The 221,106-nt window shown below is 60.3% G+C and carries 219 protein-coding genes and 1 pseudogene (2 of these 220 cut by a window edge); 109 read left to right on the plus strand and 111 right to left on the minus strand.

The genetic code is table 11. The features are described from left to right. Positions 1-210: the 5' portion of a diguanylate cyclase gene (locus PspCFBP13508_RS13720; protein WP_137214811.1), read on the minus strand. Its footprint begins 1,446 nt before the window's first position; the window shows 210 of its 1,656 coding nt (coding positions 1-210); the start codon lies at positions 208-210; the stop codon falls past the left edge of the window. A 175-nt stretch (positions 211-385) separates the two neighbouring features. Here PspCFBP13508_RS13720 and PspCFBP13508_RS13725 point away from each other — a divergent pair, with 175 nt between their 5' ends. After that, positions 386-721: a hypothetical protein gene (locus PspCFBP13508_RS13725; protein WP_101162605.1), complete on the plus strand. Its 336-nt coding sequence runs from the start codon at positions 386-388 to the stop codon at positions 719-721. 74 nt (positions 722-795) lie between these two features. Here PspCFBP13508_RS13725 and PspCFBP13508_RS13730 read toward each other — a convergent pair whose 3' ends face one another. Together PspCFBP13508_RS13730 and PspCFBP13508_RS13735 are read right to left on the minus strand one after the other, a co-directional pair. Next, positions 796-1,314, minus strand: a complete 519-nt coding sequence (locus PspCFBP13508_RS13730; RefSeq protein WP_137214812.1) for a phage infection protein — start codon at positions 1,312-1,314, stop codon at positions 796-798. A gap of 124 nt (positions 1,315-1,438) precedes the next feature. Continuing rightward, a complete protein-coding gene (locus PspCFBP13508_RS13735) occupies positions 1,439-2,008 on the minus strand; it encodes a chorismate mutase (protein ID WP_130912851.1) in 570 nt (189 codons plus the stop codon). 199 nt (positions 2,009-2,207) lie between these two features. Here PspCFBP13508_RS13735 and PspCFBP13508_RS13740 point away from each other — a divergent pair, with 199 nt between their 5' ends. From PspCFBP13508_RS13740 to PspCFBP13508_RS13755, 4 genes are all read left to right on the plus strand, one after another. Continuing rightward, the gene (locus PspCFBP13508_RS13740; protein ID WP_137214813.1) at positions 2,208-3,566 is read left to right on the plus strand and encodes an MATE family efflux transporter; all 1,359 of its coding nucleotides are present in this window, start codon (positions 2,208-2,210) and stop codon (positions 3,564-3,566) included. An 88-nt stretch (positions 3,567-3,654) separates the two neighbouring features. Then, positions 3,655-4,680: an acyltransferase gene (locus PspCFBP13508_RS13745; protein WP_137214814.1), complete on the plus strand. Its 1,026-nt coding sequence runs from the start codon at positions 3,655-3,657 to the stop codon at positions 4,678-4,680. Between the two features lie 62 nt (positions 4,681-4,742). Beyond that, the gene (locus tag PspCFBP13508_RS13750; protein ID WP_137214815.1) at positions 4,743-5,300 is read left to right on the plus strand and encodes a YceI family protein; all 558 of its coding nucleotides are present in this window, start codon (positions 4,743-4,745) and stop codon (positions 5,298-5,300) included. 87 nt (positions 5,301-5,387) lie between these two features. After that, on the plus strand, positions 5,388-6,074 hold the full coding sequence (locus tag PspCFBP13508_RS13755) for a GNAT family N-acetyltransferase (protein WP_137214816.1): 687 nt from the start codon (positions 5,388-5,390) through the stop codon (positions 6,072-6,074). A 61-nt stretch (positions 6,075-6,135) separates the two neighbouring features. On the opposite strand, the gene PspCFBP13508_RS13760 is transcribed toward PspCFBP13508_RS13755, so the two are convergent. Next, complete coding sequence (locus tag PspCFBP13508_RS13760; protein WP_137214817.1) at positions 6,136-6,576, minus strand: hotdog fold domain-containing protein; 441 nt, start codon at positions 6,574-6,576, stop codon at positions 6,136-6,138. Between the two features lie 160 nt (positions 6,577-6,736). Here PspCFBP13508_RS13760 and PspCFBP13508_RS13765 point away from each other — a divergent pair, with 160 nt between their 5' ends. After that, positions 6,737-7,369 carry a TetR/AcrR family transcriptional regulator gene (locus tag PspCFBP13508_RS13765; RefSeq protein ID WP_137214818.1) on the plus strand — a complete coding sequence of 211 codons (633 nt, stop codon included), beginning with the start codon at positions 6,737-6,739 and terminating at the stop codon, positions 7,367-7,369. A gap of 216 nt (positions 7,370-7,585) precedes the next feature. Here PspCFBP13508_RS13765 and PspCFBP13508_RS13770 read toward each other — a convergent pair whose 3' ends face one another. Together PspCFBP13508_RS13770 and PspCFBP13508_RS13775 are read right to left on the minus strand one after the other, a co-directional pair. Further along, complete coding sequence (locus PspCFBP13508_RS13770) at positions 7,586-8,710, minus strand: P1 family peptidase (protein WP_137214819.1); 1,125 nt, start codon at positions 8,708-8,710, stop codon at positions 7,586-7,588. A gap of 73 nt (positions 8,711-8,783) precedes the next feature. Further along, on the minus strand, positions 8,784-9,887 hold the full coding sequence (locus PspCFBP13508_RS13775; RefSeq protein WP_137214820.1) for a polyamine ABC transporter substrate-binding protein: 1,104 nt from the start codon (positions 9,885-9,887) through the stop codon (positions 8,784-8,786). A 111-nt stretch (positions 9,888-9,998) separates the two neighbouring features. Between PspCFBP13508_RS13775 and PspCFBP13508_RS13780 the strand changes: the two genes are divergently transcribed. Continuing rightward, on the plus strand, positions 9,999-10,778 hold the full coding sequence (locus tag PspCFBP13508_RS13780; protein WP_137214821.1) for a helix-turn-helix transcriptional regulator: 780 nt from the start codon (positions 9,999-10,001) through the stop codon (positions 10,776-10,778). A gap of 121 nt (positions 10,779-10,899) precedes the next feature. On the opposite strand, the gene PspCFBP13508_RS13785 is transcribed toward PspCFBP13508_RS13780, so the two are convergent. Beyond that, positions 10,900-11,841 carry a class I SAM-dependent methyltransferase gene (locus PspCFBP13508_RS13785; RefSeq protein ID WP_137214822.1) on the minus strand — a complete coding sequence of 314 codons (942 nt, stop codon included), beginning with the start codon at positions 11,839-11,841 and terminating at the stop codon, positions 10,900-10,902. 198 nt (positions 11,842-12,039) lie between these two features. Between PspCFBP13508_RS13785 and PspCFBP13508_RS13790 the strand changes: the two genes are divergently transcribed. The 4 genes from PspCFBP13508_RS13790 (at position 12,040) to PspCFBP13508_RS13805 (ending at position 14,757) form a co-directional block, all read left to right on the plus strand. Further along, positions 12,040-12,453, plus strand: coding sequence for a response regulator (locus PspCFBP13508_RS13790; protein WP_016775233.1), 414 nt, complete (start codon positions 12,040-12,042; stop codon positions 12,451-12,453). 56 nt (positions 12,454-12,509) lie between these two features. Then, positions 12,510-13,178, plus strand: a complete 669-nt coding sequence (locus PspCFBP13508_RS13795) for an HAD-IA family hydrolase (protein WP_137214823.1) — start codon at positions 12,510-12,512, stop codon at positions 13,176-13,178. A 349-nt stretch (positions 13,179-13,527) separates the two neighbouring features. After that, positions 13,528-14,325 carry an SDR family oxidoreductase gene (locus PspCFBP13508_RS13800; RefSeq protein ID WP_137214824.1) on the plus strand — a complete coding sequence of 266 codons (798 nt, stop codon included), beginning with the start codon at positions 13,528-13,530 and terminating at the stop codon, positions 14,323-14,325. Between the two features lie 21 nt (positions 14,326-14,346). Beyond that, entirely contained in the window at positions 14,347-14,757 is a 411-nt protein-coding gene (locus tag PspCFBP13508_RS13805) for an SRPBCC family protein (RefSeq protein WP_137214825.1), read from the plus strand. 142 nt (positions 14,758-14,899) lie between these two features. Here the strand turns inward: PspCFBP13508_RS13805 and PspCFBP13508_RS13810 are convergent, their stop codons facing one another. Both PspCFBP13508_RS13810 and PspCFBP13508_RS13815 read right to left on the minus strand, forming a co-directional pair. Then, positions 14,900-16,294, minus strand: coding sequence for a HAMP domain-containing sensor histidine kinase (locus PspCFBP13508_RS13810; protein ID WP_123442155.1), 1,395 nt, complete (start codon positions 16,292-16,294; stop codon positions 14,900-14,902). Further along, the gene (locus PspCFBP13508_RS13815) at positions 16,272-16,955 is read right to left on the minus strand and encodes a response regulator transcription factor (protein WP_016775228.1); all 684 of its coding nucleotides are present in this window, start codon (positions 16,953-16,955) and stop codon (positions 16,272-16,274) included. The genes PspCFBP13508_RS13810 and PspCFBP13508_RS13815 overlap by 23 nt, the downstream gene beginning before the upstream one ends. A 308-nt stretch (positions 16,956-17,263) precedes the next feature. On the opposite strand from PspCFBP13508_RS13815, the gene PspCFBP13508_RS13820 reads away from it, so the two are divergent. Then, complete coding sequence (locus PspCFBP13508_RS13820; RefSeq protein ID WP_137214826.1) at positions 17,264-18,193, plus strand: hypothetical protein; 930 nt, start codon at positions 17,264-17,266, stop codon at positions 18,191-18,193. A 179-nt stretch (positions 18,194-18,372) separates the two neighbouring features. On the opposite strand, the gene PspCFBP13508_RS13825 is transcribed toward PspCFBP13508_RS13820, so the two are convergent. Further along, the gene (locus tag PspCFBP13508_RS13825) at positions 18,373-18,732 is read right to left on the minus strand and encodes a DUF6124 family protein (protein ID WP_225927629.1); all 360 of its coding nucleotides are present in this window, start codon (positions 18,730-18,732) and stop codon (positions 18,373-18,375) included. 13 nt (positions 18,733-18,745) lie between these two features. Further along, positions 18,746-19,111: a hypothetical protein gene (locus tag PspCFBP13508_RS13830; RefSeq protein WP_137214827.1), complete on the minus strand. Its 366-nt coding sequence runs from the start codon at positions 19,109-19,111 to the stop codon at positions 18,746-18,748. A gap of 489 nt (positions 19,112-19,600) precedes the next feature. Between PspCFBP13508_RS13830 and PspCFBP13508_RS13835 the strand changes: the two genes are divergently transcribed. The 4 genes from PspCFBP13508_RS13835 (at position 19,601) to hcnC (ending at position 23,351) form a co-directional block, all read left to right on the plus strand. Continuing rightward, positions 19,601-20,140 carry a hypothetical protein gene (locus tag PspCFBP13508_RS13835; RefSeq protein ID WP_137214828.1) on the plus strand — a complete coding sequence of 180 codons (540 nt, stop codon included), beginning with the start codon at positions 19,601-19,603 and terminating at the stop codon, positions 20,138-20,140. A 238-nt stretch (positions 20,141-20,378) separates the two neighbouring features. Continuing rightward, on the plus strand, positions 20,379-20,693 hold the full coding sequence (locus PspCFBP13508_RS13840) for a (2Fe-2S)-binding protein (RefSeq protein ID WP_137214829.1): 315 nt from the start codon (positions 20,379-20,381) through the stop codon (positions 20,691-20,693). After that, entirely contained in the window at positions 20,690-22,099 is a 1,410-nt protein-coding gene (gene hcnB, locus PspCFBP13508_RS13845; protein ID WP_137214830.1) for a cyanide-forming glycine dehydrogenase subunit HcnB, read from the plus strand. The genes PspCFBP13508_RS13840 and hcnB overlap by 4 nt, the downstream gene beginning before the upstream one ends. Then, entirely contained in the window at positions 22,092-23,351 is a 1,260-nt protein-coding gene (gene hcnC / locus PspCFBP13508_RS13850; protein ID WP_137214831.1) for a cyanide-forming glycine dehydrogenase subunit HcnC, read from the plus strand. Before hcnB ends, hcnC begins: the two co-directional genes overlap by 8 nt. A 121-nt stretch (positions 23,352-23,472) precedes the next feature. Here the strand turns inward: hcnC and PspCFBP13508_RS13855 are convergent, their stop codons facing one another. Continuing rightward, on the minus strand, positions 23,473-25,281 hold the full coding sequence (locus PspCFBP13508_RS13855; RefSeq protein WP_137214832.1) for a monovalent cation:proton antiporter-2 (CPA2) family protein: 1,809 nt from the start codon (positions 25,279-25,281) through the stop codon (positions 23,473-23,475). Between the two features lie 252 nt (positions 25,282-25,533). On the opposite strand from PspCFBP13508_RS13855, the gene PspCFBP13508_RS13860 reads away from it, so the two are divergent. Beyond that, a complete protein-coding gene (locus tag PspCFBP13508_RS13860; RefSeq protein WP_016775221.1) occupies positions 25,534-26,448 on the plus strand; it encodes a LysR family transcriptional regulator in 915 nt (304 codons plus the stop codon). Here PspCFBP13508_RS13860 and PspCFBP13508_RS13865 read toward each other — a convergent pair. Further along, positions 26,438-27,208, minus strand: a complete 771-nt coding sequence (locus PspCFBP13508_RS13865) for a substrate-binding domain-containing protein (RefSeq protein ID WP_056789012.1) — start codon at positions 27,206-27,208, stop codon at positions 26,438-26,440. The genes PspCFBP13508_RS13860 and PspCFBP13508_RS13865 overlap by 11 nt on opposite strands. Positions 27,209-27,220: 12 nt before the next feature. Next, positions 27,221-28,513, minus strand: a complete 1,293-nt coding sequence (locus PspCFBP13508_RS13870) for an MFS transporter (protein ID WP_016775219.1) — start codon at positions 28,511-28,513, stop codon at positions 27,221-27,223. Between the two features lie 485 nt (positions 28,514-28,998). Between PspCFBP13508_RS13870 and PspCFBP13508_RS13880 the strand changes: the two genes are divergently transcribed. Then, a complete protein-coding gene (locus tag PspCFBP13508_RS13880; protein ID WP_130912864.1) occupies positions 28,999-29,307 on the plus strand; it encodes an RcnB family protein in 309 nt (102 codons plus the stop codon). Between the two features lie 21 nt (positions 29,308-29,328). Here PspCFBP13508_RS13880 and PspCFBP13508_RS13885 read toward each other — a convergent pair whose 3' ends face one another. Together PspCFBP13508_RS13885 and PspCFBP13508_RS13890 are read right to left on the minus strand one after the other, a co-directional pair. Further along, on the minus strand, positions 29,329-29,640 hold the full coding sequence (locus tag PspCFBP13508_RS13885) for a protealysin inhibitor emfourin (protein WP_137214834.1): 312 nt from the start codon (positions 29,638-29,640) through the stop codon (positions 29,329-29,331). Positions 29,641-29,654: 14 nt separating this feature from the next. Then, on the minus strand, positions 29,655-30,701 hold the full coding sequence (locus PspCFBP13508_RS13890; RefSeq protein WP_137214835.1) for a M4 family metallopeptidase: 1,047 nt from the start codon (positions 30,699-30,701) through the stop codon (positions 29,655-29,657). 131 nt (positions 30,702-30,832) lie between these two features. On the opposite strand from PspCFBP13508_RS13890, the gene PspCFBP13508_RS13895 reads away from it, so the two are divergent. Then, positions 30,833-31,171: an FKBP-type peptidyl-prolyl cis-trans isomerase gene (locus PspCFBP13508_RS13895; protein ID WP_137214836.1), complete on the plus strand. Its 339-nt coding sequence runs from the start codon at positions 30,833-30,835 to the stop codon at positions 31,169-31,171. 62 nt (positions 31,172-31,233) lie between these two features. Here the strand turns inward: PspCFBP13508_RS13895 and PspCFBP13508_RS13900 are convergent, their stop codons facing one another. The 5 genes from PspCFBP13508_RS13900 to ftrA form a co-directional block, all read right to left on the minus strand. After that, positions 31,234-31,569: a hypothetical protein gene (locus PspCFBP13508_RS13900; RefSeq protein ID WP_130910799.1), complete on the minus strand. Its 336-nt coding sequence runs from the start codon at positions 31,567-31,569 to the stop codon at positions 31,234-31,236. An 8-nt stretch (positions 31,570-31,577) separates the two neighbouring features. Then, positions 31,578-31,817, minus strand: coding sequence for a pyocin S6 family toxin immunity protein (locus PspCFBP13508_RS13905; protein WP_130910800.1), 240 nt, complete (start codon positions 31,815-31,817; stop codon positions 31,578-31,580). Between the two features lie 14 nt (positions 31,818-31,831). Further along, a complete protein-coding gene (locus tag PspCFBP13508_RS13910; protein WP_137214837.1) occupies positions 31,832-33,052 on the minus strand; it encodes an S-type pyocin domain-containing protein in 1,221 nt (406 codons plus the stop codon). Positions 33,053-33,160: 108 nt separating this feature from the next. Further along, positions 33,161-33,424, minus strand: coding sequence for an XRE family transcriptional regulator (locus PspCFBP13508_RS13915; RefSeq protein ID WP_137214838.1), 264 nt, complete (start codon positions 33,422-33,424; stop codon positions 33,161-33,163). Between the two features lie 247 nt (positions 33,425-33,671). Further along, complete coding sequence (gene ftrA / locus PspCFBP13508_RS13920; protein WP_137214839.1) at positions 33,672-34,646, minus strand: transcriptional regulator FtrA; 975 nt, start codon at positions 34,644-34,646, stop codon at positions 33,672-33,674. A gap of 101 nt (positions 34,647-34,747) precedes the next feature. Here ftrA and PspCFBP13508_RS13925 point away from each other — a divergent pair, with 101 nt between their 5' ends. From PspCFBP13508_RS13925 to PspCFBP13508_RS13940, 4 genes are all read left to right on the plus strand, one after another. Continuing rightward, the gene (locus tag PspCFBP13508_RS13925; RefSeq protein WP_137214840.1) at positions 34,748-35,176 is read left to right on the plus strand and encodes a rhodanese-like domain-containing protein; all 429 of its coding nucleotides are present in this window, start codon (positions 34,748-34,750) and stop codon (positions 35,174-35,176) included. Between the two features lie 335 nt (positions 35,177-35,511). Next, complete coding sequence (locus tag PspCFBP13508_RS13930) at positions 35,512-36,291, plus strand: ABC transporter substrate-binding protein (RefSeq protein WP_024013359.1); 780 nt, start codon at positions 35,512-35,514, stop codon at positions 36,289-36,291. A 199-nt stretch (positions 36,292-36,490) separates the two neighbouring features. Next, complete coding sequence (locus PspCFBP13508_RS13935; RefSeq protein WP_137214841.1) at positions 36,491-37,603, plus strand: succinylglutamate desuccinylase/aspartoacylase family protein; 1,113 nt, start codon at positions 36,491-36,493, stop codon at positions 37,601-37,603. A gap of 181 nt (positions 37,604-37,784) precedes the next feature. Beyond that, the gene (locus PspCFBP13508_RS13940) at positions 37,785-38,501 is read left to right on the plus strand and encodes a dienelactone hydrolase family protein (RefSeq protein ID WP_137214842.1); all 717 of its coding nucleotides are present in this window, start codon (positions 37,785-37,787) and stop codon (positions 38,499-38,501) included. On the opposite strand, the gene PspCFBP13508_RS13945 is transcribed toward PspCFBP13508_RS13940, so the two are convergent. Further along, the gene (locus PspCFBP13508_RS13945; RefSeq protein WP_024013356.1) at positions 38,491-39,048 is read right to left on the minus strand and encodes a hypothetical protein; all 558 of its coding nucleotides are present in this window, start codon (positions 39,046-39,048) and stop codon (positions 38,491-38,493) included. The genes PspCFBP13508_RS13940 and PspCFBP13508_RS13945 overlap by 11 nt on opposite strands. 84 nt (positions 39,049-39,132) lie before the next feature. Then, on the minus strand, positions 39,133-39,906 hold the full coding sequence (locus tag PspCFBP13508_RS13950; protein WP_130910807.1) for a hypothetical protein: 774 nt from the start codon (positions 39,904-39,906) through the stop codon (positions 39,133-39,135). Positions 39,907-40,052: 146 nt separating this feature from the next. Here PspCFBP13508_RS13950 and PspCFBP13508_RS13955 point away from each other — a divergent pair, with 146 nt between their 5' ends. The 4 genes and pseudogenes from PspCFBP13508_RS13955 to PspCFBP13508_RS13970 all read left to right on the plus strand — a co-directional run. Then, positions 40,053-40,589, plus strand: coding sequence for a chalcone isomerase family protein (locus PspCFBP13508_RS13955; RefSeq protein WP_137214843.1), 537 nt, complete (start codon positions 40,053-40,055; stop codon positions 40,587-40,589). Positions 40,590-40,669: 80 nt separating this feature from the next. Further along, entirely contained in the window at positions 40,670-41,989 is a 1,320-nt protein-coding gene (locus tag PspCFBP13508_RS13960; protein WP_137214844.1) for an Nramp family divalent metal transporter, read from the plus strand. 166 nt (positions 41,990-42,155) lie between these two features. Continuing rightward, positions 42,156-43,376 (plus strand): putative DNA modification/repair radical SAM protein, encoded by a 1,221-nt coding sequence (locus tag PspCFBP13508_RS13965; protein ID WP_137214845.1) that lies wholly within the window; start codon positions 42,156-42,158, stop codon positions 43,374-43,376. Beyond that, a pseudogene (locus PspCFBP13508_RS13970) lies at positions 43,373-44,188 on the plus strand (TIGR03915 family putative DNA repair protein); the annotation flags it as partial. The gene PspCFBP13508_RS13965 and the pseudogene PspCFBP13508_RS13970, both read left to right, overlap by 4 nt. A gap of 279 nt (positions 44,189-44,467) precedes the next feature. Here PspCFBP13508_RS13970 and PspCFBP13508_RS13975 read toward each other — a convergent pair. The 5 genes from PspCFBP13508_RS13975 to PspCFBP13508_RS13995 all read right to left on the minus strand — a co-directional run bounded on the left by PspCFBP13508_RS13975 (position 44,468) and on the right by PspCFBP13508_RS13995 (position 50,651). Beyond that, the gene (locus PspCFBP13508_RS13975) at positions 44,468-45,487 is read right to left on the minus strand and encodes a branched-chain amino acid aminotransferase (protein ID WP_137214846.1); all 1,020 of its coding nucleotides are present in this window, start codon (positions 45,485-45,487) and stop codon (positions 44,468-44,470) included. Positions 45,488-45,702: 215 nt separating this feature from the next. Continuing rightward, on the minus strand, positions 45,703-47,076 hold the full coding sequence (gene lpdA / locus PspCFBP13508_RS13980; RefSeq protein WP_137214847.1) for a dihydrolipoyl dehydrogenase: 1,374 nt from the start codon (positions 47,074-47,076) through the stop codon (positions 45,703-45,705). Between the two features lie 4 nt (positions 47,077-47,080). Then, the gene (locus PspCFBP13508_RS13985) at positions 47,081-48,355 is read right to left on the minus strand and encodes a dihydrolipoamide acetyltransferase family protein (protein ID WP_137214848.1); all 1,275 of its coding nucleotides are present in this window, start codon (positions 48,353-48,355) and stop codon (positions 47,081-47,083) included. After that, the gene (locus tag PspCFBP13508_RS13990) at positions 48,356-49,414 is read right to left on the minus strand and encodes an alpha-ketoacid dehydrogenase subunit beta (protein ID WP_064390582.1); all 1,059 of its coding nucleotides are present in this window, start codon (positions 49,412-49,414) and stop codon (positions 48,356-48,358) included. It lies immediately after the preceding gene. Position 49,415: 1 nt separating this feature from the next. Beyond that, positions 49,416-50,651, minus strand: coding sequence for a 3-methyl-2-oxobutanoate dehydrogenase (2-methylpropanoyl-transferring) subunit alpha (locus PspCFBP13508_RS13995; RefSeq protein WP_071172847.1), 1,236 nt, complete (start codon positions 50,649-50,651; stop codon positions 49,416-49,418). A gap of 184 nt (positions 50,652-50,835) precedes the next feature. Here PspCFBP13508_RS13995 and bkdR point away from each other — a divergent pair, with 184 nt between their 5' ends. Further along, entirely contained in the window at positions 50,836-51,324 is a 489-nt protein-coding gene (gene bkdR / locus PspCFBP13508_RS14000) for a Bkd operon transcriptional regulator BkdR (protein ID WP_041476986.1), read from the plus strand. Positions 51,325-51,425: 101 nt separating this feature from the next. On the opposite strand, the gene PspCFBP13508_RS14005 is transcribed toward bkdR, so the two are convergent. Then, positions 51,426-52,289: an MBL fold metallo-hydrolase gene (locus PspCFBP13508_RS14005; RefSeq protein WP_024013346.1), complete on the minus strand. Its 864-nt coding sequence runs from the start codon at positions 52,287-52,289 to the stop codon at positions 51,426-51,428. A 92-nt stretch (positions 52,290-52,381) separates the two neighbouring features. Here PspCFBP13508_RS14005 and PspCFBP13508_RS14010 point away from each other — a divergent pair, with 92 nt between their 5' ends. From PspCFBP13508_RS14010 to PspCFBP13508_RS14020, 3 genes are all read left to right on the plus strand, one after another. Then, entirely contained in the window at positions 52,382-52,723 is a 342-nt protein-coding gene (locus tag PspCFBP13508_RS14010; RefSeq protein ID WP_133336678.1) for a metalloregulator ArsR/SmtB family transcription factor, read from the plus strand. A 166-nt stretch (positions 52,724-52,889) separates the two neighbouring features. Continuing rightward, the gene (locus PspCFBP13508_RS14015; RefSeq protein ID WP_137214849.1) at positions 52,890-54,134 is read left to right on the plus strand and encodes an FAD/NAD(P)-binding oxidoreductase; all 1,245 of its coding nucleotides are present in this window, start codon (positions 52,890-52,892) and stop codon (positions 54,132-54,134) included. Positions 54,135-54,144: 10 nt separating this feature from the next. Next, entirely contained in the window at positions 54,145-54,945 is an 801-nt protein-coding gene (locus PspCFBP13508_RS14020; protein ID WP_137214850.1) for a sulfite exporter TauE/SafE family protein, read from the plus strand. 86 nt (positions 54,946-55,031) lie between these two features. On the opposite strand, the gene PspCFBP13508_RS14025 is transcribed toward PspCFBP13508_RS14020, so the two are convergent. From PspCFBP13508_RS14025 to PspCFBP13508_RS14050, 6 genes are all read right to left on the minus strand, one after another. Beyond that, on the minus strand, positions 55,032-56,312 hold the full coding sequence (locus PspCFBP13508_RS14025; RefSeq protein ID WP_016775191.1) for a TRAP transporter large permease: 1,281 nt from the start codon (positions 56,310-56,312) through the stop codon (positions 55,032-55,034). Further along, a complete protein-coding gene (locus tag PspCFBP13508_RS14030; protein WP_016775190.1) occupies positions 56,312-56,839 on the minus strand; it encodes a TRAP transporter small permease in 528 nt (175 codons plus the stop codon). Before PspCFBP13508_RS14030 ends, PspCFBP13508_RS14025 begins: the two co-directional genes overlap by 1 nt. Before the next feature lie 75 nt (positions 56,840-56,914). After that, entirely contained in the window at positions 56,915-57,889 is a 975-nt protein-coding gene (locus PspCFBP13508_RS14035; protein WP_137214851.1) for a TRAP transporter substrate-binding protein, read from the minus strand. A 61-nt stretch (positions 57,890-57,950) separates the two neighbouring features. Next, positions 57,951-58,844 carry an SMP-30/gluconolactonase/LRE family protein gene (locus PspCFBP13508_RS14040; protein ID WP_137214852.1) on the minus strand — a complete coding sequence of 298 codons (894 nt, stop codon included), beginning with the start codon at positions 58,842-58,844 and terminating at the stop codon, positions 57,951-57,953. Between the two features lie 43 nt (positions 58,845-58,887). After that, the gene (locus PspCFBP13508_RS14045; protein WP_122612194.1) at positions 58,888-59,712 is read right to left on the minus strand and encodes an NAD(P)-dependent oxidoreductase; all 825 of its coding nucleotides are present in this window, start codon (positions 59,710-59,712) and stop codon (positions 58,888-58,890) included. 272 nt (positions 59,713-59,984) lie between these two features. Further along, a complete protein-coding gene (locus tag PspCFBP13508_RS14050; RefSeq protein WP_137214853.1) occupies positions 59,985-61,280 on the minus strand; it encodes an OprD family porin in 1,296 nt (431 codons plus the stop codon). A gap of 415 nt (positions 61,281-61,695) precedes the next feature. Between PspCFBP13508_RS14050 and PspCFBP13508_RS14055 the strand changes: the two genes are divergently transcribed. Together PspCFBP13508_RS14055 and PspCFBP13508_RS14060 are read left to right on the plus strand one after the other, a co-directional pair. Beyond that, entirely contained in the window at positions 61,696-63,351 is a 1,656-nt protein-coding gene (locus PspCFBP13508_RS14055) for an MFS transporter (protein ID WP_137214854.1), read from the plus strand. Then, complete coding sequence (locus tag PspCFBP13508_RS14060; RefSeq protein WP_137214855.1) at positions 63,348-64,490, plus strand: HlyD family secretion protein; 1,143 nt, start codon at positions 63,348-63,350, stop codon at positions 64,488-64,490. The genes PspCFBP13508_RS14055 and PspCFBP13508_RS14060 overlap by 4 nt, the downstream gene beginning before the upstream one ends. Before the next feature lie 125 nt (positions 64,491-64,615). On the opposite strand, the gene PspCFBP13508_RS14065 is transcribed toward PspCFBP13508_RS14060, so the two are convergent. After that, positions 64,616-64,810 (minus strand): hypothetical protein, encoded by a 195-nt coding sequence (locus PspCFBP13508_RS14065; RefSeq protein ID WP_024013337.1) that lies wholly within the window; start codon positions 64,808-64,810, stop codon positions 64,616-64,618. A 107-nt stretch (positions 64,811-64,917) separates the two neighbouring features. Here PspCFBP13508_RS14065 and thpR point away from each other — a divergent pair, with 107 nt between their 5' ends. After that, complete coding sequence (thpR, locus tag PspCFBP13508_RS14070; RefSeq protein WP_137214856.1) at positions 64,918-65,457, plus strand: RNA 2',3'-cyclic phosphodiesterase; 540 nt, start codon at positions 64,918-64,920, stop codon at positions 65,455-65,457. Positions 65,458-65,702: 245 nt separating this feature from the next. Here the strand turns inward: thpR and PspCFBP13508_RS14075 are convergent, their stop codons facing one another. The 5 genes from PspCFBP13508_RS14075 to PspCFBP13508_RS14095 all read right to left on the minus strand — a co-directional run bounded on the left by PspCFBP13508_RS14075 (position 65,703) and on the right by PspCFBP13508_RS14095 (position 71,049). After that, positions 65,703-66,800 carry a polyamine ABC transporter substrate-binding protein gene (locus PspCFBP13508_RS14075; RefSeq protein WP_130911366.1) on the minus strand — a complete coding sequence of 366 codons (1,098 nt, stop codon included), beginning with the start codon at positions 66,798-66,800 and terminating at the stop codon, positions 65,703-65,705. Between the two features lie 195 nt (positions 66,801-66,995). Beyond that, entirely contained in the window at positions 66,996-67,868 is an 873-nt protein-coding gene (locus tag PspCFBP13508_RS14080) for an ABC transporter permease subunit (RefSeq protein ID WP_137214857.1), read from the minus strand. Beyond that, positions 67,865-68,779 carry an ABC transporter permease subunit gene (locus PspCFBP13508_RS14085; protein WP_137214858.1) on the minus strand — a complete coding sequence of 305 codons (915 nt, stop codon included), beginning with the start codon at positions 68,777-68,779 and terminating at the stop codon, positions 67,865-67,867. The genes PspCFBP13508_RS14080 and PspCFBP13508_RS14085 overlap by 4 nt, the downstream gene beginning before the upstream one ends. Continuing rightward, on the minus strand, positions 68,776-69,918 hold the full coding sequence (gene potA / locus PspCFBP13508_RS14090; RefSeq protein WP_039763289.1) for a polyamine ABC transporter ATP-binding protein: 1,143 nt from the start codon (positions 69,916-69,918) through the stop codon (positions 68,776-68,778). The genes PspCFBP13508_RS14085 and potA overlap by 4 nt, the downstream gene beginning before the upstream one ends. Before the next feature lie 369 nt (positions 69,919-70,287). Further along, positions 70,288-71,049: a gamma-glutamyl-gamma-aminobutyrate hydrolase family protein gene (locus tag PspCFBP13508_RS14095; protein WP_137214859.1), complete on the minus strand. Its 762-nt coding sequence runs from the start codon at positions 71,047-71,049 to the stop codon at positions 70,288-70,290. Between the two features lie 282 nt (positions 71,050-71,331). Between PspCFBP13508_RS14095 and PspCFBP13508_RS14100 the strand changes: the two genes are divergently transcribed. The 6 genes from PspCFBP13508_RS14100 to PspCFBP13508_RS14125 all read left to right on the plus strand — a co-directional run bounded on the left by PspCFBP13508_RS14100 (position 71,332) and on the right by PspCFBP13508_RS14125 (position 77,690). After that, the gene (locus PspCFBP13508_RS14100) at positions 71,332-72,708 is read left to right on the plus strand and encodes a glutamine synthetase family protein (RefSeq protein WP_007918694.1); all 1,377 of its coding nucleotides are present in this window, start codon (positions 71,332-71,334) and stop codon (positions 72,706-72,708) included. A 254-nt stretch (positions 72,709-72,962) separates the two neighbouring features. Continuing rightward, positions 72,963-74,453, plus strand: coding sequence for an aldehyde dehydrogenase (locus PspCFBP13508_RS14105; protein WP_137214860.1), 1,491 nt, complete (start codon positions 72,963-72,965; stop codon positions 74,451-74,453). Positions 74,454-74,502: 49 nt separating this feature from the next. Beyond that, positions 74,503-75,786 carry an FAD-binding oxidoreductase gene (locus PspCFBP13508_RS14110; RefSeq protein ID WP_130910983.1) on the plus strand — a complete coding sequence of 428 codons (1,284 nt, stop codon included), beginning with the start codon at positions 74,503-74,505 and terminating at the stop codon, positions 75,784-75,786. A gap of 398 nt (positions 75,787-76,184) precedes the next feature. Next, on the plus strand, positions 76,185-76,733 hold the full coding sequence (locus tag PspCFBP13508_RS14115; RefSeq protein ID WP_011333561.1) for a cupin domain-containing protein: 549 nt from the start codon (positions 76,185-76,187) through the stop codon (positions 76,731-76,733). 193 nt (positions 76,734-76,926) lie between these two features. Continuing rightward, positions 76,927-77,211, plus strand: a complete 285-nt coding sequence (locus PspCFBP13508_RS14120; RefSeq protein ID WP_130910982.1) for a hypothetical protein — start codon at positions 76,927-76,929, stop codon at positions 77,209-77,211. A 194-nt stretch (positions 77,212-77,405) separates the two neighbouring features. After that, entirely contained in the window at positions 77,406-77,690 is a 285-nt protein-coding gene (locus PspCFBP13508_RS14125; protein ID WP_137214861.1) for a hypothetical protein, read from the plus strand. Positions 77,691-77,760: 70 nt separating this feature from the next. Here PspCFBP13508_RS14125 and PspCFBP13508_RS14130 read toward each other — a convergent pair whose 3' ends face one another. Further along, positions 77,761-78,192: a hypothetical protein gene (locus tag PspCFBP13508_RS14130; RefSeq protein WP_130910980.1), complete on the minus strand. Its 432-nt coding sequence runs from the start codon at positions 78,190-78,192 to the stop codon at positions 77,761-77,763. 158 nt (positions 78,193-78,350) lie between these two features. On the opposite strand from PspCFBP13508_RS14130, the gene PspCFBP13508_RS14135 reads away from it, so the two are divergent. Both PspCFBP13508_RS14135 and PspCFBP13508_RS14140 read left to right on the plus strand, forming a co-directional pair. Continuing rightward, positions 78,351-78,773, plus strand: coding sequence for an HD domain-containing protein (locus PspCFBP13508_RS14135; RefSeq protein WP_137214862.1), 423 nt, complete (start codon positions 78,351-78,353; stop codon positions 78,771-78,773). Positions 78,774-78,918: 145 nt separating this feature from the next. Further along, positions 78,919-79,938 carry an AbrB family transcriptional regulator gene (locus PspCFBP13508_RS14140; RefSeq protein WP_137214863.1) on the plus strand — a complete coding sequence of 340 codons (1,020 nt, stop codon included), beginning with the start codon at positions 78,919-78,921 and terminating at the stop codon, positions 79,936-79,938. A gap of 133 nt (positions 79,939-80,071) precedes the next feature. Here PspCFBP13508_RS14140 and PspCFBP13508_RS27430 read toward each other — a convergent pair whose 3' ends face one another. Further along, complete coding sequence (locus tag PspCFBP13508_RS27430) at positions 80,072-80,236, minus strand: hypothetical protein (RefSeq protein ID WP_163012744.1); 165 nt, start codon at positions 80,234-80,236, stop codon at positions 80,072-80,074. 83 nt (positions 80,237-80,319) lie between these two features. Here PspCFBP13508_RS27430 and PspCFBP13508_RS14145 point away from each other — a divergent pair, with 83 nt between their 5' ends. After that, positions 80,320-81,105, plus strand: coding sequence for a DeoR/GlpR family DNA-binding transcription regulator (locus PspCFBP13508_RS14145; protein WP_130910977.1), 786 nt, complete (start codon positions 80,320-80,322; stop codon positions 81,103-81,105). Positions 81,106-81,217: 112 nt separating this feature from the next. On the opposite strand, the gene PspCFBP13508_RS14150 is transcribed toward PspCFBP13508_RS14145, so the two are convergent. The 5 genes from PspCFBP13508_RS14150 to PspCFBP13508_RS14170 form a co-directional block, all read right to left on the minus strand. Then, positions 81,218-82,501, minus strand: coding sequence for an FAD-binding oxidoreductase (locus tag PspCFBP13508_RS14150; protein ID WP_137214864.1), 1,284 nt, complete (start codon positions 82,499-82,501; stop codon positions 81,218-81,220). A gap of 146 nt (positions 82,502-82,647) precedes the next feature. Next, positions 82,648-84,012, minus strand: a complete 1,365-nt coding sequence (locus PspCFBP13508_RS14155) for a glutamine synthetase family protein (protein WP_137214865.1) — start codon at positions 84,010-84,012, stop codon at positions 82,648-82,650. A gap of 619 nt (positions 84,013-84,631) precedes the next feature. After that, entirely contained in the window at positions 84,632-85,531 is a 900-nt protein-coding gene (locus tag PspCFBP13508_RS14160) for a bestrophin family protein (protein WP_137214866.1), read from the minus strand. A gap of 25 nt (positions 85,532-85,556) precedes the next feature. After that, positions 85,557-86,555 carry a GTP 3',8-cyclase MoaA gene (gene moaA / locus PspCFBP13508_RS14165; protein WP_016775169.1) on the minus strand — a complete coding sequence of 333 codons (999 nt, stop codon included), beginning with the start codon at positions 86,553-86,555 and terminating at the stop codon, positions 85,557-85,559. Between the two features lie 119 nt (positions 86,556-86,674). After that, a complete protein-coding gene (locus tag PspCFBP13508_RS14170) occupies positions 86,675-87,526 on the minus strand; it encodes a CAP domain-containing protein (protein ID WP_137214867.1) in 852 nt (283 codons plus the stop codon). 197 nt (positions 87,527-87,723) lie between these two features. Between PspCFBP13508_RS14170 and PspCFBP13508_RS14175 the strand changes: the two genes are divergently transcribed. Continuing rightward, positions 87,724-88,344 carry a cell wall hydrolase gene (locus tag PspCFBP13508_RS14175; protein ID WP_137214868.1) on the plus strand — a complete coding sequence of 207 codons (621 nt, stop codon included), beginning with the start codon at positions 87,724-87,726 and terminating at the stop codon, positions 88,342-88,344. Here the strand turns inward: PspCFBP13508_RS14175 and PspCFBP13508_RS14180 are convergent. Then, positions 88,341-89,054, minus strand: coding sequence for a murein L,D-transpeptidase catalytic domain family protein (locus PspCFBP13508_RS14180; protein WP_016775166.1), 714 nt, complete (start codon positions 89,052-89,054; stop codon positions 88,341-88,343). The two genes, PspCFBP13508_RS14175 and PspCFBP13508_RS14180, sit on opposite strands and share 4 nt — an antisense overlap. A 152-nt stretch (positions 89,055-89,206) precedes the next feature. Between PspCFBP13508_RS14180 and PspCFBP13508_RS14185 the strand changes: the two genes are divergently transcribed. Continuing rightward, positions 89,207-90,823: a L,D-transpeptidase family protein gene (locus PspCFBP13508_RS14185; RefSeq protein ID WP_137214869.1), complete on the plus strand. Its 1,617-nt coding sequence runs from the start codon at positions 89,207-89,209 to the stop codon at positions 90,821-90,823. A gap of 150 nt (positions 90,824-90,973) precedes the next feature. On the opposite strand, the gene PspCFBP13508_RS14190 is transcribed toward PspCFBP13508_RS14185, so the two are convergent. The 6 genes from PspCFBP13508_RS14190 to PspCFBP13508_RS14215 form a co-directional block, all read right to left on the minus strand. Further along, complete coding sequence (locus PspCFBP13508_RS14190; RefSeq protein WP_137214870.1) at positions 90,974-91,816, minus strand: NAD-dependent protein deacetylase; 843 nt, start codon at positions 91,814-91,816, stop codon at positions 90,974-90,976. Between the two features lie 54 nt (positions 91,817-91,870). Beyond that, a complete protein-coding gene (locus tag PspCFBP13508_RS14195; RefSeq protein WP_137214871.1) occupies positions 91,871-92,917 on the minus strand; it encodes a class I SAM-dependent methyltransferase in 1,047 nt (348 codons plus the stop codon). A gap of 149 nt (positions 92,918-93,066) precedes the next feature. Further along, on the minus strand, positions 93,067-94,137 hold the full coding sequence (locus tag PspCFBP13508_RS14200) for an NAD(P)/FAD-dependent oxidoreductase (protein WP_241669517.1): 1,071 nt from the start codon (positions 94,135-94,137) through the stop codon (positions 93,067-93,069). Further along, a complete protein-coding gene (locus tag PspCFBP13508_RS14205) occupies positions 94,100-96,283 on the minus strand; it encodes a hypothetical protein (RefSeq protein WP_137214873.1) in 2,184 nt (727 codons plus the stop codon). The genes PspCFBP13508_RS14200 and PspCFBP13508_RS14205 overlap by 38 nt, the downstream gene beginning before the upstream one ends. Before the next feature lie 218 nt (positions 96,284-96,501). Beyond that, on the minus strand, positions 96,502-97,812 hold the full coding sequence (locus PspCFBP13508_RS14210; RefSeq protein WP_137214874.1) for a HAMP domain-containing sensor histidine kinase: 1,311 nt from the start codon (positions 97,810-97,812) through the stop codon (positions 96,502-96,504). Beyond that, positions 97,809-98,549, minus strand: coding sequence for a response regulator (locus PspCFBP13508_RS14215; RefSeq protein ID WP_039762337.1), 741 nt, complete (start codon positions 98,547-98,549; stop codon positions 97,809-97,811). Before PspCFBP13508_RS14215 ends, PspCFBP13508_RS14210 begins: the two co-directional genes overlap by 4 nt. 297 nt (positions 98,550-98,846) lie before the next feature. Here PspCFBP13508_RS14215 and PspCFBP13508_RS14220 point away from each other — a divergent pair, with 297 nt between their 5' ends. The 5 genes from PspCFBP13508_RS14220 (at position 98,847) to PspCFBP13508_RS14240 (ending at position 102,258) form a co-directional block, all read left to right on the plus strand. Further along, positions 98,847-99,110, plus strand: coding sequence for a DUF2790 domain-containing protein (locus PspCFBP13508_RS14220; RefSeq protein WP_016775158.1), 264 nt, complete (start codon positions 98,847-98,849; stop codon positions 99,108-99,110). Positions 99,111-99,143: 33 nt separating this feature from the next. Further along, complete coding sequence (locus PspCFBP13508_RS14225) at positions 99,144-99,566, plus strand: hypothetical protein (RefSeq protein ID WP_137214875.1); 423 nt, start codon at positions 99,144-99,146, stop codon at positions 99,564-99,566. A gap of 88 nt (positions 99,567-99,654) precedes the next feature. Beyond that, complete coding sequence (locus PspCFBP13508_RS14230) at positions 99,655-100,866, plus strand: cytochrome c biogenesis protein DipZ (RefSeq protein ID WP_137214876.1); 1,212 nt, start codon at positions 99,655-99,657, stop codon at positions 100,864-100,866. Between the two features lie 273 nt (positions 100,867-101,139). Then, positions 101,140-101,412 (plus strand): DUF4242 domain-containing protein, encoded by a 273-nt coding sequence (locus tag PspCFBP13508_RS14235; protein ID WP_137214877.1) that lies wholly within the window; start codon positions 101,140-101,142, stop codon positions 101,410-101,412. A 33-nt stretch (positions 101,413-101,445) separates the two neighbouring features. Then, positions 101,446-102,258 carry a class I SAM-dependent methyltransferase gene (locus PspCFBP13508_RS14240; RefSeq protein WP_137214878.1) on the plus strand — a complete coding sequence of 271 codons (813 nt, stop codon included), beginning with the start codon at positions 101,446-101,448 and terminating at the stop codon, positions 102,256-102,258. Between the two features lie 121 nt (positions 102,259-102,379). Here PspCFBP13508_RS14240 and pcsA read toward each other — a convergent pair whose 3' ends face one another. Beyond that, the gene (pcsA, locus tag PspCFBP13508_RS14245; RefSeq protein WP_130911042.1) at positions 102,380-103,102 is read right to left on the minus strand and encodes a phosphatidylcholine synthase; all 723 of its coding nucleotides are present in this window, start codon (positions 103,100-103,102) and stop codon (positions 102,380-102,382) included. 260 nt (positions 103,103-103,362) lie between these two features. Between pcsA and PspCFBP13508_RS14250 the strand changes: the two genes are divergently transcribed. After that, positions 103,363-104,100 (plus strand): tellurite resistance TerB family protein, encoded by a 738-nt coding sequence (locus PspCFBP13508_RS14250; protein WP_137214879.1) that lies wholly within the window; start codon positions 103,363-103,365, stop codon positions 104,098-104,100. 263 nt (positions 104,101-104,363) lie between these two features. Here the strand turns inward: PspCFBP13508_RS14250 and PspCFBP13508_RS14255 are convergent, their stop codons facing one another. Beyond that, positions 104,364-104,822: a transposase gene (locus tag PspCFBP13508_RS14255; RefSeq protein WP_137214880.1), complete on the minus strand. Its 459-nt coding sequence runs from the start codon at positions 104,820-104,822 to the stop codon at positions 104,364-104,366. A gap of 194 nt (positions 104,823-105,016) precedes the next feature. On the opposite strand from PspCFBP13508_RS14255, the gene ligD reads away from it, so the two are divergent. Beyond that, a complete protein-coding gene (gene ligD, locus PspCFBP13508_RS14260; RefSeq protein ID WP_137214881.1) occupies positions 105,017-107,638 on the plus strand; it encodes a DNA ligase D in 2,622 nt (873 codons plus the stop codon). On the opposite strand, the gene PspCFBP13508_RS14265 is transcribed toward ligD, so the two are convergent. Then, positions 107,639-108,040 carry a hypothetical protein gene (locus tag PspCFBP13508_RS14265; RefSeq protein WP_178083677.1) on the minus strand — a complete coding sequence of 134 codons (402 nt, stop codon included), beginning with the start codon at positions 108,038-108,040 and terminating at the stop codon, positions 107,639-107,641. 80 nt (positions 108,041-108,120) lie between these two features. Next, a complete protein-coding gene (locus PspCFBP13508_RS14270) occupies positions 108,121-108,435 on the minus strand; it encodes a DUF2388 domain-containing protein (protein WP_016775151.1) in 315 nt (104 codons plus the stop codon). Positions 108,436-108,596: 161 nt separating this feature from the next. Between PspCFBP13508_RS14270 and PspCFBP13508_RS14275 the strand changes: the two genes are divergently transcribed. Then, positions 108,597-109,250 (plus strand): DUF2238 domain-containing protein, encoded by a 654-nt coding sequence (locus PspCFBP13508_RS14275; RefSeq protein ID WP_137214882.1) that lies wholly within the window; start codon positions 108,597-108,599, stop codon positions 109,248-109,250. 4 nt (positions 109,251-109,254) lie between these two features. On the opposite strand, the gene sodC is transcribed toward PspCFBP13508_RS14275, so the two are convergent. After that, positions 109,255-109,776, minus strand: a complete 522-nt coding sequence (sodC, locus tag PspCFBP13508_RS14280; RefSeq protein WP_137214883.1) for a superoxide dismutase family protein — start codon at positions 109,774-109,776, stop codon at positions 109,255-109,257. 243 nt (positions 109,777-110,019) lie between these two features. Here sodC and PspCFBP13508_RS14285 point away from each other — a divergent pair, with 243 nt between their 5' ends. After that, on the plus strand, positions 110,020-111,633 hold the full coding sequence (locus PspCFBP13508_RS14285; protein WP_137214884.1) for a methyl-accepting chemotaxis protein: 1,614 nt from the start codon (positions 110,020-110,022) through the stop codon (positions 111,631-111,633). Positions 111,634-111,792: 159 nt separating this feature from the next. On the opposite strand, the gene PspCFBP13508_RS14290 is transcribed toward PspCFBP13508_RS14285, so the two are convergent. Continuing rightward, a complete protein-coding gene (locus PspCFBP13508_RS14290; RefSeq protein WP_130911035.1) occupies positions 111,793-112,224 on the minus strand; it encodes a nuclear transport factor 2 family protein in 432 nt (143 codons plus the stop codon). Between the two features lie 528 nt (positions 112,225-112,752). On the opposite strand from PspCFBP13508_RS14290, the gene mqo reads away from it, so the two are divergent. Beyond that, positions 112,753-114,399: a malate dehydrogenase (quinone) gene (gene mqo, locus PspCFBP13508_RS14295; protein WP_076563408.1), complete on the plus strand. Its 1,647-nt coding sequence runs from the start codon at positions 112,753-112,755 to the stop codon at positions 114,397-114,399. A 203-nt stretch (positions 114,400-114,602) separates the two neighbouring features. Here the strand turns inward: mqo and PspCFBP13508_RS14300 are convergent, their stop codons facing one another. After that, positions 114,603-115,031, minus strand: coding sequence for a nuclear transport factor 2 family protein (locus PspCFBP13508_RS14300; protein WP_137214885.1), 429 nt, complete (start codon positions 115,029-115,031; stop codon positions 114,603-114,605). 177 nt (positions 115,032-115,208) lie between these two features. On the opposite strand from PspCFBP13508_RS14300, the gene PspCFBP13508_RS27435 reads away from it, so the two are divergent. After that, entirely contained in the window at positions 115,209-115,376 is a 168-nt protein-coding gene (locus PspCFBP13508_RS27435; protein WP_178083676.1) for a hypothetical protein, read from the plus strand. A 141-nt stretch (positions 115,377-115,517) separates the two neighbouring features. Further along, positions 115,518-116,276: an OBAP family protein gene (locus PspCFBP13508_RS14310; protein ID WP_241669523.1), complete on the plus strand. Its 759-nt coding sequence runs from the start codon at positions 115,518-115,520 to the stop codon at positions 116,274-116,276. A 1-nt stretch (position 116,277) separates the two neighbouring features. On the opposite strand, the gene PspCFBP13508_RS14315 is transcribed toward PspCFBP13508_RS14310, so the two are convergent. Both PspCFBP13508_RS14315 and PspCFBP13508_RS14320 read right to left on the minus strand, forming a co-directional pair. Continuing rightward, on the minus strand, positions 116,278-117,144 hold the full coding sequence (locus PspCFBP13508_RS14315; RefSeq protein WP_137214887.1) for a CAP domain-containing protein: 867 nt from the start codon (positions 117,142-117,144) through the stop codon (positions 116,278-116,280). A 251-nt stretch (positions 117,145-117,395) separates the two neighbouring features. Beyond that, the gene (locus PspCFBP13508_RS14320) at positions 117,396-118,166 is read right to left on the minus strand and encodes an alpha/beta fold hydrolase (RefSeq protein WP_137214888.1); all 771 of its coding nucleotides are present in this window, start codon (positions 118,164-118,166) and stop codon (positions 117,396-117,398) included. Positions 118,167-118,277: 111 nt separating this feature from the next. On the opposite strand from PspCFBP13508_RS14320, the gene PspCFBP13508_RS14325 reads away from it, so the two are divergent. After that, positions 118,278-119,237 (plus strand): aldo/keto reductase, encoded by a 960-nt coding sequence (locus PspCFBP13508_RS14325; protein WP_178084489.1) that lies wholly within the window; start codon positions 118,278-118,280, stop codon positions 119,235-119,237. 6 nt (positions 119,238-119,243) lie between these two features. Here the strand turns inward: PspCFBP13508_RS14325 and PspCFBP13508_RS14330 are convergent, their stop codons facing one another. Further along, positions 119,244-120,137 (minus strand): LysR family transcriptional regulator, encoded by an 894-nt coding sequence (locus PspCFBP13508_RS14330; RefSeq protein ID WP_130909474.1) that lies wholly within the window; start codon positions 120,135-120,137, stop codon positions 119,244-119,246. A 97-nt stretch (positions 120,138-120,234) separates the two neighbouring features. Here PspCFBP13508_RS14330 and PspCFBP13508_RS14335 point away from each other — a divergent pair, with 97 nt between their 5' ends. Then, entirely contained in the window at positions 120,235-120,711 is a 477-nt protein-coding gene (locus PspCFBP13508_RS14335; protein ID WP_137214889.1) for a cupin domain-containing protein, read from the plus strand. A 338-nt stretch (positions 120,712-121,049) separates the two neighbouring features. Here the strand turns inward: PspCFBP13508_RS14335 and paoC are convergent, their stop codons facing one another. From paoC to PspCFBP13508_RS14355, 4 genes are all read right to left on the minus strand, one after another. Then, a complete protein-coding gene (paoC, locus tag PspCFBP13508_RS14340; RefSeq protein ID WP_137214890.1) occupies positions 121,050-123,248 on the minus strand; it encodes an aldehyde oxidoreductase molybdenum-binding subunit PaoC in 2,199 nt (732 codons plus the stop codon). After that, positions 123,245-124,201: a xanthine dehydrogenase family protein subunit M gene (locus tag PspCFBP13508_RS14345; RefSeq protein WP_137214891.1), complete on the minus strand. Its 957-nt coding sequence runs from the start codon at positions 124,199-124,201 to the stop codon at positions 123,245-123,247. Before PspCFBP13508_RS14345 ends, paoC begins: the two co-directional genes overlap by 4 nt. Further along, the gene (gene paoA / locus PspCFBP13508_RS14350; protein WP_016775137.1) at positions 124,198-124,821 is read right to left on the minus strand and encodes an aldehyde dehydrogenase iron-sulfur subunit PaoA; all 624 of its coding nucleotides are present in this window, start codon (positions 124,819-124,821) and stop codon (positions 124,198-124,200) included. The genes PspCFBP13508_RS14345 and paoA overlap by 4 nt, the downstream gene beginning before the upstream one ends. 270 nt (positions 124,822-125,091) lie before the next feature. Then, positions 125,092-126,846: an L-lactate permease gene (locus tag PspCFBP13508_RS14355; RefSeq protein ID WP_137214892.1), complete on the minus strand. Its 1,755-nt coding sequence runs from the start codon at positions 126,844-126,846 to the stop codon at positions 125,092-125,094. Between the two features lie 245 nt (positions 126,847-127,091). Here PspCFBP13508_RS14355 and PspCFBP13508_RS14360 point away from each other — a divergent pair, with 245 nt between their 5' ends. Beyond that, entirely contained in the window at positions 127,092-127,298 is a 207-nt protein-coding gene (locus tag PspCFBP13508_RS14360; protein WP_016775135.1) for a hypothetical protein, read from the plus strand. A gap of 51 nt (positions 127,299-127,349) precedes the next feature. Here the strand turns inward: PspCFBP13508_RS14360 and PspCFBP13508_RS14365 are convergent, their stop codons facing one another. After that, positions 127,350-127,631 (minus strand): hypothetical protein, encoded by a 282-nt coding sequence (locus tag PspCFBP13508_RS14365; protein WP_137214893.1) that lies wholly within the window; start codon positions 127,629-127,631, stop codon positions 127,350-127,352. Between the two features lie 279 nt (positions 127,632-127,910). On the opposite strand from PspCFBP13508_RS14365, the gene PspCFBP13508_RS14370 reads away from it, so the two are divergent. Together PspCFBP13508_RS14370 and PspCFBP13508_RS14375 are read left to right on the plus strand one after the other, a co-directional pair. Beyond that, complete coding sequence (locus PspCFBP13508_RS14370) at positions 127,911-128,933, plus strand: hypothetical protein (protein WP_137214894.1); 1,023 nt, start codon at positions 127,911-127,913, stop codon at positions 128,931-128,933. Positions 128,934-129,023: 90 nt separating this feature from the next. Next, positions 129,024-129,644: a TetR/AcrR family transcriptional regulator gene (locus tag PspCFBP13508_RS14375; RefSeq protein WP_024013291.1), complete on the plus strand. Its 621-nt coding sequence runs from the start codon at positions 129,024-129,026 to the stop codon at positions 129,642-129,644. Between the two features lie 242 nt (positions 129,645-129,886). Here the strand turns inward: PspCFBP13508_RS14375 and preA are convergent, their stop codons facing one another. The 3 genes from preA to hydA form a co-directional block, all read right to left on the minus strand. Further along, on the minus strand, positions 129,887-131,161 hold the full coding sequence (gene preA / locus PspCFBP13508_RS14380) for an NAD-dependent dihydropyrimidine dehydrogenase subunit PreA (protein WP_071172797.1): 1,275 nt from the start codon (positions 131,159-131,161) through the stop codon (positions 129,887-129,889). After that, positions 131,162-132,529, minus strand: a complete 1,368-nt coding sequence (locus tag PspCFBP13508_RS14385) for an NAD(P)-dependent oxidoreductase (RefSeq protein ID WP_137214895.1) — start codon at positions 132,527-132,529, stop codon at positions 131,162-131,164. It lies immediately after the preceding gene. A gap of 155 nt (positions 132,530-132,684) precedes the next feature. Continuing rightward, positions 132,685-134,124 carry a dihydropyrimidinase gene (hydA, locus tag PspCFBP13508_RS14390; protein WP_137214896.1) on the minus strand — a complete coding sequence of 480 codons (1,440 nt, stop codon included), beginning with the start codon at positions 134,122-134,124 and terminating at the stop codon, positions 132,685-132,687. Positions 134,125-134,748: 624 nt separating this feature from the next. Between hydA and PspCFBP13508_RS14395 the strand changes: the two genes are divergently transcribed. The 4 genes from PspCFBP13508_RS14395 to PspCFBP13508_RS14410 all read left to right on the plus strand — a co-directional run bounded on the left by PspCFBP13508_RS14395 (position 134,749) and on the right by PspCFBP13508_RS14410 (position 139,748). After that, positions 134,749-136,233 (plus strand): NCS1 family nucleobase:cation symporter-1, encoded by a 1,485-nt coding sequence (locus PspCFBP13508_RS14395; RefSeq protein WP_122602775.1) that lies wholly within the window; start codon positions 134,749-134,751, stop codon positions 136,231-136,233. 135 nt (positions 136,234-136,368) lie between these two features. Further along, positions 136,369-137,652, plus strand: coding sequence for a Zn-dependent hydrolase (locus PspCFBP13508_RS14400; protein WP_133336586.1), 1,284 nt, complete (start codon positions 136,369-136,371; stop codon positions 137,650-137,652). Between the two features lie 201 nt (positions 137,653-137,853). Continuing rightward, positions 137,854-139,350, plus strand: a complete 1,497-nt coding sequence (locus tag PspCFBP13508_RS14405; RefSeq protein WP_137214897.1) for a helix-turn-helix transcriptional regulator — start codon at positions 137,854-137,856, stop codon at positions 139,348-139,350. Positions 139,351-139,490: 140 nt separating this feature from the next. Beyond that, positions 139,491-139,748: a DUF1652 domain-containing protein gene (locus PspCFBP13508_RS14410; protein WP_137214898.1), complete on the plus strand. Its 258-nt coding sequence runs from the start codon at positions 139,491-139,493 to the stop codon at positions 139,746-139,748. Positions 139,749-140,795: 1,047 nt separating this feature from the next. Here PspCFBP13508_RS14410 and PspCFBP13508_RS14425 read toward each other — a convergent pair. The 4 genes from PspCFBP13508_RS14425 to PspCFBP13508_RS14440 all read right to left on the minus strand — a co-directional run bounded on the left by PspCFBP13508_RS14425 (position 140,796) and on the right by PspCFBP13508_RS14440 (position 144,340). After that, positions 140,796-141,563: an SDR family oxidoreductase gene (locus PspCFBP13508_RS14425; RefSeq protein ID WP_137214901.1), complete on the minus strand. Its 768-nt coding sequence runs from the start codon at positions 141,561-141,563 to the stop codon at positions 140,796-140,798. Positions 141,564-141,600: 37 nt separating this feature from the next. Then, positions 141,601-142,668, minus strand: a complete 1,068-nt coding sequence (locus tag PspCFBP13508_RS14430; protein WP_095180255.1) for a phosphotransferase family protein — start codon at positions 142,666-142,668, stop codon at positions 141,601-141,603. A 163-nt stretch (positions 142,669-142,831) separates the two neighbouring features. Further along, entirely contained in the window at positions 142,832-143,800 is a 969-nt protein-coding gene (locus PspCFBP13508_RS14435; RefSeq protein WP_130911426.1) for a 2-hydroxyacid dehydrogenase, read from the minus strand. Between the two features lie 156 nt (positions 143,801-143,956). Next, positions 143,957-144,340, minus strand: a complete 384-nt coding sequence (locus tag PspCFBP13508_RS14440; RefSeq protein ID WP_137214902.1) for a tautomerase family protein — start codon at positions 144,338-144,340, stop codon at positions 143,957-143,959. 248 nt (positions 144,341-144,588) lie between these two features. Here PspCFBP13508_RS14440 and PspCFBP13508_RS14445 point away from each other — a divergent pair, with 248 nt between their 5' ends. The 3 genes from PspCFBP13508_RS14445 to PspCFBP13508_RS14450 all read left to right on the plus strand — a co-directional run bounded on the left by PspCFBP13508_RS14445 (position 144,589) and on the right by PspCFBP13508_RS14450 (position 146,540). Beyond that, the gene (locus PspCFBP13508_RS14445) at positions 144,589-144,783 is read left to right on the plus strand and encodes a hypothetical protein (protein ID WP_133336570.1); all 195 of its coding nucleotides are present in this window, start codon (positions 144,589-144,591) and stop codon (positions 144,781-144,783) included. A gap of 50 nt (positions 144,784-144,833) precedes the next feature. Beyond that, complete coding sequence (locus tag PspCFBP13508_RS27440; protein ID WP_178084490.1) at positions 144,834-145,004, plus strand: hypothetical protein; 171 nt, start codon at positions 144,834-144,836, stop codon at positions 145,002-145,004. 255 nt (positions 145,005-145,259) lie between these two features. Next, positions 145,260-146,540, plus strand: coding sequence for a serine/threonine transporter (locus PspCFBP13508_RS14450; RefSeq protein WP_137214903.1), 1,281 nt, complete (start codon positions 145,260-145,262; stop codon positions 146,538-146,540). A 132-nt stretch (positions 146,541-146,672) separates the two neighbouring features. On the opposite strand, the gene acnB is transcribed toward PspCFBP13508_RS14450, so the two are convergent. After that, positions 146,673-149,282, minus strand: a complete 2,610-nt coding sequence (gene acnB / locus PspCFBP13508_RS14455) for a bifunctional aconitate hydratase 2/2-methylisocitrate dehydratase (RefSeq protein ID WP_137214993.1) — start codon at positions 149,280-149,282, stop codon at positions 146,673-146,675. Positions 149,283-149,749: 467 nt separating this feature from the next. On the opposite strand from acnB, the gene PspCFBP13508_RS14460 reads away from it, so the two are divergent. Continuing rightward, entirely contained in the window at positions 149,750-150,220 is a 471-nt protein-coding gene (locus PspCFBP13508_RS14460) for a DUF1289 domain-containing protein (RefSeq protein ID WP_064117650.1), read from the plus strand. An 86-nt stretch (positions 150,221-150,306) separates the two neighbouring features. Here the strand turns inward: PspCFBP13508_RS14460 and PspCFBP13508_RS14465 are convergent, their stop codons facing one another. Continuing rightward, complete coding sequence (locus PspCFBP13508_RS14465; RefSeq protein WP_130910601.1) at positions 150,307-151,170, minus strand: universal stress protein; 864 nt, start codon at positions 151,168-151,170, stop codon at positions 150,307-150,309. Positions 151,171-151,330: 160 nt separating this feature from the next. On the opposite strand from PspCFBP13508_RS14465, the gene miaE reads away from it, so the two are divergent. The 3 genes from miaE to PspCFBP13508_RS14480 all read left to right on the plus strand — a co-directional run bounded on the left by miaE (position 151,331) and on the right by PspCFBP13508_RS14480 (position 154,196). Beyond that, on the plus strand, positions 151,331-151,939 hold the full coding sequence (miaE, locus tag PspCFBP13508_RS14470) for a tRNA isopentenyl-2-thiomethyl-A-37 hydroxylase MiaE (RefSeq protein WP_122612531.1): 609 nt from the start codon (positions 151,331-151,333) through the stop codon (positions 151,937-151,939). 262 nt (positions 151,940-152,201) lie between these two features. Further along, on the plus strand, positions 152,202-152,909 hold the full coding sequence (locus PspCFBP13508_RS14475) for a winged helix-turn-helix domain-containing protein (RefSeq protein ID WP_137214904.1): 708 nt from the start codon (positions 152,202-152,204) through the stop codon (positions 152,907-152,909). Then, complete coding sequence (locus tag PspCFBP13508_RS14480; protein ID WP_137214905.1) at positions 152,910-154,196, plus strand: ATP-binding protein; 1,287 nt, start codon at positions 152,910-152,912, stop codon at positions 154,194-154,196. It begins immediately after the preceding gene. A 99-nt stretch (positions 154,197-154,295) separates the two neighbouring features. Here the strand turns inward: PspCFBP13508_RS14480 and PspCFBP13508_RS14485 are convergent, their stop codons facing one another. Further along, on the minus strand, positions 154,296-154,784 hold the full coding sequence (locus PspCFBP13508_RS14485; RefSeq protein WP_137214906.1) for a GFA family protein: 489 nt from the start codon (positions 154,782-154,784) through the stop codon (positions 154,296-154,298). Between the two features lie 139 nt (positions 154,785-154,923). On the opposite strand from PspCFBP13508_RS14485, the gene glsB reads away from it, so the two are divergent. Together glsB and PspCFBP13508_RS14500 are read left to right on the plus strand one after the other, a co-directional pair. After that, positions 154,924-155,832: a glutaminase B gene (gene glsB, locus PspCFBP13508_RS14490; RefSeq protein ID WP_024013269.1), complete on the plus strand. Its 909-nt coding sequence runs from the start codon at positions 154,924-154,926 to the stop codon at positions 155,830-155,832. 182 nt (positions 155,833-156,014) lie between these two features. Beyond that, positions 156,015-157,517: an aldehyde dehydrogenase family protein gene (locus PspCFBP13508_RS14500; protein ID WP_137214908.1), complete on the plus strand. Its 1,503-nt coding sequence runs from the start codon at positions 156,015-156,017 to the stop codon at positions 157,515-157,517. Positions 157,518-157,565: 48 nt separating this feature from the next. Here PspCFBP13508_RS14500 and PspCFBP13508_RS14505 read toward each other — a convergent pair whose 3' ends face one another. Both PspCFBP13508_RS14505 and cynS read right to left on the minus strand, forming a co-directional pair. Then, positions 157,566-158,225 carry a carbonic anhydrase gene (locus tag PspCFBP13508_RS14505; RefSeq protein ID WP_137214909.1) on the minus strand — a complete coding sequence of 220 codons (660 nt, stop codon included), beginning with the start codon at positions 158,223-158,225 and terminating at the stop codon, positions 157,566-157,568. 58 nt (positions 158,226-158,283) lie between these two features. Then, a complete protein-coding gene (gene cynS, locus PspCFBP13508_RS14510; RefSeq protein ID WP_137214910.1) occupies positions 158,284-158,751 on the minus strand; it encodes a cyanase in 468 nt (155 codons plus the stop codon). Between the two features lie 122 nt (positions 158,752-158,873). Between cynS and cynR the strand changes: the two genes are divergently transcribed. Then, complete coding sequence (gene cynR, locus PspCFBP13508_RS14515) at positions 158,874-159,761, plus strand: transcriptional regulator CynR (protein ID WP_137214911.1); 888 nt, start codon at positions 158,874-158,876, stop codon at positions 159,759-159,761. Positions 159,762-160,014: 253 nt separating this feature from the next. Here the strand turns inward: cynR and PspCFBP13508_RS14520 are convergent, their stop codons facing one another. Together PspCFBP13508_RS14520 and PspCFBP13508_RS14525 are read right to left on the minus strand one after the other, a co-directional pair. Continuing rightward, the gene (locus PspCFBP13508_RS14520; protein ID WP_041480831.1) at positions 160,015-160,344 is read right to left on the minus strand and encodes a hypothetical protein; all 330 of its coding nucleotides are present in this window, start codon (positions 160,342-160,344) and stop codon (positions 160,015-160,017) included. Positions 160,345-160,886: 542 nt separating this feature from the next. Continuing rightward, positions 160,887-162,830 carry a DNA topoisomerase III gene (locus tag PspCFBP13508_RS14525; protein ID WP_137214912.1) on the minus strand — a complete coding sequence of 648 codons (1,944 nt, stop codon included), beginning with the start codon at positions 162,828-162,830 and terminating at the stop codon, positions 160,887-160,889. 192 nt (positions 162,831-163,022) lie between these two features. Here PspCFBP13508_RS14525 and PspCFBP13508_RS14530 point away from each other — a divergent pair, with 192 nt between their 5' ends. Beyond that, complete coding sequence (locus PspCFBP13508_RS14530; protein ID WP_137214913.1) at positions 163,023-163,385, plus strand: DUF427 domain-containing protein; 363 nt, start codon at positions 163,023-163,025, stop codon at positions 163,383-163,385. Between the two features lie 52 nt (positions 163,386-163,437). On the opposite strand, the gene PspCFBP13508_RS14535 is transcribed toward PspCFBP13508_RS14530, so the two are convergent. After that, positions 163,438-165,060, minus strand: a complete 1,623-nt coding sequence (locus PspCFBP13508_RS14535; protein ID WP_024013261.1) for an MFS transporter — start codon at positions 165,058-165,060, stop codon at positions 163,438-163,440. 135 nt (positions 165,061-165,195) lie between these two features. Beyond that, a complete protein-coding gene (locus PspCFBP13508_RS14540; RefSeq protein WP_137214914.1) occupies positions 165,196-166,857 on the minus strand; it encodes a GMC family oxidoreductase N-terminal domain-containing protein in 1,662 nt (553 codons plus the stop codon). 133 nt (positions 166,858-166,990) lie between these two features. Between PspCFBP13508_RS14540 and PspCFBP13508_RS14545 the strand changes: the two genes are divergently transcribed. The 8 genes from PspCFBP13508_RS14545 (at position 166,991) to PspCFBP13508_RS14580 (ending at position 173,967) form a co-directional block, all read left to right on the plus strand. Further along, positions 166,991-167,875 carry a LysR family transcriptional regulator gene (locus tag PspCFBP13508_RS14545; RefSeq protein WP_122703935.1) on the plus strand — a complete coding sequence of 295 codons (885 nt, stop codon included), beginning with the start codon at positions 166,991-166,993 and terminating at the stop codon, positions 167,873-167,875. A gap of 197 nt (positions 167,876-168,072) precedes the next feature. Next, entirely contained in the window at positions 168,073-168,420 is a 348-nt protein-coding gene (locus PspCFBP13508_RS14550; protein WP_130910159.1) for a metalloregulator ArsR/SmtB family transcription factor, read from the plus strand. Positions 168,421-168,447: 27 nt separating this feature from the next. Then, complete coding sequence (locus tag PspCFBP13508_RS14555) at positions 168,448-168,918, plus strand: arsenate reductase ArsC (RefSeq protein WP_137214915.1); 471 nt, start codon at positions 168,448-168,450, stop codon at positions 168,916-168,918. A gap of 9 nt (positions 168,919-168,927) precedes the next feature. Beyond that, positions 168,928-169,626, plus strand: coding sequence for an arsenical resistance protein ArsH (gene arsH / locus PspCFBP13508_RS14560; protein WP_137214916.1), 699 nt, complete (start codon positions 168,928-168,930; stop codon positions 169,624-169,626). A gap of 118 nt (positions 169,627-169,744) precedes the next feature. After that, entirely contained in the window at positions 169,745-170,473 is a 729-nt protein-coding gene (locus tag PspCFBP13508_RS14565) for a hypothetical protein (RefSeq protein WP_241669518.1), read from the plus strand. 243 nt (positions 170,474-170,716) lie between these two features. After that, complete coding sequence (locus PspCFBP13508_RS14570; protein WP_130910157.1) at positions 170,717-171,370, plus strand: hypothetical protein; 654 nt, start codon at positions 170,717-170,719, stop codon at positions 171,368-171,370. A 402-nt stretch (positions 171,371-171,772) separates the two neighbouring features. After that, a complete protein-coding gene (locus tag PspCFBP13508_RS14575) occupies positions 171,773-173,314 on the plus strand; it encodes a DUF2235 domain-containing protein (RefSeq protein ID WP_137214917.1) in 1,542 nt (513 codons plus the stop codon). Continuing rightward, the gene (locus tag PspCFBP13508_RS14580) at positions 173,314-173,967 is read left to right on the plus strand and encodes a DUF2931 family protein (RefSeq protein ID WP_110645605.1); all 654 of its coding nucleotides are present in this window, start codon (positions 173,314-173,316) and stop codon (positions 173,965-173,967) included. The genes PspCFBP13508_RS14575 and PspCFBP13508_RS14580 overlap by 1 nt, the downstream gene beginning before the upstream one ends. 107 nt (positions 173,968-174,074) lie before the next feature. On the opposite strand, the gene PspCFBP13508_RS14585 is transcribed toward PspCFBP13508_RS14580, so the two are convergent. From PspCFBP13508_RS14585 to PspCFBP13508_RS14595, 3 genes are all read right to left on the minus strand, one after another. Further along, positions 174,075-175,178, minus strand: coding sequence for a DNA alkylation repair protein (locus PspCFBP13508_RS14585; protein ID WP_137214918.1), 1,104 nt, complete (start codon positions 175,176-175,178; stop codon positions 174,075-174,077). Positions 175,179-175,180: 2 nt separating this feature from the next. Then, positions 175,181-175,786, minus strand: a complete 606-nt coding sequence (locus PspCFBP13508_RS14590; protein WP_137214919.1) for a glutathione S-transferase — start codon at positions 175,784-175,786, stop codon at positions 175,181-175,183. 61 nt (positions 175,787-175,847) lie between these two features. Beyond that, positions 175,848-176,756: a MurR/RpiR family transcriptional regulator gene (locus tag PspCFBP13508_RS14595; protein WP_130910008.1), complete on the minus strand. Its 909-nt coding sequence runs from the start codon at positions 176,754-176,756 to the stop codon at positions 175,848-175,850. 406 nt (positions 176,757-177,162) lie between these two features. Between PspCFBP13508_RS14595 and PspCFBP13508_RS14600 the strand changes: the two genes are divergently transcribed. From PspCFBP13508_RS14600 to PspCFBP13508_RS14610, 3 genes are all read left to right on the plus strand, one after another. Beyond that, positions 177,163-177,567 carry a TraR/DksA family transcriptional regulator gene (locus PspCFBP13508_RS14600; RefSeq protein ID WP_016775095.1) on the plus strand — a complete coding sequence of 135 codons (405 nt, stop codon included), beginning with the start codon at positions 177,163-177,165 and terminating at the stop codon, positions 177,565-177,567. A 228-nt stretch (positions 177,568-177,795) separates the two neighbouring features. Further along, complete coding sequence (locus PspCFBP13508_RS14605) at positions 177,796-179,400, plus strand: methyl-accepting chemotaxis protein (protein WP_137214920.1); 1,605 nt, start codon at positions 177,796-177,798, stop codon at positions 179,398-179,400. 109 nt (positions 179,401-179,509) lie between these two features. Beyond that, the gene (locus PspCFBP13508_RS14610) at positions 179,510-179,713 is read left to right on the plus strand and encodes a hypothetical protein (RefSeq protein WP_137214921.1); all 204 of its coding nucleotides are present in this window, start codon (positions 179,510-179,512) and stop codon (positions 179,711-179,713) included. Between the two features lie 6 nt (positions 179,714-179,719). On the opposite strand, the gene PspCFBP13508_RS14615 is transcribed toward PspCFBP13508_RS14610, so the two are convergent. Both PspCFBP13508_RS14615 and PspCFBP13508_RS14620 read right to left on the minus strand, forming a co-directional pair. Then, the gene (locus tag PspCFBP13508_RS14615; protein WP_137214922.1) at positions 179,720-179,959 is read right to left on the minus strand and encodes a DUF2789 family protein; all 240 of its coding nucleotides are present in this window, start codon (positions 179,957-179,959) and stop codon (positions 179,720-179,722) included. A gap of 50 nt (positions 179,960-180,009) precedes the next feature. Beyond that, the gene (locus tag PspCFBP13508_RS14620) at positions 180,010-180,282 is read right to left on the minus strand and encodes a hypothetical protein (protein WP_137214923.1); all 273 of its coding nucleotides are present in this window, start codon (positions 180,280-180,282) and stop codon (positions 180,010-180,012) included. A gap of 420 nt (positions 180,283-180,702) precedes the next feature. On the opposite strand from PspCFBP13508_RS14620, the gene PspCFBP13508_RS14625 reads away from it, so the two are divergent. The 4 genes from PspCFBP13508_RS14625 (at position 180,703) to PspCFBP13508_RS14640 (ending at position 183,023) form a co-directional block, all read left to right on the plus strand. Beyond that, on the plus strand, positions 180,703-181,152 hold the full coding sequence (locus tag PspCFBP13508_RS14625; RefSeq protein ID WP_178083644.1) for a hypothetical protein: 450 nt from the start codon (positions 180,703-180,705) through the stop codon (positions 181,150-181,152). Beyond that, the gene (locus PspCFBP13508_RS14630; protein WP_137214924.1) at positions 181,149-181,346 is read left to right on the plus strand and encodes a hypothetical protein; all 198 of its coding nucleotides are present in this window, start codon (positions 181,149-181,151) and stop codon (positions 181,344-181,346) included. The genes PspCFBP13508_RS14625 and PspCFBP13508_RS14630 overlap by 4 nt, the downstream gene beginning before the upstream one ends. Before the next feature lie 127 nt (positions 181,347-181,473). Then, complete coding sequence (locus PspCFBP13508_RS14635; RefSeq protein ID WP_130910236.1) at positions 181,474-182,490, plus strand: ABC transporter substrate-binding protein; 1,017 nt, start codon at positions 181,474-181,476, stop codon at positions 182,488-182,490. Between the two features lie 92 nt (positions 182,491-182,582). Then, complete coding sequence (locus PspCFBP13508_RS14640; RefSeq protein ID WP_130910237.1) at positions 182,583-183,023, plus strand: DUF3995 domain-containing protein; 441 nt, start codon at positions 182,583-182,585, stop codon at positions 183,021-183,023. A 114-nt stretch (positions 183,024-183,137) separates the two neighbouring features. Here PspCFBP13508_RS14640 and PspCFBP13508_RS14645 read toward each other — a convergent pair whose 3' ends face one another. The 7 genes from PspCFBP13508_RS14645 to PspCFBP13508_RS14675 all read right to left on the minus strand — a co-directional run bounded on the left by PspCFBP13508_RS14645 (position 183,138) and on the right by PspCFBP13508_RS14675 (position 190,369). Next, positions 183,138-183,500 carry a Na+/H+ antiporter subunit G gene (locus PspCFBP13508_RS14645; protein ID WP_041480808.1) on the minus strand — a complete coding sequence of 121 codons (363 nt, stop codon included), beginning with the start codon at positions 183,498-183,500 and terminating at the stop codon, positions 183,138-183,140. Beyond that, the gene (locus PspCFBP13508_RS14650) at positions 183,497-183,775 is read right to left on the minus strand and encodes a K+/H+ antiporter subunit F (protein WP_071172757.1); all 279 of its coding nucleotides are present in this window, start codon (positions 183,773-183,775) and stop codon (positions 183,497-183,499) included. Before PspCFBP13508_RS14650 ends, PspCFBP13508_RS14645 begins: the two co-directional genes overlap by 4 nt. Then, positions 183,772-184,260, minus strand: coding sequence for a Na+/H+ antiporter subunit E (locus PspCFBP13508_RS14655; protein ID WP_137214925.1), 489 nt, complete (start codon positions 184,258-184,260; stop codon positions 183,772-183,774). Before PspCFBP13508_RS14655 ends, PspCFBP13508_RS14650 begins: the two co-directional genes overlap by 4 nt. After that, positions 184,257-185,936, minus strand: coding sequence for a monovalent cation/H+ antiporter subunit D (locus tag PspCFBP13508_RS14660; RefSeq protein ID WP_137214926.1), 1,680 nt, complete (start codon positions 185,934-185,936; stop codon positions 184,257-184,259). Before PspCFBP13508_RS14660 ends, PspCFBP13508_RS14655 begins: the two co-directional genes overlap by 4 nt. Then, positions 185,933-186,277: a Na+/H+ antiporter subunit C gene (locus tag PspCFBP13508_RS14665; RefSeq protein ID WP_016775082.1), complete on the minus strand. Its 345-nt coding sequence runs from the start codon at positions 186,275-186,277 to the stop codon at positions 185,933-185,935. Before PspCFBP13508_RS14665 ends, PspCFBP13508_RS14660 begins: the two co-directional genes overlap by 4 nt. Next, the gene (locus PspCFBP13508_RS14670; protein ID WP_137214927.1) at positions 186,277-189,195 is read right to left on the minus strand and encodes a monovalent cation/H+ antiporter subunit A; all 2,919 of its coding nucleotides are present in this window, start codon (positions 189,193-189,195) and stop codon (positions 186,277-186,279) included. Before PspCFBP13508_RS14670 ends, PspCFBP13508_RS14665 begins: the two co-directional genes overlap by 1 nt. 238 nt (positions 189,196-189,433) lie before the next feature. Then, positions 189,434-190,369, minus strand: a complete 936-nt coding sequence (locus PspCFBP13508_RS14675) for a DMT family transporter (protein WP_130911940.1) — start codon at positions 190,367-190,369, stop codon at positions 189,434-189,436. An 85-nt stretch (positions 190,370-190,454) separates the two neighbouring features. Here PspCFBP13508_RS14675 and PspCFBP13508_RS14680 point away from each other — a divergent pair, with 85 nt between their 5' ends. Further along, positions 190,455-191,018, plus strand: coding sequence for an XRE family transcriptional regulator (locus PspCFBP13508_RS14680; RefSeq protein WP_130911939.1), 564 nt, complete (start codon positions 190,455-190,457; stop codon positions 191,016-191,018). Then, positions 191,019-192,422: an FAD/NAD(P)-binding protein gene (locus PspCFBP13508_RS14685; protein ID WP_137214928.1), complete on the plus strand. Its 1,404-nt coding sequence runs from the start codon at positions 191,019-191,021 to the stop codon at positions 192,420-192,422. A 202-nt stretch (positions 192,423-192,624) separates the two neighbouring features. On the opposite strand, the gene ppnN is transcribed toward PspCFBP13508_RS14685, so the two are convergent. Beyond that, entirely contained in the window at positions 192,625-193,998 is a 1,374-nt protein-coding gene (gene ppnN, locus PspCFBP13508_RS14695; RefSeq protein WP_137214929.1) for a nucleotide 5'-monophosphate nucleosidase PpnN, read from the minus strand. A gap of 223 nt (positions 193,999-194,221) precedes the next feature. Between ppnN and PspCFBP13508_RS14700 the strand changes: the two genes are divergently transcribed. Then, positions 194,222-194,749 carry a DUF3087 domain-containing protein gene (locus PspCFBP13508_RS14700; RefSeq protein WP_130911937.1) on the plus strand — a complete coding sequence of 176 codons (528 nt, stop codon included), beginning with the start codon at positions 194,222-194,224 and terminating at the stop codon, positions 194,747-194,749. Here the strand turns inward: PspCFBP13508_RS14700 and PspCFBP13508_RS14705 are convergent. Continuing rightward, entirely contained in the window at positions 194,746-195,132 is a 387-nt protein-coding gene (locus tag PspCFBP13508_RS14705) for a DUF2784 domain-containing protein (RefSeq protein WP_137214930.1), read from the minus strand. The genes PspCFBP13508_RS14700 and PspCFBP13508_RS14705 overlap by 4 nt on opposite strands. Before the next feature lie 128 nt (positions 195,133-195,260). On the opposite strand from PspCFBP13508_RS14705, the gene PspCFBP13508_RS27445 reads away from it, so the two are divergent. Continuing rightward, positions 195,261-195,404 carry a hypothetical protein gene (locus PspCFBP13508_RS27445; protein ID WP_178083721.1) on the plus strand — a complete coding sequence of 48 codons (144 nt, stop codon included), beginning with the start codon at positions 195,261-195,263 and terminating at the stop codon, positions 195,402-195,404. Between the two features lie 45 nt (positions 195,405-195,449). Here the strand turns inward: PspCFBP13508_RS27445 and PspCFBP13508_RS14710 are convergent, their stop codons facing one another. Together PspCFBP13508_RS14710 and PspCFBP13508_RS14715 are read right to left on the minus strand one after the other, a co-directional pair. Continuing rightward, positions 195,450-195,722 carry a hypothetical protein gene (locus PspCFBP13508_RS14710; protein WP_137214931.1) on the minus strand — a complete coding sequence of 91 codons (273 nt, stop codon included), beginning with the start codon at positions 195,720-195,722 and terminating at the stop codon, positions 195,450-195,452. Positions 195,723-195,985: 263 nt separating this feature from the next. After that, positions 195,986-196,666, minus strand: a complete 681-nt coding sequence (locus tag PspCFBP13508_RS14715) for an SOS response-associated peptidase family protein (RefSeq protein ID WP_137214932.1) — start codon at positions 196,664-196,666, stop codon at positions 195,986-195,988. A gap of 155 nt (positions 196,667-196,821) precedes the next feature. On the opposite strand from PspCFBP13508_RS14715, the gene PspCFBP13508_RS14720 reads away from it, so the two are divergent. From PspCFBP13508_RS14720 to PspCFBP13508_RS14730, 3 genes are all read left to right on the plus strand, one after another. After that, a complete protein-coding gene (locus tag PspCFBP13508_RS14720) occupies positions 196,822-197,769 on the plus strand; it encodes an ABC transporter substrate-binding protein (RefSeq protein ID WP_137214933.1) in 948 nt (315 codons plus the stop codon). A 128-nt stretch (positions 197,770-197,897) separates the two neighbouring features. Further along, positions 197,898-198,797, plus strand: coding sequence for a polysaccharide deacetylase family protein (locus tag PspCFBP13508_RS14725; protein WP_137214934.1), 900 nt, complete (start codon positions 197,898-197,900; stop codon positions 198,795-198,797). Between the two features lie 106 nt (positions 198,798-198,903). Then, positions 198,904-199,146, plus strand: coding sequence for a DUF1652 domain-containing protein (locus PspCFBP13508_RS14730; protein WP_130911932.1), 243 nt, complete (start codon positions 198,904-198,906; stop codon positions 199,144-199,146). Between the two features lie 3 nt (positions 199,147-199,149). On the opposite strand, the gene PspCFBP13508_RS14735 is transcribed toward PspCFBP13508_RS14730, so the two are convergent. Then, on the minus strand, positions 199,150-199,512 hold the full coding sequence (locus PspCFBP13508_RS14735) for an NUDIX hydrolase (protein ID WP_130911931.1): 363 nt from the start codon (positions 199,510-199,512) through the stop codon (positions 199,150-199,152). A 220-nt stretch (positions 199,513-199,732) separates the two neighbouring features. On the opposite strand from PspCFBP13508_RS14735, the gene PspCFBP13508_RS14740 reads away from it, so the two are divergent. Then, positions 199,733-199,930, plus strand: a complete 198-nt coding sequence (locus tag PspCFBP13508_RS14740) for a DUF2188 domain-containing protein (RefSeq protein WP_137214935.1) — start codon at positions 199,733-199,735, stop codon at positions 199,928-199,930. Between the two features lie 57 nt (positions 199,931-199,987). On the opposite strand, the gene PspCFBP13508_RS14745 is transcribed toward PspCFBP13508_RS14740, so the two are convergent. Further along, entirely contained in the window at positions 199,988-200,227 is a 240-nt protein-coding gene (locus tag PspCFBP13508_RS14745; protein ID WP_041480783.1) for a hypothetical protein, read from the minus strand. 184 nt (positions 200,228-200,411) lie between these two features. On the opposite strand from PspCFBP13508_RS14745, the gene PspCFBP13508_RS14750 reads away from it, so the two are divergent. Next, positions 200,412-200,747: a hypothetical protein gene (locus tag PspCFBP13508_RS14750; protein WP_137214936.1), complete on the plus strand. Its 336-nt coding sequence runs from the start codon at positions 200,412-200,414 to the stop codon at positions 200,745-200,747. 188 nt (positions 200,748-200,935) lie between these two features. After that, a complete protein-coding gene (locus tag PspCFBP13508_RS14755; protein ID WP_137214937.1) occupies positions 200,936-201,580 on the plus strand; it encodes a DUF6338 family protein in 645 nt (214 codons plus the stop codon). A 104-nt stretch (positions 201,581-201,684) separates the two neighbouring features. On the opposite strand, the gene PspCFBP13508_RS14760 is transcribed toward PspCFBP13508_RS14755, so the two are convergent. Further along, entirely contained in the window at positions 201,685-202,584 is a 900-nt protein-coding gene (locus PspCFBP13508_RS14760) for a LysR family transcriptional regulator (protein WP_130911520.1), read from the minus strand. Between the two features lie 119 nt (positions 202,585-202,703). On the opposite strand from PspCFBP13508_RS14760, the gene PspCFBP13508_RS14765 reads away from it, so the two are divergent. After that, positions 202,704-204,071, plus strand: coding sequence for an MFS transporter (locus PspCFBP13508_RS14765; protein WP_137214938.1), 1,368 nt, complete (start codon positions 202,704-202,706; stop codon positions 204,069-204,071). 30 nt (positions 204,072-204,101) lie between these two features. Further along, positions 204,102-205,376: a glucarate dehydratase family protein gene (locus PspCFBP13508_RS14770; protein ID WP_137214939.1), complete on the plus strand. Its 1,275-nt coding sequence runs from the start codon at positions 204,102-204,104 to the stop codon at positions 205,374-205,376. A gap of 102 nt (positions 205,377-205,478) precedes the next feature. On the opposite strand, the gene PspCFBP13508_RS14775 is transcribed toward PspCFBP13508_RS14770, so the two are convergent. Next, entirely contained in the window at positions 205,479-206,363 is an 885-nt protein-coding gene (locus tag PspCFBP13508_RS14775; RefSeq protein ID WP_137214940.1) for a LysR substrate-binding domain-containing protein, read from the minus strand. A 157-nt stretch (positions 206,364-206,520) separates the two neighbouring features. Between PspCFBP13508_RS14775 and PspCFBP13508_RS14780 the strand changes: the two genes are divergently transcribed. Beyond that, the gene (locus PspCFBP13508_RS14780) at positions 206,521-209,547 is read left to right on the plus strand and encodes an FAD-binding and (Fe-S)-binding domain-containing protein (RefSeq protein WP_137214994.1); all 3,027 of its coding nucleotides are present in this window, start codon (positions 206,521-206,523) and stop codon (positions 209,545-209,547) included. Here PspCFBP13508_RS14780 and PspCFBP13508_RS14785 read toward each other — a convergent pair. Continuing rightward, the gene (locus tag PspCFBP13508_RS14785) at positions 209,480-210,166 is read right to left on the minus strand and encodes a paraquat-inducible protein A (RefSeq protein WP_137214941.1); all 687 of its coding nucleotides are present in this window, start codon (positions 210,164-210,166) and stop codon (positions 209,480-209,482) included. The two genes, PspCFBP13508_RS14780 and PspCFBP13508_RS14785, sit on opposite strands and share 68 nt — an antisense overlap. After that, the gene (locus tag PspCFBP13508_RS14790; protein ID WP_122612500.1) at positions 210,163-210,759 is read right to left on the minus strand and encodes a paraquat-inducible protein A; all 597 of its coding nucleotides are present in this window, start codon (positions 210,757-210,759) and stop codon (positions 210,163-210,165) included. The genes PspCFBP13508_RS14785 and PspCFBP13508_RS14790 overlap by 4 nt, the downstream gene beginning before the upstream one ends. 171 nt (positions 210,760-210,930) lie before the next feature. Between PspCFBP13508_RS14790 and PspCFBP13508_RS14795 the strand changes: the two genes are divergently transcribed. Further along, on the plus strand, positions 210,931-212,100 hold the full coding sequence (locus PspCFBP13508_RS14795) for a DUF1624 domain-containing protein (RefSeq protein ID WP_137214942.1): 1,170 nt from the start codon (positions 210,931-210,933) through the stop codon (positions 212,098-212,100). Positions 212,101-212,261: 161 nt separating this feature from the next. Here the strand turns inward: PspCFBP13508_RS14795 and PspCFBP13508_RS14800 are convergent, their stop codons facing one another. Next, positions 212,262-213,653, minus strand: a complete 1,392-nt coding sequence (locus tag PspCFBP13508_RS14800) for an aldehyde dehydrogenase family protein (protein ID WP_137214943.1) — start codon at positions 213,651-213,653, stop codon at positions 212,262-212,264. A 104-nt stretch (positions 213,654-213,757) separates the two neighbouring features. Between PspCFBP13508_RS14800 and PspCFBP13508_RS14805 the strand changes: the two genes are divergently transcribed. Next, positions 213,758-214,636, plus strand: a complete 879-nt coding sequence (locus PspCFBP13508_RS14805) for a LysR family transcriptional regulator (RefSeq protein WP_038862196.1) — start codon at positions 213,758-213,760, stop codon at positions 214,634-214,636. Positions 214,637-214,648: 12 nt separating this feature from the next. Here PspCFBP13508_RS14805 and PspCFBP13508_RS14810 read toward each other — a convergent pair whose 3' ends face one another. Together PspCFBP13508_RS14810 and PspCFBP13508_RS14815 are read right to left on the minus strand one after the other, a co-directional pair. After that, complete coding sequence (locus PspCFBP13508_RS14810) at positions 214,649-215,272, minus strand: glutathione S-transferase (RefSeq protein WP_130912111.1); 624 nt, start codon at positions 215,270-215,272, stop codon at positions 214,649-214,651. A gap of 115 nt (positions 215,273-215,387) precedes the next feature. Next, on the minus strand, positions 215,388-216,206 hold the full coding sequence (locus PspCFBP13508_RS14815; protein ID WP_125918533.1) for an alpha/beta hydrolase: 819 nt from the start codon (positions 216,204-216,206) through the stop codon (positions 215,388-215,390). 224 nt (positions 216,207-216,430) lie between these two features. Between PspCFBP13508_RS14815 and PspCFBP13508_RS14820 the strand changes: the two genes are divergently transcribed. Together PspCFBP13508_RS14820 and PspCFBP13508_RS14825 are read left to right on the plus strand one after the other, a co-directional pair. Further along, the gene (locus PspCFBP13508_RS14820) at positions 216,431-218,137 is read left to right on the plus strand and encodes a ShlB/FhaC/HecB family hemolysin secretion/activation protein (RefSeq protein ID WP_137214944.1); all 1,707 of its coding nucleotides are present in this window, start codon (positions 216,431-216,433) and stop codon (positions 218,135-218,137) included. Between the two features lie 25 nt (positions 218,138-218,162). Continuing rightward, positions 218,163-221,106: the 5' end (the start) of a DUF637 domain-containing protein gene (locus PspCFBP13508_RS14825; protein ID WP_137214945.1), read on the plus strand. It continues 5,333 nt past the right edge of the window; only the first 2,944 of its 8,277 coding nucleotides appear in the window; it begins with the start codon at positions 218,163-218,165; the stop codon falls past the right edge of the window.

Consider the following 221,106-nt stretch of genomic DNA (forward strand, 5'->3'; position numbering starts at 1 on the left):
GAGCAGGTAGACCTCCAGTTGCCGTTCGCGCAGTTGTTCGCCCAGTAAAGTCGCCGCCGCGCGCGCCGTGTTCAGCAACGCGTTGCCGCTGGCCTGTTTCATCTGCTCGGTAGCAATATGACCGACATAAAAACCCACACTCAACAGCGTCAGCAGGGACAAGCCGCCGAACCACAGGGTGAGATGACTACGCAGACTGGCTTTGAACATGGGGGCGATGTCTGTCTTTATTTGAGTGGCGCCATGGTATGCGACATCGCCGATGACCGGCCAGCGAACCGGTTCATAGAAATGCAATAAGGCTGATACCAATGAGCCATCATTTTGGTTAAGATGCGCGCCGCCCGCGAGACGGATCCCGGGCGTTTCCCCATGGAGTTTTACTGTGAAATACCTCAGCAAAGTAGTCGCCGCCGCACTGTTCGGTGTGGTTCTGGCAGGTTGCACCGGCGCCCCGATGAAAACCGCACATTACGATAGCAACCAGTACACCGTGGTCGGCCACAGCGAAGCCTCGGCCACCGGCCTGCTGCTGTTTGGTGTTATCCCGATCCGCCAGAACAGCCGCTTCGTCCGCGCGCAAGATGCGGCCATCAAAGCCAAGGGCGGCGATGCGATGATCAACACGCAAGTTCAGGAAAACTGGTTCTGGGCCTGGGTCCTGACCGGCTACACCACCACTATCTCCGGTGATGTGGTCAAGCTGAAAACCGCGCAGTAAGCGACGGCTGAATGCAAAAAAGCCCGGCTGATCAGGCCGGGCTTTTTCATGGGGGTTGCGGTCATGCAGTAGATTCATGCAACGCGGCGCTCGATCAGACGATCAGAGCCACCTTCAGCAACGCGGCGTTCGAGCAGACGATCCGAACCACCTTCAGCAACGCGGCGTTCGATCAGACGATCCGAACCACCTTCGGCAACACGGCGTTCGAGCAGACGATCCGAACCACCTTCGGCAAGACGGCGTTCGATCAGTCGATCTGAACCGCCTTCAGCAACACGGCGTTCGATCAGTCGATCTGAACCGCCTTCAGCAACACGGCGTTCGATCAGACGATCAGAGCCACCTTCGGCAACGCGGCGTTCGATCAGACGATCAGAGCCACCTTCGGCAACGCGACGTTCGAGCAGACGATCCGAACCACCTTCGGCAACACGGCGTTCGAGCAGACGATCCGAACCACCTTCAGCCAGACGGCTTTCGATCAGCTTGTCCGAGCCGCCTTCAGCGACCAGGGTGTGAGCAGGCGTTACTGCAAAAGCGTTAACTGCGAAAACCGAGAAAGCGATGCCGAGAAGGGTTTGGCGTTTCATGATCGTGTGCTCCAGAAAGTTGTTTGTTTGTCTGGAGCCGATGTTACGCCGCGCAGTTTTTATGAGAACTTCATTGACGTGATGGTGAACATCGACGCCGATGATGTTTGCCAGGAGCGTTGATTCAGAGCGCTTTTGCCCGGATGCACAACTCGCCGCTGGCACGAATCAGCGCCAGGTCGTGCAGCAAATCGGCGGCCAGACCGTTGCGGACATCGGCCAGCCATGCTGGGCAATTCGGATCCTGGCGATAGGGCGCGAAGGCGGCGTACTGCTGCAACAAGCGCTTTTGCAGTTCATCCAGGCGCGGGCGGATCTGTTTGCCCAGATCCGGACGCGGTGTGTCCGGTGCAGCACCTGCCGCTTGCCATTGCGCGAGCAGACCGTATTGCACCAGTTTGTTCGCTTCCATCTGTGCGGCGATCAGTTGCGCGACGTCGTCCGGATCGAGTTTGTGTTCGGTGGCCAGAGTTCGGGCATTGGCGATGACCTGCGCCTCGCGCGGGCTGTCCTGAATAGGCTTGCCGCTGTCCCATTTGGTCAACGCAACCAGATCACCGATGCTCAGGCGTTCATTCAAAGTGGCCAGTAGCGGTTTCAATGAAGCAGGCGCCGCTGCGGGTTCGGCCGCCTGAGCGTAGGCGGCCGACAGAGCGAGGAGGGAGCCAAGCAGAAAATTTGCAACGTTACGCATGAACCGAGCCTCAATAGTACGTGTCGACAGAGTCGCTGATTTACCACAGCCGCAACACTGACACAAAGCGATGCACGGCATTTACACAAATGCAAAACAGACAATCAACACCGTCTGGAAATGTTGATTGCACGCTGCACGCAACTCACCGAAGCTATCGTCAATCAGGCCTGCCGCCGTCGAGATGGACCTCCATTCAATGCAAAGCGCCACCTTCGCCAAACCGCTCTGGCAAACCTATCTGCTGTTTCTCGCGCCGATGGTGCTGTCGAACTTCCTGCAATCGATGTCCGGGACGGTCAACAGCATCTACATCGGCCAGATGCTCGGCACTCAAGCGCTGGCGGCAGTGTCCGGCATGTTCCCCGTCGTATTCTTTTTCATCGCCCTGGTCATCGGCCTTGGTGCTGGCGCGGGCGTGTTGATTGGCCAGGCGTGGGGCGCGCGCGAAACGCATATGGTCAAGGCGATCGCCGGGGCGACGTTGCTGCTGGGGGTGTTGATCGGTCTGGTTGCCGCAGTGCTCGGCACAGTGTTCGCGCGCCAGGCACTGACTGGGCTGGGCACGCCGATGGATGTACTCGACGACGCGGTGGACTACGCCCACGTCATGTTGTGGATTCTGCCATCGCTACTGGTATTCGTGCTGTTCACCCAATTGCTGCGTGGTGTCAGCGATACGCTGTCGCCACTGCTCGCGCTGATCGTGTCCACCGCCGTGGGGCTGGCGCTGACGCCGGCGTTGATTCGCGGCTGGCTGGGTTTGCCGCCATTGGGCATTCAGAGCGCGGCGTATGCCGGGCTGGCGGGGAATCTGTCGGCGATGGCGTGGCTGGCCTGGCGGCTGATTCGCAAGGGCCATCCGCTGGCGCCGGATCGAGAGTTCTTTGCCGCGCTGCGACTGGACCGGGTCATTCTCGGCAAGGTCCTGCGCATCGGCCTGCCAACCGGCGTGCAGATGATCGTGCTGTCGTTATCGGAGCTGGTGATTCTGGCACTGGTCAACCAGCACGGCTCGCAAGCGACGGCGGCCTATGGCGCAGTCACCCAGATCGTCAACTATGTGCAATTCCCTGCGCTGTCGATTGCGATCACCGCCTCGATTCTCGGCGCCCAGGCCATCGGCGCCGGGCATCTGCAACGCATGGGGCCGATCCTGCGCACCGGGCTGTTGATCAATGTGTGCCTGACCGGTGGCCTGATTGTGCTGGGTTATCTGTTGTCGCACTGGTTGCTGGGCCTGTTCCTGACCGAGGACTCGACCCGGGCGATGGCCGAGCATCTGCTGCACATCATGCTCTGGAGCCTGTTGGTATTCGGCTTCCAGGCCATCATCGGCGGGATCATGCGCGCCAGCGGCACGGTACTGGTGCCGGTGGTCATCTCGATTATTTGTGTGGTCGGCGTCCAGTTGCCAGCGGCTTACTGGCTCGACGGGCAGTTCGGTTTGCAGGGTGTGTGGATGGCGTTTCCGGTTGCCTACCTGGGAATGCTGATTTTGCAGACCCTCTACTACAAGCTGGTCTGGAAGCATCAGAAGATCGAGCGGTTGGTCTGAGCACTGCGGATGAACATTTAACTGTTCTGCCGCACAAAAGCATCGTAGCGTATGCGCCCACAACAATAAGGACATTACGAGGGTTGAAGTGGGAGCTTATCGACTGCTGTTGGCCGTACTGGTTGCTATATCTCATATGGGCAAAACCTTCGCTGGGCTCAACCCTGGCGTGATCGCCGTCATTTCGTTCCTGATCATCAGCGGATTCGTGATGACCTCGCTGATCGAGCGAAACTACCCCGAGCCGAGGAAGATCGGTTTGTTCTATGTCGATAGGGCGCTAAGGCTGTATCCGCAATTTCTGGTCTACTTCGTCGCCTCGTGTTTGGTTGTTTATCTCCTGTTGCCCGGTACACCCCAAGCGGCCGAGCTGACATTGAAAACCTTGTCCACCAGCCTGCTGATGTTACCGCTCGGTTATTACATGTTCGGCGTCGGCGGGACCGAGATCCTGCCACCGGGCTGGTCGCTGGGGCTGGAAATGAGTTTTTATCTGCTGATCCCGTTTCTGCTGATTTTCAAAGCGCAGGGTGTTGCCTTTGCGGTATCGGTCGGGATTTTTCTGCTGGCGTGCCTTGGCTTTATCAATACCGATATCTATGGATATCGTTTGCTGCCGGGAGTGTTGTTCATCTTCCTGTGTGGCTGCTATCTGTACCAACGCAATATCAGAGCACTGGTCGTTGTCACCGGCACAGCCGTTGCGGCGGGACTGCTGTTTGTGGCGATCATGCTCGGATGGATCGAGCGTCGTCCCTTCAATGCCGAAGTCACTCTCGGTATCGCCGTGGGCATTCCTTTGGTCTACCTGTTGACCAGACTCAAGTTCCATCGGATGGACGAGTTCCTGGGCAACATCAGTTATGGCGTGTTTCTCAACCACTTTGTGGTGATGTATCTATTGCGAGGTTTTTGGCCCGTCGCGTATGACGCCAACGTTGTCGGAGCAGTGCTGGCGTTGTCATTTGCCTGCAGTGGTGTGACGTATTACTGCGTCGAGCGCCCAGCGCTGAAATTGCGTCACCATTTGCGCAGGGGGACCAAGCAGCGTTCGGTTCAATCGCGCAGCGCCGAGATGATTGAATCCCCTGTGCGTGAGCGTGAACTGGCATAACGCTCTGCTGTTTGCTTAAGTCAACCAAGGCCCTCGATGACACACGCCGCCCGGAGAATTCCATGACGTTGCGATTGCTGCTGGTTGCCGCGTTTACCTCGTGCGTCATGGCCGGTGCGCAGGCGGCTGAATATAACCGGGTCAACACCAGCGCCAGCCAGATCAGCTTCACCTACCAGCAGATGGGCTCGCGAATGTATGGCACTTTCGGCAAGTTCGAGGCGGCTCTGGATTTAGATACCGAAAACCTTGCCAACGCCCGCACCACCTTGCATATCGACCTGAGCAGCATTGACGCCGGCAGCGAAGACGCCAATACCGAGCTGGTGAAACCCGCCTGGTTCGATACTGAAAAATTCCCGCTCGCGGTATTCGAGTCCCGACGTTTCACCCAGGTGGCCGAGCATCGTTACCAGGTCGCCGGTCAGCTCACGCTCAAGGGCATCACTCGCGAGGTCGAGGTGCCGGTGGAGTTGAAACCGGACAACGCCATCGGCATCTTCGACGGTGAACTGGTGCTCAACCGTGAGGAGTTCGGCCTCGGCGCAGGAGAGTGGGCTGACAGCGTGGTGTCGAGGGACATCAACATCAAATTCAGGGTGGTGGCGCCACAACAGTGACGGTTCAATAGATCCGGCACGGTATGATGTCGCGGTTCGTCGACGGCTCTGATCATCGGCAACGTTTTTTATCGCCGGAGTTTGCCCATGCCACGCATCACCCACTACACCTCCCCATGCCCGGAAAGCGTCAACAGCCAGATCCTGCAAATGGTCGTCGATTACCTGACCGACATCAGTGCGGTCGGCCTCGGCCCGAGCAATCTGCTGTACAACGTTTATCAGTACGCGGTCGGTTATGAGGTGCATCTGTATCTCGAGGCGTTGAACGGCCAGAAGGGCACCGAGGTGGAATTGCTGGTGGCCACAAACGAAGAAGACCCGGAGCAAGTCATCGGATTTCTCATCTGTCTACCGGTGCAGGGCGATTGGGAGGCGTGCAGCGTCGCGTACATGGCGGTGCGTGAAGGTCATCGGCGTCAGGGTGTGGCGCGGGCGATGCTCGCGGACATGGTCGGGCGCTACCCGCATGCGGAACTGGCCTGCAGCATTGGCAAGGTACCGTATTTCGAGGCACTGGGTTTTGAAGTGATCGGCCAGCGCGAAACCCAGGTGCTGATGAGTACGCGGCATTACCGCAGCAACGGCCTGCGCGGGTTCATCGACACCACGCCGATCTATCGCTCGCTGGAAGTGCAGCAGATTCACACCTATCTGCTGCAGAAGAACGGCAAGCGTGCGATGCTCGATGCGGAAAAACAACGCGACCGCCATCTGGACCAGACCAGCCGCCAGGTAGAAGAGTTTGTCCGTCAGCGCCTGACCTTGCACTGAGCCCACCGACAGAAAGCCCTTGCTGCATATTCCCCAGCAAGGGCTTTTTTGTGCCTGCTTCTCAACCGAGCTTGACGTTCATGGTGATACGCGCGGTGAAGACTTTTTTACCCTCGCAATCGTGAATGTCGACGTTGACTACCTTGTCGCCATCGCTTTGCCAATCCACACCTTCAGCGCTGGCCACAGCGGTGACGTCGGTCTTCGCCTTGGCCAGATATTCCACGGTCATGCCTTTGGGAATCCAGCGCGCGCCGGCCGGGATCGACACGTCGGTCATCATTCCGCCGGCCAGTTCTGCCGCGTTGCACATGGCGATCGCGTGCACCGTGCCGAGGTGGTTGGTGATTTCCTTGCGAAACGGCACGTGCACGGTGGCGGCATTCGGGCGCAACTCGGAAATCAGCGGATTGATGCTGCTGAAGTACGGGGCGAACTGGCAGGCCATTTTGCTGAATGCATCCGGGCCGACGCTGTTGAACATGCTGAGAGATTGACTCATGGGAAGCCTCGCTGGGTAGTTTGCAGAATGATGTTCCGTTACAGAATAATGTTCTGTAACGGAACGGTATTCTGTTCACGGCAAATCTGTCAACCTAGGCGCGATTTGTTCACGGGCACGTGACGCCCTTTATCAACCACCGTTTTTGGACCCCAGCAGCATGGACACCGCCGATCTATTGGAACGCAGCTACCCCGGCCGCCGCGCCGAACTCAAACGCGATATCTTTCACAAGGCCCTGAGCCTGTTCAACGAACAGGGGATCGAGGCCACCACCATCGAAATGATCCGCGCCGAATGCGACACCAGCGTCGGCGCGATCTATCACCATTTCGGCAACAAGGAAGGGCTGGTCGCGGCGCTGTTTTTCACCGCGCTGGAGGATCAGGCGCGTTTGCGTGATGCGTATCTGGACGCGGCCGATACCACTGAAAAAGGCGTGCAGGCGCTGGTCTTCAGCTATGTCGACTGGGTCGAGCAACAGCCGCAGTGGGCGCGTTTCCAGTACCACGCGCGGTTCGCCGTGACCAAAGGCCCGTTCAAGGACGAGCTGGCCGAGCGCAACAAGACGCGCAACCTGCGTCTGCGCCAATGGCTGACGCAATCGGGTCGCGCCGCCGAACTTCAGGATTTGCCTGCCGAGCTGCTGCCATCGCTGATCATTGGCCAAGCGGACAGCTACTGCCGAGCCTGGCTGGCAGGGCGAGTGAAAGGCAGCCCGAGTGCCTATCGCGAAGTGCTCGCGCAAGCGGCATGGCGTTCGATTCGCGCCGAAGGTCTCGCCGAGAACTGAAATACGCAGACAAAAAAAGAGCCTCAAAGCTCTTGATGGGGAGGAAGTAGAGCCCGTGAGGCTCAAGAGGCGTGTGAAGCAAGGCGTGGGCTTGATTGGGGTTCAGAACACCCACGCCTACGCAGCGCCGGATCAATCCAGTCACCGCGTAGCTTCATCCTAGGAGCGTGCAACGGACGACTCAAGTACCGCCAGTCGTCCTTGCACAATGCCGGTTCACGCCGGGCGCGACCCTGGCCAACCCGATTTTGCCAGTGCCGCCAAAAGCGTTTGCGCATCCAGGCCCGGCACCGAATGGCCGTTGCCCTCGCTGCTGTCGCTGGCGAGCAGGGCATTGATGATCGCTTCTTCAACGGCTTCGGTCGCGGCCAGGAACAGCTCGCTGATGTGGTCGTTGTTGACCATGCGCAAACCGTCGCAGGTGGCTGCGCGTTTAGCCTCGTAAGCCGCAGGCGGGACGTGATCATTGCCAGTGGCGAAGGCAATGAAGATGTCGCCGCTGTGGTCTTCGTTACCGCCGCCGGTACGCGCCAGGCCCAGGCTGGCACGCTGGGCCAGACGCGTGCATTGATGGGGCAGCAGCGGCGCATCAGTCGCCAGGCAGACGACGATCGAGCCCATGCCCGGGTGCGGCAGCGCTGCCCGCAGGAACGGTGAATCCTTCTGTTCCATATAGCGCCCGACCGGGTAACCATCGACGCGTAATTCACTGCGAATACCGTGGTTGGCCTGCACGATCGCGCCAACGGTCCAGCCACCTTGGGCAGCACTCAAACGTCGCGATGCGGTGCCGATACCGCCCTTGAACTCATGGCAGATCATGCCGCTGCCACCGCCCACCGCACCTTCGACTACCGGCCCATCCACGGCGCCGTTCAGTGCCTCGGCGACATGCTCGGGTTTGACGTGAAAGCCGTTGATGTCATTGAGCAGTCCATCAAAGGTCTCCAGCACCACCGGCATATTCCAGTAAAGCCGCCCGTCATCCGGCTGCTGCTCTCGGTCCAGCACAATCAGCGCATCCCGCACCACACCCAGGCTGTGGGTGTTGGTAAAGGCAATCGGACTGGTCAGCAGACCGGCCTCGCGAATCCATTCCAGGCCGGTCGCATCACCGTTGCCATTGAGTACATGCACGCCGGCAAAGCACGGTTGCTGGCTGGTCGAGCCGGGGCGCGGCTCGATCAGCGTGACGCCAGTGCAGATGTCACGGCCGCTGCTGCTGCGACCGCGTACATTGCTGTGACCGACGCGCACGCCTGGCACATCGGTGATGGCGTTGAGCGGGCCGGGTTGCATCTGGCCAATGAGGATATCGAGATCACGGGCACGCGGATTCATAAGATTCAGTCTCTTGATTCAAAAGGTCGGGCGGCTTACCGCTCGGATGAGGCAGGCAGATTTCTTGCGCGGGTTACTGGCCGTTCTTGACCTTGCTCCACACCCGCGTACGCACGCGTTCGACGGCTTTGGGCAAGGGTTCGAGGGTGTAGAGGGTGGCCATGGCGGCAGGGGACGGGTACACCGCCGGGTTGTCGCGAGTGGCTGCTGCCACCAGCGCTGTCGCGGCGCGATTGCCGTTCGGGTACGACAGGTGATCACTGACCGGCGCGATTACCTCGGGCCGCAGCAGGTAATCGATAAACGCCAGGCCTTGGGCGCGATTGGGGGCGTCCTTGAGCAGCACCAGAGTGTCGAACCACACCGGTGCGCCTTCCTTGGGCAGGCTGTAGGCGATCTTTACGCCGTTATTGGCCTGCTCGGCGTTGGTCTTGGCTTCGAGCATCGCCCCGGACCAGCCAACCGCCACGCAAATGTTGCCGTTGGACAGATCGCTGATGAATTTCGAGGAGTTGAAGTAGGCGATGTGCGGACGCAGCTTGAGCAGCAGTGCTTCGGCTTTTTTGTAGTCCTCGGGATCGGTGCTGTTCGGCGGCAAGCCCAGGTAATGCAGGGCGACCGGCAGCATTTCCGACGGCGAATCGAGCATCGCCACGCCGCACTCGCCCAGTTTGGCCAGATTGGCCTCGTTGAACAGCAACTCCCAGGAATCCACCGGCGCTTTGTCACCCAGCGCGGTGCGGACTTTGTCGACGTTGTAGCCGATGCCGTTGGTGCCCCACAGGTAAGGCACGGCGTACTGATTGCCCGGATCATTGGCCGCGAGTTTTTTCAGCAGCTCGGGGTCGAGGTTCTGCCAGCGTGGCAGTTGATCGCGAGGCAACGGGGCGAGGGCGCCGGCCTTGATCAGGGTCGGCAGGCTGAAGTTGCTCGCCACTACAACGTCGTAGCCGCTGCGGCTGGTCATCAGTTTGCCTTCGAGCACTTCGGCGCTGTCGAAGGTGTCGTACACCGGCCGGATGCCGCTGTCGCGCTGGAAATCATGCAGCGTGTTCGGCCCGATGTAGTCGTACCAGTTGTAGACGTGCACGCTCGGTACGTCTGCCGCCATGGCAGCCGAGGAGAGACAAAAACAGGCCAGCAGGCCCGGGTTGATAGATCCACGGTGACGACGCATGATGCGGCACTCCTGGCCTGTCGCAGGCCGGTGATGAACTGGAGTGGTCAGGCTAACGGGCCGGTCACACCAGCCCCATTCCCATCATGGGTTACTCGAAAGGGGTAGAGCGTGGACGCGTTGTTGCAGGAATTGCCGGTGCATCAGAGTCTGGCACGGGTATTTTCCCACCTCGGGCAGGACGGTTTCTGGCGCGCGCTGGTCGACACCCTGCGCCTGCTGGTGCCGCTGGACAATGCCCTCGTCGCGCTGATGCAGGCCGGCCAGCCGCCGCATTTGTTGATCGACTTCGACAGCAAGGGCTATGCCGACGATCAGCAAGAGCTGGCCGGCTATACCGCCGGCATGTACCTGCTCGATCCGTTCTATCAAGCCGCCGTCAGCGGGATCAGCGACGGCCTGCATAGCCTGGCGTCCGTTGCGCCGGACCAGTTTCTGCACAGCGAGTACTACCAGAGCTACTTTCGTGCCGTGGTGGGCGAGGATGAACTGCAGTTTCTGATCAACGTCGAAGGCGCGGTACTCGGCTTGTCCCTGGGCCGCTCGAGCGCGTTTGGCATGGCCGAGCATGGCCGACTGTTGTGCGTTCGTGACTGGGTATTGGCGGCGATGCATCGCCACATGCAGTTGCTGCCGCCGCAAGGGCCGGTGGCCGAAGCGGTGGTGGGTGATCTGGCGACGCTGCTGGACCGTTTCGATGCCCGGCTGACCGCACGCGAGATCGACACGGCGCGCCTGATCCTGCAGGGCTTTTCCAGCAAGGCGATGGCCCAGCAGATGGGGATTTCGCCGGAGACCGTGAAAGTGCATCGACGCAATCTCTATCACAAACTCAATGTCACCGGGCATGGTGAGTTGTTTGCGCTGGTGCTGCGGCCGACGGCTTTTTGATCAACGCAGAACTTGTGTGGGAGTGAGCCTGCTTGCGATAGCGGTGTATCAGTCAGCAAATTTTTGTCTGATGTGCCGCTTTCGCGAGCAGGCTCGCTCCCACAGAGGGGTTTCTGGTGTTTCAGCTGATGCGCTGGAAGACCAGGGCTTTCAGGCCGCTCTCTGGATCGATATCGGGAAACTCCGGCGGGTTGTCCAGCCGATGCTCGAAGCGCAGGCTCGGCGCTTCCTGGGTCACGCCATCAATCAGAAAGTCGGAACCGAACGACGGGTCGTTCATGCACGCCAGCACGGTGCCTTGCGCGGTTAGCAGTTCCGGCAAGCGGCGCAACACTCGTTGATAGTCCTTGGTCAGCAAAAAGCTGCCTTTCTGAAACGACGGCGGGTCGATGATCACCAGATCGTACGGGCCGCTGTTGATCACCTTGCCCCAGGACTTGAACAGGTCGTGGCCGAGAAAGCTGACCTTGCTCAGGTCGTGGCCGTTCAAACGGTGATTGTCGCGACCTCGGCTCAGGGCCGCGCGGGACATGTCGAGATTGACCACATGGCTGGCGCCGCCCTCGATTGCCGCTACGGAAAAACCGCAGGTGTAGGCGAACAGATTCAACACCCGCTTGCCCGCCGCTTGTTCGCGCACCCAGTTACGTCCGTAGCGCATGTCGAGAAACAGCCCGGTGTTCTGCTTGCGTCCCAAGTCGACGCGGAACTGCAAGCCACCTTCGATGATGGTCATTTCCTCGATTTCCTCGCCGATCAGCCATTCGGCCGTGCTTTGCGGCAGATAACGGTGCTGGATCAGCAAAGTGTGCGCGCCGGATTGCTGCCATTCGGGCGAGGCGGCGAGTTGCAGCAGCGAATGCCGCAAATCCTGCAGTTGCTCAGGCGCCGGTTCCTTGAACAGCGACACAAGCACCACACCCTGCAACCAGTCCACGGTCAGTTGCTCCAGCCCCGGCCAGCAGCGTCCGCGCCCGTGAAACAAACGACGGGTTTCGCTGGGTGCCGCCGCCAGTGCAGGCAGCAAGTGGGCGTGGAGGGTGGCGAGGGCTTCAGGATTCATGGATTACGGTTCGGCCGTTCAAAGGGCCGGCATTTTAACCACAAATGAAGGTTTTCGACGGGCGCTGCGCTTCGAAAAACAACACCTTGGCGAAATCTGCTGTATCAAAAGTGAATTTCTACAAGGCGCGCTGCTCATACCTGATAAGCAGCGGATTCAAACCGCTTATCAAAAATGTAATTCGGGGGAGTGCTGTTCATGTGCCCTACACCTACGTCGAGCGCGCACCTTCCTGGCGGGTTGATTCTGGTTGTCGAGGACGATCCGTTGATTCTGGAGTTTCTCTGCGAAATTCTCCAGGAGGAAGGGTTCAAGGTCGAACCGCAAACCAGCGCCGACGCCGCCTCACTGTATCTGGAAAAACATGCAGCCGATGTTGCGCTGCTGCTGACCGACATCACCATGCCCGGCACGCTTAACGGCGCGGACCTGGCCAATCTGTTCGGCGATCGCTGGCCGGAAAAACCGGTGATGGTCATGTCCGGCTATGAAACGCCTGAGACCTCAGGGGTCAAGCATTCGGTGGCTTTCATCAAGAAGCCGTGGGCGATAGGTCAATTGCTCGACTGTGTGGAAAGTGCGTTCAAATCCAAGGCCCCGCAGTTGCACTGACAAGTGCTACATTGCCGGGCCAGCCTGCCCGGCCAACTGTCAGAGGATTTGCTCTCTTGTCTGCACATGCATCGGTTTTTGATCGCGCGTTCGGCGCGTTCCTGTTCGACATGGACGGCACCGTCCTCAACTCCATCGCCGCCGCCGAGCGCATCTGGTCAGCGTGGGCGGTGCGCCATGGCGTTGATGTCGAGACGTTTTTGCCGACCATCCATGGCGCGCGGGCGATCGACACCATCACCCGGCTGAATCTGCCGGGGCTGGATGCCGAGGAACAGGCGGCGTTCATCACCGCAGCGGAAATCAATGACGTTGAAGGCATTGTCGAGATTCCTGCGGCGGCAGCCTTTCTCAACGCTCTGCCGAAAAATCGTTGGGCCATGGTGACGTCGGCGCCTCGCGATCTGGCGTTGCGGCGGATGGCGGCGGCGGGGATTCCGCAGCCGGCGGTGATGATCACGGCGGAAGATGTGAAGGCTGGCAAGCCTGATCCTGCGGGGTATCTGCTGGCGGCGAAAAAGCTCGGTGTCGAGCCGGCGGATTGCCTGATTTTCGAGGACGCTGCCGTCGGTATTCAGGCTGCGGAAGCGGCGGGCGCTGCACTGATGATCATCACCACCACGCACCAGCACCCGATCGAAACGACGCATGCGACGTTAGCCAGTTACGATGCGATCGGCGTCAGGGTCGGCGCCGATGGTCTGCTTCGTCTGACGGAAATCTGATCTGTTCCGAAATTCCCCTCACCCTAGCCCTCTCCCGGAGGGAGAGGGGACTGACCGCGTTGTGCCGGGTCAACCGCCGACCTGAAAGATAGAGGCGATTATGGATTCAGAGAAAGTCTGGCATGGCACATACTCTCCAATATCTCCCAATCGGTTCCCTCTCCCCCGGGAGAGGGCTAGGGTGAGGGGCTACGGTCTGCCAGACACAGGGGATCGTCGATCAAACAACATCCCCGTCACCGGTCGGCAGCTCAACCATGCCGGCAATATCGCAACTACGCTGATCCATGCTTCTGAAATCGTCGCCAAAGTCGAGCGCGGTGGAACTCCTTGCTAATGAGGTAAACGCATGAAGATCGATCTGAGTGGAAAGCTGGCCATTGTCAGCGGCAGTACCGGCGGCATCGGTCTGGGCATCAGCCAGTCGTTGGCCGAAGCCGGGGCGACGGTGGTGGTCATCGGTCGCGACACGGCCAAGGTCGAGCAGGCGCTGGCGAGCATACGCGAAGCGGTGCCCCGCGCGCAGTTGCGTGGTCTTACCGCCGATCTGGGCACGGCCGAGGGCGCGGAAAAGCTTTTCGCCGCCGAACCGCGCGCGGACATTCTGGTCAACAACCTCGGCATCTTCAACGACGTCGATTTCTTCGAGACACCCGACAGCGAGTGGACGCGCTTCTACGAGGTCAACGTGATTTCCGGCGTGCGTCTGGCGCGGCATTACGTGCCGGCGATGGTCGAGCAGGGTTGGGGCCGGGTGATCTTTCTGTCATCGGAATCCGGCGTGGCGACGCCGGCTGACATGCTCAATTACGGCGTGACCAAAAGCGCCAACCTCGCGGTGTCCCACGGCCTGGCCAAACGTCTGGCTGGCACCGGGGTCACGGTCAATGCGATCCTGCCGGGGCCGACTTTCACCGATGGCCTGCAGGACATGCTCAAGGACGCGGCCGCCGAATCCGGGCGCGACCTGCGCGACGAAGCCGACGCCTTTGTGCGCAAGGCCCGTCCGACCTCGATCATCCAGCGCGTAGCGGATGTTGCGGAGGTGGCGCATCTGGTCACTTACATTGCTTCACCGCTGTCCTCGGCCACCACAGGCGCGGCGTTGCGCGTTGATGGCGGTGTGGTCGACAGCCTGACTATCTGAATTTTCCGAAAGAGAGGTTTTATGCCAACAGCATCCGCAACCATCGACATCCCGGCCTCGGCCGATCAGGTCTGGCAATTGATCGGCGGCTTCAACACGCTGCCGGACTGGCTGCCATTGATTACCAACAGTGAACTGAGCGAAGGCGGGCGGGTGCGCACGCTGAAAACTGCTGACGGGGGTGTGGTCGTCGAACGTCTGCAGACATTCGATAACGCCGCAAAAACCTACAGCTATTCGATTGAACAGGCACCGTTTCCGGCCAGCGATTATCTGGCGACGATCAAGGTTGAAGCCCAGGGGCAGGGCTCGCGTGTGACGTGGTCGGGGCGCTTCAATGCGCTCGGCGTGAGCGATGAAGAAGTGGTGGCGTTGTTCAATGGCATCTACCAGGGCGGGCTCGAAGCCTTGCGGGCGAACTACCCGACCTGATTGATTCACACAGCGCCTATGAAGCATGGGACTTCCTGTGGGAGCGAGCCTGCTCGCGAAGGCGTCAGGTCAGTCAACATTGCTGTGACTGAACCACCGCATTCGCGAGCAGGCTCGCTCCCACAGGGTGGATTGCATTCCCTCAGGCCTGGCTGATCAAACTCTGCCGACAATCCAGCACCAGTTTCGCCCCGCCCAGATCGCTGCTGCCGACTTCAAGACTGAAGCCATGCAAGCTGACAATCGCCGCGACGATCGATAGCCCCAGTCCAAAACCACTTTGTGGCTGGCCGCCCTCGGTGCGATAGAAACGCTGGAACACCGCCTCACGTTCCGCCTCGGGAATCCCCGGTCCTGAGTCGTGAACCTCGATCCGCGTCTGCCCATTCGCATTGACACCACGCAACATCACCGTGCCGCCGGGCGGGGTGAATTTGATCGAGTTGCTCAGCAGATTCGCCAGCGCTTCGAACAGCAGCGCGCGGTCGCCGTTGAGCGGCGGCAGTGTCTCCGGCATGTTCAACTGAAAGCGCAGATCGCCTTCCTCGGCCAGCGGCAGATAGAACTCGTGCAATTCCTCCAGCAAACGCACCGGATCAAGTTCGACGAAACCTGAGCGGCGCTGGCGATCTTCCAGTTCGGAAATCCGCAGCAAGCCGCGAAAGCGCGCCATCAGCGTGTCCGCCTCAGCCAGTACCAGATCCAGTTGCGCCGCTTCCTGCGAACCTTCGCCGGCCTGTTGCTGCATGCGATACAACTGCGCGCGCAAGCGGGTCAGGGGAGTGCGCAAGTCGTGGGCGATGTTGTCGCAGACGCCTTTGACCTCGTTCATCAAGCGCTCGATGCGCTCGAGCATGGCGTTGACGATGGCGGCGAGCATGTCCAGTTCATCGCGGCGATTGGACAGCGGCAAGCGGTGTGTCAGGTCGCCGGCAACGATGGCCTGGGCGCTGTTCTGGATCGCGCGGATGCGCTGCAACGGTCGACGCCGCAGCAGGTGCCAACCGGCGACCCCGGGAATGATCGTCAGCGACACGCCCCAGAACAACGCGTGCAAGATGATCCGCGTCACCGCGAACAGCGAGCCGTTGTCACGCAGCAGCACCAGCCAGCGACCGTCGCGAGTCTGGGTGGCCACGGCATCGCAGCTGTCGCTCGGCAGGGTCGGGTCATCGGAATCGGCGCACTCGGCGAGCATATGGATCTTGCCGTCGAGCGGCAGTCCTTCGGGAATTTGCTGAAGTGCGCCGCCCAGGTAAACGCCGTCAGCGCTGAACAGACCATAGGCGTCGATACCACGAATATCGAAGGTCATGCTGGCGGCGAGGGCGTCTTCGAGTTGCTCGCCGCGAAAGTGCGAAAACAGGTGCTGGCGTTGCATCAACGAATGTTTGGCCAGTTTGTCGAGGTAGCCGGATACCTCGTAGTACATGACCCCCATGAGGATCGCGCTCCACGCCACGAACAGCGAGCTGTACAGCGCCAGCAAGCGGCTGCTGGACGAGCGCCAGCCGTCAGACGGGTTCGGCAATGACATAGCCGGAGCCCCGTACCGTGCGGATCAGCGGAACGTTGCCGGCTGCGTCGATCTTCTTGCGCAGACGGCCGATGTGCACGTCGATCAGGTTGGTGCCCGGGTCGAAGTGATAACCCCAGACCTCTTCGAAAATCATCATCCGCGAGAGAATCTGGCCGCTGTTGCGCATCAGGAACTCGAGCAGTTTGTATTCGGTGGGCAACAGCGTCAGCACCTGCCCGGCGCGGCGGGCTTCATGGCTGATCAGGTCGAGTTCGAGGTCAGCGACGTTTAACGTCGTGGCCTGGGTGGCGACGCTGTTCTGCCGGCGCAGCAAAACCTCAACCCGCGCGGCCATTTCATCGGTGGCGAACGGCTTGGTCAGGTAGTCATCGCCCCCGGCGCGCAAACCGCGCACGCGCTCATCGACATCGGAGAGGGCGCTGATCATCAGAATCGGCGTCGCGACGCCCATGGTGCGCAGCGTGGTGACAATGGCCAGGCCATCCAGCTCGGGCAACATGCGGTCGAGGGTGATCAGGTCGTAGTTACCGCTGACGGCACGGTCCAGGCCTTCGCGGCCATTGTCGACCCAGTCAACGTCCAGCCCGTGGCTGCTGAGTTCGGCAACGATTTCCCGCGCGGTCACGGCGTCGTCTTCGATGGTCAAGATACGAGTCATAGGCAGGCCTGCTGATCGGTTCAAACGGAATGGCAGCATTTTGCCAAGAATTTACCGTGACGCTTTAAATTAACTTTCATCTTCGTCGCGACGGTGAATCGGAACTGATCGGATTTGCCAGTCATTCATCAATGCAGAAAACCCGCAGGCGCTGACCGTTTATTGCAAATTGCACGGATCAGCGAAGTTCAAACTTTCTAACGTGTTGAAAATAAAGGGTTTATTTAGTTTCTGTAACTGGCACGGTCACTGCAATTCCTCACTAGACGAGTTGTAACACCATTTTTCATGCCTGGAGCCGTACAACAATGAATAGATCCCCTGATGGCTATTATCCTGCCTTGGAAGAGTCGAGCAGCGTGTCAGGCGTGTCCTGGGGCGCGATTTTCGCCGGTGCTGCGGCTGCCGCTGCGCTGTCGATGATTCTGGTACTGCTTGGTTTCGGCCTGGGCTTCTCGGCTGTTTCACCGTGGGCCGGAGAGGGCGTCAGCGCCAAGGGCCTGGGCATTTCGACGATTGTCTGGCTGGCTGTGACGCAGATCATTGCTTCCGGCATGGGCGGCTACATTGCCGGTCGTCTGCGGGTGAAATGGGCGAACATGCACGGTGACGAAGTCTACTTCCGCGACACCGCCCACGGCTTCCTCGCCTGGTGCGTCGCCACGCTGGTCACCGCTGTGCTGGTGGTCGGTTCGGTCAGCAGCGTCGTCAGCGGCGGTGTGCAGGCTGGGGCTAACGTCGTCGGCGGTGCTGCCGGTGCCATGAGCCAGGCTGCCGGTTCTGCCGCAGCCAATACTGACAGCGATCAGTACGGCTACTTCGTCGACAGCCTGTTCCGTGACGACCGTCCGGCAGCCGTCAGCGATGACGCCGCACGCGGCACCGTGACCCGCATCTTCGCCCAGAGCCTGGCCAACGGTCAGCTCAGCGCCGAAGACCGCACCTACCTCGCACAACTGGTGTCGCAACGTACCAACCTGAGCCAGGCCGATGCTGAACGTCGTGTCGACGAAATCTACGCCGACACCCAGAAAGCCATCGCTGACGCGAAACTGAAAGCCCAGCAAGCTGCCGACACCGCCGCGAAAGTCGCTGCCTACACCTCGCTGTGGATGTTCGTCGCGCTGCTGGCCGGTGCGTTCTTTGCCAGCCTGGCAGCCACCTTCGGCGGTCGTCGTCGCGATGCGGTCGAGTACGTTGAAGTCGACACCTACACCACTACCACTCCGGTCCGTTAAAAAGGAGAGTCACCATGCGCTCATTACTGCTGTTCTTCCTCGGCGTACCGATCCCGATCATCATCCTGATCGCCCTGTTCGTGCACTGATCCCTCTGAGGCAGGATGCCTCTGCCGCTTTCATCTTCGGGTGAAAGCGGCTTTTTTGCGTTTGGGAACTGCAAACGCAAGCTTGGCGAATCACTCGGTCGGCACGACATTATCCAGCGCTTTGTTCACGGCCAGTTCTCCCAACATGACCACTTGCGCAATGCCCAACAGGGTATTGCGCCGTGAGCCTTCGAGCATCCCGGCAAAGTCACCGAGCATCACCGTGGCGGACGCCAGGGATTCGCACGCGTTGACCAGCAGGGATTCGGTGTCGGATTGCGGGTTGACCATGAACAGAGTATTGGGGCTGTACGGCGTGGCGTTGATCCTGGCCGGCGGATTGGAAGGTGTGTGTGACATCAGCTGAAACTCCGATGAGAGCCGCTTGGTGTGAGAGAGAGCGCCACGGGGTGACGTGCACGCTGGCAGTGAGGGAGCACGCCCCCTCATACCTCGGTTGCGGCTAGTTCGACACGCGTCGGCTGTCGAGCACGCGATTGACGACCAGCTCACTCAGCATGATCACTTGCTGCAACATCAGCAGCGAACGGCGCTGTGCAGGCTCGATGACGTTGCTCATTTCGCGGGCCATTTCGTTCGCCGCAGCCAGCGATTCACAGGCTTCGAGGAGCAAAGTTTCCTCGTCCACCGTTGGGTCGACGAGAAAGATCCGGCCCGGTTGACGATTGGGAATCGTAGTCTTCAGGGTTTGCGGATCGAGATAAAAGTTGATGGCGCGAGCGGCGGCGTCTTTTATGCGCTGAGGCTCCAGAGCAGGGTCGTACGGGATCGAATCGGCTTCTGGCGGGTTTGGCGTTACTTTGAACATGGATGACTCTCTATCTTGAAGGAATGAAGAGCCGTCACTATCGCTACCAAACGAAGGGTGGCGGCCACGCGCAGGTTGGTAGACCGGTCAAGATAGTTAACCCCGGCGCTCACGAATGAGCCCCACGCATGGTCACCATGAAGAGCTGACCCTCAAAGGAGGGGCCGCTTAAAGGGACGCCATAAAACTATCAAGAAACGGGCTACCAAACCCGATCACTGTTTTGCAGTGACAGGGAAACGATATAGCCCTACCGATAGCCGTGTAAGCCGGCGGATTCTGATGCACCCGTAGGCAGCGACGCAAGGCGTTGTAGGTCCGATGCCGTAACAGCACGTGTGATTCAAACATGATCGACAAATTGCGTTTATCCACTGCGCAAGGGCCGGCATGCCTGAGCCTTTTGCTTTCGGCAACTCAACAAAGCGACAATCGGTTCGCGAAGTGCCTAGCTTCACTCCCCTGATTTTTCAATTAAGGAAGAATACGTTGGACAAGAAGGAAACCAAACGCCAGGTCAGCGAAATGCTCGATGCCGGTCGCTCGAAAACCGAGACTTTCAAGGCATTCTCCGGTGGTGCGCTGAAAGACAAGGCGCTGGCGTACCTGATCGGCTCACGCCCCGATCCGGATCTGATTGAACGCCACGCCGGCAAGATCAAGATCCTTCTTGGACTGACTTACGTTCAGGCGCTGATCGGTCTGGTGGGCGGCTATCTCCTCGGGCTGACCATCAGCAGCGGTTTCGCCATCGGACTTGGTTTGTTCGCCGGTGGCGTGCCTTTGCTTTTTGCCTGGGGTTTCTATCGCAACGCGGCCCATGCCTATACGGTGTACGTGATGCTCTCGATCAGCCAGATGCCGCGCATGTTCAAGGAATATGCGGATGACCCGATCGGTACGGTGGTCGGCGTGGCGATCACGCTGGCGATGATCTTCTACGTCGCTTGGCTGAAAAACCTGCTGTTCCCGGACCTTGCGTTGATCGGCGCAAAGAAGATCAAAGGCCAGTACGTCTTCTCCAACTAACCGTTTCCATCCCGCCATTTTCACTGGCCTGGATCAATATTTCCCCTGGCGATATCGCCTACCGTAAATGATCCGGGCCTTTGCTGAGGTATGAGCTACAGTGCTTGTCGCGCACCTTGTTGCGCTGGCGAAGTATCCGCGTCGACGTTGAAAACACAGCGATAAAAGCGTCGACGAGGCGTAGTGCAGCAAGGAGCTGTCACAACCTCAACTGAATCTTCACGGACGAACACCGTAAATGAACTGCCTAGAAAGAACCTTCGATATCCAGCCCTTGGTGCAGGCGGACATGACCGTGCACATCAATGGCCAAGCGGTCAGCGCCGCCATCGGCGAAACCGTTCTCAGCGTCATCCAGTCCCTCGGCGTGCGCCAGGTTGCACGCAACGATCACGATCAGATCAGCGGCGCCTATTGCGGCATGGGCGTGTGCCAGTGCTGCCTGGTGAAAATCAACGGTCGGCACAAACGCCGCGCCTGCCAGACCGTGGTCCGCGACGGTATGCAGATCGAAACCCGAGTCAACCGCGTCGTCGCGCAGGAGATTGTATGAGCCTGCAACCGTTGATCGTTGGCGGCGGGCCGGCGGGGATGGCGGCGGCCATCGAACTGGCGCGCCACGGCGTGCGCTGCACCTTGCTCGAAGAGGCTTCGCGCCTCGGCGGCGTGGTCTATCGCGGGCCGCTGCGTGATGGTGTGCAACTGGATTATCTCGGGCCGCGTTATTCCGAAGCACTGGACAAACTGCACGGTGAATTTCAGCAGCAGTCAGGGCTGATCGACGTACGTCTCAACCATCGCGTGGTCGGCGCTGAAGGCACTCGCGCTCTGGTGGTGCTCGATGGCGATGAACAGCTGCATGAGATCGCTTATCCGCAACTGCTGCTGGCCGCCGGTTGCCATGAACGCAGCGTACCGTTTCCCGGCTGGACGTTGCCGGGAGTGATCCTGCTCGGCGGCCTGCAGTTGCAGATCAAGAGTGGCGTGGTCAAGCCGCAAGGGCCGGTGATCATCGCCGGCACTGGGCCGTTGCTGCCGCTTGTCGCGACCCAGTTACATGCGTCTGGCGTGCGCGTCGCCGGCGTCTATGAGGCTTGCGCATTCGGCAAGATCGCCCGCGAGAGTCTGGCGCTGCTGAACAAGCCGCAGCTGTTCCTCGACGGCTTGAGCATGCTCGCTTACCTCAAGTTGCACGGTATCCCGATGAACTACGGCTGGGGCGTGGTCGAAGCCCACGGCGAGGGCGAATTGAAAAGCGTCAGCGTCGCGCCGTATTCGTCGACGTGGGAGGCGGATCTGTCGCGGGTGGAGCGTTTCGAAGCGCAGACGCTGGCGGTCGGTTACGGTTTTATTCCGCGCACGCAATTGAGCCAGCAGATGTGCCTTGATCACGGCTTCAGCGACGATGGCTACCTGCGTGCCCACGCCAATGTCTGGCAGCAAAGCAGCGTGGCGCATGTGCATCTGGCCGGCGACATGGGCGGGATCCGCGGCGGTGAAGCGGCGATGCTCGCCGGCAAGATCGCCGCCACTTCGATCCTGCTGCAACGCGGTGTGCTCGACGCCGAGCTGGCTCGGGTGCGCCGTGACCGCTACGCGAGCAAGCTCAGAGCCATCGTGCGCTTTCGTGCGGCGGTGGATCGCTACACCGAGCGCGGCGTAGGTCAGACTGCTTTGCCCGCAGCCGACACGGTGATCTGCCGCTGCGAACATGCGACCCGCGCCGACATCGATCTGGCGCTGGAGCAGGGTGTGCAAGACATCGCCAGCCTGAAAATGCGCACCCGCGTGAGCATGGGCGATTGTCAGGGGCGGATGTGCGTCGGCTATTGCAGCGATCGCTTGCGCCAGGCCACCGGACGTCAGGATGTCGGTTGGCTGCGCCCGCGCTTTCCAATCGATCCGGTGCCGTTTTCCGCGTTCCAGTCTCTCGGCACGGAGGGCGCTTGCCATGAGTAAGTTCTACGACGTGGTCATTGCCGGTGGCGGCGTGATCGGCGCGTCCTGCGCCTACCAATTGTCCAAGCGCAAAGATCTGAAAGTTGCGCTGATTGACGCCAAGCGCCCCGGCAACGCGACCCGCGCTTCGGCTGGCGGTTTGTGGGCGATCGGCGAGTCGGTCGGCCTCGGCTGCGGGGTGATTTTCTTTCGCATGATGTCGGCCAACCGCAAGCGCGAAACCCAGGGCGCAGCGGTGGCGGTGGACGCCAGTACGCCGCATATCTTGCCGGCGTCGTTTTTCGATTTTGCCTTGCAGTCCAACGCGCTGTACCCGGCGCTGCACCGCGAGCTGAAAGACAATCACGGCATGGATTGCAAGTTCGAGAAGACCGGATTGAAATTCGTGATCTATGACGACGAAGATCGGCTCTACGCCGAGCACATCGTCGGCTGCATTCCGCATCTGGCCGATCAGGTGCGCTGGCTCGATCAGGCGGCGTTGCGCGCGGCTGAACCGAGTGTCAGCCATGAGGCGCGCGGGGCGCTGGAGTTTCTCTGCGACCATCAGGTCAGCCCGTTCCGCCTCGCTGACGCCTACATGGAAGGCGCACGGCAGAACGGCGTCGACATCTTCGTCAACACCAACGTCACCGGCGTGTTGCATCACGGCACTCGCGTCACTGGTGTGCAGACAGCGGAGGCGGGGGTGTTTCACTGCAAGACGCTGATCAACGCCGCCGGCGCCTGGGCGGCGGATTTGAGCGAGTGGGCGACGGGGATTCGTATTCCGGTGAAACCGGTGAAAGGGCAGATCCTGCTGACCGAGCGCATGCCGAAAATCCTCAACGGCTGCCTCACCACCAGCGATTGCTACGTGGCGCAGAAGGACAACGGCGAAATCCTTATCGGCAGTACCACCGAGGACAAAGGCTTCGACGTCACCACCACCTACCCGGAAATCGCCGGGCTGGTGCAGGGCGCGGTGCGCTGTCTGCCGGAGCTTGTGGACGTCAATCTGAAGCGCACCTGGGCGGGGCTACGTCCTGGGTCGCCGGATGAGTTGCCGATTCTCGGTCCGATGCGTGGGGTCGAGGGTTATCTGAATGCTTGCGGGCACTTCCGCACCGGCATTCTGACCTCGGCGATTACCGGGGTGTTGCTGGATAAACTGGTGAATAACGAACCGCTGCCGCTGGATATCACGCCGTTTCTGGCGGATCGGTTTGCGGTTGCAGCCGTCGAGCCTGCGCCCACGCTGGAACTGGCCTGACCCAATCCCCTGTGGGAGCGAGCCTGCTCGCGAATGCAATCTGTCAGTGAAGTATTGGGTGACTGACACGACGCTTTCGCGAGCAGGCTCGCTCCCACAGTTGGATCTGCGCAAGGCACGATCAGGACTTGCGCGCTTCTTCTTCGAGCTGATCCGATTCAAACAGTTTGGCCAGTTCCGCCCGGGCTTCCTGGGCGGTCTGCAGGACTTTGGCGGCGTCGTCGTAGACGGCGTGTTGCGCCTCCAGCACCTGTTCGTCGTGATGCTTGAAACGCTTGATCCGCGCATCGGCCTGGGCTTGGGTCAGACCGAGGCCGACCAGCGTGCGCCGGCTCATTTCCAGGCTCGAATAATAGGTCTCACGAATCGCTTCCGCGCCGACATCCACCAGGCGATGCACGTGCTGACGGTTACGCGCGCGGGCGATGATTTTCATGTGCGGATAGAGCTTGTGCACCACTTCGGCAGTCTTGATGTTGGTCTCCGGATCGTCCGTGGCAATGACAAAATATTCCGCTTCGCCAACCTTCGCCGCGTGAAGGATTTCCGGGCGCATCGGGTCGCCGTAGAACACTGGCACACCGCCGAAGCTGCGCGACAGTTCGATGGTTTCCACCGAGGTGTCCAGCGCAACGAACTTGATGTTCTGCGCGCGCAGAATCCGCGCCACGATCTGGCCCATCCTGCCCATGCCGGCAATCACTACGCGTGGCGCTTCGGTGTCGATTTCGCGGAATTTCTCCGGCACTTCCACCGGCTGTACTTTCGGACTGACCAGCCGTGCGCAGATCAACAGCAACAACGGCGTCAGCGCCATTGACAGGGTGATGGTCAGCACCAGCAGGTCGTACAGACGCGGCTCGAACAGGCCTTGATCGCGGCCGATCTTGAACACCACAAACGCAAACTCACCGCCGGCAGCGAGGACGATGCCGAGGCGAATTGCGCTGATTTTGTTCAATCCTCCTGCCAGACGTCCGACGACGAACAGCAGCGGCAATTTCAGACCGATCAGCAGCAGAGTCAGTCCCAACACGGTGATCGGCGCGCTCAACAACAGGCTGAGATTGGCGCCCATGCCGACGCTGATGAAAAACAGCCCGAGCAGCAGGCCCTTGAACGGTTCGATCTGCGCTTCCAGCTCATGCCGGTATTCCGAGTCCGCCAGCAGCAGACCGGCGAGAAAAGCGCCCAACGCCATCGACACACCGACCAGATCCATCAGCCACGCCGTGCCGATCACCACCAGCAACGCGGTGGCGGTGGACACTTCCGGCAGCCCGGTTTTCGCCACCACGCGGAACACCGGACGCAGCAGATACCGCCCGCCGATCACCACCACGGCAATGCCGCCAAGCACCTGCAAGCTGTGACGAATATCGTCGGCGGTGCTGGTGTGGTGATCGACGCCGGCGAGCATCGGCACCAAGGCAATCAGCGGAATCGCGGCGATGTCCTGGAACAGCAGAATCGCAAATGCCAGGCGTCCATGGGGGCTGGTCAGTTCCTTGCGTTCGGCGAGGCTTTGCAGGCCGAACGCCGTGGAGGAGAGCGCCAGACCGAGGCCCAGCACGATGGCGCTGTTCAGCGGCTGGCCGAACACCGACAGTGCCAGCACGCCGATCACCGATGCGGTCAACAGCACCTGCGCCAGACCGACGCCGAACACCGATTTGCGCATCACCCACAAGCGGCGCGGCGACAGCTCCAGGCCGATGATGAACAGCAGCAACACCACGCCCAGCTCGGAGATAAGCGCAACGCTTTGCGGGTTGCCGATCAGGCCGAGCACCGACGGGCCGATGATCACCCCGGCAAACAGATAACCGAGCACAGCGCCCAGTTGCAGACGTTTGGCCAAAGGCACGGTGAGCACGGCCGCGAACAGAAACACGACAGCGGCTTGCAACAGATTGCCTTCATGGGGCATTGGAACGACTCCTGACTACGGGTACGGCGGGGGTGACAAGGATAAGGGTTCAATCAATTTGAGATCCACCAACGATCCTTGTAGGAGCTGACGAGTGCAACGAGGCTGCGATCTTTTGATCTTCGGTTACCGCCAAAAGATCGCAGCCTCGTTGCACTCGTCAGCTCCTACGACGGATCTTCATGTGCTCTGTAATAATTTGCATCAACTGGTTACATTTATAACCCCTGCGCATCAATTTCCGGAAACGCCATGGCAATCAACTTCGACCTCAACGACCTGCAAGCCTTTCGCGCGGTGGTCGAGCAGGGCAGTTTTCGCAAGGCTGCCGACACCGTGCGCCTGTCGCAACCGGCGCTGAGCCGGCGCATCGAAAAGCTCGAAGACGCCCTCGGCGTGAAACTGTTCGAGCGCACCACGCGCAAGGTCAGCCTGACCCAGGCCGGGCGCGGCTTCATGCCCAGCGTCGAGCGCTTGCTGGATGATCTCGACATTGCCTTGCTCGGCATCAGCGAAGTCGCCTCGACCCGTTTGGGGCATGTCACCGTCGCCTGCGTGCCGTCGGCGGCGTACTACTTCATGCCCCGCGTGGTCGCGCGCTATCACCAGCAGTTTCCACGGATCAAGGTCAAAGTCCTCGATTCCAGCGCCCACGATGTGTTGAGTGCGGTGGTCAATGGCGAGGCGGATTTCGGTTTGAGTTTTCTCGGCACGCAGGATGCCAAAGTCGAGTTCGAACCGCTTGTGCAGGAGTGCTACGTTGTCGCCTGTCGTCGCGATCATCCGCTGGCCGGGCGCAGCAGCGTCAGTTGGGACGAGTTCTATCAGCAGGATTACATCGCGCTGGACAAGACTTCGGGCAATCGCTTTCTGCTCGATCAGGCCTTGGGCGGGGTAGTGCCGCAGCGGCAGAGCATCTGCGAGACGCGGCATGTGACGACGATGATCGGCTTGGTGGAGGCGGGGCTGGGCGTGGCGGCAGTGCCGTTGATGGCGATGCCCGGGCCGGATCATCCGATCCTGACGCGGGTGCCACTGATCGAGCCGCAGGTGATGCGCAGTGTCGGCATCATCAAGCGCCGGGATCGCACGTTGACCCCGGCGGCACTGGAACTGGAGCGGCTGGTCGTGGAAATGCGCGTCCAGCCGCCAACGATCAACGCTTGACCGAATCCAGCCCGGTGGCCTGCACGTCAGCCTGAGCGGCCGGTGCAGCAAGGTAGGCGAGCAGGGCCTTGGCTTCTTGCGGATGCTCGGCCTTGACCGGAATGCCAGCGGCAAAACGCGTCACCGACTGTACCGATTCCGGAATCTTCGCGACGAAGCTCACGCCCGGCACCGGCAGCAATTCGCTGACCTGCTGGAAGCCCAACTGATAGTCGCCAGTGGCGACCACCGAACCGACCGGTATCCTGGCAATCATTTTCGCCTTCGGTTTCAACTGGTCTTCGATGCCGAGTTTCTTGAACAGCTGCTGCTCGATATACACGCCGCTGGCGCTGTCGGAGTAGGCCACTGACTGCGCATCGAGCAGGGTTTTCTTCAGGCCGTCGACGCTGCTGATGTCCGGTTTCGCCGCGCCTTCACGCACCACCATACCGATTCGCGAATCCGCCAGTTCAACGCGGGACGCCGGGTCGACCTTGCCCTGTTTGATCAGCTCATCAAGGGCGTAACCGACCATGATCACCACGTCGGCGTGCTCGCCGCGCGCCAGACGATTGGGAATCGCTTCCGGCGCCTTGCCCATCGACGGGCCGAGGCTGGTGGTCAGCGTGTTGCCCGTTGCGGCGGCGAATTTCGGCCCGAGGATCTTGTAGGCGGCGGTGAAACCACCGGAGGTCATCACGCTGAGTTCTTCGGCCTGGGCCGCGAAGTTGAACGCGAGACCGGCGAGCAGGGCGGTGACAGTAAAAAGTTTTTTCATGGCGAGTTTTCCTCAGGCCGCGACAGGTTGCAGACGACCACCGGCACGGCGGTACAGGTAAAGCGTGGCGCACAGCGCGCACAGCGCACCGATGCTCATCCAATAACCTGGCGCGGCTTTGTCGCCGGTGTACTGGATCAGGAAAGTCGACATCGCCGGGGTGAAACCGCCGAAGATCGCCGTGGCCAGGCTGTAGGCCAGGGAGAAACCGGCGACGCGCACTTCCACCGGCATGATTTCGGTCAGCGCCGGAATCATAGCGCCGTTGTACAAGCCATAGATGAACGACAGCCACAGCAGCGACAGCAGCATGTTGGTGAAGCTCGGCGCCTGCACCAGGAACGACAGCGCCGGATAAGTCGTGGCCAGCGCCAGCAAGGCCATGCCGATCAGTACCGGACGACGGCCGATACGGTCGGACAACGCACCGCCAATCGGCAGCCAGAAGAAGTTCGACACACCCACCAGCAGCGTCACCAGCAGCGCGTCGGAAGTGCTCAGGTGCAGCACGGTTTTACCGAAGGTCGGTGCGTACACGGTGATCAGGTAGAACGCGGTGGTGGTCAACGCGACCATCAACATCCCGCCGAGCACCACGCCCCAGTTCTGGCCGAGGGTGCGGAATACTTCGCGCATGCTCGGGCGATGTTTGCGCGCGGCGAACTCTTCGGTTTCCGCCAGATTGCGGCGCAGGAAGAAGATGAACGGGACGATCATGCAACCGACGAAAAACGGAATACGCCAGCCCCAGGCGGCCACGGCTTGCGGCTCCATCCACTGGTTCAGACCGTAGCCCAGCGCGGCAGCAACGATGATCGCCACTTGCTGACTGGCCGACTGCCAAGCAGTGAAAAAGCCTTTGCGGCCCGGCGTGGCGATCTCGGACAGATACACCGAAACACCACCGAGTTCCGCGCCGGCGGAGAAGCCTTGCAGCAACCGCCCGATCAACACCAGCGCCGGAGCGAACAGGCCAATGGTTTCGTATCCGGGCACCAGCACAATCAATATCGTGCCGCTGGCCATGATCGACAAGGTGACGATCAGACCTTTGCGCCGGCCGACGTCATCGATGTACGCGCCGAGCACAATGGCGCCGAGCGGACGCATCAGGAAGCCTGCGCCAAACACCGCAAAAGTCATCATCAGGGAGGCGAACTCGCTGCTCGCCGGGAAGAACACCGCCGCGATCTGCGTGGCGTAGAAGCCGAACAGAAAGAAGTCGAACTGTTCGAGGAAGTTGCCCGAGGTTACCCGGAAGATGGCACCGGCCCGCGAGCCGTTGGTTGGGATTGAGGCTGTCATTGAAAAGTACTCCACCGCTTTTATGACGTGCGCTACGGAGAAGCGGCGCACGGTTTTTATTGAGGTGGATGGTGGCGCAGATGTAACAATCTGTTAATTGCATTGTTGGCATGGATTGATGCGTGGAGCGGATCAATGGCTTCAGTGCTTGGCGCTTTTGTGGGAGCGAGCCTGCTCGCGAAGGCATTCTCTCAGATGGAAACGATGGCGGATGTGCCGGCGTATTCGCGAGCGGGCTCGCTCCCACAGGGGATCGGTGGTGATCAGAGAATCAGCGTCCGCCAAGTCTTGTGGGAGTGGAGCTCAGGTCAAAAACTGTGGTGTAACACCAACCCTGTGGGAGCTGCGGTGCGACGATTCGAGTTGCCAGCGATGGCGGTCTGATGGACAAGGCCTCTTACGGCCACCTCCAGCAAAAAACAAGGAATGTTTCCCGCGCCGCGCAGTCGGAGTTCAGGTACTACCTATCTGAAAGAGGTTCACCGATGAACAGCAAAACCCTAATCGCCAGCATGGCCCTCGTCGCCGGCATTGCCGGGATCACGCCCATTGTTCAAGCGGCGCAAACCTCCAGCGATCCCTCTGTGCAATCGCCGACCAGCGACCGCCAACTGAAGGTCAACGACCGCGCGCCGGAAATGTACCAGCGCGAAGACAAGGCTCTGAAGAACTGGAAAGCCAAAGGTCTGAAAGCACCGATCGAGCAGGCACAGTGGGTGCAGATCAACGACAAGTACGTAATGGTGATGATCACCAACGGCACGATTGTCGAGATGCAGCCGGTCGAGAAATAGCTTGACCGCGGGGGAGAGCGTTTACAGAAGCTCTCCCTTGTCCCACAGACTCACTAATTCCCCCGGCGCCCGATCCTCCGGCACCTTCAACACCATTTCCCCGGACTGATAGCGCACTTCAATCTGGTAGAAGCGCTGATCCCCACGTCCCGATTCGCTGCTATCGAGTGGCAGGCAACCCTCAAGCACCGAGCAGATCCTTGAACGCTGACTGATATCGCACTGGGCAAATTCGATTTCCCGTGGGCGGCTCAGGCTGTGAATCGCTGCAACGCCACCCTGGCGAGATACGCGCAAAACGGAATCTTTATCCAGCTCGGGTAGCGTTTTCATACAGCCTCCTCGGATTATTCGATACCGACCTGTGCCCAGGCTTGCTGCACTGTGTCGGCTGCTTCGGTGCCGAAGCGCCGGTCAGCGTGGTCGATCGTCAGTTTCGCGAACGCGTCGAACGTTGCGTCCTGTTTCAAACGGTCATCACACAGCGTGTCGTACCAGACGCGTCCGGCTTTTTCCCAGGCGAAGCAGCCAAACGCTTGGGCTGCCAGGTAAAACGCGCGGTTGGGAATGCCGGAGTTGATGTGTACGCCACCATTGTCTTCGCTGGTGATGACGAACTTGCGCATGTGATCCGGTTGCGGATCCTTGCCCAGCATCGGGTCGTCGTATGCCGTGCCGGGGTGCGACATCGAGCGCAGGCCCTTGCCTTGGATCTGTGGCATCAGCAGGTCGGCGCCGATCAACCAGTCTGCCTGCTCGGCGGTTTCGCCGAGGGTGTATTGCTTGGTCAACACGCCGAATACGTCCGAGAGCGACTCGTTCAACGCGCCGGACTGGTTGGCATAAATCAGCCCGGCTTCGCTTTCGGTGACGCCGTGGGCCAGTTCATGGCCGATGACGTCGAGCGAGCGAGTGAAGCGCTGGAAGATTTCGCCATCGCCGTCACCGAAGACCATCTGCGCGCCGTTCCAGAATGCGTTCTCGTAGCCCTGGCCATAATGCACGCTGCCGATCAGCGCGAATCCCTGATTGTCGATCGAGTCGCGACCGAGCACCTTCCAGAAGAAATCATAGCTGGCGCCCAGCGCATCGTAAGCCTCGTCGACCGCCGGGTCCCCCGATGCCGGCTGGCCCTCGAGGCGCACCGGCATGCCCGGCAAGAGCATTTTGTTCTGCGCATCATGCACGCTGCGCCGCGCCAGGCCAGGCTTGCTCGCCTCCGGCAGAATCGCCCGCGCCGGCGGTTCCGAAGGGCGACCGGGGTTGGGCAGCAGGCTGCGCACGTGGTTGAGCGTCTGCATCGCGGCGTTGCGCTGCGGCTCGGAACCGTGAGCAATGATGCGGTTGAGAATGTAGGGCGGGATGAAACTGCGCAGCAATCGAGAGTCGGTCATCTAAGCATCCTTGTCGTCATACGATGTCGATACACATGTGAGCGGCAAGGCGTGTTTTCGGTTCCATGGATTGCCATCGACGCCGGATTCTGCGAAAAACGCCGCCTGCGAACATCTCGAGAGCCAACGACATGACAGACGAACTGCAAATCATCGACCTGCAACCGGGCGACGGCAAAGCCGCGGTGAAAGGCGCGCTGATCACCACCCAATACACCGGCTGGCTGGAAGACGGCACCGAATTCGACTCGTCCTGGAGCCGAGGCAAACCGTTTCAGTGCGTGATCGGCACTGGCCGCGTGATCAAAGGCTGGGATCAGGGGCTGCTGGGCATGCAGGTCGGCGGCAAACGTAAATTGCTGGTACCGGCGCATCTGGGATACGGCGAGCGGACCATGGGTAAGATTCCGCCGAATTCGAATCTGGTGTTTGAAATTGAGTTGTTGGAGGTTTTGACGCGGGAGGATTGAGGTCTGAGGAACGTGCGTCTGGATGAAGCCACCCTCATCCAAACGCCTGCAACTCCGGATGCTCAGGTGAACATCTCTATATCGTCAATCGTGTCCTGAATGATGCCCTGCAATGAGGGCATCCGACGCCTTACGTTCTCAAGGGCAGGCAAAACGGTTTCGGTATCCAGTCTTCCATGCCGACGAGCGATATGGCCCAGGGCGGTGATGGCAGATGCAGCAATCGCCTCGGTTTTGCTGGAGAGGTATTGGAGGCAGATCGCCTGAGCCCACACTGGATCTTCTTCGCTCATACCAATCGACACTAGGCCCGTTACCACATTTTCGGCGACGCCACTTGCAATGCGTGTCATCGCCGCGTCGCGGGAAATGGATGGATCCTGGTAGATGATGCTCACCGTCGACGCTAGCCCCTGACGCCGATGAATAAATCCAGCTCCTTCGGCAATTGCTCTCCGAGTATTTCGCTGATTCGTTGAGTTTGCTCCGCAGTCATTAGCCATTCTCCGTCAGGGCTTAGGCTTAGTTCTGGCCAGCCCATTACGGCCAATATCGGATGCTCAGATTTCGAGTCTACCGTCAGCTCGAATTTGAGCGCATCGTCCTCGCTTTCGTCTGGTAAAAAGCCACTAATCCATAAAAACATATCTTGATTCCTCTTCACTTTGGAGTCCATCGCTCGGGATCGGCAGGATCGATTTGCTCGCCCGTTTCATGATTGAACTCACCTAAATGTTTGCCTTGCTTGTTATAGAGTTCTATAGCGCCTGTTTTGCTATCCCATTCATAGATTCGACCTTTCTTGTCTTTCCATCTGCTGCGCTTGCCGCCACCACCTTGAACACTGCTTTTGGATTTGACGGGATAGGTATCCGGGTATGCTGGGAGAGAAACGGGAGGCCGGTGATATTTGATATCACCGCCAAGAGCAGGTCTTGAAAGCACAACGTATAGAGGCTGTACTCCGGAGTCAGCCGGAAAGACCAGAATAAAGTCTTGGTATTCAGGCGGGTAAACCGGATTGACAATGATTTTGTCCGCCTGCTCGGTCGGCGGGTATACCCAGATATGGGGAACCTGCGGCGCACTTTCCAGCGGCGGAATTGCCGATCCGCGTGACGAGTCTACTGAGGGAGTCCAGAGTAGGGTCGACCCATTGCCAAAATCTGCGACGTACGAGGCGCCTTGCTTGACGAACTGGACGACAGGAATCATTTCCCAATCGCTGCGCGTTTGAGTGTTGTATCCGTATCCTTTCACCGTGCCGTCGGGCTGCTGTTGTACATGCAATCGAACCCGAGTCCGAGCTGTATCGAGGGACTGTAGTTGCTCTTCTGAGTAGAGAGCACTATCGGCGAGACTCGAAGGCCACAGCAGCGCAACCAATCCGAGCAACCCGCCTGCGACGACACCGCCGGTAGCCAGGCTTGTGCTACTGGCGGCCGCAGTGCTGGCGCTCAGACTGCCAGAGCTGCCGAGAGCAAAAGCTCCGATGGATGCCTGCAGATTGGTGGCGCCAACAGCCTTTAGTGAGATATTCCCGGCCGAGTCACGCTCACGCCCCGCTAGCAAGGACAGCGTTCCATAATCCGAAATTTTCCCAACCGGTATAAATCCGGATGGATTGGCATCATTGATAACACCGTCCGGCAGCTTGCAACTTTTCACAAACACACAGCCGCTTATACTTTGCTGTTGCTGTATGACCTGGTTGCGAAGTCGGTCTTCATGGGCCTGCTGCCGCGCCAGCATGTCTTCATAAGCGCCATGCGCGGCCTCGCGCTCAGCAAGTTCGCTGGCAGTCATGTAGCGGGTGGTGATGTGGTGTCCGTCTCCCTCTGGCAGGTTTTGGACCCGGGGGATGTCTTTCTTGCGAGCCATGAGCGTCCTTGTCCGCTGTTTAAAAACGAAGCGGACGCTAAAGCAACGAAGGAGTAATGGATGTAGGACGCGTCTGAAAGTGTTGCGGTCGTTACAACTGTAAAGAGATCAAGAAATTATCGAATTCAGGTGTGCCAGATCAATTACAGAGAAAGCGCTGATATTTCCGCTGAGCAAATCATTCATCTTTGCCTTTGTGATTCTCATACGGGCGGATGCCTGTTCGTTTGCAAGACCTGAGGCTCGCAAGTTTTTTTGAAGATTGCGCAGTAGCTCTGCCCGCAACCGCATGGTGGCGGCCTCTTGCGGTGTGTCTTCCAGAGCTTCCCAGATGCTGGAGAAGCGCGGGGATGAAGCTTGATGATCATTCATGGTGGGAATTATTCCAGGCTAGTGGCGAGGCGTCCGTCTAATTGGCAAGCGACCAGTTCAGATCACCGAGTGCAAGTCAGCTTACTGGCGACGGCCAGCTCGCAAAAGCCAGCGGATTCGGGCGTAGCTGTAGGCAATGGCGCAAGATGTTGTAGCCTCTTGCTAGCTGGGAGAACGCTTGTCTTACCTGACGATTGGATTGGGAAATACCCCACGGAGCACTTCAATAGATCCATTGCCAGACAGGTCAACAAATCGCCTTACCCTCCCGCCCAAACCGCTCCCGATAAACCGACGGCGGCACACCCACCACGCTGCGAAACGCCACGCGAAAACTCTCCACCGAGCGATAGCCGCAGCGTTGGGCGATCTGCTCGGTGTGTTGATGGGTGCTCTCGAGCAGCTCCCGCGCTCGCGCCAGGCGTTCATGTTGCAGCCACGCCTTGGGCGTTTGCCCGCTGGCTTCGGTGAAGCGCCGCAAAAACGTGCGCTCGCTCATCGCCGCTTCGCTGGCCAGATCGCGGACTTCCAGTGGTTCGTGCAGGCGTTCGCGGGCCCATTGCATGACGCGCGACAGGTCGCTGCGGGGTGTCGGGCTGACCGGGGTGGGGATGAATTGGGCCTGGCCGCCGGTGCGTTGTGGCGACATGACCAGGCGCCGCGCGACGGCGTTGGCGACCTGCGTGCCGAAGTCGCGGGTTACCAGGTGCAGGCAGGCGTCGATGCCGGCGGCGCTGCCGGCGGAGGTGATCAGTTGGCCGGCGTCGACGTAGAGCACGTCCGGATCGACCTCGATCGCCGGGAAGCGTTGCGCCAGTTCACCGGTGTAGCGCCAGTGCGTGGTGGCGCGGTGGCCGTCGAGCCGGCCGCTGGCGGCGAGGACGAACACGCCCGAGCAGATCGACAGCAACCGCGCGCCTCGGTCATGGGCCTGACGCAACGCGTCGATCAGCGCTGGCGGTACCGGGGCGTTGCGGTCGCGCCAGCCGGGAATGACGATGGTGCGCGCTGCGGCGAGCAGTTCCAGGCCACCATCGGCCAGCACCTGAATCCCGCCCATGGCGCGCATCGGGCCTTTATCGACCGCGGCGATCGCGTGTCCGTACCAAGGGAAGTCGAACTCTGGCCGGGCCAGGCCGAAGATCTCCACGGCAATGCCGAACTCGAATGTGCAGAGGCCGTCGTAGGCCAGAATGGCAACCAGATTGGGCTGAGTGGGCATTTGGCGGAAATCTCCCGGTCGGTGTCTTGCGCGCCACTGTAGCGGCAAGCGCCGTCTCGATAAAGTCTGTTCATCCCCCACAGACAAAGGAGCAACACAGCATGACCAGCCTGGTTAGCGAAATTCCCGCCGCCCCTTCGGCGATTGCCCTGATGCATTTCAGCAATCGTCTGACCTTCGAAACCGATTGTTCCGACGTGTTCAGTAGCCACGAGGCCGGGGAGGTCGATTTTGTTCTGGTGGATGTGCGCGGCCCATTGGCGTTCGAGCGCGGCCATGTGCCCGGCGCGATCAATATCCCGACCCGCTTGCTCACGGCGGAGCGCTTGGCCGATTACCCGAAATACACTTTGTTCGTGGTCTATTGCGCCGGGCCGCATTGCAACGGCGCGAACAAGGCTGCGGTGAAACTCGCCGCATTGGGTTATCCGGTCAAGGAGATGATCGGCGGCGTCACCGGATGGCTGGATGAGGGTTTCGAACTGAGCGCGGCGTCAGTCGCCAACACACCTGTCGCCTGCGAATGCTGACGTTTCTGTAGGAGCTGCCGAAGGCTGCGATCTTTTGATCTTGATCTCAAAAAAACAGGATCAAAAGATCGCAGCCTTCGGCAGTTCCTACAGAGGCAATAAGCGTTTTTTGCTCTGAGAGCAGTCTTGTCCTACAGCCTTCGCACCACCACGGCGCACGCGTTGACCCTCGTCAATGCGTGCGCCGATGTTCTGTAAGTAATTGTCGCTTAAAAACAATTGCCTCCGTGCGCGCCGCCATAGACTGCCGGCCACGTCGGTTTTTGCCGTTAGAACGCCATGACCGAACGCTGACTCGAAAGCTGCCAATAAAAGCCTCCGCACGGGAGTAATAAATGAAAAAGCTAGTGATGTTCGGTGCCCTGGCACTGTCGATGTTGTCCCTGACCGCCGTGGCCGAAGACGCCAAGCCGATCCGCATCGGTATCGAAGCCGGGTACCCGCCATTCTCGATGAAAACCCCTGACGGCAAACTCACTGGTTTTGACGTGGACATCGGTGACGCACTGTGCGCGCAGATGAAGGTTAAATGCACGTGGGTCGAGCAAGAGTTCGATGGCCTGATCCCGGCGCTGAAAGTGAAGAAGATCGACGCGATCCTGTCGTCGATGACCATCACTGACGATCGCAAGAAAAACGTCGATTTCACTATCAAGTACTACCACACCCCGGCACGTTTCGTGATGAAGGAAGGCTCGGGCGTGAAAGACCCGCTGACCGAACTCAAGGGCAAGAAAGTCGGCGTGCTGCGCGCCAGTACTCACGACCGTTACGCGACTGAAGTGCTGGTTCCGGCCGGGATCGAACTGGTGCGCTACGGCTCGCAGCAGGAAGCCAACCTCGACATGGTCTCCGGGCGTATCGACGCGATGCTGGCCGACTCGGTCAACCTCAGCGACGGTTTCCTGAAAACCGACGCCGGCAAAGGCTTCGAATTCGTCGGCCCGACCTACGAAGACGCCAAGTACTTCGGCGGCGGCGCTGGCATCGCGGTGCGCAAGGGCGATACCGCGCTGGCTGAGCAATTCAACAAAGCCATCACCGAAATCCGCGCCAATGGCGAGTACAAGAAAGTCCAGGACAAGTACTTCGACTTTGACGTATACGGCCATTAATACGCCGTGAAAAAAAGTGGCCCCGTTTGCGCGGTGGCCACTTTTTTTATGTTCTTTTATTGATGGAAATTCTCTGTGGGAGCGAGCCTGCTCGCGAAAGCGGTCTGACATTCGACATCGTCATCGTCTGACCTGACGCATTCGCGAGCAGGCTCGCTCCCACAGGGATTTGCGTAACCCAGCTATTGAGGAGTTTTTCATGCAACGCATCGACCACGTTCTGCCCTGGAGCCACTTGGGCAGCGAGCGCTCCCTCAGCGTTTTTCGCTACGGCGCCGGCAGCCGCAAGGTGTATATCCAGGCCAGCCTGCACGCCGATGAACTGCCGGGCATGCGCACCGCGTGGGAACTCAAGCTGCGCTTGAACGAACTGGAACGGCAGGGCCGTTTGCAGGGCGTTATCGAACTGGTGCCGGTGGCCAATCCGATCGGCCTGGATCAGCATCTGCAAGGCAATCACATGGGCCGCTTCGAACTGGGCAGCGGCAAGAATTTCAACCGCGCATTCGTCGAACTCAGCGCCCCGGTCGCGGCGCTGGTTAGAGAGCGTCTGGGCGCGGATGCCGAGGCCAACGTCGCGCTGATCCGCCAGGCCATGGCTCAGGTCTTCGAAGAATTGCCAGCGCCGGCCTCGCAACTGGAAGCCTTGCACCGCCTGTTGCTGCGCCACGCCTGCGACGCCGACATCACTCTCGACTTGCATTGCGACTTCGACGCTGCGATTCACCTCTACGCGCTGCCGCAACACTGGCCGCAATGGCAATCGCTGGCGGCGCGGTTGCAGGCCGGCGTCGCGTTGCTCTGCGAGGACTCCGGCGGCAGCTCGTTCGATGAATCCTGCTCGACGCCGTGGCTGCGTCTGGCCAAAGCTTTCCCGAACGCGGCGATTCCGGCGGCGAATCTGGCGACGACGCTGGAGCTGGGCAGCATGGGCGACACCCGCGTCGATCAGGCTCAGGCCAATTGCGAAGCGATCCTGGGTTTTCTCGCCGAGCAGGGTTTCATCAGCGGCGAATGGCCGGCGGCGCCGAGCGAATGTTGTGAAGGTCTGCCGTTCGAAGGCACTGAATACCTGTTCGCCCCGCACCACGGCGTGGTCAGTTTCTTGCGCAATGCCGGCGAGTGGGTAGAGCAGGGCGATGCGCTGTTCGAGGTTGTTGACCCGTTGCAGGATCGCGTGACCACCGTGCGCGCCGGCACCAGCGGCGTGCTGTTCGCGATTGATCGCGGGCGCTATACCGAGCCGGGGATCTGGCAGGCGAAAGTGGCGGGGCGGGTGCCGTTTCGTACCGGCAAGCTGACCAACGACTGACAGGTTGCGGTGAAGGTGCGGGCCTCTTCGCGAGCAGGCTCGCTCCCACAGGGGAACGCATTTCAACGGTGGGAGCGAGCCTGCTCGCGAAAGGGCCATCAGCCGCACCACAAAATTTGGATCCTCAGCCGAGAATGTTAGGCTCCCCCGCGAACCCGACACTCTGTGAAGGAACGCTGCAATGCTGAAATTGTTCGCCCTGCTGACCCTGCTCGCATCCACCGCCGTTCACGCGCAAACCACCCTGCAATCCGACCTGCCGCTCAAATACCTCGAACAGGTCCACGCCGACGCCGAGCCACGTCCGCTGGTGATTTTCCTGCACGGTTACGGCAGTAACGAGGCCGATCTGATCGGCATGAAATTTCAGCTGCCGGCGCAGTACAACTACCTGTCGGTGCGGGCACCGATGACGTTGGGTGAAGGACGTTTCCAGTGGTTTCGCAAGAAAGGTGAAGGCGCCTACAACGGCGAGACCGATGATCTGAAGGTCAGCGGCCAGAAGCTGCGCGACTTTATCGCCCAGGCGGCGAAGAAATATCACGCCGCGCCGGACAAGGTGTACCTGATCGGCTTCAGCCAGGGCGCGATGATGAGTTACGAAGTGGGCCTGCGCGCGCCAGCGGTCGTGGGCGGGTTTGCCGCGTTGAGCGGGCGCTTGTTGCCGGTGCTCAAAGCCGAACTCAAGCCCGGGCAAGCGCCACTGCCGCTGAGCATATTTATCGGCCACGGCACCGCTGATGATCCGGTGCCTTACCGTCACGGCACCGAGGCCAACGCGCTATTGCACAAGCTCGATTACAAACCCGAGTTTCACGCGTATCCGGGCGTCGGCCACAGCATCAGTGCGACCGAATTGCGCGATTTGAACGGCTGGTTGCAGCGGCTCAATCCTTGACGATGGCTTTGACCAAAGCATCGTGACCCTTCTTGTCGCTGGCGCGGGAAATCACCTGCACCAGCGCCATCTTCGTTCCCGAGCCGGCCAGCAGCGTGGTATTCAGGGTTTGGCCACCACCCTGGGTGGCGGTGCTGTCAACCTGACGCAGACCCAGGCCGGTGCCTTTTTGGGTCAGGCTTTTCTCGCTGAGTTTGTTGAAGTCCGGCAGAGCCTTGCGCTGATCATCGATGAAACTCGACACGCTGCCGTCGAGAAACTCACCGTCGTTGTCCTTGACGTTCTGCCCAGCCGGGATCTGGTTTTCGGCGGCGATGACCACGGTCTTGGTGGTCTGGTTGGTGTACATCGTGCCCTTGGCCCCGCTCGGGCTGGTGGGCAGCGGGTCAGCGACAAAGCCTTTGGGCAGGACGAAGGCGAATTTGCCGTCGAGCAGCGTAACCTTCTCGGTTTTGACCTTTTCCTTGGCGGCGTGCGCGTTGATCGCGGCGAAACCGGCGACGGCCGCCAGCATCAGGACGACGGCTTTTTTGCTCAACAATGACATGTGAATCTCCGGTGAATGGTCGCGCGAGGCGGGCGATCATCCCACGGAGCGTGCCGGGCGTTCCAGCGCGATTCGTCCGGGCGGTTATTGCGCTTGCGCCTTGGCCAATGGCCGCGCCAGCAGACGCCGGGTCACCCCGAGCATCGCCACCGACACTGCCACGCCTACGACAAAACCGCTGAGGCCCATGGTCGGCAGCGTCAAGGCCGACACCAGGCAGAACGCCGAAAACGAATACATGCCGGTCGCCGTTGCGCGCAATAACGCAGCGGTAAACGCCGGGCCGCGGGTTTGTTGCGAGAACACCGCCATGACGCTGCCCAGCACCGGGAACACCGCGAGCAGGCCGCTCCAGCGTTCGCCGACGGTGCTGGCGAGCATCGTCACCACCAGCGTCAGCGCCGCGCCGGCGATCATCCGCCAGATCAGTTTGTCCGACTTCGGTGCCGGCCCGTTCAACACCGGCTGCACCTCGGGGAACAGATAAGGCGAAGCGAGCAGTGCCACCGCTGCCGCAATCACCGAGAACGGCAGGGACGCCGGAATCACCGACAACACCGTCGCCAGCGCGGCCCAAACCGCCAGTGAAATGGTCAACGCCCACGGCCAGTTCGCCCGCTGCGCCACCTGCGCATAAGTGATGCAGAAAGCGATCATCGCGAACATTGCCGACAGCGCCGCGACCGCCGATTGCGCGGCAAATTGCGGCCCTTGTTCGATCGCCAGAAAGAACAGAATCGGCCCGACCACCACTGGCAATCCCGACAGCCACCCGGCCACGCTCGGCCCCCAACGTTTGCCCGCCAGGGAAATCAGCAGGAGAAAACCGGGAATCAGCAGCAGTTTGAGGATCAGCACGCGGGTGTCTCCATCGGGTCAGGATCAGCCACGTTAGCACTGCCGATTAAAGATTGCTGCCTATGTTCGCAATATTTGTATACAAAAATTCAGGCGCGAATCCGGCTATGCTTTGATCATCAGAATGCAGCGGAGACGATACGGCGATGAACAGAACACCCAAGCTCGTACGTGGCTGTTGTGGCATCGGCTTGTGGGCACTGTTGCTGACGCCGACGTGGGCCAATTGGCAGGACGCGGTGCCAGGGGCGCAAATCATCGGCAGTGGCGATTTCAGCGTGTTCGGCTTCGATGTTTACAGCGCGCGCTTGTGGAGTGCCGCGCGGCCTCTGGCGGACGGCCAGCCGTTTGCACTGGAGCTGATCTACCGGCGCAACATCTCGCGAGACGATCTGGTCAGCACCAGCGTCGATGAGATCAAACGCCTGGCCGGTTCCCGGGTCACTTCAGCGCAATTGGCCGGCTGGCAGGCGCAGATGCAGCAATCCTTTGTCGACGTCCAGGCCGGCACGCGGATTACTGGCGTGTATCTGCCGGGGCAGGGCGCGCGGTTTTTTGTCGGGCAGAAGCTCCAGCATGAGATCGAGGATCCGCAGTTTGCCAAGGCGTTTTTTGCTATCTGGCTGGATCCGCGAACACGCAGTCCCGAATTGCGCGAGCAGTTGCTGGGGGTGAACCCATAGGTTCAGTGATCTTTGCGCTTCAAGGCATCAGGCGAAACGACTAAGCTGCCGGGCTCCCGTTTTTGTTTCTGGATGTGTGCGTGAAATTCAGTTTGCCCAAAATCGCTACCGCGCCGTTTTGCCCGCCGGAAGTGGCCGGCAGTGTTGCGGTCGATCCGACTGCCTCGTTCTTCAAACGTGTGCTGCGCTTCGCCGGCCCCGGTTTGCTGGTGTCGATCGGCTACATGGATCCGGGCAACTGGGCCACCGCGATCGAGGCTGGTTCGCGTTTTGGCTACAGCCTGTTGTTCGTGGTGCTGCTGGCGAGCCTGGCCGGCATGGTCGTGCAGTGCCTGTGTTCGCGGCTGGGCATCGCCACTGGGCGCGATCTGGCGCAGTTGTCCCGAGAGCGCTACAGCACGCCGACCGCGCGCCTGCAATGGATACTGGCGGAAATCTCGATCATTGCCACCGACCTCGCCGAAGTGCTTGGCTGCGCCCTGGCGTTTCACTTGCTGCTCGGTTGCTCGCTGAGTTTCGGCATCGCTCTGACGGCTTTCGACACGCTGCTGGTACTGGCCCTGCAGAACCGGGGATTCCGTCGTCTCGAAGCGATCATGCTGGTGCTGGTCGCGACCATCGGTGTGTGTTTCTTCGTCGAATTGTTGTTGATCAAACCGTACTGGCCAGACGTGGCGCTGGGCTTTAAACCCTCGCTGTCCGCGATCAGCGATGCGGCGCCGCTGTATCTGGCCATCGGCATCCTCGGCGCCACCGTCATGCCGCACAACCTTTATCTACACACCTCGATCGTGCAAACGCGGATGATCGGCAAGGACCTGGCGAGCAAGCAGGACGCGGTGAAACTGGCGCGGATCGACACCATCGGTTCGCTGGCCCTGGCGCTGCTGGTCAACGCGGCGATCCTGATTCTCGCAGCGGCGGCGTTTCACCAGTCCGGGCACACCGATGTGGTCGACATTCAGGACGCCTATCACCTGCTCGACCCGCTGGTGGGCGGTGCGCTGGCCAGTGTGTTGTTCGGCGTGGCGCTGCTCGCGTCGGGGCAGAGTTCGACCTTCACCGGGACCATCGCCGGGCAGGTGATCATGGAAGGCTATCTGAACCTGCGCATCCCGTGCTGGCAGCGGCGTTTGATCACTCGCGGGCTGGCGCTGATTCCAGCGTTCATCGGCGTATGGCTGCTCGGTGATGGCGCTATCGGCAAGTTGCTGGTGTTGAGCCAGGTGGTGCTCAGCCTGCAACTGCCGTTCGCCTTGTACCCGCTGATCCGCATGACCAACGATCGGCAATTGATGGGGCCGTTCGTCAATCGCTGGCCCACGCGGGTGCTGGCCTGGGGGCTGTTTGTGTTGATCAGCGGGGCGAACAGTTGGTTGATACTGCAGTGGGCGGTTTGATCACTGTGTTGCGGTGACTGGCAGGGCCTATTTGCGAGCAGGCTCGCTCCCACTGGTTGCGCGGTTGGCCGCAATTCAGATGGCCAGCCGACGAGGGGTCATCCATCAACTTGTTTCGCAGCGGGCGAGCCTATACTGTATATGCACACAGTAAAGAGCCCGCGCCATGCAAATCATCGACAAGCTGAGCATCCTCGCCGACGCCGCCAAGTACGACGCCTCCTGCGCCAGCAGTGGTGCGCCCAAGCGCAGCTCTGAGGGCAAGAGCGGGCTCGGTTCGACGGACGGCATGGGCATTTGCCACAGCTACACGCCGGACGGGCGCTGTGTGTCGTTGCTGAAAATCCTGCTGACCAACTTCTGCCTTTATGATTGCCAATATTGCGTCAACCGCCGTTCCAGCGATGTGCCGCGTGCGCGCTTCACCCCGGAAGAAGTCGTGACGCTGACCATGGATTTCTACCGGCGCAACTGCGTCAGCGGCCTGTTTCTCAGCTCCGGGATCATCCGCTCGGCGGACTACACCATGGAGCAACTGGTGCGCGTGGCGAAGCTGCTGCGTGAAGAGCACGAATTTCGCGGCTACATCCATCTAAAGACCATTCCGGAAGCCGATCCGGCCTTGATCGAAGAAGCCGGGCGTTATGCCGACCGCCTCAGCGTCAACATCGAACTGCCCACCGACGCCAGCCTGCAGACACTGGCGCCGGAGAAGGACATCACCTCCATCAAGCAAGCGATGAACACCATCTACACCGGCGTGCAAACAGTATTGAACGAGCCGCGCTCGGCAAAGTTCGCCCCGGCCGGGCAAAGTACGCAATTGATCGTCGGTGCCGATGACACCGATGACAGCACCATCCTTCACAGCGCCCAGTCCCTGTACGGCAATTTCCGTTTGCGCCGGGTCTATTACTCGGCATTCAGTCCGATCCCCGACAGCCCGAAAAGCGTACCGCTCGCCGCGCCACCGCTGATGCGTGAGCACCGTCTGTATCAGGCTGATTTCCTCCTGCGCAGCTACGGCTACAGCGCTGACGAATTGCTCAAAGGCCCGGGCAATCTGGCGCTCGATATCGACCCGAAGCTGGCCTGGGCGCTGGAAAATCGCGAAGTGTTCCCGCTGGACCTCAACCGTGCCGACGCAACGTTGATCGCACGCATCCCGGGCATCGGCTTGCGCACCACCGAGCGCTTGGTCGAGTTGCGCCGTCAGCGCCGCATCCGTTACGAAGACGTGGCACGGATGCGCTGTGTGCTGGCCAAGGCCAAGCCGTTCATCATCACCAGCGATTACCACCCGCAACAGGCGGAAGTCACCAGCCACATGCTCTACCAGCAATTGCGCGACCGGCCGATGCCGCGGCAGATGGGATTGTGGGGATGATCAGTCTCGATTGTGACGATCTGTTCGACACCTGGCGCCAGCAGGCGCGCTGGTTGCTCAGCCATGAAATCGACCCAAGTCTGGTGAGCTGGGCGGCGGAAGGGGTGGGCGATCTGTTTGCCAGCGATGATCACATGCCCGAAGGGCAGGGGCCGTTTCAGGCGCGTATTCCCCGTGCGCTGCTCGCCACCCTCGAACAAGCGGCGCGCTATCGCGGCGAACAGCGCTGGAGCCTGTTGTATGAAGTGCTCTGGCGCGTCAGTCACGGCGACCGCACGGCGATGATGGCGGGCGACAAGCTCGGCAGCGAGTTGCAGCGGCGCATCAAGCAGGTCAGCCGCGAGGCCCATCATCTGCATGCATTCGTGCGTTTCATCGAGCGGCCCAAGGATCTGCCCGGCCCGCAATATGTCGCGTGGCATGAACCGGCCCATGACATTCTGCACAGCGCCAGCGAGCATTTCATCGGGCGCATGGGCCAGCATCGCTGGTTGATCGCCACACCGCGTGACGGCGTTTATTACGACGGTGAGCAATTGATTCACGAGCGGCAGTGCCCGATTGAATGGCAGCAACTGGCGCAGAACGTCGACGACCCCCACGGCGATTTGTGGTTGACCTACTACAGCCACATCTTCAACCCGGCGCGGTTGAACCCGAAGGTCATGCAAGGACATCTGCCGGTGCGGTTCTGGAAGAATCTGCCGGAGGGCGAATTAATACCGGGATTGATCACCCAGGCGCGGATGGGCAAGCAGCAGAATGGGCAGGCGAGCGGGATTGCTGATCGGACGGGTAAACGCATTACCTCCAAAAATCAAAAGCAAACCCTCACCCCAGCCCTCTCCCGGAGGGAGAGGGAGCCGACCGAGGTGTTCTCGCAGAATACATCGACGTGAATCACCGAGTCGAACTCCGTGTTGAAAAGCACACGGATCGGCTCCCTTTCCCCCTCGCCCCCACTGGGGGAGAGGGCTGGGGTGAGGGGGAAAAGATCTCCAGCCTTACACAAAAAAAACCAACAACAACAATCAAAAAAGCCCCCCACCAATCACTCGGTGGAGGGCTTTTAAGCATCAGCAGTCGTCAGATCAAACCTTGACGATCCAGCCCGCTGGCGCTTCGATGTCGCCGGTCTGCACGCCAGTCAACTCTTTGTAGAGCTGATGGGTCACCGGGCCTACCTCGGTTTCGCTGTGGAACACATGCAGGTGATCGTTGTAGCTGATGCCGCCAATCGGCGTGATCACCGCAGCGGTACCGCAGGCACCGGCTTCCTTGAAGTCCGACAGCTTGTCGATCAGCACGTCGCCTTCAACCACTTCCAGGCCCAGACGCGATTTGGCCAGTTCGATCAGCGACAGGCGGGTGATGCCTGGCAGGACCGATGGTGAGTTCGGGGTGACGAACTTGTTGTCGTGGGTGATCCCGAAGAAGTTGGCCGAACCGACTTCCTCGATCTTGGTGTGGGTCATCGGATCGAGGTAGATCGCGTCGGCGAAGTTGGCTTTCTTGGCTTTCGAGCCCGGCATCAGGCTGGCGGCGTAGTTGCCACCGACCTTGGCCGCACCGGTGCCTTGTGGGGCCGCGCGGTCGTAGCTGGAGATCTGGAAGTTGTGCGGGGTCAGGCCGCCCTTGAAGTAGGCGCCGACCGGGATGCAGAAGATCGAAAAGATGAACTCGGGCGCGGTGCGTACGCCGATGTTGTCACCGACGCCGATCACGAACGGGCGCAGGTACAGCGCGCCGCCGGTGCCGTACGGCGGGATGAAACGCTCGTTGGCGCGAACCACGGCTTTGCAGGCTTCGATGAACTGCTCGGTGTCGACCGTCGGCATCAGCAGGCGCGCGCAGCTGCGTTGCATGCGCAGGGCGTTCTGGTCCGGGCGGAACAGGTTGATCGAGCCGTCCTTGCAGCGATAGGCCTTCATGCCTTCGAAGCACTGCTGACCGTAGTGAAGGGCAGTGGAGCCTTCGCTGATGTGCAGGACGTTATCTTCGGTCAGGGTGCCTTTGTCCCACTCGCCATCGCGAAAGTACGACAGATAGCGCTTGTCGGTCTTGATGTAGTCAAAACCCAGCTTGTCCCAATTGATGCTTTCGTTACCCATGACACCCTCTATCACTGAACAACCGCCGAAACGGTTCAAGGCTTCTGACGTTTTTTTGGATGGGCACAACAATACTTCATTCTTGAGCGGTTTCGCAGCCCGGACTATCTGATGACACTCAGATAAATAGTGTTGCCCTCAAGAATTCGCGAGCAGGCTCGCTCCCACAGGGGAATGCATTGCAAGTGTGGGAGCGAGCCTGCTCGCGAAGGGGCCTACAGATGCAGCGCATGCCCCAGTGCCCGCAACGCCGCTTCCTGCACCGCTTCGCCCAAGGTCGGGTGGGCATGAATGGTGCCGCCGATGTCTTCCAGGCGCGCGCCCATCTCCAGGCTCTGCGCGAATGCCGTCGACAATTCGGAAACCCCGACTCCCACCGCTTGCCAGCCGACAATCAGATGATTGTCGCGACGTGCGACCACGCGGACGAAGCCGCTTTTCGATTCCAGGGTCATCGCCCGGCCGTTGGCGGCGAACGGGAAGCTGGAAACGATGCAGTCCAGCCCGGCAGCCTTGGCCTCGTCCGGAGTTTTGCCGACCACCACCAGTTCCGGGTCGGTAAAGCACACGGCGGCGATGGCGGTCGGGTTGAATTCGCGGCGCTTGCCGCTGATCAGCTCGGCAACCATTTCGCCCTGGGCCATGGCGCGGTGGGCCAGCATCGGTTCGCCGCTCACGTCGCCAATGGCGTAGACGTTGCGCATGCTGGTCTGGCAACCGCTGTCGATCTTGATCGCCGAACCGTTCATGTCCAGATTCAAAGCTTCGAGGTTGAAGCCCTGCGTATTGGGTTTGCGTCCGACCGCGACCAGTACCTGATCGGTTTCCAGATTGAGGGTTTCGCCTTCGGGATCGCGCACCTGCAACGTGCCGTCGAAGCCCAGCACGCTGTGCTTGAGGTACAGCTTCACGCCCAATTGCTTCAGCGCCTCATGCACCGGTTGCGTCAGCTCCGCGTCGTAAGCCGGCAGAATCCGGTCCTGCGCCTCGACCACGCTGACTTCGGCACCGAGCTTGCGATAGGCAATGCCCAGCTCCAGGCCGATGTAACCACCGCCGACCACCACCAGACGCTTCGGCACAGCCGTCGGCGCCAGCGCTTCGGTGGAGGAGATGATCGGCCCGCCAATCGGCAGGATCGGCAGGTTGACGCTGGTCGAACCGGTGGCCAGCACCAGATGTTCGCACTGGATACGCGTATCGCCGACTTCCACGGTTTTGCCGTCGATGATTTTCGCCCAGCCATTGATGACCTGAATCTTGTTTTTCTTCAACAGCGCGGCGACGCCAGTGGTCAGGCGATCAACGATGCCGTCCTTCCACTCGACGCTTTTGCTGATATCCAGGGTCGGCGCGGCAACGCTGATGCCCAACGCCGAATGCTGGCTGTGATGCTGCGTCTGATGAAACTGCTCAGCCACATGAATCAACGCTTTCGACGGAATGCAGCCGATATTCAGGCAGGTACCGCCCAACGATTGGCTTTCGACCAGGATGGTCGGGATGCCCAATTGCCCGGCGCGGATCGCGGTGACGTAACCGCCGGGGCCGCCGCCGATGATCAGCAGGGTGGTGTTCAAAGTCTGCATTCCATTACTCCACAAACAAGGTAGCGGGTTGTTCGAGCAAGCCACGAATGGCCTGGATGAAAAGCGCCGCGTCCATGCCGTCGACCACGCGGTGATCGAAGGAGCTGGAGAGGTTCATCATCTTGCGGATCACCACTTGGCCTTTGACGACCATCGGCCGTTCGACGATTTTGTTCACGCCGACAATGGCCACTTCCGGCAGATTGAGCACCGGCGTGCTGACAATGCCGCCCAGCGCACCAAGGCTGGTCAGGGTGATGGTCGAGCCGGACAGCTCATCGCGGCTGGCCTTGCCATTGCGCGCGGCGTTGGCCAAACGCGAAATTTCCGCGGCGCTGTCCCACAGGCTGCGGGCTTCGGCGTGCCGCACCACCGGCACCATCAGGCCGACATCGCTTTGCGTGGCGACGCCGACATGCACCGCGCCGAGGCGGGTGATGACTTGCGCTTCGTCGTCGTAACGGGCGTTCATCTGCGGGAAGTCGCGCAGAGCGACGACCAGCGCGCGAACAAGGAACGGCAACAAGGTCAACTTGCCTCGGCTGGCACCGTGCTTTTCATTCAGGTGCGCACGCAGTTCTTCAATCGCGGTGACATCGATTTCCTCGACGTAGCTGAAATGCGCGGCACGCTGAGTAGCATCCTGCATGCGCTGGGCGATCTTGCGGCGCATGCCGATCACTTGAATCTGTTCTTCGTCGTTGCGTTGAGCGTAAGCGGCAGCGGCCGGCGCCGAAGCGTTCGACTGACCTTGCGCCACATAGGCTTCAAGGTCTTCGTGCAACACACGACCGGCCGGGCCGCTGCCGCGCACCAGACGCAATTGAATACCGAGATCCAGTGCATGTTTGCGCACGGCCGGCGAGGCGAGCGGGCGTTCATCCGCTTCGCGAGCAACCATCGGGCCTTGGCAAACGGCAGCTGGACGTGGTGCGGCGGTTGCAGCGGGTTTGCTCTCGACAGCGGCTTCAACTTTCGGCGCAACCGGTGCTTCTTTGACGGGCACGGGCGCGGCGGACTCTTTAAGGTTGCCAGCCCCTTCGACTTCGATGCTGATCAGCACACTGCCGACCGCCATCACTTCACCCGGCTGACCACCAAGGGCAATCACCTTGCCATTCACCGGCGACGGAATATCGACCATCGCCTTGTCTGTCATCACGTCCGCCAGCACCTGATCTTCAACCACCAGATCGCCCACTTTGACGTGCCACTGCGACAGCTCTACTTCTGCGATGCCTTCGCCGATGTCCGGCATCTTGATAACGTGCGTGCCCATTCAGACCTCCATGACCCGTTTCAACGCTGCGCCCACTCGGGACGGCCCTGGGAAATACGCCCACTCCTGCGCGTGCGGGTAGGGAGTGTCCCAACCGGTGACGCGTTCGATCGGCGCTTCCAGGTGATGGAAGCAATGCTCTTGCACCAGCGACACCAGCTCGGCGCCGAAACCGCAGGTGCGGGTGGCTTCGTGAACCACCACGCAGCGGCCGGTTTTCTTCACCGACTTGACGATGGTGTCCAGGTCCAGCGGCCACAGGCTGCGCAGGTCGATGACTTCGGCATCGACGCCGGATTCTTCGGCAGCGACTTGCGAGACGTATACGGTGGTGCCGTAGGTCAGCACGGTCACGTCCTTGCCCGGGCGAGTAATCGCGGCAACGTCCAGCGGCACGGTGTAGTAACCGTCCGGCACTTGGGCTTGCGGGTGTTTCGACCACGGGGTTACCGGGCGGTCGTGATGGCCATCGAACGGGCCGTTGTACAGGCGTTTTGGCTCAAGGAAGATCACCGGGTCATCGTTTTCGATGGAGGCGATCAGCAGGCCTTTGGCGTCGTACGGGTTGGACGGCATCACCGTGCGCAGACCGCAGACCTGAGTGAACATCGCCTCGATGCTCTGGCTGTGGGTCTGGCCGCCGTAGATGCCACCGCCGCATGGCATGCGCAGGGTCATCGGTGCGGTGAACTCGCCGGCCGAGCGATAACGCAGACGCGCTGCTTCGGAAATGATCTGGTCGGAGGCGGGGTAGACGTAGTCGGCGAACTGGATTTCGGCGACCGGACGCAAACCGTAGGCGCCCATGCCGACGGCGACGCCGACGATGCCGCTTTCCGAAATCGGTGCGTCGAACACCCGCGAGGTGCCGTACTTGGTCTGCAGGCCTTCGGTGCAGCGGAACACACCGCCGAAGTAACCGACGTCCTGGCCGAAGACGACGACATTGTCATCACGCTCAAGCATCACATCCATGGCCGAGCGCAGGGCCTGGATCATGGTCATGGTGGTCGTGGTCATGGCGGTTTCCAACTGAATATTGTTGTTGTGATCGTTCATGTCAGATCCCCAACTGCTGACGCTGGCGCTTCAAGTGCTCCGGCATCTCTTTGTAGACGTCTTCGAACATGGTCGCGGCGCTTGGAATCTGCCCGCCGGCGAGGGTGCCGTACTGTTCGGCCTGTTTCTGCGCGGCAATCACTTCGGCTTCGAGTTCGGCGCTGACGGCAGCGTGCTCTTCTTCCGACCAGTGACCGACTTTGATCAGATGCTGTTTCAGACGCGCGATCGGATCGCCGAGCGGGAAGTGGCTCCAGTCATCGGCAGGGCGGTATTTCGATGGATCGTCGGAGGTCGAGTGCGGGCCGGCGCGGTAGGTGACCCATTCGATCATGGTCGGACCGAGGTTGCGCCGGGCGCGTTCGGCAGCCCAGGCAGAGGCGGCGTAGACCGCGTAGAAATCGTTGCCATCGACACGCAGCGAGGCGATGCCGCAACCGACGCCGCGTCCGGCGAAAGTCGTGGCTTCACCGCCGGCGATGGCCTGGAAGGTGGAAATCGCCCACTGGTTGTTGACCACGTTGAGGATCACCGGCGCCCGATAAACGTGAGCGAAGGTGAGGGCGGTGTGGAAGTCCGATTCGGCGGTGGCGCCGTCACCGATCCACGCCGAGGCGATTTTCGTATCGCCCTTGATCGCCGAGGCCATGCCCCAGCCAACGCCCTGAATGAACTGGGTGGCGAGGTTGCCTGAGATGGTGAAGAAACCGGCGTCCTTGACCGAGTACATGATCGGCAACTGGCGGCCCTTGAGTGGATCGCGCTCGTTGGACAGCAGTTGGCAGATCAGGTCGACCAGCGGCACATCGCGGGCCATCAGGATGCTTTGCTGGCGGTAGGTCGGGAAGCACATGTCGTCGATGTTCAGCGCCAACGCCTGGGCGCTGCCGATGGCTTCTTCGCCAAGGCTCTGCATGTAGAACGACATCTTTTTCTGCCGCTGGGCGACGACCATGCGGTTGTCGTAGATGCGCGTCTTGAGCATCGCGCGCATGCCTTTGCGCAGTATCTCGACCGGCACGTTTTCGGCCCACGGGCCCAACGCATTGCCTTGGTCGTCGAGCACGCGAATCAGGCCACGGGCGAGGTCGGCGGTGTCGGCAGGTTCTACATCAACAGGAGGTTTGCGCACCGTACCGGCATCGGTCAGATGCAGGTAGGAAAAGTCGGTTTTGCAGCCGGGACGGCCCGAGGGTTCAGGGACGTGCAGGCGCAGCGGTTCATACGCTTGGGTCATGGCTTCTACGCTCGATCTTGTGAATTTCTTGTAGTGAGCTGGCAGTCATTCCGGGATGAGGAAATCTTGTCCTACAACAATCATAGGCGTGGCCAAGAAGAATATTTCTCTGTGTTTCGTTGCGCTGGCGACCATTTGCAGATAGAAATTCTGCATAAACATAAAAAACAGGTGGTTTTGTCTCATGCGCAAACTGGACCGTACCGACATCGGCATTCTCAACAGCCTTCAGGAGAACGCGCGCATCACCAACGCCGACCTCGCTCGCTCGGTGAACCTGTCGCCGACGCCGTGCTTCAACCGGGTCAAGGCCATGGAAGAATTGGGCTTGATTCGCGAGCAGGTCACGCTGTTGGATGCCGATCTGCTGGGGCTGCACGTGAATGTGTTCATTCACGTCAGCCTGGAAAAGCAGGTAGAGGAAGCGTTGCAGCATTTCGAGGAAGCGATTTCTGATCGGCCTGAGGTGATGGAGTGCTATCTGATGGCGGGTGATCCGGATTATCTGATTCGCGTGCTGGTGCCGAGCATCCAGTCGCTGGAACGCTTCATGATGGATTTTCTGACCAAGGTGCCGGGGGTGGCGAACATTCGCTCCAGCTTTGCGCTCAAGCAGGTGCGCTACAAGACTGCGTTGCCGCTACCTGCGAACGGTTTGACGTTGGGCGCGTGAAGATCAAAAGATCGCAGCCTGCGGCAGCTCCTACAGTTGCACCGCATTCCAAATGTAGGAGCTGCCGAAGGCTCGGGCCGCGATCGGACGATCTTTTGACGCTAAAGCTTGTTGAGCGGGATCTTCAGGTATACCACGCCGTTGTCCTCAGGCGCCGGCATATTCCCCGCCCGCACGTTCACCTGAATCGCCGGCAGCAGCAACGTCGGCATGCCTAACCCAGCGTCACGTGTCGTGCGCATCTCGACGAACGCCGCTTCATCAATCCCGTCATGCACATGAATATTGCTTTTGCGCTGTTCGCCAACAGTGGTCTGGCACTGTGAGGCGCGGCCCTCGGGCGGGTAATCGTGGCAGACGTAAAGCTTCACGCTGGCCGGAAACGCCAGCAGCTTCTGGATCGACTTGAACAATTGCTGCGCATTGCCGCCAGGGAAATCACAGCGCGCGGTGCCAACATCCGGCATGAACAGTGTGTCGCCCACCAGAATCTGTTCGCCGTCGATCAGGTAGGCCATGTCCGCTGGCGTATGGCCGGGGACGTGCAGGGCGGTGGCCTTGAGATTGCCGATCATGAACGACTCGTTCGGCGCGAACAGATGATCGAACTGCGAGCCATCGACGCAAAATTCCGGCTCCAGGTTGAATAGCGCCTTGAACACATTCTGCACTTTGCTGATCGATTCACCGATGGCGATTTTGCCGCCCAGTTCCCGACGCAGGTACGGCGCAGCGGAGAGGTGATCGGCGTGGGCGTGGGTTTCCAGCAGCCATTGCACTTGCAGCCGGTGCGCACGCACGAAAGCGATGATCTTGTCCGCCTGCGCGGTGCCGGTGCGCCCGGCAGCGCCGTCGTAATCGAGCACCGGGTCGACGATCGCGCACTGGCCGCCGTCGGCTTCATAGACCACGTAGCTGTAGGTCGAGGAGGCGGGGTCGAGGAACGCTTCAATCTGGGCGGACATGGCAGAAACCTGTGCTGAGGAATTTCGAGTTGCAACAGTTTATGTAAAAACATAATGTTCGCAGCTTAAGTGACCTTCAAGGCCTCGTGCAAATGCAATCCAGTCTGACCGAATGTGAAGTCGCCCAACTGCGCGCCTCGGCGTCCAAAGCCTGCGCCTTGCTCAAAGCCTTGGCCAATGAGGATCGCCTGTTGATCCTCTGTCAACTGACCCAGGGCGAACGCAACGTCGGCGAGCTGGAAAAAATCACCGGCGTACGCCAGCCGACGCTGTCCCAACAACTGGGCATCTTGCGCGATGAAGGCCTGGTCGCGACCCGCCGCGAAGGCAAATACATTTTCTACGGCCTGGCCAGTCACGAAGTGATCCAGGTGATGAAGACCCTGTCGGGGCTGTATTGCGGAGCGGTACTCAAGAGCTGGGAACAGCCATAAATGCCAGCCTTCACAAACATCTCCTGTGGGAGCGAGCCTGCTCGCGAAGGCGGCATGTCAGCCGACGAATAGTTGACTGAGCCACCGCTTTCGCGAGCAGGCTCGCTCCCACATTGTTTGTTGTGGTGGACCAAAAAATCCTTGCGTGCAGCAAAAGGAACAAGCAATGAACGATCAACACTGGGGCCCATCCATCAGTGCCGACATCGTGGTCATCGGCGGCGGCACGGCCGGCATCGGTTTTGCCGCCAGCCTGCTCAAGCGTGACCCGCAGCTCAAAGTCACCGTGATCGAACCGAGTTCACAGCACTACTATCAACCGGCGTGGACGCTGGTCGGCGGTGGTGCGTTTGATGTGAAAGACACCGTCAGGCCGATGAGCAAAGTCATGCCGCGTCAGGCGACATGGATTCAGGCCAGTGTCAGCGCCATCGACCCGCAAAGCCGCCAACTCACCCTCGACGACCGACGCACCGTCAGCTATCAGAACCTGGTCGTCTGCCCCGGCCTGCGCCTGGCCTGGGAGAAAATCGAAGGCTTGCAGGAAAGCCTCGGCCAGCACGGCGTCACCTCCAACTACAGCTATCAGCACGCCCAGTACACCTGGGATCAAGTGCGGAAACTGCGCGATGGCCGGGCGCTGTTCACCCAACCAGCGATGCCGATCAAATGTGCCGGCGCGCCGCAGAAGGCCCTGTATCTGTCTTGCGATTACTGGCGCAAATCCGCCGTGCTGAAAGACATCAATGTCGAATTCAATCTCGCTGGCGCTGCGCTGTTTGGCGTGCCGACCTTCGTGCCGCCGTTGATGAAGTACATCGAACAGTACGGCGCGCAACTGGCGTTCAACTCGAATCTGGTCAAGGTCGACGGCCCGGCGAAAACCGCCTGGTTTGAAGTCAAGGACGCCGACGGCAATGTCAGCCGGATCGCGAAAACCTTCGATCTGCTGCACGTCGTGCCGCCACAAGTCGCGCCGGATTTCATCGCACAGAGTGCGCTGGCCGATGCCGGCGGTTGGTGCGAAGTCGATCCACACAGCTTGCAGCATCCGCGTTATCCCGAGGTGTTCGCACTGGGCGATATCTGCGGCACCAGCAATGCGAAAACTGCCGCAGCGGTGCGCAAGCAGGTTGTCGTCGTTGCGCAGAACCTCCTGGCCGCGCGCAAGCATCAACCGCTGCCGCTCAAATACGACGGCTACGGCTCGTGCCCGCTGACGGTGGAGAAGGGCAAGGTGATCCTCGCCGAGTTCGGCTATGGCGGCAAACTGCTGCCGACTTTCCCGCTGGACCCGACCGTGCCAAGGCGTTCGGCATGGTGGCTGAAAGCGACGCTGCTGCCGTGGTTCTACTGGCACGGCATGCTCAAGGGCCGCGAGTGGCTGACGCGTCTGTCCAAGGTCGACTGAGAAAACACTTATGTTGCTGGCAAGTCTGTTTGGCGTGGTGATGGGGTTGGTCCTCGGCCTGACCGGCGCGGGCGGCGGGATTCTCGCGGTGCCGGCGCTGGTGCTCGGGCTCGGCTGGACGATGACGCAAGCGGCGCCGGTGGCCTTGTTTGCGGTCGGCAGCGCGGCGGCGGTCGGGGCGATCGATGGTTTGCGCCATGGCCTGGTGCGTTACCGCGCGGCGCTATTGATCGCCGCGTTGGGCGCGGTGTTTTCGCCGCTGGGGATCTACTTTGCGCATCAGTTGCCGGAAAAGATTCTGATGATGCTGTTCAGCCTGCTGATGGTGATGGTCGCCTGGCGAATGTTCAGAAAAGAGCGGCAGCAAGCGGGGCCGAGCGATCACGGCCATGCCAGTTGGGGCCAGAAAAACTGCATGCTCAACGAGCAGACCGGGCGCTTCGACTGGACCGCCAAATGCACCGCCACCCTGGCTGCACTGGGAGCGGTTACTGGCGTGGTGTCGGGATTGCTCGGCGTCGGTGGCGGGTTCCTGATTGTGCCGGCGTTCAAGCAACTAACCGATGTGCAGATGCGCGGCATCGTTGCCACGTCGTTGATGGTGATCAGTCTGATTTCAGTGATCGGGGTAATCGGCTCGTTTCATGCGGGGGTGCGTATCGACAGCCAGGGTGCGGCGTTCATTGTCGCCAGCATCATTGGCATGCTCATCGGTCGCAGGCTGTGCGCGCAGGTGCCGGCGCGGGCGTTGCAGGTGGGGTTTGCCAGTGTCTGTCTGGTGGTGGCGGGGTACATGTTGTTGCGGGCTTGACGATCAGAAGATCGCAGCCTCGTTGCACTCGACAGCTCCTACAGGGGGAATGCGATTCCTCTAGGAGCTGCGATCTTTTCAGACGGTTACAACACCAGGTGCGGCAGCCACAGCGAAATCGCCGGCACGTAGGTCACCAGCAGCAGCACCAGGAACAGCACGCCATAGAACGGCAGCAGCGCTTTTACGGTGCTTTCGATACTGACCTTGCCCACCGCCGAGCCGACGAAGAGCACGGCCCCCACGGGCGGTGTTATCAATCCGATCCCCAGGTTCACCAGCATGATCATGCCGAACTGCACCGGATCGACACCGATGCCCATGATCACTGGCATCAGGATCGGCGTGAGGATAAGGATCAGCGGCGCCATGTCCATCACCGTGCCGAGCAACAGCAGCATGACGTTGATGCACATGAGGATCACGTAGCGGTTGTCCGACAGGGTCAGGAACAGCGTGGTGATCTTCGCCGGAATCTGCATCAGGGTCATGATGTAGCCGAAGCTGGCGGCGAAACCGATCAGGATCATCACAATGGAGATGGTGCGCACCGTGCGGTGCATCAGCTTGGGCAACTCGCTCCATTTGTAGTCGCGGTAGATGAACATGGTCACGAAGAATGACCACAGCACGGCGATGGCCGCCGATTCAGTGGCGGTGAAAATACCCGAGAGAATGCCGCCGAGGATGATCACCATCGCCATCATGCCCCACAGGGCTTCGCCGACGATCTTCAGCGCCTGGCGCATCGGAATCACTTCGCCCTTGGGGTAGTTGCGCTTTTTCGCGAAGATCAGGCACAGCACCATCAGGCAGGCGCTCATCAGCAGGCCCGGGACGATGCCGGCCATGAACAGCGAAGCGATCGACACCGTACCGCCAGCGGCCAGCGAGTAGAGCACAGAGTTGTGGCTTGGCGGAGTCAGCAGGGCTTGCACCGAACCGCTGACGGTCACGGCGGTGGAGAAGTCCCGTGGATAACCCTTGCGCTCCATCTCCGGAATCAGCACCGAACCCACCGACGCGGTGTCGGCCACCGACGAACCGGAGATCGCGCCGAAGAACGTCGAGGCAACGATGTTGACCAGCGACAGACCACCGCGCACGAACCCGACCAGCACCCCGGCACACGCCACCAACCGCCGGGACATGCCGCCCTCGGCCATGATCGCGCCGGCGAGGACGAAGAACGGAATCGCCAGCAGCGAGAATTTGTTCACCCCCGAGGCGACCTGGATCATCACCGCCTGGAAGGGAATGTCGATCCACCAAGCGCCGATCAGCGCAGCGGCGCCCAACGCGTAGGCGACCGGCATGCCGATCAGGATCAATACGATAAAACTGCCCAGCAGGATCAGAGCGTCCATTAAACGGCACCTTCACTTTCTTCAACCAGGTCGAACTGCACGACCCGACGTTTGCTCTGGTCACCGAGCAAGAGTTTTTCCACGACAAAAATCAGCGTCAGCAAGCCGCCCAGGGGGATCGGCAGATAGGTCACGCCAACGCGCAGATCGGGCAGGGCGGCCATGAACTGGTTCCAGGTGGACATGCACAGCTTGGTGCCCCAGATGGTCATGAAGATGCAGATGGCCGCCATCAGCAGTTGCGAAAAAATCGCCGCTGCGGATTTCAGCTGCGGTGGCATGCGGTCGGTGAGCATGGCCACGGCCATGTGCGCACCGGCGCGGTAACTGGCGGCGGCGCCGATGAAGGTGAACACCATCATCAGCAGGATCGCCGTTGGCTCAGGCCAGCTGGAGCCGGTGCCGAGCACGTAGCGGGCGAACACGCCCCAGGGAATCATCAGGGAAATCGCCAGGACGGAAAGGCCGGCGACCCAGATGCACGTCATGTAGATTTTGTCGTTGATACGCAGCAGCAGATTCTTCATCGGGTTCCACCGTAACCGGGCGCGCCTGAACCGCTGGCGCGCCGGGCCTTTTTCATGAGTACAGAGCGGGAGGCGTTACTGAACGGCTTCGATCTTTTTGATCAGGTCGGCGTACTTCGCGCCGTACTTTTCCCGTACCGGTGCGGTGGCGTCGTAGAAGGGTTTCTTGTCAACGGTGATGAACTCGACGCCGGCGGCCTTGAGTTTTTCTTCGCTGGCAGCGGACTTCTTGTCCCACAACACGCGTTCTTCAGCCTGGGCAGCCTTGGCCGCGGTTTTGACCATCTTCTGTTGATCCGGAGTGAGTTTTTCCCAGGTGATTTTCGACATCACGATCGGCTCTGGCAGGATCAGGTGACCGGTCAGGCTGTAGAACTTGGCGTTCTGGAAGTGGTTGTGTTCGAGCAGGGTCGGCGGGTTGTTTTCCGCGCCGTCGATCACGCCGGTCTGCAGGGCGCTGAAGATTTCCCCGGTGTCCATGGCGATGCCGTTACCGCCCATGGCGTTCATCATGTCGATGAACATCGGGTTGCCTTGTACGCGGATCTTCATGCCCTTGAGGTCTTCGAGCTTGCGCACCGGTTTCTTGGTGTAGATGTTGCGCGTGCCGCCGTCCATCCACGCCAGGGCCACCAGGCCGAATTCGGAGTTGGTGATCTTGTCGAGGATCTCATCGCCCACCGGGCCATCGATGACGTTACGCATGTGTTGCTGGTCGCGGAAGATGAACGGCATGTTGAACACGTTCACATCCGGCACCACAGGGCCGACGATACCCAGGCTGACGCGCGACAACTGCACCGCGCCGACCTGCATCTGCTCGATGACTTCCTTCTCGGAGCCAAGCACACCGCCCGGGAAGTATTGGAAGGTCAGTTCGCCGTTGGTTTCCTTGGTCAGGGTGTCGCCCATGGATTTTTCAGCCACCACGGTTGGATAACCGGCGGGGTGAATGTCGGCAAATTTGAGTTTCATTTCCGCCTGAGCGGCACCGGCAAAGGTGAACATCAGCGGGAGTGCAGCGGCGAGCAAGGTGCGTTTGAAGTTCATGGGGGGTGAGTCTCCAGTCTTGTTATTTTTGTGTTCAAGGCGCAGCGGTGCAGCAGAGGGTCTAAAGCAAATCGTTGAATTGCGGTTCGGCGAGGCCTTTGACGCCTGGCTTCAGGGCGAACACGCCGCCGGCCAGGGATTGCGGGTCGTGGTCATCGCCGGGGCGAATCGAGGCGACAAACAAGGTGTCCAGGTTGCTGCCGCCGAAGGCGCACATGGTCGGTTTCTTCACCGGTACTTCCAGCGAGAAATCCAGCCGGCCGTCCGGGGCAAAGCGGTGAATCAGGCCGGCGTCGTTGGCGCAGATCCAGTAGCAGCCTTCGGCATCCACGGCAGCGCCATCGGGGCGGCCGGGGAAATGATTCATGTCGACGAAGATTCGGCGATTCGATGGCGTGCCGGTCTCGGTGTCGTAATCGAAGGCCCAGATCAGTTGCACATTGGGGTGCGAATCCGACAGGTACATGGTCTTGCCGTCAGGGCTGAAAGCGAGGCCGTTGGGCACGATGAAGCCATCCAGCTGCGCTTCGATCACGCCCGTCTGCCCGGCGCCGTAGCGATAGAGTCGGCCTTCGGGCGCGTTCAGGCCCATGTTGAGCACCATGCTGCCCGCCCAGAAACGCCCTTGGCGATCACAGCGACCGTCGTTGAGGCGCATGTCGGCGCGGCTGTGCTCTACGGTGGCGAGCAACTCACTGTCGAGGCTGCCGTCGCTGTGCGGGTGCAGGCGAAAGAAGCCGCTTTCCATGCCAGCGACCCAGCCGCCACTGCGGTGGCGGGTGATGCAGGCGAGCATTTCCGGGGCCTTCCACGAGGCAACATGCCCGCTGTCAGCGCTCCAGCGTTGCAGCCCGCCGTTGGGGATGTCGACCCAGTACAGGGCGTTTTCCTGCGGCACCCAGACCGGGCTTTCACCGACCGCGTTGCGGGCGTCGACGATCAATTCGGCTTGCATACTCATTCCCATGGTTTTTATTGGAGGGGATCAAGTCGAACGGTCAGTCGCCGAACGGGCCTGCTGCGACGAAAGCGCCGCCCTGATAGATCCGCGCCGGGTCATCGTCGGCTGGCATCGGTTGCGCTTCGACCTTGTCGCGGAACACTTCCGAGGTGTCCTTGGCTTCGAAACCGAGGTGGCTGGCGTAGCGGTTGTCCCACCAGACGTCTTTGTTGGCGGACATGCCGTAGACCACGGTGTGGCCGACGTTCGGTGTGTACAGCGAGCGTTCGAGCAGTTGCGTGAGATCGTCGAAGCTCAGCCAGGTGTGCATCATCCGGCGGTTCTGCGGTTCGGGGAACGAGGAGCCGATGCGGATGCTGACGGTTTCGATACCGTAGCGATCGAAGTAGAAACTGGCCATGTCTTCGCCGTAGGACTTGGACAAGCCGTAGTAACCATCGGGACGACGCGCCGAAGTGGCGTCGAGCTGTTGGTCCTGTTTGTAGAAACCGATGACGTGGTTGGAGCTGGCGAAGATCACCCGCTTCACACCGTGCTTGCGCGCCGCTTCGTAAATGTGGAACACGCCGCAGATGTTGGCACCGAGGATTTCTTCGAACGGGCGCTCGACCGAGACGCCACCGAAATGCAGGATTGCATCGACCCCTTCGACCAGTTGATGCACGGCTTGCTTGTCGGCGAGGTCGCAGAGCACGACTTCTTCGTGTTCATCGACGGCCGGGGCGAGGGCGGCGATGTCGGACAGGCGCAGCACATTGGCGTAAGGGCGCAGGCGTTCGCGCAACACTTTGCCCAGGCCGCCGGCGGCACCGGTCAGCAGCAGGCGGTTGAAAGGAGCGCGGGGGGTAGAGGTAGACGTCATGGCAATCCCTGAACACATTGTTATTAGGTTTGTTGTAGGTTGTCGTATGACTGCGCTGAAGTATCGGTAGGGTTTCCGGATCTTGTCAACGCGACTTTTGGTGTAGATGACGGAAGGGGCGGTTCATTTTCTCAACACCCGATACCTGCCTGGCAATGCAATCCCCTTGTGGGAGCGAGCCTGCTCGCGAAGGCGTTGTGCCAGTCAGAACAAGTCGACTGGTCCGGCGCTTTCGCGAGCAGGCTCGCTCCCACAGGGCAAACCGCCAACCCTTACAACAACGAAATCGGATAGCTGATAAAGATCCGGTTCTCGTCAAATTCGTTGGTGCTGAAGTCCCGGCGAATGGTCGCGTTGCGCCATTTCACGTTGAGGTTCTTCAGCGGGCCGCTCTGCACGGTGTAGGCCAGCTCCGATTCGCGGCCCCACTCCTTGCCGTCATTGGTGGTGGCGGTTTGCACGTTATCGCCGCTGATGTAGCGGTTCATCAGGGTCAGACCAGGCACGCCCAGGGCAACGAAGTTGTAGTCGTGACGCACCTGCCAGGAGCGCTCTTTGGCGTTGTCATAACTGGCGTTGTAACTGTCGTTGGCCAGGGTGCCGCCGCTGGTGCCGTTGACGCGCATCCAGGCATCGTCGCCGGTGAGTTTCTGCAGGCCGACATAGAAGGTGTTGCCACCGTACTTGGCCGAGAGCAGGGCGAACGCGGTCTTGTTGTCGAGGTCGCCGGCCTGAGCGCTGCCGTCTTCCTTGCCGGTGAAGAAACCGAGATTGGCGCCCAGCGTCCAGTCGCCCATCGGCTGGCTGTGGCTGAGGTTGAAATACTGCTGCTGGTAGATGTCAGTGAGTTCGGCGTACCACACGCCGACCATGGTGCGTTTTTCGTTGAAGCTGTATTCACCGCCGCCGAAGTTGAAGCGATCGGAGGTGAATGCACCGCGGCCGTTCATCGACATGTCTTCCATGCTCGCGTCGTTGCGCGGGCTGTTGCCACGGAACTGGCCGCCGTAGACGGTCAGGCCGTTGATTTCGGTGGACGTAATCTGGCCACCGCGAAAGGTCTGCGGCAGGGAGCGGCCATCGTCGGAGCGCAGGATCGGCAGCACCGGCATCCATTCACCAACCTTCAATTCGGTCTTCGAGACTTTGGCTTTCAGCGCCACGCCGAGACGGCCGAAGTTATCGGCGGGGCGCCCGTCATCGTGGATCGGCAACAACTGCGTACCGCCAGTGCCTTTGCCGCCATCGAGCTTTTGCGAATACAGCCCGAGCACATCGAGGCCGAAGCCGACGGTGCCTTGGGTGAAGCCGGATTTGGCGTCGAGAATGAAGCTCTGTGTCCACTCTTCAGCCTTGCCCTGCGGATAGGCCGGGTTGACGAAGTTGCGGTTGAAGTAGGCGTTGCGCAGGTTCAGCGTGGCTTTGCTGTCGTCAAGAAAGCCTTCGGCATCGGCGCTCATCGGCAGGGCCAGAGCGAGGCTGCTGCAACCGATCAGGCTCAGGGTCGAACGCGGTTTGAAATGGGCAAAACGTGACGGGCGGACGGAATTGCGGGCGAGTGGGCTCACTGTGACGCTCCCTGGATCGTTTGTTGTTTTTATTATTTGTCATACGTCGTCGTACAACATCGATGCGGATATTTCCCAGATTTACGGGGATTGTCAACTGGAAGTTATACGATGACTGTCTATGCGACGCCGCACGCCTTGTAGGAGCTGCGGCACGCTGCGATCTTTTGATCTTGCTTTTGAAAAATCAAGAGATCGCAGCCTCGTTTCACTCGACAGCTCCTACAGGGGTTTTTGTTGTCCATGGGGTAGGAGCTGCGGCACGCTGCGATCTTTTGATCTTGCTTTTGAGAAATCAAGAGATCGCAGCCTCGTTTTACTCGACAGCTCCTACAGGGACTTGTGTTGTCCATGGAGTGTGTGTTGCCCGTCAAATTGCGGCAAACTTCCTTCACCCCCAGCACCAGGCCGATCCATGGATAAATACGCCCCGCGCAACTGGCAACCCCACGAAAAGCCCAGCCTGCCCGGTTCCCCTTCGACACCACTGCACTCCACGCCCAAGCGCCTGGCTTATGCGGCGGTTGGCGTGCTGGTGGCGGTGACTGGTGGGTTGGGCAACTCGCTGGTGGTTGCCAACCTGCCTTACCTGCAAGGCTCGCTCGGCGCGACCACGGCGGAGATGGCCTGGCTGCCGGCGGCCTATGTGATGACCAACGTGTCGATGAACCTGCTGTTGGTGAAGTTTCGCCAGCAGTTCGGATTGCGCGCGTTCACCGAAGTGTTCCTTGTGTTGTACGCGCTGGTGACCTTCGGCCATTTGTTCGTCAACGATCTCAACTCGGCAGTGGCGGTGCGAGCGGCGCACGGCATGGTCGGTGCGGCGCTGAGCTCGCTGGGCCTGTATTACATGGTCCAGGCGTTCCCGGCGAAATGGCGGCTCAAAGCGTTGGTACTCGGCCTCGGCACGTCGCAACTGGCGTTACCGCTGGCGCGGCTGTTTTCCGAAGACTTGCTGCAGATCGCCGAATGGCGCGGCTTGTACTTGTTCGAACTGGGCATGGCCCTGCTGTCACTCGGCTGCGTGTTGCTACTGAAGTTGCCGCCCGGTGACCGCTTCAAGACCTTTGAAAAACTCGATTTCCTCACCTTCGCGATCCTCGCTACCGGTGTGGCGTTATTGTGCGCGGTGCTGTCGCTCGGGCGGATCGACTGGTGGCTGGAGGCGGACTGGATCGGCGTGGCGCTGGCCTGTTCGATCGCGCTGATCATCATGGGCCTGGCCATCGAGCACAACCGCAGCAACCCGATGCTGATGACCCGCTGGCTAGGCAGCGGAACGATGATCCGCCTGGCGCTGGCGGTGACCCTGATTCGCATGGTCACCTCGGAGCAATCCACCGGCGCGGTGGGGTTCATGCAGAACCTCAACATGGGCTATGAGCAGTTGCACAGTCTGTACGTGGTGATGCTGATCGGCAGCGTCGCCGGGCTTGCCACCAGCGCGTTGACCATCGATCCCAAACACTTGCTGATGCCGTTGATCATTTCCTTGGCGCTGATGGCCACCGGTTCGGTGATGGACAGCTTCTCGAACAACCTGACCCGTCCCGCCAACATGTATTTCAGCCAGTTTCTGCTGGCGTTCGGCAGTACGTTTTTTCTCGGCCCGACCATGGTCTTCGGCACGCGCAACGTGCTGACCAATCCGCGCAACCTGGTGAGCTTTTCCGTGCTGTTCGGGATCTGCAACAACCTCGGCGGGCTGCTCGGCGCGGCGTTGCTCGGCACTTTTCAGATCGTGCGGGAGAAGTACCATTCCAGCCACATCGTCGATCATCTGGTGATGTCCGATCCGTTGGTGGCTGCGCGGGTGCAGAGCGGCGGTTCGGCCTACGGCGGTTTGCTCGCCGACCCGAGCCTGCGCAATCTGGCCGGCATGCGCAGCCTCGCCAATGCGGCGACACGCGAAGCGAACGTGCTGGCCTATAACGATGTCTTCATGCTGATCGCGGTCATTGCCGTCCTGACCATGATCTGGCTTTCGATTCGCGCGTTGTGGCTGATGAGCACCACCAAAGCCATTGAGCCGACACCTTCCGTATCACCCAGCGGTGCCACTTCTTCATGACCGAACCGACCACCACAACCACCAATGCCATCGCCGCCACGCCTGAAGGGGAAGCGCCGCCATCGTCGCCGAACACTGCGCCGCGTTCGCTGCGGGTGCGGATCATTTCTTCGCTGGGCTTTGCCGGGATCGCCATCGTCGGCGTACTGATCGTGTTGTATGCCTGGCAACTGCCACCGTTCAGCAGCGCCGTCGAAACTACCGAAAACGCCCTGATTCGCGGGCAGGTGACGATCATCGGCCCGCAGCTCAGCGGCTATGTGTTCGAGGTGCCGGTGCAGGACTTCCAGTACGTCAAGGCCGGGGACCTGCTGGTGCGTCTGGACGACCGCATCTATCAGCAACGTCTCGATCAGGCACTGGCGCAACTGGCGGTGCAGAAGGCCGGACTGGCCAACGTCGTGCAGCAGCGCAACAGCGCCGAAGCGACGATCAAATTGCGTCAGGCGGTGTTGGCCGACAGCCAGGCGCAGTTGCGCAAGAGCGAGGCCGATTTGCGCCGAAACCAGGAACTGGTGCGCGACGGCTCGGTGTCCAAGCGCGAATTCGACGTGACCCTCGCTGCCAACGCGCAAAGCACGGCTTCTGTGGCGCAGGCCAAGGCCAATCTGGAAATCGCCCGGCAGGATCTGCAAACGGTGATCGTCAATCGCGGCTCGCTGGAGGCCGCCGTGGCCAGTGCCGAAGCAGCGGTGCAACTGGCGCGGATCGATCTGTCGAACACGCGAATCGTCGCCCCGCGCGAAGGCCAGCTCGGGCAGATCGGCGTGCGCTTGGGGGCCTACGTCAACTCCGGCGCGCAGCTGATGGCGCTGGTCCCGGACCAGAAGTGGGTGATCGCCAACATGAAGGAAACCCAGATGGCCAACGTGCGGGTCGGGCAACCGGTACGCTTCACCGTCGACGCCTTGAACCACCGCAGATTCACCGGCCATGTGCAGCATATTTCGCCGGGCACCGGTTCGGAATTTGCCTTGCTCCAGGCCGACAACGCCACCGGCAACTTCGTCAAGATCGCCCAGCGGGTGCCGGTGCGCATCACCATCGATCCCGATCAGCAGGAAGAAGAACGCTTGCGGCCGGGGATGTCAGTGGTTGTCAGCATCGACACCGCCGCCGGCGACACCCAACCCCACTGATCAATGCCTAACCCTGTGGGAGCGAGCCTGCTCGCGAAAGCGTCGTATCAGTAACATTTCCTTATCTGGCACACCGCTTTCGCGAGCAGGCTCGCTCCCACAGGATTAGTGCTCACGGGCTCTATTCATTCGGGCGAGGGGGTGACCCGGCAACTTTTGCGGTTGCGAATCTGCTCGTCGCTGGGCCTCTCGCGGACGAATTCGAAGCGCGGTTCGCCTTCGCTGTAATGCACCAGCCAGCCCCATTCCAGTTCGCTTTCGTCCTGTCCGGGATGCGGTGGCCGGGCCCACCAGGGTTCTTTGCTGAGGATCTCGCGCATGGCAGCCTCCGGTTGATGGCAATCCTTGAACTATAGCTTCCTGTCGCGAGTCGTCAGAACAGGCTGTGTAGAATCGGCGCGTTCATGACGATATGGGGGGCAGGGCGATGATGGATGAAGTGCGCAGGGATGAACCGTCGAAACGGCTGTTTTTCGCTTTGGACTGCCCGCCGGCGCAGCGCAAGGCAATCGCCCAGTGGCGCGCGGAGCTGGGCCTGCGCAGCGGCAAACCGGTGTCGGCGGATAACTTTCATCTGACTCTGCTGTTTCTCGGTGCGGTGCCGCTGGCGCAGATTCACGGCGTCTGCGAAGCAGCGAGCAGTGTGCGTATTCCCGGCGAAACGTTACGCATTGCGCTGGATCGCTTGCAGGTCTGGCATCGCGCCGGTGTGTTGTCCCTTGCACCCGAGCAGGCGCCGCCGGCGTTGCTGCGCCTGGTCTACGCGCTGGAGCAGGCGATGCTGCCGTTCGGTTTTGACGAGCCCACCCACGAGTTCCGCCCGCACCTGACACTGGCGCGGGAGTACCGCGCGCCGGAGCCGGAAGCGCGCACGCCGCCGGAGTTCTTTCTGCGTGCAGAACGCTTCGCTTTGTTCGAATCGCACAAGGGTCGGTATCGAGTTGTGCAGGACTGGCCGCTGATCTGAACGGACAAAAAAAGGCGCCCGAAGGCGCCTGCAAATTCACCCGAGCCGAGGGAGCCGGGTGAGGCCGTTCAGAGCAGGGTGCAGCGGTGGTAAGGCGCTGCGTGAACGGAAAATTTTCAGCACTGCATTGCTTCATTGTGGGAGCGAGCCTGCTCGCGAAGGCGTCGGCACATCCAACATTTTCGTCGCCTGTCCTACCGCTTTCGCGAGCAGGCTCGCTCCCACACTTTTGATCATCGCTGTTTTTATTTCCCGAGCTTCACCCGCGTCCAGCCGCGCGTCATGATCCGCTGTGTGGCAATCGGCTGATCCGGCACTGCATACAAGGTCGCCATCACAGCTTGCGACGGATACGAGCCCGGTTCGTTGCGGATCGCTTCGTCCACCAGTGGCGTGGCCGCTGCGTTGGCGTTGCTGTAGCCGATGCTGTTGGTGACTTCGGCGATGATGTCCGGGCGCATCAGGAAGTCCATGAACAGGTAGGCGTTGTCGACGTTCGCCGCATCACGGGGAATGGCGACCATGTCGTAGAAACTGCCGGCGCCTTCCTTGGGAATGCTGTAGTCGATCACCACGTTGTTGCCCGACTCCACTGCGCGGGCCTTGGCCTGCAGGACATCGCCGGAGTAACCGACCGCCACGCAGATGTTGCCGTTGGCCAGATCGGAGATGTATTTCGAGGAATGGAAATACGCCACGTACGGGCGGATTTTCATGAACAGCGCTTCGGCTTCGGCGATGTGCGCCTTGTCCTTGTCGTTCACCGCATAGCCCAGATAGTGCAGGGCGGCCGGGAGCATTTCGGTCGGCGAATCGAGGAAACTGATGCCGCAGGCTTTGAGTTTTTCCGCGTTCTCCGGTTTGAACAGCAAGTCCCAGGAGTTGGTCGGAGCGTTGGCGCCGAGTACTTCCTTGACCTTCGCCGGATTGAAACCGATGCCGATCGAGCCCCACATGTACGGGAACGCGTGCGCGTTGTCCGGATCACTGGCGGCGGCGTTTTTCAGCAGCACCGGGTTGAGATTCTTCCAGTTCGGCAGCTTCGATTTGTCCAGCGGCTGGTAGACGCCGGCCTTGATCTGCTTGGCCAGAAAACTGTTCGACGGCACCACGATGTCGTAGCCGGATTTGCCCGCGAGCAGGCGCGCTTCCAGGGTTTCGTTGCTGTCGAAGACGTCGTAGGTCACGCGAATGCCGGTCTCGTCTTCGAACTTTTTCACGGTGTCCGGCGCGATGTAATCGGACCAGTTGTAAACACGCAGCACCTTGTCGTTGGCCTGGGCGCCCATGACCATTGCGCCCATTAAGGACAGTGTCAGCAGAGTCCTGCCAAACATTTTCATCGGTACAACTCCCTTCTTCTTATTCAACAAAACAAAAGCTCGGTGCACTTGAACCTTGTGGCGAGGGGATTTATCCCCGCTCGGCTGCGAAGCAGTCGCAAAACCTGAATACGGAGTCTTCAGGTAGAACTGCAGGGGCCGCTTCGCAGCCCAACGGGGATAAATCCCCTCGCCACAGTTGTTCATCGGTGTTGCTCAGGCAGTCGCCGCTGCCGGCTGTTGCCACGACTCATTCGCGGTCTGATCCATCGCTTCCTGGATCGCTTTTTTGCGGTTGGCCTCTGCCTTGCGGCCGAAGTACCAGACCAGGAAAGTCACCAGCGACACCGCCAGCAGAATCAGGCTGGCCACGGCGTTGATCTCAGGTTTCACGCCCAGACGCACCGCCGAGAACACTTCCATCGGCAGCGTCGTCGAGCCCGGCCCGGAGACGAAACTAGCCAGCACCAGATCGTCCAGCGACAAGGCGAACGACATCATCCCGCCGGCGGCCAGCGACGGCGCGATCATGGGAATGGTGATGAGGAAAAACACTTTGAATGGTTTGGCGCCGAGGTCCATCGCCGCTTCTTCGATCGACAGATCCAGTTCCCGCAGGCGCGCGGAGACTACCACCGCCACATAAGCGGCACAAAAGGTGGTGTGGGCGATCCAGATGGTGACGATGCCGCGCTCCTGCGGCCAGCCGATCAGTTGCGCCATCGCCACGAACAGCAGCAACAGCGACAGACCGGTGATCACTTCCGGCATCACCAACGGCGCGGTCACCAGACCCCCGAACAGCGTGCGGCCCTTGAAGCGCGTCACCCGCGTCAGCACGAAAGCGGCGAGGGTGCCCAGCGCCACCGCAGCGATCGCGGTGTAGCAGGCGATCTCCAGCGAGCGCAGCACCGAGCCCATCAGTTGCGAGTTGTCGAGCAGGCCGACGTACCACTTGATCGACCAGCCGCCCCACACCGTCACCAGTTTCGAGGCGTTGAACGAGTAGATCACCAGGATCAGCATCGGCAGATAAATGAACATCAAGCCGAAGATCAGCATGAATTTGGAAAAGTTGAAGCGTTTCATCCCCGTGCCTCCATCTCTTTGGCCTGGCTGCGGTTGAACAGCAGAATCGGCACAATCAGGATCAACAGCATTACCACCGCCAGCGCAGAAGCCACCGGCCAGTCGCGGTTATTGAAGAACTCCTGCCACAGCACGCGACCGATCATCAGCGTCTCCGGGCCACCCAGCAGTTCCGGGATCACGAACTCGCCGACCACCGGAATGAACACCAGCATGCAACCGGCAACGATGCCGTTCTTGGCCAGCGGCACGGTGATCTTCCAGAAGTTGTTGAAGTTGCTCGAACCCAGATCCTGCGCGGCTTCCAGCAGACTGTTGTCGTGCTTGACCAGGTTGGCGTAGAGCGGCAGCACCATGAACGGCAGATACGCGTAAACCACGCCGATGTACACCGCAGTGTTGGTGTTGAGGATCTCGATCGGGTGATCGGTGAGCCCGGTCCACATCAGGAACCCGTTGAGCAGACCGTTGTTGCTGAGGATGCCCATCCACGCATACACGCGGATCAGGATCGCCGTCCAGGTCGGCATCATGATCAACAGCAGCAGCACATTTTGCGTTTCCTTGCCGGTTTTGGTGATCGCGTAGGCCATCGGGAAACCGATCACCAGGCACATCAGCGTGCTCAGTGCCGCGACCTTCAGCGAGCCGAGATACGCCGACAGGTACAGCTCGTCTTCGCCGAGCAGGGAGTAGTTGCCGATGTTCAGCAGCAGCTGGAATTTCTGTTCGGCGAAGGTGTAGATCTCCGAGTACGGCGGGATCGACAGCGCGGCTTCCGAGAAGCTGATCTTCATCACCAGAAAGAACGGCAGCATGAAGAACAGGAACAGCCAGATGAACGGAATACCGATCACCAGTTTTCGTCCGCTGGGCACCAGGCGCAAGAATTGCTGATTGAAAGTTCTCATGAGCGCAGCACCACGCCGCTGTCGTCTTCCCACCAGACGTAGACCTTGTCGTCCCAGGTCGGCCGCGCGCCACGGCGTTCGGCGTTGGCCATGAACGACTGGACGATCTTGCCGCCGGGCAGCTCGACGTAGAACACCGAGTGGCCGCCAAGGTAGGCAATGTCGTGGACCTTGCCTTCTGACCAGTTGTAGCGGAACTCCGGTTGGGTGGTGCTGACGAGCATTTTTTCCGGGCGGATGGCGTAGGTGATCGACTTGTCCTGCACCGACGTGCTGACGCCGTGACCGACATAGATCTTCTGCTGCAAGTCCGGGCTGTGAATGATCGCGTGGCCTTCCAGATCTTCCACCACAGTGCCGTCGAAGGCGTTCACGTTGCCGATGAATTCGCAGACCATGCGGCTGACCGGCGCTTCATAAATGTCGACCGGGCTGCCGATCTGCGCGATCCAGCCCAGGTGCATGATCGCGATGCGCTGGGCCATGGTCATGGCTTCTTCCTGGTCGTGGGTGACCATGACGCAGGTCACGCCGACGCGCTCGATGATTTCCACCAGCTCAAGCTGCATCTGCGAACGCAGCTTTTTATCCAGCGCACCCATTGGCTCGTCGAGCAGCAACAGTTTCGGCCGCTTGGCCAGTGAGCGGGCGAGGGCGACGCGCTGCCGCTGGCCGCCGGACAGCTGGTGCGGGCGGCGCTTGGCGTATTGGGTCATGTGCACCAGACGCAGCATTTCTTCGACGCGGGCATCGATTTCGCTGGCCGGCAAACGGTCCTGTTTGAGGCCGAAGGCGATGTTCTGTGCCACGGTCATGTGCGGGAACAGCGCGTAGGACTGGAACATCATGTTGATCGGCCGCTCGTACGGCGGCATGTCGGTGATGTCCACGCCATCGAGCAGAATCCGCCCCTCGGTCGGCCGCTCGAAACCGGCGAGCATGCGCAGCAGAGTCGATTTGCCCGAACCGGAACCGCCCAGCAGCGCGAAGATTTCGCCCTGATGGATCTCCAGGGACACATCGTCCACGGCCACGGTTTCGTCGAACTTCTTGGTGACACGATCGACTTTCACCAGCACCTTTTTCGGTTGCTGATGACCCTCGAGTGCCTTGCGGTAAGTGCTGGAGGCGTTTGCCATGTGAAACTCCCAACAGGTGTCGTGTGCCTGGCCAATGTGGCCGGGCTTAAGTGGATTGCGGAGCGGTCCGGAATGCCTGTCAGCTGGCGCAGAACCTGTGGGAGCGAGCCTGCTCGCGAATACGGAGTGTCAGTCGACATCATCGTTTGCTGATACACCGCTTTCGCGAGCAGGCTCGCTCCCACAGGGGATATGCGTTGACCTGAGTGGCCTTTGTCCGTACCGATCCGGCTTGTTCGGCGCCGCCGTCCTGGCTGCCTGGGTCGTACTTGTTGTTATCACGGGTGTTGCAGTTCACGACGGGCGGATGTGCAAACGCACACCCGCCAGCCGTGGGGGCAGTAAATCGCTATCGAATCTTTGGTTACGTCAGCGCTGACTGCGCTTCGCCGCCCGTTGCCTGCATGCCGCGCCGAACGCCTGGAAAATCCTCAGGTAGTTCGGGTTGTCCAGCACTTGCCATTCCGGGTGCCATTGCACGCCGAGGGCGAAGGTCGGGCTGTGTTCGACCGAGATCGCCTCGATCAAACCGTCCGGTGCCACAGCTTCGGCGCGCAGGCCGGGAGCGAGGCGGTCGATGCCCTGACTGTGAATCGAATTGACCTGGAATTCGTCGGGCAGCTCCAGCGCTTCGAACACACCGCCAGCGAGCACGCTGACCGCATGGGCCGGGGCGTATTGCACCGCCACGTCCGGGCTGTCGGCTTCACGGTGATCGAGCATGCCGGGCAGCTCGTGCACCTTCTGATGCAGGCTGCCGCCGAACGCCACGTTCATTTCCTGGAAACCACGGCAGATGCCGAGCACCGGAACGCCCGCCGCGATGGCTGCACGCAATAAAGGAAGGGTGGTGGCGTCACGGGCCGGATCGTGATCCGTGCCGGGGGCGCTGGCCGGGCCTTGATAGTGGAAGGGCTCCACGTTCGAAGGTGAGCCGGTGAGCAACAGACCGTCGAGCTGACCGAGCAGGTCATCGATTTCAGTCAGGTTGCCGAGGGAAGGAATGACCACTGGCAACCCTTGGGCGCCAACGCTGACAGCACGTACGTACTTGTCGCCGCTGATGTGATAGGGGTGCAGGCCAATCTGTTTGACGCACGCAGTAACGCCGATCAATGGCTTGAATGCCATTTTTATTCACCTCGAAGTCTGTCACTTGAACGAGCTTTTCCGGAGCTTAGCTTCGTTGATTTTAATTAACAACTGTCATGTAAAAAATTCTCAACGCCGTTCATCAAATTGCTCACGTTTATAGGGGCTCGGCAGCAGATACGGCGCGAGAGTGTTAATAAAAGCCCGAAAAATAAAGGCTGAAGGGCTAGCTGTTCGCTATTGACTTCACTTTGCCGTTCGGGTTGACTGGCTCGGCGAAACAGCAGTGAACATAATAATTAACAGCTAAATAGGTGCATCATGTCGGTCCCTCTGCGTACCGTTCAACTCAACGAAGCCAACGCATTCCTTAAGAAATATCCTGAGGTTTTGTACGTCGACCTTCTGATTGCGGATATGAACGGTGTGGTGCGCGGCAAGCGCATCGAACGCACCAGTCTTCATAAGGTGTACGAAAAAGGCATCAACCTGCCGGCGTCGCTGTTCGCGCTGGACATCAACGGCTCAACGGTGGAAAGCACCGGCCTGGGCCTGGATATTGGCGATGCCGATCGCATCTGCTACCCGATCCCCGGCACCCTGAGCATCGAGCCGTGGCAAAAACGCCCGACCGCTCAACTGCTGATGACCATGCACGAGATCGAAGGCCAGCCGTTCTTCGCTGATCCGCGTGAAGTACTGGCTAACGTGGTGCGCAAATTCGACGACCTCGGTCTGACCATCTGCGCGGCGTTCGAACTCGAGTTCTACCTGATCGACCAGGACAACGTGAATGGCCGTCCGCAGTCGCCTCGCTCGCCGGTGTCCGGCAAGCGTCCGGTGTCGACTCAGGTGTACCTGATCGACGACCTCGATGAATACGTCGATTGCCTGCAAGACATCCTCGAAGGCGCGAAAGAGCAGGGCATCCCGGCTGACGCCATCGTCAAGGAAAGCGCCCCGGCGCAGTTCGAAGTCAACCTGCATCACGTTTCCGACCCGATCAAGGCCTGTGATTACGCGGTGCTGCTCAAGCGTCTGGTGAAAAACATCGCCTACGACCACGAGATGGACACGACTTTCATGGCCAAGCCGTATCCGGGCCAGGCCGGCAACGGTCTGCACGTGCACATTTCGATTCTGGACAAAGAAGGCAACAACATCTTCGCCAGCGAGGATCCCGAGCAGAACGCCGCACTGCGTCACGCGATCGGCGGTGTGCTCGAGACCCTGCCGGCGCAAATGGCGTTCCTCTGCCCGAACGTCAACTCGTATCGCCGTTTCGGCGCGCAGTTCTACGTACCGAACTCGCCGAGCTGGGGCATCGACAACCGCACTGTGGCCGTACGTGTACCGACCGGTTCAGCGGATGCCGTGCGCATCGAACACCGTGTCGCCGGTGCCGATGCCAACCCGTACCTGCTGATGGCTTCGGTGCTGGCCGGCATTCACCACGGCCTGACCAACCAGATCGAGCCCGGCGCGCCGGTCGAAGGCAACAGCTACGAGCAGAACGAGCAGAGCCTGCCGAACAACCTGCGCGACGCCCTGCGCGAGCTCGACGACAGCGAAGTCATGGCGCGCTACATCGACCCGATGTACATCGACGTGTTCGTCGCGTGCAAGGAAAGCGAGCTGGCCGAGTTCGAGAACTCGATTTCTGACCTTGAGTACAACTGGTATCTGCATACGGTCTGAAGATCAAAAGCCCCTCACCCTAACCCTCTCCCGGAGGGAGAGGGGACTGACCGCGTCGTCTGGAGATATCCGGCGACCTGAACGATCCAGTCGATGATGGATTCGGCAAAGATTTTTCAGGTCGGCGCAGTTACCAGGCATCCCCCGATCGGTCCCCTCTCCCTCTGGGAGAGGGCTAGGGTGAGGGCAGCGATTCCCGGCCAGACAAAGCAACCAGACCAACCCCCAAATTCCCCCTTGTCGAGCTCAAAACAATGACCACAACCCGCAACGACTGGGAACAACGCTTCCAGTCCCTGTCCATCGAATCCCGCGCCTTCATCAACGGTGAATACCGCCCGGCGATCAGCGGCGACACCTTCGAATGCCTGAGCCCGGTCGATGGCCGCTTTCTTGCCGCCGTCGCCAGCACCGATGAAGCCGACGCCAACCTGGCCGTCGAAGCCGCGCGCCAGTCCTTCAACTCTGGCATCTGGGCGAAAAAAGCCCCGGCCGAGCGCAAGCGCGTGCTGATCCGCTTCGCCGATCTGATCCTGCAACACCAGGAAGAACTGGCGCTGCTGGAAACCCTTGATATGGGCAAACCAATCAGCGATTCGATGAACATCGACATCCCGGCGACCGCCAACGCGATCCGCTGGAGCGCCGAGGCCATCGACAAGATCTACGACGAAGTCGCCGCCACCCCGCACGATCAGCTCGGCCTCGTCACCCGCGAGCCCTCCGGTGTGGTTGCGGCGATCGTGCCTTGGAATTTCCCGCTGATCATGGCCAGCTGGAAGTTCGCTCCGGCGCTGGCGGCGGGTAATTCGTTCATCCTCAAGCCTTCGGAAAAATCCCCGCTGACCGCCATCCGCATCGCGCAACTGGCGCTGGAGGCGGGTATTCCGAAGGGCGTGTTCAACGTGCTGCCGGGCTACGGTCACACCGTCGGCAAGGCGCTGGCGTTGCACATGGACGTCGACGTGCTGGCCTTCACCGGCTCCACGGCGATCGCCAAGCAACTAATGATTTACGCCGGCCAAAGCAACATGAAACGCGTCTGGCTCGAGGCCGGCGGCAAGAGCCCGAACGTGGTATTTGCCGACGCACCGGACCTGCGCGCGGCAGCCCAGGCAGCAGCCGGTGCAATCGCCTTCAATCAGGGCGAAGTCTGCACGGCCGGCTCGCGTCTGCTGGTCGAGCGCTCGATCCGCGAGCAGTTCATCCCGCTGCTGGTGGAAGCGCTGCAAGCGTGGAAACCGGGGCATGCACTGGATCCGGCGACCACCGTCGGCGCCGTGGTCGACCAGCGTCAACTCGATAACGTGCTGCGCTACATCAGCATCGGTCGCGAGCAGGGCGCCGAACTGATCGCCGGCGGCCAGCGCACCCTCGAAGAAACCGGCGGCCTCTACGTGCAGCCAGCGATTTTCGACGGCGTGACCAATGCGATGACCATCGCTAGGGAAGAAATCTTCGGCCCGGTGCTTTCGCTGATCACCTTCGACACTGCCGAAGAAGCCCTGCAAATCGCCAACGACAGCATCTTCGGCCTCGCCGCCGGGGTGTGGACCAGCAACCTGAGCAAGGCGCACACCTTCGCCCGCGGCCTGCGCGCCGGCAGTGTCTGGGTCAACCAGTACGACGGCGGCGACATGACTGCGCCATTCGGTGGCTTCAAACAATCGGGCAACGGTCGCGACAAATCGCTGCATGCGTTCGATAAGTACACCGAACTGAAAGCGACCTGGATCAAGCTCTGATTCTTTTACAGCGGCGGCCGCCCCTGGTTGGCGGCCCTCGGAGAAACCTATGAAACAGCAACACGTAAACAGCTACTACGCCGCGACCCGCAACGAAGTCATCGACTTCCCGGTTCTCGAAGAGGCAGTGGACTGCGATGTCTGCATCATCGGCGCCGGCTACACCGGTCTGTCCTCGGCACTGTTCCTCAGCGAAGCCGGCTACAAAGTCACCGTGCTGGAAGCGGCGAAAGTCGGCTACGGCGCCAGCGGTCGCAATGGCGGTCAACTGGTCAATTCTTATAGCCGCGACGTTGATGTCATCGAAGAGCGCTACGGCGACAAGACTGCAGAAATCCTCGGCAGCATGATCTTCGAAGGCGCCGACATCATTCGTTCGCGCATCAAGGATTACGACATCAAGTGCGACTACCGCCCGGGCGGTATTTTCGCGGCGATGAACAAGAAACAGCTCAACGGCCTGGCCGAGCAGAAGCGCAACTGGGAACGCTACGGCAACCGCAATCTGAAGATGCTCGATGCCGCGGACATTCGTCGCGAAGTGGGTTCCGACGCCTATGTTGGCGGCTTGCTGGACATGCAGGGCGGCCACGTTCATCCATTGAACTTGGCCCTCGGCGAAGCCGCCGCCATCGTGCGTTTGGGCGGCAAGATCTACGAGCAATCGGCGGCGGTGGAAATCACCTACGGCGAGCCGATCACCGTGCGCACCGCCAAAGGTCTGGTCCGTGCAAAATACCTGCTGATCGCCGGCAACGCTTATCTGCCACAAGGCCTAGACAATCGTGTTACCGCGAAAAGCATGCCGTGCGGCTCGCAGATCGTCGTCACCGAACCGTTGACCGAGCAGCAGGCGCGCAGCCTGATCACCAACAACTATTGCGTGGAAGATTGCAACTATCTGCTGGATTACTACCGCCTCACTGCCGACAACCGGCTGCTTTACGGCGGCGGTGTGGTCTACGGCGCGCGGGAGCCGGACGATATCGAGCAACTGATTCGGCCGAAGATCCTCAAGACCTTTCCGCAGCTCAAGGACGTGAAGATCGACTACCGCTGGACCGGTAACTTCCTGCTGACCATGTCGCGCATGCCGCAGTTCGGCCGCATCGAAAAGAACGCCTACTACATGCAGGGCTACAGCGGCCACGGCGTCACCTGCTCGCACCTGGCCGGCAAACTGATCTCGGAAATGATCCGCGGCGACGCCGAACGCTTCAACGCCTTCGCCGCGCTGCCGCACATGCCAATGCTCGGCGGCCGCACCTTCTCCGCACCGCTTACCGCCCTCGGTGCCGTCTACTACTCCCTGCGCGACCGCTTCGGCGTTTGATTGACCTCACCGGCGACGGTCCGAAAGACCCCGCCGGTTTTTCCCTGTGGGAGCGAGCCTGCTCGCGAAGAGGCCAGCCCAGCCACACTCGCTTTTGCTGACCTGCTCAAAACCAAATGTGGGAGCGAGCTTGCTCGCGAATGGGCCATGTCAGCCAAGATCTTCGTTGTCTGACACACTGCTTTCGCGAGCAGGCTCGCTCCCACAGTGACTGTATTGCCAAGGCCAACAGGACTTTTGCCGCACCATCCATCGAACCTGCTGAGCAACACCGGCAAACGTGATTTAATAGCCGCCTTTCACGGTTCCGGGACACGGGAGCAACGTGATCCGCGCCACCTGCGCGGCACCCGCCACCCACCCCCATCGCCCTTAAGTCGCTCTCACATAAGGCTGTCATGGATACGGGTTCTCGACTCAAACTAGTACGCGAAAGCTACAAACTCTCCCAGCGCGAGCTCGCCCGGCGTAGCGGCGTGACCAACGCGACCATCTCGCTGATCGAACAGAACCGCGTCAGCCCCTCCGTCAGCTCGCTGAAAAAGCTGCTCGAAGGCATACCGATGTCCCTGGCCGATTTCTTCACCTTCGACCAGCCCCCGCGCGAACACCAATACGTGTTCCGCGCCAACGAACAACCCGATCTCGGCCGCCACGGCCTGCGCCTGCTGCTCATCGGCGCCTCCGTCCCCAGCCGCCAGATGCGCCTGCTCCGCGAACAATACGCCCCCGGCGCCAGCTCCGGCGAAGAGCCGATCGTGCATGCCGAAGGTGAAGAGTGCGGGCTGGTCACGCGTGGCACGGTGGAACTGACCGTGGACGGGCAGGTGAGTGTGCTGAGTGCGGGGGATGGTTATTACTTTCCGACGACGCTGCCGCATAAGTTTCGCAATATCGGCGCAGATGAGGCTGAGATTATCAGTGCGAATACGCCGGCGAATTTTTGAGGAGCATGCGTTTCGCATAGCTTCATCGAGGTTGATTCAGGAAACCGTGGGCCGTTTGGGTGTTTTCCTGCGAAGTATTCAGATGTCGACAATTCGCGGGGTCTTCGGCTGATAACCACTCGTCCGACGCATCGCACGTTCGCCGCACAGCTTCTTCCAATGCTGTAACTCACCACGCAAAGGAAGAGCCACCATGCTGAACCATAAAATCGCGGTGTTAACCGTCGCGGCGCTGCTCTTCGGCAGTGCGCCGTATGTGCTCGCGGCAGGCGAAACGTCGACCCCGAAGGCGAGCGACGGCACCAGCCAGACTCGTGAACCGGCGTCGCCAGCCACCAATGCCGACCCGGATGCCGATTCGCTGCCCCCGGGTGGTGATGGTGGCAAGACCGACAATGGACCGGTGCCTTCCGCCTCCAAACCCAGCCCTGCGGGTCAACCATCCGGGAGCAGCAGTGGGGGTAGCGGTGGTGGTTGATGGCTACGTCGTACTGGAAAGCCCGGTCTTTCGAGCCGGGCTTTTCTCTGCCTGCCAGAAATTTTTTTGTCGATGACCCGATGTCTCTTCCGAGGCGTCGGGTTTGTTTATTTTTGCCATTCGTCAGCCCCTCTGCATTTTCGCCGCGCGCCTGATTCCAATGCATACCTTACCCCCGCAAAGGAACCGCCAAAATGCGCCCAGTCAAGCTCGCAGCACTGTCCCTGGCCACCCTGTTATCCGCCACCGCGCTCTACGCGACAGCCGCCAGCGACACCCCGGCACCCACCGCCAACGACGGCAATAGCCAAACCAACCCAAGTGCGCCGGAAGATATTCATTCCAACGGTGCCACCGTGCCCAAAGGCACTCAGGGCAACACCACCAACAATGACGGCTCGACACCTGCGGGTTCCAAGCCCAGCGGTTCGAAGCAGTCGAACGACAGCGGCACCAGCAGCGGTGCTGGTGAAGGTTGAGGCTGTTTGCAGATGCAGCAAGCCCGGCGTCAAGCCGGGCTTTCTATCAGGCAATCCCTGGTGACCGAAGCTATTTAGCCTTCCAGTTCCCGCCGCTGTTTTCACAATCAATCTTCGCCTGAGCCAGATGCTCACCGTCGTAGTAATACGTGGTGACTTTGGCGTTGTCGGGCATGTTCAGCGGTTTGGCGCTTTTGTCTTTGCTGGTCGAGTGGGGGTTGGCCAGGGATTCCTGAGTCAGACGGGCGGTGCAGGTGGCCTGGTAATGGTCGTCGCAGCGATCGACTTTTTTCTTGGTGGCGTTGAGGGTGTCCTTGGTTTCGTTGCTGCATGACCAGTTGATGGAGTCAACGGGCATGCCTTCGTATTCGTAGCAACTATGGGTTTCCACGGCAGGCACTGCGGCGCTGGAGGAGCGGGTCTGCACGTCGCAGCCTTCGGCCATGACGCAGGTGGGGATAATGGCGAACGTGGCGATCAGGAGCAGCAATCGGGTTTTCATCGGCAATTCCTCTCCAATGGCGCCGCGTCTGATCGGTGATTTGGCGCTTGTCTGGTTTCGAGGCGGCGAGGTCGGGCAAGGTTCAATCGGTTTGCGCTGAGCGATCTTCGCGTACACTGCGCAACAATCAGAAACATACAGCGCAGGATTCGATTCCCATGGCCCAGACCCTCGAACGCGCCATCGCCATTGCCGCCACCGCCCACAGTGGGCAAGTGGACAAGGGCGGGGCGCCGTACATTTTGCATCCGCTGAAAGTCATGTTGCGCATGCATACGCTGGAGGAGCGCATCGTCGCTGTGCTGCACGATGTAGTCGAGGATTGTGGAGTGAGCCTGGATGATTTGCGCGGGGAAGGTTTCAGCGAAGAGGTGCTGGCGGCGATTGCAGCGGTGACCAAAGTGCCGGGTGAGGCCTACGAAGACTTTGTTGATCGTGCCGCGCAAAACCCGATCGGGCGGCTGGTGAAACTGGCGGATCTGGAAGAGAACAGCGATATCTCGCGGATTGCCTCGCCGAGTTGGGAGGATCTGGAGCGGATCGAGAAATATCGGCGGGCGATTGCACGCTTGCGTATGTAAGACGTATTGGCTTCTTGTGGGAGCGAGCCTGCTCGCGAAGGCGATAGATCAGTTATTCATCTGTGACTGGCAGGACGCTTTCGCGAGCAGGCTCGCTCCCACAGGGGAATGGTGGTGTCTCACAAAATAGCCAGGAAGGCGAACTATGAAATCCATTGTGTGCTTGTTGATTGCGGCCGGTTTCGGCGCGTTATTGCAGTTTGAAGGCGTACCCCACGGCTTGCTGCTGGGCTCGATTGTCGTTACCGCGTTGATTGCCAGCAAAACCGGCATCGCCCCGGCAACTCCTTATGGCTTGGGCTACATCCAGGTCACGCTGGGCATTGCCACTGGGCTGATGTTCGAAGCGTGGGACAGCGAAACGGCCACTACGATGTTGCCCAGCCTTGGCGTGTTGCTGATCTGCCTGACCGTACAAATCGCACTCGCCGGATGGTGGCTGACACGCGGTGCCGGCTGGAACCGCACCGACGCATTGTTGGCGGTGTATCCCGGCGCATTGGCCGCAGTGTTCGATTTGCTTGAGTCGGAAAAGGCTTCGAGCAAAGTCATCATCGTGCATCTGATGCGGCTGCTGTTGATCACCGTGCTGGTGAGTTTGCTCATTCCCGGGCAAGCGGCGGTGGCTGAAGTCGCCAGCGATCCGTTGACCACAGGCATGGCGCTGACCGCGTTCTCTGTCATCGCGCTGAGCGTATTGCTCGGCCGCTTGCTGTTGCTGGTCGGCGTCCCGGCGCCATTCATGCTTACCGCGATTCTCATAACCGCTGTATTTGTGAAGTCGGGATGGCTGCACGGCTTTCACATGCCGGAGTGGAGTTTGAACCTGGCCGCACTCATTCTTGGCGTGCGCATCGGCTCACGGTTTCAGGGGCTGGGTATCGCAGAGCTGGCGCGACATGGGCGTACCGCTTTGGTCTCGGTGGGTTTGATGATCGTCGTTGCAGCGGCGTTTGCCGAGGTGGCTGCGCGCTGGCTGGGCAGTGATCCGCTGTCGTTGTGGCTGGCGTATATGCCGGGCGCGATCGAGACGATTGCAATTGTCGCGTTTGGCGGCGGGCTCAATGTGGTGTTTATCCTGACGCATCACCTGAGCCGGATGGTGCTGCTGCATTTTGCCCCGGCGTTGTTGGTGCAGGTCAGGCGGGTGCGCCAGGAAACCTGAAGCAAGCCAGTGCTGCCTGGCGATTGCGGCGTGTCATTCAGATCCATCCCCCTCACCCCAGCCTTTTCCCCCAGGGCGGCTGCGGCGCATAAACGGCTTCGTGAGCAAGTGCTGGGCTCGGTTTGACGCGCTGTCAGGCGTGGCCCAAGGCAATCGCGAACGACACGACAATCATGCAGGCGAAGGCGAAGTTTAGATTCATGGGCTGTTCATCCTGAGCTTTTGAGAGTGGGGCCATTGTGAACAGGCGCAGCGCAAAGAAAAAATTCGCCGTGTTGATTCCAATGATCGAAAGCATTGATAGCCGCTGCGTTTGTATTTGCCCGAGACTTTCGCTAGTGTCGCTGAAACCTGCAACTACAAGCACAAACAGGCATAACCATGCACGACCACTCCATCGCCGAATTGCCGTCCCTGCGCCGGCAGAAAATCCTTTTGCTTCTCGAGCGTGACGGCAAGGTCATGGCCTCCGAGCTTAGCCAGCATTTCGCAGTGTCCGAAGACACCATCCGCCGCGACCTCGCCGAGCTGGACAGCGCCGGGCTGGTGCAGCGCGTGCATGGCGGGGCGCTGCCGCGACCGAAGGATTCGGGCAAAGATTACTTCACCCGCCTGGATGAGACCGACGAGGTCAAGGTGCGTCTGGCGCAATTGGCGGCGCAGCACATCGAGGACGGGCAGATTGTGCTGTTCGATTCCGGCTCGACCACGTTGCAGGTGGCGCGCGCATTACCCGCCGATATCCGCATCACTGCGGTGACCGCATCACCGCTGACGGCGATTGCCTTGTCCGAATACAAAGGCGTGAAAGTGATTCTGGCGGGTGGTGAATTGAATCCGCATTCGATGTCGGCCAGTGGTCAGGAAGCGCTGCGACTGCTGGCCGGAATCAAGGCTGATCTGGCAATTACCGGGGTGTGTGCGATTCATCCAGAGGTGGGGATCACCTCACTGCATTTCGATGAGGTGCCGATCAAACAGGCGATGCTCGACAGTGCAACGCGGGTGATTGCGGTGACCACGGCGGACAAGTTGGGCGCGGTGGAGCCGTTTGTGGTGGCGCCGTGTACGCGCCTGCATACGTTGATTACCGAGCGGCATCCGGGGTCGGGGAATGTCGAGGATTATCGGCGGCTGGGGATTGTGGTGGAGCAGTTGCCGGATTGAATTTTGTGTTGGGTTTGAGGGCCTCTTCGCGAGCAGGCTCGCTCCCACAGGGTGTTGTGTCGTTCACAAATCCAATGTGGGAGCGAGCCTGCTCGCGAAAGGGCCGGTCCAGTCAGCGCAACCGCTCGAGCATCTGGTAATACCACATCCCCGCCGCCAGCAACGGGTTGCCCAGCAGGTCGCCCATTGGCACGCGGATGTGCTGGCACGCGGCGAAGGTATCGAATTGCTCCATTTGCCCGGTGATCGCGCGGCTCATGATCTCGCCCATGATGTGCGTGGTGGCGATGCCATGTCCTGAGTAGCCCTGGCAATACCAGACGTTGTCCGAGAGCTTGCCCAGTTGCGGGATGCGGTTGATGACGATGCCCATCGCGCAGCTCCACTGGTAATCGATCGCCACACCTTTTAGCGCCGGGAAGGTGCGCTCGATACACGGGCGCAGTTCCGCAGCGATGTCGCGCGAATCCTTGCCGCAGTAGTTGGCACCGCCGCCGAACAGCAAACGGCCATCGGCGGTGAGCCGGTAGTAATCGAGGACGAAGCGGCAGTCGTACACGGCGAGGTCTTCGGGGTTGATCTGTTGCGCCAGAACACCCAGCGGCGCGGTGGTGACGATGCCGCCGATGGCCGGGAAAATCTTGCCCTTGAGCTGACCCGGTTCGAGCTTGTGATAAACGTCGCCGGCGAGCATCACCTGACTGGCGTCGATCTGGCCTTGGGCGGTGCGCACGCCGGGGTTGTCGCCGTGAATGATCTCCAGCACTTCGCTGTTCTCGAAGATCAGCGCGCCCAGGCTTTCGGCTGCGCGTGCTTCGCCAATGCACAGGTTGAGCGGGTGCAGATGCATGTTGCGCGTGTTCTTGATTGCGCCGTGGTAGAGCTCGCTTTGCAGCAGGTCGCGAACCTGGCTGCGGTCGAGCAGGCTCACTTCATCGCCTAATCCGCGACACATGGCTTCGTCGTAGTCCTTGCGCAGATCGACCATGTGGCTCGGCTTGTACGCCGCGTGCAAGTGGCCGTGTTTGAGGTCGCACTGGATCGCATATTTCTCGACGCGCTGGCGGATGATTTCATGCCCGCGCCAGCGCAGATGCCAGATGAAATCGTCCACGTCATCGCCCAGTTTCGCGCGCATCTGCTTGCGCATCGCGCCGTCGCCGGAGAGGCTGCCGGTGACTTGCCCGCCATTGCGCCCGGTGGCGCCCCAGCCGATCTTGTGGCTTTCGACGATGGCGACTTTCAGGCCTTTTTCCGCCAGTTCGACGGCAGTGGCGACGCCAGTGAAACCGCCGCCGATGATCACCACATCGACCTTGTGCCGGCCTTGCAGGGTCGGGTAGTCGGTGTCCTGGTTGAGGGTGGCGGTGTAGTAGGAATTGCAGCGAATGGTCATGTCGGGGTCCACAAAAATTCTAGTTCGAAGTGCATTCCCTGTGGGAGCGAGCCTGCTCGCGAAAGCGGTATGTCAGTCACCCAAAATGTTGAATGTGACGACGCCTTCGCGAGCAAGCTCGCTCCCACAGGTTCGGTGTTGGATCTTTAAGCCTCGGTGAGGTACCACCGCCAATCCTGCTCACCCACTTCAGCCATGAACTGCCGATACTCGGCACGCTTCACCGCCAGATACACCCCAAGGAATTCCTGGCCCAACGCCTCCCGTGCCCACTGTGAATTTTCCAGCGCTTGTAGCGACGTCAGCCAATCGGTCGGCAGCAGTTCTTTCGCCTGCGCATAACCATTGCCCTCGACCGGTGCCCCCGGATCCAGCTCTTCACGGATGCCGCGATGAATGCCGGCGAGGATCGCTGCCGCTGCCAGATAAGGGTTGGCATCGGCGCCGCAGATGCGGTGTTCGATGTGTCGTGTCGGCGCCGGCCCGCCGGGTACGCGCAGGCTGACGGTGCGGTTGTCGACGCCCCAGGTCGGCGCCAGTGGCGCGTAGCTGTTGGCCTGGAAACGCCGGTAAGAGTTGGCGTTGGGGCAGAACAGCAGCAGCGAATCCAGGAGAGATGCGAGCATGCCGCCGATCGCCGTGCGCAACAGCGGTGTGCCGGCCGGGTCTTCAGAAGCGAACAAATTACGCCCCTCGGCATCGGCCAGGCTGACGTGCATGTGCATGCCGGTGCCGGCCAGATCATCGAACGGCTTGGCCATGAACGTCGCCTGCATGCCGTGCTTGTGCGCCACGCCTTTGACCAGACGCTTGTAGCGCACCGCCTGATCCATCGCCTCCAGCGCATCGCCGTGTTCAAGGGTGATTTCCACTTGCCCCGGGGCGTACTCGGAGATCGCTGTGCGCGCCGGAATGCCGTGCAGTTTGCAGGCGCCGTAGAGGTCGGCGAGGAATGGCTCGATCTGCTCCAGCTCGCGCAAACCGTAGACTTGCGTGTGTCGCGGTCGTCCGCCGTCAGCGTCCAGCGCCGGTTGCGGGCGGCCGTTGTGGTCGCGTTTGGCGTCGAGCAGATAGAACTCCAGCTCGCAGGCCATGATCGGGTGATAGCCCTCGGCCTTGAGCCCGTCGATCACCTTGATCAGCAGGTGCCGAGGGTCAGCGATGCTCGCCGGCAGGCCCTCGGTCGGGTGCATGCTGACCTGCACGGCGGCGGTCGGAATCTGTCGCCACGGCAAGCGCACCAGACTGCCTTGCAGCGGATAGGCGCGGCAGTCGATGTCGCCAACGTCCCAGACCAGTCCGGAGTTCTCGACGTCCTCGCCTTGTACGGTCAGGCCAAGGATGGTGCTCGGCAATGGCCGGCCGCTTCCGTACACGGCGAGCAGTTCTTCGCGGTGCAACAGCTTGCCGCGCGGCACGCCGTTGGCGTCGAGGATGAACAGTTCGATCATGTCGATATCGGGGTTCTGTTCGAGGAACAGGCGTGCTTCTTCGATGGCTGCGAATTTCATGGCAAATCACTCACGGTGGCGCCGCACAGGCGCGCAGATTCGGCCGGACACGACGCGACAAAAAGGCGTGAGTGTCCCGGCAGGGATATCAGGAAAATCGGGAAATTGACTGTCGCGGTTTCAGCTCACGCGATCAGGCAGGAATGGCGATATCCGGCGGGCGTGCGGAGTGACGCAGCTTGGAACGGCGCAGGGCCATGGGCAGATTGACGATGCGGTTCATACGCGGCCCCTGTTGCAGTGGGCGCGTACAGCAGAGACGTGCAACCTTTGCGGTTGTTGTGGTGACGTACTCATAACGCGTGTTTCCGTTGGCGGAAAGCGTCGGCGGCGGGGCAGGCCCGGCGACCGTTGTGCCCGGATAGTAAGGGGGAATTTGCGCGCGTGTAAATGGAAGATTCGTCGGTGGCGCGTTCCGGCGTTTGGGCTGATTGACCGAGTTGCCTTTTTCGCGAGCAGGCTCGCTCCCACAGGAGAGTGCATTTCCACTGTTTTCGCGAGCAGACTCGCTTCCGCAGGAGAGTGCATTTCAACTGTGGGAGCGAGCCTGCTCGCGAATGGCCGCACCTCGGTCCCGAGCGGACGCGCCGGGCCATGTCGTTGCTTGCCGCTGAGCCATTCAGCGCAGCACGTAATCGTCCGGCTCTGGCGCGGGCGGCAACGGCGAGACGCCGAGTTCGTAAAGCACATCGCGCTCCAGGGTACGCACCAGCGCATCGGTCGGCAGATCGTTTTCATCGCGGCCGAACGGGTCTTCGAGTTCATCGGCAATCGCGTCGAAGCCGAAAAAGGTGTAGCTGACAATTGCCGTGAACAGCGGCGTCAACCAACCCAGCGATTGCGCCATGGCGAACGGCAGCAACAGGCAGAACAGGTAGATGGTGCGGTGCAGCAGCAGGGTGTAAGGGAAGGGCAGTGGCGTGTTCTTGATGCGGTCGCACACGGCCTGGGCCTGGCTCAGGCAGGTCAGGTGATTGGCCAGTAATTGATAACGCCATGGCGATAGCACACCGGCCGTTTCCAGCTCGGAACACTGGCGCCCGACCTGATGAATGATCTGGCCGCAGTGATCCGGCGCGGACCCATCGATCGGCGGGCTGACCCAGTCGGCACTGGCCTGCTCCTCACTGTCTCCACGCAACCGCGCATTCAGCGCGTGGGCGAAACCGCACAGGTTGCGCAACAGTTGCCCACGCAGGCGCGAGTCATCGATGCCTTGGGTTTCGCGCATCACCGCGCGCACCCGCAACAGCACCTCGCCCCAGGCCTTGCGGCCCTCGTACCAACGGTCGTAACAGGCGTTGTTGCGAAAGCTCAGGAAAATCGACAGCGACAGGCCGAGCAGGGTGAACGGTGTCGAATTGATCTGCGCGAAGTAGCTCGGCACCAGTAGTTCGATCAGCACAATCGCCGCCGCCAGCAGTGTCAGCATCAAGGTACGCACGGCGATGCGTTTGGCGATCGAGCCTCGGAGGGTGAACAGCACGGCGAACTGATTGGGTCTCGGTCTGACGATCATCTCGCGGTCCCGGTTGCGCGGCGAATCAGCCGCCGGTCATGTTCATGAAACGCACCACTTGCACGTCGTCGTTGACTTCGAAGTTGTGTCGATACGGCTTGAGTTTCATCGCCTCGATGATCGCGTTTTCCAGACGTTCCGGGTGGCCCGGATGGGCGCGCAACACCGCTTTGAGGTCCATCGAATGCTCGTTGCCCAGGCACAGCAGCAAGCGACCTTCGACGGTCAGGCGCACGCGGTTGCAGGTGCCGCAGAAGTTGTGGCTGTGCGGTGAAATGAAGCCCAGGCGAATGTTCGGTGCTTCGGCCACGCGCCAGTAGCGCGACGGCCCCTGCGTCGATTCGGTCGAGTCGATCAGGGTAAAACGTTCGGCGATGCGTTCGCGTACTTGCGCGCTGGAGTAGAAGGATTCGGCGCGGCTGTGTTCGGCGATCGCGCCCAGCGGCATCTCTTCGATGAAGGAAATATCCAGATCACGCTCGATGGCGAAACTGACCAGATCGTTGATCTCGTGATCGTTGCGGCCCTGCATCACCACGCAATTGAGCTTGGTACGGGTGAAACCGGCGGCACGCGCGGCATCGATGCCGTCGATGACCTGCGCCAGATCGCCAGTGCGGGTCAGCTCTTTGAAGCGCTGCGGATCGAGACTGTCGAGGCTGATGTTCAGGCGCTTGACCCCAGCGTCGAACAGCGGCTGGGCCAGTCGGCCCAATTGTGAGCCGTTGGTGGTCAGGCATAGTTCGCGCAGGCCGGGCAGGGCGGCGATCTGTTCGCAAAGTTGCACGACACCAGGCCGGATCAGCGGCTCGCCACCCGTGAGGCGGATCTTGCGCGTGCCGAGGGCAACGAAGCTTTGCGCTACCTGGAACAGCTCTTCGAGGGTGAGGATCTGCTGGCGCGGCAGGAACTGCATGTCCTCGGCCATGCAATAGACGCAGCGAAAATCGCAGCGGTCGGTGACCGACAGGCGCAGATAATCCACGCGGCGGTTGTGACCATCGATCAATTCACGCTGTGTCATGGGCTCGCCTCGTGGATGTGGAGCGCCGTCAGCGGGCGCAGATCGCGCAGGGTAGGCTGCACTCGCCATGCCGTCCAATCACTCTGGCTGACCGAGTGATTGACGGCGTCGATGATGCCTTACGGTGCGCCAAACATTGCCGTCCAGTAAATGCCGGCGTTGCTTTTCGGATCGGTCGCGTAGGCGGCGCCCAGTTCCTGATATTGCGGGTTCATCAGATTGGCGCAATGCCCGGGGCTGGCGAGCCAGCCGTCAACGACCTTGCCGACGGTGTCTTGCCCGGCGGCGATGTTCTCGCCGACCAGTTGCCCACTGTAACCGGACAGCTCGGCGCGGTCGCCTGGCGTGCGGCCGTCGCGGTCCTTGTGGTCGAGGTAGTTATTATTGGCCATGTCGCGGCTGTGATCCTGGGCAACGGTGCCCAGCGTGGCATTCCACGCCAGCGGTGCTGCCGCCGCGAAGGACTGCCCGCCGCACTGGCGCGCCTGGCTGCGCGCGGTATTGAGTTGCGCCAGCAGCTTTTGCCCTTCGCTTTGTGCATCGCCGAGTTTCGCCGTCAGCAACGGCCGCGCGAGAACGATGCGCCAGTCGCGGTCGACACGGTTGACGCCGATATCGACAAACTGCGGGTCGAGCACCACCTGGCAGAAGCTTTCCTTGATCGCCTGCATCGCCGCCGCTGCATCGCGCGGGCCGTTGAGGGTGATCGCCTGCACGTTGACCATCGGGTAGTGGGCGCTGGTCATGGCCTGCTGCAGATCGACCGAGCCGCTGGCAGGCAGGCGCAGACGTGGATCGGCCGACAGCGGTGGCAACTCGTTCGATGCCTGCGTGCCGCAACGCTGCGGCTGGCTGCGATAGCTGTTGATCGACTCGATCAATTGCAGTTCATCGGCAGCCAGCGCCGAGGTGGCGAACACCACGCCCAGCGACAGTGCGGCACAACGCAAAACGGACGGCATGAAGCGCATGGAAATCTCCCTTGAGCTGAATGCGCCCATGATGCGCGAAAGGCCCCCGGTGAGTGAATGTGTTTTTCTTTGCGGCGGATTTTTTCTGCGCTGGTGTGCCCGCGCATTTGCTCGCTACACTCTGCGAAGACCCCGCAAACCGGGCGTCTCACCGACGTAACATCTTGCCCCGGGCGGGCGCTGACGGAAGAACCGACATGGGATCGAAAGGCTTGGCGGGCGGTTTGTTGTGGATCTTTTTGACCGGCGCGGCATGGGCCGGGGCGCAGGCGCCGATCGAGGCCAAGGCCGAACAGAAAGCCGAGGTGCTGGAGGAGAAGGCGGCGGATAAAGTCAGTGCTGCGCCGGCGCCGAAATCCGAAGCCATCACCCCCACCGAAGCGCAGGCGGTAGACCCGGCCGGCGCCGCGCCGCTCGACGATCCGCTGACCTGTCTGGCGCGCAGCATCTATTGGGAAGCCAAGGGCAAGGACACCCCGGAAATGGAAGCCGTCGCCAGTGTGGTGATGAATCGCCTCGGCCACGACGGCTTTCCCGACACGGTGTGCGCGGTGGTCAAGCAAGGATCGGAAACCGGCAATTGCCAGTTTTCCTGGTGGTGCGATGGCAAGCCCGATCAGGTCAAGGAAGACGCCGAATACGCGCTGGCCAAGGAAATCGCCGGCAAGGCGTTGAACCGTCAGCTCAAGGACCGCACGCGCGGTGCCCTGTATTTTCACGATCGCGGCGTGCACCCGAGCTGGGCCAAGGCCTATCGCAACACGGCGCAGACCGGCAGGTTCCTGTTCTACAAACCCGCCGGCGGCGACGCGCGCTAACTGGCGTGGGTGTTGAGAATGCTCGCCACCTGTTGCGGCTGGCAGTTCAGATACGGTGACTTTTGCAGCCAGCGCTGATCCGGATACCAGGAAAACATGAACTGGCCGTTTTTCAGGCGATCGATCACCTGTTTGGCGATCTGCGGCCGTACGGCGGGGCAACCCTGACTGCGGCCGATACGCCCCTGACGCTTGCTCCACAGCGGGTTCACATAACTTGCGGCATGAATCACGATCGCGCGATCACGGGCCAGATCATTGAAACCGGGTTCCAGACCATCCATGCGCAGCGAATAGCCGTGAGTACCTTCGTAGCTTTCCTGAGTGCGGAACAGACCGAGGCTGGACTGATAACTGCCTTCGCGATTGGAAAACTGCGTGGCGAAGTTTTCCCCGGAGTTCGAACCGTGGGCAACCAGATCACGCAGCACCAGTTTCTTTTTGCTCAGATCGAAGATCCACAGGCGGCGTTCGGTGGACGGTTGCGAATAATCGATGATCGCCAGATGCCGCGAGGGTTTCGCGCCGTTGTTGACCGCGCATTGCATGGCGTTCAATGCACCTTTGAGCGCCTGGGGATTGAGTTCCGGCGCGGCGTGGGCGAGGCTGTTGTAGAGAACCGGCGATGGCTTGCCGGCGGCAAATACTGGGCTGGTCACGGCGACAAGGGTCGCGGTGCTCAACAGAAGTCGGCGCAAAAACGTCAACATTTTATAAAGTGTCCTCAACTTGCTACATAAACGGCACTTTGGCTCCTGACTCCCAGTCAATACCCGCAGGCTCGCGGTTCGAGCCTGACTGTTCAGCGCACCTGATGTAAGGTTGACCGTCATCTGGACGGCCATGGATTGGAGTAAAGCAGTTGTTCAAAAAGTACGCATGCTACTTGAGCATTTGTTTGCTCGCTGCGCCGTTTGTCGCTTGCGCCGATGAGCCGCTGCCCCCGCTCGAAACCCTGCCGACGCCTGAAACGCAATTGCCGGTCGAGCCGCGCAGCCCGTTGCAGGCGGTTTTGATCAGCCTGGCGCAGTCGTGCCCGGCCATTGCTCCGCGTCTCAATGGCCCGGCGTTGAGCCAATTGCAGGCGTTTTATGAACAGCAGGACTGGATGCCGGTGTGGGCGAGTGAGTCGGCACGCTTGCCGGCATTGCGCGCGCAATTGCAGCTGTTGGCCGATGATGGGTTGAATCCGAATCGCTATGCGGTCGCGACGACACCGCCGCAGGATGGCGAGCTGTGCGCCGACATCGACATCAGCCGCAACTATTTGCAGGCCTTGCAGGATCTGCATTACGGCCGTCTGTTGCAATCGCATTTCGAACCGCTGTGGCGTGTCGACGGCCCGCCGACCGACCGTCAGGCGCAATTGCTCAGCATTGCTGTGCCGGGCATGAACGATATTGCTACGGCGTTCGACCTGGCGCGTCCGCATCTGCCGCAATATCAAAGCCTGCGTCAGCTGTATGCCGCGCAACGCTTGCAAGCCTTGCCGCAATGGCAGCCGGTGGGCAACGGCCCGCTGCTGCGTCCGGCGATGGAAGACCCGCGCGTGCCGGAACTGGCCCGTCGTCTGTATAGCGAAGGCTATCTGCCACACGCACTGGTGCCGCCGGACAACGCCTACGATGACGTGTTGGTGGAAGCGGTGAAGCACTTTCAGGCCAGCCATTCGTTGCAGGCTGACGGCGTGGTCGGGCCGGGCACCATTGCCGAGCTGAACATCAGCCCGCTGACCCGCCGCGATCAGTTGCGGGTCAATCTCGAACGTTTCCGCTGGATGGCCCAGGACATAGAGCCCAGCGGGCTGGTGGTCAACGTGGCCGCCGCTGAGCTGACGCTGTATCAGGGCGGCCAACCGGTGTGGCAGACCCGCACCCAAGTTGGCCGCGCCGAACGCCAGACGCCGCTGCTCAAATCCCGCGTCACCCGGCTGACGCTGAATCCGACCTGGACCGTACCGCCGACCATCTGGAAAGAAGACAAGCTGCCGGAAATCCGCAAGGACCAGACTTTCCTCAGCCGCCAGAACCTGCAAGTGCTCGATGCCAACGGCCAGCCTTTGGCAGCGGCGGACATCGACTGGGACAACCCCGGCAACATCCTCCTGCGTCAGGACGCCGGCCCGCGCAATCCGCTGGGGCAAATGGTCATCCGTTTCCCCAACCCGTTCTCGGTCTACCTGCACGACACGCCGAGCAAGGCGCTGTTCGACAAAGGCCCACGGGCGTTCAGCTCCGGTTGTGTGCGCGTCGAGCACCCGCTGCAACTGCGCGATCTGCTGCTGTCCCCGGCGGAAAAAGCTCGCACCGAGACTTTGCTGGCAAGCGGCACCACCCATGAATTTCGCCTGTCGGCGCCGGTGCCGATCCTGATGACCTACTGGACGGCGCAAGTCGACAGCAGCGGCCATGTGCGTTATGCGCCGGACATCTACAGCCACGACAGCGCATTGCTGGCGGGGCTGGATCGGGCGCATTGAGTCCGGCACCAGCACGGCAGTCAAAGATCTGAGTTCGATGAGTGATTTCAGGTCGACGAATCCCGTACAAACACCTCGGTCAGTCCCCTCTCCCTCGGGAGAGGGCTAGGGTGAGGGGCCGATTTCAAGCCGAACCCATTACTCAAAATCTCACCGCCTCAGCTCCTCCACCAACCACGGCAAAAGCTCCTCACACGAGCCTTCAATTTTCAAATCGAGCAGATCATCCGCCCGGGTCTTGCCCAGATTGATCGCCATCAACGGCTTGCCACGCTCGGCAATCACCCGACACAAGCGAAACGCCGAATACGCCATCAACGACGATCCCACCACCAGCAAACCCGCCGCATTCTCGGCAGCGGCCAGCGCCCGCGCTGCCGTCGGCTGCGCCACGTTCTCGCCGAAAAACACCACATCCGGTTTCATCCGCTCACCCGCGCAATGCGGGCACTGCGGTACCTGAAAGCGCGCTTCAAATGCCGGGTCGAGCAAGGTATCGCCATCCGGCGCCTGCACCGCATCAACACCACTCAGGTAGGGATTGTGTGCCTCCATCTGCTGCTGGATCGCATCGCGCTCGCTGCGTTGCCCGCAATCCAGGCAGAGCACTCGGTGCAGGCTGCCGTGCAGTTCGATCACATCGTGGCTGCCGGCCTGATCGTGCAAGGTGTCGACGTTCTGCGTGATCAAAGCGCTGATCCGGCCACGCTGTTGCAACGTCGCCAGCGCCTCATGCGCGGCATTCGGTCGGGCCTGACGCACGCGCGGCCAGCCGAGCATCGCTCGCGCCCAGTAGCGCCGGCGTGATTCCGAGGCTGCGAGAAACTCCTGATACATCATCGGCTGCCGCCCACGACGCACGCCGTCGCTGTCGCGATAGTCCGGAATGCCCGATGGCGTGCTGATGCCGGCGCCGGTCAATATCAGGAATTTATCGTCGGCCATGGCCTGCAACAGCGTATCGAGATGTTCGCGGATCGGACTATCGAGCATGCTCAGCACTCCAGAATGGGCAGTGCTGGCAGGTTAGCACGCGATCCGCACGGGTTACTTGCGCGCCTCCAGAATCAGGTTGAACGGCGTCTGCGTGGCGCGGCGGAACTGCTTGAACCCGGCCTCGACAAAGACTTTGCGCAGGCGCATTTCCCCAGCCTGCGCACCGAGCCCGAGGCCGACTTCCTGGGACAGCGAATTGGGCGTGCAGATAAACGTCGAGGCGGCGTAGAACAGGCGCCCGACCGCGTTGAGATTGTCGTCCAGTTTGTCGTTGGCGAACGGTTCCACCAGCAACACCGTGCCATCGTCTTTCAGCGACTCATAAGCGTGGCGGGCGGCGCCGACCGGGTCGCCCATGTCGTGCAGGCAGTCGAAAAAGCAGATCAGGTCGTAGTCGCCGCCGGGATAGTTTTTCGCCGTGCCCTCGAAAAATCTGGCGCGATTGCCCACGCCACCTTCTTCGGCGCGTTGCGTGGCGACGGTGACTGACGGCGCATGGAAGTCGAAGCCGACAAACTGCGATTTCGGAAACGCCTGGGCCATGATCACCGTCGAGGCGCCGTGGCCGCAGCCGATGTCGGCAACTTTGGCGCCGCGTTCCAGCTTCGCCACCACGCCGTCCAGGGCCGGAAGCCATTCGGCAATCAGGTGACCTTTGTAGCCGGGGCGGAAGAAGCGTTCGGTGCCGCTGAACATGCACGGGTGGTGATCGCCCCACGACAAGGCGCCATTGCCGCGCATGGCCTTGACCAGTTTGTCCTTGTCATGGAAAAACGACGCCACCACGCCGAGACCGCCAGCGACGTACACCGGCGAATCCTCCACTGCCAGCGCCAGTGCCTGCTCTTCGGGCAAACGAAACTGACCGTCAGAGTGTTCCATGTAGCCGGATGCGGCATGGGCGCTGAGCCATTCGCGTACCAGGCGGGGATTGCAGGTGGTTTTTGCTGCGAGGGCTTCGGGGCTGATCGGTTGGCTGTCGGCCATTGCCCGGTACAGACCGAGTTCTTCGCCGACGATGACATTGGCCAGCATCGCCGCGCCGCCCATGTCGTTGACCAGTTTGCCCATGAATTCGTTGAGCTTCGCCTCATTCATCACGTGTGCTCCTGAAACAGGATCACCGTCCGGCGGCGTTGAATGTCGAGGCAGGCGCCACCGGGCGGTGGTCACGGATTGGGGCAGGGCACAGCAGACGTCCTGCGGCCCCCTCGACTGGGTAATGAATGAGTCTAGTCTTCTTTTGCTCAATCAGTGCCCAGCCATCGGGGCGGGAACGGGTGCTGACGATAGAAACTGCGCAGCTGTGTCAGGTCGTGCTCATACCAACAGCGCAGCCATTGTTGATACTGCGCTTGCGCGGCAGTTCGCAGTAATGGTCGGTGCAGGCTGTCATGGATAGCTTGGGCGGCCTGCATGCCGCTCATCAACGCCTTGAGCACACCGTGCGACGAAGCCGGATCGAGTCGGCATGCAGCATCACCTACGAGAAGGTAGCCGTCACCGGCAACGGTCGCGCTGATGCGCCAGCTTACCTCGGCTCCGCGTATCGTCCCCGATTGCGGTAATGCCTGGAGGTCTTCGGGCAGCATTTGTCTGGACTGCCTGACGGTCTGTAGTGCGTCGGTTTCAAACGCAAGGTGTGTCCAATGGGTCAATTGCGGCCCAATCCGGGCGACCCATGTCCAGCCATCCGTCGTGGCCAGCAGGTGCGGATTGCTCGCGTAGCGGGCCGGCTGACCGTGCAAATATCCACAGCGGGCCACTAACACAGGAGAATCGATTTGCTCTGTCAGGTGCAATTGGCGTCCAAGCCAGCCGGCTGCACCACTGGCATCGATCACGTACGAGGTGTAAAGGCAACCGGCGTCGGCTTCTACGCCGATTACCTGTTGCCCGACCGTGAGAGCGCTGTGCGCCCGACACGGCTGGTATATCTCTACACCCGCTGAAGCGGCTTGCTGTAATAACGCGGCGTCCAGTAGCACGCGGCTGATCTGGAAGCCACGCCACGGGCCAGTTACGTCCGCGCCGAAAGCGTTGAAGCGCGGCGGACCGTTCCAGTGCACCCATTGACCCTCAAAGCGCAGGGTTGACGAGACACAGAGCAGATCGGCGACGCCCAGTTGTCGCAATAACGGTTCGATACCCGGGTGCAGGCTTTCGCCGGGACGGAAGCGGGGAAACGCCTGACGCTCGAGCAAAGCCACGCGCAGTCCACGGCGGGCACAGCTGATGGCGCTCGCACAGCCCGCAGGTCCTGCGCCGACCACTACGACATCAAAGTGTTTCAACCGCGACCTGCCAGGGGCCTGCATCCTGTTTCATCAGGATGAGATCAGTGCTGACAAACAGCAGGACCTGACGCTCGACCTCGACGTGACGCAACTTGAAATCATCATCGGCAATGCTGACGGCTCCGCGCTTGTACATCGAAAAACGCTGCACCCACCCCTCAAGGGCAACGCCGGCTTGCTGCTGTGCGTTGTCGAGTTCGTTGTCTGGTCGCTGCACCTCCAGAAACGACAGCAGTGGCCAGGCATTGCGCCGGGCATTGTCCCTGTCAGCACCAAGCGCGCGGTAAACCCTGTACATCGAGACGACGCGTCTTTCATACGCCGTTTGCGAGGTGTGGCCGGTCAGGCGCAGAGAAAACCGGCCTTGCAGGGCGACCTGTGTGTAATCGGCGTGGACGTAGGCGTGGTACTGGGCAAACAGGCGATTGTCTTCAACGATCAGTTGCGGGCCGCGCTGGTCGTCCCAGGCAATGGCGCCGCCCTGGCCGATTTCCTTGTCGGTCAACGGAATGATGGTGTGCAGGCTTGAGCGTGGTTCGAAGACTCGCGCCGAGTCCGGTGCCACCCCCGGCCAAAAGGAGCCCAGCGCCGCGCATATTTTTGCGTCCTCGGGAAACGGGCTTGCCATCTGATAGCCGGCCAACACGTTGATCCATTGCGCATCCGGGGTTTTCTGCCGAACCCATCCTACCTCCCAGCCCGGGCCGAAAACTCCGGCAGCGCCGTCAGGCAGCGAGGAGGGTCGTGGACTTGGTGCGGGCGGGATTTGTGACAGATCGCGCGGGCACGGTTCAGCCGAGGCGACAATCGCCGTCACCCCTCGGTCCGTATGCGAGAACAATTGATCCTCGAGATTCAGGTTGGCGCAGTACCGCACGTTCGAAAGTGCTTCGAGGCGGGCGTGCCAGACGTCGGAGTCAGGCAAAAGCGGCTCTTCGCGGACCCAGTGCAACAGTTTGCGCTGGCTGCACAATGGGTAAAAATCCGGAGGACCGATAATCGAATAAGCGGCCACCGTCGGCAGAAGGTCGTTGAGTGCCGGGCAATCTGGCCGGACCCAGCCGTCGGCGGTTGCGTCCTGATAATGCAGAGCCTCATAACCACCTTGTCGAACCAGTGCTTCGACATCTGCACGGTCGTTCAGGTTTTCGATGCTGCCATCTGCGTTGACCTTGTGCCGACCATGCACCATGCCAGCGGTGTTGGCTGGCATTAGAAACGTCAGCGGTCGGCCGTCGATCTGGGCGGGTTCGACCAGTCGCGCTTTCGACTGTGGGACCAACAGACCCGCGCCCAATTCATCGGCTGGCGCCCAGTCGGCCAGATTTTCGGTCACGACAAAGGGTGCCTGGCTGATTTGCGGTTCCTCCCAGCCAGTGCCGCTGTGACGTAAATGGATATGCCGCAACTTCTCGTTGATCTGATGGTTTTCCAGCGTTACCGACAATTCCATGCCCGCCAGACACTGGTCCCCATCGAACAGTTTGTGCAGCGGCACCCAGAAGTCCAGCTCTGGATCGACTTCAGCCTGAAAGTCCATGGGGCCGAAGCGCTGCGCATCGCCGCGCAACTGCATGGCAATGTAGGCGCTGTAGCGCACCGGCATGACCCGAATGCCATGCACGTCGTCGTCGACAAATGGCAAAAAGCATCGCTGTCTGGCGTCATATCGGGCGGGCGCGGTGCCGACGCGGGCAATGCCGGTGCGCGAAAAGCACAGGTCGGCGTGTCGGCCGTGCACGGTGTCGGCGGCGCAGCGATATTCACTGGCAAAAGCGACCACCGCCAAAGGTGCGCCTGCGGCGGTCAGCCGCAGTTGATCGAAAGTGGGCGGGGCGATGCTGTAGACATAGTTCAGCACGGTTTCGATTTCGCCCGGCGTCGGAAACAGCAGCAGATCTGTTCCGGTTTCATCGACGGTCACTCGCGGTGACGCCAGTGCGTGATAAAGCAGACTGCGCGAGGGCACCGCTGCTTCGATTGCGCGCGTTCCGTCAGGGGCGAAATCTTCGAATCCGCTCAGGTTGCGGTCAATCTTCATCGGCCGCACAAGTTCGGCTGCCAGTGGCTCCGCAAGCAGATCAAGGCCATGGGCCAACATCAGCGAATGCCAGCCGCCGGGGGCCAACCGGCGACACACGTGTGTGACGGATTCGAGCAGAGTCATGGCTGATCCTCGTTACGGTTCGCGAGCCGTCATCAGACAGCACAAGGCTGATGCCCCGCTACTGTCAGGTCTGACAGTAGCGGGGCGTCTGGACATGCATAACCATAGGGGCCTTTGCCTGGGCGCAACAGTCGGGAGATTCCGACGAGGTTGTAGGCAGATGCCTGCTGTTTGGATGGAAACAGCAGGGGGCAGGAGGGAAATTTAAACGGTGGCTATCAGCCGGGCAGCGGCAACTTCAGCTCAGCGCACAGCCCGCCACCTTCACGATTGCTCAACATCAGCGAGCCACCGAGCGCCAACGCCAATTGCTGGGCGATCGCCAGTCCGAGCCCGGTGCCGCCGGTGTCACGATTGCGCGAGTTTTCCACGCGGTAGAACGGTTCCAGTACCTGCGCCAGTTCGGCCTCGGCGATGCCCGGGCCGCGATCGAGGACTTTCACCGACAGGCTGTTGCCCTGCGCTTCGACCTGCAATTGCGCGGCGCCGGCGAATTTCAGGGCGTTGTCGGTCAGATTCACCAGTACCCGGCGCAGTGCCTGTGGGCGGGTTTCGATCACCGCTTTGCTCTTGCCGCCGAGCTGCACGTCCTTGCCCATGTCCTGATAGTCGAAGACCAGGCTGTCGAGGAACGAGTCGAGATCAGTACGCCGGCTTTCTTCGGTGGCGCCGTGAACGCTGCGAGCGTAAGCCACGCCTTCGCGCACCAGATGTTCGATCTCGCCCAGGTCGCTGCTCAGTTTGTCTTTCTCGACCGAGTCGTCCATGAACTCTGCGCGCAGTTTCATCCGGGTGATCGGCGTTTGCAGGTCGTGGGAAATCGCCGCGAGCAGTTGCATGCGTTCTTTCAGGTAGGCGGCGATGCGCGTCTGCATGGCGTTGAACGCCCGTGCCGCGTGGACAACTTCGGTCGGCCCTTGCTCGTCGAGCTTGATCGGGTGAGCGTTGGGGTCGAGGGTTTCCACCGCGTTGGCGAGGCGGGTGAGGGGACGGATGGCAATGCGCACGGCGAGCCAGGTGCAGAGGATCAGCAACGCCAGTTGGCCGAGCAGCACCACCGGCAACCACGGTGACAACGGCACCATCGCCGGGCGGATATCGATGGTCACCGGGCTGCCGTCGCTCAGGCGCAAGTGGCCCTGGAAATGTTGTCTCGGACCGCCGGGAACTTCGGTAAACACGATTGGATAAGTGTCGCCGATGGCCGCCGTAATCGAGGCGATCGCGACGGACTTTTCAGCCGAGGTCACCGGCATGCCCGGTTCGCCCTCATTGAGCAGGTAGCCATAATTGCGCCGGGCCAGACGCGGCAGCCAGGCCTCGCGTTCGACGGCGGGCAGGCGATCGAGGATGGCCATCGACGTCGAGACGTCGGTTTCGAGGTTGCCGAGCATGGTGCTTTTCGCGCTCTGGTAACGCTCGTAATACTGCGCGCCGAACGACAGGCCCTGCGCCAGAATCAGCCCGATCAGGAATATCAGCGACAGGCGCGAGGCGAGGGTACGCGGCCATTGCAGCTTGAGTTTCATGCCGACGCCCCAAGCAGTTCGACCGGCAGCGAAAACACATAACCTTCACTGCGCACAGTCTTGATGTAGGCCGGTTCGCGGGCATCGTCGAGCAGACGTTGACGCAAGCGGCTCACCAGCAAATCAATGGAGCGATCGAACAGATCGGCCTCGCGGCCCTGGGTCAGGTTGAGCAGTTGATCGCGGCTGAGCACCCGTTGCGGATGGTCGAGGAACACCCGCAGCAGGCGGTATTCGGCGCCGCTGAGGGCAACCATGGTGCCGTCGCTGTCGAGCAGGTGGCGGGCCGAGGTGTCCAGTTGCCAACGACCGAACGCCAGCAGGCGTCCGGCTTCGGTGACCACCAGATTCGGCGGCAGCATGCGCGTGCGGCGCAATACGGCGTTGATCCGCGCCAGCAGTTCGCGGGCGGCGAACGGTTTGGTCAGGTAATCGTCGGCGCCCATTTCCAGGCCGATGATGCGGTCGGTCTCATCGTTGCGCGCGGTGAGCATCAGCACCGGCGTCGCCTTGTGTTTGCCCACGCGCAATTCGCGGCACAACTGCAGGCCATCGTCGCCGGGCATCATGATGTCGAGCACGATCAGGTCGACGGTGTTGGCATCAAGGAAGCTGCGCATCTGCCGGCCATCGGCGACCACTGTCGTACGCAGGCCGTTCTTCTTCAGGTAGTTGCCTACCAGTTCACGGATCTCGCGGTCGTCGTCGACGATGAGAATGTGATCGACATGTTCCATCGGTTCAAGCCTCTGTCAAAAGGGGAATGCCGTGCAGTCTATAGCGCCGTGGAACGCACGCCTGCCTGCCTTTGTATTGCAGTGTATCTGCCCCGACGGCGGATACACGCCGACGCAAAATCACGATTTTTTCGGGGTTTTGTATCGCTGTGTATCTACACACTGCATGGATACACAACGAGTGATTCTCGTCCTTTCCTGACACAGACGCGATACCTCGAAGGCCTCAAATAGGCTCCATCGAGGCACACACAGACCGCCTCGGCTCAAACCCACTGAAGCCTTGAGGACTACACCATGAACAACAAATCCGTATTCGCCGCCTGCCTGTTCGCCGCTCTGAACATCTGCACCCTGTCGGCCCACGCCGAAGCGGACGTCAGCCGGCAAACCTACACCTACGGCACCCATCTGGATATCCAGAAAGTGCTGTCGATGACCGAAGACACCTCGGTGACCTGCGGCATCACCGAGGCGCGCATGACCTACCTCGATTCCGCCGGCAAAACCCGCGAGCTGGATTACAGCAAATTCGCTGACGGCTGCAACAACCAGAACTGAGTCATCCCTACTTTTTCTGCAAGGAGTTTTGCCATGAACAATGTTTCGCGCTTTCTGACCGCAGCAGCCTTCGCCTTCACCGGTGCCGCCGCCCACGCCAACAGTGCTGTGGAGCAGAGCAGTTGCGCCAGCAGCACCTGCTTCCAGCTGACCACCGTGGCGAAGGAGGGTAGCGATGCCTTGATCGCCGCTGACGGCTCCAGCCGCACACCGCAGGGGCAGATGGTTGCCGCTGATGGTTCCAGCCGCACACCGCAGGGCCAGATGGTTGCCGCTGATGGTTCCAGCCGCACACCGCAGGGGCAGATGGTCGCCGCTGACGGATCGAGCCGTACACCGCAAGGCCAGATGGTCGCCGCTGATGGTTCCAGCCGTACACCGCAAGGCCAACTGGTCGCGGAAAACGGTACCAGTCGCACGCCTCAAGGGCAGTTGCTCGACGGCCAGACTGCATGAGCCACGGCGTAAATAAAGCGAGCTAGCGAGGGGACGTTTCCCTCGCTGCCCGGTTGTGTGCCCAGCCCCCATTCCAAGGTGACCCCTTATGTACCTCATCGCATTTCTCGGCGGTCTGCTGACCGTTTTCAGTCCGTGCATCCTGCCGGTGGTGCCGTTTCTGTTCGCTGGCGCCAACCGTACCCGTTCCTCGATTTTCCTGACTCTCGCTGGCATGGCGCTGACCTTTGCGCTGATCTCCAGCCTCGCGGTGGTCAGCAGCGAGTGGGTGATCCAGGCCAGCAACACCGGCCGCCACGTCGCCTTGCTGGTCATGGCGCTGTTCGCCCTGTCGCTGATCTCGGCCCGCGTCGGTGACTGGCTGACCAGGCCGTTTGTCGCGCTCGGCAATCGTCTCGATCAGGACACGCGTAAACGTGCCGGACCGATGGGCTCGATCATGCTCGGTGTCGCCACCGGCCTGTTGTGGGCGCCGTGTGCCGGGCCGATCCTTGGGGTGATTCTGACCGGCGCGATGTTGCAAGGCGCCAATGCGCAGACCAGCCTGTTGCTGCTGGCTTACGGCGTCGGCAGTGCCTTGTCGCTGGGCACGTTGATTTTTGCCGGGCGCGGTCTGGTCAATCGGCTGAAACCGTCGATCCCGTTCAGCGGCTGGTTGCGCCGTGGTGCCGGGGTTGCGGTACTTGCTACGGTCGCGGTGATTTCGACGGGCGCCGACAAAACCCTGCTCGCCAATACGTCTTCGGAGGGCGTGGCCAGCGTCGAGAAAAACGTCCTGGAAAACGTGCCGAAAGTGGTCGACTACTTCGTCAGCAAGGTCCGCGCCGATTCGATGATGGACGAGGCCCAGGGCGCGATGCCATCGCTGTCGGGGGCTGTGCAATGGCTCAACTCACCGGAACTCAGCGCCGAATCCCTGCGCGGCAAAGTGGTGCTGGTGGACTTCTGGACTTACGACTGCATCAACTGCCAGCACACCCTGCCGTATGTCAAAGACTGGGCGCAGAAATATGAGAAGGACGGGCTGGTGGTGATCGGCGTACACACCCCCGAATACGGCTACGAACGCATCATCGACAACGTCAAGGACCAGGTGAAAAAACTCGGCATCACCTACCCGGTAGCGATCGACAACGACTACGCGATCTGGCGCAACTTCAGCAATCAATACTGGCCGGCGCATTACCTGATCGACGCCAAGGGCCAGGTGCGTTACAGCCACTTCGGCGAAGGTCGTTATGCAGAGCAGGAGCAGATGATCAAGCAGTTGCTGGAGGAGGCCAAGGCACCGGCCGCCTGATCAACACAACAATGGCTCATGGGTCGCCGACCCTGAGCCATTGGGCTTTTTCCCTGATTTCTTCCCACGACATGCATCCCATGCTCGCTTCGCGACGTACCGTGTTTCATGAGCTTGACAGATCTTCACCGCTCATCGGCAAAGTGCCGTATTTATAGGGCTGACGGACGATTGGCAAGGACGGCGGCCGGTGCTGGCGCGATAGTGAGCGGGCGAGGTCGTTATCAATCTCGCAACGTCGCCAACACTTATAAAAAGAACAGTGAGGTTGCCATGCCCAAATTCGTGATTGAACGCGAGATTCCAGGCGCAGGGAAGCTGTCAGAGGACGAACTCAAAGCCGTTTCGCAGACTTCCTGTCAGGCACTAAGGGATCTGGGGCCGCAAGTGCAGTGGCTGCAGAGCTATGTGACTGCCGACAAAATCTATTGTGTGTATATCGCTCCCGATGAAGAACAGGTGCGCGAGCACGCCAGGCTCGGCGGTTTCCCGGCCAACAGCGTAGCGCGAGTGGTGCGGGTGATCGATCCGACCACTGCTGAATGACCTGCGTATGAATCTGCCACGGAGCTCGCTGCGATGAGTACCCCGATTGATCTCACTGCCCTGAAGGAACGTCAGAAAGTCGCTTGGGCCAGTGGCGACTACGCCGTGATCGGCACCACTTTGCAAATCGTTGGAGAAAGCCTCGCCGAGGCCTGCGATCTGCGCTGCGATGAAGAAGTGCTGGATGTCGCCGCCGGTAACGGCAATGCGACCCTGGCAGCGGCGCGGCGCGGTTGTGTGGTGACCTCGACCGATTACGTGGCGGCACTGCTGGAGCGTGGTCAGGATCGCGCCCGGGCCGAACATCTGGAGGTGATTTTTCAGGTGGCCGATGCCGAGGCGCTACCGTTTCCCGATGAAAGTTACGACGCCGTGCTGTCCACGTTTGGGGTGATGTTCGCGCCTGATCAGGTCACCGCCGCTGCTGAACTGGGGCGGGTCTGTCGTCGCGGCGGGCGGATCGGAATGGCCAACTGGACGCCGGAGGGCTTCGTCGGGCAGATGTTCAAGATTCTCGGCCAGCACCTGCCGCCGCCAGCGGTTGCTCAGCCGCCGTCGAACTGGGGCTCGGATGCGTGGCTGCACAAGCAGTTCGATGATCGCGATTTTCTTGTTCGGGTATCCCGCAACCACTTCAATTTCCGCTATCGCTCGGCGGCGCATTTCATTGACATCTTTCGGCACTGGTACGGGCCGGTGCACAAGGCATTTGCGGTGTTGTCGCCGGAGGCCGGGCAGGCGCTGGAGGATGATCTGACGGCGTTGCTCAATCGCTCGAATCGGGCGGGAGACGAGTCGCTGGTAGTGCCGAGTGAATATCTGGAGGTGGTAATTACCAAGCGTTAGTCATGCACAAATGCAGATCTCTGTGGGAGCGAGCCTGCTCGCGAAGGCGGTGTGCCAGACAACCTCGATGTTGATGGAACCACCGCATTCGCGAGCAGGCTCGCTCCCACAGGGGATGTGCTTATTTCAAATGGCCGCGATCAAACCACTCCAGCGCCGTGCGCCAGATGCAGATCCCGAGGAAATAAGCCGACATCAGCAACCACAAACCCATCACCAGCGGATTGATCACTGGGTGATTGAGCACCAGCGACAGGCTGCACAACAGCCAGATCGCCGTCACCGCGATATTGATTGGCATGAAACGACGCACGCGGAACGGGTGCAGGAACTTCATCCGCGTCACCGTCAGCAATGCCAGCGCGATTACGGTGAGGAAGGTAATCCACGGTCCCGGACCAATGATGTACAAACACAACGCAACCACGTTCCAGGCCGCCGGGAAGCCGACAAAATAGTTGTCCTTGCTCTTCATGTTGACGTTGCAGAAACAGAACAGCGACGACACGAGGATCACCGACACCGTCAGCAACAGGGTGTAATCAGGCAGGGGAATGTAGCGGTAGATAAACAGTGCCGGGATGAATACATACGTCAGGTAATCGATGACCAGATCGAGGATCGAACCGTCGAAACTCGGCAGCACCGATTGCACGTTTACCTTGCGCGCCAGTGCGCCATCGAGGCCGTCGACGATCAGCGCCACGCCCAGCCACATCAGGCAATGGATCGGCTGGTTTTCCAGCAGGGCGAGGGTGGCAAGAAAGGCGGTGACCACGCCAGTCGCGGTAAAACCATGGGCGCCCCATGCTTTGAGCCTGGCGATGTGTACGGTGGATATCACGGGGGCGTTCTCCAGAAAGTGAAGCAAGCCGGGTATCGCCCATTATCAGAAAGGGCGTCGGCAAACCGGGTCGGGTTGCAGCTATCGACCGGTTTCGCCGGGATAAGGTTCACCACCCATGAATCTTAGCTGGCTCGCGGAAAATTTCTCGGGTGCGATTTCATCGGTTACCCGGCGTCAGCCCAACGGTGCTGGCGCTATGGCTGCGTCGGTCTATGGTTGCCAGACGCAATCAGGCCGGGGCCTCGGAGGATAACGTCATGAACACCAGCGATTTGCTTGAACAACTGCTGCGAGGCCAGGCCTCGGCGGGACAACAACGCGGGGCTTCGACCGGTGACGGTCTGGGCGGATTGCTCGGTGGCCTGTTGGGCGGCGGCAGTCAGACCGGAGCGGGTGGGGCGGCTGCTTCGGGTGGCCTCGGCGGCTTGGGTGGTTTACTCGGTGGCCTGCTCGGCGGTGGTGGCCTGGGAAGCGCACTTGGTGGCGGTAGCCGAAGCCGTACCGGCGGGACCAATTACGCGGCGCTCGCATCGCTGGGGATGATGGCCTACCAGGCGTACCAGGCCTGGCAACGCAGCCAGGCCAGCAATGCGCCGCAAGATATGCCACAAACCGCCGACCTGCTCGCCGGCCCGCAAATCGAAACCCACAGCCACGCGGTGCTGCGCGCATTGATCGCCGCCGCCAAGGCTGACGGCCGCATCGACGACGCAGAAAAGCACCTGATCAGCAGCGAAATCGGCAAACACACCGCCGATCCGCAGTTGCAACAATGGCTTGATGGCGAAGTCGCCAAGCCACTGGATCCCCGCGAAGTGGCGCAATCCGCTGACGGCGATCCTGCCGTAGCCGCCGAAATGTACCTGGCCAGCGTCATGCTGGTGGACGACCAACAGGACGCCGAACGCAGCTATCTCGATGAGCTGGCCGCAGCTTTACAGATCGATCCGGATCTGCAAGTTCATCTGGAACAGCAGGCGAAAGGACAAGCCTGACGCAACGTCAAAAGATCGCAGCCTTCGGCAGCTCCTACCTTTGGAATACGGTGCAACTGTAGTAGCTGCCGAAGGCTGCGATCTTTTGATCTTCAGCGTCAGTAAGGAAAATCCTCAGGGCACAACCAGAACAGCTCGCATGGTGTTCCTGTCTGCGCAGAGTGCGGCGTTTCGAAAATAAAAAGATCGCAGCCTTCGGCAGCTCCTACATTTGAAATACGGTGCAACTGTAGGAGCTGCCGAAGGCTGCGATCTTATGATCTTCAGAGCCAAATGGCATCCCACAAAGGGTAGTCCCCAAGGCGCGCCATCAGACCGGCTCTTACAGGATTCTTGACTACATGAAGCGCAGCGGCTCTAAGATCCTCATCCCGCCTCAACGCGCGGTCGTAATAACCTCGCTGCCATAATTGTCCCTGGCGACCATGTCTTCGATTGTAAGCCTGGCAACTTCGGGACTTAACGCGACACATAAGATCCGCAAGCGAGCCGTGATCAAGCTCCACTAGCCAATGCAGATGGTCTGGCATTACGACCCAAGCCAGAGAGGTGGCTAACCCGGCTTCACTGCAACGTCTCAGCTCGTTGACCACCAGCCTCCCGTCGTGCCAATTGGTAAAAACACGTTCACGTCGGTTAACCACAACGGTCAGTAAATAAATTCTTCCGGTTTCAGAGTGTCGGCCCATTCTCAGACGACAGGCTTTTGCAGCAGCAGGCATTCCATTGCCTCCCTTTCAAGAACTTGAAAAAACCTTAGCGTCTGCACTCTGTTTAGCCAGCCCAGCCAATTACTGGATGTGTCGTTACAAGCCCCGGCCGCTCCATCCGTCCGGGGCTTTTTTACCTCGATTGAATTTTTCCGCCGCCGTGTCGCTCTTCTGCATAACAGAACCCGTCTGCCATCGGTGCGCTCATGAACAGGAACCTCGACGATTACAACCGCATGCGTGATTTTTCCGCGACGTCGGAACCGGCCGCAGTCAAGCGCTCGGGCCGTAGGTCGGCCAAGGATCATGCCTTGCAGTTCTGCATCCAGAAGCACGACGCTTCGCACCTGCATTACGACTTTCGCCTCGAACTTGACGGTGCCCTCAAGAGTTGGGCTGTGCCGAAGGGGCCGTCGCTGGATCCTTCGGTCAAGCGCTTGGCGATCCATGTCGAGGACCATCCGCTCGATTACGCGACGTTCGAAGGCAGCATTCCCGACGGGCATTACGGCGCCGGTGATGTGATCGTCTGGGATCGCGGCGTGTGGATTCCGCTGGAGGATCCGCACAAGGCCTACGCCAAGGGCCGGCTGAAGTTCGAGTTGCAGGGCGAGAAGCTCGGCGGCGTATGGAATCTGGTGCGCACGCACATGCCGGGCAAGAAGGAGCAATGGTTCCTGATCAAGCATCAGGACAACGCCGCGCGCCCGCAGGATGATTTCGACGTGCTGGTCGCCGAGCCCGACAGCGTGCTCAGCGAGCGCACGATTGTCGGCAAATCGGCGACTGCCGCCGATAAAGCCAAACCGATAAAAAAGGCCCCGGCCAAGCCGCGCAAGCAGGCGTCCGGGCAGCTTACCGGCGCGCGCAAGGCCAAGCTGCCGGCGCTGATCAAGCCGGAACTGGCGACGCTGGTCGACAGCGCACCCGAAGGGCAGTGGAGCTACGAGATCAAATTCGACGGCTACCGGATCATGGCGCGGATTGATCACGACGAGGTGCAGCTGTTCACCCGCAACGGCCATGACTGGACGCACAAATTGCCGCAGCAGGCCAAGGCACTGGCGGCGCTGGGTCTGGAATCGGCATGGCTCGACGGCGAAATGGTCGTGGCCAATGAGCAAGGCGTGCCGGATTTTCAGGCGTTGCAGAATGCCTTCGATGCCGGGCGCAGCGGCAATATCGTTTATTACCTGTTCGACGTTCCGTATCTCAACGGCGTTGACCTGCGCGACGTACCGGTCGAAGAGCGTCGCGCCGCGCTGAGCACCATCCTCGGTGCGCAGAAAGAATCCTCAACGCTGCGTTTCTCCGAAGCCTTCGAAGAAACCCCGGACGCGCTGCTCAACAGCGCCTGTCAGATGCAGATGGAAGGCCTGATCGGCAAGCGTCTCGGCTCGCCTTATGTGTCGCGGCGCAGCGGTGACTGGATCAAGCTCAAGTGCAAGCATCGCCAGGAGTTCGTCATTGTCGGCTACACCGATCCGAAAGGCGCGCGCAGTGCTTTCGGCGCGTTGCTGCTGGGCCTGCACGACCGTGACAGCGGCGAGTTGCGTTATGCCGGCAAGGTCGGCACCGGGTTCAACGAAACCACATTGAAAAGCATCCTCGCCCAACTCAAGCCGTTACTGACCAAGAGCGCGGCGGTGGTCAATCCGCCCAGCGGTTTCGACGCCAAGGGCGTGCACTGGCTGAAGCCGAAGTTGCTGGCCGAAGTGGCATTCGCCGAGATGACCAAGGATGGCTCGGTGCGTCACGCCGTGTTCCATGGTTTGCGCGATGACAAACCGGCCAAGGACATTACAGAGGAGCGAGCGAAGCCTGTGAAAGCTGCCAAGTCCGACAAGTCTGAAAAGACCGAAAAAACCAAAACCGCCGCCAAGCAACCGGCGAAGAAAAACGCCGCCAGCAAAGCCGAAACCGCACCGTCGCAATCAGGACTGGCCGGCGGCAAGGTGCGCATCACCCACCCGGATCGAGTGATCGACGCCGTCAGCGGCACGACCAAAATGCAACTGGCGCAGTATTACGCCAGTGTCGCCGAATACATCCTGCCGCAACTTAAGGATCGCCCCGTCGCACTGGTACGTGCTCCCGACGGCATCGCCGGCGAATTGTTCTTCCAGAAGAACGCCGATCGCCTGGCCATTCCCGGCATCACCGCACTGGACAAGGACGTCACCGGACAGCCAGTGATGATGATCAATAACCCCGAAGCGCTGGTCGGCGCGGTGCAGATGAGCACCGTCGAACTGCACACCTGGAACGCTACAAAGGTGGATCTGGACAAGCCAGATCGCTTCGTCCTCGACCTCGACCCGGATCCGGCGCTGCCATGGAAAAGCATGGTTGAAGCCACCGCGCTGACCCTGACCGTGCTCGATGAGCTGGGACTCAAAGCCTTCCTGAAAACCAGCGGCGGCAAAGGCATTCACTTGGTGGTGCCATTGACGCGCAAGCACGGCTGGGATGAAGTGAAGGACTTCAGCCACGCCATCGTCAGCCACATGGCCAAGTTGCTGCCGGATCGTATTTCAGCGGTATCCGGGCCGAAAAACCGCGTCGGGCGGATCTTCATCGATTACCTGCGCAACGGCCTCGGCGCCACCACCATTTGCGCTTACGCCGCACGGGCACGGGAAGGTATGCCGGTGTCGGTGCCGCTCTACCGAGAGGAAGTCGCTGAAATCAAGGGCGGTAATCACTGGAACATCTACAACGTTCACGAGCGTCTGACCGAAGTCGGCGATGAGCCTTGGGCGGACATGAAGAAGACCCGTCAGACCATCAGCGCCGAAATGCGCAAACGCGTCGGCATGAAAAAGTGATCAGGTGTCGCGCAGCAAGTCGTGGGCGTTGAGCAGTTCGAAGGCGATTTGCGGGTGGTTTTCCAGGCCCTTGCGAATCGCCGCCGGGATCGCCGCGCGAGTCTTGCGACACAGGCCTGGCAGCTCGTCGATCTGAATGGCGATACCGCGCATGGTGCGCACTTCGTTGAATCCGGGGGCGACGTCGACGCGAATGCCGAGTTGCTCGTACATGCGCTGTTGCAGGCGTTTGAGGTCGTCGAGGTCTTTGAGTTGTTCCAAGCGCGCCAGGAGAATTTTTTCCTCGGCACGAGTCAGGCGCAGGATGCGCAAATCCGCGCCAGGCGTTTCCAGCAACGGATCGCGCCCGCAGATGCAGGCGCCGGGTGGGCAGGGTGAGCGCAAGGGCAGGGTCGTCGTCATGGCCTCCATCATAGAGGCCGTTGGACGGATTTGCCTATGCGCACTCAGCGGCCGTCCATCGGCCGCTGCTTCCCTCGTGACTACTGCTGCACGCCTTCGTATTGCACCAGAATGGCGTTGGCCAGGTCTTCATCGCTGGCGTTCAAGCCAGGGTTGGCCTGGCGCACCTGTTGCAGTACCGACTCAAGATAAACCCCACGAATGGCCCCGCCGCTTGCAACGAACGCAGACACGTCGTCACGGGCCGGAATCACCATTTTGTCGTCCTTGAAGGTCGAGTACAGCGACGCGGAAACACCTGCGGAGGTGGCGACGTCACCCGCGTCAACGCGGGCCAGCGCCGAACCGACCGGCAGGCAAAGCATTAAAGAAGAAATCAGGACTAACTTGCGCATGACGTGTTCCTCCACAGGCGCTAAGCAAAAAGGGAAGGGACTACATAACGTCAGAGGTGAACGGCGCGCCGGAGTTCCGTTAGCGCTGAAAACGAAGCGGCGAGGAACCGGGCAAAAAGGCAGATTGTCTACCGCATGCCTGCATTGCCGAGAATCGAACCATGCTCGTCAGAGTCAGCGACAACATTGCCCAACCGGCAGATACGCGAATCGAAGCGCTTTTGCTCGCTGGATTTGTCTGCCTGACCATCGCGCTCGGCCTGTTCCCGCGCAGCCGCGTCGACTGGCTATTGGAAAATGTCTTGGCGTTGGCGCTGGTGTTAGCCCTGCTGCTGGCGCATCGGCGTTTTCGCCTGTCGACGCTGTCGCTGGGGATGCTCTTCGCCTTCCTGTGCATTCATGAAGTCGGCGCGCATTACACCTATTCGCGGGTGCCGTACGATCAGTGGGGCACACTGCTGACCGGCGTCAGCGTAAACAAGGTGCTGGGTCTGGAACGCAATCACTATGACCGGCTGGTGCACCTGAGCTATGGATTGCTGCTGGTCTGGCCGATGCGCGAAGTTCTGCTGCGCCTTACGCCGTTGCGCGGCGCGTGGCTGGCGCTGATGGCCCTGAATATGGTGCTGGCGACGTCGGCGTTGTACGAGTTGATCGAATGGGTCGGCGGCGCTTACCTGGGCGACGACACTGGCCAGGCCTTCGTCGGCGCGCAGAATGATCCGTGGGATTCGCAGAAGGACATGGCCCTGGCGCTGTTCGGCGCCGGGCTGTCCTTGCTGGTGTTGACGCGCTGGCGTCGAGCGCCGCGCTGAGGGATCAGATCACCCCGCAAGCCATGCGATCACCGCCACCGCCCAGAGGCTTGGGCATGTCGGAATGGTTGTCGCCGCCGGCGTGAATCATCAGAGCGTGCCCCTTGATCTCGGAAATTTTCTTCAGGCGCGGCGCCAGCACCGGATAGTTGGCGACACCATCAGCCGTCACATACACCGCTGGCAAATCACCCAGATGCCCGTCAGCAAAAGGGCCAAGGTGCTTGCCGGTTTTCGCCGGGTCGAAGTGTCCGCCAGCGGCCAGTGCTGCGCCCTTGACGCCATCCTTGGTGCCCGCTTCGCAGCTGCCGTTCTCATGAACATGGAAGCCGTGGATGCCCGCCGGCAACGATTTCAGGTCGGGGGTGAAAAGCAGGCCATAAGGCGTCTCACTGACAGTCACCGAACCGATCGCCTGCGGCGCACCGTCGGCGCTGACCAGGTTGATCGCGACTTTCTCCGTTGCCGCCTGTGCGGTGCCGATTGCCAACGTGCCGAGCAGACCAAACCACAGTGCGCGTTTCATAAGCGTTTCCTTCAGCTGCATGAATGTTCGAAGCGCTGGATTGATAGCCGGCCAGGGTTAACCGGCGATGAAGGCGTTATCCAGCGGCGCTGCAATGTGTGACCGGGTTCGCGTTTGAAAAGTTTTGCCGGATTCAAGTCGCCGCTGACATCAGCCGATACGCTCTGTGTCGGCAGTTCCCTGCACATAGGCTTAACTGAAATCCGACAAGCGCAATCCAGCGTGCCCACGGGAGATTCCACGGTGTCGATCAAACTGCGTTTGGTGTTGCTGATTGCGACCAGCCTGCTGACGGCGCTGATCGTGAGCCTGGTCAGTTACGTCGGCAACTTGCGGATGGCCACGGCGGTCGCCGATAACACGGTGAGCATGAGCGCGCTGCGCAATCACATGGAAGCCGACATGATGCACGACGCCCTGCGCGCCGATGTCTACTCGGCGATGCTGGTCGGCCTGGGCAAAAGCACCGCCACCGCGACCGAGGTGCGCGATTCGCTCACCGAGCACGCCGGGCATTTTCGTGAAGTGCTGGATGACAACCTGAAATTGCCGATCAACCCGCAGCTGCGCACGGCGCTGGAGCAGATCAAGCCGAGCCTCGACACCTACATCAAGTCCGCCGAACAGATTGTCGGCGTGGCGCTGGACAAGCCGGATGCCGCCGAGCAGCAGCTTGGTACTTTCAATAGCGCCTTTACTCAGCTCGAAGAGCAGATGGGCGCGCTCAGCGAACTGATCGAAAACAACACCCTGCACACCAGCGAAGGCACCGAAGCGGCCATCCGTCACGCTAATCTTGCGCTGGCAGTGGTGCTGGCCGTCAGTCTGTTGCTGCTGCTGATTCAGGGGCGCTGGGTCATCCTGAGTATCATGGGGCCGCTCAAATCCGCCAGCCGCATCGCCGAAAGCATTGCCCATGGCAATCTCAGCGAACCGATTGTCGAGCCCGCCGGCAAGGACGAAGCCAGCGTGTTGATCCGTACATTGGCGACCATGCAGCGTGATCTGCGCAACATGATCGACGTGGTGCGGCGCAACGCTCACGGCGTCAGTGGCATGAGCGAGCAGCTCAGCCAAGGCTGCCATCAGGTCGCCGACAGCAGCCAGCAGCAAAGCGTTGCCGCTGGGACCATGGCGGCCGCCGCCAGTCAGATGACCGCGAGCATCGAAGAGATCACCCGCCACGCCGAACGTGCCCTGAGCATGGCCAATCAGGCCGAAAACCTGGCCAAGGAGGGGGGCGGGGTGATCCACCAAGTGGTCAGCGACATGGACGACATCGCCCGCTCGGCACAGCAGTCGGCGCAGGTCATCCGCACGCTGGATCAGGAATCCGAGGCAATCTTCAACATCATTCAGGTCATCAAGAGCATCGCCGACCAGACCAACCTGCTGGCCCTCAACGCCGCGATCGAGGCGGCGCGGGCAGGTGAGCAGGGTCGTGGTTTTGCCGTGGTCGCCGATGAAGTGCGCAGTCTGGCCGCACGCACCAGCGCCTCGACCCAGGAAATCGCCGCAATGGTCGCACGCATCCAGAACAGCACGCGCGAGGCGGTCAGCAGCATGGAGGCCGGCGTGGCGCAGGTCGACAAAGGCATGGCGGTGACGGCGGAAGTCGAGCGGGCGATTCGCGAGATCCTCGACGCCACGCTGAACACCACGCAACTGGTCAACGACATCACCCGCACGATTGGCGAACAGAGTATGGCCAGTAACGAAATCGCCCATCAGGTGGAGATGATTGCGGGAATGAGCGAGGGCAATAGCCGGGTGATCGGGCAGACGGCGACGACTACCGATGAGTTATCGAATCTGGCGGGGCAGTTGGCGCAGTCGGTGGATCGGTTTCGGTTGTGATGTTGGGGTAGGCTTGCGGGTTTTCTATTGCCTGAGCCAGCGCTTTCGCGAGCGGGCTCGCTCCCACAAGGTTCGCCAGTGTCGAGTCCTTTGTGGGAGCGAGCCTGCTCGCGAATAGGCCAGCTCTGACAGGATTGAATCAGGCCAATGGTCCCTTAATCAAAACCTGAACGCCTGCCGCCCAACCAACAACCATTTCCCACCCTGTTTCTGCCAGATCTGGAAATTCTCGATCTCGGTCGGAATCACCTCGGTCCCCTTCAACGCCTGTGCGGAGAAGTGGTGGCGCACTAATGCGGTATCGCCGGACATCGTGATGGTCTGCTTTTGCATCTCCAGGGTCTTGAATGCGCTGCGGCCGGTTTCGATGTCGGCGATGAATTCCTGCTTGTCCTGAATCTTGCCGCTGGAGTGGCCGTAGGTCAGGTTCGGCGCGGTTAGAGCGTTCAGTTCGGCGATGTCTTTGTGCAGCATCGCTTGGGTCAGGTGATCGACTGCTTGGGCAACTTCTCTTTCCGCCGGGGCAGGGGCGGCGATGGCGCAGGCGCTGAAGGCGCAGAACAGGCCGATGAGGAGGCGCGACTTGGTCATGGTGTTTCCTTGTTGTTATTGGGTTTGGATGACTGGTTCATTTCGTCAGTCATCGTACAACGTAGCAGGTAATTTTCTGCATGAACAACGAGCGGTTGGCACTGATTTATCAAGTTGCGAAGCGCATCGCGCAAAAAAGTTTGCAGGCCGATGCCTGATCGCCATCATGTTTGGTGCCCGATGGCCGATAAGTCCCTGAGCGGAAAAAGACTTTCAAGTCGGGAACAGACGCGCGGGTTCGCCCTGACGTGATATTCTCCGCGCCAATTTGCTTTGACCTAATTCGGTTGGCCTGCCTTTTCAGCGGGCCGACGGGATCCCTGTCGCTCAAGCAGCTGAAGCCAATAACGATAAGAAGTCAGTTCAGAAGGGACATTAACTGAGGTCGATGCCACATGTCGGCCTTGTGTGCCCACCCGTCAATATTGAAGTGTGCCCGATTGCGCGACGCCAGCCTGAGCGTCAACACAGCGCAACGCAGACTGATAACAACGACGGGCGGAAGGCGTTTTATCATAGGTGCAACAGATGTTTAAGAAAGTGAACACAGCCTTGCTCGGTCTGGCTTTGGCGATGGGGATGTCGTCTGCCAATGCTGCCGAAGCGAAGAAAGTTGACGTCCTGCTGATCGGCGGCGGCATCATGAGCACCACCCTGGGTGTGTGGATCAATGAGCTGGAACCGACCTGGTCGATGGAAATGGTCGAGCGCCTCGATGGCGTCGCCCTGGAAAGCTCCAACGGCTGGAACAACGCCGGTACCGGTCACTCGGCTCTTGCCGAGCTGAACTACACCCCGGAAGACGACAAGGGCAACGTAACGATCCCGAAAGCTGTCGAGATCAACGAAGCGTTCCAGGTTTCCCGTCAATTCTGGGCCTGGCAGGTTCAGCAGGGCGTGCTGAAGAACCCTCGCTCGTTCATCAACACCACACCGCACATGAGCTTCGTGTGGGGCGATGACAACATCAAGTTCCTGAAAAAGCGCTACGAAGCCCTGCAGGCGAGCCCGCTGTTCGCCGGTATGCAGTACTCCGAAGATCCGGCTGTGATCAAGAAGTGGGTACCGCTGATGATGGAAGGGCGTGACCCGAACCAGAAAATCGCGGCCACCTGGAGCCCGCTGGGTACGGACATGAACTTCGGCGAAATCACCCGCCAGTTCGCCGCTCACCTGCAAACCAAACCCAACTTCGATCTGAAACTGTCGAGCGAAGTCGAAGACATCACCAAGAACGCCGATGGCACCTGGCGTGTCAGCTACAAAAATCTGAAAGACGGCAGCAAGACCGAGACCGACGCCAAGTTCGTGTTCATCGGCGCCGGCGGCGGTGCCCTGCACCTGCTGCAGAAGTCGGGCATTCCTGAAGCCAAGGAATACGCAGGCTTCCCGGTTGGCGGTTCGTTCCTGGTGACCGAGAACCCGACGATTGCCGAGCAGCACCTGGCCAAGGCCTACGGCAAGGCTTCGGTTGGCGCGCCACCGATGTCGGTTCCGCACCTGGACACCCGTGTTCTGGATGGCAAGCGCGTCATTCTGTTTGGCCCGTTCGCGACCTTCAGCACCAAGTTCCTCAAGGAAGGTTCGTACTTCGACCTGCTGACCAGCACCACCACCCACAACATCTGGCCAATGACCAAGGTCGGCATCAAGGAATACCCGCTGGTCGAGTACCTTGCCGGTCAGTTGATGCTGTCGGATGAAGACCGTCTGAACGCGCTGAAGGAATACTTCCCGAACGCCAAAGCCGAAGACTGGCGCCTGTGGCAAGCCGGCCAGCGTGTGCAAATCATCAAGCGTGATGAAGCCGCTGGCGGCGTGCTGAAACTGGGCACCGAGATCGTTGCTTCGCAAGACGGCTCGATCGCCGGCCTGCTGGGCGCATCGCCGGGCGCGTCGACCGCTGCGCCGATCATGCTGAGCGTGCTGCAGAAAGTCTTCAAAGACAAAGTCGCAACCCCAGAGTGGCAGACCAAGCTGCACCAGATCGTGCCAAGCTATGGCACCCAGCTGAACAGCGATCCCGCCAAAGTGGCTGCCGAGTGGGCTTACACCGCCAAGATCCTCGAACTGCCGACACCTCCGGTGATCGGTCAGGTAGCTGCTCCGGCGGCACCTGCGGCTGACAAAGCCGTAGCGCCGAAGGAAAACGCTGCACGTGACATGGCTCTGTAACCAGAACCCTGAAACACAAAACCCACTGAACCGGCGACGGTCAGTGGGTTTTTTTTGTACGCCGAACCTGTAGGAGCTGACGAGTGCAACGAGGCTGCGATCTTTTGACTTTGACTTTGACGTTTGAAGATCAAGATCAGGATCAAAAGATCGCAGCCTCGTTGCACTCGTCAGCTCCTACGCTCCTACGTTCCGGCGAAGATTCAGGCTTTCGCGTTCGCCAGGTAGGCCCCCAGGCGCCGACCCATTTCTTCGCCCAGTGCCTGCAATCCGCTCAGCGGCCGTACCATCACTTCGAACTCGACAATCTTGCCGTGCTCATCGAAGCGAATCATGTCGATGCCCTTGAGTTCCTTGCTGCCGACCCTGGCGCTGAATTCGAGAATCACATTCAGGCCATCCGCCGTCGCCAACTCGCGGTGATAGGCGAAATCTTCGAAGACTTCGAACACGGTGTTGAGGATCATCGCCACCACCGGCGCGCCGGGGTAGGGCGTATGGGCCATGGGCGAGCGGAACACAGCTTGCGGATCGAGCAGTTCGGGCAGGGCTTTGAGATTGCCGCTGCGGATCATCGCGTGCCAGCGCTCGAGGGACGCGGCGACGTTGGGCTGCAAGGCGAGGTCGGGCATGGTCACTCCGGTTTTTCTTGTTGTCGGTCGGCAATGACTGTAGATCAACCGCGCCGAAAGTGGATCCTAAAGTCTGAGCCTGAATACCGCTTCATGCCCGAAGCGGATCAGATGCGCATCTGATCCGTATTTTTCTGTTTCATCTGCCTCTGTATTCACTACAGCCACAGGCTCAGAATGCCCCGGCAGTGCGGCCAGTCACCCTCCGACCTCATCCCGCAGCGTCCGGTGCACCGCACACCCAGCATCAAGGAGCGCAACATGTACAAGATGGCGATTTTTCTCGGCGGTTTCCTGACCTTGACCATTCTGATCGGCGTGCTGGCGACGATCTCTCCAGTCTGATCCGCACGCAGCTTTTTCGAACTCTGCCGTTCTCCTGCTTTCAGTTGCAGAACAGGGCCAGCACGCGCCCGTCACTGAAAGTTCGAGGAATGAAACATGCGTACGACAACCTCGCAGGGACGTTGGGTTCCTATCGCTCTGATGGTCGCCGCGTTGACCGGTTGCGCCATGAGCAACACCGATTCACCGGTGCAGACGCCCGGTCAGGCCAAGGCCTCCGACACGGAAATGCTCGAAGTCGGCGCGCAGTGGTTGCAGGACAAACCGCCGATTCGTGCATTGAACATGTACCTCGATGGCTTCCATTTTTACAACGGTCATCCCGGCGCGCAGATGGAAGCTCACCACTATTGCTCGGCGCTCAACGAAGAAGTGTTCCAGTGCGTGATCTACGACGGCAACACCGCTGAAGCCAAGCTGATGGGCGTCGAATACATCATAAGCCAGCGCCTGTTCACGCAATTGCCAGCGAAAGAAAAAGCCCTGTGGCACAGCCACGCTCACGAAGTCAGTTCTGGCCAGCTGGTCGCGCCGGGCATCCCGCAAGTGGCGGAAACGCGCTTGATGGAAAAACTCGCCAATACCTACGGCAAGACCTGGCACACCTGGCATACCGATCAGGACAAGCAACTGCCGCTGGGCGTGCCGCAGTTGATGATGGGCTTTACCGCTGACGGTCAGGCCGATGCGCAAATGGTCCGCCAGCGCGATCAGCGCCTGGGCATTGATAGCGCCGAAAACAAAAAGGCCCGTGCCGAGATCAAACCGGCGCCGGTCGCACCGGGGGCTGACGCGTGGCAGAAGGGTAATGTCATCCAGCTCAACGACCCGACCGGCCATCAACACGTCATGCCGCGTCCGGCCACCTCAGGCGATGAGAATGCCCGGAGCCAGCCGTGATTTACGGCGCGCCGAACAGCATCGTCCAGTAAACACCCTCGTCGCTGCGCGCTTCACTGGCGAAGCCGGCGCCGACCTGAGTGAACATCGGGTTCATCAAGTTGGCGCAATGGCCCGGGCTGGCCAGCCAGCCGGCCATGGCCTTACCCGGTGAGCTTTGTCCGGCAGCGATGTTTTCCCCGACCTGGCGGCCGCGATAACCGGCAGCACGGGCGCGGTCGGCCGGCATGTCACCATCAGGATCGCGGTGGGCGAAATAATTGCCGTAAGCCATGGCCTTGCTGTGGCCCTGAGCCGCTGCGCCGAGGGCGGCGTTCCAGCTCAACGGTCGCGCGGCGGCAAAGCGCTGGCGGCCGCACATGCGCGGCCGGGCGCGGGCGGCATTGACCTCGGCGAGCAACGCCTTGCCAACGCTGCGGTTGTCACCGACGCGGCTGTCGAGCACCGGTTGTGCCAGTACTACCTGCCATTGATTGCGCGAATGGCTGACGCCGATGTCGGCGTAGTTCGCATCCAGCAAGGCGCCGCAATAATCGCTCTGCAACTGATCGAAGGCCTCGTCGGCGTCTTCGGCTCCGATAATGCGGATGCTGCGAACCGTGATTGCTGAATAGCCGGAAGACTTCAACGCCTCGCGCATGCCGCCGCCGTAGCGATAGCCGATCGGCAAGGCCAGATTCGATTTCAACGCCAAAGGCGCCAGACGCTGCGCAGGGCGGCGATCGCAGCGTTGCGGATGGGCGCGGTAATCATTGATGGCGGCCACCAGCTCGCGCTCCGCACTGGCGTGGGCGGATTCAGTGAACAAAGGAAACAGGCTCAACAGGCACAGCGAAACGAAGCGAGACGAACGAACGAGGTGGCGCATGGGACGGACAGCTCTGAAAGGGGACAGCGCTAGAGTGAGGGAGCCGTGTGTGGCGGCGCGAATGAGACTGAAGTTTTGGGACTTGGTTCAGTGGCGGCAAATGCAATTGGATTGCTGTTGTTTGAACCACTGCCTTCGCGAGCAGGCTCGCTCCCACATTGGACTTGCGGCGTACCCGGAACACCCGTGGGAGCGAGCCTGCTCGCGAAGGGGCCAGCCCGGCCAGCGCCTCTATCGCTGGGAAGCAACCACTAGCGGTTCAACACATCCCCCATCCACCGCAAATACGCCCCCCGCTCGGAAATCGAGTTATGCCCCGAGTCCGGCACCACTTTCAGCGTCGCCACACCCGCAGGAAAATTCTCGAACAGCCGCTGTGTACTGCTGCGCCCAATCACTTCGTCATCACTGGCCGCCAACAGCAACGTCGGCGTGCGGATATGCGCCGCGTACTTGCCCGATTCAAAACGATCCTTGAGCAACCAGTTCACCGGCACCCACGGGTATTGCCGTGCGGCGATTTCCTCGAGGCTGTTGAACGGCGTCACCAGAATCAGATTCTGCACCGGCCGCTGACTGGCCAGGCGCACCGCCACCCCCGAGCCGAGGCTGCGTCCGATGACCGCAATCTGCGGGTGGCTGGCGTAGACCTGATCGAACAACGCCAGCGCATCTTCGGCAATCGCAGCTTCGGATGGCGAGCCGGTGCTGCCAGCGAAGCCCCGGTAATGCAGGAAATACAGCGCGTAGTCAGGAAACGCCTCGGTGAACTCCGGCAGATTTCGCGATACGTCCTCGGCATTGCCGCCGAAATAGATCAGCGCCCGCGTTCCGCTGCGCTCTCGAGTGGTCGCCCAGACCTCGGCATCCGGCATCGACAGTTTCAATCGCGAATCCGCTGCACCCACGGCGGCAGGCTGGGGAAACCAGATCAGCGAGCGCTGAAACACGAACAGCACGGCGCACAGCACCAGGTACACGGCAATGATGAAAACGACGAGTGACATCAGGGTTCGGGACATTCGGCTACTTTTAACGGGGTGAGAGGTTGGCTGTGGCAGTGTAGTTCAGCGACTGCGCCTGACAGCCGGCGCACACACCGTGCAACAGATCCGCGCAGCAGGAGGACTCGCATGCGCCACACTGAGGGGTACTCACGTCGCCGCTTGCTCACGCTGGCTGCCCAAGCTGCGGCGCTGCTCACCATTGATCGGGCGTTGGCCAGCAGCGTAGCGCCGACCGCCACTGCGCCGCCCACGGCAGGAGACCAGACCATGCAGACCCGCGCCATCCCTTCCAGCTCCGAGGCACTGCCCATGGTCGGCTTGGGCACCTATCGCGGTTTCGACGTCGCTGCGGGCGATCCGGTTTACCGGCAATTGCCCGCCGTGCTCGAAGCGCTGTTCAGGAAGGGCGGCACGCTGATCGACAGCTCGCCGATGTACGGCCGCGCCGAGCAGACCACCGGTGAACTGCTGTCGATCCACGAACCGCGCTCGCCGGCGTTTCTCGCCACCAAGGTGTGGACGCGCGGGCGCGAGGAGGGCATCGCGCAAATGGAGCAGTCCTTCAGACTGCTGCAAACCGAGCGCATCGACCTGATGCAGATTCACAACCTGCTCGACTGGCAAACCCACTTGCCGACCCTGCGCGAATGGAAGGAGCAGGGGCGGATTCGCTACATCGGCATCACCCATTACACCTCGTCGGCCTATGACGAAGTCGAAGCGGTGTTGAAGGCCGAGAAGCTGGACTTTCTGCAAATCAACTACGCCCTCGATGATCGTGCGGTCGAGAAACGCATCCTGCCGCTGTGCCGCGAGCGTGGTGTGGCGGTGATTTGTAATCGGCCGTTTGGCGGCGGCGATTTGCTCGCCCGGCTCAAGGGCAAACCGCTACCGGCGTGGGTTTCGGATGTGCAGGTCAACAGCTGGCCGCAACTGGCGCTGAAATTTCTCCTGGCGCATCCGGCGGTGACCTGTGTGATTCCCGGGACCAGCAATCCGCGCTACATGGCTGACAACGCCGGAGCCGGTTTTGGGCCGATGTTGACCGATGCGCAGCGGCATCAGTTGATTGCGTTGCTGGGCTGAGCCGGGTCAACCGCGATAGCGCAACGCCTCCAGCAACAACGCAAACGCCGGCGCTGCCTGGCGCCGGCTCGGGTAGTACAGGTGATAACCGGAAAATGCCGGGCACCAGTCTCCCAGCACTTGGACCAGGCGACCGTCCGCCAGAAAGGGCGCGACGACGTTTTCCGGGATGTAGCTCAGACCGAATCCGTCCAGTGCAGCGTCGAGCAACGGGTATACGCCATTCAGGGTGACCTGCCCGGCAACGCGCACCTTCAGACTTTCACCGTCCTTTTCGAACTCCCACGAATACAGCCCGCCATTGGTTGGCAGGCGCAGGTTGTTACAGGCGTGATCGGTCAGGTCGCGCGGGGTTTGCGGCGGATCGCGCCGGGCGAAGTAGGCGGGGGAGCCGACCACGGCCATGCGCATGTCCGGGCCAATGCGCGTGGCGATCATGCCTTGGGCGACGTCTTCGCCCAGGCGCACACCGGCATCGAAGCCCTGGCCGGCGATGTCGACGAAACCATAGTCACAGCAAACCTCGACCGACACATCCGGGTATTGGGGCAGGAAATCCTGCAACACCGGACGCAGGATCCAGTTCAGCGAATGGTCGGTGGCGCTGATGCGGATCTTGCCCGCCGGAGTTTCACGCAGGTTGCTCAGGGCGGCCAGTTCCCCTTCGATTTCATCGAAGCGCGGACCGATGGTTTGCAGCAAGTGTTCGCCGGCCTCGGTCGGCGAAACGCTGCGCGTGGTGCGGGTCAGCAGGCGCAGGCCGAGACGCGCTTCGAGACTGCGGATGGTGTGGCTGAGCGCCGATTGCGACACGCCAAGTTTGGCCGCGGCCTTGGTGAAACTGCGTTCACGGGCGACGGCGAGAAAGGCGAGCAGGTCGGTGGCATTTTCCCGAAGCATTGATGATTTTCCTGCATAAGTTTTTTCGGATTCTAGTCGATTATCCAAAGAGTGCGGATCGCTACAGTGGTTGCATCATTTATTTGGAGGAAACGCCATGAACCCGATTGCTGCTTCTGCACTGACGCTCTCGCTGCTGGCTGGTGAGGTGCAGGCCACTGAAGATCCCCGTGTCACGGTCACACCGAATGGCTCGCAACCTTCGGCCAAAGGCCCTGCTGACTGGTTTACCGGCACGGTGCGGGTGGATGCGCCGTTCAAAGGCACCGATGAGGCGCGGGTCAGTGGTGCGACCGTAACGTTCGAGCCGGGCGCGCGCACTGCATGGCATACCCATCCGCTGGGGCAGACATTGATCGTCACCTCGGGGGCAGGCTTGGTGCAGGAGTGGGGCCAGCCAGTGCGTGAAATCCGCCCGGGCGATACCGTGTGGATTGCCCCGGGCGCCAAACATTGGCACGGGGCAGCACCGACGACGGCGATGAGTCATATCGCGATTGCCGAAGTGCTGGATGGCAAGGTGGTGGACTGGATGGAGCAGGTCAGTGATGAGCAATATCCAAAGACCGAGTGAAACCGCGCCCCTCACCCCAGCCCTCTCCCGAGGGAGAGGGAGCCGATTGGGGGATGCTGGAGACGTTCGGCATTCTGCAAGCGTGGTGGTGAATCCACTCGACCCCTAGCACCCCATGCAGGTGCGCTAACAGCATGCGGCTCACCCCAGGCGTCTCCCGGGGGAGTGGGAGCCGACCGGGGTGTCTTGCGATGTGCATCGACCTGAACTTGCCGTTGCGATTATGGATACACAGAAAGACTTTCACGTCGCTGCACATCCTGAATATACCCGGATCGGTCCCCTGTCCCTTTGGGAGAGGGCTAGGCGGGCGGCGTTCCGATGAGGGGCTTTTCGCTTCAGATCATCTCCGGCAATGAATCCAGAATCTTGTCCAGCGTAATCGGATACTCGCGCACCCTCGCGCCGGTGGCGTTGTAGATCGCATTCGCCACCGCCGCACTAACGCCGCAAATCCCCAATTCACCCACGCCCTTGGCCTTCATCGGTGATGAAATCGGGTCGGTTTCTTCGAGGAAGATCACTTCCTGATGCGGAATGTCGGCGTGCACCGGCACCTCGTATCCGGCCAGGTCATGGTTGACGAAGAAGCCCAGGCGCTTGTCCACCGCCAGCTCTTCCATCAATGCCGCGCCGACGCCCATGGTCATCGCGCCGATGACCTGACTGCGCGCCGACGTCGGGTTGAGGATCCGTCCCGCAGCGCACACCGCGAGCATGCGCCGTACGCGAACCTCGCCAGTGGCGGCATCGACGGCGACTTCGACGAAGTGCGCGCCGAAGGTCGATTGCTGATATTTCTCGGCCAGATCACCGAACTCGATGCTGTCCTCGCCGACCAGTGCGCCGCCTTCAGCCGCATTGCGCAGCGGCAAGCTCTTGCTGCCGACCCGCACCTGTCCATCGGCAAACTCCGCCTGATCCGCGGCCAGCCCGAGCTTGGCTGCCACCGCTTCGCGCAATTTCACGCACGCAGCGTAGACCCCAGCGGTCGAGCAGTTGCCGCCGAACTGGCCACCGGAACCGGCCGACACCGGGAAGTCCGAATCACCCAGACGCACCACCACATCATCGAGACCAACGCCCATCATCTCGGCAGCGGTCTGCGCGATGATCGTGTAGCTGCCGGTGCCGATATCGGTCATGTCCGTTTCAACAACGACCTTGCCATCACGCTCCAGACGCACGCGGGCGCCGGACTTGACCAGCAGGTTGTTGCGAAACGCCGCCGCCACGCCCATGCCGATCAGCCAGCGGCCTTCACGACGGGTGCCCGGTTGCGCCTTGCGCTGATCCCAGCCGAATTTCTCCGCGCCGATCTGCAGGCATTTGACCAGTTGGCGTTGGGAGAACGGCCGCTCGGTTTTCACCGGGTCGACTTGAGTGTCGTTAGCGATGCGGAACAGCACCGGGTCCATCTTCAGTTGTTCGGCCATTTCGTCCATGGCGATTTCCAGCACCATTAGCCCCGGTGCTTCACCCGGCGCACGCATGGCATTGCCTTCAGGCAGGTCGAGCGGGGCGAGGCGCATGCTGACGCGGCGGTTTTCTGCGGCGTAGAGCAACTGGCTCGGTTGCGCGGCCAGTTCGACCTTGCCGTCGGCGAGGTTGCCCGACCAGCCTTCATGGGCGATGGCGGTCAGCTTGCCGTCCGCCGTTGCGCCCATGCGGATGCGTTGGATGGTTGCTGGGCGATGGGTGGTGTTGTTGGCCATTTGCGGGCGGGCGAGGGCGACTTTCACCGGCCGCCCCGCCATGCGCGCGCCGAGAGCGGCGAGGATCACGTCGGCGCGGATGAACAGCTTGCCGCCGAAACCACCGCCGATGTACGGCGAGACCAAACGGACTTTTTCCTTCGGCAGGCCGAGGGTTTTCGCGACGTCACCGACACTCCAGGCGACCATCTGGTTCGAGGTCCACACGGTCAGCTGATCGCCTTTCCACGCGGCCAGTGTGGCGTGCGGTTCCATCATCGCGTGGGACTGGTCTGGCGTGGTGTAGGTTTGATCGAACTGCACCGGCGCGGCGGTGAAGGCCTTGTCGAAGTCGCCGTGATTGACGTCCGGCAGCTCGTCTTTCGGCTCGACGCCGAGGTCTTTGACGCTGGCCAGATCGAACTTGCCTTCGCTGGTCTCGTAATCGACCCTGACCAGTTGCGCGGCGGCGCGGGCCTGTTCGAAGGTTTCGGCAACCACCAATGCAACGGCTTGCTGGTAGTGCTGCACTTCGGGACCGGCGAGCAGATGTGCGGCGTTGTAATCGCCTTTGTCGAGCTTGCCGGCATTCTCGGCAGTGACGATTGCGAGTACGCCGGGCGCGGCTTTGGCTTCGTCGAGATGAATGGCTTTGATCCGCCCTTTGGCGATCGCCGAGTCGACCATGAAACCGTAGGCCTGATTGGCCGCCGCTTCATGTTGCTCGTAGGCGTAAGTGGCCTGGCCGCTGGTTTTCAACGGGCCTTCGATGCGCTCGGTGGGCTGGCCGACGACTTTCAGGCGGTCGATGGGATTGGTGGTGGCGGGCGTGTCGAATTTCATGCGGTTTCCCTCGCTTGCGCCAACACCGAAGCCAGCGTGCGCTCGACCAGTGTCAGTTTGAATTGGTTGTCATCGGTGGGTGTCGCGCCTTCGAGCAGGCGTTCGCTGACCGCTTTGGCGCCCTTGGGCAACAGCGCTTCAGCGGCTTCGACCCGCCACGGTTTCGGCGCGATACCGCCGACGGCCACGCGGCCGGTACCGTCCTTTTGCAGGATCAAACCGACCGAGACCAGGGCAAACGCGTAAGACGAGCGATCCCGCACCTTGTGATAAATGTGCGTGCCGCCAACTGGCGCAGGCAGGGTCACGGCGGTGATGAATTCACCGGGCGTGAGGCTGGTTTCGATGTTCGGCGTGTTGCCCGGCAATTGATGGAAATCGGCCATGGGAATGCTGCGCGTGCTGCCGTCAGGCTTGACCGTTTCGATCTGCGCATCGAGTGCGCGCATGGCAATGGCCATGTCGCTCGGGTGGGTTGCAATACAAGCGTCGCTGACGCCGATGATCCCCAACTGCCGGGTGACCCCGCCGATCGCCGCGCAACCGCTGCCGGGGTTGCGCTTGTTGCAGGCCTGGTGGGTGTCATAGAAGTACGGGCAGCGGGTGCGTTGCAGCAGGTTGCCGGCGGTGGTCGCCATATTGCGCAGCTGCCCGGAAGCCCCGGCGAGCAAGGCGCGGGAGAGCAGGGCGTAGTCCTTGCGCACGCGCGCGTCGGCGGCCAGATCAGTGTTGCGCACCAGCGCGCCGATGCGCAGTCCGCCTTCGGGTGTTGCTTCGATCTGGTCCAGGCCGAGGTGGTTGATATCGATCAGGTGCACCGGGGTTTCGATGTCGAGTTTCATCAGGTCGAGCAGGTTGGTGCCGCCGGCGATGAACTTGGCGCCTTCGACTTGCGCAGCCTGGGAAGCGGCTGCGGCAGGCGAGTCGGCGCGGCTGTAATTGAAGGCTCTCATGCCGGCACCTCCGCGACTTCAGTGATGGCTTCGATGATGTTCGAGTACGCGCCGCAGCGGCAGATATTGCCGCTCATGCGCTCTTGCAGTTCGGCGGCGATCAGCTTCGGCGGCTCGGTCAGGCTCGGGCTGACGTGGCTGGGAATGCCGTCGCGGATTTCCTTGAGCACCGCGACCGCCGAGCAGATCTGCCCAGGGGTGCAATAGCCGCACTGGTAACCGTCGTGCTTGATGAACGCGGCCTGCATCGGGTGCAGCTTGTCCGGCATGCCGAGGCCTTCGATGGTGGTCACCTCACTGCCGTCGTGCATCACCGCGAGGGTCAGGCAGGAGTTGATCCGCCGACCGTCGGCGATCACCGTGCAAGCGCCGCACTGGCCGTGGTCGCAGCCTTTCTTGGTGCCGGTCAGGTGCAGGTGTTCGCGCAGGGCGTCGAGCAGGGTAGTGCGGGTGTCTACTTCGAGGGTTTGCGGTTTACCGTTGACTTGCAGGGTAACTTTACTCATGGCCGGTTGCTCCAGACTGGCCGCGTAGGCCTTGAGGCTGATAAAGGGGGGCATGGCGAACGCCGTCGCGGTTACGGCGCCGAGGATCATGAAATTGCGTCGGGAAATCGGCATGGTTCGATTCCTTTTCTCTCATCGGGCGGCAGGATTGCAAAAGGCCCAAACGGGCGCGCCGGCATGCATGCCAGTCTCGTAAAAGGAGTGACCGCAGCAGGAGGGAAAAGGTTTTGTCGGATTTGCGCCTAAGAGTTATGTGCGCAGCTCATCAATTGACCTGTGGGAGCGAGCCTGCTCGCGAAAGCGTCGGGTCAGACCCAGCCGCTGCTGGATCTGCCGACCTCTTCGCGAGCAGGCTCGCTCCCACAGTGGAGTTGTGTTTTTCAGTTATGGCCCACCCACCACCATCGAGGTAAACGGTGCGACGTACGCTTGCAACGTCACCAGCCCGCCGACCAGGATCGCCAGCACGATCGAGTGGAAGAACACGTAACGCAGGATCTCGCCTTCATGCCCGTACCAACGGGTTGCGGTCGAGGCAACGACGATCGACTGCGCATCGACCATCTTGCCCATCACGCCACCGGAACTGTTCGCTGCCGCCATCAGCACCGGGCTGATACCCAGTTGTTCCGAGGTCACCCGTTGCAAGCCGCCGAACAGCACGTTCGAAGCGGTGTCGGAACCGGTCAGCGCAACTCCCAGCCAACCGAGCAAAGTGCCGAACATCGGATAGAAAATCCCCGTCGCCGCGAACGCCAGGCCCATGGTCGCATCCAGCCCCGAATAGCGGGTGAGGAAGCCCAGCGCGAGCATCGCCGCAATGGTGATCAACGAAAATCGCACCACCCACAACGTGCGCAGGTACTGCTTGATCAGTTGCGGGATCGAATAACCCATCAGCAGACCGCCGACGATCGCCGCCAGCAAAATCCCGCTGCCGGTCGCGGTCAGCCAGGTGAACTTGTAAATCGCTTCCTCGGCTTTCGGCGCTGCGACAACCGGCGGCACTTTTTCTATTTGCAGGTGCAGACCGGTGAAGGTCACCGCTGGGGCGAAGATCGGGTTGGCCTCGCGCACCGGTTTGCCTTGCGGGTCGAGCTTGGCCGATTGCGTGACCGGGTCGATCACCGGGCGCGTGTCGAACATGTTCTTGAAGCCCTGCGTGCCCCAGGCAAAAACGAACACCGTGAGAATGATCCACGGCATCCACGCACGCATCACTGCCGGGCGCGCCTGATCGCTGAACGCAGCGCTGGCGGTGACTGTTTCTTCATCGACTTTGGAGTTGTCGACGCGCCCGGACAGCGCTGCCGAGGTGTGGATGGTCGCCGGTTTCCACACCTTGAGGAACAGCGTCAGACAGGCCATGGATATCAGCGCAGCGATGACGTCCACCAGCATCGGCCCGTGGTAGTTGGACACGAGAAATTGCGGGATGGCGAAACTCACCCCGGCCACCAGAATCGCCGGCCACACTTCGAGCATCTTGCGCCAGCCGGCAAACGCCCAGATCAGCCAGAACGGCACCAGCAGCGAGAAGAACGGCAACTGCCGCCCGACCATCATCGACAGCTCCATCTCGTCCAGCCCGGTGACTTTGGCCAGGGTGATGATCGGCGTGCCCAGCGCACCGAAAGCCACGGGCGCGGTGTTGGCGATCAGCGCCAGGCCGGATGCGGCCAATGGCGAAAAACCCAGGCCAATCAGGATCGCCCCGGTCACCGCCACCGGCGTGCCAAACCCCGCCGCACCTTCGAAGAACGCGCCGAAGCAGAAGGCGATCAGCAGCAACTGCAAACGTCGGTCATCGGTGATCCGCGCTAGGGAATCCTGCAGCACTTTGAACGAGCCGTTTTCGGTGGTCAGGCGATGCAGAAAGATGATGTTGAGCACAATCCAGCCGATCGGCAGCAAGCCATTCGCCGCGCCGAACAACGCCGCCGAACCGGCCATGCCCGCCGGCATGTCGAAGGCGAAGATCGAGATCAGTAGGGCGGACGCCAGCGCCAACAGCGCCGCCAGATGCGCCTTGACGTGAAAGAACGCCAGCGCCGCGAGCATCACCACCACCGGCACTGCGGCCATCAGCGTAGAGAGCACCGGGTTGCCGAACGGGTCGTAGATTTGCTGCCAGACCATGGTCCACCTCTGCTTGTTGTTATTGAGGGTGCAGATCCATTGCATGGGGGTTGGTTGCAAGCAGTATAGGTGGCATTACGCCGCCGTTCGGCCGTGGCGAACGGGCCGACAAACGGTCGATAGTGGCCACTGAATCAACGCGCTTTTGCCCGGTCGTATCTGCGGCTGCGCGCACTGCGTCCCGAAGACGCGGGGCAGCGTGGCGATTTCCGTCGTCAAGACCTTGGGTTTTAGGGAAGTGTTGAATGAAGCAAGCGACAACGATGCTGCTCACTGTGACCGCCGCCGTACTGCTGAGCGGCTGTATTGCGGATTTTGATGATGACCACCGGCATGGCCGGCACTACGACCGCGACCATGGCCGCTATTACGACCATGACCGGCGCTGGGACGACCGCGATGACGACCGCCGCGATGGCCGTCGTTATCACCGTGATCGCGATGATGACTGATTGAATGAAGAGGGCGTTCCCATCAAAGGAACGCCCTCTGTGCATCAGCCTTCAGCTGAAAAAACGAGCGTTCGCCTGGACGCGGGGTCGCGCAGGCACCGAGGCCTCGTGATCGAGCAAATGGGTGGCGAGTATGTCGCTCAGAAAACGGAACTGATCGTTGAGGCCGACCACTTCATTGCTGAAATGATTGCTGGCGGCGGGCATCAGCAGATCGTCGAAATCCTTGTTGAACACCAGCGTCTGCGCCTTGCGCGGCACGACGTGCTGTTGGTAGTAGTTGCTGCCGAACACCGGGAAACTCACGGCGAGGGTGACTTGGGTGTGGATCATGATGTGAACGCCTCGTTGTGTTTCGGATGGGTCAATCGTGCCTTTCATCAAGGGAGGGCGGAAGGCAATCGTGGCGATGGTGGATATCGATGGCGGTGATGGTTGAGGTTTGTGGTGCTGCTGTTGGCGCCTTCGCGAGCAGGCTCACTCCCACAGGTGCAAGGCATTCAAATGTGGGAGCGAGCCTGCTCGCGATGAGGCCGGAACCTTCAGCATCGAAATCGACTGACCCACCTATACTCAAACCAGCACCTCCCCAAGCCAAAGGACACCACCACCGTGAACCCACGCGCGCTGGTCGTCGCCGCACTGCTTTTGCTGGCCGGCTGCGCCACCTCGGCCCGGGCACCGGTGAGTGCGCCGCAAGCGGTGGTGGTGTCGGCGCAAACCTGGCAGCAGATCGACCGCGAGATACTCAGCGCATCGCAACAGGCCACCGAGCAGGTCAAGCTGTTCGCCCGTGGCTCGATGGAACATTGGCGCACTCGGGTCTATCAGCAAACTGAAGAAAATTTCATCCCCTGGTTCAGCAGCTACTGGACCCAGGAATGGCTGTCGATGAAGGTCAGTTGGTACACGATCAGCGCCGGCGGCGAGCAGGACGCTTCGGCGAAACGGCTGGCGGCGTATCTGCTTGAGCAATATCAGGAAAAAGTCCTCGCGCCGGTCGCCGTGGAGATCGATCCGGATGCGATCCTGGCGCAGGCCACGGCGTTCTACGCGCAATTGATGGCGCAGCAGATGCCGCTCATCGCCCAGCGTCATGGTGTGCCGATTGCGCAGCTCAACGGCCGCTTGCAGAAGATCCCGGCCATCGCCCTTGGCCCACCGCCGGCGCGGGATGCTTCGCTGTTCAAAGTCATCAGCACCGAGCCGCTCAACACCCTCCCGGCGTACGCCGCACTGATCGACAAGATCCACACCGACGGCGGCGCCAAGGGCATCTCTTCCACCGAAGCAGCCATGGCCCCGGTGGCCAAGCGCGCCAGCCAACGCATCGAGGCAGAAATGGCCCCGCGCGGCGCCGCCAGTGCGGTGGCGGCAGCGGCGGGTAAACTCGCCGGGGCGATGATTTCGGTCGGCGTGGCCGGCATACGCGCCATCATCCAGGCCAACGACCGCCACGACAGCGAAGCGCTGATCCGCAGCAGCCTCGGCAACACCTTCGACAAGGCCTGGCAGAAGCTGCTGCAGAACCCGACCACGGGGGTGATGGCCGGCACACTGCACATGGCCGGGCAGGTCGAAGGTAATCTGGGCGTGAGTGAACCAACGCCTATCGGTGTGAGCGCTGTGCCATAGCGCTTGTACCTGCGAAGTTTTGTTGGCGGCGGTCGCGCCCGGATCAGAGCGGATGCTAGTCTTGCGCAACGCTGTTGTCAGGGAGCCCACATGGGCAATCACAAGATCGAAATTCGCCGCAGTAACGTCGAGAAAATCCTGCTGGCGGCGGAAAAGGTTTTCGCCGAAAAAGGCTTCGGCAGCACCGCCATGGCGGACATCGCTGCCGAAGTGCAGTTGCCGCGTTCCAATCTGCATTACTACTTCAGCACCAAGAGCGAGCTGTACAGCGCGGTGCTGTTCGATCTGCTGGAAGTGTGGAAGCAGGACGCCCTGTGCTTCGAGATGTTCGACGACCCGCGCGTGGTGCTGAGCAGTTACATCCGCGCCAAGATGAACCACTCACGCAGCCGGCCCTATGGCTCGAAAGTCTGGGCCAACGAGATCATCCACGGCGCGCCGACCCTGGGCGAGGCGCTGGATGCGAGCCTGTATGACTGGGCGAAGATGAAGGAAGCGAAGATTCGCCAGTGGGTCGAGGACAAGCGGATCCTGCCGGTGGAGCCGTCGGGGTTGCTGTACATGATCTGGGCGTCGACCCAGCATTACGCCGACTTTGATCATCAGGTGAATATTCTGAATGATCACCAGCCGTTGTCGGATATGCAGTTCGAGCGGGCGGTGCAGACAGTGACGGGTGTGATTTTGCGCGGGATCGGGCTGGAGCCTTGAAGAGCACCATCAAGGCCTTACCCTCACCCCAGCCCTCTCCCAGAGGGAGAGGGGGCCGACCGAGGTGTATTGAGAGGTACACCGACCTGAAAGACCGTGTCGATTATGGATGCAAAGCAGTCCTGCCTGTGAACCCCGGTCGATTCTGGATTCACAACAACTCTTACAGGTCGGCGGAGTTTGTCAGCATCCCCCAATCAGTCCCCTCTCCCTTTGGGAGAGGGCTAGGGTGAGGGGCTTTTTCAGACTGCAACGTGATACGGATTGCGCGGATCATGATTCCAGTCCAGAAACGGCTTGCCCGTGTCCATCGGTACCATCTCGATGCAGTCGGCCACGGGGCAGGTGATCTGGCACAGATTGCAGCCCACACACTCCTCATCGATCACTTCATATTTATGCGTGCCGTCGGCCTGTTTCAGACTGCCGATCGCCTGGTGTGAGGTGTCCTCACAAGCGATGTGGCAACGCCCGCAACCAATGCACGCCTCCTGGTCGATCTTCGCGATCACTTGGTAGTTGATATCGAGGTATTTCCAGTCGGTGGTGTTGCCCACCGCACGCCCGGAAAATTCGGCGATATTGGCGTAGCCCTGGCTGTCCATCCACCGCGACAAGCCATCCTTCATCTCTTCGACAATGCGGAAACCATGCAGCATTGCCGCCGTGCACACCTGCACCGCGCCGCTGCCCAGCGCCATAAACTCCGCGGCGTCGCGCCAGCTGCCGATGCCGCCAATGCCGCAGATCGGCAAGCCCTGGGTCTGCGGATCACGGGCAATTTCCGCGACCATGTTCAGCGCAATCGGCTTGACCGCCGAACCGCAATAACCGCCGTGGGTGCTTTTGCTGCCGACGGTGGGCAGGGCGACCATGTGGTCCAGGTCGACGCTGGTGATCGAGTTGATCGTGTTGATCAGCGACACCGCATCGGCGCCACCACGATGCGCCGCCCGGGCAGCGACGCGGATGTCGGTGATGTTCGGGGTGAGTTTGACGATCACCGGCAGCGAGCAGTACGTCTTGCACCAGCGCGTCACCTGCTCGACGTACTCCGGCACCTGGCCGACCGCTGCGCCCATGCCGCGTTCGGGCATGCCGTGGGGGCAGCCGAAGTTGAGTTCGATGCCGTCGGCGCCGGTGGCTTCGACCAGCGGCAGGATGTGTTTCCACGACTCCTCGACACACGGCACCATCAGCGACACGATAAGCGCGCGATCCGGCCAATCCTTCTTCACTTGGGTGATTTCGCGCAGGTTGATTTCCAGCGAGCGGTCGGTGATCAGTTCGATGTTGTTGATGCCCAGCACTTCGCGATTGGCGCCGTAATGCGCCGAATAACGCGAGGAAACGTTGACCGCCGCCGGATCCTCACCCAGGGTTTTCCAGACCACGCCACCCCAGCCCGCTTCGAAGGCGCGTACCACGTTGTAGGCCTTGTCGGTGGGTGGCGCGGAAGCCAGCCAGAACGGGTTGGGCGCTTTGATACCGGCGAAGACTATCGAGAGATCGGCCATTTACGCAGCCTCCACGTTGAGCATCAGTTGAGCGTTGATCGCCTCGGCGGCGCGTTTGCCGTGCTGCACTGCTTGCACGGTGAGGTCCTGACCGAGGCTGGTGCAGTCGCCGCCGGCATACACGCCGGGGACGCTGGTGCGCAGGTGTTCATCGACCTCGATGCGTTCGCCCTGACGTTTGAGCTCGCGCGCCAACGGATCGCTGAGGGTGCTGTCATCGAAGCTCTGGCCGATCGCTTTGAAGATCGCATCGGCAGCCAGCTCAAAGGTTTCTCCGGTGGTTTGCAGACGGCCTTCAACCAGATCGGTGCGGGCGAAACGCATGCCGCGCACGCGGCCCTGATCATCGAGCAACACTTGCTCCGGCTGTGCCCAGGTCAGCAATCGCACCTGATTGGCTTTGGCGATGTCCTGTTCATGATGGGTGGCGCCCATGTCTGCCGCACCACGGCGATACACCAGGTTCACATCGTGCGCGCCGAGGCGGGCCATTTGCACGGCCATGTCGATCGCGGTGTTGCCGGCGCCGAGAACGATGCAGCGTTCAGCCAAGGGCAGTTGCGTGAGGTCATCGGCCTGGCGCAGTTCGCGGATGTAATCGGTGGCGGCGAGCAGGCCCGGCGCGTCTTCGTGGGCCAGACCGAGTTGCTTGCTGGCATTCAGGCCGAGGCCGAGGAATACCGCGTCGAACTGCTGATGCAGTTCGCTGAGGGTGAGGTTTGCACCGAGTTTCTGGCCGTGGCGGATTTCTATCCCGCCAATCTGCAGGAGAAAGTCCAGCTCCTTCTGCGCGTAGTCATCGACCAGTTTGTACTTGGCAATGCCGTACTCGTTGAGCCCGCCGGCCTTTTCCCGTGCTTCGAAAATCACCACGTCATGCCCGTGCATCGCGCTGCGATGGGCGCAGGACAACCCGGCCGGCCCGGCGCCGACCACGGCGATACGTTTGCCCGTGGCCGGGGCGCGCAGGAAAGGGTGCTGGGCGAAATGCGCGTTGTCCACGGCATAGCGTTGCAGCAGACCAATCAGCACCGGCGCGCACTCCTGCGCGTTGTTGCGCACGCAGGCCTGCTGGCAGAGGATTTCCGTCGGACAGACCCGCGCGCAACTGCCGCCGAGGATGTTTGCCGACAGGATTTTCTGCGCCGCGCCCTGGACGTTGTCCTGATGGATATTGCGGATGAACGACGGGATATCGATTTCGCTGGGGCATGCATTGACGCAAGGCGCGTCGTAGCAATACAGGCAGCGCGAGGCTTCCAGATGCGCCTGCCGTGAATTAAGCGGCGGCGCCAGATCAGTGAAATGGCCGGCGAGGGCGGCCGCGCTTTCGTGCGGATGGGGAAGGTGGTTCAGGGTCTCGATCACGGTTTATGGCCTCATGGCTAATTGAGGTGCTGCCTCTGGTGGGCAGTGGTTTTATGGCGTCAGGGAGGGCCTCTTCGCGAGCAGGCTCGCTCCCACATTTGCAATGCGCTCACCTGTGGGAGCGAGCCTGCTCGCGAAGGCCGAAGGCCTGGATTTCAGCGTTTAACGGCAACTGGTTTATGCAACTCCGCCCGCTTGCTCAACAAATCAAACACCGCCGGGTAGGCCGGCCGTTCGATGTAGCGTCCGGCGCCGCGTTCGGCGCGCAGGTCGCCGTCGGCCCAGACCACACGGCCCTGGCTGACGGTGTGGCTCGGCACGCCGCGCACGGTCTTGCCTTCGAAGATGTTGAAGTCCACCTGCTGATGGTGGGTCTTGGCGGAAATGGTCCGAGTGCCTTGCGGATCCCACAGCACCAGATCGGCATCGGCGCCCACGCGGATCGCACCTTTGCGCGGGTAAATGTTGAAAATCTTCGCGGTGTTGGTGGAGGTCAGCGCGACGAAATCCTGCATCGACAATCGCCCCGAGTTGACGCCTTCATCCCACAGCACTGCCATGCGGTCTTCAATACCGGCGGTGCCGTTGGGAATCTTGCTGAAGTCGTCGCGGCCGGCGGCTTTCTGCTCGGCGCAGAAGCAGCAGTGGTCGGTGGCGGTGGTGTGCAGATTGCCGTTCTGCAGCCCGTGCCACAGCGCCTCCTGATGGCCGCGCGGACGGAACGGCGGGCTCATCACGTAGCCGGCGGCGGTCTGCCAGTCCGGGTGTTGATAGACGCTGTCGTCGAGCAGCAAGTGCCCGGCCAGCACCTCGCCGTAAACCGGCTGGCCCTTGCTGCGGGCATAGGTGATTTCGTCCAGAGCTTCCTGGGTGGAAACGTGCACCAGGTACAACGGCGTGCCGATGGTTTCGGCGATCCGGATCGCCCGGCTCGCCGCTTCACCTTCGACCTGCGAAGGTCGCGACAGCGGATGCGCTTCCGGCCCGGTAATGCCTTGGGCCATCAGCTTGCGTTGCAGGTGATAGACCAACTCGCCATTTTCTGCGTGTACGGTCGGCACCGCACCGAGTTCGAGACAGCGCTCGAAACTCGCCACCAGAGTGTCGTCGGCGGCCATGATCGCGTTCTTGTAGGCCATGAAATGCTTGAAGCTGTTGATGCCGTGGCTGCTGACCAGCTCGGCCATTTCCTCGCGCACCTGCTCGCTCCACCACGTGATCGCGACGTGGAAACCATAGTCCGACGCAGACTTTTGCGCCCAGCCGCGCCACTGATGAAACGCTTCCATCAGCGATTGCTGCGGGTTGGGAATCACAAAGTCGATGATCGACGTGGTGCCGCCGGCCAGACCCGCCGCCGTGCCACTGTAGAAATCCTCACTGGCCACGGTGCCCATGAACGGCAGTTGCATATGCGTATGCGGATCGATGCCGCCGGGCATCAGGTACTGGCCACTGCCGTCGAGCACTTCGGCGCCGGCGGGAATGTCGAGGTTTTCACCAATGGCTTTGATCACGCCGTCAGCGCAATAGACGTCGGCGCGGTAACTTTCATCATGGGTAACAACGGTGGCGCCACGGATCAACAGAGACATTCCGGATTCCTCGCAGGCATGACCGACTTGTGCCGGTTCTAAATGTTTTATTGAAGAACAGCGGCGCAGTTCGTATTCCTGTCATCGCTGTCAGGAATAGAAACTAGTCGCGATTTGAAGAATGATCAAGAATATTTTTTATAAGCTTATAGCTTGTTCAAACTATTGATAAATAAGGATAAATAATGGAAATCACCAAAATGGTGAGGCTGCTCACCATTTTGACGCACTTGACAGGATGGAAATATGAGCAAGATTTCCTATGTGAAATCAGCCGGTTGAAGTTGTGCTGCGGTTGCGGGTTCACCGACAAAAATAAATGCAGTGCACCAGTTTGAGTCCTGACACTTCGGACAACTTGCCCGACGTTTAGCCTGAGCGTTCATACAAGTTTTCCCGGACTCATCGAATATTCAATTAAAACTGATGAATATCAGAAAGTTGCAAAGCGTGCAGTGCACCGCTCAAGCGTTCAGCGCCAGACCCGGCACGTTTATTGATGCCGCCGCTGACACCATGGCCGGTGCATGAAAGTTGTCAGTTCCTCCGGCCATCGTCCGGCTGGCGCCGTATGCGCCAGCCGCCTGATGAGCAAAAAATAATCAGAAGAACAGTGGAGCGGCCATGCAACAGACCAGATCACAAGTGACCGAGCGCGACGGCTTGTACGAGCTCGAAGCGGGCAGTGATGTCCTCGACAGTCCCCGCTACAACCACGACATGGCACCGACCAAGGTGCGCGAACGCACCTGGAACAAATGGCACATCACCGCGCTGTGGGTCGGCATGTCGATTTGCGTGCCGACCTACACCCTCGGCGGCGTGCTCACCGCTTATTTCGGCTTGAGCGTCGGCGAAGCGCTGTTGGCGATTCTGTTTGCCAACGTCATCGTGTTGATTCCACTGACCCTCAATGCTTTCCCCGGCACCAAGTACGGCATTCCGTTTCCGGTGCTGCTGCGCTCGTCGTTCGGCATTCTCGGTTCCAACGTGCCGTGCCTGATCCGCGCGTTGGTGGCGTGTGGCTGGTTCGGCATCCAGACCATGTTCGGCGGCCTGGCGATTCACCTGTTTCTCGGCTCGGTGTTCGAGGGCTGGAAATCCCTCGGCGGCACCGGCGAGGTGATCGGTTTCATGGTGTTCTGGGCGCTGAATCTGTGGGTGGTGATTCGCGGTGCCGAGTCGATCAAATGGCTGGAAACCCTGTCGGCGCCGTTGCTGGTGGCGGTGGGCATTGGCCTGCTGGTGTGGGCGATGCCCAATGTATCGATGACTGAGTTGCTGGCGATCCCGCCCAAGCGTCCGGAAGGCGCCAGCGTGGTCAGTTATTTCGCGGCAGGGCTGACGGCGATGGTCGGGTTCTGGGCCACGCTGTCGCTGAACATTCCCGACTTCAGTCGCTACGCCAAGAGCCAGAAGGATCAGATCCTCGGGCAGATTTTCGGCCTGCCGCTGACCATGTTCCTCTTCGCCGCGCTGGGCGTGGTGATGACCGCCGCATCGGTGAAACTGGTCGGCGTCACCGTGTCCGATCCGGTCACGCTGATCGGCCATATCCAGAGCCCGGTGTGGGTGGCGGTGGCCATGGCGCTGATCATCGTTGCCACGCTGTCGACCAACACCGCCGCGAATATCGTCTCGCCAACCAATGACTTCCAGAACATCGCGCCGAAGGTGATCAACCGCACCAAAGCGGTGTTGCTGACCGGTTTGGTCGGGCTGGTGCTGATGGGCCATGAACTGCTGAAAAAGCTTGGCCTGATCGTTTCCGACATCAGCCTGGAAACCGTGTATTCAAACTGGCTGCTGGGCTACTCGAGCCTGCTCGGGCCGATCGCCGGGATCATGGTGGTGGATTATTTCCTGATCAAGAAACAGCGACTGGACCTCGCCGGGCTGTACCGCGATGACGTGTATCCGGCGTGGAACTGGGCGGGTTTTCTCGCCTTCGGCGTGCCGGTGGCGCTGACCTTGCTGTCGCTGGGCAGCGATGCCTTCAGCTGGTTCTACAGCTATGGCTGGTTCACCGGCTCGGCGTTGGGCGGGGTGATTTATTACGGGCTGTGTGTGATGCGGGCGCAGCCTTCTGCCGTGAAAACCGCGGTGTGAGCAAGGGCCTTTTCGCGAGCAGGCTCGCTCCCACATTGGAAAAGCATTCTCACTGTGGGAGCGAGCCTGCTCGCGAAGGCGATGTTGCACACGCCAGAGAAATATCCATAAGAAAACCAGTCTGAGGAGATCCCCATGAACGCAGCCGTAGACGTTCTGCAATCCACCCATCAGCACATCAACCGCGATCGCCTCTGGGCCTCGCTCATGGAACTGGCGAAACTCGGTGCCACGGTCAAGGGCGGCGTCTGTCGCCTGGCCCTGACCGACCTCGACCGCCAGGCCCGCGACCTGTTCGTGCAGTGGTGCAAGGACGCCGGTTGCAGCGTCACGGTCGATGCCGTCGGCAACATTTTCGCCCGCCGCGCCGGGCGCAACCCGAGCCTGCCGCCGGTGATGACCGGCAGCCACATCGACACTCAACCCACCGGTGGCAAGTTCGACGGTTGCTTCGGCGTACTCGCCGGCGTCGAAGTGCTGCGTACCCTCAACGACCTTGGCGTGGAAACTGAAGCGCCGCTGGAAGTGGTGGTCTGGACCAACGAAGAGGGCTCCCGCTTCGCCCCGTGCATGATGGGCTCCGGGGTCTTCGCCGAGAAATTCACCCTCGAAGAAACCCTCGCCAAGGTCGATGCCGACGGCGTCACCGTTGGCGAGGCGCTGAACGCCATCGGCTACGCCGGCCCGCGCAAGGTCAGCGGGCACGCGGTCGGCGCGTATTTCGAAGCGCACATCGAGCAAGGCCCGATCCTTGAAGATGAAGAGAAAACCATCGGCGTGGTACTCGGCGCGCTCGGGCAGAAGTGGTTCGACCTGAAATTGCGCGGCGTCGAAGCCCACGCCGGCCCGACGCCGATGCACCTGCGCAAGGATGCCTTGGTCGGCGCTTCGGTGATCGTCGGCGCCGTCAACCGCGCCGCCCTCGGCCATCAGCCCCACGCCTGCGGCACGGTTGGCTGCCTTCAGGCCTATCCCGGCTCGCGCAACGTGATCCCCGGCGAAGTGCGCATGACCCTCGACTTCCGGCATCTGGAGCCGGCGCGGCTGGATTCGATGATTGCCGAAGTGAAACAAGTCATCGATGCGACCTGCGAAGAGCACGGCCTCACCTACGAACTGACCCCGACCGCCGACTTCCCGCCGCTGTACTTCGAAAAGGGCTGTGTAGAGGCGGTGCGCGGCGCCGCGAAAGGGCTGGGTCTGTCGCACATGGACATTGTCAGTGGCGCCGGGCATGACGCGATCTTTCTCGCCGAGCTAGGTCCGGCCGGGATGATCTTCGTGCCGTGCGAGGGTGGGATCAGCCATAACGAAATCGAGAATGCCGCACCGGATGATCTCGCGGCGGGGTGCGCGGTGTTGCTAAGGGCGATGCTTGCCGCTTCGGCGATGGTGGCGGCCAGCGAGCGAGCCGCCTAAGGTAAACACACCCAGTAAACCTGTGGGAGCGAGCTTGCTCGCGAATGCGCCGGGTCAGTCACCGAATGGTCTATCTGACCCAGCGCTTTCGCGAGCAGGCTCGCTCCCACAGGGGTTTTCTGGCGATTTTGAGGCCGCGGCACGATCCCGAACCGCTGCGGTCGTACTCTTCACCTAGCCGCATCACAGTGTGGAGATCCAATGAGCCAGGAAGTCCTGACCACCGAAACCAACCGTCGCCAGTTGCAGCAGATCATCGCCGGGCTGTCGGACGGGGTGATTCTGCTGGAACTCGACAAAAGCATTCTCTGGGCCAACGAAGCGGCGCTGACCATGCACGGTGTCAGCACCATCGGTGATCTGGGCAGCAACGCCGACGAGTACGCCAAACGCTTCACGCTGCGCTATCGCAACAATCATGTCTTGCCGCCGGACAACTACCCGATCAGCCGTGTCGCCCGCTGCGAGGCGTTCAATGATGTGCTGATCGAAGTCTCGTCCGTGGACGACCCGGAGCGGGTCTGGGTGCACAGCGTGCGCAGCATGGTGCTGACCGACCGCGTCGGCCAGCCCGAGTCGCTGGTGCTGATCATGAGCGACGTCACCGATTGGGCCAACGCCGAGCTGCGCTTCGAAAAAACCTTCAACGCCAACCCCGCGCCGGCAGTGATCTGTCGTCTCAGCGATTTGCGCTACATCAAGGTCAACCCGGGCTTTCTGGAAATGACCGGCTATACCCGCGATCAGGTGATCGGCACCTCGGCTTACGAAATCGATATCTTCGAGCGGGCCGATCAGCGCGATCTGGCTGTTCAGCGCTTGCGCGATGTCGCGACCATTCCGCAGATGCAGGCGGAACTGCGCCTACCCGACGGTGGCAGTAAACAGGTGATCGTGGCCGGTCAGCCGCTGCTGCTCAATGACGAGAATTGCATGCTGTTCTCTTTCGTCGACATGGAGCCCCGGCGCCGGGTCGAAGTGGCCTTGCGTCAGAGCGAGGAGCGCTTTGCCAAGGCTTTTCGTCTGACTCCGGTGCCGATTCTGATCTGCACCGCTGACAAGCAGGAGGTCATCGACGTCAACCAGGCGTTCCTCGACACCCTGGCGTATGACAGCGATGACGTGCTCGGCAAGACCGTGACGCAGCTGAGCTTCATCCACGATGACGGCGCGCGCACGCGCCTGTTGTCGGCGTTGGCGAAGAACGGTCGGGTCGATCGGGTCGATGTGCCGGTGCGCAAGAAGGACGAGGAGTTGCTGGAATGTGCGGTCTCGGCCGACACCGTGAACATTCACGACACGTCCTGCTATCTGCTGGTGCTGATGGACATGACCGAGCGCAAGCGCACTGAGTTGGAGCTGGTCGCGGCGATCGAAGAAGTGATGAAGGATGCGTCGTGGTTCAGCCGGACGCTGATCGAGAAGCTGGCCAACGTGAAGAAGATCAACTCGCCGCAGCTGCCAAGTGCCTCGTTCACTGACCTGACGGCCCGTGAGCGCGATGTGCTGGGACTGATCTGTGAAGGACTGGCGGACAAGGAGATCGCCGCGCGGTTGAAACTGGCGCCCAATACCGTGCGCAATCATGTTGCCACTGTGTACTCGAAAATCGATGTGCATAGCCGCAGCGAGGCGATCGTCTGGGCTCGGGAGCGCGGTTTGTTTTCGGGAGAGTGGGGCACCAAGGGCCAGCGCTGAGAGGTGCAAATGCACTAGTTACAAGGGTGCAAATTCATGTATTGGCCAAGGCGTTGTGTTCTTAGGCTGGTGGGGTGCGGTGTAGACCATTTCGGGTTTGCGATCGTGCCCCTTCTGAAACAGTCATAGGAACAACGTCAATGATGAATCTTGCGCAGTTGCGCGCTCGGCTCGAGCACAGTTTTGCGCCGCTGGCTTGTGAGTGTTCGGTGGATGGTGATCATTCGCTGACGGTCAAGTTGTATCACCCGGATTCGGGGCAGGTGGATCTGGTGATCAGTGGGCTGGATCTGGCTTCGCTGCGTTCGCCTGAGGCGGTTGAGGCGTTGGTGGGGGAGTTGCGGTATGAGCTTGAGAGCAATTCCTTGCGTTCTTCGCGGGATCCGGATTTGGCTTAAGCGCGCTTTGGTCTTGGCGGCCTTTGGGCCGGCCATGCTCTGGGGGGGTGGGGGTATATCCGTTTTTTTGGGTGTTGCGGCTGACGGTTTCGCCCTTACGGCGAGTCCCTTTTGGCAAACGCCCCAAAAGGAACCAAAAGGTCTTCGCCCTGACGTTCGGCCCGCTCGCTGAGGCTCGGGGTTCCTTCGCTCCGGGATTGATCCTGGCGCAGCGGCTACGGTTTGCTTCGCTGCACCTCCTTCCGCTGTGTCTGGCTGCGCCAGACGGTCGCTGCGCTCCCACGCCCGGATCAATCCCTCCACTCAGCCTGCCGACGGGCTCCAGGATCAAAAGCTACTCGAGCTTGCGCTCATTGTTGAGTGGGGCGGCTTCGCCGCGGGCAGCTGCGCTGCTTTTGCTTTTCTGTGGGAGCGAGCCTGCTCGCGAAGGCGGCCTGACAGCCGACCTGGTTGTTACTGAATTCACTCGATCAAAACTGTAGGAGTGAGCCTGAGGCCCTCGCCGACAACCATAATCCCAATCCAGGCTTCTGCTGGAAAATCCCCGCAAAACCGACAGCCAATCCCAGCCAATCACCCCAATCCACTGGCGCTAACAAAGTGCTCAGCTATAAAGAATGAGTGGTCAGGTCTTCCGCGGCCGGTCGGGTTGCGGGAGTTTGTCTTCCATTACCGCGGGTCGTCCTATGAATAATCCTGGGAAACGCGTATTGCCGTTGGCTTTTCTTGCAATTTTGTTGGCCGGTTGTGCCAGTCCCCCACCACCTGCGCCTGTCGCGCCGCCGCCTCCGCCGGAACGTCGGTGTGAGGTGCTGGAGAATACTGAGGTTGCCGGGGATATGTATGTCGATGGGCAGGTAACGCGCCACATCACCACTACCCGTTGCATAACCCAATAAGATTCGCGATTCCTCGATTGCACGAGGCCTGGAACCCAGCAGTTACCCTGTGGGAGCGAGCCTGCTCGCGAAAGCGTGGTGTCAGTCAAAACATAGCTGACTGACACAACGCTTTCGCGAGCAGGCTCGCTCCCACACGGGACAGATATCAGGACAGGAGTCCGCCATCCACATTCAGCGCCACGCCGGTGGTGTAGCTCGACGCATCGCTGGCCAGGTATAACACTGCGCCGGCCATTTCACTCGGGTCGGCCACGCGTTTGAGCGGGATCTGGGTCAGTGCCTGTTTCAGAATCGCATCGTTCTTGACAAGGGCCGAGGCGAATTTGGTGTCGGTCAGTCCCGGGAGCAGGGCGTTGCAGCGGATGCCGAATTGCGCGCATTCCTTGGCGAAGACTTTGGTCATGTTGATGACCGCCGCTTTGGTCACCGAATAGATGCCCTGGAAGATGCCCGGGGAGATGCCGTTGATCGAGGCGACGTTGATGATGCTGCCGCCACCGTTTTCGCGCATCAGCTTGCCGGCTTCGACCGACATGAAGAAGTAACCGCGAATGTTCACATCGACGGTCTTCTGGAATGCACCCAGATCGGTGTCGAGCACGTTGCAGAATTGCGGGTTGGTCGCGGCGTTGTTGACCAGGATGTCGAGGCGGCCGAATTGCTCCTTGATCCCGGCGAAGACCTGGCTGATCTGCTCCATCTCACCGATGTGGCAGGCCACGGCTGTTGCCTTGCCGCCGGCGGCGATGATGGCGTCGGCGACGTGCTGGCAGCCTTCGAGCTTGCGGCTCGAGACGATCACATGGGCGCCTTGCTGGGCCAGCAGTTTGGCGATGGCTTCACCGATGCCACGGCTGGCGCCGGAGACGAAAGCGATTTTGCCGTCGAGGTCGAACAACTGAGTCTTGGACATGGGTTTCCCTTGTTGGAAGTCTTGTTATAGGCCTGGGTCAGAGGCTGGATTTCTGGATGACCTGCAGGCTCATCTGCTCCAGCAGTTTGTTCATGTGAATGAACTGCGCGAAGCGTTTGTCCTGGGTCTGGCCGTGGTAGAAGCGGTAGTAGATCTGCTGCACGATGCCGGCCAGGCGGAACAGGCCGTAGGTGTAGTAGAAGTCGAAATTGTCGATGCGGATGCCCGAGCGCTCGGCGTAGTAGTCGACGAATTCGCGGCGCGTCAGCATGCCCGGTGCGTGGCTTGGCTGGCGGCGCATCAGTTGCACCGGTGCCGGGTCGCCGGCTTCGATCCAGTAGGCGAGGGTGTTGCCCAGGTCCATCAGCGGGTCGCCGAGGGTCGTCAGTTCCCAGTCGAGCACGCCGATGATCTGCATCGGATTGGCCGGGTCGAGGATGACGTTGTCGAAGCGATAGTCGTTGTGGACGATGCTCGAGGTCGGGTGGTCGGCCGGCATCTTGTCGTTGAGCCAGGCTTTGACTGCTTCCCAGTGCGGCGCGTCCGGGGTCAGGGCTTTTTCGTAGCGCTCGCTCCAGCCCTTGATCTGCCGCGCGACGTAGCCTTCGGGCTTGCCCAGATCGCCGAGGCCGCAGGCGTTGTAATCGACCCGGTGCAGTTCGACGAAACGGTCAATGAAGCTTTTGCACAGTGCTTCGGTTTTCGCCGAATCAAGGCCCAGCTCCGGCGGCAGTTCGGCGCGCAGGATGATGCCCTTGACCCGTTCCATCACATAGAACTCGGCGCCGATGACGGCCTCGTCAGTGCAATGCACGTAGGCCTTCGGGCAATACGGAAAGCCGTCGCGCAGTTGGTTGAGAATGCGGAACTCACGGCCCATGTCGTGGGCGGATTTGGCCTTGTGGCCGAACGGCGGGCGGCGCAGAACGAATTCTTGCTCGGGGTATTCCAGCAGGTAAGTCAGGTTCGACGCGCCGCCGGGAAACTGGCTGATCTGCGGAGTGCCGGTCAGGCCGGGAATGTGCGCCTTGAGGTATGGATCGATCAGGCTGGCATCAAGTTCTTCGCCTGCGCGGATCCGGGTGGACTGGTCAGTAAGCGCCATGCTTATCCCTTCTGCTTATTTTGGAGGCCAGACATCATTGGCTAATCTAATGGCGCGCTCGGGTGCTCACAAGCGCGGGTCGGTCTTATAGGTTAGCGTGTTGCTGGATAATCAACTTTGAGAATGGGCCAAAGATCGGCGCGGTTCGACGATGCCAGGCGCGTTAATGCACGCGCTGGTTGTTCAACCTGGGCGGCAGGGCGACGGGAGTCAGCACTGGTTGTCCGGAGAAAAACGCCATCAGGTTTTTGCCCACCAGCTCAACCGTGCCTTGCGTGGCTTCGGGGGAGAGGCCGGCGACGTGGGGAGTCAGCACAACGTTGCTGAGGCTTTTCAGGGCATCGGGCACTTCCGGTTCGTGATCGAACACATCCAGCGCGGCACCGGCGATACGACGTTGTTCAAGTGCGGTGATCAGATCCGCCGTAGCGATGACGCTGGCCCGGGCGATGTTGACGATAAAGCCATTCGGTCCGAGCGCATCGAGCACCGCTCGCGTCACCAGGTTGTGCGTGCCGATCCCACCGGGCGTGGCGACCACTAGAAAATCCGAGGCTCGCGCCAGATCGGTCGGTGTCGAGCAGAACGCATAGGAAACGTCGCTGCGCACCTGGCGGTTGTGGTAGCTGATCTGCATGTCGAAACCCAGCTCGGCGCGTTTGGCAATCGCCATGCCCACGGCGCCCAGCCCGAGGATGCCCAGACGCTTGCCGGCCAGCGACGGGCGCATGATTTTCGGCCATTCACCGCGGCGTACCGCAGCATCGCAGCGTGGGATATCGCGGACCAATGCCAGCAGCAGTGCCATCGCATGATCGGCCACCGACGAGGCGTTGACCCCGGCACCATTGGTGACGGTGATGCCACGGTCACTGGCTGCTTGCAGATCGACCTGTTCATAGCCCGCACCAATCACCGTGATGATTTTCAAGGCGGGCAGGGCGCTGATCTCGTCGGCGGTGAGGCCCAGCGGCCCGCGAGTAAGCACGGCGTCGATGCGGCTGCCATGGGTAACGATGGCTTGTGCACGTTCGGCTGGCGTTGGTGCAAGGATCAGGTGGAATCCCTGATGCTCGAGAATCGGCAGATAATCATTGATCGTTTCAACCAGTACCAGAACGGTTGCGGGCATTGCGCGGCTCCTGTGATTGGCGGCGGGTGGGTCGCGAAAGTCGACTCAGAGTGCTGAATCCGCAGCGGCTTGGCAATCGTTGAATTCACGCAGTGGTGCTTTGATTCTGGACTGGTTCGTGGAACAAGCAAGTACGCAGGCATGGCGCACGACCCATCAGCTGACGTATTGCGCAACACCATTGCCGAACGACCAGTTCTCCTTTTTCACCTCTACCAGATTGATGAATACGTCCTCCGTACGGATGCCCAGTTGCGCATGCAGGCTCTCGGCAATGGTTTTGAACAGCAATTGTTTCTTTTCCACGCTGCGCCCTTCGCTGATGGTGATCTGGATGAACACCACGCCGTCGCTGCGCTCGATGCCGAGGTATTGCGGGTCGTACACGAAGTGCTGGCCGTCGTGCTCGTTGAGGATCTGGAAATTGTCGTGCTCTGGCACATCGATACAGCTGCGCAGGGCGGCGTAGATCTGTTCGCCGATGCGCCTGGCGAAAGTGGGGTCGGGGTTTTGCTGGATGTCGATGCGGACCAGTGGCATGGGAGGCTCCTTGGGTTATGGCTTCTCACACGCTAGATCAAGGGCAGGGTTCTGGCAGGTAATTGGTCTGGAATATCGCAAATTCCGTGTATGAGGCGGCTTACGTGACTCGCGGATTTTGCCTACGGGAATGGCAGATGCGTCTGCTGGTCAGCGTGAATGGAACAGTTTGATGATAAGGGCATGACGATAGCCGTCGATGTGCATGCAAATGCTGGCACCGATCCGCCAGCAGCCAAGGAGGGCAAATGTTCCATAACGATCGCGAAAATCTGGAGCTCGACAGGCTGGAAAACGAATCAAGGAAACTCGTGGCTGAATGGAAAAAGCTTCAGGCTGAAGAGAAAAAGTTATCAAGGGAGACGAAGCTCTATCCAATTGCGGTGTTTGGCGGAGTGTTGACTGCGATCACCGCAGTCGCAGGCGTGTTCTTCAAGTTTTGAGTATTCATGCTTGAGACCACTCAGGCGCATTATCCAAGGGATAAATCTGTATGAGCACATATGACCGCAAGGCACGACTGGAACGAATCGAACGGGAGTTCGCGGAATACGAGGAAACGGTGCGCAACAGAGATAAAAGAGAGAATGGCAAGCTCTGGTTGCTCTTCGGTTTCGGGCTGTACTGCATTTTGTTGGGATTCATGCTTGGCATATCGCTCTGAGCGCGATCGATGATCATGGCTTGATTGCAAAAACGTATCCGCAAGCGGCGTCTGACATACCCAATCGCGACCCTGTTTTTCCCATGAACGACGCCCAATCAGGCTGCTCCGCACAACCATTCCTCAGCTAAGTCTTTGCTTGCGTTGATTTATCGCGGAGAATCGCGCCCCTGTTTCGGCCGGAGCATGTCTGTCGGTTTTTTTCGACGCGTCCTGACCGAGTGGCAAGTGACCGGAAAGCGGAGATCCGACCGGATGAATGATCAGGCCAATAGCCTCGAAAAGCGCTTCGACGCAGCAGCACCCGCTGAACTTTCGAGCTGGAATCGCCAGGACACCACCTGGATGCTGGGACTGTTTGGGACGGCCATTGGCGCCGGCACCCTGTTTTTGCCGATCAACGCAGGATTGGGTGGCTTCTGGCCGCTGGTGATCCTCGCGCTTTTGGCCTTCCCGATGACGTTTTACGCTCACCGTGGCCTGACCCGTTTTGTGCTGTCCGGTCGCGAAGGTGCCGATATTACCGAAGTGGTCGAGCAGCATTTCGGTATCAAGGCCGGTGCCTTGATCACGCTGCTGTACTTCTTTGCAATCTTCCCGATCCTGCTGATCTACAGCGTCGGCCTGACCAACACGGTCGCCAGCTTCCTCGAACACCAACTGCACATCACGCCGCCACCGCGCGCGCTGCTGTCGTTCGTGCTGATTCTCGGCCTGCTGTCCGTGGTGCGTTGCGGTGAGCAGGCGATCGTCAAAGCCATGAGCCTGATGGTCTATCCGTTCATCGTCGCGCTGCTGTTCCTCGCCGTGTACCTGATCCCGCACTGGAACGGCGGCATCCTCGCCACCGCCTCGCAAGTGCCGGCGCCGTCAGCGCTGCTGCACACGCTGTGGCTGGCGATTACGGTGATGGTGTTCTCGTTCAACCATTCGCCGATCATCTCGGCGTTCGCGATGGACCAGAAGCGTCGTTACGGTGTGCACGCCGACGAGCGCAGCTCACAGATCCTCGCGCGCGCTCATGCATTGATGGTCATTTTGGTGCTGTTCTTCGTATTCAGTTGCGTGCTGACCCTGTCGCCGGAGCAACTGGCTGAGGCGAAAGAGCAGAATCTTTCGATCCTGTCGTACCTCGCGAACCACTTCAGCAACCCGACCATCGCTTTTGCGGCGCCATTGATCGCGTTTGTGGCTATTTCCAAGTCTTTCCTCGGCCACTACATCGGTGCGAGCGAAGGTCTCAAGGGTTTGATTGTCAAGAGCGGCAAGCGTCCGGGCGCGAAAACGCTGGATCGCATCGTGGCGGCGTTCATGCTGGTGATCTGCTGGATCGTCGCGACGCTTGATCCGAGCATCCTGGGCATGATCGAAACCGTCGGTGGGCCGGTGATTGCGGCAATCCTGTTCCTGATGCCGATGTACGCGATTCGCAAGGTGCCAGCGATGGCGCGCTATCGCGGTCAGGCGTCGAACGTGTTTGTTACCGCGGTGGGGCTGGTGGCTATTTCGGCGCTGGTTTACAAGCTGGCTGTCTGACCGACCTGTGCGATTGCGAGCCTGCCATCGCGAGCAGGCTCGCTCCCACAAGGTTTGCGTGATGCTTGCCCGCAGGCATAAAAAAACGCCGCTCATCTCACGATGGGCGGCGTTTTTTATTGCCTTGCAGCGTTAGGCTTGAACGACCGGGATATTGGCGTTCGCAGCAGCTTCACGGAACTCGGCGATCTGGTCGAAGGACAGGTAGCGGTAGACATCGGCCGCCATGCTGTCGATCTTGCCAGCGTATTCCATGTACTCCTCGACGGTCGGCAGGCGACCCAGGATCGAAGCAACGGCCGCCAGCTCGGCCGAGGCCAGGTAGACGTTCGCGCCGTCGCCCAGACGGTTCGGGAAGTTACGGGTCGACGTCGAGACCACGGTGCTGTTCGGCTCAACGCGTGCCTGGTTACCCATGCACAGCGAGCAGCCTGGCATTTCCATGCGTGCGCCGGCCTTGCCGTAGATGCCGTAGTAGCCTTCTTCGGTCAGTTGGTGAGCGTCCATCTTGGTCGGCGGCGACAGCCACAGACGGGTTGGCAGCTGACCCTTGACCTGATCCAGCAGTTTACCGGCAGCGCGGAAGTGACCGATGTTGGTCATGCACGAGCCGATGAACACTTCGTCGATCTTCTCGCCAGCAACGCTGGACAGCAGACGGGCGTCGTCCGGATCGTTCGGCGCGCAGAGCACAGGCTCGTTGATCTCGGCCAGATCGATTTCGATGACTTCGGCGTATTCGGCGTCGGCATCGGCTTCCATCAGTTCCGGATTGGCGATCCAGGCTTCCATCGCTTGAGCGCGGCGTTCCAGGGTACGCGCATCGCCGTAGCCTTCGCCGATCATCCAGCGCAGCAGGGTGATGTTGGACTGCAGGTACTCGGTGATCGACTCTTTCGACAGCTTGATGGTGCAACCGGCAGCCGAACGTTCGGCCGAGGCGTCGGACAGTTCGAACGCCTGCTCCAGGGTCAGACCTTCCAGGCCTTCGATTTCCAGGATGCGGCCGGAAAAGGCGTTTTTCTTGCCTTTCTTCTCGACGGTCAGCAGACCGTTCTGGATAGCGAAGTACGGAATGGCATGAACCAGGTCACGCAGGGTGATGCCAGGTTTCATCTTGCCTTTGAAGCGCACCAGGATCGATTCCGGCATGTCCAGCGGCATGACGCCAGTGGCAGCGGCGAACGCGACCAGGCCGGAACCGGCCGGGAACGAGATGCCCATCGGGAAACGGGTGTGCGAGTCACCACCGGTACCGACGGTGTCCGGCAGCAGCATGCGGTTCAGCCACGAGTGGATGATGCCGTCGCCCGGACGCAGGGAAACGCCGCCGCGGGTCATGATGAAGTCAGGCAGGGTGTGGTGGGTGGTCACGTCGATCGGCTTTGGATAAGCCGCGGTGTGGCAGAACGACTGCATCACCAGATCAGCGGAGAAGCCCAGGCACGCCAGGTCTTTCAGTTCGTCACGGGTCATTGGACCGGTGGTGTCCTGAGAGCCCACGGTGGTCATCTTCGGTTCGCAGTAGGTGCCAGGACGCACGCCCTGGCCTTCTGCCAGACCGCAAGCCTTGCCGACCATTTTCTGCGCCAGGGTGAAGCCCTTGGTGCTTTCAGCCGGAGCTTCAGGCTTCTTGAACAGGTCGAACGCTGGCAGACCCAGCTCGGCGCGAGCCTTCTCGGTCAGGCCACGGCCGATGATCAGCGGGATACGACCGCCGGCACGGACTTCGTCCAGCAGCACCGGGGTTTTCATTTCGAAAGTGGTGATGACTTCGTCGGTACCGTGCTTGCAGACTTTGCCAGCGTGCGGGTACAGGTCGATCACGTCGCCCATGTTCATGTTCGACACATCGAACTCGATCGGCAGGGCGCCGGCATCTTCCATGGTGTTGTAGAAGATCGGAGCGATCTTGCTGCCGAAGCAGAAACCGCCAGCGCGCTTGTTCGGCACGTACGGGATGTCGTCGCCAAAGAACCACAGCACCGAGTTGGTGGCCGATTTACGCGACGAACCGGTACCGACCACGTCACCGACGTAGGCGATCGGGAAGCCCTGGCCGCGCATTTCTTCGATCTGCTTCATCGGGCCGGTCTTGCCTTGCTCGTCCGGAACGATGCCGTCACGGGCCATTTTCAGCATGGCCAGGGCGTGCAGCGGGATGTCAGGACGCGACCAGGCGTCTGGCGCAGGGGAGAGATCGTCGGTGTTGGTTTCGCCGGTGACCTTGAATACGCGCAGGCTGATCTTGTCGGCCAGGACCGGGCGCTTCTTGAACCACTCGCCGTCAGCCCAGGATTGCAGCACGGCCTTGGCGTGAACGTTGCCGTTCTTGGCTTTTTCAGCGACGTCGTGGAAGGCATCGAACATCAGCAGGGTGTGCTTGAGTTCTTCGGCGGCGACTGGCGCCAGCTCGGCGTCGTCCAGCAGTTCAACGAGGGTGACGATGTTGTAGCCGCCCTGCATGGTGCCGAGCAGTTCTACAGCGCGTTTCTTGTCCAGCAGAGGGGAGGTGGCTTCGCCCTTGGCCAGGGCAGACAGGAAACCGGCCTTGACGTAGGCAGCTTCGTCCACTCCAGGTGGTACGCGATTGGTGATCAGGTCAACGAGGAAAGCTTCTTCGCCAGCCGGAGGGTTCTTCAGCAGCTCGATCAGGCCTGCTGTTTGTTCGGCGTTAAGCGGCTGGGGAACGATACCCAGGGCTGCACGCTCTTCGATATGTTTGCGGTAGGCTTCAAGCACAGTTATTACCCTCATCAGTGGTCCCAAATGGGTGTCCGGGACGCTCATCCCGAAATTGCCGTACTCATGCGCCTCACGACGTTGTGGGTCGTTCGGCCAGAATTACCGGCAATTCCTTACAGAAGCTGCTTTCAAAGTTTTACGCCTGCAGAACGGGGAGCTGATGAGGGTTGGCGTTGGGCTTTTCCCCGCTGGAAAAACCCTTCGCCAACACCGCTCTGAAGGAACGACTGTGCTCGTGACGCTTTGAAAACAGCTTCTAACGGACATTGGCGCCTTAAAAGGCTGGCTGATTCTACGGCAAAAAAAATTTAAAGGTAAGTCGCGCTCTATTGGACTTTCGTGGCAATCAGCGCGGCCGGAGCAAACCTGCGACGCCGGCGAGACCTTGCTGTTTGAGGGGTGATCAATGCCCGACAAAGGGCTAACATGCCGGCCTGTTCCGCGTTTCAGTGTTCTGCCCATTTATGCCCAATCAGACCATCAAGACCCCCTGCGTCGGCCTCTGCTCCACCGTTTACGGTGACCTGGTGTGCCGTGGCTGCAAGCGTTTCCACCACGAAGTGATCCATTGGAACGGGTACAACGAGGAGGAAAAGCGTGCGGTCTGGCTGCGTCTGGAGCAATTGCTGTCACAAGTGATGGCGGCCAAGGTCGAGATTTTCGATTCGGCGCGCCTGCGCGAGCAACTCGAGCAGCGCAAGATCCGCTTCGTACCGCATCAGTCGGAATATTGCTGGGCCTATCAGCTGATTGCCCGAGGTGCGCGGGTGATCATTAATCTTGAGGCGTACGGGATGGTGTTGCTGCCGGAGTTCCGCGACTGGAACCTGCCGGAACTGCGTGATGCCATTGATCGGGAATTCTTCCTGCTGTCGGAAGCGCATTATCAGCGCTACATCGCCCCGGGCTTCCTGAAAGACGCCTTCGGCGCCTGAACAGCAAAAGATCGCAGCCTTCGGCAGCTCCTACATGGGAATGCGTTCTACCTGTAGGAGCTGCCGAAGGCTGCGATCTTTTGCTTTTAATGTTTCACGGCCAATTCCACCAGATGATCCTCAACCTCCTGCGGCTTGAGCACCAGCACATCGCTTTCCAGCGTATCCAGCACCGCCTCCGCCGTATTGCCGATCAACGCGCCTGACAAACCACTGCGCGCCACTGTGCCAATCACCGTTACCGCTGCCTGCAGTTTGTGCGCCATGAACGGGATCAACACATCGGCAGGGCCTTCCTCGATGTGCAGGTGCTCGTCATCGACATCGAACTCTGCTTGAAACGCCCGGCACTGCTCGCGATATTTGGCTTCTATTGTCGATTTGAGCTGGAATGTCGGGTCCGCGGCTGAAAGCATCGGCGACGGATGCGCGGCAATCACATGCAGATGCGCTTTGGCCAGACTGGCGATGTCGTAGCCGTGATCGATGATGGTGCTGTGCAAATGCCGATGCTCACCGTCGGCATTGCCGACATCGACCGCAGCCAGAATCACTTTGTCCTTCCACGAACCGGCGGTTTTTACCAGCAGTACCGGGGTAGGGCAGTGGCGCAGGAGCTTCCAGTCGGCCGGGGTCAGCAGGGCTTTTTTCAGCGAGCTGTCGGGGAAATGCTGTTTGATCACCAGGCCGCAACCCTCGGCCTGCTGCACATCGATGATGGTTTCGTGCAGGCTCTCGTTCCACGCCTGTTCGGTGGTCACGCTGTACCCTTCGGCGAGCAATGCCGCCTTGAGCACGCTGAGCAGGCCGGCGTGGTCATGCTTTTTGTCGCACACCAATAGGTGCAGATGAGCCTGGGTGACACCGGCGATCAGCTTGGCGCGTTTGAGCGCCAGGCTTTCCGCATGTTCAGGTTCGATGACCACCAGAATGCTGCGAATGGCTTGCATGAGCGGAGTCTCCAGCAAAGAAAAGGCACGGCGTTGCACAACTATAGTTGCTACCCGAACGTCTGCGACTTGATGCATATCAACAGCCGCTGCTGGTGGTCTGCGGGCAGGCCGGTATAATCGGCGCCCTTCGCTCGAACACCTTTTTACCGTGAGCCCCATGATCCTTCCCGAAATCCACGAATTCCTTGGCTGCCGCACCCCCGACGCCTGGGTCCAGGCGGCACTGGCCGATCAGGAAACCCTGCTGATCGACCACAAGAACTGCGAGTTCAAGGCCGCCAGTACTGCGCTGAGCCTGATTGCCAAGTACCACGCCCACGTCGACCTGATCAACATGATGTCGCGCCTGGCCCGGGAAGAACTGGTGCATCACGAGCAGGTCATGCGCATCATGAAACGGCGCAAGATCGAGCTGCGTCAGCTGCACGCCGGCCGCTACGCCTCGGGCCTGCGCAAAGTGGTGCGCAGTCACGAACCGGTGAAACTGGTGGATACGCTGGTAGTCGGCGCTTTCATCGAAGCACGCAGTTGCGAACGCTTTGAAGCACTGGTGCCGCATTTGGATGAAGAACTGGGCAAGTTCTATTTCGGTTTGCTGAAAAGCGAGGCGCGGCACTTTCAGGGTTATCTGAAACTGGCCTATCAGTATGGTGATGCCAAGGATGTCGCGCAGGTGATTGAGCGCGTCCGTGCTGCCGAGCAAGCGTTGATCGAGTCGCCGGACGAAGAATTCCGCTTTCACAGCGGTGTGCCGGTCGCCGCATGATCGGGTAGGAGCTGCCGCAGGCTGCGATCTTTTGATCTGGTTTTTACAAATCGAAAATCAAAAGATCGCAGCCTTCGGCAGCTCCGACAGAGGTCCGCAATCCAATCGGACATTATTGTCTGATTGTAAAAAAATCTTAAGAGTATGAAACATCACCGAAAACCGGCCCGAGTGGCCGGTTTTTGCTGTCTGCCGTCCTCGCTTGACCAGCTATTGCCCGCATAATATCGGCCCTTCCACGTTTGGCTTGGCAACGGTTGTTATGGATAACCTGGGTTTCGGCAAAGTTCTGCTGGTTGAAGACGATGAGCGTCTCGCCGCACTGATCGCACACTTTCTAGAGCAACACGGCTACGAGGTGCGCACGGTGCATCGCGGCGATCTGGCCATGGCTGCATTCCTGGAATTCAAGCCGAAAGTGCTGGTGCTCGACCTGATGTTGCCGGGGCAGAGCGGTTTGCAGGTCTGCCGGGAAATTCGCAGTGTCTCGGACACGCCGATCGTGATCCTCACCGCCAAGGAAGACGATCTCGATCACATCCTCGGTCTGGAATCCGGCGCTGACGATTACGTGATCAAACCGATCAAACCGCCGGTGTTGCTCGCGCGGCTACGGGCGCTGCAACGGCGGCAGACGCCGGACACCAGCGTGGTCAGTTTTCTCGAGTTCGGGCAATTGAGCATCGATCGCAGTTGCCGTGAAGTGCGCCTGGCCGGTGAGCTGATCGAGCTGACCACCATGGAGTTCGAGTTGCTCTGGTTGCTGGCCAGCGCGGCGGGCAAGATTCTTTCCCGCGATGACATTCTCAATCGCATGCGCGGCATCGCTTTCGACGGCCTCAATCGCAGCGTCGACGTCTACATCAGCAAGTTGCGCAACAAGCTCAAGGACAACCCTCGCGAGCCGGTGTGCATCAAGACCGTGTGGGGCAAGGGCTATCTGTTCAATCCGTTCGCGTGGGAGCTGTAAATGCTGCGTTTGTTCCTCGGGCTGTTTCTGGTGATGACGGTAGGGCTGGTGCTGGCCTTGCAGACGGTCGAACACACCTTCAACGCCTTGCTCGACAGCCAGACGCAGGATTACAACCGTGAAGCCGTGCGCGGTCAGGCGTGGTCGCTGGTCGATCATCTGCAAGGCCGCCAGGGCGCCGAGCGTGAACAGAAACTCGATTCATTGCGTGCGCACTACGGTCTGTCGCTGAGTCTGGTCGAGGCCGATCAACTGGCCCTCACACCGCAGGAAAAAGCCGAGCTCGCGCGGAACCTGTTGGTGATCCGCGACGACTACACGCAGTTCATCAGCAACATCGATGGCGGCTCGCAGTTGCTCAGCATCAAGTTGCCGCCGGAGCCGAGCCTGATGCCTTTCTACATCACTGCGGCGTACATGATGCTCGCGGTGCTGATCGGCATCGTTCTGTTTTTCTGGGTGCGCCCGCACTGGCGCGATCTGGAAAAGCTGCGGCTGGCGGCCGAGCGTTTTGGCGACAATGATCTGTCGGTACGCATCCAGTTATCGCGGCGCTCAAACATCCGCGATCTGGCCGAGCACTTCAATCTGATGGCGGCGCGCATCGAAGGCTTGATCGCCAACCAGCGCGAACTGACCAACGCGGTTTCCCACGAATTGCGCACACCGATTGCGCGGCTTTCGTTCGAACTTGATCAGCTCAAACAGCTACCGGACGCCAGCGAGAATCGCGAGCTGATCGCCGACATGTATGCCGACCTTGGTGAGCTGGAGGAGATGGTCTCGGAATTGCTGACCTACGCCAGCCTCGAGCATGGCGCGACGGTGATAAAGCGGGAAAATATTCACGCGGCCGACTGGCTCGACAGTGTTGTCGGCAGTGTGGCGCTTGAGGCCGAAGCAGTGGGCGTGCAGTTGTCGATCGCCGGTTGCCAGGTCGACACTGTAAGCATCGAACCGCGCTTCATGGCGCGGGCGGTGATCAACCTTTTGCGCAATGCAATTCGCTATGCCGAGCAGCGTGTCGAGGTGTCGCTGCTGCGCAATGGCGATGACTATGAAGTACGGGTCAGCGACGACGGCCCGGGCGTGCCGCTGGAGGGACGGGAAAAAATCTTCGAACCGTTTTCCCGACTGGACGCCAGCCGGGATCGGCGCACCGGTGGTTTTGGGTTGGGCCTAGCGCTGGTGCGGCGGGTGTCGCAGTCCCATGGCGGGCAGGTTGAGGTTGGCGACTCGGCGTGGGGCGGGGCGCTGTTCAGGATGACCTGGGCGCATCTGGACTGATTGATGTTGCCTGGCCTGGCCCCTTCGCGAGCAGGCTCGCTCCCACAGGTGATCGCAATCCAAATGTGGGAGCGAGCCTGCTCGCGAAGGGCGCGATATTCAGCGGGTCACGCCGAGTCGCTCATGCCACTGGGCGATCGATTCTTCAGGATATTCATCAAACTGCTGATCCTTCGGCTTCGCCTCGACCTCAACCCACGGCGCTTTCGAACCGAGCATCAGGTGCGTGTGTTCCGGCGGCACCGGCAGCGGCGTATCGATCGCCGAGGCGAATGGATGAATCAGCTCTGGCCACTCCGGGCTGAACAGCCACAGGCCGCTGCCGCACAGCGAGCAGAAGTGGCGTTCGGCGCTGCTGCGATGGGCGCGTTTATCGCCGTCAGCTTTCATCTTCGCGTGATAGATGCTGATGTTTTTGCGTCCGCGAACCTTGAGAGTGGTCGCGTCGCCGCCAAGGTTGATCGCATAACCGCCACCGCCCTGGGTCTTGCGGCAGATCGAGCAATAGCAGCGTTGATAGGGATAAGGATGGGCGCTGTCGAGGCTGAACGTGACTTCGCCGCAATGGCAGGAGCCTTCGAGGTGCATGGTGCTCTCCTCTGTCTGAATGGTCCGCTTCAGCCTAGAACATTCTGCCTGATGCTTGCCGGTGTGATGCGACCGGCGGGCGCAGCGTCTAGCCCCAGTGTCCCCGCGATCCCATGGGGCGAGACTTTCGGAACCCGGCATGCAAGCGCTGTTGAACGAGATCCTTGACGCCGTCCGGCCCCTGATCGGGCAGGGCAAAGTTGCTGACTATATTCCCGCCCTCGGCACGGTGCCGGCCAACCAGTTGGGCATCGCCGTGTACAGTAACGACGGCGAAATGTATTGCGCCGGCGACGCTGAAACGCCGTTCTCGGTGCAGAGTATTTCCAAGGTGTTCAGCCTGGTGCAGGCCATCGATCATTCCGGCGAAGCGATCTGGGAACGGCTTGGCCACGAGCCGTCCGGCCAGCCGTTCAACTCGCTGGTGCAACTGGAATTCGAACGCGGCCGCCCGCGCAATCCGTTTATCAATGCCGGTGCGCTGGTGATCTGCGACATCAACCAGTCGCGCTTCGCCGCGCCGACATTGTCGATGCGCGACTTCGTCCGACGCCTGTCCGGCAACCCGCAGATCATGATCGACGGCAAGGTCGCCGACTCCGAATACCAGCACCGTGCGCGTAATGCGGCGATGGCCTATCTGATGCAGTCGTTCGGCAACTTTCACAACGATGTCGAGGCGGTGTTGCGCAGCTATTTCAGTCACTGCGCACTGCGGATGAATTGCATCGATCTGGCCCGGGCGTTCTGCTTTCTGGCCAATGACGGGTTCTGCAAGCACAGCGGCGAGCAGATCCTGACGCGCCGCCAGACCCAGCAGGTCAACTCGATCATGGCCACCAGCGGTCTGTATGACGAGGCGGGCAACTTCGCTTATCGCGTCGGCCTGCCGGGCAAGAGCGGGGTCGGCGGCGGCATCGTTGCGGTGGTGCCGGGGCAGTTCAGCGTGTGCGTGTGGTCGCCGGAGTTGAACGCCGCCGGCAACTCGCTGGCGGGGATGGCGGCGCTGGAGCTGCTGAGCTCGCGGATTGGCTGGTCCGTCTTCTAAAGACACACCACGATTTCCAGTGTGGGAGCGAGCCTGCTCGCGAAGAGGCCGGTACATTCAGCATCGATGTCGTCTGACTGGCCGCTTTCGCGAGCAGGCTCGCTCCCACCGGGTGCAGTGTTGCTTTGCAGGATCGTGTTCTATACATTTTCCGGCCGCCCTCTGCATGGTGAATCCGCTTCATGTCTCTTGCGCTCGAACGTCTAGTCGCTGGCACGCCGATCCCTTTCGCTGGTAACCGCGTCACCGTGGTCAGCCCCGAACTGGCCGCGCGGTTTCAGCCCGGTGACCATCTGCTGGTCGAGCAGGTCAGTGGCGAGTTGTTGCTGATCCCCGTGGCCGATCAACAGGCCGCCTCGGTGGCAATCGAGCGTGCGGCTGCGGCATTCACCGCGTTGTCGGCGGTGTCCGATGAAGCCATCAGCCGGTTCTTCGACCTGTTTGCCCAGCGCCTGGAGAGCCCTGAATGCTGGACGCAGATCGAAGCCGCCAACCGCGCCGACATTGAGCGAGCGAAGGCGCGCGGTCGCTCGACCACACGCTTGCTCGCCGATGAAAGCATGCGCCGCGACATGATCGCCGGGCTGCGCGCGTGGCGTGATGCGCCACCCACGCGGGGCAAAGTGATCAGCAGTGTCGAGCACGACGGCTGGAAGGTTGAGCAAGTGGTCTCGCCGCTGGGCATCGTCGCGTTTGTCTTCGAAGGCCGACCCAACGTATTTGCCGACGCCGCCGGGGTGTTGCGCACCGGTAATACGGCTGTGCTGCGCATCGGCAGCGATGCGTTGGGCACTGCGCAAGCCATCGTCACTCACGCGCTGAATCCAGCACTGGCCGAAGCCGGTTTGCCGGTGGGTGCGGTGTCGTTGGTCGAAAGCGTCAATCATGCTGCCGGTTGGGCGATGTTTGCCGATCGGCGTCTGTCGCTGGCGGTGGCGCGAGGCTCGGGCCGTGCGGTCAGTCAGTTGGGCAGCATTGCTCAGCAGGCCGGCACTGCCGTCAGCCTGCACGGCACCGGCGGTGCGTGGCTGATCGCCGACCGTGACGCCGACGCCACTCGCTTCGCGGCAGTGGTGCGCAACTCGCTGGACCGCAAGGTCTGCAATACCCTGAACGTCTGCCTGATTCAGCGCGAACGCGCCGATGAGCTGGTGCCGCTGTTTCTCGATGCGTTAAAAGCCGCCGGTACGGCGCGCGGTCAAGGCTGCAAATTGCACATCGTCGCGGGCAGTGAAAGTTGCCTGCCAAGCGAATGGCAGAACGCAACAGTCGAGGTTTATCGCGCCGAGGGTTACCAGACCGAAGCGCTGGCCGAATCCTTGCCCGAGTCGGCCCTGGGCCGCGAGTGGGAATGGGAAGAAACCCCGGAAGTCAGCCTGATGATTGTCGACGATCTGGAGCAGGCGATTGCGCTGTTCAACCGTTACAGCCCGCAATTCACCGTGTCGCTGATCAGTGAGGATGCGGCGGTTCAGAAACGCTTCTACAACGCGGTGAATGCGCCGTTTGTAGGTAATGGCATCACCCGTTGGGTCGACGGCCAGTACGCGTTGAACAAGCCTGAGCTGGGCCTTTCGAATTGGGAGAGCGGACGGCTGTTTGCGCGCAGTGCGATTCTTTCCGGGGATGGCGTGTTTACCGTGCGTAGCCGGATGACTCAGGTTGATCTCACGGTGAAACGCTGATCTGTTGATCGTTCCCACGCAGAGCGTGGAAACGATCACGGTGGGGAGTCAGGCAGCGTGGCTGGCTTGCGCGCTGATCGCGCAGGTCTCAGGTTGCTGCGCCAGCGGCACAAAGGTGCGGCGGTCGGAAGAGAGCGCGTCGATCGAACCGGTCTCGATGTCGTAAACCCAGCCATGCAGATTCAGCCGCCCTTGCTCCTGGGCCAGGCGCACACTCGGGTGGGTCTGGATATTCGCCAGTTGCGCGATCACATTCTCGCGCACCATCGAACTCAATTTCGCCGCGTCGCTGCCATGCACGCGCGCTTCGTTCATCACCTTCGCCGACTCGGCATGCTGCAGCCAGCCGCTGACGGCGGGCAGGTGATCCATGCATTTGCACTGGGCAATCGCGGTCATTGCGCCGCAATCGGAGTGGCCGCAAATCACGATATCGGTCACTCCCAGCACTGCCACCGCATATTCCACCGTCGCCGAGACCCCGCCTGGATGCGGGCTGTAGGAGGGCACGATATTGCCGGCATTGCGGATCACGAACAGTTCGCCGGGCTCTTGCTGGGTGAGCAGCTCAGGCACTACACGGCTGTCGGAACAGGTGATGAACAGCGTGCCGGGTTGCTGAGTCGTGGCCAGATGTTTGAACAGTTCGCTGCGTTGCGGGAAGGCTTCGTTCTGGAATTTCAGGAAGCCGTCGATCAGGGCTTTCATGGGCGTGTCCTCTTGGCAGAAATCGGATGGCCCGCACGCAGGGTGCGGGCCGGGCGCATCAGAACGGGCGCAGCGGCAGGAACTTGCCGTCGAGGGTCACCACGGCGCGGGAGCCGCCTTCAGGGTCTTCGACTTTCTTGATGTCCAGTTTGAAGTTGATCGCACTGATGATGCCGTCACCGAACTGCTCGTGAACCAGCGCCTTCAGCGTGGTGCCGTAGATCTGGATCATTTCGTAAAAACGGTAGATGGTCGGGTCGGTCGGCACGCTGCTGAGGCTGCCGCGCAAAGGAATGATCTGCAGAGCGGCGACGTCATCGGCGCTCAGATCAAGCTTGTCGCCGACCACTTGAGCAGCGTTTTCCGGCAACGGATGCTGGCCGAGCAGGGCGGCGGTGACATAAGCCAGGCTGAGGCCGGTGCCGTCAGAGAGATCCTGCCACGACAGATCTTTTTTCGCCTTGGCGTCGAGAACGCGGGTAGTCAGGGCCAGGCTGTTGTCGTTGTAGGCGTGGGACTGTTGCATGGTGTCACTCCTTTCAGGGGTTGGCTTGCTTTGTGTGGAAGCAATGTTGCGCCGGTCGATTCATAGCTTCCAAGACCGATATACAATGCTTCGCATAAGCCCTGCCTATAGATGGTGTCCTCATGCTGTTGCGACATTTGCGTTATTTGCTCGCCGTTGCCGATCACGGCGGGTTCACCCGGGCGGCCGAAGCGCTGCATGTATCGCAGCCGACGTTGTCGCAGCAGATCCGGCAACTGGAAGAAACCCTCGGCGTCAGCCTGTTCGATCGCACCTCACGCACGGTGAAGCCGACGGATGCAGGCGCGGCTTACATCGAGTGCGCACGGCGCGTGCTGGTGGAGCTGGAAGCCGGGCAGCGCGCCTTGCACGACGTGAAGGACTTGTCCCGCGGCACCCTGCGTCTGGCGATGACGCCGACGTTCATGGCGTATCTGGTCGGGCCACTGGTGCGCGACTACGGGGCACGGTTTCCCGGTATTCATCTGGAGATCTTCGAGTTGTCGATGGACGACATCGAGGCCGGGCTGGCGGATGACTCGCTGGATGTCGCGATCGCGTTTACCCCGGTGCGCAATGCCGATATCGAATGCATACCGGCGTTTACCGAGACGCTGGGGATCATGGTCGGGCCTGGGCATCCGCTCTATGACAGCCCTTCGGTATTGACGCCGCCGGAATTGGCTTCACTGCATTTCGCCTTGCTGGCGCCGGGCTTCATTACGCGGTTATTGGTGGATGAGTATTTCCGCGAGCACGGGATTACGCCGCAGGTGCGGATTGACGTGAATTCGGTGAGTACGTTGCTGGAAGTGGTGCGGCATGCGCCGCTGGCGACCATGCTGCCCGAGGCGATTGCCAGCGAAGACCGCGCATTGCGCCGCTTGCGTGTTGAAGGGGAGGCGCCGCAGCGGGGAGCGGCGTTGTTGCGGCGCAGGAATAATTATCACAGTGCGGCGGCGTTGGCGTTTGTGGAGCTGGTGCTCGGCATGAAAAGCCCCTCACCCTAACCCTCTCCCAGCGGGAGAGGGGACTGACCGAGGTGTTTGGTCAAGTTACTCCGACCTGAACGAGCTTCGTTGACTCATAATCGCCACGGTCATTCAGGTCTACGGTTGAGCTGAGGCAACTCGGTCGGCTCCCTCTCCCTCGGGAGAGGGCTGGGGTGAGGGGCGACGGGGGCACTCACGCCGCAAAACTCAAAAGAACAACAAAGGGCCTGCTCCCAATCGGAAGCAGGCCCTTAGTCAAATAATCTACTACTCAATACAACCGATCAATCACCCGAACTTCGTTCTGATTCTGCATCGAATCCCACGCCTGTTTCAGCGTCTGCAGCACACTGCCAATGAAGTCCTTGTCGGCCGCAGCCTTCTTGCCGACATAACCGTGGCCGCGGCGGTACATCTTCAGGCGGGCCAGCAGGTTCTGGTGGTTGCGGTCGAATTCCTCTTCGCCAGCGTGGGGCGACAGGCAGTCGATGTGCACCTGGCCCGACTTGCTGATCCAGAGAATATGGCTGTCGTGGCTGTCTTTCTGCGCCGCGAACATACGAGCCAGTTCTTCGATAGTGGGTTGATTGTTCAGATTCATTGTTATGCCCCTTGACCAGTCTGGTGATCTTTCAAAGTTGATTCGCTAATACAGGTAGCCCATCGGTTAGTTGATCCCTGGCACCGAAACCAGGACGTCAGCGCTCGCCCGTATGAAGTACGGGGTCATGCATCTGTTGCATGTAGTCGTGTTGAATAACTGCTACGCAATAGCGTCACAACGAGGAGAAGCAGCGAAAACCGGGAGGCTCCTTGACGACAATCCAGTGTCGGCCACAAGCGTCTTGAGAATTTTCGCCAGCGCTTCTCGTCCTTGTACTGGACGTTCAGGCCAGGTCAGCTTCTTCAATCTGCCTTGTGGGCAGCGTGTATCCGGAAAAAACAACTCGGCGGTCAGACGAGTTTGCTCAAGCGTGTTACCAGTGCTCCCGATCGGGGAACGTCTTCATCATGCAAAAGCAAAACGATGCCGTCAACGGTTTTGTAGTGATTATTTTCAAGCACTACATATTGTCGGACAAAGCTGTTTTGGAATGAGAAAAGATCCGTTTCAGCAACGTCGAGAAGGGAGCCTCGAGGAATTCAGCGAGTCGTCGGACGCGCCGTGCGTTTGCGCGTACCGGCGGTTTTGCTGGCCGTCGACTTGCGCTTTTTCTTCCACGGCGCTGCGGCTTTGCCGGCTGGCGGCGGGCCACTGATGGTCAGGCTGATGGCTGAGCAGCGGCTGACCTGCTTGCTCATCCACGCAGCCTGTTTGGTGACAAATTCTTCCAGACTCATCTCGCCGCTTTGCACCATGTCCAGCGCCTGTTCCCAGATCGCCGTAGTGCCAGGATCGGCGATCGCGCGCGGCACTGCATCGATCAGGCTGAACGCCGCAGGTGTCGCCGCCAGTGCCTTGCCGTTCTTCACCAGATAACCGCGATCAAGCAAGCCCTGGATGATCGACGCGCGGGTGGCTTCGGTGCCGATGCCGGTGGTGTCTTTGAGTTTCTGTTTCAGCAGCGGATCCTCGACCAATTTGGCAACGTTCTTCATCGCCTTGATCAGATCGCCTTCGGTGTAGGGTTTTGGTGGCTGCGTCCAAAGATTCTTGAGATTCACTTTCGCCACAGCGCATTCGACGCCCTGGCTCAGGGCCGGCAAGGTTTGCGGTGCTGGTGCTTCGCGGCCCTTGGCCGGCGCCAGTGCTTCGGGCAATGCGCGCTTCCAGCCTGGTTCGATGATCTGCTTGCCCACCGCGCGCAACGCCTGCCCGTTGCAATCGAAATCGGCCTGGGTGCGATCGTATTCGTGATTGGGCAGGAACTGCGCCAGGTAGCGCGCGCGAATCAGCGTGTACACCGCGCGATGCTTGCCGGTCAGGCGTTCGAGGTTCTTCGCGGCGATGGTGGGAATGATGCCGTGGTGAGCGCTGACCTTGGCGTCATTCCAGGCCCGCGAGCGCCGTTGCGGTTCGAGATAACCCTGCAAGGCTTCAAGGCTCGGATCGGCCTGGCGCAACGCTGTCAGGATCGATGGCGCCTCACTGTGTTGGCTCAACGGCAGAAAGCCGCAGTCACTGCGCGGATAGGTGATGATTTTGTAGGTTTCATACAGGGCTTGAGCGATGTCGAGGGTTTCCTGCGCGCCGAGGCCAAGCTTTTTCGAGCAGACTTCCTGCAAGGTGCCGAGATCGAAGGGCAGGGGCGCCACTTCGCGCATGCGCTCGGTTTTCAGCTTGATCACCCGTGCGCTGTCTGCACTGCTGATCGCCGCTGCCGCTTGCTGCGCCAACGCCTGATTCAGGCAGCGATCCTGATCATCACAAGCGTCTGATGGTGCGCGCCACTGTGTGGTAAACGTCGTGCCGTTGTGCAGCAAATCCACGTCGATTGCCCAGAACGGTACGGGGACGAAATCGGCGATGCTGCGGTCGCGGTCGACCACCAGTCGCAGGGTCGGCGTCTGCACTCGGCCCACAGGCAGCACGCCCTGATAACCCGACTGCCGGCCCCGCAAGGTGAACAGTCGACTCATGTTCATGCCGATCAGCCAGTCCGCGCGTGAACGGCCCAGTGCCGAGTGATACAGGCTGAATGTTTCGGCTCCCGGTTTCAGCGCGGCCAAGGCCTTGCGAATCGATGCCTCGTCCAGCGCCGACAGCCACAAGCGGCGGATCGGCCCGCGATAGCGGCAGTGCTCGACCAGTTCCCGGGCGATCATCTCGCCCTCACGGTCGGCGTCGGTGGCGATGATCAGTTCGCTGGCCTCGCCAAGCAGACGCTTCACCGCTTTGTACTGGCTGGCGGTGCGCGGCTTGACGGTCATTTTCCATTTGTCGGGAATGATCGGCAGATCCGCCAGCACCCAGCGCTTGTAGCGCGCGTCGTAGGCATCCGGCGGTGCTGTTTCGAGCAAATGGCCGATGCACCAGGTCACTGTGACGTCCGTCCCCAACCAGCAGCCGTCGCCGCGACGCCTGGCGCCGAGCACGGCCGCAATGTCTTTGGCCTGGGAAGGTTTTTCACAGAGGTACAGCCGCATAGCTACCATCGCTGGTTGGTTTGTGGGAGCGCACAGGATGGCTGGAGTCTGCGGCGCGAGCAACTTTTATCTGTATGGATATACAGATAAAACCATTGCCAAAGGTTTTCGCCGTTCGGCTGCAATCTCAACCAGACCCGAGCCCATCAGCTATACCTGAACCGGTCTCTTAGCCGTCTTCAGGAGAACCCCATGAAAAGCCCCAGCCCCGTGATCAGCGTCGAACAACTCAGCGGCTGTCTACTGGTTAAATTCCACGGCATCCAAGTCGCCGCGTCCTCCCACGCGCTGATCCTCAATGAGGCCAACTACCCGCCGGTCTACTACATCCCCCGCGAAGACATCGACGAAAAATATTTCGCCCGCACCGACCACACCAGCTATTGCCCGTACAAGGGCGACGCCAACTATTTCAGCCTGCAAGTGCCCGGACATGAGGGTGCCAACGCGGTGTGGACGTACGAAAACCCGAAGGTCTCCGTCGCACCGATCCGCGACTACGTGGCCTTTTATCCGGACCAGGTGAAATTCGAAGTGATCAAGGCGCACGCCTGAGCGAAAAAATGGCGAGAGAATCGCTTCCCTCGCCATTGTGTCAGCGGGTTTTTCAGTTCTTGTCGAGATCGATATTCTTCGTCTCACGCAGACAGATCATCCCCACCACCAGGCTCACTCCGGTGATCAGCACCGGATACCACAGCCCGTAGAAAATATCCCCGGTGTACACCACCAGCGCAAATGACACGGTGGGCAGGAAGCCGCCAAACCAGCCGTTGCCGATGTGATAGGGCAGCGACATCGAGGTGTAGCGAATGCGGGTCGGGAACAGTTCCACCATCAGCGCCGCCAGCGGCCCGTAGCACATGGCCGAAATGATGATCAGCGCGACGATCAGGGCGACGATCATCGGTTTGTTGATCTGCTGCATATCGGCTTGTTGCGGGTAGCCGGCGAGGGTAATCGCGCCGCGCAGTGCCGCCTCATCGAAGCCATCCAGCTTCACGTCGCCGACACTCACTTGCACGGCGCTGCCCGCAGGCGCAGCTACGCTGGAGTAGGGCAGGCCTTGCTTGACCAGGAAGGTCTTGACCTTGTCGCAGGGGCTGTCGAATTTGGCCTTGCCCACCGGATCGAACTGGAAGGTGCACGTGGCCGGATCGGCGAGCACGGTGATCGGTGCCTGACGGCTGGCCTGATCGATCGCCGGGTTGGCGTAATGGGCCAGGGATTTGAAGATCGGGAAGTACAGCGCGGTGGCCAGCAGCAGGCCGAGCATCAGTACCGGTTTACGCCCGACCTTGTCCGACAGCCAGCCGAAAAAGATGAAGAACGGCGCGCCGATCACCACGCTGATGATCAGCAGACTGTTGGCCACCGCCGGGTCCATTTTCAGGAACTGGGTGAGGAAGAACAGCACGTAGAACTGCGCGGCGTAGAAGGTCACTGCTTGCCCGGCGTTGATGCTGAACAGCGCGATCAGCACGACTTTGAGGTTTTCCCATTTGCCGAAGGATTCGCGGATCGGCGCCTTCGAGGTTTTGCCTTCTTCCTTCATTTTCAGGTAGGCCGGCGACTCGTGCAGGCTCAGGCGAATCCAGGTGGAGATGCCCAGCAGCACGATCGACAGCAGGAACGGAATGCGCCAGCCCCAGACTTCAAACTGGTCGCCGGTGAAGTAGCGGCAGCCGAGCACCACCAGCAGCGACAACAGCAGGCCGAGGGTCGCGGTGGATTGAATCCAGCTGGTGTGGAAGCCGCGTTTGCCGATAGGCGCATGTTCGGCCACGTAGGTCGCCGCACCACCGTATTCGCCACCGAGCGCCAGGCCCTGAAGCATGCGCAGCACCACCAGAATGATCGGCGCGGCGATGCCGATGCTGGCGTAGGTCGGCAGCAGGCCGACGCAGAACGTCGCCACGCCCATCAGAATGATCGTCGCCAGGAACGTGTACTTGCGCCCGATCATGTCGCCCAAACGGCCGAACACCAGCGCGCCGAATGGCCGCACGATGAAGCCGGCGGCGAATGCCATCAGGGCGAAGATGAACGCCGTGGTGTCGTTGACCCCGGCGAAAAACTGCTTGCTGATCACCGCGGCGAGAGCGCCGTAGAGGAAGAAGTCATACCACTCGAACACTGTCCCGAGTGATGAGGCGAAGATGACTTTCTGCGTTGCGTTGCTGGTCTCGGCGCTGCCCGCAGCGTCCAGCGGCTGAACGTGTTCTGACATATCGGTATCCCTCACAGTGATTGTTTTTGTTGTTCCACTGGTGTTGCGTGTCCGGTAATGCGCGATGCCTGAGTCTGGTGATGATGATTCCTGTGGGAGCGAGCCTGCTCGCGAAAGCTTTTTGCCAGTCAACTCCTAGGCTGAGTGAGCTACCGCATTCGCGAGCAGGCTCGCTCCCACATTTGTACTGTGTACAGGTCCAGCCAGTATCAGTCGTGCCGCCTTCTCGGCAATCATCAGCGTAGGCGAACAGGTATTGCCCGAGGTGATTTTCGGCATGATCGACGCATCGGCAACGCGCAACCCCGGCACGCCGTGCACGCGCAGCTGCGCATCGACCACCGCGTCACCGTCGTTGCCCATGCGGCAGGTGCCGACCGGATGGAAAATCGTCGTGCCGATCTTCGCCGCCGCTTCATGCAATTGTTCTTCGCTTTGCAGGCTGTCGCCGGGCAGGTATTCCACCGGTTTGAACGCTTGCAGGGCAGGGGCGCTGACGATGCGCCGGGTCAGGCGAATTGCATCGGCGGCGACGCGCAGATCTTCTGGATGGCTGAGGTAATTGGGCTGGATCAGCGGCGCCGCTTGCGGATCGGCGGAGCGGATCTCGATGCGCCCACGGCTCTGCGGGCGCAAGTCGCACACCGAGGCGGTGAACGCCGGGAAGCTGTGCAACGGCTCGCCAAAGCGCTCCAGCGACAGCGGTTGCACGTGATATTGCAGGTTCGCCGAGGTTTGCTCGGGACCGGAGCGGGCAAAGGCGCCCAACTGACTCGGCGCCATCGACAGCGGCCCGCTGCGGTCGTACAGATAACGCAGGCCCATGCCCATTTTGCCCCACACGCTGCCCGCGATCTGGTTCAGCGTGCGGGCGTTTTCCAGTTTGTAGATCAGGCGCAGTTGCAGGTGATCCTGCAGGTTGCCGCCAACCCCCGGCAGCTCATGAATCACGCCTATCCCTAAGCGTCCGAGCAGCGGCCGCGGACCGATCCCGGAGCGCTGCAGAATGCTCGGCGAGCCGACCGAGCCGGCGCACAGGACAATCTCCTTGCGCGCCTTGAACTGTCTGGTCTGGCCTTCATGCTGCGCGCTGACTTTCGCCGCGCGGCCGTTCTCCAGCAAGACGCGATCAACCTCGACGCCGGTCAGCACGGTCAGGTTCGCCCGGCTGCGCAGCGGTTTCAAAAAGGCCTTGGCCGCGTTCCAGCGCACCCCGGCTTTCTGGTTGACCTGAAAGTAACCGCAGCCTTCATTGTCGCCCTGGTTGAAGTCATTGATGCTGGCAATGCCGGTTTGCTCGGCGGCGCTGCGAAAGGCATCCAGAATCGGCCACGACAGGCGCTGCTGCTCGACCCGCCATTCACCCTGATCGCCATGAAATTCAGCGCCGCCGGCAAAGTGGTTTTCGCTCTGTTTGAACAGCGGCAGCACGTCTTTCCAGGCCCAGCCCGGATTGCCCGCCGCCGCCCAGCCGTCATAGTCGCCGGCCTGGCCGCGCATGTAGATCATGCCGTTGATCGACGAACAGCCGCCCAGCACCTTGCCCCGCGGATAACTCAGCGCGCGGCCATTGAGGCCGGGTTGTTGTTCGGTTTTGAAGCACCAGTCGGTGCGCGGGTTACCGATGCAGAACAGGTAACCCACAGGAATATGAATCCAGGCGTAGTTGTCGCGTCCGCCGGCTTCGAGCAGCAACACCCGTTGCTGTGGATCCGCTGAGAGCCGGTTGGCCAGCAAGCAACCGGCGGGGCCGGCGCCGACCACGATGTAGTCGAATTCATCCAGGGACGTCTGCATGCCCTGACCTCGCTTTTTGTTTTTATTGTCGGACACTCTAGTTGTTAGCTTTCGTTAAAAGAATGTTAGTTTTTGCGCAGCCGCTGTGCGTTTTCAAACAGCCCGAAGTGACGATAGCTGACAAGGACCTGCCATGTTCGACTGGAACGACCTGCGCTTTTTTCTCGAGCTGCAACGCAGCGGCCGCCTGCTCACCGCCGCGCGCCGGCTCAATACAACCCACGCGACAGTGGCGCGGCATATTGAATCGATCGAAAAAAGTCTCGGCACTGCGCTGTTCGTCCAGCACGCCCAGGGCTATGAAATGACCCCGGCGGGGGAGGCACTGCTCAAGCACGCCGAAGCGATGGAAAACGTCGCGTTGCTGGCGCAGGAAGAAATTACCCAGTCCACCGCGCCGCTGGGCAAGATCCGCGTCGGCGTTACCGAAGGCCTCGGCATCAAGTTCCTCGCCAGCCGCATGATCGGTCTGTTCGAGCGCTACCCCGGGCTGGAAGTGGAACTGGTCGCCGTGCCGCGCTTCGTCAGCATCCTCAATCGCGAAGCGGAAATCAGCATCCACCTCGAACGCCCATCCGCCGACATGCTGGTCACGCGCAAACTCACCGACTATCGACTCGCGCTGTACGCCAGCCAAACCTACCTCGACAAAGCGCCGCCGCTGCACAGCCGCGAAGACCTCGGCCGACATGCCTGGATCGGTTATGTCGACGATCTGCTGTTCAGTCAGGAACTGATGTTCCTCAACAGCTTCTGTCGCAGCCCGCGTGTGGTGTTTCACAGCACCAGCGTCATCGCCCAGCAGGAAGCCGCTCGATCAGGATTGGGCATCGCTGTGCTGCCGTGTTACATGGCCGCGTCCGACCCGAATCTGGTGGCGCTGTTGCCGGATGAAAGCATCGAGCGCAGCTACTGGATCAGCACACGGCGGGAGCTGCACAAATCGGTGCGGCTGCGGGTGGTCTGGGATTATGTGGTGGGGTTGTGTGAGGCAGAGCAGGGTCTATTGCGCGGCTAACCTGATGCATTCCGTCCCCCCTGTGGGAGCGAGCCTGCTCGCGAAGGCAATCTTTCAGCAACATCGATGCTGACTGACACACCCCTTTCGCGAGCAGGCTCGCTCCCACAGGGGTATTCATCCTGGCTGCTTTCGCGGGTTGATAAATATATGGATATCCGTATATTCGTTTTCCCGCATATGGCGAGCCGATCACCGTGATCACCCCCACCGAAGTCTTCAAAAGCCTCGCCGACGAAACCCGCGTCCGCGCCATCTTGCTCATCGCTGGGCAAGGTGAGCTCTGCGTCTGCGAGCTGATGTGTGCGCTCGATGACGGCCAGCCGAAAATCAGCCGCCACCTCGCGCAACTGCGCAGTAATGGTTTACTGCTCGACCGCCGTCAGGGCCAGTGGGTGTATTACCGGCTGAACCCGGAGCTGCCGGCATGGATCGGCGAAATCCTCCAGGTGACCGCGAAGGCCAATACCGATTGGCTCAAGGACAACGCCGCGCGCCTGCAAAACATGGATGGCCGTCCCGTGCGTGAACGCGCCTGCTGCTGAATCTTCCACTTTCTACGGAGCGCCCAGATGCGAGTACTGTTCATGTGCACGGCCAACAGCTGCCGCAGCATTCTTTCCGAAGGCATGTTCAATCACCTGGCTCCCGCTGGTTTCCAAGCGGTGAGTGCTGGCAGTTTTCCCATAGGCCAGGTGTTGCCGCGCAGCCTGTCGACGTTGCAAAAGCACGGCCTCGCCATCGACGGGTTGCACAGCAAAGGCAACGATGCCTTCGCAAACAACCCGCCGGATATCGTTATCACTGTCTGCGATAAAGCCGCCGGGGAAGCCTGCCCGGTGTATTTCGGCCCGGAACTGAAAGCGCACTGGGGGCTGGAAGATCCGTCCGAAGTGCACGGCGACGAAGCGGCAATCGACGCGGCATTCCAAGCCACTTTGATGCGCATCGGTGAACGCTGCCAAGCCTTCCTCGATCTGCCGTTTCACTCGCTCAGTCGCGAGCAACTGAAAGCCGAACTCGATCGCATCGGCACGCTGTAAGGAGGCTAAATGACAAATCATTTGCCCAACCTCGACGCAAGTCTGATCGACGCTGTTAAGCCATCGAATGTCGGCGAACACAAACCGCGCATCCTTCTCCTCTACGGCTCGACCCGCGAGCGCTCCTTCAGCCGCTTGCTGGTCGAGGAGGCCGCACGCCTGCTTGAACACTTCGGCGCCGAAATGCGCATCTTCAATCCGTCCGGCCTGCCACTGCCCGATGACGTTCCCGTCGACCATCCCAAGGTCCAGGAACTGCGCGATCTGGTGCTGTGGTCGGAAGGCCAGGTCTGGTGCTCGCCAGAACGCCACGGCGCCATGTCCGCCGTGTTCAAGGCGCAGATCGACTGGATCCCGCTGGAACTCGGCGCTGTGCGCCCGACCCAAGGCAAAACCCTGGCGGTGATGCAAGTCTGCGGCGGCTCGCAGTCGTTCAACGTGGTCAACCAACTACGCGTCCTCGTCCGCTGGATGCGCATGTTCACCATCCCCAACCAATCCTCGGTGCCGAAGGCCTATATGGAGTTCGACGAGGCCGGGCGGATGAAACCTTCGCCGTTCTACGACCGTGTGGTGGATGTGATGGAAGAACTGGTGAAGTTCACCGTGCTGCTGCGTGGGCAGCAGGCGCACCTGGTGGACCGCTATTCCGAGCGCAAGGAAAGTGCTGAACAGTTGATGGCGCGGGTGAATCAGCGGTCGATTTGAGTAGCGCTTTCGCAACATGATTTGGCCGGCTGCAAATGCTGGCCGATTCACATAGGATATCGGCGTATCACTGTGTCAAGGGCAAACTCAAGGAAGTGTTAGTGATGAAATTCAAGGAATGGGCGGATTTGACGGCGCTGTACAAGCGCAGCCGCACACAGCCGAACAAGTTGCTGTTCACGTGGAAGAATGCGCGCCGGTTATGGCCGATGTGGACGGCCGCCGCGACCACGTTGCCTCTCATTGCTTTGTCCGCTCTGGGCATCCTTTATCCGATATTGGTTCCGATTTCTTATCTCTGTCTTGCCGTGTGGGCGGGCGGACTGTTCTTCACTCGACTCAATGCCCTTCGCAGGGTTATCCCGTGCAGTTCGCTGAACATGCAATTGGCCAGCAACCCTGGGGCGAGCAAGAGAACATTCTTTGCTACGCGTTCTTTTTGCAGATTGTGCAGGATGAAGGCTATACGGCTGCCAGGCTGCGGGAACTCTCGGCGTATTCAGACCTGACCGTCGCGCCAGCCAAACCTGCTCTTTCGCAAAATCTGGGCTTCGTTTCGCTCTTCGCTCTGATTGTCGGGCTGTCCACTGAACTGATCAAAGCGACGTCTTTTTTTCTCGGAGGAAAGGGCGCTGTCATCCTCATTCTGGTCGCCGCGGTTTCGTTTATTTACTGGATTGTCTGGGATGGCATTCAAAGTACGCCCTACCAAAGACTGCGGATAAAACGCTATGTTGATCTGGCCGCCTATGATCTGGAGGAACGGGTTCAGGATGTTCGAGAATTGAATCCCGTGGAGTCTTCGCCGGTTTTGTCGATGAGCAAGCAAACGGAGCCAACAGCATGAGCGGAGACAAAAAAAAGGCTCGGCCTCCTGCTTTCTACCGCGCTGAGCACCTCAAATGATTCATCAACATAGCGAACAATAATCGCAACCTTCGCTCTCGTCGGGGTAGGCATTCTTCCAGGTGACATACATATATACCGCACACTATAGCTTCACTTTGTCGAACATCGCTCTATGAACGTTTGATCACAGAGCCGCACTCTCATTTCAGATAACTGAGTCGGCAATTTTCGGAGCGATACAATGACAAACTTGCACAACAACACTTCTGACAGCATCGAAACATTAGAGCTGGATGTCATGGCAGCCTGCATCAATTTCCATCCATCCCCAGCCGAAGAAACCGTAGTTAGTCTGCAAGGCAAGGGTGGTGGTCATTATCTGATTCATCTCTTGGCAGGGGCAACAATTCACATCAAGACATCGGTCTTTCAAAATGAGACGGGAAGGAAGCGTAAATCGAACTGGGAGTTCGATGCGACTGCACTGGGCAGCATCGAAGTAAAGCTGGAAGAAAACAAGCTGAAAATTGGCACGTGCACGGTACATCTGCCTGATTCCGAAAGTCCGGATGAAGCTGTCGGTCAAGTGCGTGTCATCACTGAGAAAGGCGTGGTCAATGCTGTGGATCTGGCCTTCCAGACCATTTATTTCGATGGCGTCGATGGACGGTTTTTTGAAGCGCCCGATGATGCAGCCAATACGTTGGCTGCCGCACTGGTTAAATTTACCTTTTTGGACGTCGACGTTCGACACATCGGTTTGGACGGAAGGAATGAAGCGGTCAAATATAGCTTCAAGGACCGTACTTGGTTGGTGGGGGACGAGGTTGTTGATTACACGCAACTTAGAGTTTCTGATCGTTGCCACCATCAAGTGACTGAAGTATCCGTTTGACATCCGACGGTCAGCAGCTCAATCAGTAAAGTCGCGGTTGAGGATGCACGATAAGCATTCAGCTGAAGTCGTGCCTGGCGTGGATTCCATGTCAGGTACTTACTCATCGAAACACCTGAGGCTGAAAGCCTTCGGGGCACTAAGTTTCACCGTTACGTTTTTTTTAAACAGCGGCCGTTGGAATTTGATATTCAATGCCATTTCCAAACCCTACAACGCCTTGCGCCGTCAACCAAGCACTGGATAACGTCGAAATCGCCAGCTAACCCGCACCCCGGCGAGGGGAAGCCCTCGTCGAACCCCGTCCGCCCACCCTAGCTGGCACGCGGCCACAGCTTGCGTCTCCCAGTCTCGGCTGTCACCCTTCGGGCCGTTCTCAAGGATCAGAACCAGGAATCACGGATGAGTGGCTACGTACCCAACCCCCCGAAAAATTATCGTTACGAAGAAGCCAAACCCGTCGACATACACGCCCAGCATTGGGCCGAGTATGAGAAACACGGGAAAGAACCCGTGCGCGAACCTGAGAAGATCGGGATTGCGTTGAGGATCGGGGTTTTCTTTGATGGCACGGGCAACAATGCGAACAACTCTGCTGCGGGGTTGTTGTGTGGCGCTCAGCATCCGATTGCACCTGAAGATATTCCCGCCAGTTGCCAGCCTTATATGGGTGATCCGGATAGTAGTTATGGTAACGATGTCAGCAATGTGAAGAAGCTGAGCGAACTGTATGGAGCAACACGACTCGCTGAGGGAGAAGGGCCACGAAAGAGAGCTTTCGGTATGGTCTACGTCGAAGGTATAGGTACCCGTTCAGGTAAAGAAGACAGTAAATTCGGCGCCGGTACAGGACGTGGTGAAACCGGCGTTGCAGGGCGAGTCCAGTCCTGTTTCGCGGTGATCGAACAGCGTATCACTGAAGTATTGGACAAAAATCCCGGTAGTGAAATTGCTTCGTTGACTTTCGACACGTTTGGCTTTAGTCGCGGTGCCGCAGCCGCCAGACATTTCGCCAACGAGATAGTGCGTGGCAAACAAGGGCCTTTAGGCGACATTCTCCGCAGTATGTCCGATGCCCTCAGTTCGACCTTTGTTGATCAGTATCACAGCGACATCAACGTGGGCTTCATTGGGCTGTTCGACACGGTACCGTCGATTGCTGGATGGTCCAATCTGGGCAACATAAAAAGCGCAGTCGCAACGGGGGTCAAACTCTATCTCGACCGACGTTATTTCACCGACGTTGTGCAGTTGGCTGCGCGGGATGAGTGCAGGGCTAACTTTGCTCTCAATCGAGTAGCGATGGATCATCCGGAAATCGTCTTGCCGGGTGTGCATTCCGATGTGGGTGGAGGTTACCTTGAGGACGCTGAAGAGTGTGTTCTCGTTAGCCCAATGCAGACGCTAGAGGTCGGTACGTATACTGACGTCGCTACCACATCGATCTACCAGGATGCGATCAATGTGAGAAATCAGTGGCTAGCCAAGGGTTGGCCGCTCGAAAATCTCGACATCGTTACGCCACCGCCATTACTGCTACCGGTCAGCCCTCAGGATCGACTTAGTCCTCGAGTCAAGCGAGTCTATGCGGCCGTCCAACTCAAGCGTCCGGTGAGTGGATTACTGTCGAGAGTGAGCCTGCACGTGATGCATCAACTCGCCAGAGCCAAAGGCGTTCTCTTCGAAGACATTCCCGAGACGCCAGACTTCGCCGTTCCTGAAGAACTCAAGCCCATGTGTGTTCGTTTTGTCTCCGGCGACTACAGCACCACGCCAGAGGAGGAGCAAATACTCAAACTCAAGTACATTCACACGTCCGCCAACTGGAACCATCCGCTTGGCAGGAGAGATGGGAGTGGCATCAGAGCTGTTTACATCAACGCCCCCACGAAAGATGCAATCCGAGTAAAGCACCCACACGTACCTGACTGGACGCTTTGGTAATGAAGTTATTTACAGCACTGCTGTGTACGCTTTTTGTGGCTGGTTGTAATGCCGACCCGCTGTCAGCAAAAAACGACCCTAAATCCCCTTGGTGGGAACTCGGGTTTACCGAACCCAACTACATGAAGGTCTGGGTTGAAGACACTGCTGTGGAAGATATAAAGGGAAAAACATTTTTGCGTACCGGTGGTGGATCGGCATCGGGCGGGCAACCTGAAGACGGCACCGAATCGGCGCGTGGTTGGGACGGAGTGGGCGCGTCCGCAAAAGCCGTGGTCGGCGCTGATCTCCCAAAAAGAATTTTTGTTCGCTGGCAGTCCATCGTAGAGCCTCAAACTTATCGGGCTTGGGTAGATATACCCGAAGAAGCCAGGCAAATGATGCGGACTTCGGTCGCGCAGCGCTGCGCGAAAACACCAGAGCGGCGGAGTACCTATATTTCATCGGTCTATCTGGGCCTGGCGCCTGGCGGCGTTGTGCAGGTTTGGGTCAGAGACGAGTGCCACCATCCGATCAAGGTCGCCAGAGCACAGGCAGAGATCGAGCCTTTAGGACCGAGTCAGGGTAAGAACCAAGGACGCTACGCCTATCCCGTCAGCGAAAAGTCCAAGCGCTATATCGAGAAATTCGGCATTCCGTACGGAAGTTGGTAAGCGCTGAAGCCGTGCTTCGTCCACTGTGCCGCCGTGCGCAATGTCGAAGCACGGCCGCCAGTGCACTGATCCGCTACCCTCCGTTCGGTGAATAAACAACTCACGCCTCAAATCAAAACCTCAAACGCCGCACTACCCAACACCTCCCCATTAACCATCACCTGCACCCCATGCCGCCCAGCGAAATGCTTGCGCGTCGTAAAATCCTTGATGACTTGATTCCGTCGCACCACCTCTTCCCCAAACCCCGCTAACCCCAAAGTCTTCAACTTGAAAACCTTCCTCGAAACCCCGCCATTCGCCTTCACATACTCAATCGCATAATCAATCACCAGCCTTTGCTCGTGCGCCACCACGGACTTCACCGTAAACGACAACGTAATCGCTTCCCCCAACCTCACCACCGCAGGCTCAACCCGCACATCCAACAACTCAACCTCAGCCTTCGCCCCTGCGCCAATTACCGTCAGCGCGCGCACATCCCCCTGTTTGATCAAACTGCGCAGCGCATGCTTGGCAATCCAGGCCGTGTGCTTGTTGTTCAGCGACCAACCTTCAACCGTGTCCAACACCCACCCCGGATGCACTTTCGTCACATCATTCAAATGATTCGCCACGGACTTGCGCACGTACAAGCTCTCGTCCGCCTTCAACCGATCCAATATCCCGGCGGCCAATTGCGGATTGGCTTGTACCGCTTCCAGGCGAAACGACCAGGGCAGGCGAGGGCGGCTGCCTTCGCTGGCGAGGCGACGCACGTGATGGTTTTCGTCTCGGGTCCAGTCGTGCATCTTTTCCAGTGAGCGTTCGAGGTCGCTGCGCAGAAAGTGGCGGATGGCGAATTCGGAGGAGCCGAAGGTGGTGAAGTACTTCAAGGCGTCCATGGAGGTGTCGAAGGCGTGACCGCCATAGCTCGCGACGTAATGTGGGAGGCACATGCTGACGAAGCCGCTGTTCAGGCGCGGCGCGAGTTCGCGCAAGACGTCGAGCGTATCTTCGTACTTCAGCGGCAGCACGGCGTGCAGGCTCTCGGCGACGCGGGCCATGCGTTGCATCACCGACATCTCGGTCAGTCCATGGTTGGCGTGCGCAAGAAAAGCCTTGGCTTTGAACGCCGGGTACACCGCGCTCATTTCGTCTGCAATGTGCTGCAAGCGCTCGGCATTGAAGATTTCCTTTAACGCCGGGGCGGCGCTGTCGTTGGAGCTCATGATCAGTTCATCGGTGTGCTGATGAACGCATCGGTACTTTCTGCGTAGGCGGTGTATTCGGCAATTCGCGGATAGCGTGTGGCGTCGATCTGATCGGGCACGACGAGGTCGGTGAAGCTCCAGGCAACCGCCAGGCTGATGCCATCCTGGGCGAGCGAGCCGTCGACGGGGAATTGGCGATGCTCCAGTTCCTTTTCAAGCGCTGTAAACGCGGCGGCGAGTTGGCCTTCAACGCGTTCAACCCAAGGTTGATATTGAATCTCCGCCGGGCGCAGGTTGCGTTCGTAATACAGCTGCACGGCTTTTTCGCAGGCGGCGAGGCTGAGGCCGATCAGGCGCAGGGTTTGAGCGCGTTGTTTGAGATCGCTTGGCGGCAGGCTTTTGCCGGAGCTGGCTTCGAGATAATCGAGGATGAGGGTCGAGTCCATCAGGACCACGCCGTCGTCGAGGATCAATGTGGGCGCCTTGACCACCGGGTTGATCTGCTGAAATTGCTCGAAATGGCGGAACACCGAGACCGACTCGTGTTCGAGGTCGATCCCCAGGCATTTGGCGGAGATCGCTACGCGGCGCACGTAGGGAGAGTCGAGCATGCCGATCAGTTTCATGACGCGTTCCTTCAAGTCGAACCGGTGGGAACGCATAACCTAGCCGAGCGAGAGGCAATTGTCAGTCGTCGAATCCGGCCTGCTCGTGAATTTCATCGACGTTCAAGCCCAGCCGATACGCCACTGCCACAAACAGCGCCTGGCACAAACACAGCGTTGCACTGAGCGAACGAAAGGCCAGCGCACTGCCTTCATTGACCAGCAACACGCTATTGGCAAGTTTTGCCAGTGGCGAAAGAGGGCTGTCGGTGATGATCAGGGCATTGGCGTTCTGCTGCCGGGCGAAGCGCAGGCAGTGTTGGGTTTCCTTGGCGTAGGGCACGAAGCTGATGGCGATCACCAGATCGTTGGCGCGCACGCTGCGCATTTGCTCGCGATAGCTGCCGCCGATGCCGGAAACGAGATGAATGCGCTTCTGCGTGTGTTGCAGGTTGTAAACCAGATAGTCGGCGACGGCGAACGAACGGCGGACCCCGACAACATAAATGTCGTCGGCATTGACGATGAGATCGACGGCTTTATCGAAAGCAGCCTCGTCGAGTTCGCGGCCCAAGCGTTCGATGCCCGAGAGCGTTGCATCAATGCACTCGCGGGCGAGTTCGCCGTTGTTGGCGGTCTGCGAGTTGTTGGCGATCATGCTGCGGATGCGTTGCTGATAGTTTTGCGCTGGCGTGGCTTTGTGCGTCCAGGCCTGGCGGAACAGCGCCTGCATCTCGCTGAAGCCGCTGAACCCGAAACGTTGCGAGAAACGCACAATGGCTGACGGATGCACTTCGCACTCGCGGGCGATGTCGCTGATGCGCTCGACCATGATTCGCTCGCTCTGTTGGCTGATGTAGCTGGCCACGCGTTTGAGCTGGCGCGGCAGGGCGTCATACTCTTCGCTGATCATTTGCAGCAGGCGCTCGGCGTTGACCGGCGCGCTGGCGAAGGAAATTTCGGCTGTGGCCGGCAGAGCGGGGCGGGGCATGGGCAGCATCCTTCAGGCGAGTTGAGCACGCGGTGGGCCTGATAATAGAAGGGCTGCGTAAGCTCTGCCGGGCTGAAACGATGCACCTTGCGAGAATAATCCCGGCTGTCGCTGGCGGGTTGGTTAGCCGTTTGTCTTCTATATACAGCCGCTCGACTGAATTTCTTGCTATAAACGCACTCCGATGGCCGTGTGAAGCGTGTGTCAGAGCAGTTTCCAGGTCCTGTCGGACAAATTCCCTGTATTTACAGTTGCTGAGGTCTTGATCGGGCCTTAGACTGCCGCCCCTCGTAAATTGAGTGCCGGGTGGCGTTTGCAATAAAACGATGCCTTTTCGACGGCCCGACACGGTTCGCCGAAACGCTCCCTTATTCGCCTTAATGCACGTTTTTTTATAGAGATATCAATGACAAAGGACAAGTTGCTGGCTATGCCGGCAGATGACTACATGAATGCAGAGCAACACGCTTTCTTCACTGAGCTGTTGCAGAACATGAAAGTCGAAACCCACGAGCGCATTGAGCAAAACCGTATCGCCATCGAAAGCCTGGACACCCCGGCTGACCCGGCGGACGCGGCTTCGGTTGAAGAAGAGCGCACCTGGCTGGTCAACGCGATCGATCGCGACCAGCGCATGCTGCCGCAATTGGAACAAGCTCTTGAGCGCATCAAGGACGACAGCTTTGGCTGGTGCGACGACAGCGGCGAGGCCATTGGCCTGAAACGCCTGCTGATCAGCCCGACCACCAAGTACTGCATCGAAGCTCAAGAGCGTCACGAGCAGATCGACAAGCACCAGCGTCAGGCCTGATTCTGTGGGGTGACCCCTTCAACAGGGGCACCTTGAAAAGATCGCAGCCTTCGGCAGCTCCCACATGGGGTTGCTGAAGGCTGCGATCTTTGTTTTTGCTTGCCTGCGATTTTTCCCCGTCGTTCCATTGACCTGCCACCGACCCCACGACTAACGGACCATGGATAATGGCGTTGTAGTGGCGTTTAATGCAGTCACAACAATGAGAACAAACGTGGGGTGATCAAGATGACGAGAGATGGATCTCTGGTTGCGGCGCTGCCTGCACCAGTGCTTTCGCCGAAAAACCGCTGGATCGCGCCGACCCTGCAAAGCGTCGCCCTGATGCTGTTGCTGGCCGGCATGGCCATGGCCGAGTGGTCGCTGTACATCGGCATGCCGCTGGCAGTGTTGATTGTCTGGCTGCCGCGCCTGCGCTCGCGCAATGCTCCTGCTGCTGCCCCGGTCGATAGTGCGAGCGCATTGTCCGCACTGACTCGCGATCTTTCCTATACCACCAGCCACAACGCACTGTCTGCGGCCGGCGTGGCGTTCTCGGTCAAAGCGCTCGCAGGCAAACTTGAATCGCAACTCGACGCGGCGGCGCAGATCGTCAGCAACGCCGAGGTGATGATCGCCACCGAACAGGCGACTTCACAGCTCAGTCGCGATGCGCTGGATTCCGCCAGCCAAGCGCATCACAGCAGCGCGGCGGGGCGCAGCGAACTGCTCGACTCGATTGCGCGCATGCAGCAACTCAGTCAACGCGCCAACGCCAGTCGCGAATTGATCGAGGCCTTGAGTGTGCGCAGCGACGATATCCAGCGCGTGACACTGGTAATTCAATCGATTGCCAGCCAGACCAATTTGTTGGCGTTGAACGCTGCGATTGAAGCCGCCCGGGCCGGCGAGCACGGTCGCGGTTTCGCTGTGGTCGCCGATGAGGTGCGCGGACTGGCCGCGCGTACGGCGGCGGCCACGGGTGAGGTCGGTGAGATGGTCGCTGACATTCAGCAGCGCACCGCGCAAGTGGTGGCGCAGATTCGCGAGCTGTCGAGCGATCTGCACACTGGTGTCGAACAGGTCGAACACACCGGTCAGCATCTGGAAAACATCGCGCGTCTGGCGGCCGGCGTAGAAACTCAGGTCAGCGAGATTGCCCGAGGCGCGCAGACCAATCGCGAGCAGCTTGACGCGCTGTTCATCGCCATCGAGCAAATGCGCAGCGATCTGGCAATCAGCGATCAGCAGACCCGCCGTCTCGCCGAGGCCGCGGTGCAGATGGAAGGGCAGGCGGAAACCATTAGCGAGCGCCTGGCCGAGGTCGGCCTGGATGACTATCACCAACGTATCTACGACTTGGCCCGTGAAGGTGCGAGCCAGATTGCCGCGCGTTTCGAAGCGGATGTCGAGCAGGGACGGATCAGCCTCGATGATTTGTTCGACCGGACATACCAGCCGATCCCCGCAACCCAGCCAGCCAAATTCCAGACCCGGTTCGATCGATATACCGATCAGGCACTGCCAGCGATTCAAGAGCCTTTATTGTTACGACATGAGGGGTTGGTATTCGCAATCGCTTGCACGCAGCAGGGTTATGTGCCGACGCATAATCAGGCATTCAGCAAACCGTTGACCGGTGATGTGCAGGTCGACACGGTGAATAACCGCACCAAACGCAAATTCGCCGACCGCACCGGCATCCGCTGCGGCAGCCATCAACAACCAGTGCTGCTGCAGACTTACACGCGCGACACCGGTGAGCTGATGCATGATCTATCGGTGCCGATCATGATCAAGGGACGACACTGGGGCGGTTTGCGTCTGGGCTACAAACCTGAGAATCCGCGCTGAGATTGTTACCGTTGGCGCAATGAATCTGTGCACGGGGGTTGCTGTTTCCTCTCGAAGGAAAGCATTAACCTGACGACTTAGTTAGGTAGCTAATTATTTCGGAGGGCACATGCAGTGCAGGGTAGACGTGGCAGTGATGATCGGCAGCGGGGTCCCGGCCGGAATGCGCGCGATGGGGCGCAGTGTGTGCTGGGTGGTTTTGCTCAACGGTGAGCGACGCGGCACAGCCTTCGCCAGTCGCAATGAAGCGGAGGAGTGCAAGGCTGCCTGGCTCGAACAATTGAACATCGAGCCCGGCGACAGCCTGCACTGATCGTACTTACTTGCCGCGATGCAGGCGCACGTTCAGCTCATCGACAATTGGTGCTTCCTCTCCGTCCGCCCGCAGCCACTCTTTAAGCAGTTGCGCTTGTTGAGGCGACCAGAAATCGGCATCGATCAGCTTGGTGTCAGAGTCCAGCGGATGGGCTTCGACAAAGTCATTGATCGACGCTTCATCGGACGGCAGGCCCAACTGATCGAAAAGGGTGGTCAGGTTAAGCTCGGTTGGCAGTTCCATCATCTACTCCTGGGTCGGTGCCGGTACGGCTTGTACGTTCACTCCCCTTATCAGAGGCAGCCGTTGGCGTGGAGTTCGATTTTTGATTCCAGCGAACGGGCGAGGGCGCACGCTTCGTTGTGATTGCCGCGGAAACCTCTGACACGTCCCGTGGATATCTCTTTGATGTGAAAGAACGCGATGCCCGCCGGCACCACCTGAAAATGCGGGGTTCGGTGATTGTTAGAAGATGTCGGAAGGTGATCCAGGCTGGCAATCTGCATTGTCAGAGGTGTGTTGATTCGCGCCTCAGGCGACGTGGCAAAATGAGTCAAAGTGCACATGTGAAGTCCTTTTCATCAGTCGGCCGGGATTTAACGGCCGTTGCGGGTAGTCGTAATGAGCATCGCTGCTCTAGAATCGCCAGTACCTGTTGACGACCGGGCTTATCTAAAGCAATTTTTCGCCAGCGATATGTCGGAAAAATGCTTTTTTTCGTGAGAAATTTCCCTAAAGTTCGTAGTCAGATTTGCTCCAGTCGCACTTGAGGTTTTTTCCTTCAAGGTTTGGCGATTTCAGAGCGGGTTTCATCAATGACAATCCAGTAGTCTACGAACCTCGCGATTCAAGAGCGCTTTGCTCGCTTCGGGTTTTTGAGTGTTTTTGCAGTTTCATCGGCATTGCCGTTTCTTTGCCGTGCGCGTTTTTCCGCGGCACGGTTTTTCAAATGTGGGGATGTTTCTTTGGCAGTCAGTAACCTCGATATGCATGCTTTGTTCGTGCTGGGTGATTTGCGTGCAAAGCTGGTCAAGCAATTTCAATCACGTTTTGTTTACATCACCGAGCAAAACGCAGAAGGCATTTACATCGCCGAAATCGATACCGAAAGTGCATTGGTGGTCGATGACAAACCGGGGCTCAAACTGAAGGTTGGCGACCATTTCATTGCGTCCGTTCTGCCCAGCCGCGAAGGCGGCAAGATGGACATTCGTTTTCGCGACATCAAACTGACGGTCTACGGCTTGGGCGACTACGCCTTCGTCAGTACGGCCGATGGTCACGCGATCCTGTTCAAGGAAGGCCATAACGTGGTGACCGTGTTCGCCGCCAATGAGCAACTGCAGGAAGGCCTGACCAAAACCTTGAAGGCCGTCACCGCCAAGGCCGCCAAATGGCGCAAGGGCGAATTGGTGACCTTCAAGGCCAGCGAGTGAAGCGCGCAGACTTTCATTCGCAAAATCTCGACAGCGCACGCGCCGAAGCGCAGCGTTTGTTCGCCCGCAAGGCTGAACTGCAAGGAGCCTGGCTTGGTTGGGTTGCGTCGCAGATCTATGCGTTGCAACCGGCGGCTTACGCCAGCATGGTCAGACGTGAGCTGCAAAGCCTGCAGGAAAATTCTGAAACGTAGCCCCGTGCGCAGCAAACCCCGGAAAAAGCAGGAACCTCGGCTAAAGTCAGTTGACTGAGTTATTCAGAGGCTTGCGCTCCCGTCAGGCCAGACTTGCCATAGCTGTGAACAGCACGAGGTGCAATGCATGAACGGATTTCGACGGTTACTGGCCGCCAGCGTGGCCACCTTCGGTTTGCTGACGTCAGCGCAATCGCTGCAGGCGGCACAGGCGCCGATCCACTTTGCCGACCTGAACTGGGAAAGCGGCAGCCTGATCACCGAGGTGCTGCGGGTGATCGTCGAGAAAGGCTACGGCTTGCCGACCGATACGTTGCCGGGTACCACCATTACCCTTGAAACCGCCCTGGCCAACAATGACATCCAGGTGATTGGAGAGGAGTGGGCCGGGCGCAGTCCGGTCTGGGTCAAGGCCGAAGCCGAGGGCAAGGTCGTCGGTCTGGGCGATACGGTAAAGGGTGCCACTGAAGGCTGGTGGGTGCCGGAATACGTAATCAAGGGCGACCCGGCCAAAGGCATCAAGCCGCTGGCGCCGGATCTGCGCAGTGTCACTGATCTGAAGAAATACAAGGACGTGTTCAAGGACCCGGAAAGCCCGGGCAAAGGGCGTTTCCTCAACAGCCCGATCGGCTGGACGTCGGAAGTGGTCAACAAGCAGAAGCTGACGGCGTATGGCTTGCAGGACGACTACACCAACTTCCGCAGCGGCTCGGGTGCAGCGCTGGATGCCGAGATCAGCTCTTCGATTCGTCGCGGCAAACCAGTGCTGTTCTATTACTGGTCGCCGACGCCACTGCTTGGCAAATTCAAACTGGTGCAACTGGAAGAGCCGCCGTTCGATGCCGAGGCGTGGAAGACGCTGACCGACGCCGATAACCCCAATCCAAAGCCCACCCGATCGCTGGCATCCAAGCTGTCGATTGGCGTGTCTACGCCGTTTCAAAAGCAGAACCCGCAAATTGCCGAGTTCTTCAGCAAGGTCGATTTTCCCATCGAGCCGCTGAACAAGGCACTGGCGGAGATGAGTGACAAGCACACCGCGCCTCGTGAGGCGGCGGTCGCGTTCATGAAAGCGCATCCGGATGTGTGGCAGGCGTGGCTGCCCAGGGATGTGGCTGACAAGGTGACGGCTGATCTGAAATAACGCGGTTAACGCAGTGCACCGCCGACCGGTCGTGCACGGCCAAAAAATCCGACTACGATGGTTTGTTCAAATCCCTTTGAAGGATTTCAACCATGACCTTTGTGTTGGCTCAATGGCTGGTGACTGTGTTCGCAGCGATCGGCCTGATGCATGTGTATTGGGCGTTGGGTGGGCAATGGGCGGCTGCGGTGGTGGTGCCGCAGGTGCCGGTGTCGGGCTTCGTCGCCACGGTCCGCCCGGCCTTCAAGCCCTCAGGCTGGGTGACGCTGGCAGTCGCCGCTGCGCTGCTGGTGATTGCAGCGCTGGTTTGCATGCGGGTCGGTTGGGGCGTGCCGGCGGTGCAGCATAAGGCACTGCAATGGGTGATCAGTGCAATTGCGTTGCTGATGTTCGCCCGAGCGATCGGAGATTCGAATCTGGTCGGATTTTTCAAGGAAGTGAAGGATTCGCGATTCGCGCGGCTGGATACCTGGGTGTACTCGCCGTTGTGTGCGCTGCTGGGGGCGGGGTTGTTGGCAGTAGCGTGGGTTTGAGCCGATCCGGAATTGGCGATGCCCCGACTGGCCTCTTTGCGAGCAGGCTCGCTCCCACAATGGAGGGCGCGTTCCTACTGTAGCGATGGCGCCATCACAGGCGCCACAAAATCATCAGTTACCACTTTCAGTCTGACGACTGCTCACCTCGGCCGGCACATCATCCCCGGCCATCCGCTTGCGGAACAACGCCGCCCGCGCCAGCAGCAGGGTGGTCACCGGCACGGTGATAGCCAACAGAACCGGAATCAGCCAGGCATGCACCACCGGCCCGGACTTCAGCGCTGAAAAACAGATGATCGAGGCCAACGCCACGCACCAGGCCCCAATCGTCGAGGCCAGCGCCGGAGGATGCATGCGCTGGAAGTAATCCTTCATGCGTAGCAATCCGGTTGCACCCAGCAGGGTAAACACGCCGCTGAGCACCAGCAGCACCGCCACCGGAATCTCGACCCACAAAGACAATTCGGCATTCATTCGATCACCTCGCCACGCAGCAGGAATTTCGCCAGGGCAAACGAGCCGACGAAGCCGAACAGCGCGATCAGCAGCGCCGCTTCGAAGTAGGTGTCACTGGCGTAACGGATGCCCAGGGTCAGCATCATCAACATCGCGACGATGTACAGATAATCCAGCGCCAGTACCCGATCCTGTGCTGACGGGCCTTTGAACAGGCGCACCAGGGTCAGTGCCATTGCCAGGCAGTACAGAAACAGCGTCAGCAGAATCGCATTCGACAGCAATGGGCTCATTCGAAAATCTCCATCAACGGTCGCTCGTAAGTGCTTTTGAAGTGCTCGATGAACTGCGCTTCGTCGTGCAGGTCCCAGACGTGCAGCAACAGAACGCTGCGGTCCAGCGCCAGTTCCGACCATACGGTGCCGGGCACCACGGTGCAGATCATCGCCAGTGCCGCAAGGCCGTGGGCATCACGCAAGTCCAGAGGCACCTTGATAAAGCACGAGCTGGGCGGACGACGCCCGGCGTTGAGTACGCCCCAGGCGACGACCAGGTTGGACATGATGACGTCGCGGCCGACCAGGAAAAACAGGCGCAAGATGGCGATGGGGTTGCGGATGCGCGCACGTTTCGGCCGCAATTTGCGCATCATCAGCGGCGCGGCGAAACCCAGCGCGGCGCCGAGCAGCAGATTGCCAGGGCTGACGGAGAGGTTCAGGGTCAGCCACAGAATCCACAGGGCCAGCGATAACCACGGAGCCGGAAACAGTCGATTCATGGCTGCACCTCGAGCATGTCGGCTCTGGCTTGCGGGCTCGGCACCGCACGTGTGCCAAGCACGGCCAGCACATATTGCTGCGGATTGTTCAGGGCATCGGCCGTGGCCTGGCTGTAGCGCAGCAGCGGCTCAGCCTTGAACGTCAAGACAATGCTCAGCCCGAGCAGGAGGAAAATCGGCGCGCACTCAAGCTTGCGCAGCAACGGCGACGGGCGCTCTTCCGGCGTCCAGAAGCGCTGGATACCGAGGCGCGAGAAAGCCATGAGGGAGGCCAGACCGGTCAGGATCAACAGCGCCAGCAATCCCCATGTGCCGGGAGGCAGCGGCGCCGCAGTGCCAAGTCCCAACGGGTTGAGCAGTGCGCCGATCAGGCTGAGCTTGCCGATGAACCCGGACAGCGGTGGCATGCCGATGATCAAAAGTGCGCAGGCGATAAAGCTCAAGCCCAGGAAGGCCATCGTCCATGGTATGACCTGGCCGACCACGGCTTTCTGTTCGTCGTCGAGGTTGATGCCCTTGGGCGGTTGCAGCGACTCCTGCGGGCGCGGCAGCAGTTCGCTTTCGTCTTCAAGCGGAATTTCGTTGGCCGAGCGCGAGCGCTCGATCAGTTCGGCGAGCATGAACAATGCACTCAGCGCCAGGGTCGAGCTGACCAGATAGAACAGCGCAGCGCCGACCAGGTTGGGCTGAGCGAAACCGATCGCCGAGAGCAGGATGCCCGCCGACACCAGGATGCTCAGGCTGGCCATGCGCTCCAGGCGTTGCGCGGCGATAATCGCCAGCCCTGCGCAAGCCATGGTCGCCATGCCGCCGTAAATCAGCCAGTCGCCGCCGAAGAATGCCGAGGCGCCGGCCTGACCGGAAAACAACAGGGTCCATAGGCGCAGCAGGGTGTAGACGCCGACCTTGGTCATGATCGCAAACATCGCCGCCACTGGCGCGCTGGCCGAGGAATAGGCGGGCACCAGCCAGAAGTTCAGCGGCCACATCCCAGCCTTGGCCAGAAACGCTACCGCAAGAATCCCCGCGCCAGCGTGCAGCAGACCACGATCGGCTTCCGGCACCAGCGGGATCTTCATCGCCAGATCGGCCATGTTCAGCGTGCCGGTCACTCCATAGATCAACGCAGCGCCGATCAGGAACAGTGACGAGGCCAGCAGGTTGATCGAAATGTAATGCAACCCCGACGACACCCGCGCTCGGCCCGAACCATGCAGCAACAGACCGTAGGACGCGGCGAGCAACACTTCGAAGAACACGAACAGGTTGAACAGATCCGCCGTCAGGAACGCGCCATACAGGCCCATCAACTGAATCTGGAACAGTGCGTGGAAACTCGACCCGGCGCCGTCCCAGCGGGCCATGGCAAACAGCAGGGCGCTTACGCCGATGACGCCGGTCAGCACCAGCATCAGTGCCGACAGGCGATCAACCACCAGAACGATGCCGAACGGTGCCTGCCAGTTGCCCGGCAGGTACACACCGATGGATCCCGGCACGCCGGTGGTCTGCGTCCATTGCAGCAGCATCACTGAAATGAACAGGCCGAGGAGGCTGGAGAACAGATTGATTTTCGCCTTCAGCGGCCGGTGCTTCTCGCCGAGCATCAGCATGATCGCAGCCGTCAGCAGCGGCAGCAGGATCGGTGCAGCGATCAGGTGAGTCATCGCCATCATTCTTTAGGCTCCCGGCCGTCGACGTGGTCGGTGCCGGTCAAGCCGCGCGAGGCGAGCAATACGACGAGAAACAGCGCGGTCATGGCGAAGCTGATGACGATCGCCGTCAGTACCAGCGCCTGGGGCAGCGGGTCGGTGTAATGCAGCAAGTCCTGGGTCACGCCGTCCTTGATCACCGGCTCTTTGCCGATGAACAGGCTGCCCATGCTGAAAATGAAAAGATTGACCGCGTACGACAACAGGCACAGGCCCATTACGACCTGAAAGGTTCGCGGCCGCAGGATCAGCCAGACCCCGGACGCGGCAAGAATGCCGATGGCGATTGCGATGACTTCTTCCATCAGACGGCTCCTTTGCTGGCGACGGACTTGGGCAGCGATGCAGTCTTGTGACCACGCACCGATTGGTGGGCGAGGGCGGTGAGGATCAACAACGTCGATCCGACCACCACGGCGTACACGCCGATGTCGAAGAACAGCGCACTGGCGATATGGATATCGCCGAGCAACGGCACGCTGATGTGCCAGGTGTGAGTGGTCAGGAACGGATAGCCGACCAGCATCGCACCGAGACCGGTAGCGGTGGCGAACAACAGTCCGGTGCCCATCCAGCGCAATGGGCGCAGGCTCATTTGTGCCTCGACCCACTGCGTGCCGGCAACCATGTATTGCAGGATGAACGCCACCGACATCACCAGCCCGGCGACAAAACCGCCGCCCGGTTGATTGTGGCCACGCATGAACAGGTAGAACGACACCACCAGCGCGACAGGCAGCAGCAGGCGCACCAGTACCGCTGGCACCATCATGAAGCCGAGCGCGGTGTCGCTGGCCGAACGCGGGTTGACCAGATCGGTGACCACGTCCGGTGCCAGCAGACGTTGCTGCGCCGGCAATTGCAGGCTTTCCTTCGGCGGGCGGAAACGACGCAGCAGGGCGAATACGGTCAGCGCCACGGCGACCAGCACGGTAATTTCGCCGAGGGTATCGAAACCACGGAAGTCCACCAGCATCACGTTGACCACGTTGCTGCCGCCGCCTTCGGGCAGGGCGCGGCTGAGGTAGAAAGAGGAAATGTGGTTCGGCGTCTGCCGGGTGAGCATGGCGTAGGACAACAGCGCCATACCCGCACCGACGGCGATCGACAGCAGCAAGTCGCGCAGACGACGAATGCGCGCCTTGCGCAGGCTGCTTGGCAGCGGCGAGACTTCCTCGATGCGTCGCGGCAACCAGCGCAGGCCGAGCAGGATCAACACCGTGGTCACCACTTCTACCGCCAATTGCGTCAGTGCCAGATCCGGCGCGGAGAACCAGACGAAGGTCACGCAGGTCATCAGGCCACAGACGCTGACCATGGTCAGGGCAGCCAGACGGTGATACTTCGCCTGCCAGGCGGCGCCGAGCGCACAGGCGATCGCCAGCAGCCACAGGGTCACGAAGACGATGGAACCAGGGATCTTCGGCCGGTCGCCCCAGGTCAGGGTGCTGTGCAGCATCGGGATCAGGCCGGCGAGCACGGCGGCCAATACCATCAGAAACAGCTGCATCTGCAAGCGCTTGGTGCCCAGGCGCCGCTCGACGCGCCGGGCGATGCGCATCATTACGACCAGACTGCGCTCGAACAAACGCTTGCCGTTGAAGCGGCCCACCAGCGGGGGGTACTTGAAGCGACCCAACTTGAACTGCTTGCGTAACAGCAGATACAGGAGGATGCCGCCGGACATGGCGATCAGGCTCATGATCATCGGTGCGTTCAAGCCGTGCCAGATGGCCAGGCTGTATTCCGGCAACTCCCCGCCAACTACGGGCAGCGCGGCAGCAGCGAGCAGTGGCCCGACGATCTGCGCCGGGAAAATCCCCACCAGCAGACAGGTGAATACCAGCAACTCGACGGGTGCGCGCATCCAGCGTGGCGGTTCGTGCGGGGTGTGCGGCAGATCAGTAGCAGTGGGGCCGAAGAACACGTCAACGGTGAAGCGCAGGGAGTAGGCGACGCTGAACATGCCAGCGATGGTCGCGACGATCGGCAGACTGGTTTCGACCCACGCCGTGGCGTTGATGAACACGGTTTCGGCGAAGAACATCTCTTTCGACAGGAAACCGTTGAGCAACGGCACGCCGGCCATCGAGGCACTGGCAACCATGGCCAGCGTCGCGGTGTAAGGAATCAGCTTGATCAGACCGCTGAGCTTGCGAATGTCACGGGTACCGCTTTCGTGGTCAATAATGCCGGCGGCCATGAACAGCGAAGCTTTGAACGTCGCGTGATTGAGAATGTGAAACACCGCCGCCACCGCGGCCAGTGAACTGTTCAGGCCCAAAAGCAAAGTGATCAGACCGAGATGGCTGATGGTCGAGTAGGCCAGCAAGCCTTTGAGATCGTTCTGGAACATCGCGCAGTACGCGCCGAGCAACAGCGTACAGGCGCCCGCTCCGCTGACGATGTAGAACCATTCCTCACTGCCGGACAGCGACGGCCACAGACGTGCCAAAAGGAAAACCCCGGCCTTGACCATGGTCGCCGAGTGCAGATAGGCCGAGACGGGCGTCGGTGCCGCCATGGCGTGAGGCAGCCAGAAGTGAAACGGGAATTGCGCGCTTTTGCTCAGCGCGCCGATCAGGATGAGTGGCAAAAGAACAGGGTAGAGGGCATGTGCGCGAATCAGATCGCCGGCGGCCAGGACCTTGTCCAGGTCATAGCTGCCAACGACATGGCCGAGGATCATGACCCCCGCCAGCAGACATAATCCGCCGGCACCGGTGACCATCAGCGCCATATAAGCACCGCGCCGCGCATCGGAGCGGTGGTGCCAGTAGCCGATCAGCAGGAACGAGAAGAGGCTGGTCAGCTCCCAGAAAAACACGATCTGAATCAGATTGCCGGAGATCACCAGGCCAAGCATGGCGCCCATGAATGCCAGGAAAAACGCGAAGAAGCGTGGCACCGGGTCGTCCGGCGACATGTAATAACGGGCATATAAAGAGACAAGTGTGCCGATGGCGAGCACCAGCATCGAGAACAGCCAGGCGAAGCCGTCCATGCGCAGAACGAAGTTCAGCCCAAGGCTGGGCAACCACATGAATTCTTCGCGGATTACGCCACCGTGGGCGATTTGCGGGTACAGCATTGCGACCTGAACGGTGCCGATCAGAGCGACCAGACCCGCCAGCAGCGATTCGGCATTACGCGCATTGTGCGGCAGCACTGCTGCCAGACAGCTGCCGATGAACGGCAGAAGCAGTAGAACTATCAGGGACATAGGCTTCTAATCTGCGGAAGTTTGTGAAGCATCATACGTGCCAGCTCCCTGATCACCAAACGCGAGGATGTCTCAGAATCCTACAAAGTAGTCTGGAATTTTGTGTTTGGCGCTGTTTCAGGGGCAACGAAGGTGCGGCGCATTCGCGAGCAGGCTCGCTCCCACACTGGAATGCATTTTCAAAATGTGGGAGCGAGCCTGCTCGCAAAAGCATGGGTGCAGCCGAAGAGATTGCGGGTCACCCCTGCGTTTCCCGCTCCAACTCAGCTTCTGCCTCGGTGGACCTTCCCTTGGTCTTCAACTCACTGACTATCACCGCCGCAACGATCAACCCCGCGCCCACCAGTGCAATCGCCGGCAAACGCTCCCCGGCAATCCGACCAACGATTCCGGCCCATACCGGCTCACCGGCATAGATCAACGTCGCCCGAGTCGGCGAAACGCTCTTCTGCGCCCAGTTCATCGCCACCTGGATCGCCGCACTCGCCGCGCCCAGGCCCAAAGCCGTCGCCAGCAATAACCAGGAAAACTCCGGAATCACTTCGCCGGTCGGCACCACCAGCAGGAACGACAACACCGACGTCACCGCCAGTTGCACCACCGTCACTCGCCGTACATCAACCTGCCCGGCGAACGTGCTGATCAGAATGATTTCGGCCGCGATCGCAACGGCGCTGATCAATGTCGCGATTTCTCCGGGACTGAAATTCAGCGCGGCACCCGACGGGCCCGACAACAGCATCAGTCCGGTAAACGCCAGCATGATTCCGATACTTGGCATCAACCCTGGACGCCGACCCAGCACCAGCCATTGCAGCAGCGGCACAAACGGTACATACAACGCGGTAATGAACGCCGACTGACTGCTCGGAATGCTCTGCAACCCGACCGTCTGCAAGCCATAACCAAGCATGATCGCGACACCGATGAACGACCCTGCCTTGACTTCGAACAAGGTCAACTCGCGCAAGTGCCGCCAGGAAAACATCGCCACGATCGCCGCCGCTGCGGCGAAGCGCAAGCCGACGAAAAACATCGGGCCGCTGACCGTCATGGCATGTTGCACAATCAGAAACGTGCCGCCCCAGATCATGGTGATCAGCACCAGCACGCACTCGGCTTTGCTGAAGCGGGAAAAGCGGATTCGGGACGCAGAATTGTTTGGCGACATCATGACCTTGCGCACATTAAAAGGGAGGCCGCACAATGCCGCCAACGTTGCGCAGTATACTGCCCAACCCCACCGAGTGAGCAATATAGTGCACAAAGATTTGACTCAGCGAGCCTCCGTTCTGCAACACGTCAGCCAGAACGTTCGACGCCTGCGCCATGCTGCGGATATGAGCCAGACCGCACTGGCAGAAAAATCCGGGGTGAGCCGACGGATGCTGGTAGCAATCGAGGCAGGAGAAAAGAATGTCAGCCTGACCACGCTTGATCGCGTTGCCGAAGCGCTCGACGTTGCCTTCAGTGATCTGATCCAGGCGCACGATGCGCGCGATCCGAGCCGTATCAACGAGGTTGCCTGGGCGGGCACGATTCCCGGCAGCAGAGCCGTGCTACTGTCCAAAGCCACCGCGAGCCGCGAAGTCGAGCAATGGGAGTGGTGCCTGCAACCGGGCGAAGTTTATCCGTCGCAACCGGACGCCGATGGCTGGAGCGAGCAGATTTACGTATTTGAGGGTTGCCTGACGCTGATGCTCGGCGAGCAGCCGCAGCACATCAACAAAGGAGAGTTTTTCATGTTCGCCAGCAATCAACCGCATGCCTACCGCAACGATGGCGATGTGGCTGCGCGGTTCGTGCGTAATGTGGTGATCTGAATGGGACAGCCTGCGGACATCCTGATCATCGGCGGCGGCCTCAGTGGCACCATGCTGGCGGTGCAATTGTTACGCCTGTCTGGGCAACGAAGAATTGCGATTATCGAGCCGCGTGCTGAATTGGGACGTGGTGAGGCTTACAGCGCAGTCGAGTTGGGACATACGCTGAACGGCAACGCGGCGCGGATGAGCGTCGACCCGGATAATCCTGATGATCTGACGCAGTGGCTGACCGCGCATATTGCCGGCGGCGGCTGGCCGGAGTCGGCTGAGCAGGATGTGCCGGTTAGTGAACTGTTTCCGCCTCGAGGCTTGTTCGGCGTGTACGTGCAACAGCGTCTGGCCGAAGCCAGAGCAGTGGGTACGCTGCAAGGTTCGACCGTTGAACATTTCTGTGCTGAAGCCGTCGACCTGCAAGTTGATGCTGGTTCAGTGCAGCTCACCTTGAGCGATGGCCAGATTTTGCGTGGATCGCAGGCAGTGCTGGCCACCGGCATGTATCCTGCCGCTCGCACGCCGCAGACGCAATCCAGTGGCCTTAACGCCGCCGCGCTCGATCCTTGGGATGTGGCGGCCATGCGTGAACTCGACCCGCAGTCCACCGTGCTGATCATCGGCTCCGGTCTGACCATGGTTGATGCCGTGGTGTCGCTCGAGCAGGCCGGGCATCGCGGGCCGATCGAGGTGTTCTCCCGGCATGGCCTGCTGCCGCACGTGCGCCGTCAACCGCCGGCCTGGGTGGATTTTCTGGCAGCAGATCACAGCATCCGTACGCCCCGCCAGTTGTTGCGCGAATTGCGCCGACATTGTCGCGACGCAATCGCCCAAGGCATCGACTGGCAGGCGCCGCTGGATACGGTTCGCGCGCATATCGCGCGGTTGTGGAGTCAGGCGACTGACGTGCAGCGTCGACAATTCGTACGGCATGTACGGCCATGGTGGGAGAGTCATCACCATCGTTCGCCGCCACTGAGTGCCGAGTTGATCGAACGGCTGCACAAGGAGGGGCGCTTGCGCATTCATGCGGCATCGTTCAAGGGGCTCGAACCCGGCAATCGCGATGCTGTGACCATTCGCATCCGTCCTCGGGGCGAGACTGAAACAGGCGTGGTGAGCGGAGCGGCGCTGATCAACTCCAGCGGTATCGAATACGACTGGCGGCGCGTTGCTCGGCCTTTGCCGCAGCAATTGCTGGCGCGGGGACTGGTGCAACCGGGGCCTCTGGCGTTGGGTATCGCAGCCGTGGATGGTGCAGTGGTGGATGCCGATGGGCAGGTTAGTGCTCGGTTGTTCGCCATGGGCCCGCCGTTGCGCGGGATGTGGTGGGAGAGTACGGCGGTGACGGACGTGGCGGCGCAGGCTAAAGCGTTGGCTGGGCGGTTGGTTGATAGCCTGAGAGGTTGATGTGTTCTCTTGGGCCTCTTCGCGAGCAGGCTCGCTCCCACAGGGGGAATTTAGGTTGTGACTACAATTTGCGCCACACCATAAATCCTGTGGGAGCGAGCTTGCTCGCGAAAGCCTCGTCTGATTCAACGTCTCTGTTGAATGAAAGACCGCTATCGCTGGCAAGCTAGCTCCCACATTGGGTTTTTGTGACGGCTTGAAATTACGCGACGACGCGATAACACGGCACATACGCCGCGCCGCCCGGCAACTTCATCCGGTGCTGAGCGACGAAGGCCTTTAGCAGCGCATCAAGCGGCTGCATGATCGCCGCATCACCACGGATCTGATATGGCCCGTGCTCTTCGATCAGGCGAATGCCCTTGTCCTTGACGTTACCAGCGACAATTCCGGAAAACGCCCGACGCAGGTTGGCGGCCAATTCGTGGGCCGGCTGGTCGCGATGCAGTTTCAGGTTGGCCATGTTTTCGTGGGTCGGATCGAACGGGCGCTGGAAGCCCTCGTCGATCTTCAGCAGCCAGTTGAAGTGGAACGCGTCGTTACGCTCGCGGCGGAACTGCTTCACCGCTTTCAAGCCTTGAGTCATCTGCCGCGCCACTTCGGCCGGGTCGTCGATGATGATCTCGTAATGCTGCTTCGCCGCTTCGCCAAGGGTTGCAATGACGAACGCATCCAGCTGTTCGAGATACGGCGCAGCGTTCTTCGGCCCGGTGAGGATCACCGGGAACGGCAGACCTTCATTGCCCGGGTGCATCAGGATGCCGAGCAGGTACAGGAACTCTTCGGCCGTACCGGCGCCGCCCGGGAAAATGATGATGCCGTGGCCCACACGGACGAAGGCTTCCAGACGCTTTTCGATGTCCGGCAGGATCACCAGCTCATTGACGATCGGGTTAGGCGCTTCGGCGGCGATGATGCCTGGCTCGGTCAGGCCGAGGTAGCGACCGCCGTGAATGCGCTGCTTGGCATGGGCGATGGTTGCGCCCTTCATTGGGCCTTTCATCACGCCCGGACCGCAACCGGTGCAGATGTCGAGGCTGCGCAAGCCCAGTTCATGGCCGACTTTCTTGGTGTATTTGTATTCTTCGGTGTTGATCGAGTGGCCACCCCAGCACACCACGATCTTCGGTTCGACGCCCGGGCGCAGGGTGCGCGCGTTGCGCAGCAGGTGGAACACGTAGTCGCTGATGCCCTGGGAATTACTCAGGTCGATGCGCTGGCTGTCGAGTTCGTTTTCGGTGTAGACGATGTCGCGCAGGGCGCTGAAGAGCATTTCGCGGGTGCTCGCGATCATCTCGCCATCGACGAACGCGTCGGCCGGAGCGTTCAGCAGCTCCAGGCGCACACCGCGATCCTGTTGGTGAATGCGGATCTCGAAGTCCTTGTAGGCTTCGAGGATGGTCTTGGCATTGTCGACATGTGCGCCAGTGTTGAGGATGGCCAGGGCGCACTGGCGGAAGAGGGTATAGGTGCTGCCGGATCCGGCTTCGCTCAGTTGCTGAACTTCACGTTGAGAAAGGGTTTCCAGGCTGCCTTTCGGGCTGACCGAGGCATTGATTACGTGTCGTTGGGTCATGCAGTGATCCTTAAAACGATGTCATCCACAACGCAGCGGATGGCATCCGAATAGTGTGTATCCATGAATGAAGATGGCACGATCTGCGCTGTACCGCCATGTCCCCGTTGGACGCTGAAAAGATGAAAAGGAGCCCCAGCATAGCTAAAACCCGGTGCGATGCGATAATGCGCCGGCGAGTTTTTTCCGTTGCGCCTTTTGTCACTCAGGGAAGTCATTTTCGATGTTCGAGATTCAGCCGATGGACCCCGCTACCTTTCGTCAGCAGACCCGCCGCAGCACGATCATCATCGCCGTGCTGTTTCTGCTGTTGGCCATGCTGTTTTCGTCTGTTGCGGTAGCAGTGTTCGGTGAGCCGGACGGCGATAATCTGCGCTTCAATGTTGGCGGCGTATTCGTGGCATTCCTGCTGACGGCGGCGCTGTTGCGCGGGCGGTTCTGGCACCAGACCTGGATGGCCCCGGCGGTGTACAGCTGGCGCCTCAAGCGCAATCTGATGAGCATCACCAATGTCATGCATCAGGTGACAGCGGCGGTGCAGAACAACGATCCGACGGCGATGAAGGTGTTGCGTTTCTATCACCTCGGATTGCTGCAAATGCATGAGCTGGACGGCAACTCCAGCGAACATGGACAACTGCGTGACGAAGTCGAACAGCACAAGACGCGGATGCAGGCGCAGGGCCTCGATCCTGACCAGCCACGCTTCGATCCGCAGTGGCTGGAGACGTTGAAGCCAGCCGCGCGTTAAAACGGAATGCGTCGGGCGCGGCGCAGTTTCCACGAGCGCAGCAGTCGTGCGTACACCAGCAGGTTGACCGCCAGCACCACGCTGCCGAGTGCCAGTTGTATCTGCGGGGTCAGACCCGCCGGGTAAATGATCGGCCAGATGTAATGCTCGATGAAGCCACCGGCGTATTCGGTCTGCCCGGCCGCGTGGCGCATCAGGTTTTCCCAGTAGGTCAGCGGACAGGTCAGGTGCAACACCTCGACCGCCACTCCCCATCCGGCCGCTGGCAAATGCAGCCATAGCAGCCGTGGCCAGCGCAGCACCAACAGCCCGCCGAACAGCACGAACAAGATGAAACACAAGTGAAACAGCACCAGCCCGTCGGCGGCGATTCGGTACAGCATGGCGTCTTCCTGACGTTAAAGATGGATGGCGCTATGGTACGCCGCGCGGGACAACATTCGGTGGTGAATTTGGGCGAAGAAATGTGTTCTACCCTTAACAATGATCAACTGTTGTGAGGGCAGTGGATATGGCAAACGAGCAAACGCGTCCGGAAGAAGATGAGCCAACAGAGGAAGAGATCGAGCGACAAAAGAGACAGGAAAAAACCTGGAAGCGCGATGACAGCCGCGAGCTGTCGGACCGCGATCAGGAGCGTCCTTTGAAACCTTGAACAACGCATGTGAAGAGCCCCGCTGTCAGCGGGGCTCTTCGCGTTTCAGAGGTCTTCCAGCTGCGTGAAGTCCGGGTATGTCGCGCGATACCCCAACGTTCGATCGATCCACGCATTGAGCTCATTGACCATCACCGGCGGATGGCCGGGATAACCCTCAAGGGTGCTGCGCAGGGTGCTTTCGATGTCGGGCACGCTGTGCAGGTTTCGGGTCTTGATGTAATGGCCGATAAAACAGTCGAGTTCCAGGCGTTCTGTCTTGGACAGATGGACACACTTCAGGCCGCTGACCTGTTTGATTGCAAAATCGTCGCTCACTTATTTCTCTGCAAGGCTTGAAAGTTGTTGATGGATTCCTGATTTCTTTGACTCTTTGGTCAACTGGTATACCAATCGGAAAGGCGGCGCGCATGCTATCCGCAGTACGGAAAAATGTATGTATGACTGTCGAAATGTCTGACAGGCGGTTGATTCGCTCAAACGGCTGTTTCATGAGGGTTGTATCGCGGGTGAAACACTTTCTGTAACGCGGGGGACTCAGCGGAGCCGTTGGTTGATTAACGCAAGGATGCACGGATTATTTAGTCGACTCGTTCTATCAACTGCGCACCCTGATTACGCGTATTACCGACCGCTTTGCCGACCTTGTACCACTCGAAGGCCTCGCTGGGCTCGCCTTCAAACAGCAACATCTGCTCGGCGCGGTCCGCTGGCGTAGCCGGATCAAGCCATTCCCGAGCTCGCGCCGAATCGAAAACCACGGGGCGGCGATCATGAATATCGAGCATGCCGCCCAGGCTGTCGGCGGTGATGATGACGAATCCATCGTCCTCCCTCGGCGCAGATCCCGGTGCCGGAAATTGGCCGATGCCCGCGCAGAAAACCGGGGTGTGGTCCGCGCGACGAATCAACCACGGCTGTCGGGATTTTTCCCCGCTATCAACCCACTCGAACCAGTTGTCCACCGGCACGATCAACCGCTGCCGCCAGATCGCCCGGAAGAACGCGCCGTGGGCGACTTTTTCCACCCGAGCGTTGATGGGCGGGGCACGATCCCTGGCCCAGTGCGGGCGCCAGCCCCAGCGCAAATTGTCGGCATGGATGGCCCGTTCGTGTTGATGCAGTACCGCCAGCGCCGTGGTGGGCGCCGCGTTGTAGCGATCCAGCGGCGCATCGCCAACGTGATTGATCAAAGCATCGGGGATGCTCAACACCGCAACGAAATCGTGAATGCCGCGGTACTGCGTGAGTCTTCCGCACATGACTGAAATCTCCTCGAGGAAATTTCAGTCTAGTTGCATCTGCGCTACCGATTCGAAGCCATAAAAATAGTGTGCTTAGGTTATGCGAATTTAGAATTTAAACATCGAAATCAAGAGCGTTATCGTCTATGCAATTCCCATTTGCAGGACTCGCCATGAAGCTGTCTCGTTTCCTATGTCGCGCGCTGACCGTTGCCTTGTTGACCTCGCCACTGGCGTACGCCGCCGCGCCCGTGGTCCTGCATATTGGCGATCAAAACTACTACAACATCCGTGCATCGATTGAAGCGTCAGGCGTATTGAAAGACGCGCCTTATACGGTTGACTGGAAGCACTTCCAGGCCGCAGCACCGCTTGCCGAAGCGCTACAGACCGGCTCGCTGGATCTTGGTTTTCTTGGCGACTCGGGTTTCCTGTTTCTTGCGGCCAAACAGGCGCCGGTGAAACTGATCGGCGTGTCGCGACAGAACCCGGACACTATCGCTTTGCTGGTACCAAAGGATTCGCCGGTGAAAACCATTGCCGATCTAAAGGGCAAAAAGGTCGCCTACTGGCCGGGAGCCTGGAGTCAGCAACTGACTTTGCGCGCGCTGGAGCAGGGCGGGTTACCGGAAAACTACGTCGACTTCGTCAAGCTGATGCCGATCGACGCGGCCGCCGCGCTGCCACAGGGCAGCATTGACGCCTTTCCGGTGTGGGAGCCGTATATCTCGCAACAGATTGTGTTCTCCGGTGCGCGACCGATTCTGACGGCGAAAAACCTGATGCCAGGGCTCAGCGCCATCGCTGCGTCGACTCCTTCCATCGACAGCAAGCGTGCGGCGATTGCCGATTTTCTCGGACGATTGAAACAGGCGCGCGCCTGGGTTGATAACCACACCGACGAGTACGCTGACCTCTGGGCGAAAAAGGCCAACCTCGATCAACAGGTCTCACGACATTGGTTACGCCAGGCGCACATGAGCGTCGGGCCGGTGGATCAACAGGCGGCTGCGGATCTGCAGAGCACGGCGGACTTCCTGTTCAAAGTCAAGGCACTGCCGGCACCGCTGGCCACGGCGGGCATCATCGACACTTCATTTCAACAAGCCTTGACGCACTGAAAACCAGCACCGGAACCAAACCCTGTGTACCGTATCCAACCTGCGCTCGCAGATAGCTGCGCAGGGATGGAAAGGGCGAGGGAGTTTTGCCATTCGACCACACGACGGCCGCGGCCTCAGGGCAAGACATGATTTCCGGATGCAAACTTCTTTGTGCTGCGCTCATCGCGTTGGGTCTGGCCGGCTGCATCGCCGCGCCGATCGAAATGACCGCGCAAACCGAGAGCCGTCTGCAAGCCCAGGCGCCCGTGCGTTTCTTGCTGACGTTCGATGATGGTCCAAGCGCTTCAGGATTCTGGAATCCCACCGCCACTGTTCTCGACAGCCTCAAAAGCAATCCGGTGCAAGCAGACATCAAAGCCGTGTTTTTTGTGCAGACCCGAGCACCCAGGGCAGGCGACAGCGAGATCGGCCGCAGCCTGATGCATCGCGAACAGGCAGAGGGACATATTCTCGCTTTTCACACCGCGACCCACTGGCACACCAACCATCGCTCACTCGACCCGCAGGAACTGGAGCAGTCGCTGACCGATGGCAGTGCTGACATCGCCGCGATCACCGGGGCCCCGCCCAAGCTGTTGCGCCCGCCGTTCTGGAATTATGACAAACGCACATTTGCGGCCTACCGGAAACATGGCTTGCACGTCTTGCTCACGGATTTGAGTGCCAATGACGGCAAGATCTGGGGCTTTAACGCCAGCCCGCGGCGCCGCGCAAACATGCTGCGGCAGTTATCGGAAGTGCGCGAACGTATCGCCGTAGGTCAATTTCCCACTGTAGATGGCGTAATTCCGGTAGTGGTGACGTTCCATGATCTCAATCGTTACACGGCGCGCCACACCCGGGAATATCTGCAGATTCTGCTCGATAGCGCGGCGGCGACCGGGGTCAGACTGGCGGACAAGCCGTTCTACGACGATCAGGCCGCGCTGGAAAAAGCCGCGCTGGCGCGTACTGTTCAGCAAAGCGCTGAACCGGTGAATCTGCCCGGAATGTGGAACTGGATCTGGGATCACGACGCGCATTGAGTGGCGTGAGTACTTTGTGATCGACTTGGCATTTGCGGGCCGGGCAATAAGCACTTCCTGCATCTATGCTCGATGGATCGATTCTCCGCCTGCGAGGCGCCCGTCCATGCTTGCCATTGCCGATATTTGCCGCATCGTCGAGTCAGGCTTTCCCACGTACAAATGTGATTGCGCGCCAACGGAGCAGGGGTTGTTGCGCATCAAGGTGTATGAGCCGGGCAGCGGGCGTGTAGAACTGTTGCTGGATGGCGTATCTCCCGAGCATCTGGTCACGATTCGCGATATTTCCAACTTCATCGGTGAGTTGCGCACGGAAATCAACGCGGGGCGCCGAGCTTTCGCCGGTTGATCGCTATAAACGCCGTTGAAAGGCCCGCACGATGCGCCGTGTCGCGTCGTTGGTCTCAAGATTGTGCACGGCATCGAGCGGAAACCAGATGCAGTCGACGATTTCGTTCTGTGGGCGGACATCGTCAATGTTGACCACCGAAGCCTCATAGACGTGATGCCGCGTACTCCCCGACTGCAGATCCATCAAGTACAGCACTTCGTCAGCATTCAACCCGGTTTCTTCCTGCAATTCGCGCACGGCCGCCGCCGCACGGGTTTCCCCGGGCTCGACCTTGCCGCCGGGCAATGACCAGTGATGGCGGGGTTTGCGAACCAGGAGGATGTGCCGATCCTGCTCGCAAATGACGGTGGCGCGTACTTTCATGAATGCCCTGCTGGTGCGTGTCATAAAACTGTAATCAAACTGCAATATTCGAGCCGCATGCGGGTTTAAAGGTTCCCATTGAATTGGGAGCCATTTCGACACGGAAAAGTGCCAGCCTATTGACGGGACGGCGCGCGATATCCGGTTTACAGCGCAGCGGGGAGCGGGTGTAAGGTGAGCACTTACACCGAAAATACCCGTTGGCAAAAAGGAGGTGCTCATGAGCATTCCAATGCTGAACAAGCTGCACATGAACGGTTACGACGTGCTCAGCGTGAACAACGGCCCATGGCGGGTCTGCACTGAAGGTGATCGACTGGCGTCATTTACCACCAGGGAAGAGGCGATGGCCTATGCGGCAGCGCTTCCCGGTTACAGGCGACGTTCCAGGCAGGTGCAAAGGCAAAATGTCAGTTGACGCGTCGTAACGAAAAAGCCCCGGGTGCGTCCCGGGGCTTGCTGTTTGAACTAAGTCTCAGTGAACCTTGATTCGGCTGATGGTCCGGGCTTTTACCTCCTTGGCATAGATCTGCAATCTCTCCTCGTCGCTTTGCAGGATTTCGCAAGAACGCAACACAGTCTGGGCGTCTGCCTCGTTACCGGATTTGCGCAGCTGTTCGGCGATGCGCTTGAGGTCGACTGCCGACCACCTCAGGTCCGACGCCACGCTTTGCAGATCCCGTTGAAGTTCGTGTTCATATTCATTGAGCCGCATGATCACCTCCAGAACATTCTCGGTAGAAAAGAGTAGTCGCGTTTTTGCAGATGCAGCCAGGTCATCTGACGCCCGGCTGAACGGATGTGAAAAATTGTCCAATCGTCGGTAACGGCGGGGTGCCACGATGGATGTGCACACGGTTAAACGGTACATTCACGTTTTTTCGAAACAGGTAAACAGCATGCGCGTATGGATCGGCACTTTGAGCCTGGCTCTGTTGACGGGTTGCTCGTTACCGGCGTCGTTGGTGCCAGGTGAGCCAAACCTCAGCAAGACCAGTGAAAAGCCTCCCAGGGAATATGCTGCGTGTTTGTTACCGTTGTGGCAGAAGGACGTCGCGAAGACTTCTCAGGCGTCGATTTCCAACGGCTACCGGATTACCGCGCCGAGCATCATCACGGCGGATGAAATTCTCGATATCGTCAAATATAAAAACGGAAGCAAAGTGTCCCTCTACCAGGGGCCGCCATGGGCCAAGTCCGGGTCGCTGCGCCAATCGGTGCGTGATTGCCTTTAGAAAAGGCGCTCGATTCGCAAAAAAGGCAGACACCGAAGTTAGTTGTCTGCCTTTTTCATGGGATGGAGGCTGCGGCCAGCCACCGCAATGGTCTGTGACAGTTATCCGGGAAGCGCTGCCGGATCCTTGACTAGGCTTTGAATGTCGGCCCGTGACGGGATCGGCATGACTCAAAGGAGCCTCGGATCATGGATGATCTGGTCAAGGAAATCATTCCGCTGTTGCAGTACCTCATCCCCGGGTTTCTATCGACCTGGATCTTCTATTCCCTCACTGCATTCAAGCGACCGGATACGTTTGGGCAGATCGTGCAGGCGCTGATATTTACATTTGTGATTCAGGGCGCGTTGTTGGCAGTGGGCAACCTGTGCCTGTGGATCGGCTCGACAGGGGTTTCATTAGGAAGCTGGAATGATCGGGCGCAAACACTCTGGGCATTTGTGTTTTCGCTGTTGCTGGGTTTGTTTGCCTGTTACCTGGCTACGAGTGACAAATTGCACGGCTGGTTACGTAAGCGAAACGTCACGAAACAATCTTCTTTCCCCAGTGAATGGTTCTGCGCTTTCGCCCAGCATGAGCGCTTCATAACCCTGCATTTAAACGACGAAAGGCGCGTATTTGGCTGGCCGGTCGAGTGGCCACGGGAATCATCCAATGGTCAGTTCGTCATGAAATATCCGCGTTGGCTCACGGATGATGGCCAACCTGCATCTATTGGCGCGGAGTTTTTGTTGATAGATTCCGCGAAAGTCAAATGGGTCGAGTTCAGCCCAGTATCAGAGGGATCAACATGCCAACTGCCAGAGCACCACAACCCATGCCAAAGCATTTAGAGCGACTCTTTGTCGGGCCGGACGGAAAAATGCTGGACGTGCCCTTGATCAAAGGCCCCAGTGCGCCGCCGCCTCTGAAACCACGGTCTAGACGATAAACTTCTTCAGCCCCAACCCTGCACCACCGCCCGGCGAATCGCCTCCAGCAACATCGCGAACGCCGGGTTGTCATTGTTCTCCCGCCAGATCAGATGCAGTTCGCTTTGCACTCCTTCGCCCAGATCGATCTCGCGAAACACCACATTCCTGAAGACCACGCTGGTCGCGCAGCGCGGTACCAGCGCCAGACCCATGCCGGCGTTGACCAGCGCCAGAATCGTCAGCGACGAGCCCAGCCACTGCACGTAATCCGGCGCCACCCGCGCTGAACGCAGCGTGCCGGTCAACAATTCGTTGAATGGCGGATAGGCTTCATGGGAGTACATCAGGAACGGTTGTTTATCCAGATCGTTGACTGAGACCTCAGCTGCATTGGCCAACCGATGCCCGCTCGGCACCGCCAGCACAAACGGTTCGCGCACCAGGCATTCGGTGGCATAGCCCGGTTCCTGCAATGGCGCCCGGGCAATGCCCAGGTCGATGCGGCGGGCACGCAAGGCCTCGTGCTGCTGATAGGTGTTCATCTCCGCCAGATCGATTTTCACCTGAGGCTGTTTTAGTCGCGCTTCGGCGATCACCTTGGGCAGAAACTCATACACCGCGCTGCCGACGAATGCGATGTTCACCGAACCAATGTCGCCCTCGGCAAACCGGCGTGCGGTGATCGCTGCTTGCTGGGCGCGCTCCAGCAGATTCTGCGCCTCAACGAAAAACGCCCGGCCCGCTGCCGTCAGAGCAACGCTTCGGGTGCTGCGGGTAAACAATTCGACGCCAAGGTGATGCTCCAGCAGCTGAATCTGCCGACTCAGCGGCGGCTGGGTCATGTTCAGGCGCTCGGCGGCGCGGCGGAAGTTGAGTTCGGTGGCGACCGTGGTGAAACAGCGCAGTTGGGTGAGCTCGAACATTGATCTAATCCGGGTATCAATCGAATGCCTGTTTAGATTAGACGGGATCAATGCGCGACGTCCATGATCGGCTCATTGCTTCAAGTCATCCCTAAAAAAACAAGATCGGGAGTCGCCCCTTGAAAACCCTTCAGAGTCCGCCGGACATCACGGTGCTCGCCCGCGCCGCCGCCAAGGTCAAACGCCACGTACTGCCGCTGTTCGTGGTGATGTTCATCGTCAACTACATCGACCGGGTCAACATCGGTTTCGTGCGCAGCCATCTGGAAACCGATCTGGGCATTGGCGCAGCGGCTTATGGACTTGGCGCCGGATTGTTTTTCGTCGGTTACGCACTGTTCGAAGTGCCGTCCAACATGCTGTTGCAGCGCTACGGCGCGCGGGCCTGGCTGACCCGAATCATGTTCACCTGGGGCGCTGCGGCCATGGCCATGGCTTTTGTTCAGGGTGAAACCAGTTTCTACGTGCTGCGCTTTATCCTCGGTGCGGCCGAGGCCGGGTTCTTCCCGGGGATCATTTACTATTTCACCCAATGGCTGCCAGCGTCCGAGCGCGGCAAAACCATGGCGGTGTTTCTCAGCGGCTCAGCGATTGCCTCGGTGATTTCCGGACCGGTGTCCGGTGCGCTGTTGCATATCAGCGGACTGGGCATGCACGGCTGGCAGTGGATGTTTCTCATCGAAGGCGCAGCGTCGGTGGTGTTGTGTGCTTTCGTCTGGTTCTGGCTGCAATCGCACCCGCGTCAAGCCAAGTGGCTGAGCGAGGAGGAGCGAGACGCATTGGTCGCGGCGATTGCCGAGGAGCAGCGCGCTCGCGAAGCGGTACAAGTCGCCAAGCCGTCGATGTTCAAGCTGTTGGCCGACCGGCAGATTGCGCTGTTCTGCTTCATCTATTTCTCTATTGCCCTGACCATTTACGGCGCGACGTTCTGGTTGCCGAGCATGATCAAGAAGATGGGCAACCTGGGCGATTTTCAGGTCGGGCTGCTCAATTCGATTCCGTGGATCATTTCGATTGTCGCCATGTACGTCTTCGCAGCGATGGCCGGCAAATGGAAATTCCAGCAGGCCTGGGTCGCGCTGACCCTGGTGATCGCCGCCATCGGTATGTTCATGTCGACCACCGGCGGGCCGGTGTTCGCCTTCGTCGCCATCTGCTTCGCCGCTATCGGTTTCAAAGCGGCGTCGGCGCTGTTCTGGCCGATACCGCAAAGTTATCTGGATGCGCGCATCGCTGCGGCGGTCATCGCGCTGATCAATTCCATCGGTAACCTTGGCGGTTTCGTCGCGCCGACCGCGTTCGGCATTCTCGAACAAACCACCGGTTCCATCGAGGGCGGCCTGTACGGCCTGGCGGCGACATCGCTGGTCGCCGCCGTGGTGATCTTCTTCGCCCGCACGGCGCCTGGTGCCAAAGGTAAAACCCCGGCAAAGCCAAGTGACGAAGCCGCCGCTGTCGTGCCGGCTCGTCCGGCTGCGAGCCACTGAATCGATTGTTGATCTGTCAGGAGCGTTATCTTGAAAATCACCCGTGTCAGCGTCACCCCGATTGCTTTCCGCGATCCGCCACTGCTCAACGCCAGCGGCATCCACGAACCTTTTGCCCTGCGCTCGATCATCGAGATTGAAAGTGACAACGGCTACATCGGCCTCGGCGAAAGCTACGGCGATGCGCCGGCGCTGGCGATCCAGCAACAATTGCAGAGCCAGTTGATCGGCCTCGATCCGTTCAATCTCAATCAATTGCGCGCGATCGTGCAGGCCACCGTGGCGGCGAATAAACCCGTCGGCGTCGCTGGTGCCGAACTGGCCCCCGGTTCCCACGCCAGCAAAGCGGTGAGCAACGCCTACTCGGCATTTGAAGTAGCTTTTCTCGATTTGCAAGCGCACTACCTGAACGTGCCACTGGTGGACCTGCTCGGCGGGGCGATCCGCGATGAAGTGCCGTTCAGCGCTTACCTGTTTTTCAAGTACGCCGAGCATATCGACTCGCCCTACAAGCCGGACAACTGGGGCGAGGCGCTGAGCGAGCAACAGATCGTCGCGCAGGCAGCGCGGATGATCGAAGCGTACGGATTCAAGAGCATCAAGCTCAAGGCCGGCACTTTGCTGCCGGAGCATGAAGTGGCTTGCATCAAGGCGCTGAAAAAAGCCTTTCCGGGTTTTCCGCTGCGCATTGATCCGAACGGCAATTGGTCACTGGAGACGGCGATTCGCATGGCCGAACTGCTCGGCGATGATCTGCAGTATTACGAAGACCCGACCCCGGGCCTTGATGGCATGGCTGAACTGCACAAGCGCACCGGTCTGCCCCTGGCGACCAATATGGTCGTCACTGATTTCGACGAGTTCCGCTGCAGCGTTGCGCAGAACAGCGTGCAGATCGTCCTCGCCGACCACCATTACTGGGGTGGCCTGCGGGATACGCAGACGCTGGCGAAAATGTGCGATGTGTTTGGCCTCGGCGTGTCGATGCATTCCAATTCGCACCTGGGCATCAGCCTGATGGCCATGGCCCATGTGGCGGCGGCGGTGCCGAATCTGGATTACGCCTGCGACACCCACTACCCGTGGCAGGAGCCGGACGAGGAAGTGATCAAGGGCGGCAAGCTGCCGATTGTCGATGGCTGCGTGAAGATCACCCGTGCGCCGGGGTTGGGGTTGGAACTGGACCATGAGCAACTGGCCAAGCTGCATGATCAGTACCTGACGTGCGGGATTCGCCAGAGGGATGATGTGCGGCAGATGCAGCGGTACAAGGCGGATTGGCGGGCGGTCAAGCCGAGGTTTTGAGGTCGTTGCGACTGGCCTCTTCGCGAGCAGGCTCGCTCCCACACTTGGCATACATTTCCCTGTGGGAGCGAGCCTGCTCGCGAATGGCCGCGACGCGATCGTTCAGAGGGTATCAACCAGCCAATCCCGAAACGCTCTCAACGAAGGCAAATTCTCATTGCGCGGCGGATACACCAGGTAATAGCTGCGGCGGCTGGTAATCGGCTCGCCCAGTTGCAGCAACTCGCCCTTGAGCAACTCATCTTCGACCAGAATCCGCGGCACCAGGCCCACGCCGATATTGGCGCGTACCGCCTGAATCAAGTGCGAGGTCATTTCGAAGCTCGGCCCGATCCGCATGCTGCGATGTGGCAGTTGGTGATGGCTGAACCATTCCGCCCACGCCTGGGCATTGCTGCTGACGTTGAGCAGCAACTGCCCGGCAATGTGTCGCTCGGCCTCCTCGTGTTCCGTTGCCGACAACTGCGCGCTGGCAATCGCCACCAATTCTTCGGTGTGCAGGGGCAGGGCGGTCAGGCCTGGCCATTCACCACCGCCGACACAGATGGCCGCGTCGATTTCGCTGGTATCGAAGTCGATGGTTTCGATCCGCGAATGCAAGTGCACGGTCATGCCCGGGTGCGCCGTGTAGAAATCCTTCAGCCGTGGCAGCAGCCATTTCGAGCCGAAGGTCGGCAGCGTCGCCAGGCGCAGGCTATGGATGCCCGAACCAAACGCCATCGCCTGCAAAGTCGCGCTGCGAATCTGCCCGAGGGCTTCGCTGAGCTCGCGCTGATACATGCGCCCGACATCCGTCAGCACCACGTGCCGGCCTTCGCGGCTGAACAAGCGCATGCCGAGCATCTTCTCGAGAATCTGTACTTGGCGGCTGACCGCGCTCTGCGTCAGTGACAATTCATGGGCGGCGCGGGTGTAGCTCTCATGGCGAGCGGCGGCCTCGAAAGCCAGCAGCAGCGACATGGACGGTGTGAGGGTGCGCGGGTTCATTCGTAAAACTCATCGATAGCGGGTCGAAATTACGCTTGTTCCATGGCTGGCCAGCAATGAACATGGGCGCAATCAGATGGCGGAGCCTGACGCAATCATTCCTTGCGCACAACTGTTCACCGCCACACAGCCCGATTTGACCGAGATGACCCGACCGATGATTGCCCAGCTGTCGCCTGCCAGAGCCCTGACCGGCGATTACCAACAATTCCTCGCCGCCCTGAAAGACAGCGGCTTTCGCGGGGAAATCAGCGCCGATTACGCCAGCCGCGTGGTGCTCGCGACCGACAACTCGATCTATCAGCGCCTGCCGCAAGCGGCGGTGTTTCCGCTGGATGCGGACGATGTGGCACGTGTCGCACGGCTGATTGCCGAACCGGCGTACGAGAAAGTGGTGATCACCCCGCGTGGCGGTGGCACCGGTACCAACGGCCAATCGCTGACGGACGGCATCGTCGTCGACCTGTCGCGGCACATGAACCGCATTCTGGAAATCAACGTTGAACAACGCTGGGTGCGCGTACAGGCCGGGGTGGTCAAGGATCAGCTCAACGCCGCGTTGAAATCCGCCGGGCTGTTTTTTGCTCCGGAACTGTCGACCTCGAACCGCGCCACGGTCGGCGGCATGATCAACACCGACGCCAGCGGCCAGGGCAGTTGCACCTACGGCAAGACCCGCGACCATGTGCTCGAGCTTGAGATGATCCTGCGCGGCGGCGAGTGTCTGCACGGCCTGCCGCTGGCCGAGGATGAGCTTGCAGCGCAGTGCGCCCGCGATGATCGCGTCGGCGAAGTCTATCGTTGTGCGCGGCAGATTATTGATGAACAGGGCGAGCTGATCAAGGCACGCTTTCCCGATCTCAACCGCTGCCTGACCGGTTATGACCTGGCGCATCTGCGCGAGGCCGATCAGCGCTTCAACCTCAACAGCGTGCTCTGTGGCGCTGAAGGCTCGCTGGGCTTTGTGGTCGAAGCGCGACTCAACGTGCTGCCGATTCCCAAGCACACCATGCTGGTCAACATCCGCTACGCCGGGTTCATGGATGCCTTGCGCGATGCGCGGGCGTTGATGGCGCTCAAGCCGTTGTCGATTGAAACCGTCGACTCCAAAGTCTTGCTGTTGGCGATGCAGGACATCGTCTGGCACGGCGTTGCCGAATATTTTCCGGAAAACGCTGAGCGGCCGACTCTGGGCATCAATCTGGTCGAGTTCTGCGGTGACGATCCCGAAGATCTGCAACGCCGCGTCGAAGCGTTCTTCGAACATCTGCAAAACGACCGCACCGTGGAGCGCCTGGGCCATACGCTGGCGGTTGGTCAGGCAGCGGTGAACAAGGTCTATGGCATGCGCAAACGGGCGGTGGGCCTGCTCGGCAATGTCGCCGGCGAAGCCCGCCCGCAGCCGTTCGTTGAAGACACCGCGGTGCCGCCGCAGCACTTGGCCGAATACATCGCCGAACTGCGCGACCTGCTCGACAGCCACGGTTTGCAGTACGGCATGTTCGGCCATGTCGACGCCGGCGTACTGCACGTGCGGCCGATCCTCGATATGAAAGACCCGCAGCAAGCGGCGCTGGTTCGTCCGGTGTCCGATGGCGTCGCCGCGTTGACCCAGCGCTACGGCGGCCTGCTCTGGGGCGAGCACGGCAAGGGACTGCGTTCGGAATACGCGCCGGCATTCTTCGGCGAGTTGTACCCGGCGCTGCAAGCCTTGAAAGCGGCGTTCGACCCATTCAACCAGTTCAATCCGGGCAAAATCGCCACGCCGGCCAACAGCGGTGCAGCGCTACTGAAAATTGACGAAGTGACCCTGCGCGGCGAGCTGGATCGGCAGATCGACGAGAAAGTCTGGCAAAGCTACGGCGCCGCCATGCACTGCAATGGCAACGGCGCCTGCTACAACTTCGATCCCGATGACGCCATGTGCCCGTCGTGGAAAGCCACCCGCGAACGCGCGCAGTCGCCCAAGGGCCGCGCTTCACTGATTCGCGAATGGCTGCGGTTGCAGGGCGAGGCGGGCGTCGATGTGCTCTCGGATGCGATTCGCAAACCGGCGTTTTTCCGCTCGCTGTGGCAGCGCTGGCGCAACAGTCGCGATCCGTCGGCGGACTTCTCCCACGAAGTGTATGACGCCATGGCCGGTTGCCTGGCCTGCAAATCCTGCGCGGGGCAGTGCCCGGTGAAGGTCAACGTGCCGGAATTTCGCTCGCGTTTTCTCGAGCTGTATCACAGTCGTTATCTGCGTCCGGCGCGGGACTATCTGATTGCCTCGCTGGAATACACCATTCCCTACATGGCGCGGATTCCGGCACTTTACAACGGTCTGATGGGCGCTGGCTGGGTGCGTGGCGCGCTGGCGCGGATCGGTGGCATGGTCGATGTGCCGTTGCTCAGCCGTTTCGATTTCCACGCGGCGATGCGCCGTTGGCAGGTGCAGCCAGCGACGGTTGCAACGCTGTCGGCGCTGAGCCCAGGGCAACGCGAACGCAGTGTGGTCATCGTGCAGGACGCCTTCACCCGCTACTTCGAAGCGCCGTTGTTGGCGGATCTGGTCGAGCTGATTTCGCGTCTGGGTTATCAGGTCTATCTCGCGCCGTTCAGCGCCAACGGCAAGCCGCTGCATGTGCAGGGCTTTCTCTCGGCGTTCAATCGGGCGGCGTTGCGTAATGCTGAGCAGTTGCAGGCGCTGGCGCAGACCGGCGTGCCTTTGCTGGGGCTGGATCCGGCGATGACTTTGGTCTATCGCCAGGAATACCTGAAAGTGCCGGGCTTGAATGAGTGTCCTGAAGTGGCGCTGGTGCAGGAATGGTTACTCAAGGTCATGCCGGAGCAGGCGCCTGAGGCTCAGCCCAAAGCGTTCCGTCTGCTCGCCCATTGCACGGAGAAAACCAACGCGCCGGCCGCGACCCGCCAGTGGGAACAGGTCTTCGAACGTGCCGGTCTGAAGCTGGCCACGCAGGCTACCGGTTGCTGCGGCATGTCCGGTACTTACGGCCACGAAGCACGCAATCGCCAGACCTCGGCAGTCATTTATGAGCAGTCGTGGGCGCGTCAGGTGCAGGCGCCGGCGGAGCAGGGCGAGGCGTTGGCGACCGGCTACTCCTGCCGCAGCCAGGTCAAGCGCCAGTCGGATCAGGCGCTGCGCCATCCGTTGCAGGTGTTGCTGGAGACGCTGCGTCGCTGATCGTGTCGCTGGTGTCCTTGTCCCAGATCAGGCGCGGGTCGAAACTCATCGCCGCGAGCATCGTGAACACCACGACCAGGCCGAAGAACAGGATGCCCGGTCGTGGCTCGATATCGCCCAGCGCCTGGAACTTCACCAGCGCCGCGACCAGCGCGACCACCAGCACATCGAGCATCGACCAGTAGCCGATCAGTTCGACGAAGCGGTACAGCTTCGAACGCTCCCTGCGCGCCCAATCGCTGTTGCGCTGCACGGTGACCAGCAGCAAGGTCAGGGCGACGAACTTGACCCCCGGCACCGCGATGCTGGCGATGAAAATGATCAGGGCGATGTCCCACGCTCCGGCCTCCCAGAACTCCAGCACGCCACTCATGATCGTGCTGTCGGCGCCGTTGCCGAGCATCACCGTATTCATCACCGGCAGCAGATTGGCGGGAACATAAAACGCCAGGGCGGCGAGCATGTACGCCCAGGTGCGCGTCAGCGAATTGGTCTTGCGCCGATGCAACGGCGCATCACAGCGTGGGCACTCGTGTGGCTCGTCGGTCATATCGCAGGCAAGGCCACAGCTGTGGCACAGGCATAAATTGAGTTCGCTGGCGGTCGGTGGACGCTTCATAAAATGTCCCAGAGTTCGCGTATGTCCCGGCCGGCAATGCGGATCATCATCAGGCTCAGCACCGCCAGGGCGAACAGGCCGATCCCCGGCAGCACATCGAGCAGGCCGGCGAGTTTGAACACCGCGACCATAGCCCCCAGCAGGCACACCTCGAGCATGCTCCACGGGCGCAGGGTTTCCAGCCAGCGCATGCACAGATTGAACCCCGGTGCCCGCCTCATGCCGAGGGCGAAACTCAACACCCAGACCAGCAACACTAGCTGAAATGCCGGGGCGATGATGATCGCGATCGCTGCGACCATGGCGATAAAGGTGATCGGCCCCTGGCTCAGCGCGAGCACCGAATCCCAAAGGGTCGCACTGTTCTTCATGCCTTTGAGGCTGATGCTCATCACCGGATAGAAATTGGCGAACAGCCACAGCATCGCCGCCGTGAACGTCAGCGCCAGACGCTGCTCGATGGTCAGGCCGTTGAAGCGCTGCAGCACGCCACCGCAGCGCACGCACAGGGTTTTCTGGTGTTTGCCGAGCACGACTTTCTCGTACACGCAATCACAGTGCTCGCAGATGATCAGGTGTTCGGTGTTGACCATGGACAGCGCTCAAGGGCAGGGCGGACCTGTTCACTATAGAAGGCTGGGGCCGATGGGCAACCTCAATGGCGACATGTTTAGGTTTTGCTTTTTTGATGTTATAAGGTAACGCGAAATTCGAGGGCGGCGTTGTGGCTGTCCGGTGTTATTCCTCTCGATTGCGAAAGATCCATGACCCCAGTGCTTCCCCGTTCTGCCCCATTGACGACTGGCCGGCTGCTATCCATTGATGCGCTCAGAGGCCTGGTGATCCTGTTCATGCTGCTCGATCACGTACGCGAAACCTTCCTGTTGCACCGACAGGTCTCCGATCCGATGGACATCGCCAGCACCGAGCCGGCGCTGTTTTTCAGCCGCACATTGGCGCATTTGTGTGCGCCGGTATTTGTCTTGCTGACCGGCCTGTCGGCATGGCTGTACGGTGAAAAATACGCCGGCAAAGCCGATGTCAGCGCGTTTCTGTTCAAGCGCGGATTGTTTCTGGTGGCGCTCGAATTCACTTTGGTCAACTTCGCCTGGACCTTCCAGTTGCCGCCGAGCGTGATCTACCTGCAAGTGATCTGGGCGATCGGCCTGAGCATGATCGCGCTGGCGCTGCTGGTCTGGTTGCCACGTGCGCTGTTGCTGACGCTGAGCGTGGCGATCATCGCCGGGCACAACCTGCTCGACGCGGTGCATTTCCCGGTTGAGTCGGCGATGCATGTGCCTTGGGCGATTCTGCACGACCGCGGCTGGATCGAGATCAGCGAAAACCTGCGCCTGCGCACCTCGTACCCGCTGCTGCCGTGGATTGGTGTAATCGGCCTGGGCTATGCGCTGGGGCCGTGGTTTGCTCGCGGCATGGACGCGGCGGTGCGTCAGCGTCGTTTGCTGATTGCCGGGGTCGCTGGATTGCTGGGCTTTGTGGCGCTGCGCTTGATCAATGGCTACGGCGAAAAGCCGTGGGCGATCAGCGATTCGCTGGTGCAGACACTGATGAGCTTTTTCAATATCACCAAATACCCGCCGTCGCTGCTATTCATCGCGCTGACCGTGAGTACGGGGCTGTTGCTGTTGCTCGCCTTTGAGCGCGTGCAGAGTCGCCGCTGGATTGGCTGGCTGACGGTGTTCGGTTCGGCGCCGATGTTTTTCTATCTGCTGCACTTGTACGTGTTGAAGGTGTTGTACCTGATTGGCGTGGCGCTGTTTGGCCTGAATCAGGGCGGCTATTTCGGCTTTTCGACGGTGACGGCGGTGTGGCTGGCGGCAGTGATTCTTGCCGTGGTGCTGTTCCCGGCAGTGCGCTGGTTCTCTGCATTGAAGGCGCGGCGGCGCGACATCAGCTGGCTGAAGTATCTGTAAATCGAAGCAGAGCATGTGGGAGTCGTGCGCCAAATCATCTGCGCAGCCGTGTCCCTGTGGGAGCGAGCCTGCTCGCGAAGAGGTGTGTCAGTCGATGCAGCGGTGACTGACAGGCCGCTTTCGCGAGCAGGCTCGCTCCCACAGGTTTTACAGCACTCGGCTTATTTACGATCCAGCCACACGGTCTGGGCATTGCAGAACTCGCGTACGCCGAAATGCGACAGCTCACGGCCAAAGCCGCTTTTTTTCACGCCGCCGAAGGTCACACGTGGATCGCTGGCGGAGTAGCCGTTGATGAACACGCCACCGGTTTCCAGTTCACTGGTCAGTTGCTCAGCCAGCGCCACGTTCGCGGTGTAGATAGTCGCGGTCAGGCCGAAATCGCTGTCGTTAGCCAAGGCTACGGCGTGTGCGCAATCGCGGGCGGTGATAATCGAGGCGACCGGGCCGAACAGTTCTTGCTTGAACGAGGTCATGCGGTCGGTTACATCGGCCAGCACGGTCGGTTCGTAGAAATTGCCGGCGCCCTCGGCTTTTCGGCCGCCGAGCAGCAGCGTCGCGCCTTCCTCCAACGTGTCACGCACTTGCTGATCCAGTTCATCGCGCAGATCGAACCGCGCCATCGGCCCGATGTAAGTGTCAGCGTTGAGCGGATCGCCCATCTTCAACTGGCGTATCGCTTCAACGAACTTGCGGGTGAATTCCTCGACAACACCTTGTTCGATGATCAGACGCTTGGCAGCCGCGCAAACCTGGCCGGAGTTCTGATAACGACCGACCACCGCCGCGTGCACCGCCTCATCCAGATCAGCATCGTTGAGCACAATGAACGGATCGGAGCCGCCCAGTTCCAGCACGCATTTCTTCAATGCCGCACCGGCCTGAGCACCGATGGCCATGCCGGCGCGGACGCTGCCGGTCAGGGTCACGGCGGCAATGCGCGGATCGGCGATGGCGCTGGAAACGCCTTCCGGGGTGACGTTGATCACTTCAAACACGCCATCGGGAAAACCGGCGCGGACAAACGCATCGCGCAGCAGGTAAGCGCTGCCCATCACGTTCGGCGCATGCTTGAGCACGTAAGTGTTGCCAGCGATCAACGTCGGCACCGCGCCGCGCAGCACTTGCCAGATCGGGAAGTTCCACGGCATCACCGCCAGAATCGGCCCCAGCGGACGGTACTCGATGCGCGCCTTGCCGCCTTCAACCTGGGTGGCTTCGGCGTCGAGCATGGCCGGGCCGTGTTCGGCGTACCACTCGCAGAGCTTGGCGCATTTCTCGATTTCGCCACGGGCCTGGGCGATCGGCTTGCCCATTTCCTGGGTGATCATGGTCGCCATCGCTTCTGAGGTTTCACGCAGCGCGCCGGCGAGTGCGGTCAAAAGGCGCGAACGATCCTGCAGCGGCTTGCGCTTCCACTTGCCGAAAGCGAAGGCAGCGCGAGTCAGTGCCGCATCAAGGGCGGCGGCGGATTCAAACGCGTAATGACCGATCTGCTCGCCGGTGGCAGGGTTGATGGAGATGGCGTGGGTCTGGCTGGAAATCTGGCTCATTGACGTTGTCCTGTAGGTTCGTCGGATGGGCCTAGAGTAGGGTGGCGTTAGTTTTCTGGAAACTGAATAATAAAGATCGTTTCCTTCACGATTGGAGAATGACTGTGGATCTGGTGCAACTGGAAATCTTCAAGGCCGTGGCCGAGCACGGCAGCATCAGCGCTGCCGCCACGCAGATTCATCGCGTGCCGTCGAACCTGACCACACGGATCAAACAGCTGGAGCAGGACCTCGGCGTCGATCTCTTTATCCGCGAGAAAAGCCGTCTGCGCCTGTCGCCGGCCGGGTGGAGTTTTCTCGAATACACGCGGCGTATTCTCGATCTGGTGCAGGAAGCTCGAGCCACTGTGGCGGGTGAGGAACCCCAGGGCGCGTTCCCCTTGGGTTCGCTGGAAAGTACCGCAGCAGTGCGTATCCCCGAACTGTTGGCGGCGTACAACCAGCAGCACCCGAAGGTCGACCTCGACCTGTCCACAGGGCCATCGGGGACGATGATCGACGGCGTGCTGTCCGGGCGTCTCGCCGCTGCATTTGTCGACGGCCCGGTGCTGCATCCGGCCCTGGAGGGTGTGCCGGCGTTCGAGGAGGAAATGGTCATCATCGCGCCGCTCAATCATTCACCGGTCGAACGCGCGGCGGACGTTAACGGCGAAAATATCTACGCGTTCCGCTCCAACTGTTCCTACCGTCACCATTTCGAAAAATGGTTCAGCACCGACGCTGCCGTACCCGGCAAGATCTTCGAAATGGAGTCCTACCACGGCATGCTCGCCTGCGTCAGCGCCGGTGCCGGCCTGGCGCTGATGCCGCGCAAAATGCTGCAGAGCATGCCCGGCAGCGCGACGGTCAGCGTCTGGCCGCTGACCGCGGACTTTCGTTATCTGACCACCTGGCTGGTGTGGCGCCGAGGCACGGTGTCGCGCAGTCTGAGCATGTTCGTGCGCTTGCTTGAAGAGCGGGGCGTGGTGCGTGAGCAAGCCTGATCGAGCGCATCTTTATGGCGTGCCGTTGCGCCCGTACAAACGATAACCGTCGCGCTGATTCAAGCGATCGTAATAGGCGCGCACCGCAGCCAGGTCACCGTGATCGAGCGGCGTTTCGAACCAGCGATTCACTGACAGCCCGATCGGAATGTCCGCCAGGGAAAACTGCTCGCCACTGACGTAAGCGCCGGTCTTCTCCAATTGGCGATCAAGGATTTGCATGTTGCGCGTCCAGTCCCGACAACCGGCGGCCAACGCGTCGCGATCCTGATAATCCGGCGACTTGCGCACCAGCGCCATCAGCGGGTACGACCAAGAGCGATTCAGCTCCGAGGCCTGCCAATCGATCCACTGATCGACCCGCGCGCGGGCGATGGGCTCAACCGGATACAAATGCGCACCGCCGTAACGCGTCGCCAGATAACGAATGATCGTGTTGGATTCCCAGAGAGTGAAATCGCCGTCCTGGATCACCGGCACCATGGCGCAGGGATTGAGCGCGAGAAACTCCGGCGTGTTCGGCGACTTGAAACCCGAACCCCAGTCTTCGCGCTCGAACGGGATGTCCAGTTCGGCACAGGTCCACAGCACTTTGCGCACGTTGATCGATGAGGCTTTGCCGAGTATTCGCAGCATTGGATTTCCTTCTCCGAGTGGTGGACGCAGAAAAATACCATAGCGCAAAACACAAGGCCCGCATCGCGCGGGCCTTGGTTCATCAGCATCTGACTACGGCTTTTGCCGGGCGGGATTACCGGTTGAGGAACGCCAGCAAATCCTCATTCAACGCCTGCGCATGCGTCACGGCAAAACCGTGCGGCGCGCCGGCGTAGACCTTCAACTCGGCGCCTTTGATTTGCGCGGCGGCCTGCTTGCCGGTGGTTTCGAACGGCACGATCTGGTCGCCGTCGCCATGGATCACCAGGGTCGGCACATCGATCTTGGCCATGTCCGGGCGGAAGTCGGTTTCCGAGAACGCGGTCACGCAATCGACGGTGCCCTTGAGCGATGCCAGCAGCGCGATGTTCAAGGTTTGCGTGAGCACGCCGTCAGAGACTTTCTGGCCCTGATTGGTGCCGTAGAACGGCGCGTTGAAGTCGGCGATGAACTGCGCGCGATCTTTCAGCAGCCCAGCCTTGATGCCGTCGAACACCGATTTGTCGACGCCCTCGGCGAAGTCGGCCTTCTTGCCGAACAGCGGCGTCACCGCACCGAGCAATACCAGACCGGCAACACGCTCGCTGCCGTGGCGGGCGATGTAGCGGCTGACGTCGCCGCCACCCATCGAGAAGCCGACTAGGGTCACGTCGCGCAGGTCCAAATGGTTGATCAGGCCAGCGATGTCATCAGCGAAGGTGTCGTAGTCGTAGCCGGTCCACGGCTGCTCCGAGCGACCGAAACCACGGCGGTCGAAGGCAATGGTGCGGTAGCCGCGACTGCTCAGGTATTCCATCTGGTATTCCCACATGTCGGCATCCAGCGGCCAGCCGTGGCTGAACAGCACGGGCTTGCCGCTGCCCCAGTCCTTGTAATAGATCTCGGTGCCGTCTTGGGTCTTGAAGGTGCTCATGCAAACTCCTTGTGATCGTGTGTGGACGAGAATAGATGCCGAATGGGCAACCGCCACTATCCGCGCAAAATGTGTCGGCCACTTGTACGCAAGTGCTGGTTTCACCCGTATGTACGCGCGGCAAACACCGATGAACGGCGCAAACATAAGTTTGACGTCAAAATGATGGCCATCTAATATCGCGCCACTATTTTGATGTCACTTTTTATGTCGAGGGATCGAACATGTTTTCACCCGCCTTCACGGCGCGGTTGTGCCTGGCGCTGCTCTGCCTTTCTCCGCTTGAATCTGCCTGGGCCGCGCCCACTCCTGGTGAAACCGATCTGATCCGCGAACGTCAGAACCGTTTGCTCGAAGAGCAGCAGCGGCGCCTCGAAGAACTCAAGGATCTGCCCGGCAAAGACGCCAAACCGGCGCAACCGACAGCACCCGCCGATACGCGCTGCTTCACCATCGAGGACATCGAACTCAAAGGTGCAGACAGCCTCTCGGAGCGCGAAAAGACGCGGCTGCTCAAGCCTTATATCGGCGAATGCCTCGGCGTGCCGCAGCTCAACGAGTTGCTCAAAGTCATCACCGACCATTACATCGAAAAAGGTCTGGTCACCAGTCGTGCGTATTTGCCGCAACAGGATCTGTCCGCCGGGCACCTGAAAGTGCTCGTGGTCGAAGGCAAGCTCGAAGGCATGAAGGGCGCAGAAAACAGCCGGCTCTCGGATCGCGAACTGGCCATGGCCTTTCCCGGCAAAAGCGGTGAACTGGTCAACCTGCGCGAGATCGAGCAAATGGTCGACCAGCTCAATCGCCTGCCGTCCAACCAGGCCAAAATGGAGCTGGCGCCGGGGCAGAATGTCGGCGGCAGTGAAGTGCGCGTGACCAACACGCCGCAGAAGCCATGGCGCGCCGGCCTGTCCCGAAGCAACGATGGCCAGCGCAGCACCGGCGAGCAGCAGTGGGGCACCTCGTTCGACTGGGACAGCCCGCTGGGTCTGGCTGACCAATTGAGCCTGCGCGGCGGTCACGATGCGATGACCGATCATCAGCACACCTCCAACAACGCCATGCTCAATTACAGTCTGCCGTGGGGCTGGTGGACGTTCAGTTACACCTACAGCCAGAGCGAGTACCGCTCGCAGATCGCCGCCAACGGCTACAACTTCAAGCAGACCGGCGACAGCGAAAACCATCAACTGCGCGCCGAGCGCGTGATCCATCGCGACGCGGTCAGCAAGACCTCCCTCAGTGCGGGACTTTCGTACCTGCGCAGCAACAACTTCATCGAAGACAGCAAACTCAAACTGAGCAGCAATCGCATCAGCGAAGCGCAATTCGGCTTCAACCACGGCCGGCGCGTCGGCAGCGCATTCATCAACTTCGACGCTGGCGTGCAGGAGGGCATCGGTGCTTTCGATGCGCAGGGCAGTCACGATCCCGGTCCCGGCGAACCGGATGCACGCTACCGCAAATACACCGCAACCCTGAGCTATTTGCAGCCGTTCAAATTACTCGGTGAGTCATTCAGCTTCAGCAGCCTGATGACCGGCCAGCGCAGCGAAGATGTGCTGTTCAGCCCACAGCGCACCAGCCTCGGCGGCTCGGCGTCGATCCGCGGCTACAAGGATCAATCGCTGTCCGGCGACAGTGGTGGCTACTGGCGCAACGACCTGCGCTGGAGCCGCCCGGTGACGGCCGAATGGCTGCAACCGGTGTTCGCCGAATACGGCACCAGCCTCGGTTACGACCAGGGCGTAATTCGCGGCGATCGCTACAACGGCGATCAGCACGGACGCATGTCGAGCAACTCGCTGGAGCTGTTCGCCCGTGGTCAGCATGTGGCCGCCAGCGTGACTTTCGCGCATTCCCTGGAACGACCGGACGCGCTGACCGAGCGTGAAGCGCCGATCTATTTCCGCCTGGATTTCTTCATTTAATTTTTGCCCGCTTCGAGATTCTGATATGGACATTCGCCACCTGGCCTTCCTGGCTAGCCAACCTTCTGCGGCCGTAAAAAAGCGCGAGCAATTCTGCGGCATGCCCAAGCGTGGTCTGGCCTTTTTGCTGGCGAACGTCATGTTCTGGCAACCGGTGTGGGCGCAGGCGGACGGCATCGTTGTCAGTGCCCCCGGCACCAGTCTGGATCGCGCCGGCAATGGCGTGCCAATCGTCAACATCGCAGCGCCCAATGGCAGTGGCCTGTCGCATAACCAGTTCCACGATTACAACGTCGGTGCGCAAGGCGTCATCCTCAACAACGCCACCGACCGCATGCAACAGACGCAACTGGGCGGGATCATTCTCGGCAACCCGAACCTGCGTGGCGCAGCGGCACAAACCATCCTCAACGAAGTCAATGGCGGCAGCCCGAGCCAGTTGCGCGGCTACACCGAAGTCGCAGGGCAATCGGCACGGGTGATCGTTTCCAATCCTTACGGCATCAGTTGCAACGGTTGCGGTTTCATCAACACGCCACGTGTCACGCTGACCACCGGTAAACCGGTGCTCGACAACGGTCGCCTGGAGCGCTTTCAGGTCGATCAGGGAAGCGTTTCGATTGACGGCGTCGGTCTTGATGCGAGCAACGTCGACAGTTTCGAAATCATTACCCGCAGTGCGCAGATCAATGCACAGATCCACGCAAAAAACCTGAACATCACCACCGGCCGCAACGACGTCAACGCCGACACGCTCAGCGCCACCGCCCGTGCCGATGACGGCAGCGCCAGACCACAACTGGCCATCGACTCCTCGGCGCTCGGCGGCATGTATGCCGGTGCAATCAAACTGGTCGGCACCGAGCAGGGCGTTGGTGTGAAGCTGGCGGGGGATCTTGCCGCCAGCGCCGGTGACATCCGGATCGACGCCAATGGCCAGCTGACCCTGGCTAAAGTCACGGCGGGTAATGCCGTCGATGTAAAGGCCAAAAGTCTCGATGCCCAGGGCGCGGTTTATGCCGGTACGCAGGTCACCGTACAAACCGCCGAAGACCTGATCAATCGCCAAAGCCTCGCTGCCCGTGACAGCGTCAGCCTGAGCAGCGGCGGCAGGCTGACCAATACCGGTGTGATTGAAGCCGGGGTAAACGCAGACAACAGCCGCAACACCAATGGTCATCTGTCGATCAACAGTGCTTCGGTAAGTAACAGTGGCAGCGTTCTGGCCAGCCGCACATTGCACGCCAGCGCAGCCGACACGTTCGAGAACCAGAACGGTACCGTGCAGGCTCAAGACCTCGCTCTGAACGCGGCGCGCCTGGTCAACCAAGGTGTGAATGCACGCGTTTATGGTGAAACCCGTCTGGTCGTGAGCGCGCCGGCCATCGTCAACCTCAGCGGCCTGATTCGCTTCGCCGATGGGCAAGCGGCAACACTGGTGGTCGACAGTATCGACAACCGTCAGGGCCGTATCGAAATCGCCGGCGGCAGCCTCAAGCTCAATGCTCAGGAGGTAAAAAACACCGGCGGCAAAGTGATCGCCGGTCGCCTCGACCTGGACGCCCGTCAACTGGACAACAGCGGCGGCCTGATCGGCGCCAGCGACGGTGAGGCCAAGGTTGTTGCCCGCGAACGTCTGAATAACGGCGCGGGCAAGATCCAGGCGAAAACCACACTGGCACTGTCGGGAGGGGAGTTGCTCAATCAGGGTGGGACGCTGGCTGCCGACGACATTCACGTCACGGCCACTCGCCTCGATAACAGCGCCAAGGGTGTGATCAGCGCGGAAAACGGTGCTGCTGATCTGACGCTGATGCAGGATCTCGACAACCACGACGGCAAGGTGCAAGCCTCGGATCGCTTGACCATCACTGCGCAGAGCATCAACAACCGCAACGCAAGTCTGACGGGCAAAACCCTCGAGGTGGCCAGTCGCGGCACGCTGGATAATACGCAAGGCACGATTTCGTCCGATGACAGCGTGGTTTCCAGTGCAGACCTGGATAACAGCCTTGGCCTGATCCTGGGGACCGATCGCCTGAGCCTGGCCGCGCAGGACCTGCAAAACGCCAGCGGCCAGCTTTTGGGCGGCATCGTCGACGCAAACCTGCGCAATCTGATCGGCAACAACGACGGCACGCTCAGCGCCGAAACCGGGCAACTGACGCTCCTCGTCCAGCAGCACTTGAACAACGCATTGGGCCGTCTGCAATCCATCAAAGGCGATGTGGAACTGCGTGCCAGCTCTGTCGATAACCGTGGCGGTGTAGTCGCCGCCCGGCAATTGCTGGTGTTGGCCAAGGACGGACACGTCGACAACCGTGGCGGGCGGATGATCGTCGACGGCCTGGAGTTGCACGCGGCCAGCCTTGATAACCGTGCCAACGGGTTGTTGGCCGCAGGTGCCGATGGCACGCGGTTGATCCTCAAGCAAACTGCACCAAGCCAGTCGCAACTGCTGAATCAACAGGGCCGGATTCAGAGCGAAGGTCAGTTGCACATCGACGGTGACGAGGTCGACAACAGCGCCGGTGTCCTGCTTGGCAACGCTATCGACATCAATGCCAAACAACTTGGCAACAACGACAAGGGCGGCATCGTCGGTAATGGCGGCGATGTCGTCCTCAACATTGCCGGAGTCTTCAGCAACGTCACCGGTCTGGTCGATGCTGGCGCACAGCGCTTGCTCCTTGATCAACTGACCTCGCTGGATAACCGGGGCGGCACCCTGCAAGGCAAGCGCCTGGACATCAATAGCGCCTGGATCAACAACAACGCTGCCGGGCAGATCATCGCTGGCAGCGACGGCCTGAAGATTACTGGCAAAACACTGCTCAATCAGCAAGGTGTGATTCTGGCCAACGGCAGCCATGCCGAACTGGCGCTGAACAACGGCAATTTGCAAAACCAGGGCGGCACGCTGCAAGCCGACTCGGTGAGCATCAACAGTGCCGACCTCGACAACAGTG

The organism is Pseudomonas sp. CFBP13508 (assembly GCF_005233515.1).
GTDB lineage: Bacteria > Pseudomonadota > Gammaproteobacteria > Pseudomonadales > Pseudomonadaceae > Aquipseudomonas > Aquipseudomonas mercuritolerans.

Bases quoted from the DNA above. Each gene is read 5' to 3' on its own strand.
- PspCFBP13508_RS13730 (WP_137214812.1), bottom strand. From the start codon at position 1,314: ATGAAACGCCAAACCCTTCTCGGCATCGCTTTCTCGGTTTTCGCAGTT.
- PspCFBP13508_RS13735 (WP_130912851.1), bottom strand. From the start codon at position 2,008: ATGCGTAACGTTGCAAATTTTCTGCTTGGCTCCCTCCTCGCTCTGTCG.
- PspCFBP13508_RS13740 (WP_137214813.1), top strand. From the start codon at position 2,208: ATGCAAAGCGCCACCTTCGCCAAACCGCTCTGGCAAACCTATCTGCTG.
- PspCFBP13508_RS13750 (WP_137214815.1), top strand. From the start codon at position 4,743: ATGACGTTGCGATTGCTGCTGGTTGCCGCGTTTACCTCGTGCGTCATG.
- PspCFBP13508_RS13755 (WP_137214816.1), top strand. From the start codon at position 5,388: ATGCCACGCATCACCCACTACACCTCCCCATGCCCGGAAAGCGTCAAC.
- PspCFBP13508_RS13760 (WP_137214817.1), bottom strand. From the start codon at position 6,576: ATGAGTCAATCTCTCAGCATGTTCAACAGCGTCGGCCCGGATGCATTC.
- PspCFBP13508_RS13765 (WP_137214818.1), top strand. From the start codon at position 6,737: ATGGACACCGCCGATCTATTGGAACGCAGCTACCCCGGCCGCCGCGCC.
- PspCFBP13508_RS13770 (WP_137214819.1), bottom strand. From the start codon at position 8,710: ATGAATCCGCGTGCCCGTGATCTCGATATCCTCATTGGCCAGATGCAA.
- PspCFBP13508_RS13775 (WP_137214820.1), bottom strand. From the start codon at position 9,887: ATGCGTCGTCACCGTGGATCTATCAACCCGGGCCTGCTGGCCTGTTTT.
- PspCFBP13508_RS13785 (WP_137214822.1), bottom strand. From the start codon at position 11,841: ATGAATCCTGAAGCCCTCGCCACCCTCCACGCCCACTTGCTGCCTGCA.
- PspCFBP13508_RS13790 (WP_016775233.1), top strand. From the start codon at position 12,040: ATGTGCCCTACACCTACGTCGAGCGCGCACCTTCCTGGCGGGTTGATT.
- PspCFBP13508_RS13800 (WP_137214824.1), top strand. From the start codon at position 13,528: ATGAAGATCGATCTGAGTGGAAAGCTGGCCATTGTCAGCGGCAGTACC.
- PspCFBP13508_RS13805 (WP_137214825.1), top strand. From the start codon at position 14,347: ATGCCAACAGCATCCGCAACCATCGACATCCCGGCCTCGGCCGATCAG.
- PspCFBP13508_RS13810 (WP_123442155.1), bottom strand. From the start codon at position 16,294: ATGTCATTGCCGAACCCGTCTGACGGCTGGCGCTCGTCCAGCAGCCGC.
- PspCFBP13508_RS13815 (WP_016775228.1), bottom strand. From the start codon at position 16,955: ATGACTCGTATCTTGACCATCGAAGACGACGCCGTGACCGCGCGGGAA.
- PspCFBP13508_RS13820 (WP_137214826.1), top strand. From the start codon at position 17,264: ATGAATAGATCCCCTGATGGCTATTATCCTGCCTTGGAAGAGTCGAGC.
- PspCFBP13508_RS13825 (WP_225927629.1), bottom strand. From the start codon at position 18,732: ATGAGGGGGCGTGCTCCCTCACTGCCAGCGTGCACGTCACCCCGTGGC.
- PspCFBP13508_RS13830 (WP_137214827.1), bottom strand. From the start codon at position 19,111: ATGTTCAAAGTAACGCCAAACCCGCCAGAAGCCGATTCGATCCCGTAC.
- PspCFBP13508_RS13840 (WP_137214829.1), top strand. From the start codon at position 20,379: ATGAACTGCCTAGAAAGAACCTTCGATATCCAGCCCTTGGTGCAGGCG.
- hcnB (WP_137214830.1), top strand. From the start codon at position 20,690: ATGAGCCTGCAACCGTTGATCGTTGGCGGCGGGCCGGCGGGGATGGCG.
- hcnC (WP_137214831.1), top strand. From the start codon at position 22,092: ATGAGTAAGTTCTACGACGTGGTCATTGCCGGTGGCGGCGTGATCGGC.
- PspCFBP13508_RS13855 (WP_137214832.1), bottom strand. From the start codon at position 25,281: ATGCCCCATGAAGGCAATCTGTTGCAAGCCGCTGTCGTGTTTCTGTTC.
- PspCFBP13508_RS13860 (WP_016775221.1), top strand. From the start codon at position 25,534: ATGGCAATCAACTTCGACCTCAACGACCTGCAAGCCTTTCGCGCGGTG.
- PspCFBP13508_RS13865 (WP_056789012.1), bottom strand. From the start codon at position 27,208: ATGAAAAAACTTTTTACTGTCACCGCCCTGCTCGCCGGTCTCGCGTTC.
- PspCFBP13508_RS13870 (WP_016775219.1), bottom strand. From the start codon at position 28,513: ATGACAGCCTCAATCCCAACCAACGGCTCGCGGGCCGGTGCCATCTTC.
- PspCFBP13508_RS13880 (WP_130912864.1), top strand. From the start codon at position 28,999: ATGAACAGCAAAACCCTAATCGCCAGCATGGCCCTCGTCGCCGGCATT.
- PspCFBP13508_RS13885 (WP_137214834.1), bottom strand. From the start codon at position 29,640: ATGAAAACGCTACCCGAGCTGGATAAAGATTCCGTTTTGCGCGTATCT.
- PspCFBP13508_RS13890 (WP_137214835.1), bottom strand. From the start codon at position 30,701: ATGACCGACTCTCGATTGCTGCGCAGTTTCATCCCGCCCTACATTCTC.
- PspCFBP13508_RS13895 (WP_137214836.1), top strand. From the start codon at position 30,833: ATGACAGACGAACTGCAAATCATCGACCTGCAACCGGGCGACGGCAAA.
- PspCFBP13508_RS13905 (WP_130910800.1), bottom strand. From the start codon at position 31,817: ATGTTTTTATGGATTAGTGGCTTTTTACCAGACGAAAGCGAGGACGAT.
- PspCFBP13508_RS13910 (WP_137214837.1), bottom strand. From the start codon at position 33,052: ATGGCTCGCAAGAAAGACATCCCCCGGGTCCAAAACCTGCCAGAGGGA.
- PspCFBP13508_RS13915 (WP_137214838.1), bottom strand. From the start codon at position 33,424: ATGAATGATCATCAAGCTTCATCCCCGCGCTTCTCCAGCATCTGGGAA.
- ftrA (WP_137214839.1), bottom strand. From the start codon at position 34,646: ATGCCCACTCAGCCCAATCTGGTTGCCATTCTGGCCTACGACGGCCTC.
- PspCFBP13508_RS13925 (WP_137214840.1), top strand. From the start codon at position 34,748: ATGACCAGCCTGGTTAGCGAAATTCCCGCCGCCCCTTCGGCGATTGCC.
- PspCFBP13508_RS13930 (WP_024013359.1), top strand. From the start codon at position 35,512: ATGAAAAAGCTAGTGATGTTCGGTGCCCTGGCACTGTCGATGTTGTCC.
- PspCFBP13508_RS13935 (WP_137214841.1), top strand. From the start codon at position 36,491: ATGCAACGCATCGACCACGTTCTGCCCTGGAGCCACTTGGGCAGCGAG.
- PspCFBP13508_RS13940 (WP_137214842.1), top strand. From the start codon at position 37,785: ATGCTGAAATTGTTCGCCCTGCTGACCCTGCTCGCATCCACCGCCGTT.
- PspCFBP13508_RS13945 (WP_024013356.1), bottom strand. From the start codon at position 39,048: ATGTCATTGTTGAGCAAAAAAGCCGTCGTCCTGATGCTGGCGGCCGTC.
- PspCFBP13508_RS13955 (WP_137214843.1), top strand. From the start codon at position 40,053: ATGAACAGAACACCCAAGCTCGTACGTGGCTGTTGTGGCATCGGCTTG.
- PspCFBP13508_RS13965 (WP_137214845.1), top strand. From the start codon at position 42,156: ATGCAAATCATCGACAAGCTGAGCATCCTCGCCGACGCCGCCAAGTAC.
- PspCFBP13508_RS13975 (WP_137214846.1), bottom strand. From the start codon at position 45,487: ATGGGTAACGAAAGCATCAATTGGGACAAGCTGGGTTTTGACTACATC.
- lpdA (WP_137214847.1), bottom strand. From the start codon at position 47,076: ATGCAGACTTTGAACACCACCCTGCTGATCATCGGCGGCGGCCCCGGC.
- PspCFBP13508_RS13985 (WP_137214848.1), bottom strand. From the start codon at position 48,355: ATGGGCACGCACGTTATCAAGATGCCGGACATCGGCGAAGGCATCGCA.
- PspCFBP13508_RS13990 (WP_064390582.1), bottom strand. From the start codon at position 49,414: ATGAACGATCACAACAACAATATTCAGTTGGAAACCGCCATGACCACG.
- PspCFBP13508_RS13995 (WP_071172847.1), bottom strand. From the start codon at position 50,651: ATGACCCAAGCGTATGAACCGCTGCGCCTGCACGTCCCTGAACCCTCG.
- bkdR (WP_041476986.1), top strand. From the start codon at position 50,836: ATGCGCAAACTGGACCGTACCGACATCGGCATTCTCAACAGCCTTCAG.
- PspCFBP13508_RS14005 (WP_024013346.1), bottom strand. From the start codon at position 52,289: ATGTCCGCCCAGATTGAAGCGTTCCTCGACCCCGCCTCCTCGACCTAC.
- PspCFBP13508_RS14010 (WP_133336678.1), top strand. From the start codon at position 52,382: ATGCAATCCAGTCTGACCGAATGTGAAGTCGCCCAACTGCGCGCCTCG.
- PspCFBP13508_RS14015 (WP_137214849.1), top strand. From the start codon at position 52,890: ATGAACGATCAACACTGGGGCCCATCCATCAGTGCCGACATCGTGGTC.
- PspCFBP13508_RS14020 (WP_137214850.1), top strand. From the start codon at position 54,145: ATGTTGCTGGCAAGTCTGTTTGGCGTGGTGATGGGGTTGGTCCTCGGC.
- PspCFBP13508_RS14025 (WP_016775191.1), bottom strand. From the start codon at position 56,312: ATGGACGCTCTGATCCTGCTGGGCAGTTTTATCGTATTGATCCTGATC.
- PspCFBP13508_RS14030 (WP_016775190.1), bottom strand. From the start codon at position 56,839: ATGAAGAATCTGCTGCTGCGTATCAACGACAAAATCTACATGACGTGC.
- PspCFBP13508_RS14035 (WP_137214851.1), bottom strand. From the start codon at position 57,889: ATGAACTTCAAACGCACCTTGCTCGCCGCTGCACTCCCGCTGATGTTC.
- PspCFBP13508_RS14040 (WP_137214852.1), bottom strand. From the start codon at position 58,844: ATGCAAGCCGAATTGATCGTCGACGCCCGCAACGCGGTCGGTGAAAGC.
- PspCFBP13508_RS14045 (WP_122612194.1), bottom strand. From the start codon at position 59,712: ATGACGTCTACCTCTACCCCCCGCGCTCCTTTCAACCGCCTGCTGCTG.
- PspCFBP13508_RS14055 (WP_137214854.1), top strand. From the start codon at position 61,696: ATGGATAAATACGCCCCGCGCAACTGGCAACCCCACGAAAAGCCCAGC.
- PspCFBP13508_RS14060 (WP_137214855.1), top strand. From the start codon at position 63,348: ATGACCGAACCGACCACCACAACCACCAATGCCATCGCCGCCACGCCT.
- PspCFBP13508_RS14065 (WP_024013337.1), bottom strand. From the start codon at position 64,810: ATGCGCGAGATCCTCAGCAAAGAACCCTGGTGGGCCCGGCCACCGCAT.
- thpR (WP_137214856.1), top strand. From the start codon at position 64,918: ATGATGGATGAAGTGCGCAGGGATGAACCGTCGAAACGGCTGTTTTTC.
- PspCFBP13508_RS14075 (WP_130911366.1), bottom strand. From the start codon at position 66,800: ATGAAAATGTTTGGCAGGACTCTGCTGACACTGTCCTTAATGGGCGCA.
- PspCFBP13508_RS14080 (WP_137214857.1), bottom strand. From the start codon at position 67,868: ATGAAACGCTTCAACTTTTCCAAATTCATGCTGATCTTCGGCTTGATG.
- PspCFBP13508_RS14085 (WP_137214858.1), bottom strand. From the start codon at position 68,779: ATGAGAACTTTCAATCAGCAATTCTTGCGCCTGGTGCCCAGCGGACGA.
- potA (WP_039763289.1), bottom strand. From the start codon at position 69,918: ATGGCAAACGCCTCCAGCACTTACCGCAAGGCACTCGAGGGTCATCAG.
- PspCFBP13508_RS14095 (WP_137214859.1), bottom strand. From the start codon at position 71,049: ATGGCATTCAAGCCATTGATCGGCGTTACTGCGTGCGTCAAACAGATT.
- PspCFBP13508_RS14100 (WP_007918694.1), top strand. From the start codon at position 71,332: ATGTCGGTCCCTCTGCGTACCGTTCAACTCAACGAAGCCAACGCATTC.
- PspCFBP13508_RS14105 (WP_137214860.1), top strand. From the start codon at position 72,963: ATGACCACAACCCGCAACGACTGGGAACAACGCTTCCAGTCCCTGTCC.
- PspCFBP13508_RS14110 (WP_130910983.1), top strand. From the start codon at position 74,503: ATGAAACAGCAACACGTAAACAGCTACTACGCCGCGACCCGCAACGAA.
- PspCFBP13508_RS14115 (WP_011333561.1), top strand. From the start codon at position 76,185: ATGGATACGGGTTCTCGACTCAAACTAGTACGCGAAAGCTACAAACTC.
- PspCFBP13508_RS14120 (WP_130910982.1), top strand. From the start codon at position 76,927: ATGCTGAACCATAAAATCGCGGTGTTAACCGTCGCGGCGCTGCTCTTC.
- PspCFBP13508_RS14125 (WP_137214861.1), top strand. From the start codon at position 77,406: ATGCGCCCAGTCAAGCTCGCAGCACTGTCCCTGGCCACCCTGTTATCC.
- PspCFBP13508_RS14130 (WP_130910980.1), bottom strand. From the start codon at position 78,192: ATGAAAACCCGATTGCTGCTCCTGATCGCCACGTTCGCCATTATCCCC.
- PspCFBP13508_RS14135 (WP_137214862.1), top strand. From the start codon at position 78,351: ATGGCCCAGACCCTCGAACGCGCCATCGCCATTGCCGCCACCGCCCAC.
- PspCFBP13508_RS14140 (WP_137214863.1), top strand. From the start codon at position 78,919: ATGAAATCCATTGTGTGCTTGTTGATTGCGGCCGGTTTCGGCGCGTTA.
- PspCFBP13508_RS27430 (WP_163012744.1), bottom strand. From the start codon at position 80,236: ATGCTTTCGATCATTGGAATCAACACGGCGAATTTTTTCTTTGCGCTG.
- PspCFBP13508_RS14145 (WP_130910977.1), top strand. From the start codon at position 80,320: ATGCACGACCACTCCATCGCCGAATTGCCGTCCCTGCGCCGGCAGAAA.
- PspCFBP13508_RS14150 (WP_137214864.1), bottom strand. From the start codon at position 82,501: ATGACCATTCGCTGCAATTCCTACTACACCGCCACCCTCAACCAGGAC.
- PspCFBP13508_RS14155 (WP_137214865.1), bottom strand. From the start codon at position 84,012: ATGAAATTCGCAGCCATCGAAGAAGCACGCCTGTTCCTCGAACAGAAC.
- PspCFBP13508_RS14160 (WP_137214866.1), bottom strand. From the start codon at position 85,531: ATGATCGTCAGACCGAGACCCAATCAGTTCGCCGTGCTGTTCACCCTC.
- moaA (WP_016775169.1), bottom strand. From the start codon at position 86,555: ATGACACAGCGTGAATTGATCGATGGTCACAACCGCCGCGTGGATTAT.
- PspCFBP13508_RS14170 (WP_137214867.1), bottom strand. From the start codon at position 87,526: ATGCGCTTCATGCCGTCCGTTTTGCGTTGTGCCGCACTGTCGCTGGGC.
- PspCFBP13508_RS14175 (WP_137214868.1), top strand. From the start codon at position 87,724: ATGGGATCGAAAGGCTTGGCGGGCGGTTTGTTGTGGATCTTTTTGACC.
- PspCFBP13508_RS14180 (WP_016775166.1), bottom strand. From the start codon at position 89,054: ATGTTGACGTTTTTGCGCCGACTTCTGTTGAGCACCGCGACCCTTGTC.
- PspCFBP13508_RS14190 (WP_137214870.1), bottom strand. From the start codon at position 91,816: ATGCTCGATAGTCCGATCCGCGAACATCTCGATACGCTGTTGCAGGCC.
- PspCFBP13508_RS14195 (WP_137214871.1), bottom strand. From the start codon at position 92,917: ATGAATGAGGCGAAGCTCAACGAATTCATGGGCAAACTGGTCAACGAC.
- PspCFBP13508_RS14200 (WP_241669517.1), bottom strand. From the start codon at position 94,137: ATGCAGGCCCCTGGCAGGTCGCGGTTGAAACACTTTGATGTCGTAGTG.
- PspCFBP13508_RS14205 (WP_137214873.1), bottom strand. From the start codon at position 96,283: ATGACTCTGCTCGAATCCGTCACACACGTGTGTCGCCGGTTGGCCCCC.
- PspCFBP13508_RS14210 (WP_137214874.1), bottom strand. From the start codon at position 97,812: ATGAAACTCAAGCTGCAATGGCCGCGTACCCTCGCCTCGCGCCTGTCG.
- PspCFBP13508_RS14215 (WP_039762337.1), bottom strand. From the start codon at position 98,549: ATGGAACATGTCGATCACATTCTCATCGTCGACGACGACCGCGAGATC.
- PspCFBP13508_RS14220 (WP_016775158.1), top strand. From the start codon at position 98,847: ATGAACAACAAATCCGTATTCGCCGCCTGCCTGTTCGCCGCTCTGAAC.
- PspCFBP13508_RS14225 (WP_137214875.1), top strand. From the start codon at position 99,144: ATGAACAATGTTTCGCGCTTTCTGACCGCAGCAGCCTTCGCCTTCACC.
- PspCFBP13508_RS14230 (WP_137214876.1), top strand. From the start codon at position 99,655: ATGTACCTCATCGCATTTCTCGGCGGTCTGCTGACCGTTTTCAGTCCG.
- PspCFBP13508_RS14235 (WP_137214877.1), top strand. From the start codon at position 101,140: ATGCCCAAATTCGTGATTGAACGCGAGATTCCAGGCGCAGGGAAGCTG.
- PspCFBP13508_RS14240 (WP_137214878.1), top strand. From the start codon at position 101,446: ATGAGTACCCCGATTGATCTCACTGCCCTGAAGGAACGTCAGAAAGTC.
- PspCFBP13508_RS14250 (WP_137214879.1), top strand. From the start codon at position 103,363: ATGAACACCAGCGATTTGCTTGAACAACTGCTGCGAGGCCAGGCCTCG.
- PspCFBP13508_RS14255 (WP_137214880.1), bottom strand. From the start codon at position 104,822: ATGCCTGCTGCTGCAAAAGCCTGTCGTCTGAGAATGGGCCGACACTCT.
- ligD (WP_137214881.1), top strand. From the start codon at position 105,017: ATGAACAGGAACCTCGACGATTACAACCGCATGCGTGATTTTTCCGCG.
- PspCFBP13508_RS14265 (WP_178083677.1), bottom strand. From the start codon at position 108,040: ATGACGACGACCCTGCCCTTGCGCTCACCCTGCCCACCCGGCGCCTGC.
- PspCFBP13508_RS14270 (WP_016775151.1), bottom strand. From the start codon at position 108,435: ATGCGCAAGTTAGTCCTGATTTCTTCTTTAATGCTTTGCCTGCCGGTC.
- PspCFBP13508_RS14275 (WP_137214882.1), top strand. From the start codon at position 108,597: ATGCTCGTCAGAGTCAGCGACAACATTGCCCAACCGGCAGATACGCGA.
- sodC (WP_137214883.1), bottom strand. From the start codon at position 109,776: ATGAAACGCGCACTGTGGTTTGGTCTGCTCGGCACGTTGGCAATCGGC.
- PspCFBP13508_RS14290 (WP_130911035.1), bottom strand. From the start codon at position 112,224: ATGACCAAGTCGCGCCTCCTCATCGGCCTGTTCTGCGCCTTCAGCGCC.
- mqo (WP_076563408.1), top strand. From the start codon at position 112,753: ATGTTTAAGAAAGTGAACACAGCCTTGCTCGGTCTGGCTTTGGCGATG.
- PspCFBP13508_RS14300 (WP_137214885.1), bottom strand. From the start codon at position 115,031: ATGCCCGACCTCGCCTTGCAGCCCAACGTCGCCGCGTCCCTCGAGCGC.
- PspCFBP13508_RS27435 (WP_178083676.1), top strand. From the start codon at position 115,209: ATGCCCCGGCAGTGCGGCCAGTCACCCTCCGACCTCATCCCGCAGCGT.
- PspCFBP13508_RS14310 (WP_241669523.1), top strand. From the start codon at position 115,518: ATGGTCGCCGCGTTGACCGGTTGCGCCATGAGCAACACCGATTCACCG.
- PspCFBP13508_RS14315 (WP_137214887.1), bottom strand. From the start codon at position 117,144: ATGCGCCACCTCGTTCGTTCGTCTCGCTTCGTTTCGCTGTGCCTGTTG.
- PspCFBP13508_RS14320 (WP_137214888.1), bottom strand. From the start codon at position 118,166: ATGTCCCGAACCCTGATGTCACTCGTCGTTTTCATCATTGCCGTGTAC.
- PspCFBP13508_RS14325 (WP_178084489.1), top strand. From the start codon at position 118,278: ATGCGCCACACTGAGGGGTACTCACGTCGCCGCTTGCTCACGCTGGCT.
- PspCFBP13508_RS14330 (WP_130909474.1), bottom strand. From the start codon at position 120,137: ATGCTTCGGGAAAATGCCACCGACCTGCTCGCCTTTCTCGCCGTCGCC.
- PspCFBP13508_RS14335 (WP_137214889.1), top strand. From the start codon at position 120,235: ATGAACCCGATTGCTGCTTCTGCACTGACGCTCTCGCTGCTGGCTGGT.
- paoC (WP_137214890.1), bottom strand. From the start codon at position 123,248: ATGAAATTCGACACGCCCGCCACCACCAATCCCATCGACCGCCTGAAA.
- PspCFBP13508_RS14345 (WP_137214891.1), bottom strand. From the start codon at position 124,201: ATGAGAGCCTTCAATTACAGCCGCGCCGACTCGCCTGCCGCAGCCGCT.
- paoA (WP_016775137.1), bottom strand. From the start codon at position 124,821: ATGCCGATTTCCCGACGCAATTTCATGATCCTCGGCGCCGTAACCGCG.
- PspCFBP13508_RS14355 (WP_137214892.1), bottom strand. From the start codon at position 126,846: ATGGTCTGGCAGCAAATCTACGACCCGTTCGGCAACCCGGTGCTCTCT.
- PspCFBP13508_RS14360 (WP_016775135.1), top strand. From the start codon at position 127,092: ATGAAGCAAGCGACAACGATGCTGCTCACTGTGACCGCCGCCGTACTG.
- PspCFBP13508_RS14365 (WP_137214893.1), bottom strand. From the start codon at position 127,631: ATGATCCACACCCAAGTCACCCTCGCCGTGAGTTTCCCGGTGTTCGGC.
- PspCFBP13508_RS14375 (WP_024013291.1), top strand. From the start codon at position 129,024: ATGGGCAATCACAAGATCGAAATTCGCCGCAGTAACGTCGAGAAAATC.
- preA (WP_071172797.1), bottom strand. From the start codon at position 131,161: ATGGCCGATCTCTCGATAGTCTTCGCCGGTATCAAAGCGCCCAACCCG.
- hydA (WP_137214896.1), bottom strand. From the start codon at position 134,124: ATGTCTCTGTTGATCCGTGGCGCCACCGTTGTTACCCATGATGAAAGT.
- PspCFBP13508_RS14395 (WP_122602775.1), top strand. From the start codon at position 134,749: ATGCAACAGACCAGATCACAAGTGACCGAGCGCGACGGCTTGTACGAG.
- PspCFBP13508_RS14400 (WP_133336586.1), top strand. From the start codon at position 136,369: ATGAACGCAGCCGTAGACGTTCTGCAATCCACCCATCAGCACATCAAC.
- PspCFBP13508_RS14405 (WP_137214897.1), top strand. From the start codon at position 137,854: ATGAGCCAGGAAGTCCTGACCACCGAAACCAACCGTCGCCAGTTGCAG.
- PspCFBP13508_RS14410 (WP_137214898.1), top strand. From the start codon at position 139,491: ATGATGAATCTTGCGCAGTTGCGCGCTCGGCTCGAGCACAGTTTTGCG.
- PspCFBP13508_RS14425 (WP_137214901.1), bottom strand. From the start codon at position 141,563: ATGTCCAAGACTCAGTTGTTCGACCTCGACGGCAAAATCGCTTTCGTC.
- PspCFBP13508_RS14430 (WP_095180255.1), bottom strand. From the start codon at position 142,668: ATGGCGCTTACTGACCAGTCCACCCGGATCCGCGCAGGCGAAGAACTT.
- PspCFBP13508_RS14435 (WP_130911426.1), bottom strand. From the start codon at position 143,800: ATGCCCGCAACCGTTCTGGTACTGGTTGAAACGATCAATGATTATCTG.
- PspCFBP13508_RS14440 (WP_137214902.1), bottom strand. From the start codon at position 144,340: ATGCCACTGGTCCGCATCGACATCCAGCAAAACCCCGACCCCACTTTC.
- PspCFBP13508_RS14445 (WP_133336570.1), top strand. From the start codon at position 144,589: ATGTTCCATAACGATCGCGAAAATCTGGAGCTCGACAGGCTGGAAAAC.
- PspCFBP13508_RS27440 (WP_178084490.1), top strand. From the start codon at position 144,834: ATGAGCACATATGACCGCAAGGCACGACTGGAACGAATCGAACGGGAG.
- PspCFBP13508_RS14450 (WP_137214903.1), top strand. From the start codon at position 145,260: ATGAATGATCAGGCCAATAGCCTCGAAAAGCGCTTCGACGCAGCAGCA.
- PspCFBP13508_RS14460 (WP_064117650.1), top strand. From the start codon at position 149,750: ATGCCCAATCAGACCATCAAGACCCCCTGCGTCGGCCTCTGCTCCACC.
- PspCFBP13508_RS14465 (WP_130910601.1), bottom strand. From the start codon at position 151,170: ATGCAAGCCATTCGCAGCATTCTGGTGGTCATCGAACCTGAACATGCG.
- miaE (WP_122612531.1), top strand. From the start codon at position 151,331: ATGATCCTTCCCGAAATCCACGAATTCCTTGGCTGCCGCACCCCCGAC.
- PspCFBP13508_RS14475 (WP_137214904.1), top strand. From the start codon at position 152,202: ATGGATAACCTGGGTTTCGGCAAAGTTCTGCTGGTTGAAGACGATGAG.
- PspCFBP13508_RS14480 (WP_137214905.1), top strand. From the start codon at position 152,910: ATGCTGCGTTTGTTCCTCGGGCTGTTTCTGGTGATGACGGTAGGGCTG.
- PspCFBP13508_RS14485 (WP_137214906.1), bottom strand. From the start codon at position 154,784: ATGCACCTCGAAGGCTCCTGCCATTGCGGCGAAGTCACGTTCAGCCTC.
- glsB (WP_024013269.1), top strand. From the start codon at position 154,924: ATGCAAGCGCTGTTGAACGAGATCCTTGACGCCGTCCGGCCCCTGATC.
- PspCFBP13508_RS14500 (WP_137214908.1), top strand. From the start codon at position 156,015: ATGTCTCTTGCGCTCGAACGTCTAGTCGCTGGCACGCCGATCCCTTTC.
- PspCFBP13508_RS14505 (WP_137214909.1), bottom strand. From the start codon at position 158,225: ATGAAAGCCCTGATCGACGGCTTCCTGAAATTCCAGAACGAAGCCTTC.
- cynS (WP_137214910.1), bottom strand. From the start codon at position 158,751: ATGCAACAGTCCCACGCCTACAACGACAACAGCCTGGCCCTGACTACC.
- cynR (WP_137214911.1), top strand. From the start codon at position 158,874: ATGCTGTTGCGACATTTGCGTTATTTGCTCGCCGTTGCCGATCACGGC.
- PspCFBP13508_RS14520 (WP_041480831.1), bottom strand. From the start codon at position 160,344: ATGAATCTGAACAATCAACCCACTATCGAAGAACTGGCTCGTATGTTC.
- PspCFBP13508_RS14525 (WP_137214912.1), bottom strand. From the start codon at position 162,830: ATGCGGCTGTACCTCTGTGAAAAACCTTCCCAGGCCAAAGACATTGCG.
- PspCFBP13508_RS14530 (WP_137214913.1), top strand. From the start codon at position 163,023: ATGAAAAGCCCCAGCCCCGTGATCAGCGTCGAACAACTCAGCGGCTGT.
- PspCFBP13508_RS14535 (WP_024013261.1), bottom strand. From the start codon at position 165,060: ATGTCAGAACACGTTCAGCCGCTGGACGCTGCGGGCAGCGCCGAGACC.
- PspCFBP13508_RS14540 (WP_137214914.1), bottom strand. From the start codon at position 166,857: ATGCAGACGTCCCTGGATGAATTCGACTACATCGTGGTCGGCGCCGGC.
- PspCFBP13508_RS14545 (WP_122703935.1), top strand. From the start codon at position 166,991: ATGTTCGACTGGAACGACCTGCGCTTTTTTCTCGAGCTGCAACGCAGC.
- PspCFBP13508_RS14555 (WP_137214915.1), top strand. From the start codon at position 168,448: ATGCGAGTACTGTTCATGTGCACGGCCAACAGCTGCCGCAGCATTCTT.
- arsH (WP_137214916.1), top strand. From the start codon at position 168,928: ATGACAAATCATTTGCCCAACCTCGACGCAAGTCTGATCGACGCTGTT.
- PspCFBP13508_RS14565 (WP_241669518.1), top strand. From the start codon at position 169,745: ATGGGCGGATTTGACGGCGCTGTACAAGCGCAGCCGCACACAGCCGAA.
- PspCFBP13508_RS14570 (WP_130910157.1), top strand. From the start codon at position 170,717: ATGACAAACTTGCACAACAACACTTCTGACAGCATCGAAACATTAGAG.
- PspCFBP13508_RS14575 (WP_137214917.1), top strand. From the start codon at position 171,773: ATGAGTGGCTACGTACCCAACCCCCCGAAAAATTATCGTTACGAAGAA.
- PspCFBP13508_RS14580 (WP_110645605.1), top strand. From the start codon at position 173,314: ATGAAGTTATTTACAGCACTGCTGTGTACGCTTTTTGTGGCTGGTTGT.
- PspCFBP13508_RS14585 (WP_137214918.1), bottom strand. From the start codon at position 175,178: ATGAGCTCCAACGACAGCGCCGCCCCGGCGTTAAAGGAAATCTTCAAT.
- PspCFBP13508_RS14590 (WP_137214919.1), bottom strand. From the start codon at position 175,786: ATGAAACTGATCGGCATGCTCGACTCTCCCTACGTGCGCCGCGTAGCG.
- PspCFBP13508_RS14595 (WP_130910008.1), bottom strand. From the start codon at position 176,756: ATGCCCCGCCCCGCTCTGCCGGCCACAGCCGAAATTTCCTTCGCCAGC.
- PspCFBP13508_RS14600 (WP_016775095.1), top strand. From the start codon at position 177,163: ATGACAAAGGACAAGTTGCTGGCTATGCCGGCAGATGACTACATGAAT.
- PspCFBP13508_RS14605 (WP_137214920.1), top strand. From the start codon at position 177,796: ATGACGAGAGATGGATCTCTGGTTGCGGCGCTGCCTGCACCAGTGCTT.
- PspCFBP13508_RS14610 (WP_137214921.1), top strand. From the start codon at position 179,510: ATGCAGTGCAGGGTAGACGTGGCAGTGATGATCGGCAGCGGGGTCCCG.
- PspCFBP13508_RS14615 (WP_137214922.1), bottom strand. From the start codon at position 179,959: ATGGAACTGCCAACCGAGCTTAACCTGACCACCCTTTTCGATCAGTTG.
- PspCFBP13508_RS14620 (WP_137214923.1), bottom strand. From the start codon at position 180,282: ATGTGCACTTTGACTCATTTTGCCACGTCGCCTGAGGCGCGAATCAAC.
- PspCFBP13508_RS14625 (WP_178083644.1), top strand. From the start codon at position 180,703: ATGCATGCTTTGTTCGTGCTGGGTGATTTGCGTGCAAAGCTGGTCAAG.
- PspCFBP13508_RS14635 (WP_130910236.1), top strand. From the start codon at position 181,474: ATGAACGGATTTCGACGGTTACTGGCCGCCAGCGTGGCCACCTTCGGT.
- PspCFBP13508_RS14640 (WP_130910237.1), top strand. From the start codon at position 182,583: ATGACCTTTGTGTTGGCTCAATGGCTGGTGACTGTGTTCGCAGCGATC.
- PspCFBP13508_RS14645 (WP_041480808.1), bottom strand. From the start codon at position 183,500: ATGAATGCCGAATTGTCTTTGTGGGTCGAGATTCCGGTGGCGGTGCTG.
- PspCFBP13508_RS14650 (WP_071172757.1), bottom strand. From the start codon at position 183,775: ATGAGCCCATTGCTGTCGAATGCGATTCTGCTGACGCTGTTTCTGTAC.
- PspCFBP13508_RS14655 (WP_137214925.1), bottom strand. From the start codon at position 184,260: ATGAATCGACTGTTTCCGGCTCCGTGGTTATCGCTGGCCCTGTGGATT.
- PspCFBP13508_RS14660 (WP_137214926.1), bottom strand. From the start codon at position 185,936: ATGATGGCGATGACTCACCTGATCGCTGCACCGATCCTGCTGCCGCTG.
- PspCFBP13508_RS14665 (WP_016775082.1), bottom strand. From the start codon at position 186,277: ATGGAAGAAGTCATCGCAATCGCCATCGGCATTCTTGCCGCGTCCGGG.
- PspCFBP13508_RS14670 (WP_137214927.1), bottom strand. From the start codon at position 189,195: ATGTCCCTGATAGTTCTACTGCTTCTGCCGTTCATCGGCAGCTGTCTG.
- PspCFBP13508_RS14675 (WP_130911940.1), bottom strand. From the start codon at position 190,369: ATGATGTCGCCAAACAATTCTGCGTCCCGAATCCGCTTTTCCCGCTTC.
- PspCFBP13508_RS14685 (WP_137214928.1), top strand. From the start codon at position 191,019: ATGGGACAGCCTGCGGACATCCTGATCATCGGCGGCGGCCTCAGTGGC.
- ppnN (WP_137214929.1), bottom strand. From the start codon at position 193,998: ATGACCCAACGACACGTAATCAATGCCTCGGTCAGCCCGAAAGGCAGC.
- PspCFBP13508_RS14700 (WP_130911937.1), top strand. From the start codon at position 194,222: ATGTTCGAGATTCAGCCGATGGACCCCGCTACCTTTCGTCAGCAGACC.
- PspCFBP13508_RS14705 (WP_137214930.1), bottom strand. From the start codon at position 195,132: ATGCTGTACCGAATCGCCGCCGACGGGCTGGTGCTGTTTCACTTGTGT.
- PspCFBP13508_RS27445 (WP_178083721.1), top strand. From the start codon at position 195,261: ATGGCAAACGAGCAAACGCGTCCGGAAGAAGATGAGCCAACAGAGGAA.
- PspCFBP13508_RS14715 (WP_137214932.1), bottom strand. From the start codon at position 196,666: ATGTGCGGAAGACTCACGCAGTACCGCGGCATTCACGATTTCGTTGCG.
- PspCFBP13508_RS14720 (WP_137214933.1), top strand. From the start codon at position 196,822: ATGAAGCTGTCTCGTTTCCTATGTCGCGCGCTGACCGTTGCCTTGTTG.
- PspCFBP13508_RS14725 (WP_137214934.1), top strand. From the start codon at position 197,898: ATGATTTCCGGATGCAAACTTCTTTGTGCTGCGCTCATCGCGTTGGGT.
- PspCFBP13508_RS14730 (WP_130911932.1), top strand. From the start codon at position 198,904: ATGCTTGCCATTGCCGATATTTGCCGCATCGTCGAGTCAGGCTTTCCC.
- PspCFBP13508_RS14735 (WP_130911931.1), bottom strand. From the start codon at position 199,512: ATGAAAGTACGCGCCACCGTCATTTGCGAGCAGGATCGGCACATCCTC.
- PspCFBP13508_RS14740 (WP_137214935.1), top strand. From the start codon at position 199,733: ATGAGCATTCCAATGCTGAACAAGCTGCACATGAACGGTTACGACGTG.
- PspCFBP13508_RS14745 (WP_041480783.1), bottom strand. From the start codon at position 200,227: ATGCGGCTCAATGAATATGAACACGAACTTCAACGGGATCTGCAAAGC.
- PspCFBP13508_RS14750 (WP_137214936.1), top strand. From the start codon at position 200,412: ATGCGCGTATGGATCGGCACTTTGAGCCTGGCTCTGTTGACGGGTTGC.
- PspCFBP13508_RS14755 (WP_137214937.1), top strand. From the start codon at position 200,936: ATGGATGATCTGGTCAAGGAAATCATTCCGCTGTTGCAGTACCTCATC.
- PspCFBP13508_RS14760 (WP_130911520.1), bottom strand. From the start codon at position 202,584: ATGTTCGAGCTCACCCAACTGCGCTGTTTCACCACGGTCGCCACCGAA.
- PspCFBP13508_RS14775 (WP_137214940.1), bottom strand. From the start codon at position 206,363: ATGAACCCGCGCACCCTCACACCGTCCATGTCGCTGCTGCTGGCTTTC.
- PspCFBP13508_RS14780 (WP_137214994.1), top strand. From the start codon at position 206,521: ATGATTGCCCAGCTGTCGCCTGCCAGAGCCCTGACCGGCGATTACCAA.
- PspCFBP13508_RS14785 (WP_137214941.1), bottom strand. From the start codon at position 210,166: ATGAAGCGTCCACCGACCGCCAGCGAACTCAATTTATGCCTGTGCCAC.
- PspCFBP13508_RS14790 (WP_122612500.1), bottom strand. From the start codon at position 210,759: ATGGTCAACACCGAACACCTGATCATCTGCGAGCACTGTGATTGCGTG.
- PspCFBP13508_RS14795 (WP_137214942.1), top strand. From the start codon at position 210,931: ATGACCCCAGTGCTTCCCCGTTCTGCCCCATTGACGACTGGCCGGCTG.
- PspCFBP13508_RS14800 (WP_137214943.1), bottom strand. From the start codon at position 213,653: ATGAGCCAGATTTCCAGCCAGACCCACGCCATCTCCATCAACCCTGCC.
- PspCFBP13508_RS14810 (WP_130912111.1), bottom strand. From the start codon at position 215,272: ATGCTGCGAATACTCGGCAAAGCCTCATCGATCAACGTGCGCAAAGTG.
- PspCFBP13508_RS14815 (WP_125918533.1), bottom strand. From the start codon at position 216,206: ATGAGCACCTTCAAGACCCAAGACGGCACCGAGATCTATTACAAGGAC.
- PspCFBP13508_RS14820 (WP_137214944.1), top strand. From the start codon at position 216,431: ATGTTTTCACCCGCCTTCACGGCGCGGTTGTGCCTGGCGCTGCTCTGC.